Genomic DNA, 230,686 nt, shown 5'->3' with positions numbered 1-230,686 from the left:
CTGTTGATGAGCATTAATTTGTCAATCCGTCTGCAATGGTTTGGGACGTCACCCTGAGAAGATCGAGATAGGTCGGCACCGGGCCATCGGGCTGGGACAGCGAATCCACATAAAGGACGCCCCCATATTTGATACCCGTTTCTTCTGCCGCCTGTTTGGCAGGCTTATCCGAGACCGTGCTCTCCGAGAAAATCACCGGAATGCCTTCTGCCCGGATCGTATCAATCACCTGCTTGACCTGCTTGGGCGTGCCCTGTTGATCCGCATTGATCGGCCACAGGTACAATTCCTTAAGTCCGAAATCCCTAGCAAGATAGCTGAAGGCTCCCTCGCTTGTCACCAACCATTTCTTGTCGTCCGGAATAGCGGAAAGGCTGGCGCGAATGGGCTCGGCAAGCGCGGCGATCTCGGCCTTGTAGGTCTCGGCATTGCGATTGTAGTCATCTGCATGATCCGGATCATATTTGACCAGAGCCTTGCGAATATTCTCGACATAGAGGATGCCGTCGGACGGTGACATCCAGGCATGCGGATTGGGCTTGCCCTCATAAGGCCCGTTGCCGATCGATATCGGCTGGATACCTTCAGACAACACAACGCTTGGCACATCTCTCAGATTGTTGAAGAATTTTTCGAACCAGAGCTCCAGATTGAGCCCGTTCCACAAAATCAGATCAGCCCCCTGCCCCCGGATCATGTCCCGCGGCGTTGGCTGATAATTGTGGATCTCTGCTCCCGGCTTGGTGATCGATTCCACCACCGCATGATCGCCAGCCACATTGCGGGCCATATCCGCAAAAACCGTGAAGGTGGTGACCACCTTGATCGGCTTGTCCGCAGCCGAAGCAGCAACCACGGGCAGCAACAGCCCCATCAATGCAGACAAAACACCTGTTCCAAACCGCATAAAACTCTCCCAGATAAAAAAGACGACATCAAAGGCCGTCAAACCAATCCAATTCTCTGACCGCAATCGCATCAGCGGCCCGCTAGTGAGATCAACGTAGCAAGCCCTTCTCCAATTTGCAAATGCTTTTGAGAAGCATTCGCAAAAACTTTCTGTTCATTCCTCCAAATGGCATCATCACATCATGGCATCATGGCATCATGCCGAAATCTGCTACAGATGTCCTAGTTCAACCACATTAGATTGCAGTCCGACCCTTATGAAAATAAGCTTGAGACCGGCAAAGTGGGGAACGTCATGACAAAACACGTCAGCAGACCTTTCGCCCCAACAGGGCATCGTCCCTTCTCGACCATATCTTGGCCAAGTTGGCGTCAGGCACTATTGTTTGTCATTTCCCTCTTCTTTGCCCTCGATCTCGGCCTCAGTCTCAACATCGGCATTCCACCGTTCAGCGCCAGCTTTCAGATCTTGACGAAAAGCATCGCCAACTCCATCGGCTCTTTCGACCTGCGCTCAGGGCATCTTGCCGATGACAGGGAGTTGCGCGAAAAACTGCAAAAGACGCTCAAACCCCTCGACATCATCCTCGTCTCCGCCCCTTTCAAGGGAACCTCCTTTTTCACCCCCGGACGCAACACCCACATGGCCATCTGGCTTGGCAGCGAACAAGACTGGAAGATCGAGGGCTGGGCCAAACGGCAACATCTAAAGCCACTATCAAGCGCCATTGCATCGGGCCATGCCCTGCTTCAGTCCGATCGGCACGGAACCACACTGTCGCACCTTGAAGAGATCCTGAATGCCGATGAAATCACGATCTTTCGCTCCCGCCATGAAACGGACGCCGAAATTCACTTTGACCGCGCTCTGCAAAATATGGGAAAAGCCTATGACTACAATTTGGATGGCCTCGACCACCAGAAGCTGATTTGCACTGAACTGGCCACGCTCATCTTTCCGGATCTGGCGATCAAGCCACCGGACCGTGCGGGTCGCTCGTTCATCCTGCCCGACGAGATGCTGCGGGCATTGGAGCAAAGCACAGATTGGCAAAGCTGGTTTCATCAAAGAGCATCCGCTGGCCGATAGGATAAGTCCAACTCTATGCAAAGTCTCGGTTTGAAGTTCATGGCCCCCCGGATCGCAAAGCGCCCCGGTCTGATTGCCGTTGTGGCGAGCATCGTCACGGTTATCTCCGCCTATCTGATGATCACCCAGACCCAGTTTACGGGTGATATCACGGAGAACCTGCGCAACAATTCTGAGACCTACCGGACATTCCTGGCACTGGAAGAAAACTTCCATGCCTTCTCCGGTGACGAGAATCTGCTCATTCGCACCCAAGACCTCTCCGATCCTGAGACCTATGAGAGCTTCCAGAGCTTCCTGCTCGATCTTCAGTTCGCCCCACGTGTCACATCGGCCATGTCGATCTTCAGCCTTCCCGCCTTGCCGGATACCGAAGCCCGGGGGCAGGATGAAAGCGCATCCCAATCCTTCTATCTCACCAGCTCCGAGGTTCGGTCACTCCCCATAAGGGACCGGCTCCTGAAGCTGCGGCAATCGATCCCCTTAGCCGAGCGCATGCTCAGCGAAGACCTAAAAGCCACCATTGTGGTGCTGATGCTCAGCCCGTCCGAGGAGCAGAACACCAAGGGGCTGAGCCTAGAGAATATCGAGACGATCAGAGAGCTTGCGGCACCCTACAAAGAGGCCTTCACCATCTCCTTTGTCGGCATCCCGGAAATCCAGCGCACCATCCGCTCGACACTCTATGATGACCAGACCAAAATCACCCTCGCCTCGACCCTACTTTGCATCCTCGTGGCATGGACCATTTTCCGGTCTTGGCGCGGTGCGATCATCTGCTCCCTGCCGCCTGTCATAGGCGCGGTCTGGTACTTCGGGGTTCTTGCGATTTTCCAGATCCCGGTCGATTTTCTGACCACCATCATCCCCACCATGGTGATTGTGGTCTCCTTTGCAGATGGTGTGCATCTCTACATGTCGATCCAGCGCAAACGAAGCGACGGAGAGGGCATCACCCAGTCCATCACCCACGCCATCGCGACCACCGGCCCGGCCTGCCTGCTCGCAAGCATGACGACCGCAATGGCCTTCGTGGGCATCGGCCTTGGCGGTGCACAGACGATGCTCCGGCTGGCCGTGACCGGATCCTTCGGCATCATGCTGGCGTTCCTGTCGGTCATTCTCGTACTGCCAACGCTCGCCCACTTCCTGCTCGACCGCAAGGCAACAGCAAAGATCCACGTGCCCGGCTTTCTAAAGGCTCCCGGTGCTCCCGCCGCCTGGATAGCAACCCACTTGAGGCGCCCAACGCTGCTGTTTACCTTTTTTCTGTCGATTGGCCTTGTGATCATTCACATCATCCTGCCCGCCAGCTTCCGGGTGACCGACTATCTGTCCCAAGACATGTCGATCCGCCAGGACGAAGTCTTCATCGAGCAAAATCTGGGCGGCAGTGGCCAACTCTATGCCATCATTCCCGATCCGGATGGGCAAAAGGGCCTTGGCGCAAAAGATCGCGAGGAAATAGCCGCCATTATGGCATCGCTCAACAAGGCAATGTCCAAACCGATCGACATCGATCCGGTGGTCAGATGGATGCAGCAACTGCAAACGCTACCTTCTGCGGAAGACAATCCGATGATCAGCCGATTTGTGAGCAAGGACGGGCTGAGCTATCTCATACCGGTTCCGCTGGGCACCATGCTCGCCGGCAAGCAGATCAGTGACTATGCGGACAGCCTGCTGGCCCAGCTGGAACGCGATGACCTGAAAGGCAAGGTCACGCTCGCCGGTCAGTCTTTATTGCTGGGACGCGAGGCACCCAAACTCATAAGGGATCTGAGAACCGGGCTGATGAGTGCGATCGTGATCGTCATCCTCTCGATCATGGTGATTGTCCGCTCAGTCAGGGTGGGGATTGCCTTCATCCTGCCCAATCTTATCCCCATCATGACGGTAGAGGCCTATTTCTGGGTCGTGGATCGCCCGCTCAGCATGACAGCCGTCATTGCCCTGACAATCGCCTTCGGCATCGCCGTGGACAATTCCATCCACCTGCTGAACCAGTTTCGTCAGACAGCGGCGGCCAACGCGGACCAGACATTGGGGCAATCCATGGGCGTCGCCATCGCTGCAATCACGCCCGCCGTGGTGGCAACGACCCTGCTTCTGGTTGCCGGATTGTGCATGACTCAGCTAAGCTCGCTGCCGTCCGTAGCCCTATTTGGTCGCCTCGTCATGACCGCTCTTTTTGTGGCCATGCTGGCTGATCTCTATCTGTTGCCGAGTTTTCTGCTTGCCCTTGAAAGGAAACGAAAATGAGCAATTCCATAAAGATATCTGCTCTCCCATTTCTGGCAATTGCATGCATGTCTTTTGCCGCGGTGGCTCCGACACACGCGAAGGCTGAGAGCGTTCTGGAAAAGCTGGACGGTGAATGGTTCGGCAAGGGCACCATCGTGACCAAAGGAGACAAGCCAAGCAAGGATCCCCTCGCCTGCCGTCTCAACGCCAAATACAACAAGGCGCAAAACAGCCTTGCCCTGAAAGGTCGTTGCGGTTCAGTCAATGCCACATCCAGCTTCGAGTCGACCCTGACGGAGAGCGCCAATGGCACCGTCTCGGGCCAGCCGATCCTGCAGCGCGGAGAGCTGGCCAAGGTCACCCTGTCCGGTCGCCTGTCCGCAAACAGCCTCAAGCTCTCCGGCAGCACCGAAAAGAACAAGATCTACGTCGATTTTTCGAGCGTGACTGAGACAAGTTTCAACTCGCGCTCAGGCCGCTTGCAAGGCGGAGAAGAGCTCAGCACCGTCACGGTCAAATGGAAAAGACAATAGCCAGAGATACAGCATCGAGAGGCCGCGGCTAATCGCTCACGAGAAGGGACAGGGGCTCAAAAACTCCATCCATTCGCCCGTGGCCGGATGAATGAGCCCGAGCTTTTCAGCATGCAGCAACAACCGGTCCGCGCCGGAGAGCGCATCGCCCCGGGCATAAAAGCGGTCTCCGATGATCACATGTCCCAGGCTTTGCATGTGCACTCTGAGCTGATGAGACCGACCGGTGTGCGGCGTCAAACGCACCAGCGTTGAGCGATCATCACGCTGCAAAACCTGCCAATCGGTCTGGGCCTGTTTGCCGCGCTCGAAGCAAACCATCTGCTTGGGCCGGCTTGGCCAATCGCAGATCAGCGGCAGGTCCACATGTCCGCACTCCTCCACCATGTTCCCCCACACGCGGGCAACATAATGCTTCTCGACCTTGCGCTTTTCAAACTGCCGTCCCAGATTGCGGTGGCAATCGCTCGTGCGGGCCAGCACCATGACCCCCGAGGTATCCATATCCAGCCGATGCACGATGCGCGCATCGCCCAGAGCCTGCTTGGCCCGATACTCAACACAATCCCAATGCGCCGCATCCTTGCCCGGCACGCTCAACAAGCCTGACGGCTTGTCGATGATCGCAAGATGCTCGTCCGCAAAAAGCACACTCAAGTAGGGCGCTTGCGGCGGGCTATAATCAATCATTGGCGGGGTGAGGCTGGGCGGGTGTGTCATGCGCCCCATATGCACGAGCCTGGCAAAGAGGTCAATCACATCGCTGACGCTCTCGCTTCAGCCACTTGCACACCGCTATTCTGATTCGGTCTCTAGCCGTCCCAGTAAATCCGGCCACATCAGATTAAACAAAATTAGAGCAACTTAGCACAGCAAGCCTCACGGCAATCATTCTGCATACGACGAAAGGCAGAATCCGACTTATACTTTTAGATACAAATAAACCCGAAACACCCAAAAGCCCACAACTTGGAACGATGTCCAAAATTCAAACAGTTCAACATTGCATAGACTTAGAGACTAAAGAATAAGAGAATTATACGAAACATCAATTGAATTAAACAGGCCGCTCATTTTAGATCACTCGGACGCTGGGGAACGAAAGTTTTCTGGCTCTTATTATCGAACGATCCCGTAAAAAATGCCCGATGCAAGACACGATACCTAAGGCCGTTGGAGGAAACAGCTTCAGGACTATCAGCAGACGGTAGACGGGATTTCCAGGAATGCGAACCGATGAACCGGTTCAACCTCATGGGGGGAATTATGGCCGAGAACAACGAATCCGGACGCGCCTATTGGAAGGCCAACCTCAATCTCATCGCGATCTGTCTCGTAATCTGGTTTGTGGTGTCTTTTGGCTTTGGTCTGCTTCTGCGTCCTGCTCTGTCCGGCATCAGGGTCGGCGGTAGCGACTTGGGCTTCTGGTTTGCCCAGCAAGGATCCATCTGGGTCTTTCTCGCGCTGATCTTCTTTTACGCTTGGCGCATGAACGCCATCGATAAAGAACATGGCGTTGAAGAGTAATCAGGGCTTTTTGCATTGAACCCTCAATGTGAAAACGCACCAGTTTAGTGATGTCACGCGTATCCAATTCCTAAAAAATCGAGACTGTCCGGGATACGCACGAGGACAGCGGAGCGAGATTATGGATCTTCAAACCCTTACCTATATCGTTGTGGGCGCTTCCTTTGCGCTCTACATCGGGATTGCCTTCTGGGCCCGCGCCAGTTCGACCGGCGAATTCTACGCCGCAGGTCGCGGCATTCACCCCGTTGCCAACGGCATGGCAACAGCCGCCGACTGGATGTCAGCGGCCTCCTTCATTTCCATGGCAGGCCTGATTGCCTTCAACGGCTATGGCGCATCGGTCTTCCTGATGGGCTGGACCGGCGGTTACGTGCTGCTGGCCATGCTTCTTGCTCCTTACCTGCGCAAGTTCGGCAAGTTCACGGTGCCCGAATTCATCGGTGATCGTTTCTACTCATCCACCGCACGCATCGTGGCCGTTATCTGCCTCATCATCTGCTCGATCACCTATGTTATCGGCCAGATGAAAGGCGTTGGCGTGGCCTTCTCCCGCTTCCTCGAAGTGGACGCATCGACCGGCCTGATCATCGGCACGGCGATTGTCTTCCTCTATGCGGTGCAAGGCGGCATGAAAGGCATCACCTACACCCAGATCGCCCAGTATATCGTTCTGATCCTCGCCTACACCATCCCGGCGATCTTCATCTCGATGGAACTGACCGGCAGCTTCCTGCCGCAGGTTGGTCTCTTCTCTGATCATGTTTCCGGCGTACCCCTTTTGACAAAACTCGATCAGGTGGTGACGGATCTCGGCTTTGGCGAATATACGGCCTTTACATCCAACCCGCTCAACATGTTCATGTACACCATGTCTCTGATGATCGGCACGGCCGGCCTTCCGCACGTCATCATCCGCTTCTTCACCGTGCCGAAAGTCTCTGATGCACGCTGGACCGCCGGTTGGTCTCTGGTCTTCATCGCGATCCTCTACACCACCGCTCCCGGCGTTGGCGCCATGGCGCGCCTCAATCTGATGGACACCATCCAGACCGGTCCGATCGGCGCAGAAGATGGCAACCTTCAGTATGAGAACCGTCCGGACTGGTTCAAGAACTGGGAAACCACCGGCCTTCTGAAATTCGAAGACAAGAATGGCGATGGCCGCATCCAGTATTACAATGACAAGTCCACTGGCTTCCAGACCCAAGCCGAAGAGTTTGGCTGGCAAGGCAACGAGTTGTTCGTGGACCGTGACATCATGGTTCTGGCCAACCCGGAGATCGCCAAGCTTCCTGACTGGGTGATCGCATTGGTCGCAGCCGGTGGTCTCGCCGCCGCGCTCTCCACTGCAGCCGGTCTTTTGATGGCCATTTCGTCAGCCGTGTCGCACGACTTGATGAAAGGCACCTTCACGCCGGACATTTCCGAGAAGAAAGAACTGCTCTACGCCCGCATTTCCATGGCCGTCGCCATTGTGATTGCCGCCTATCTGGGGCTCAATCCACCGGGCTTCGCAGCACAGGTGGTGGCGCTGGCCTTCGGTCTTGCAGCATCCTCTATCTTCCCGGCTCTGATGATGGGGATCTTCTCCAAGCGGGTTAACTCCAAGGGCGCAATCCTTGGCATGCTCGCCGGTATCCTCTCCACCCTGCTGTATATCTTCATGTACAAGGGCTGGTTCTTCATCCCCGGCACCAACATGCTGCCAAACACCACCGCCAACCATTTCCTTGGCATCTCTCCGGAAGCTTTCGGCACCATCGGCGCAATTATCAACTTCGCTGTTGCCTATGTCGTCTCTTCCGCGACTGAAGAGCCACCGCAGGAAATCCAGGAACTGGTCGAAAGCATCCGTGTCCCGAAAGGTGCGGGCGCCGCAGTCGATCACTAAGTCAAGTGGCACAAGGATCCCATGCGGTCCTTGTGACCTTGATCAAGGACGACACAAAAGATCCCGCCGAAGCTTTCGGTGGGGTCTTTTTTGCATCCAAGACGCGACCATTTGAGGCATGACGGGGAGGACACCATGAGCGGAACAGAGAAGGCCGGCTTTGCCGGTGCGCACGACTTCATCGACTTTGCATCCCATCGCCACCCCTTTGACCTGTTGGAGATGGACGAGCTGGGCACGCTCGCCAGTGTCACAGCGGTGATCGAGGCAAAGCCGGGCGACGCCATCGTCGAGGTCGGCCAAAGGCTCGCCGGCCTCTATCTCATCCGGTCAGGGGCGGTGGATCTCATCACGCCCGACAATGACCTCCTGCTCAATCTCAACGTAGGCAACTGCTTTGGTGAGCGCGCCATGCTCGGCAATGGCGAAGCGCCCAACAAGGCTGTGGCGAGCGAAGAGTGCACGCTCTACCTCATTCCCAAGGCCGAATTCAAACGTCTGACCGAGCTCTACCCCGCCTTTCATGCCTATTTTGACAGCTCGCTTGTCAAAAAGAGCACCAAACCCCAGATCGGCGACACCACCGCGAGCCTCATCTCGATCACCATCGGCGAGTTGATGACCCCCTCTCCCCTCACGGTCGGTCCCAATGCACCGGTGACTGAAGCCGCTAAGATCATGGGGGAAAACAAGATCTCCTGCGTGCTGATCACCGACGAGGGCCGCCTCACGGGCATCCTGACCTCGGGCGATCTCACAGAGCGCGTCGTCGCTGCCGCTCTTCCGCTCGATACACCCGTCAGCGCCGTGATGACCCCCGATCCTTACACGCTGGGGCCTGACGCTCTCGGCTTTGACGCCATGATGGCGATGATGGAACGCGCCCACTCCCATCTACCCGTTGTCGACAAGGGAGAGCTCGTCGGCATCCTGACCAACACCAATCTGGTCCGCAGGCAGGCGGTGTCCGCACCCTTCCTCATCCGCGATCTGCAGCGCCAGACCGACTTTGAAAGCCTCGCCGAGATTGTCGCCAAGGTGCCGCAAATGCTGGCCCAACTGGTGGGAAGCGGCGTTGATGCTCACAACACCGGCCGTATCGTCACCAACGTCACCGACAGTCTGACCCGTCGCCTTGTCCAGATGGCCGAGGAAAAACTGGGACCGGCCCCGATCCCTTATCTGTGGCTCGCGTGCGGATCGCAAGGCAGGCAGGAACAGACAGGGGTGTCCGATCAGGACAATTGCCTCATCCTCGATGACAGCTATTCAGAGGCCGAACATGGCCCATGGTTTCGCGCCTTTGCGCACTATGTCTCCGATGGCCTTGATGCCTGCAGTTTCTATTATTGCCCCGGCGACATGATGGCCACCAACCCGCGTTGGTGCCAGCCGGTCTCTGTCTGGCGCGGCTATTTCAACAAATGGATCGACAAACCCGACCCGATGGCCCAGATGCTCGCCAGCGTCATGTTCGACCTCAGACCCATTGCAGGCGACGCCTCGCTGTTTCATGGGCTGTATCAGGAAACACTGGACAGAGCGAAAAAGAACAGCATCTTCCGCGCCCACATGATCGCCAATTCGCTCAACCACACACCGCCACTGAGCTTCTTTCGCGGCTTTGCCCTCATCAAGAAAGGCGAGCACAAGGACACGCTAGACCTCAAGCTCAACGGCATTGTGCCCATCGTCGATCTCGCCCGCGCCTATGCACTGGAGGGCGCCATTGCCGCAGCCAACACCCGCGAGCGCCTGCTCGAGGCCAAGGAACTTGGCGTGATATCCAACGCCGGTGCGCAGGATCTCATCGATGCCTATGATCTGATCTTCGAAACACGCCTCGACCATCAGGCCCGGCAAATCCGGGAGGGGCAAAAGCCGGACAATTACATGTCACCGGCAGCCTTGAGCGAACTGGAGCGCAATCACCTGAAGGACGCCTTCATCGTCATCAAGACCCTTCAGTCGGCCCTTGGCAGCAGTTCGGGCGCGCGCACCTGATCTGTCTGGCGCACCGGCGTTCGGCGCGATGCTGTCACACTCGACGAAATGCTGCCTTATCAATGAGATGCATTCCGTGCCACAACATCCATCAGCACCGCCCTTGCGCGAGACGACTGTCCGTCATAGCAGTCAAAACACCACAAAGAGAAGATCGGACGCTGCACCATGCTCTTCATTCTGCTTGGAACCTTCGTTGCCGGCATCGGGGCCGCAGGTTTCGCCATTGCGCTCTACAAATTCGTCCTGCACAAGCCGCGCCCCAAATGGGTCGTACCGGTCTCGGCCGGAACTGCCATGATCCTGCTGCAAATCGTGCTCGATTACGGCTGGTTCAGTCGCGCCACGGCGGACTTTGGCGACGACATCGTCGTCCTGCGCACCGCCGAAGGCACCAGCCCCTTGCAGCCATTGTCCTACATCATCCCCCGCACCGATCGCTTTCTGGCGCTGGACAAGCGGACCATCAAGACCCATGACGACTTGCCCGGCATCAAGCTGGCCAGCCTTTTTCAGGCATCCAAGGATGGCCCGACCCTCACCGTCCTCAATCTGATCGATTGCAACACGGCCCGCCGCAGCGACTGGGCGAACGGCGACCCGATCACCCCTGACGCAGTCTCAAACAAAGCCACCTGGCACCCCCTCGAACCGGACAGCCAATTGCTAAAAGCAGCCTGTGAGCGATGACGGATTTGCGGACCAAGGAGACATTGGCTGCAACACCGAAATTTCGACAACAACGAAGGAACTATTGGCAAAATTGGCGGATAGCTGCCATTTGGGGCAAGTGCGAGATCGCCGATGCGACAAGATAAAATAGACATTCAGCGGATCTGCCGCGTCATCAGGGCCGCCTTGACCCGTTGGACGGGTGAACGCTTTCAAATGCCGAGATCCGACACGCAGAAAATTGAGACACCCTTCCCAGCCGCACTGTGGGCGTCAGCCGGGAACGTGCCATACTCTCTTTGATTGGTAGGAAATGGATGATGCGGTGAACATCATCCATTTCCTATCCCCTTAACCTGCGCTATCAAGCGCCTCACTCATTGCCTTGAGCGTCACATAGGCCGACTCTGCTCCTGGATCGATATGGCCAACGGAGCGGTTTCCGAGCTTTTTGGAGCGACCACGACGGCTCTCCATTTCTCGTGTCGCATCTGCCCCCATCCGGGCACCACGGCAAGCCGCTTTGAGCACGATTGCTGGATCGTCCGTCGTGCCAGCGGCCTTGCGGGCCTCTTGTGCTGCGGGCATCCAGGCATCAATCATTGTCTTGTCACCCGCGCTGGCTCCGCCCCGATTGAGAATGCCGTTGAGCATGCCTTCGACCCAAGAAGCCATCGCAGAGGCATCAAGGTTGAGCCGGTTCGAGACCGCTTTGCCTGCCGTGTTGAAGGCACTGGCATAGAGCGGACCGGACGAGGCCCCGACTGCGTCGAGAAAGGCCTTGGCAGACTTGGTGCAGGTCTGGGAGATGGTGTCCTGATCCGAGGCGCCCTCCAGCGCTTTCATCACGGCCGTCCAGCCGATATCCATGGTGACACCGTGATCCCCGTCACCAATCACACCATCCAGTTCGCTCAGGCGGTCCTTTTCGGTCGCAATCGCGTTGCCAGCGGCTTGCATCATGGCACGGAAGTTCTCCGGCGTAATCGACCCGTCGGCCTTCAGGCTTGCCCGATCAATGGCATCAGCCCGGCTTGCTGCCTCATAGTTCCGCGCGGTGTGCGTGGCACCGGCCACCGGCACAGGTGCGCTGCCTACCGTGAGGGCGACAGTGCGGCAGGGATGATCCAGCAGGGATTTGAGATCTTCATCAAGCTTCATCAGAGTGACGGAGGCACCTGCCATTTCCATCGAGGTACAATATTCGCCAACCCAGGAATGATATATCTTTACGCCCTTCGCCCCAAGGATCTGGGCGACCCGGCGGAAGACCAGATAGAGCTCCATCGGGCTCGTCGCCCCAAGGCCGTTGACCAGCACCGCGACTTCATCGCCTGCCTCTGGGGCCATTTCCCCAAGGATCATATCCATCAGCGTTTCGGTCACATGATCGGCGGTGTCCACCTTGCCGCGCCGCATACCCGGCTCACCATGAAGGCCCATGCCGATTTCCATCTCATCGGGACCGATGTCGAAATTGGGCTTGAGGGTCTGGGGCATGGAACAGGCCGAAAGGGCCACCCCCATGGACAGGGTGGAGGCATTGGCGTGGTTTGCTGCGGCATATACCTCTTCAAGCGAGCGTCCCTGATCGGCGGCGGCACCGGCGACCTTGAAGACAAAAAAGTCGCCGGCAATACCGCGACGCTCACCAGCTTTCTCTTTTGGCGCAGACGCCACATCATCAATCACCGCAACGGAGCGTACATCCATGCCCAACTCTGCGCATTCCTCTGCCGCCATGTCAAAATTGAGCACATCTCCTGTATAGTTGCCATAAAGAAGGACCACCCCGGCGCCGCCGTCTGCTGCCATTGCAGCCTCTTTGATATGTTCCGGTGATGGAGAGGCAAAGACATTGCCAACCGCCGCAGCATCGGCAAGCCCGCGACCGACATAACCGGCAAATGCAGGCTCATGACCCGATCCTCCACCAACCACGATTCCGACTTTGCCATCGCGCGGGCCATCGACTGCGACAACCGCTCGCCCCGTCTTCCCTTCGAGCTTCAATAAATCGGGATGTGACAGAACCATTCCTTCAATCATCTCCGGAATGATTTCTTCGGGCGCGTTCATCAGCTTTTTGGTTTGATGGTCCTGCGTCAGTGACATGTGTTCCTCCTCAAATATATTGTCTGGCATTGGCCAGCATCCGGACAGGCTGCACGCCCGTCGGAAGGCAGACGTGCAAGCCCGGTCAAACGTTTGTTCAGGTGCGGGGCAGAATGCTGCGAATGTAATCTCGATTGCGGGCTGCAATGGTCAGGCCATCGCCACCGTAATGCTCACAGAGAAAAGCGCTTTTGAAGCCGTGTTTCAATGCAAGCTTGATCGCGGCACGATAGTTGATGATGCCTGCTTCCATGGTTGCCGGATGAGACATGATCGCACCAGTCACCGGATCCTCGACGCGAATATAGTTTTTCACGTGCCAATATTTGAGGAAGGGCGCAATCTTGGCCATCATCTCCTGCCAATGCTCCATTGGCCGATGCAAGCGGATGAGATTGCCAATATCCGCGTTGATGCCGACATTGGGCAAATCCACATCCTCGACAAACCTGACCGCACCATCCGCAGTCCCGATATAGGTATCCTCATACATTTCCAGCGAGACTTCTATGTTTTGCTCTGCGGCATGCTGCCCCAGCTCCCGGATCCGGGCCACGGCCTTGTTGTAAACCGCTGGATCATCTGGATTTTTCTCACCATCTACGGTCCAGAACCAAAGCGCCTTCTTCTGCTCGTCCGTCAACGCACCAAAAAGGCCAAAGGTGACCTCTTCTGCCCCAATCTTGCTGGCCGTGTCGATCACCCGGTGACAATAGGCCAGATTCTCGTCCCCGTTTTCCGGATCAATGACACTGCGCCGAGAGGTCGAGATCGCTGGGATTGAAAGATCGAGAGATCGAGTAACTGCAAGAAACTCGTCAAGTCGAGAGGCTTCCAGATCGGCAATCCTCAGCCAGGAATCTGTCGGGTCCAGCTCTGAGAAACCCGCCTCAGCAACCTCGGAAAGCGTCTCTTCCCAATGGCTGGCTGGCATATCCTGCACCAACCGACCATCTGTGAGCGTGTTGGGGAAGGGGATCATGGCAGCCGCTATGGGCCAGTTATCTCGTGTCCATCTGTATTTTGCCACTGGTTTAGCCTCCGATTTTCCCGCCCAGTTCATCATCAATGTGAACCCGTATAATTTCGTCGAAGGTCTTTTCAGCCGTAAAACCGAGGCTTAGCGCGCGTTTGACACTGAAATCTCGAGCCCACCCATCAACAATTCCCCGAATGTCAGCATCAGGCACACGCCTAATAAGGCTCACGGGTTTCGGGCCTGCAACGCGTTCAAGAGCCGCAATCTCATCCGCGACGGTCGCAGAAATACCTGGCATCATAAGGTTACGACGTGGCCCAACCTTGCTCAGATCCAAGGTTGCAGCATGGGTGAAATAGCCTACGGCTGAGCGTGGGCTCGCAAACCAGTGTCTTACATGATCTTCAACTGGCAAGATGGCTTCTTCGCCCGCCAACGGCTCGCGTAGGATGTTAGAAAAAAAGCCAGAAGCGGCTGCATTTGGCTTACCGGGACGGATGCAAATCGTTGGTAACCTAATACCAATGCCGTCAAGAATATTGCGGCGTGAGTAGTCAGAAATAAGCAGTTCGACAATTGCTTTTTGCGTTCCATAGCTCGTAAGTGGCGTTGTAAAGAATTCGTCTCCAATTTTCTCAGGGAACGGCGCTCCAAATACAGCAATAGAGGAAGCAAAAATAAAACGGGGTTTGTATGGCTGTTTCTGTCCTTCTGCCCGAATGGCTTCCAGGAGCATATAACTGCCTTTCATATTGACATTGTAGCCTTTGTCAAAGTCAGCCTCAGCCTCCCCAGAAACAATGGCAGCCAAATGAATGACTATATCCGGGCGTTCACTGATTAACTCCTCAGCCACACCCGCTTGAGCAAGATCTATAGCTTTACAGGATGCAATATCTGCAAGATTTTTCGGCGCATCGGGTTTGACAACATCAACAAGGAACAGCTTTTCGATTGCTCCCCCCAAAATTTCTGGCTCCTCACCAATCCGGTCTATCAACTTCCGACCGACCATCCCCGCCGCACCAATAACAAGTACTTTCATAACCTCACACTCCCTCAAAGGCACGGGTCACTGCACTTTTCTTCAGTTCCGAACCAACCTTAGAGCCAGCCTTAAAGCCAGCCCTGCAGTTTGTCGAAACACCAGTTCCCAGTATCAGATTCCAATCACGCTTGTTCTTTGCGACCAAACACAATCGGATCCCTTACATCGACGCCTTTGCTTTGAAATAGAGTTGATCGGATCACATCGTCAGCAAACCTAAATGCCCAAACGAATCCTCGCCCATCAACCAAACCTAAATGTCTTTCAAAAAGACTGTTGACATTGAGTCAGCATAGAAATTATGCCACTCATTGGTATACTGCGCAACATTTAAATGTATACCAAATACGGTATTTACAAAATGACCCAGAGAAATAGGTATTTTGCTTGGCCCTAAGATAACGTAGAATAGCTAGGCAGGTGAGGACCAAGGAATGAATAGAAAGCAAACAATCGAGCTATCACAGCTGAACGATGATCTAGCTGTAAGACGCGTTTCCTTATCGGAAATCGCGGCTGATCGCCTACGCGAATTGGTGTTAGTGGGCACATTGGAGCCGGGCCAGACGCTTCCAGAGAGGGAGCTGTGTGAAAAACTGCAAATTTCACGCACCCCCCTGCGAGAGGCGATTCGTGAGTTGGCTGCCGAGAAGCTAATAGAGATACAAGCCAACCGGCGACTGCGGGTGGCTGATCCATCAACTCAGTACATCAATGATCTTTTCGAAGTGCAGGCTGCATTGGAAGCCCTGGGTGGAAAGCTGTTCATTGAGCGTGCGACAGACAAACAGATTGAACAGTTGCTTGCCGTACATACAAAGCTCAAAAAGCTAGCAACAGGCGCCGATTCCATGAAGTTCTTTAAACTCGATATGGAGTTCCACAGGACCATTATCGAATTCGCAGCTAACTCAGCGCTTTCTGACTCTCATCGACAGTACAATGCCGCACTCTTTCGCGCACGTTACCTGTCCTCCGAACAAGCTCGTTGGCGTGATATTACGATGGCAGAGCATGAAGAGATTGTCGAAGCGATTATTGCGAGAGACGCACCAAGATTATCTAATGCCCTCACAGAACACCTAATGACAGGAAAGTCCAATCACGAAAGGCTTCGCAGAGAATCCGAAGACCACAAGACTGGCAATGAGAATAGTGCAGTCAATAACTAAGCCTGATTATTGTTCATTGCTGATAGTGCAAACGTGAGCTGAGTTGCATAAGTAGAAACCACTTTCTTAGCTACAGCAAGGCTCATAAAAAACCGGCAAGTCAGCGCCTTGCCGGTTTTTTATTATCTTTTTATTCCTTTGACAATCATAGGAATAGGGTAACAATTTGTGGCCAACATAGCAGAACCGCCACAGCCAACAGCTGAATTCCGATAAATGGCAGAAAAGCTCGAAAAATCGCGGAAAGCTCGATATTTTTTGGCGCAACCGATTTGAGGAAGAAGGCAGCCGGTCCGAACGGGGGCGATAGAAAGCTGACTTGCATATTCATGCAGAAGAGCACACCAAACCAGATTGAGACCTGTGCCGGATCGACATGACCAAAAAAGCCAATCTCATCGACAGGCAGCTTGAGCACGACCGGCAGGAAGACCGGCATAACGAGCAGCACAATGCCGGTCCAGTCCATGAACATGCCCATGATCAGGAAAACAAACATCATGATGAGAATAATGCCCATTGTCGGCAAATGCGCTGCGGCGATTAGATTGGCAACATAGGTTGGGCCGCCCGACAACGTGTAGGCCGAAGCCAGAGCGGACGCACCAATGGTAACCCAGATGATGGTGCCGGTTGATTTCAGCGTTCTCAAGAGAGAGTCCCAAACAATCTCGAAAGTCATCTCGCGCCTGATCAGGCCGATCACAAACACCGTGATGGCTCCCATGCCCGCAGCCTCGGTGATACCGGTGATGCCACCATAAATCGACCCAAGCACCACGCCGATCACAACGAGCGGAGCTATCAGCCCCTTCCCCATTTGCCAGCCAAGTGCCGTGCGTTCACGTCCGATAATCGCGAATATCAACACAAGCGCAGCAATGGCAACGCCAACAATCCATGGGATGTCTGTAACCATACCCAGAAGAATGGGTTCCGCATCCGTTGCCAGATCATTTTGACCGGAAACAGTAAAGAAGATGATCCTCAACAACAGCACGCCGCATACCCAGAGCGTCAGACGCGAAACAAACCCTAGGAACATCAGGCCCTTGTCAACCCCCGCCGGATCGTCCGGATCGCTTTCGGGCAGAGGTGCCAGCTTTGGATTGATCTGGGTGCGCAGCACGATATAGATGATAAAGAAGGATGCCAGCATGAAGCCGGGCAAGAAGGATGCCGCAAACAGTGACTTGATCGAAGTTTCGGTAACCAGCCCATACATAATCAGCACAATCGAAGGCGGTATCATAGTACCCAGTGTACCTGACGCACAGATGGTCCCGACGGCAAGATCCTGATTGTACCCCAACCGCAGCATCTGCGGCAGGGCAATGAGACCCAACAGCACAACTTCACCACCTATGATACCGGACATCGCGGCCATAACAACCGCCATGACAGAGGTCACGATGGCAATTCCGCCCCGAGTACGACTCATCCAGAGGCTTAGCGAGGAATACATGTCACGGGCGATGCCGGATCGCTCCAACATCGATGCCATGAAGATGAATAGAGGCACCGATATCAGCACATAACTGGTTAGCTGGCGATAGAGCGCCTGCCCCAGAACCGCAAGAGGGCCTCGGCCAAAATGCGAAAAGATCAAGTCGGGACCAAATTTCATAACCAATGTGGCAACGGCAAGAGAAGCCGAAGCGAAACCCAGCGGCATTCCCAGGGCCAGCAACATGAACATGCCCAGAAGCAGAATAATGCTCAGAGTACTGAGGTCGTCCACTTTCATCCAGGCGAACAGATCAACTAATTCCATTTCGATCATCTTTCAGAGTGGCGCGTATATTCTTGATTTCTTCCTCATCGATCTCGTCCATTGGAGAGATCGGCTCTGATGAATGGTTCCAGTCAAGAATGAGGTTCGAGAGGGACTGGATCGCCACGAGGAGAAACACGATTAGGATCGCAGGCTTTACCGTTGCCGGGATCGGCGGATCCCAAGCGGTGCCAAGTGTTTCCAAGCTGAGGAATTTCTTTTCTGCCTCATTATATCCACCCCAGATCAAGCAGAAGCTGAATCCGCAGATCAGCACGACATTGAGCACATCGGCTGTCTTTTGAAGCCAGCGCGGCATGATGGCGTACAACACATAAATACGGATATGACAGCGCTGCTGCATGGCATAGAGGCCAGCCAGAAGAAAAACGAATGCAGCAATCCACCAGCTTAGTTCATTTGCCCAAAGTGTCGGTGCATTGAAGGCATAGCGAACGACCACTTCATAAACCATAACCAGCACGATGCCGACAATGCCAATCATGCCCAGCCGAGAAGCAACAAGCGACAGGATGTCGAAGAAACCCTTCGGAGCGATTTCAATTTTGCCGATCCGGTCTGACAAAAAGATGGAAATAAGCATAACAGCGGCAAACAGCGACCAAAGCATAGACAAGACGAGCGGCCGCCCCTGCGGACGCAGCATCTCATACATTCCAATCGGCTCCTGCGCAGTGAACTGCTGTATGATAAGAATAACAAACGCAGCGACCGCCAGCGCTGTCGCCACTATAGCGGACTTGCGTGTGATTTCACGCATGCGTCCAAGCCATACGCTCTGAGTATGCATGTCAATAATCTCCTCAAAATGAGTGAGGGAAGGCTCGGCATGAAACTGGGGCCACACGCCGAGCCGGAAATCGACTAATGAGGAGCCCCGATTACTCAGTCAACAGGCCAAGTGCCCCGAGATATTTTCTATGACTCTCGATAAGGGCTGCAGCTTCAGGTGTTTTTTTGGCCCAGCGATCCCAAGCCTGTTGTGCCGTGGCTCTGAATTTGGCCCGATCTTCCGGCGACCAGTCCTGCAGAACAACGCCCTTGTCGAGCAACGTCTTCGCGGCTTCAGCATTTGCCTTTTCATTTGACAGGGTGGTTTGGAAAGCGAGCTTCTGCATGGCGGTATCAATGATGCGTTTGTGGCTTTCAGGCATGCCATCCCAGACATCCTTATTGCAGGAAAGATGATCTGCAGTCATGGAATGAAAACCTGGATAGGTCGCATAGTTGGCAATATCATAGAAACCGAACCCGACATTGTTTGCCAGTCCGGACGCATCGGCACCATCAATGATGCCGGTTTCCATCGCGGTGAAAACTTCAGTAAAATCCATCACTATTGGCGTGGCGCCCATAGCGGTGAAGATTTCAGTTTCAAGTCCGGGAGGAGAGCGGAATTTCCAGCCCTTCATTTCTTCGGGGTTGGCAATAGAGCGAGTAGACGTGAGCGATTCTTGACCATAAAGCCACCAACCAACAAATTCCATTCCCTGCTCATTATACAGCTTCTGTGCTAACTCCTTACCGCCCCCAAAATAGAGCCAGCTATACATCTGCCAAGGCGTCTCGTATCCACCCATAACATCAGCCAAGAATTGGAACCCGGGATTTTTGCCGACTTGGAATATACCTCCCGTCATATCACAGTCTAGAATACCATTAACTGCCGCATCAAATGTATCGGCCGTACCCACGACCGACGATGAATAAAACATTTCAACGGAAATTTTGCCGTTCGACATAATGTTGATATCATCAGCAAATTGTTGGGCGAGTTTGCCAGATGGATGACCCGCGGCATAGTGGGTCTGAATACGCAAGTGAGTGGCATCTCCTGCGTAAACTCCACTCGCCATTACAGTTGAAATGATTGTCGAAGCAAGCAGTTTTACAAGTTTCATTTTATTCCTCCGAGCAGCAACAAGCTGCATATTGCCTTGGTGCGCCGGTACCTCCACAGACGCAATTTACTCTGTAATGCTATTCTCTTCACTGCCGACTCGCAAGCTGTTTTTGGTATACCGTATTTAATATTTTGGTATTTTAACAGGCAGTCTACTGTAGGCATTCTGGGCTGACCAAACGTCAGTGAGTCTTGAATATCATTGAGGAGAGAGGTGGTTCAGGAAAGCTGAACAAGCAATGTAAGTACATTTTCGGTGGGTTATTTACCTTATTGCTTTTCAGAAAACCAACGATGGCATGCCGTCTCAAACGCAATCAGACATCCGCTTTCAAATCGAAGACAACCTAGGTTCTGTTGATAAACTTTTTGATCCAAAGCCTTGCTGATACGATGTGAATGAAGTCCAGATAGCTATTTGCCGTTTTGTCATATCGGGTTGCCAGTCGTCTGGCATTCTTGAGATTGTTGAAGCATCGCTCGATCTGGTTGCGTAATGCATAGACGAAAGGGTCGAGAAAGGGCTGTTTCTTGCGATTTGATCTTCTAGGAATAATGGCAATACCTCCCTTGCCCTCAACACCCTCTCTGATTGCATTCGCGTCATAACCCCTGTCTGCAATGAAGACCTTTGGATCTGGCAAATCCTCATCTTGCAACAGGTCATAACCGGTATAGTCGGAGCGCTGCCCCGGTGATATCTCGGCCTTGATGGGTAAGCCATGCACATTCGTGATCAGATGAATTTTCGTCGTGAAACCACCTTTTGAACGGCCAAAACCTTCTTTTGGCGTCCCCCTTTTGAGCCCGCGGCCTCCTCTCTCGGGACATTGCTAACGCAATGCCCTGCCGGGCAGTGGATGATGGGTGCGGATGACGGTGCTGTCGATCATTTGAACCTGATTTGGTGCGGCGCCACTCTCGTTCAGCGCCTCAAGAACCATTTCCCAGAGGCCCGCCAACGTCCAGCGTCGGAATTGGCGATAGACCGACGACCATTTACCGAACTCCGCCGGCAAGTCACGCCACTGTGCTCCAGTACAAGCAATCCAGAAGACCCCGTCAATAACCAAGCGATGATCTCCCGCCGAGCGACCGCCACGACCACGGATCGAGTGGATGAAAGGTTCGAAAAATGCCCATTCCGCATCGCTCATTGTCAATCGCGCCAAGATAGCCTCCTTGAAAGCTATCTTGAATCATATCTCAGCTGACTTGGGAATACAGTTTGTCAACAGATCCTAGCTGTTGAGTTTACCTGTGCAACGAGATCGCGACAAAAGGTTAGCAACTCAATGTCTCACCCGGTGAAGGATTTTCGATGCGGGCCGCGGCTCGATTTCTCGTCTGGATGAGATTTCGGCCCGCGTTGAAAATCCTCCCAAGGAAGAAGCACGCGGGGATTGGGCGCGATCTATGGAGAAAGTATTTTGAAGGTCGGTGCGATGGTGCAGCAAGACAGATAGTCGGGCGGTTGTCTCATTCTCACCCAGGCGCCTGAGGCTGGCCAAATCATCGAGCTTGATGTTGTTTTCTGTCGTGATAAGCCGCTTGAGATCAGATTTTCGAACTTGCCCGCACAGCAACCTGTCCGGCGCTGCGATTGCAGCCGGTTCTCTCTCGTATTGGTGTTCAGAATTCTTGTCATGCGGCTTGTTCCCTTGGTGGAGCCCGGGATAGGGGCTTCTGACCTCGCCGGAAGATCTCGATGATCCGCATGGGGCCACCGCAACAAGGACATGGTTCTCGCAGGGTTAGCGGGCTGACCTCTGCAGCCGGTTCCTCTTTGTTATCTTCCTGCGGTTGCTCAACTCCCAGAATTGTGCGGATCCTCGCAATGTTGGCCTTGCGGTTGGCGCTGGCCAAGAACCCGTAATGCCGGATCCGATGGAAGCCTGCAGGCAGAACATGGAGCAGAAAGCGACGGATGAACTCGGGCGTCGCCAACTGCATGATCTTTTGTTGATCTCCCGATTTGATACGGCAATCCTTCCAGCGGAAAGTCACGGTACTGGCATTCGCACTGATCAGCCGGGTATTGGAGATTGCTACCCGATGGGTGTATCGGCTGAGATAGGCCAACACAGCTTCCGGGCCGCCAAAGGGAGGCTTGGCATAGACCACCCATTCGGTTCTGCGGAGTGGTGCCAACCAGGCGGCAAACGCCTCCGGTTCCGACAGTCCTGCCAAATCCCCGAAGAAGGCGAGCTTGTCAGACTGATGCAAAGCCATCATTCCTTCCAGAAACAACCGTCGGAACAGCCGGGACAGCACCCGCACATGAAGGAAGAAGTCGGGCTTGGATCCCACCCACCTTGTGCCATCTGGTGACAGGCCACCACCCGGAACGATCATATGGATGTGAGGATGATGCGTCAGTGCCGAACCCCAAGTATGCAGCACAGAGGTCATGCCAACCTTGGCACCCATACGCTTGGGATCCGCAGCGATGGTTATCACCGCTTGTGCAGATGCCCTGAACAACAGCCCGTAGAGTGCTCGCTTGTTCCAGTAGGCAATCTAGGCAATCTCTGCTGGCAGGGTGAAGACGAGGTGGAAATATTCGACAGGCAACAGGTTTTCAGCTCTTGCTGTCATCCAGTCACGAGCAGCGGGACCCTGACACTTCGGGCAGTGGCGGTTCTTGCAAGAATTATAGGCAATATGATGATGGCCACACTTGGCACAGGCTGCCACATGCCCACCAAGCGCCTCGGTTCGGCAGGCTTCTATCGCCCCTCTCAGTCATTGCTGTGCAATAACTTGCCGGGCAATGGACATCACCTTGAGTTGGTCAAGGCTTATATGTCCCTTGTTGGCTTGTCGCCAGGCTGGGCCGTATCGTCGAAAGATATCGGCTATCTCCAGCTTTGCACGCGGCACCACAAGGGCCGCTTATTCCAGGCTTCGCTTCACGGTTTGATCCTGCAAGCTGGCCAGCATCTCAAAGGGACTGACGGTGTCTCGGATTGTCTTGGTGGCGACATGGGTATACTGCGCTGTCGTGGACAGCTTGGCATGGCCGAGCAAGACCTGTATCACCCGCACATCCGTGTTGGCTTCGAGCAGATGAGTGGCAAAGCTATGCCGCAATGTATGCAGGGTCGCGGTCTTCCGGATCCCGGCCATATTCTTCGCCGCCCCGAAGGCACGGCTCAATTGTCGTGGTGAAATAGGATTCACTGTGGGCTTACCCGGAAACAGCCAACCTCCCGGGCGAGCTTCGTGCCAATAGGTTCGCAATAGATGCAGCAAGCCCGGAGACAGCATGACCTTGCGGTCCTTGCCTCCTTTGCCCTGTTCGACGTGGATCAGCATCCTGTCACTGTCGATGTCACAAACCTTGAGATTGCAAACCTCATAAGCACGCAGCCCGGCCCCATAGGCGATGCTGAGCGCAGCACGATACTTCAGGCCCGGTCCTGGTGCGGCCATCAGCAGATCTGAAACCTCCTCAATGCTCAGAACCACAGGCAGCTTGCGCGGCTCTCTGCGGAACTGCATATACCGCTTAATCTCCTCGCGGTCACAGGTCATGGTGAAAAAGAAACGGAGCGCCACAATACGGGCATTGAAGGTTGTCGGTGTTATACCGGCATCAGTCATGTGAAGTTAATAGGCCCGTAATTCTTCCGGAGTGGCGACTTCCGGGGAATGGCCAAGAAAAGCTGCAAAATCCTTGATTGCCCTGATATGGGCCTTTTGTGCTTTGTCGCCCATTCCGCGTATGCGCATATCTTCGATCATTCGTTGGCGTAAGGGTGTGGTTCTCTCCTCCGTCATGGAAACCTCCTGTCTGATGATTGAGAACTCCTCAATCGTCAGACAGACGGCGATGATCGCAAAACAGACTTATCTCAGAGGGTTAACGGAGCCTCCCCAGTGCACCCTTGCCGCGCGAGCGGCTTCGTCCTTGGGCTCGAAGCGGACATTCCCCCACCCTCCCCTCCTCGCTGCCCCGAATCGCCAATTGCGCTGTGTGGGGCTAATCGCGATACTCGGCCCATCATGTCATGACCGGTTTCTGGGAGGAGCACCGAATTGGCCAAATCAATCCTTGTCGTTGACGACGAAGCGTCCATCGCTTTTGCCCTTGAGCATCTCATGAAAGCCGAAGGCTATGACGTAACCGTAGCCAACGATGGCGAGAAGGCTCTGGACGCAGCCGCCGCTCATCATCCTGACCTGATCCTGCTGGACGTGTGCCTGCCGGGCCGCGATGGCTATGATGTTTGCCAGACGTTGCGCAGCGAACCCAAAATGCATGACGTCAAGATCGTCATGATGAGCGCCCGCAGTCGGGACATTGAAATCGAGAAAGGCCTTGCGGTTGGTGCAGATGCCTATCTCAGCAAACCCTTTTCGATGTTCTCAATCGTTCAGACCGTCGAGACTATTCTCGCGGACAACACCCAGCATCCCGCTTGCGCCTGACCTCTGATCGCCGGTGTTTGCAGACCGACCGCTTCTCTCGACCAACACCGAATACCATGCCATGACCAGACTGGAACGCCTTAGCCTGCGTGTTCGCATTTTTCTCTTCTTTGCCCTGATCGTCGTGGCGTCATCGGCCATTCTGATGGCCGCGCTCTATTTTGCGCTCCAGCGCATCGGGTCTGACGCCCTGCCGCATCTGGTGCTCTCTGGCGGTCTCGCCTGTTTTGGCATCGCCTTTGTGTCCTTCTGGGTCTGGCAGAAGTTCGACATCAACGTCGCCCAGCCCATAGACCTGATTGTCAAGGATGTGCGCTCGCTGGTTCACGCCGGAGCCCCCCAGCATCTGACCGGTGAAACAGGCAAGTATCTCGGCTTTCTCAATCCTGCCATTCGCGAAATCTCGGCCGCGCTTGTCGAGGCAAGAGAGGAAACCGACAGTCAAGTGGCGGCAGCAACCGCCAGCGCCAGCAGGCAGAAGCAGCGCCTTGAAAGCGTGCTTCAAGAGCTGGATCAGGGGGTGCTGATCTGCAACCTCGACAACAGGATCCTGCTCTACAACCGCCGCGCCCTGCAAATCCTGCATGTCTCTGGCGAAATGGGCCTCGGGCGTTCGCTGTTCTCGGTGGTCTCGGCTGCGCCCTTCCGCCATGCCCTCGACCGGCTCAGCCATCGCTTCGAGACCGCACGCCACAGACATCATCCCGACGGCCTCAGCCAGATGGTCATCTGCGCCACCGCAGACGGTCGCCACACCCTTCAGGGCCGGGTTTCCCTGTTGCTCAATCAGGATGAAACCGCTCCGAGCGGGTTCACCGTCACGTTCGAGGATGTAACGCGGCAACTGGCCGAGAATGTCGAACGCGACAGGTTGCTTCAGCGTGCGCGGATCAAAACCATCAGGCTTTTGCTTCATGCAGGACCAAATGATGGCCAGGTGGAGAACACCAGCCAAGAAGAAGAGTGTGAAAGACAAAGCTCAAACTGGCATTGTCCCGAATGCGGAGCAACGATGCGCATCATTGAAATCTGTGTGCGCGGACAATTGCCAAGATCTCGCGCACCGCCATGGAAGGATGCTGCATGATGAGCCCATCATACCCGACCTTGCAAATGCAGGGCATCGGACAAATCAATGCGGCCTGTCATAAAGAATTTGAGCTCGCGAGCATCGATAAAGAGAAAATGAAACGCCATTCAACAATAACTGGCCTGAGAAACTGGCTGGAATGCTCTCTTCGCCGTCAGATCGGAGCCACAAAGGCACAACTCATCGCAAGCCCCTAGCTGTTTGATCCCATGCTTTGATGGTGCACCTTTCTCATTTGAATGGAGGGAAGCACTATGGGCCAAGTTCTACACGGCAGCGCCACGACGACAGAGGCAGTCCGTCGAGCAATACAAAATAGTCAAGAGAGCCTGAGAGTGCTTTCCAAGCGATACGGCATCAATCAGAAAACGGTCGTCAAGTGGAAGACGCGCACCTCACAAGCGGACTTAAGAACCGGACCGAAGGAGCCACGTTCGACTGTGCTTTCGCGGCAAGAAGAAGCGACCATTGTCGCCTTCCGCAGGCATACCTTGTTGCCTCTCGACGACTGCCTTTATGCACTCCAGCCGACAATCCCGCATCTGACGCGCTCTTCACTGCACAGATGCCTGCAACGACACGGAGTTTCGCGACTACCGAGTGTCGAAGGCGACAAGCAGCCAAAGAAGCGTTTCAAGAGCTATCCGATCGGCTATTTCCATATCGATATTGCCCAGGTACAGACAGCTGAAGGCAAGCTCTATCTCTTTGTGGCTATTGACCGGACTTCCAAGTATGCCTTCGTTGAACTCTATACCAAGGCAGGAAAGATGAATGCTGCACAGTTCCTGCGCAATCTGGTCGCCACTGTGCCCTATACCATCCATACTGTTCTGACCGACAATGGCATCCAGTTCACCAATCGGTCTCGCGATCTCCATGAGTTCCAGCACATCTTTGACCGGGTCTGCACTGGAAACGGCATTGAACACCGCCTGACAAAAGTGAAGCACCCATGGACCAACGGTCAGGTCGAGAGGATGAACCGGACTATTAAGGATGCCACCGTCAAACGGTTCCATTACGACGATCACGAGCAACTCCAGAAGCATCTGGCTGTTTTCATAGATGCCTACAACTTCGCTAGACGATTGAAGACGCTAAGGGGCCTGACCCCATACGAATTTATCTGCAAAAAGTGGACAGAGGATCCGGAAAGATTCAAAATGAATCCGATCCATCAAATCCCGGGACCGAACACCTAGCTTACTATCCCCATAGAAAATCCAACCCGCGCTTTCCTCCTTGTCAGATTTATCGCCGCTGGATGACACACATCTAGCAGCAACAAACCCTAGACGAAGCTGCCGGCCACCCAAATGCTGAGAATGTCTGCTCGCTGCGCTAAGCGGCCTTTTCCGTTCGCGCAAGAAGAAGCGCGGCGGTCCCCATCAGACCAGCCGAGGCGCGGTTGATGATCCTGCGCCGTAGAGGGGTAAGGGCACGCGCTCCGACCAGAGTTCCTGCCGACACCCACAGCAGCGCGGCCACGCCTTCGACCAGCAAATAGAGGGCGCCGAGTACAAAGAGCTGCGGCATTAACGCAGCGCCATCATTCACAAATTGCGGAATGAAAGCGGTGAGTAGGAGGTAAGCCTTGGGATTACCCATCAGCGTGAAAAATTCCCGACGTATCAGCATCGAAACCTCGGGAGCTTCGATCTCGGTCGAGACATCCGCAGTCCAGAATTGCCACGCGAGGTAAAAAAGATACGCAACGCCGACCCACTTCAGCGCGACAAAGGCGAGTTCGGAAGCGCGGAGCAAGACATCGAGGCCCAGAGAGACCAACACAACAAGGACAGCCCACGCGGCCAGACGACCGAAAATACCCTTAGCGGTCCGCAACCAACCTGCTTTGGTTGCAGAAATGAAGGCCAGAAGGTTATTTGCTCCCGGTGAGGCACCTAGAAGCAGCGCCGCCGGAAGGAAGATCAGTAGCTGTTCTAGCGTCATTGCCGCCCCTTTCTGTTTCTAAGGTTAGTATAGGGCATATCGCCCGTAAGGCAACGTTTTGCCAAAGCAGCCATTCGTGCGTTGCAGCATCCGTTAGATGGGCTCTTACCGGTCACTCGTCGGCAAGTATATGTTGCAAATACGCTTACCCAATTCCTACAGTTCGAGCAAAGCGCAGCATTTTTGCATTTAGGGTGAGGAGCCTTTCGTCTGATGGTGTATTTTTTTGAACACGGGGCGGCTTTTAACTCACAAGGCGGTTGTGCAACTGTCCTGATCATGCAACTCAAGAATTGACGATATCCACTTTACTCGAACCGAAACGCGTCAGACTTTCATGATTTTTGTCCCGCTTTCCTTTGTTGTCACCTTGCCTCTGGTCATCCTGTTTGTCTTGATGATATGGACCAATGAAGAACAGCCACGAAACTGGCCTTTTCTGCTGCTGATCCTGTTGTCGGCGGTTCAATCGATGCTGATCGGTTTGCGCTTCGGCTATCATGTACAATGGGCGGACGTAGTCGCTCCGCTGATCGCAAGTGCAATGCCTGTGTTTGTCTACCGCGGCGCCCTGCATTTTACCGGCTCGGTGCAAAAGCAGAACTTGGTCGCGCTCATGCCGCATGCCCTGCCGCCTGCCATCATGCTGGTTCTGCTGCTGGTTCCTTTGCGACAGTTCATCGACGCAACGATCATTCTGATCTTCATCATCTATGCGATGCTCATCCTTTACAGGGTAAGGCGCGGCCCTGATGAACTTCGCCTTGCCTCGCTGGAGAGCGCAGGCTCGGCACATCGTGCGCTTCTATATAGCGCGTTCGTCCTGATATTCTCGGCCAGCCTTGATACTCTCATCAGTGTCAATGCCATCTTTTACGACGCACACTGGATGGCGCTGGCCGCCACAATGGGCAGCATCAGCACTCTTTTGTTTCTCTCGATTGCGGTTGCAGTCGCCAGCCGTAGCCGCGCGGCACCCGGCTCGCTTCGTGGCTCGGATGACGCGGCGCAAGAGGACGAGAATGCGGACTTCCAAGACGAGGAAGATGCTAGAACCATGGCAACCATCGAAATATTAATGACCGAAAAACATATTTATCGTGATCTGGATCTCAACCTTGATCGCCTTGCGCGAAAAGCCATCATCCCCTCACGAGAGATATCGGCAGCGATTAATCGAAGCACGGGCAAGAATGTCTCACAATATGTCAACGATTACCGCATCGCAGAAGCCTGCGAGCGTTTTCTGACCGAGACGGCGCCAGTAACTACCATCATGTTCGACGTCGGGTTTCAGACCAAATCCAACTTCAACCGAGAATTCCGCCGTGTGACGGGCATGACGCCCTTACAGTGGCGCAAGGCGCGGGGCTGGAGGGCAGCAGGCAGGCTAGCCCGTCGAGCAGGCTTGAGAATGGACTAAATCGCGATTCAGTTCGTATCATTTCATGATTGAGGTCGCACCTTTGTGGTGCGGAGCCGATGTTGGCTGTGTCAAGCACACACACCAACACCGGACCTCGATAGGATGAACATGATCACCGAACAGGAGCGCAAAATTGCCCAGACGCTGCGCGCTCTCTCAGACAATGACCCCGTCGATCCGCCGACGAACAGAACGCCATCCTCGGCGAGGCACGCATTCTTCAGCAAAAAAACGCTTTTGCTGACGGCTGGCGCATTCCTCACCATAGCATCGGTCGCTTTATTTAAGCCCGATCTGCCCGCTGCCTTTTACGAAATGCTGGGCGCGCCTATTGAGAACCCACTCACCCAAACGGCGCTGCAAACCACGCCTTCATCAATGCAGGCGAGCAAGGACAACGCCCTCCAGTCCATGCCTCCGGCGGCAATCCCGGCACAGGTGACCGGCTCGGGCTATGTGATTGCGCCCGACAAAGTGACGCTCTTCGCCCAATATGCGGGGCAGATTACAGCGGTCTCCGTCAAACCGGGCGATACGGTCACCATTGGCCAAGCGCTCATCACCCTTGACGATCTCGATCTCCGCCTTGCTGTGCAACAAGCCACAGCTTCAAGAAAGGCTGCCACACTCGCCCTTGAAGCGGCCCGCATCGCGTCTTCTGACAAGGACGCCACCTTCAAACGCGCCATTGGGCTGAACGAACGCGGGTTCGTCTCGGACACAGATCTTCAACGAGCGAGAGTTGCGGCCCTTGAGGCGGCAAACATGGTGGAGCAGGCCCGCGTTGCTGCGGACAAGAGCGCGCTTGACCTGAGGGAAGCTGAGGCAAAGCTTGCCGATCTTACCATTCGCGCGCCCATTTCAGGCACCGTGCTGCAAGTCACCGCGAGAAAGGGCGACAGAGTGCCGGATTTTTCCGACGCCATTCGCTCTGGCGGACTTGTCACGATCGCCCGGTTTGACCAGTTGGTGATCGATGCCGATGTGGCGGAGAAGGCGGTTGGCGGCCTCGTCTCCGGTCAGGTGGGAGAAGCCACTCTGGACGCTTTTGCCGACAAGCCTTTTGCGGTCGCCGTCCAGCGCATCGCACCAGAGGTCAACAGCGCCAAGGGCACCGTCAGCCTTCGGCTTGTGCCGAAAGATCCGCCGGCAGGCATCCGCCCTGGCATGGCTGCCCGCATTCGCATCACTCTGACCAAACCAGACCCCTCCCCCAACCAGCAACAAGGAACTCAACAGCCATGACTGGACACAGCAATTCAGACCCGTTTATCGCCCTTCGCAAGGTCACCAAAGGCTACCGGACGGGCAAGGAACAGCTAACCATCTTTGACAAGATGGATCTGACCATCGAACGCGGCGAGTTTGTCGCTGTGATGGGACCATCCGGCTCGGGCAAATCGACCCTTCTTAACCTGCTCGCCGGAATAGACCGCCCCGATGAAGGCCAGATCCACATCAATGGACAACGGCTCGACCATATGGGGGAAGCGGCGCGCTCCGGCTGGCGCGCGCATCAACTCGGCATCGTCTTTCAGTTTTATAATCTTCTGCCAATGCTCAATGCGGCGGAAAATGTTGAATTGCCCTTGCTTTTGAAACCGTTGTCAGCGCGAGCAAGACGGGATCGCGTGGAAAAAGTGCTCGACCTTGTCGGCCTTGGCGGTCGGGGGCGGCAAAATCCTGCCTCCATGTCCGGCGGCCAACAGCAGCGTGTCGGCATCGCCCGCGCCATCGTCAGTGATCCGGCGCTGCTGTTGTGCGATGAGCCGACCGGTGATCTTGATCGGAAATCAGCCGACGACGTGTTGGCGATGTTGGGGTTCCTCAACCGGGAGCTGGGCAAGACCATCGTTATGGTCACCCATGATGGGGAGGCCGCGGCCAAGGCTGGCCGCACGCTGCATCTCGACAAAGGCGTCTTTATCGAACAGATGGAGATGGCGTCATGAGTTTTTTCAGCCTTGCGCGCAAAAGTGCCCTGCGCAACCCCGTCCGTAGCCTGTTGCTGATCCTGTCAGTGGGCATGGCCTTTCTGATCCATGGCGTCACGGCCAGTTTCATCAACGGCACCCAAGGCACAGAGGCGGCCAGTGATACGCTTCTGGGGGTGATGAGCGCCACCGGCGGCGCATTGCCCATGGCCTATTTGCCCCGCATTGAAGCACTGGGTGGCGTGGCTGCGGTCAGCCCCGTCATGCGACTGCGTGGCAGCATCGGTGATGCCCGCAATGTCATTGCCGTCTCCGCAGGGGATCCGGCGCGGCTGATGGAAGTGAATGGCAAGGAGATGGGCCTCACGCCCGCTTTAGGCGGGGCGCTTCAATCCGGACGCGACAAAGTGCTTGTCGGGCGGGCGCTGGCAACAGCACAAAACTGGACAGTTGGTGACCGTCTGACCTTGAAGGCCTTCCATGTCAAACATGGCGGCGTAGATCCTGACTGGCATTTTGAGATTGCCGGTGTTTTTGACGGTGCCAGTCCCAGCACAGACACCTATTTCATGATTGCCCAATATGATTATATCAATCTGGGCAGGGAGCGCGGGGCAGACACGGCATCGACCTTTGCTCTCAAACCGGCAGCCAATGTCCCCCCGCAAAAGCTGGCAGCCCACATTGACGCGCTATTCGCCAATTCTGCCGCACCGACCCGGACCATGTCGGAAAAGCAGTTTCTGAGCGCCTTTCTCAGCCAATATGCCGATGTCAAACAGGTGGTCACGCTGGTGGTTGGCGCCTCGTTCATCACGCTGTTGATGATCGTCACCAACACCATGATTTTCGCCTTGCGCGAGCGTCGCTTCGAGATCGGCGTGCTGAAAGTGCTCGGCCTTCGCTCTTGGCATATTCTACTCATGGTGCTTGCCGAGGCTCTATTGGTCTTTGTTGTCGGCGGTCTCATAGGCCTTGGGCTTGCGAAAGTGACGAGCCTTGTCGCTCCTTTAGAGCTGGGGCTCGTGCTTGGACTGTCCACCGCTCTTCAATCCGCGCTCTTCATTGTCCTGCTCGGTCTGATTGCTGGCCTATTGCCAGCCTTGTCAGCCATGCGCACGCCGATCCTGTCCGCTTTTAAAACGAGGTAATCCCCATGCAGTTTTTTATCAGACAATGTGTGGCGACGAGCCGCGCCACCCTTCTCAGCCTGCCGCGACGTCTTGCGATTTCCCTCTCGATGGTCGGATCCATCATGCTGGTCGTTTGTGTCCTGTGCGGATTTCTGGCCATGGCGCAAGGCTTTGAGCGCGCGCTCAAGAGCGCGGGATCGAGCCAGATTGCAATCATTCTTGGTGGCGGCACCAATAGCGAGGCCAATTCAGACCTTTCGTCCGATACAGTGCGCAAAATCATGGCGCTATCGGGCGACATAGGCGTGCTCCGCGACAAGGCGGGCATCCCGATTCTGTCGCGAGAAATCATTGCGCCTGTGCAGTATCGCGCGGACGGGGCAACGACAGCAGGCGACATGCTGGCCCTGCGCGGCATGGACCCATCTGGCCCCTCCCTTCGCGATGGCGTCAGCCTTTCAGCAGGGCGTCTACTCACCCCCGGCAGCCGCGAAATCATGGTCGGCGATCAACTGGCCGCCACCTATCCGGTCTTCGCCGTTGGCAACAAGGTGCAGCTGGGTCCGGTGACATGGACCGTTGTCGGGCACATATCCGCGCATGGCAGCGTCTTTGAATCCGAAATCTGGGGTGATCTCGACGCCGTCCGTGCAGCGTTCGACAGGCCCGGTGCTATACAAAGCCTTCGAATGCGGCTGGAAGCTCCGCAAGATCAGGCCCTTTCCAAACTGCAGACAGCGGTGTCCGGCCTCTCCCCAAGTCCCCTGACGATTGTTACAGAAGCAGCGCTTTATGCCGATCAGGCCGCCGGGACAACCCGCCTGATCCGCCTGTTTGGCTGGCCTGTTGCGTTGCTGATGGCCATCGGTGCCTCGGCAGGAGCGCTCAACACCATGATGAGTTCGCTTGCCGACCGAACAGTTGAAATCGCCACCTTTCGTGCGCTCGGTTTCAACCGCATCTCTGACTTTCTGGCCGCATGGCTTGAAGCGATGCTACTGGCAATCCTCGGCGTTGCACTGGGGCTCGGAGCTTCTTGGATTGTCTTCAACGGTTGGCAAGCCAGCACCCTTGGGGCCAACAATGCCCAAATGGCATTTCAGTTGGTGGTCAGTGATGAGGTGATCATCAAGGCGGGACTGGTCGGCCTTTTGATCGGAGCCATTGGTGGCGCCCTGCCCGCGCTAGCCGCCGCGCGTTTGCCAATCACCGCAGCGCTCAGGGCAAGAGGATAGGTCTCATCCGATGAGAGGCAATGGGAGGTGCATCTTGATCTCAGGAGTTCAGGATACATTTGCCCGCCTTTGAATATCTATTCCAATCCATCACTGCAAACTACCGGGATCAGGCGCTCTGACGGATACCTTCGGCGGAGAGATCGTCGTTTTGTGACAGAAGCTCAATCAGGTGCTCCTGAGTCACGGGTTTGGAATAGTAATAGCCTTGAACCATTTTGACCTGTAATTCGCGCAAGAGCGTCAGTTCCTGCTCGGTCTCCACTCCTTCAACGATGCAATCCAGTTCAATGTCTCTGGCAAGGGTGAGCAGCGACTTGACGATCTTGAAATTGCGCGCCTCGCGATGAAGATCGGTCACGAAGCTCTTGTCGATCTTGATCTTGGTCAGCGGCAGATGATGCAGGCGTGATAACGAGGAATGGCCAACCCCGAAATCATCCAGAGAGACGCCGCATCCAAGATGCCGGAAGAGGCGCAAATGTTGCTCGACCTTGGACGATTCCGCACCAAGGGCGGTCTCGGTCACTTCCAGATTGATGCGCGTGGGCGCAATGTCGCTGCTGGCGATCCGCTGATATATCCACATCAGCAGCTCTTCATTCGAGACGTCCATGGCCGACAGGTTGATCGATAGCTGCAAGGCGCTAGGCCAGTCTCTTGCTGCGGCAAGGCTCTTTTCCAACATGATTTTGGTGATATCGGCAACGCAGCCTGAGGTCTCGGCAATGGGAATGAACTCGGATGGCGCAACGTTGCCCAGAGAGGCACAGTTCCAACGGGCAAGCGCCTCAACTGCAATGATCCGATCATGGACGATATCGACAATGGGCTGGAAGACTGGCGCAATCTCGTCTGGGAGCGCCCCTGATTTTAGCGCGTGCTGAACCTGAACCACACGTCGCTGTTCGCAATGCAGATGTTCGGAGAAGATGGTGCATGTGCCGCGCTCGGTTCGCTTGCCCCGATACAGGGCGAAATCCGCTTTCTCCATGACATCCTGAAAACTGTCCTTTTCTGGATCGAATTGGGCAATCCCGACTGTTGCGGAAATGGAGACTTCGCTGTCATCCACATCGAACGGGCGATGCATGACCTCGCAGATCTGCTCACCGATCAGGCGGCAATCCTCGTTGGAACCAGAGTCGCTGACAATGAGCGAGAACTCATCCCCACCCACACGAAAAAAAGCCACGCCGGGGATATGATCCGCCAGTGTCTGAAGCCGCTGCCCGACCTGCTTGAGCAACAAGTCGCCAACCATGTGGCCATACATGTCATTGATCGGCTTGAAACCGTCCAGATCGATGGCTCCTGCTGCTATGGTTTTTTCACTCTGGCAGGCCTCCATGCACTGGCGCTCAAGGGCATTATAGAAGGCCCGACGATTGGGGAGATCGGTCAGGCTGTCCCGGTTGGCTAAACGTTCGTTGACCTCAATCAACTGTTTGGAGCGGGCCTGCTCTTCGACCATGTGGCAGAAATGACAGTAGCTCTGGCGCATTACGAACATCATGCCGATGCAAACCAGCGTCACATTGACCGCGGCAGCCTGAAAGAAGGTCGTGTCTGAGAACAGGAAGAAACACACGAAGGTGCCATTCACCACAAGGGTAACAATCAGGGCGGCCAGTGGCAGAGACCCCAGACAGAAGATGCAGGATATGACCGTCACGGCCATATAGAAAGAGACGTGGACCTTGTCCAGAGCATGCCCATACTTAAATAGCATCAAGGACCAGGACGTAAAGGCGATGGAGATGATGACAGACAACTTGATCACCCCTCGCACGCGCGTAAGAGCCTGTTGCTTAGAGAGGGAAGCAGGGTCCAGACGCAACCAGTCAATGCTGCGCAAGACAGCGATAACCGTGGCGATGGCGGGGGGGTAAAGGGTCAACCAGTCCGGCGCAATGGACATATGGGTGCTGGCAAGCACCCAGCTGCTGATCAAGAGGATGCCATACATCAAAGGCAACTGACCGGACAGGACGGTCAATTGCGCGCGCAACATGGCCAGATCCTTGTCTCCGGCAAGAAACCAACTCTTGAGTTTCTGGGTGGTGATTGGCTTGGCTCTAGCCATTCAATATACTCCGATCGGCTTTCCTCATGCTGGAGCCTATCGGAGAAATTGAAACATTCAGTAAAATTAGCATTGTCATTTATTTTTGGCGCAATCCGCTGCCACAGGGTCCAAGCACCACCCGCTCGCCGGTCGCACCAGCCTGGCTTGCAGTGTCGATACGGTCCGGCAATCCTCTGGCGTTATTCCACCACCGATTGGGGTTCTTGCTTTGCGGATCATACGCCGCCCGGCTCGCCCAATCTTCCCTGACAAATATGACCGGCTCTTCATAGTGATGGGTGTAGATGATTGTATCCATGACGCTGGACAGGATTTTCAGATCCCGCTCAATGGAAATCTTCAGCTCCACCATCGGGTAGGTCTCGGTCGACCCGGCTGTGAAGCCAGCCTCATGCGTGGCGGCCGTTGAAGCTGCCGCTGGCTGAGAGGTTTCTTTGCCAACCGCCGAAATGCTTGCATTGCGATTGTAGCGCCCAAAACTGAGTGGGTGCACAGACATGACCGCATCCAGAATACGGTCAACCTCTTCAGGCAAGGTCTGAATCTCAATTGTCCAGACCGGCACCAGATGACCTGACGATGCCTCATAGTCAAACAGGTGATCCATCGTGTCTTCCTTTGCTTCCTGATTGTTTTCCATCAAGCCTCTTACTGTCCGGTATACAGGGGTGTTCGCCGCTCGATCCACGCCTCAAGCCCCTCAAGCACATCCTGCGTGGTGCACATGCGGGCAAATTGTTCTCGCTCTATCAGCAGGCCTTCATCGATTGTCGTGTTGATGCCCCGGGTCACGGCGGAAAGAATGCGCGACGCCGTGAGCGGAGAATGGCGCAGGATCTGGTTGGCAAGATCAAATGCTGCAGGCAAAAGATCCGCATGCGGCACCACTCTGTTCACCAGCCCCAGTTCCTGAGCGCGATGCGGACCAAAACTCTCGCCGGTCAACAACAGCTCAAGCGCTCGTTTGCGCCCTGCAAGGCGCGGCAGACGCTGCGTCCCGCCAAATGTCGGCGGAATGCCGATATTGATCTCCGGTTTGGCAAAGACTGCCTGATCTGATGCAACGGCAAGATGGGCCGCTTCCGTGATCTCGCACCCTCCCCCGTAGGCAATGCCGTTGACGGCGGCGATCACCGGTTTGGGGAAGGCTTCGATCCGCGCTGTCATCGCCTGACCGCGACGACAGAAGTCTCGCACCGCTTCATCGGTGCCGCGCCGGATGCTATGGCTGAACTGAGGAATGTCTCCGCCAGCCGAGAAAGCTCGCTCGCCCGCCCCCGTCAAGACAATTGCGCCGATAGACTCGTCACCTTCGATCTTGTCGAGAAGGGCAAGCAGGCGATCATTCATGGCGTAATTGATGGCATTGAGCTTTTCAGGGCGATTGAGTGTCAGGACGGCAATTCGGTCCTGCTGTTCAAATCTGACAATGTCGTTGCTTTGCATGGTGTCTCTCCTCTCTTGGTTGACAGACAGGCTAGCGGGCGACAGTTTGTAAGCAAACTCACTAGGCAGTATACATACTGGAATTGAGCGAGGTTGGGAGCATGCCTTCACCTGCAAAGCCTGCCCGGGAACGGATCATCGATGCGGCCAACCGGCTCTTCTATCGCGAGGGGATCCGCGCGGTGAGTGTTGATGCGGTGGCGGAAAAAGCCGGCGTTACCAAGAAGACGCTCTATTACCATTTCAAGAGCAAGGATGACCTCATCACGGCCTATCTTACCGCGCGGGATCAGCCAAATCTCGCGCAGTTCGAAGCATGGTTCGATGCAGCCGAAGGCAATGTGGCGGATAAGGTTGAGGCGATTTTCATCGCGCTGGCAAAGTCATCTCGCCACCCCAAATGGAGAGGTTGCGGTTTTCTGCGCACAGCAGCCGAGCTTGCCAACATGCCCGGCCATCCGGCCATGACGGTGGGTGCCGCACACAAGAAGAAATTTGAGGCTTGGCTTACGGAGAGGCTTGTCGAGGCTCACGTCCCGCAGCCGGAAGCCACAGCCCGCCAGATTGTTCTCCTGCTCGACGGAGCCTTCTCCATCATGCTGGTGCATCGCGATCCGGCCTATGTCGAAGAAGCAGGGCGCGCTGCCCGGGCGCTCCTATCGGGTGCACAATCCGGTCACTCACCAACGATCTCCTGATTGGTGCGACATCTGAACGGGTTACAAGCCGTCTTCTCTCTTTGCTTTGACGCTCTGAAAATGGTTGTCTCAACGAAGATCAAAAAGGAGAGTCGTGCAATGCCTAGCATCAATTTTCAGGACAAATCTGGCTCCGTTGTGACCGCTCTCAAGCTGGACCCTTCGGCTGAAGGAAGCCTTGATGGGCTGACCTTTACGGTCAAGGACAATATCGACATCGCAGGACACAGGACATCTTACGGAAGCCCCGCTTGGCGAGAAGCACACCTTCCTCCGATGGAGAATGCAGTGTGCGTTGACCAGCTACTCGCTGAAGGGGCGCGATGTGTCGGCAAGGTCGTTGCGGACGAGTTCACTTATAGCCTTGATGGCGAGAGCCAATTCTTTGGCACGCCGCGCAATGCGAAAGCGCCGGATCGAATTCCCGGAGGATCTTCAAGTGGCTCTGCATCTTCTGTGGGGCATGGAATAGCGAACTTCTCCATCTGTACTGACTCAGGTGGATCAATTCGGGTACCCGCCAGCCTATGCGGTTTGTGGGGTATGAGACCGTCGCTTCATAGACTATCGGAGGCCGGCGTCCTCCCCTTCATGCCATCGGTCAGCACGGTTGGCGTTCTAGCGGATAGTTTGGCTCACCTCGCTATGCCTATGAAGGTTCTCCTTCGCAGCGGACGCCTGAAACCAGCCGAAGTCGAACGTCTTCTTGTATTGACCGATGCCCTCGGTGTCGCAGATCCTGAGGTGCAGGATCAAGCCAACGCGAAGCTTGAAGAAATATCCAGACGAACTGGCATTCCGGTTCACTCGGTCAGCTTTTCCGAAATCACCGAAAATGCATACGAGCTCAGGGATTGCAATCTCAAGGCCCTACGGGATTTGCAGACGCTCGAATTCCAGAACACTGTGGGAAACTGGATTGAAACGGTAAAGCCGGAACTCGGTTTCACCTTTTCCATGGCCTATGGCAACGTTCAGTCTTTCAATAGGCAGGAAGCTCTGAAAAGCCTTGAGCATTGTGAGCGACTTTTTGCGGCGATCAACGCTTACCTTACCCCAGGATCGGTTATTTGTTTTCCGACGACCCCTGTCATCGCTCCGAAGAAGGGAACGCTCAACACGATGGATGCGGTTATGGATTTCTATGACCGGACCATGACGATAACCGCTTTTTCTGGTGTGGCGCGGCTTCCAGAAATCTCAGCCCCACTGCTAGCGGCCAACGGGTGCCCGGTAGGGCTGTCTTTCGCAGCCGCTCACTATGAGGATGAATTCCTGATCAATGCCGTGAAACAACTACTAGCGTGAAATGTTAGAAGACCTGAGCGGAACGGCCTTCTCGGAGCAAGCAGATTTCGCTATGCGTTTGTCCTCGTTTTTCGCATCGCTCTTGGAGACGTTCCGAACCAACGCGTCGCGGCGTGATTGAAAGCCGCTTGCTCGCTATAGCCGAGCCGGAAGGCGACTTCGGACAAGGAGATCCTGTCGTCAGCCAGCAGGTGGCGGGCCGTTTCCGCACGCACGTCATCCACGATCTGCCTGAAAGAGATGTCCTCCTGCATCAGCCTTCTTTGTAGGCTACGCACGGACATGCCCAGAAGAGACGCTACAGCGCTTTGAGGAAGGACCGCGCCTGCCATCTGTTCTTTGACATGGTGGCGAACATAGGCAGCCACACTGTCGAGGGCGGGGATCTGATCAAGCGCCTTTTCAGCGACTGATTCCAGCGCTGTGAAAAGGGCAACAGAAATGGGATTGCGGATATCTTTCAGGCGGGCCTGATCAAAGGTGATCGACGCGCTCGACTGGTTAAAAAGCACAGCAGAGCCAAAGACGCGATGGATTGGCTCAAGGTTATCAGGGGCGGGGAAGTCAAAACTGGTTGAAATCGGAAACAATGGGGTGCCGAAGACCTGCTCAGGAATAAGTGCAACGTTGGCCAGAGCCCAGATCGTCCCAAATCGGACTTCAGGGGTCGCCTTCTCCTCACTTGAGGCATGCTTGTGGGTCATGATCAAACGGTGAGGCGTATTGAGTATCTCAAAGGATGAGCGCTGGTACAGCAAACGATTGAAGCGGGACAGCTGATAAAAGGCAGACCGGGGCGTCTCGCTGCGCAAGATCAGCTCACCAATGGTACCAAGACGGGAAAGATCCACACCCAAGGCCAACACCGCCCCCACTTCTGGCCCACCCCAACGCTCGACAAGAAGAGGCCGCAGGTCGAGAAAAAGCTTCTCTTCTATTTGAGAAATGGTGCCGCTGTCCTGTCTGCGCACCGTGGCTTGATGGAAACGCACCGCTTCCGAAGCGGAGATCAGGTTTTCCTTTAAGGCGAGGTCGACGAGCGCATCAAACAAGGCTGCGGCTGACTGGGCTTTGAGTGAGGACATTTTGCGTTTCCATTGTGGTCTGTCTGGTTTCGACTATACGGCAGATGGCGGGAAAAATCAAAAAATTGGCGTAATTTATCAAAAACCAACGCTGCGTTTGCGCGATCTATACGGCTGTTTTTCTGTTATACGGAGGCGTGATCATGTCAGGCTCTAACGAAAATTCATCCCCTTCATTTGGCATTCGCCATCTCTTTGATGATCAAACCTATCACTTTCAGGCTCTGCGCGTTCTGAGCGATGCCGGTGCCGGCGCGGCAGACATAGCCGAAGTGCTGCAGGCGATCGCAACCATCCCGTCAGGCAACGCCGATGCTTGGTATGCCGCCTTTGCGCGCATTGCGCAGAACAATGAAGATCTGGCAGAGGCGTGTGGCGATGCCAATAGCAGTGGGTTAGCCCGGTTTCGGGCACACACCTATTGGAGAACGGCCGAGTTCTTTTTGTCTGCCACGGATAAACGCCGCGCTATTGCCTGGGAAAGACAGATAGACAGTTTCGATCTGGGGCTGGATGATCATTCCATCGCTTATCTTCGCTATGAAACCGCGTATGAAAACGGCTCTCTGAAAAGCATCTTCTTCCCTGTAGAAGGCGGAGAGAAGCGTCCCTTGATCATGATTGTTGGTGGCTTTGATGGCACCTTGGAAGAGCTGTATTTCATGATGGGCAAAGCTGCCAATGAGCGGGGATATAGCGTGCTTCTTTATGAGGGCCCCGGTCAGTCTGGCCCGGTGCGCGAGCAGCAAATGTATTTCACGCACGAGTGGGAAAAACCAACCAGTGCCATCATTGATGATTTTCTTGAAAAGCATCCAGCCTATGACCGGATCATCCTGACGGGCATCAGCCTTGGGGGCTATCTTGCGCCACGCGCTGCTGCCTTTGATGACCGGATCGACGGCGTGATCGCCTTTGACGTGATGTATGACTTTGGCGCCGTGGCCGAGAAGTTTCGCCCCATGATCAACCATCCCGTCTATTCCAAAATGCCTGGCATTTCATGGGCGCTTGAAAATGGCCAATGGGTCTTTGGTGTGCAGAGCCCGGAAGCCTTCGTCGACGCGGCACGTCCTTTCACGCTCGCCAATGTTGCCCATCAGATCAAGGGTGACGTGCTGATCCTTGCCGGTGAGATCGACCACTTCGTTCCCCTGTCGCAAGTTGATGAGTTCAAAAAGAGCCTCACGAATGCCCGCTCTGTAGAAAGTGTCATATTCAGTGAAGCCTCAGGGGGTGGTGAGCATTGTCAGGTTGGCGCAACTTCTCTCTGGCATGCTAGGGCTTTCGATTGGATCTTACGCAATTTCGAATAAGACTCTGAAGACAAGAAAGAAATGAAAATGAAGACAACGACGACTTTGGCGCTCGCAGCCATTGCCCTTACAGCCACCAATGTCCTGGCACCTTCCAATGTTGTGGCCGCGGAAAGCCTGCTCGATAAGACGAACCAGCTTTGCTTTGGTGCATTCGACGGCGATCCGCTTGAAGAGATGGGCTTCACATCCTTTCAAATGGAAAAGGAAGTCCCCTTCATGACCGATGCCTATGAGGGCGAGATCGATGGCCAAAAGGCGTTGCTTTTTTTGGGGGAACGCTTTGGCGACAAAGCGTGTGATGTGAACCTGCCTAAAGCACCGACCCAGACCTATCAATCGGTTCATGACGAGTTGTTGGATATGTTCGGTGTGAATGGCACCAACTACGATAAACCAAACAGCGACTTGGGCTATCTGGGAGAGATTTGGGCAGACACGGAAGCGATGTCCGGCCCCATCGAGAATCTCGAAATTGAAGGCATGAAGCTGGGCTCGGTCTTTGTTCAGTATACCAAAAAGCCTTTCATGCAGACGGCCGGTAGAGCCGGCTTCATCATCTCCTATTCCACGCGGTAAAGGTTCCGCTCGATTGGTGAGCGGGCAACGGCCGGAAGGACCATCACGCAGCCAAGCTTCCTTCCGGCCGTTTGTCCCTTGTTTTAGGTTAGTCAATCGATTGATATGGCCGATGAGCCGATTGTCTTGTGACAGGTGGCCAATGCTGAAGCCGGTGCGGTTTCCAACCAACCGGCTCCAATTCAGTTTTGGCATTTACAGAGACAGCTGGCTCAGCCGAGCAGCGTTTCAAAGGGCAGAAAATCGAGCATATCCCCCTCTTGAACCGTGTTTCCTTCCGGAATGTTTGCCAGACCGTTGGCCCAGCAAACACTCGTCATGATCGCAGATCCCTGCTGAGGGAAGCTTTGGATTTCCATGGTTCCGTGCTCACCGACGACCGCACGCGCACGGATATATTCACGGCGCTTGCCCGGTTTTGAACGGGAAAAGCCAGCGGGAAGACGCCAGACCGACGCGGTCGTATCCTTACGCCCCTGAATGTGACGAATGGTAGGCGCGGCAATCAAACAGAACGTGATATAGGCTGCAACAGGGTTGCCCGGCAGACCAATGACAGGGGTCTGGTTAACGCTTCCGAAGGCCACGGGCTTACCAGGTTTGATATTCAGCTTCCACATGTGAAGCTCGCCAAGCGAAGTCAGAGCAGCCTTCACGTGATCTTCTTCACCAACTGATACACCGCCTGTCGTCAGGATGAGATCGACCGAATTGGTCGCCTCGATCAGCGCGGCCTTGATGGCTTCAGGCGTATCTTCGATTGGCCCGAAATCAACGATCTCACACCCAAGCTGCGACAGAAGACCGATCAGAGCATAGCGATTGGAATTGTATTTCTTGCCCGCTTGCAATTCCTCTCCCGGCTCGAGCAATTCATCCCCGGTGGAAAGGATTGCCACTTTGACCGACCTAAAGACCGTCAGCTGCGCAACGCCGACAGAGGCAGCAAGTGCGAGATGCGCAGGCCCTATCCGCAATCCAGATGAAAGGATGACTTCGCCAGCCTGAATGTCTTCTCCTGCCCGGCGGATATTGTTCCCCGCCTTGACTGGCATCTTGAATTCCACCTTGCCGTCCTGCTCCGAACAGATCTCCTGCATCACCACGGCATCCGTTCCAGCGGGAACCGCCGCGCCCGTAAAGATCCGGGCAGCAGATTCCTTCTTCATTTCATCCCCGATATAGCCGGCCGGAATGCGCTGCAATATGGGCAATGAAAGGCTGGGCACGTCCTCATCAAGCCGGTCGCTTCGCAAGGCATAGCCATCCATAGCGCTGTCGTCTGCGGGAGGGACATTGACGGTTGAAACCACATCTTTGGCCAGGACCCTGCCGTGCGCCTCAGCAAGAGCAACCGTTTCATACGCCTGCGAACCCTCGATATGTTCCTGGATCAGGCGAATTGCGCCTTCTATTTCCAGCAGACGGGCCTTACCCATCGTCGTGTTTTCTGTAGCCATGACCGTTATTATTCTCGTTTGTAAATGCTGATTTTATCGTTAATTCAGAGCTTTAGCAGAAGATTGAAATCGACCTCGTTGATCGTGATCAATGCTCTTTCATTCAATCACTCTAGCATGAAATGCGCTGCCCGCACGGCTCCCATGTTGGCTGTTGATGCCGGTTTTCAGTCGCGCCACACATCCCCCCGATCCTCCGCCTTCCAATCGCACAATGACGGCCATGACTGCACCATTCACAGGAGAGTTGTTTTGAGAAACTCTATTGCGCGGACTGTTCTTGTTCTGCAATGGATCGCGGTCTCCGTCATCATCATCATTGCCATTATGGCTGCCGGGCTCGCCTGGCACAATATTTCGTCGTATCAGCGCATTGTGAAGCTCGCCGAGCTGGACCGGACGCTTTTCAGCACGGTGACCAAGAGCCGTGTGGAAATCGGCACCGTCGGCGTTGCGCTCATTCAGGAGCGGGAACCGCGCAAAACGGTAGACGGCTCCTTGGCCCATCTGAACCGGCTTCATAGCACAGCGGTCGCATCCCTAAAGAAATCAGGCCTGTCGAATGTTGATGAGCTATTGCAGCAGTTCAGTGAGATCCATCAGCACCTGAAGAAGCAAGAACGGGTAATCTATGCGGAACTGGAAAAGCCGTACGATCAGCGCACGGTCATCAACATCGAACCATGGCGTCAGATGATCTATGCCTATGCGGACACCATTCTTGGTGCCAGCAACATTGTCGGCACTCGATTGCGCACCGTCGACAACAATCTCAGCGATCTCGTCACGGTCAGGGAGCTTTCCTACGCCATTCGTGATCGCTATGCCCGCCAATGCTCCCGTTTCCGGCCAGCCGTACAGAATGACAAACCCCTTACGCCCATAGAGAGGAAGCGTTGGAGAGAGGATGTGGGTGCCTATCGAGAATTGTGGAACAGCCTTGACAGGATCGCCTCACATTATCCCGATGACTTCTGGTTGAAGCAGAGCGTTCTTGACGGCAGAAAAATGACCCACAAAACGCAGTTCGTCATGGATAGAGTGCTGAACGGGCTATCGGGCTCCGGCAAGCCTGCCTATGACGCCAAGGCATGGTCCGAAAACTGTCTGGAAGCCTATGGGTCCATTTTGGGTATCGGATACAGCAGTCTTGATGACGAAGTTGCCTATGCAGAAGAAAAGCGGCAAAGAGCCCTTCTGCTCGGGGCCATTTCTGCGATCGTCCTGCTGGTTAGCCTGGCGTTTGGTTTCCTCACCGTAAGGTTCGTCAGGCTTCGGCTTTCCTTGCCTTTGAGAGCTCTGGCGTTGGATGTGGCCCGAATGAACAAGGGCGATCTGCAGGTCCCGATAAAAACCGATACGAGCAGGAACGAACTGCATGCCATTGCTGACGCGCTGGAAAGACTACGAATCCGGTCGCTGGAAGAAATGCGTCTCAATCAGCGCATCAATGAGTTGCGGATTGAACTGATCGATTATGCAGGCCGGATGAACCATGCCAAGACGGCGTTCCTTGCCAGAATGAGCCATGAAATCCGGACGCCTCTCAACGGAATTCTGGGCACCGCTCAGTTGCTCAAGGAAAGTCAGGTTACAAGCGAACAGAGGCAGTGGCTCAGTGCCTTGACACAGTCCGGCATGCTGTTGCGCCGGTTGCTCGATGATCTGCTCGACTATTCTCGCATCGAAAGTGGACGGGCTGAGATTGAAGAGGTGCCCTTCTCCCTGACCGAGCAGATCGAGGCCGCTGAAGCAACCATTGTTTCTACCGCGCATGAAAAGAGCCTCGTCTACACGCGTGTCGTGTCCCCTAACGTGCCCGATATCATCATCACCGACCAAGCCAAGTTGGTACAAATCCTGCAAAACCTTCTCAGCAATGCTGTCAAATTCACAAAGGAGGGTGAAGTCTCCCTGTGTGTGGATCTGAATGAAAAGCAGAGCAAGGATTTCAGCCACTATCTGGAAATCGTCGTCAAGGACAGCGGCATCGGCATCGACAAGGAGGCACAGGCGACGCTGTTTGAACCCTTCACTCAGGCCGACAACAGTATGGCACGCCGGTTTGGCGGATCCGGCATGGGACTGGCCATCTGCAAGGGCTATCTTGACCTTCTTGGCGGCACGATCAGCGTGCAATGCCCGGAACAGGGCGGCACTGTCTTCACGGTCCATCTTCCGGTTTCCTGCGATGAACGATGCGAAGACGTCAAGCTCTTGGCGACTGAAGATGATGACCTGCCTCCTCTGACTATCCTTGTTGCGGAAGACGATTCAGTCAATGCTCTGATCGTGCAAACGATGTTGGAGAAAGCGGGCCACTCAATTGATCTGGTTTCGAATGGGCTGGATGCGCTGCAACAGGCAAGCCTGAACATCTATGACGTGATCCTGATGGATCTTTCGATGTCAGAACTTGATGGTATCGAAGCTGCCCGCAGGATCCGCTCACTGGATGACGAAATGAATGCCACGGTACCCATTGTGGCTGTTACGGCAGATTTCATGATCGCAAGACGGCTCAATGTGGGTGAAATTCTCTTTGATGGCTTTGTAGGAAAACCTTATGTGCTGAGAGAATTGGAACATGCAATTGCCGTCTCCATCGGCTTGGCTCCCCGCAGTAGCAAGCCTCCGGCAGGTGCCGATCGCCTCAGTCCTCTGACCGAGCAGGCACAGGATCTTGGCATCGAAGGTGCGCACCGGGTGTTGGAGCTATTCCTCTCGGAAATGCCCGGTCTCGCCGACAAGCTGTTTCACGCGGCTCACGCTCAGAACTACGAGGAAGCGAGCGCCCTCGCCCACCGCATCAAGGGCGCATCCGCTCATGTGGGCGCAAGATGGATCAACGGCTTGGCCAAGGCTGCGGAAAAGGCAGCGGAGAGCGGCGACGGGGCTGATCTGATCAATCTGGCAACGCAAATCCAGGACAATCTGGATGAGAATTTGCAAGATTTCCTCAGGCAGTCCAGAGAGGAACTCAAGCCCTTTGAGAAAAATACGACGCAAGACAGCGCATAACCTCAGGCCCGCTCATGCCTTTCTTTTTGGCTTTCGTCCCGACCGCCCCAAAGCGTCTAGACTTCAGGCTTGATACCAACGGCATTTAATTCTGACCTTCTTGAGCCCATTTTCTCATACCTATTGAATGGATGATGGTTGGGTTGGCGGAGAGGCTCTTCCATGCTTGGCAACCAGCATCAAGAATGGCGGCATAGTCTTCGAAGACCCGATTGGACAGGAAGGTACCGCGCAGATACTGCCAAATATTCTCAACTGGGTTCAGTTCCGGTGATTTGGAAGGCAACAGGAGGATGGTGATATTCTTGGGCACGTTGAGTCTGCTTGTCGTATGCCATCCGGCACGATCCATCAGCACCACGGCATGAGCGCCGCGCGCCACTGTCCTTGAGACTTCTTCGAGGTGCATTTGCATGGCCTGTGTATTTGCAAAAGGCATCATCAATCCCGCGCCAACGCCACGCGCTGGACATATTGCACCGAACAGATAGGCATTTTTATATCGCTGATCGGCTGGCAGACGTGGTCTGGTTCCCTTTTTTGCCCATAGTCGGGCCAGTCCATTCTTCTGACCAAGCCTAGCCTCATCTTGCCACCAAATCTCGATGGGCTTGTTCTTTGGCAAATGGCCTACATGCGCTGCCAACGTTGCGGAGAAGTTTTTTTGAAAGCATCAATGACTTCAGGCTTTTGTTCTGGATGTTGAGGTCGACCAGATATGCGCACATACCCCATGCGGCGCAAAAGATCCCGTACTCCACGTTCCTTGTAGGAGACCCCAAACCGCTCTTGGATCACACGCACCAGATCCTGGCTACGCCAGACAGAGACGCCGTCCTTCTCAGGATCAGGACCGGTTTCAACGATAGCAACAAACTCTTCGAGCTGTTCTGGGCTCAAGCGCATGGGAGCGCCGGTTGCTTTGATGTCGACAAGACCATCGGTGCCTTGCTCATTGAAGCGAAGAACCCAATCTCGCAAAGTCTGGCGGTCCATACCGCCGACTTTGGCGGCATCAGCACGGTTCATGCCGTCATAGACAGCCGCAATGGCCAGTAGGCGGCGGCTCTGTTTGGCATTGCGGCATCCTTTGGCAAGACGGCGCAAACTATCGGCGTCAAAAGCATCGCTAAGAATCAAAGCGGCAGACATGGCAAAATCTCCTTTGCCATGTTGAATCACGCCAGTGCTAAAAATGGAATCCCTAAAGAGTCAGAACTTCACGCCCTTGGTATGAGACACTTTTTCAGCGAAATAATAGCCCAATGCATATTCGGTCATGATGTAGCTGGGCTTTCTCGGGTTGGGCTCGATCTTGCTTCTCAATCGACGGATCAGGACATCGATGGTGCGATCATTTGGGTTCCATTCATGCCCGCCAATGGCCGTGATCAGGTCAGACCGGGAAAGCACGCGCCCTGCACTCTTTATCAACATGGCAAGCAATTGAAATTCCGCATGGGTGAGGCGCGTCAACTCTCCTGCCGGGTTCGTCAGACGATGCCCGTCCAAATCGATAGACCAGCCGGCGAATTGTTTCACGCCAACAATCGGTTTGGGCTCTGAACGTTTCAGGGTTCGGCGCAAGACAGAGTGAATTCTTGCCTCCAGCTCCCGAAGAGAGAAGGGTTTGGTCACGTAATCGTCAGCTCCAAGCTCCAGCCCGATAATGCGATCGGCCTCTTCTCCCTTGCTGGTCACCAATATGACCGCAACGTCGTATTTTGAATGCAATTCGCTCATCAGAGACAAGCCATCGCCGTCGGGCAGGCGAATATCCAGCAAAATCAAATCCAACGTCTGCTTTTCCATCAGAACACGCAGTTTCTCTGCACAATCAAGGCTGTAGACCTGATATCCTTCCTTTTCGAGGTACGAACACAGTGTCTCCTGAATGATTGGTTCATCATCGACGACTGCAACTTTAAGGTTAGCGGGATTATATCTGAACTGGTTTTGTGTCATCGCCGGCTTTTTTCGTTAACAATTGAGAGTATTACATTAATACTCATGCAGCTCTAGCTTTACAATGCTGTCGTATATTCTCTGGCAAGTCAACAACTACGCAGAATTACTTTCCAGAGAGTAGAATATATGAAGAATCCCTTAGCGTCGATTTGGGCATTGCTAACAAGACGAGTAGCTATCGGTGTCGCTGTACTGGTGTCAGTCGTGGCGACTTTGCTGTTTGTCGCCGGGTTTCATACCACGATGGAGGCGACAACCAGCCTAGAATTCTGCACGTCCTGCCATGAAATGAGGGAAAATGTCCTCCCGGAATACAAGGCATCGATCCACTATTCCAACCCATCAGGCGTGAGAGCGACCTGCGCAGATTGCCACTTGCCTCAGGATTTTGCCGGCAAAATGGTGCGCAAGACCGCCGCACTCAACGAATTGTATCACCATCTTCTTGGCACGATTGACACTCCTGAGAAATTTGAGGCCAAGCGGCTCGAGCTGGCAAAACGCGTCTGGGCGCGCATGGAAGCCAATAACAGCAATTCCTGCAAAGGCTGCCATTCCTTTGACACGATGGACTTTGCTCACCAGAGCGAGAAAGCAGCCAAGCAGATGCAGAAAGCGGCCGAAACTGGCCAGACCTGCATCAGTTGCCACAAGGGAATTGCGCATAAGCTGCCAGACATGAGTGCCGGTTTCCGCTCCATGTTTGAAGACTTGGAAGCCAAGTCCGCGAAAGAACAAGGCAACGCTGATGAGCTGTTTACATTGGCCATGTCGCAAATTTGGGGTGATGCCGACAAGGCTTCTTCGGGCGGCAAAAAAGATGGCACCGTGCTGCCGGGTACCAAACTCAAGGTGGTCGAGCGCAAGGATGGGCTGTTGAAGGTGGCCATCGACGGTTGGCAGCGCGAAGGTGTTGAACGCGTGCTCGTTGCCCGGCAAGGCGAACGCATCTTGCAGGCTGCTTTGACTGCGGGCCTCGCCAAGACCGCAGAAGTGCACGGCGAAGCCTTCGACGAGGACACCGAGTATAACTGGAAAAAGGTTGCCCTTGAAGGCTGGATGAAACCGACCAATCTCGTCTCTGACGAAAAGGCCATGTGGGCCTACGGCGCAGAAATGTACGAGTCGGTCTGCGGCGCCTGCCACAGCCTGCCAGCAATCGATCACTATACCGCCACACAGTGGCTCGGCATGGTCGATGGCATGAAATCCTACACCAGCCTCAGCAAGCCAGAGGTCTATTTCCTCAAGTCCTATCTGCAATATCACGTCCCAACGGACGAGAAGCACTGAGCCCGTGGGCAAAGGAGACGTCATGAAAAAAGACTTCATCGAACCCGCTTCTTGTGCCGATATCCTGTCTGAGATTTCGGGATATTTCGGCGCTCCTCTGGAGCGGGATGAAATCCAGAGCATGCGGAACGAAAATTGCGAGACCCTATTGCCTGCGCTTTATGGAATGCCAAAGTTTTCCAAGGATGTATCACAGCTGCGGTCCATCCTGATGGGCGCAGACGGTGATGAAGAGGCTGTATCACTGCTCAACCGAAGCTACTGCCATCTGTTTTTGGGCATTGGGGGCGCCACCGGCACGACGCCAATCGAATCCGCTCATATCGGTACGGGCCGGCTGTTTCAGGAACCTGAAATGGAAATGACCCGTCTGCTCGCACAGAGGGGCTTGAAAAGGGATGAAACCTTCTCCGAGCCACCGGATCACATCTGCATTGAGTTGTCCTATCTGGAACAACTGATCCGCCTTGATGCCACAATCTTCGACGTTGACGAGAAAAAAGCCATCGACGACATGCTCGTTCGCTTGAACGGCTGGATTCCGGCGTTCGCCCAAAACTGTGCCATGCACGACCCGTCGAAATTCTACGCGACCCTTGCCGGAATTCTGGTGCGCCTGCTTTCGGTTATCGAACCGGATGAAATACGCAACGCGTCCTGAATTTCATTGAGACTTTAATAGATTATCGAGAAAAGTGAGGAGAAGACTATGAGTTCATCTAGTCATTTTACACTGTCAAGACGTCGGTTTCTGACCGCCACATCATCAATCGCCGCCTATGGAGCCCTGTCCGGCCTTCCATTCGGTCTGGGCGCAGCCAAAGCAGCTGTTGCTGATGGCGAACATATTCAGGCGTCACACTGGGGTGCCTTCTGGGCAAAAGTTGAAAATGGCCGGTTTGTTTCCCTGCGTCCTTGGGAAGGTGATCCGCGCCCGTCGCCAATGCTTCCCGGTGTGCAGGACATTGTCTATTCCCCGACCCGTGTTCGCTATCCGATGGTTCGTCGCGCATGGCTGGAAAATGGTCCGGGCGCCTCTCCGGAAACCCGCGGTACGGGTGACTTCGTTCGCGTAAGCTGGGATAAGGCTCTTGAGCTTGTCGCGGGCGAAATCCAGCGCGTGCAGGATGAAATCGGTCCTTGGGGAATCTATACCGGCACCTATGGCTGGCGCTCCAACGGACGTGTCAGCAACGGCCAGACCATGCTGAAACGCCTGATGAATCTGACTGGCGGCAGTGTGGTTTCTTCCAGTAACTATTCCAAGGCCGGCATCGAAGCCATCATGCCTTATGTTCTTGGTCAGGTGGATGCATTCGGTCCCCAGTCAACGCACCAGACGATCATTGACGATACGGATCTTATTGTCTTCTGGGGATCCGACCCGCTCAAGAACAACCAAATCTCCGCTGCCATTCCGGATCACGGCGAATGGGCTTGGTTCGAAGACATGAAGAAGGCTGGCAAGAAAGCCATCTTCATCGATCCAGTCAAAACCGAAGGCTGCAAGGTCCTCGACGCGGAATGGCAACAGGTTCGTCCGCATTCTGACGTGGCGCTCGCGCTCGGCCTGGCGCACACCTTGCTGGTTGAAGATCTGCACGACACGGAATTCCTTGAAAACTACACCACGGGCTTTGATGTCTTCTCGGACTATCTGCTCGGCAAGGAAGACGGCGTTGAAAAAACCGCAGACTGGGCCGCTGAACGCTGCGAACTTTCTGCAGAGACCATTCGCGACCTCGCACGCCGCATGGTTGCTGGCCGTACGATGCTGGTCTCTGGTTGGGCAACACAGCGTCAGCAATATGGTGAGCAGTTCCCATGGGCCTTCGTAACGCTCGCTGCCATGATCGGCCAGATCGGTCTCTCCGGCGGTGGCTTCTGCCAGCGTTATCATCTCGACAACCCCGGCGCCCCCTTTGCGAAAGCACCGAAACTGGGCGGCTCTTCGCTCAAAATCGGCAAACGCAAGGAAATCAAGGAATGGCCTGAAGACAAAGGCACCAATAGCATTCCTTGCGCGCGTATTGTCGATATGCTCGAGCATCCCGGCGAAGAATATGATCACAATGGCAAAGTCCATCGTTATCCTGATGTGAAGCTTTGCTATTGGGTGGGCGGTAACCCGCTGCATCATCACCAAGATCATAACCGGATGGTTGAAGCGTTCAAGAAGTTCGAAACCTTCATCGTTCAGGACTATCAGTGGACCGCTTCGGCTCGCCATGCCGATATCGTCCTTCCGGCAACCAGCTCCTTCGAACGCAATGATATCGACGTCGTCGGCATTGTGGCCAATCGCGCCATCGTTGCCATGAAGAAAATCATCGAGCCGGTTTTCGAATCGCGGAATGACTTTGACATTTTCACGGCTCTGGCAAAACGTCTCGGCGTCGAGCCGGAATTCTCCGGCGGCAAAACCGATCTCGATCTGGTCAGGGAAATCTATGAAGAAGCCCTCTCTCAGGCCAAGAGAATAAATGTCGACATGCCTGACTTCGATACCTTCTGGGAAGGCGATGGCGTGGTCGAGTTTGAAACACCGGAAGCTGCACTGCGTCGGACCAAATACACCGATTTCCGCGACGATCCGCTCATCAACGCTCTGCCCACCCCGTCCGGATTGATTGAGATCTATTCCAAGACCATCGAGAAATTCAACTATGACGACTGCCCTGCGCATCCAACTTGGTTTGAGCCAATGGAATGGTTGGGTCAGAAAGACACCAAACATCCCTTCCACGTCAACTCGAACCATCCGCAATACCGGATGCACTCGCAGTTGAATGGCAGTGCCAAACTGCGCAAGATTTACAATGTCGCAGGCCGCGAACCAATCTGGATCAACCCGAAAGATGCTGAAGCGAAAGGCATCAAATCCGGTGATGTTGTCCGCGTCTTCAACGATCGCGGTCAGTGCCTTGCCGGTGCGGTTGTGACGGACGAAATCAGACCCGGTGTCGTTCAGTTGCAGGAAGGTGCCTGGTACGATCCCGCAGATGCCAGCGAACCGGGTTCGATCTGTAAATATGGTGACCCGAACATCCTGACGCCAGATATTCCGACGTCCAAGCTTGGTCAGGCAACGTCTGCCTGCACCTGCATGGCCGATCTCGAGAAATATGAAGGCGAAGCACCTGCTGTAACCGCGTTCGACACGCCAGCAAACGCTTAACACCCAAAAAAGAGAACGCCTCCGCAACACAGTCCCTGTGCGGAGGCGTTTTTATGCTCAATTGCCATTTTCCAGCAAACGCATCGGCGTCTTGACACCTTGGCTGAACGACAGCAGTGAGCCCAAGGTGTACATTGAGATTTATGGGTCATTCATGGGTGCAAAAATTGGCATGCTGAAATCCCAGACTCTATCCTGCCGTTCGTCTGTCAGCAAATTCCGCAGGGCAACTTTCTCATTCCTGCCACTCGAACAAAATGTTGCATTTTTAGTCACGATGTGACCGGTGGGCGGACACAGCAAAAGATAAGAAGTTTGGTTGTTACCGAAGACGGACGAAGAGATAGAACCTCCCGTCATGTGCCGAACGACTGACACGCTCAACCCGTTGGTGCTCGTAGAGCACCAACACATCAGGATTTTGCGCGTTCACAAAGTCTGCTCACCCCTTTTGTCTTTGCAATTCCAATTGCAGGCTATGATGTTCCTTGTCCAATTGAACGCTTACGCTGTTGTGGGTCGCCGGGCATGGAGCGCCGTCCAGAGTGGCGATTACTCCGTCCTCTCCGTCTACAAAAGTCTGCGAAACGGCAATGTCATAGTCCGTTTCATCGACCCGCACATGAAGATCAAAGCCCGGCCAGCCTTTCGGAATGCAGGGAGCAATAATCAGAGTGCTCCCTTCTCGCCTCAAGCCAAGAATGCCCGAGATGCCAGCCTGATACATCCAACCGGCCGATCCCGTATACCAGGTCCACCCTCCCCGTCCGACATGCGGGGCGACAGAATAAACATCTGCGGCAATCACATAAGGTTCCACCGTGTATCGCTCTGTTGCCTCTGGTGTAAGTGCATGATTGATGGGATTGACCAACGAGAAAAGTGAGTGTGCCTGCTCGCCTTCCCCCAATTGTGCAAAGGCAAGGATCGCCCACATTGCCGCATGGGTATATTGTCCGCCATTCTCGCGTAACCCCGGCGGATAGCCCTGGATATAACCGGGATCACTGGCTGATTGATCGAACGGTGGCGTGAACAGCAGCGCCAACCCCTCGTCCCTCAGAACAAGGTGTTGATCGAGAGAGAGCATGGCCATTCGCGCCCGCTCCCTGTCTGCCGCGCCAGACAAGACGGCCCATGATTGGGCGATGGAGTCGATTTTACATTCTTCACTGGCAGAAGATCCCAACCACATGCCGTCATCATAGGTTGCCCGGCGATACCATTTTCCATCCCAAGCCGTTTGTTCAAGAGACACGAGCAAGGAGGCTGCATGCGCAGTCCAGAGTTTGGCCCGGTCAGGGTCTCGTTTTTCAGCCAGCGGTGCGAAAAGATCGATGCTCCGCAAAAGCAGCCAGCCGAGCCAGACGCTGGTTCCCTTGCCTGCTTCACCAACACGGTTCATGCCATCATTCCAATCGCCCGTGCCGATCAGCGGCAAACCGTTTTCTCCCATTAACGCCAGACACAAATCCAGCGCACGGGCGCAATGCTCAAACAGGCTTCCTGTTTCGTCCGAAATGTCCGGCACGAAGAAGGCATCATGGGTCCCTGCCGCCAACAGAGGACCATCCAGAAACGGCAATTCCTCATCAAGAATGGCCTCATCCCCGGTTTGGGCTATATAAGTTGCCGTGGCAAAGGCAAGCCACACCCGGTCATCGGAAATATGCGTTCTGACCCCTTGGCCCGAATGAGGGAGCCACCAATGCTGGACGTCACCTTCCACAAACTGCCTTCCGGCAGCAAGGAGAAGATGCTTTCGCGTTTCCTCCGGTTGAGAGAAGGTCAGTGCGATATGGTCCTGCATCTGGTCTCGGAACCCATAGGCTCCACTTGCCTGATAAAATCCAGAGCGCGCCCAGATGCGACAAGCTTGCGTCTGATAGAGGAGCCAACCATTGAGCATGATGTCCATGGCACGATCGGGGGTTTTAACCTGAACCGCTCCCAAACTATCCTTCCAATAGCGTTGAACCCCGGACAGACACGCATCGATATCACAGGTGCGGTATTGGGTGATAACTTCACGGGCGCCCTCTCTGGTGCGACTTTGTCCAAGAAGGGAGACAAAATCATGGCTCTCACCCGGTTCCAACACAATGGTGGTGCGCTGTGCTGCACACGGATCAAGGCACGCACCCATGGTGCCAGAGAGTGCATTTTTACCTCTCATGGCTTCCGGATGGGCGAGGCTGCTGTTTCGTCCGATAAAGCCGGTTCGATCTGCGGTCCATTCCTGCTGAAGACCGTTAAAATCAGCAAATGCAACCCTATCGGGGAAGGCTGTATTCCACGGTTTGGTTGCAAACAGAGCGCCGGTATCTTCATCTCGCTCGCTTAGAATGAAAGGCTCGGACTTGACCCGGGATGAGCCCAGAACCCAGTCATTATAGAGGGTGACGGACAGGTGCCGCCTCCGGTTGGATCTGTTGGTCAATGTTAACTTGGAAATCCTGATCGGATCTGACAGAGGAACAAATTGCACCAGATTGGAATGGATACCACCTGCGGCATGCTCGAACGAGCTGTAGCCGAACCCGTGGCGCGTTATGTAGATGCCTTTGTCACGAATGGGCTGAGCGGTTGGACACCAAACCGCACCGCTTTCCTCATCGCGGATATAAATTGCCTCACCCGCAGGATCGGCAACCGGATCATTGGACCACGGCGTTAGCTGGTTCTCGCGGCTATTCTCTGCCCAGCAATATCCGCTCCCCGTCTCCGAGACCTGAAAGCCGAAATGTGGATTGGCAATCACATTGATCCATGGTGCAGGCGTAGTGTCGTTATCCTTCAGAGTGATGACATATTCTGTGCCATCTTTATCGAAGCCTCCAATCCCGTTGAAAAATTCCAGATCCTTTGGCTGAGGCAAGAGGTCCTGGTCTGAGACAATGACTGGAATAGGAGATGCACTGCCAACACCAGTCCTTGACGCTTGGTCCGGCTGGAAAATACGGCCCAATTGCTCAGATAGGGACCCGTGATTGGCTACAAGCGACACGCGCGCAACCGAAACCAGAAGGGATTTTGCTTCCAAACTGATCTGGTCTGAGCGCAGAAGCAAGACAGATCCTTGTTCATTTTCATTGCGGATCTGAGACGATCTCATTGCCGTTTGTATTGCGGACTGCAAATCCTGGATGTAGCTGGTTGAAAGATCGTTCAATATGATGAGATCAATATGGAGCCCTTTCATACGCCAATAGGCATAGGCACGAAGCAGCCGCCTCACGAGCGGCAAGCCATCCATGTCTGATATCCGTAACAGGACGATGGGAAGGTCTCCGGAAATTGACAATGGCCACAGCGCTGATTGGCGTCCAGCCCCACTGGCGACCACTGAAGCAGACGCACGGAATCGGGCATCTGAATAGAGAAGTGCCGAGGTCAAACTCTGGAAATCTGCCGCTTCGCTTGAAGACACGTTCAGGTGGCGCAATTGCACCTGCGCCTGTGTCCAAGCCAAAGTTTTTGCTCGATCATAGGAATTGTGGTCGTGATGCTTATCAAGCAAATTCATCAACTCGGAACGAGACGCTGCCACCAACGTCCAAAAAGTGATGTGCAATGTTTCGCCGGGAGCGATGCTGACCCGATGCCTTAGGGAAAAGATCGGATCCAGAACTGTACCCGTTGTATTGGAAAGCGAAGCCTTGTCGTTTAAAGCTTTTGCGTTGGCAAGCGAGCGATTGCGCCCAAAAAACTTCAGCCTGTCCGTTTCATATTGTGGCTCTTGCGCTATTTCCCCTTCCACAATTGCAAAGTGAGTGGCCCAAACTTCAGGCTCGTCTGGTGAACGAAGACGACGATGTGCCAAGAGTCCCCCAAATTCGGGCAGATATTCCGTTTCAACAAACATCTTGGAAAAGACCGGATGAGCGGCATCCGATACCGGGGAAGCAAGAACCAACTCGCTATAGGACGTGACTTCAATATGACGCGCTCTTAGCCCCGCATTGGAGAGCGTTATCCGTCGCACTTCACCATCATCTTCACCCGAAACCAGCACATCCATTCGGCAGGAGAGCAATCCGTTGCGGCAGGAATACTCTCCATAATCCTCAGCAAAGACCGCTTGCTGTTGTTTCAGGTCTCGTTTGGCCAAATGACCGGCAGGAGACCAAACAGAACCGGAATCGACATCTTTTAGGAAGATGAAAGACCCGAAATTTTCATAGGTGGAATCCTCACCCCAGCGCGTGATGGCAATCTCACCCCACCGGCTGTAACCGGCGCCGCGTGCTGTCAACATCACACTATAGCTGCCATTTGAGAGCAAATGGGTAATTGGTGCCCCAACCAGTGGAGACTTGAAGCGCCGGATTGTGGGCTCGTTGAATATGGCCTCTTCAGTTGAGGCTTTCACTTCTTCGGCTCCGGGATGAACCAGAGGCACATAACGCGGCCTGCGTTCTTGCAACAAAAGTTCGCTGGCCATGATGAGTGGATCACTGTGAAAACGGGATCGCATGAGCCCATCATGCATAACGTTGGCGATGGCAACAATGGTCATGCCCTGATGATGGGCCATCACGTTGCGGACGATTGCCACTTTCTGCCCGTCGGGCAATCGGGATTGCGTAAAATCCAGGGCCTCGTAAAATCCGTAAGGTCCAGAGCCTCCCATATCAGCTATCCGATCATAGTTGATCGAGGCATTGCGGGCGTCGAACATCGCGGCCAACCCCGTCGCATAGGGAGCGATCACACGGTTCTCCGAAAGCCCGCGCTTCAACCCCAAACCGGGAACCCCAAAATTGGAATACTGATAGGTAAACTCAATATCCCGGGCGTTAAACGCAGATTCAGAGATGCCCCAAGGCAGGTTCAGCTTTCTGCCATAGCCTTGCTGAAGTGCCACAATGCGACGGTTGGTGTCATTGAGAAGGCTATCAGTGGGAGCCTGCATCACCAGAGAAGGCATCAGATATTCAAACATCGATCCTGACCAGGAAACGAGAGCGGACCCGGTTTTGTCTGGCACCGATTGTCGGCCAAGCCTGAACCAGTGGCGTGTCGGAATATCCCCTTTTGCGATGGCTACAAAGCTCGCAAGATTGGCTTCGGAAGCGAGAAGATCATAGCAATTCTCATCAAGCTTGTTCTCGGCACGCGCATAACCGATGGAGAGCAGTTTCCGCTTTTGGACAAAGAGGAATGTGAAATCCATGGCCAACGCCATGTTTCGCGCTTCATCAGCCATAGCGTCCAAACGAAGGCTCAAATGATCCCGCACCTCTGGGGAAGCGGACAGGTCTCTTTCAAACTCGCGAATTCTGCGCGATAGCGCTGTGGTCCAGTAGACCAGGTCCGGCATACGGTCTTTTTCCGGAATGATGGAAACCTCATTTGCCAGCACAACCGATTTTCTCGCAATGCGACCCAATCTTGGCGCGATTACCTCTAGGTCCCGAGCCCCATTCAGTCCGGATTTGAGTTCTTCATAGAGCAGGCCAAGACGTTCGGTGCTGGCAGACTTGACCATGACGGTCTCAAATGCCTCAAGCGCCAACATGAGCGTGTCGTTCATTCCCATTCGCACTGTAGCGATGGGTAAGTCAGCTTTCCATTCAGCACATGCTCTTGACAGAGCGATCAGATGGCCAGCAAGGTTTCCGCTATCCACCGTGGAGACATAAGCTGGCTCGAGAACCTTTAAGTTGGTTGTGTCATACCAGTTGAAGAAATGTCCGCGGAATTGCTCCATGCGATGCAGGGTTTCAAAGCAAGATTCCAGCCGTTCGACAGTCTCGCTTTTTCCTGCCCACCCGAAATCATAGGCCGCACCAGCGGATAGAAGATAAAGCCCGATATTTGTCGGAGATGTCCTGTGTGCGATGACAGGCTTGGGGTCTTCCTGAAAATTGTCAGGAGGAAGCATATTGTCAGCGGGAGTGACAAACCTTTCGAAATAGCGCCAGGTGCGGCGTGCTATCGCGCGCAGACGCTCTTTCTCAGTCGGTGTTAATTCGGCGTTATTTGCCTTGTCAGATGTGCGGCTGATCTGAAAAGCAACGAGGGGAGCGATAAGCCAAAGACAGGCAAAGACTCCCGTGATCGGCAATGACTGAAGGGACAAAGCAGCCAGTCCCGCGATCATGACAAGGCCCAACGCTGTTCCGCCGATCATTAGTCGGTAAAACCCCGAAAGCTTCAGTTCACACGCAAGCTCTGCCTGAGCCGCAGTAACCCACTGCAGCATATGGCTGTGCGTCACATAGAGTCTCGTGACTGATTTTATAATGGCGCGCCCCATGATCGCGGCCTGATGAGGCAGGAAGACAAGCGACAACAAGGTCTTGATTGCCGCTGCATTGAATTCCGCTCCCAGCATTTGGAAATGGCTATTGATGCGTATCCCCATATTCCTGGGAATAACGGCAAAGAAGCAAGATACGAATTCGGGAATAGCCACGGAACAAAGAACGAAACACGTGCCCAACAGAGCCGACGAAAAGGGCAGCATCCAAACCAGCCCGAGACACGCCAACAAAGTGGGAGCAACCAGAGATCGCCTTAAATTGTCAAGAATTTTCGCGAAGCCGATCAGATCTACCGACTTAATATGGCTGGGCCATGCCAATACCCACGGGAGCAATTGCCAATCGCCTCGGACCCAGCGGTCTTGGCGTTTGCATGCCACATCGTAGCGAGAGGGAAAATCGTCGATGACTTCAATGTCTGAAACCAGACCAGAACGAACGAATATCCCTTCGAGCAGATCGTGGCTGAGAACCTTATTCTCCGAAATGCGATTTGCCAGAGCCGCCTCAAAGGCATCAACGTCATAAATTCCCTTGCCAGTATAAGAGCCCTCACCAAATAGATCCTGGTAGACATCGGAAATGGCCGAAGAGTAAGGGTCTATGCCTCCGGGTGCAGAAAAGACCCGGTGAAAAAGCGTGTTCTTCCCCTTGGCTGTCAGTGTAGGGGTTACGCGTGGCTGGAGAATGCCGTAGCCGTGAATAATGCGTTGTGTCTTTTTATCGAAAATCGGACGATTGAGGGGATGAGCCATTTTGCCGATTAGCTTGCGGGCGGCATCCCTTGGCAATCGGGTGTCGGCATCCATCGTGATTACATAGCGAACCTGGTCCGGCACCCATGGGATTGTGCCATCGAGAGCATTGAATGTGGTGTCCTTTGCCCCTCGCAGCAATTGGTTGAGCTCTTGCAGCTTTCCGCGCTTGCGCTCCCAGCCCATCCATTTGCCTTCAGACGCATTGAACTGCCGATCTCTAATGAGAAGAAGAAAACGTTTGCCCGCTACGCCTGCTCCATAGCGTTCGTTCAGTTGCAAGATCGCGGCCTCGCCATCAGCGATCATGGCAGCTTCCGCAGCGATGAACTTCTGGTCAGCATCCGTACGATCGAGCAGCAATGCAAATGTGAGATCGTCTTCCGGGCCGGACAGATAATGGATTTCGAGGTGTTCGATCTGCCTGAGAAGCTCTTCCGAATTGCTCAGCATGGTCGGGACGACCACCATGGTTCGCGAGTCTATGGAGACGCCTTGCTCAAACTCCATGCTGGGCAGGATCACCGCGCCAAAGCTCCAGGTCACGAACCGGTTTACGAATGCTGTCGAAACCTCCGTTGCGGGAATGAAGCCGGCCAAACAAAGCAGAATCCCGACCGGGATACTTGAGATATTCAAAGCCCAAATGCATGCCCATAGCATCATGAGGGCAAGACAGGAGATAATACCGACATAGCCGCCAACGCCCAACCGTTGGCTGAAGCGCAGTATCGACAGGCGCATGGGGGGCTTGAAGTCTATTTGGGTTTCAAGCAGCGGCCGCCCATCTGAAAGCAGATAGTAACCGGGATCTGAGAGGCGGCTGTCTTGCGAATCTGCATCGCCCGCGCTTGAAACCAGCGCCATGACCTGCCTCGTCACCTCGATTTCCGATACTGGCGATCTGCGTGCCAGAACCTCAATCGCGTCGCGATACATGTCTCGCGTCGCGAAGTCCATCAGAGCATAAGTTTTGCTTTTGCGCAGCTCGACATCAACCAGATTCACGCTTTCAAACGCGTCCGACCACTCAATGCCGGAAATCAGGCGCATACTGGTTATTATGTTGCGGACGGTCAGGTTGGAGGCACCAAGATTTTGCTGAGAGCGCAAGACAACTTCATCAATAGAGCAACCTTCGCTGGATAGCCGCTCTTCAAGCCAAGCCAATATGGGTATGTCATCGGCATCATGGTCACGCAGACGCTTGGCCAGCTGCGCTGCGAACCGTTCGGGCAAAGGGGCCGATGAAATCTCGGCCAGAGCTACATCAGAAGCGATTTTCTTCACCAGCACCTGATCGACGAGGGTGTCGGCCGCAATACGGCTGTTTCGTCCGGCGACGATCTGATCTGCCAGACGTCGAAGATTTTCAATCAAAACAATACGGAGCGTGATCGGCAGCGCCCAAAGTTCGCCCATTGAAAGCGGATGGATTGTTTGATAGGCGCGTATAAACCTCAGAAAAATCTCGGGATCAAAATGACTGTCTGTATGTGCAACAAAGGCCCAGGCTATGCCGAAAACCCGAGGATAGCCTGCCAGGGGTCCATCAATCAATTTGGGCAGCTGTTGATAGTAGCTTGGAGGGAGGCTGCTTTTAATGGCGCGAATCTGCTCATCTACCAGATAATAATTATCGAGAAGCCACTCCGCAGCGGGAACCAAATTCTGTTGGTTCTCCAATTCTTCAGCGTTGGAAAGATAAGCAGCATGAATCGCATTGGCATTCTCTTTGAGGCGCTTTTGCAGCGTGGGCACTCTCGGAGGGGTTGGCGAAACCACTTGTGCAACTGCGAGCGTTTTCGCATGAAGTTCCAGCCGCTCGGCACTGAACAATTCTTCTCTGATTGGAGAGGTGTCTCTCCAAAGCTTGGAGGTTTGTCTATTTAGATTGGCAAGAAATGAACGAGGTATCATTGTAACCCTTTCACACTGTGCCACTGGCATGACAAAGCAATGCAGAAACCAATGGCCGCTGGCAGTCATTTCGCTTGAGAAAATTGGGAGACAAGAAGAATGATCTGCTTCTTTCCATGCGTCCGCACGGCATGAAGCCCGGACCACTTGCCAGAGGTCATCTGTGCAAGCTATCAGCCTTTTCAAAATGCCGCACTGATCGAGGTTAATGCTGCGGAGAAAGCCCAGGCGTGGAAACGAGTAGTCCGGTTGGTCTATGTCAGCAGAGGGCCAGCCTGATCGAGGTAGGATGAGTCAAAATCAGCAAATTCGACAAGGCGATCATAATTGTCAAAGACCACCTGCCCGTCGCGAAACGTGGCCATTCCGGCTTCTCGCAACTGTCTTAAAACCCGGTTGACATGCACCGCACTCAAGCCCAGCGTGTCGGCAAGCAGTGGTTGAGTGAGCGGGCAGGTAAATCCGGCTTTGCTGCGAGCCCCAATCAGGGAAAGACGAGCGTCGAGCTCAAGTAGAAAATGGGCCATGCGCTCTGCAGAATTACGACGCCCAATGTTGACCAGATGCTCGACCACCATGGCCTCATCCCTAGACAATGCCCAGAGCATAGCCATGGCGAGCCGTGGGTGTTGAGCAAAGGTATCGAGAAGGCGAGGTATCAAGATTTCACACACTTCAACTTCTGTTATGGCTTCGATATTGTGATCAGAAGTGTGAAACAAAACACTTCTTACTCCCAAAAAATCACCCGGTATCTGGAAATCAACTATTTGCCGGGTCCCGTCAGCCTGAATTTTGTAGGAGCAGACCCAGCCACTCATCAAAATGAAGGCAGCCTGATTTGACTGACCTTGATGCACCAGATCCTGCCCAACTCGAACTTTCCTGCTCTGTTTGAGAAGTTGTCCCAAAATCTCTAGTTCTTGTTCGGAAAGTCGAATGAAAGCGCTTAGTTTTTCTGCAATTGGCGTGTTCAGGATCGTCTTCATAGCATCGCCACGCTTTTGGTCTTCAGAGAAATACCTCAAGATGCTGATCTTGATCAGTCCACCATATCCGAATGTTTGGGAAGATAGGAGAAATAAATAGGCGCCAAATTCTTGATGGGACTAAAACATGAGAGAGACACAACTTGTTGCTGGGGAGGCGGCTCTTTCGATCTGCGAGTCGCTTCTTTTGGCGCTGAATGATCAAAAGATCATGACGGAAGCCCAGGTCCTTGGGGTTTTGGAAGATGCGGCGGCTGCACATGAGAATGCGATTAAAGACGCTTCGGATCCCGAAGCACATCGCCAGATCTCGGATCTGATCAACAAGATCATCACAGGAGGGAATTCGGTAAGGAATCGATAGCCGGCAATGGTGGCGTGTCTGGGTATTGTTTGCGCGTCGTTTCAGCCCAAGAGCTTCTGGTTTCATATCCTATTCATTGAGATAGCGCCGAAGCAAATAGTCGATCTCTTTGAGGCGATAATCTGGAGAGTACTCAAGTAACCATCCCCTTCCAAGGAGGATCAAATGCAGAACCGCGTTACAACCTCAATTATCCATTTCGATCATCCATTCCAGTTTTCCGGATCCGACAAGTCCTATCCTCCCGGCGACTACAAGCTCACTCGAGAAGACGAGGCAATAGAAGGCATCTCATGGATGGCATATCGCTGCAAATCCATTTGCATCGACGTCCCTTCCATCGGCCGCGCCAAAGGCAAAACGGAACGATATACTGTCGCTCAGGACGAACTGACTGCGATGGTTCACCGGGATTCCAGCTTTTCAGAACGCTCGCTGAGCTAAACAGGCAGGCAACGAGATCAATTCATCAATGAGGGAAAATTCGGATCTGTCTAAATCTCAAACAACGAGTCAAAAGCAAAGGTGACATCAATGAAGAAAATAATCGAGGCGTTGCGTTCGAAACAAACCCCGGTGACATTGTGCCTATGGGAGGAAGAAGGAGGCGCCATCGAGAAACCGCACCAGAGAGAGACTGGTACCGTTGCCCGGCCATTGGACGGATCGGAAGAAAGTACACCTATGCGACCAAAAGCCAACATCCTTCAAAAATCCAATAAAGAGAGGGCGTTTTTCAGCGTCGAATCATCATGGGCTTAGTCTTTCCAAACCAGACCTGCAACGTGGATGAAGACGCAGGGATTGTTCGATTTTCCGGATATGACGGCCTGATGGAAATCCGCTTTTCCATGACGCTAGAAACGCTTGATCATCTTACGAAAACCTATGGCGAAGAGCGCCAACCACATAGGCAAGCCTTTGAAAATCTGAGATCTCGCATTCAGAATGCCGCAATACGCACCTATAACAGGACAAGGAAATCTTTCTACAGATTAGGAGCGGATTCCAATTTCTAGGCGCGTGTCCTGCTCTTTCGAACTGAAGCTCAACAGGGTTGGTTGCGAGGTCCCGACCAGCAAGAGACCGCGTCCAAGCTGCAAAAAGTCTTTCTAGGCTAACCTTGATCAGTACCTGTTCTGCTGAGGAGAAGTAACCTGCTCTTAGAAAAGCGGTGCTTCTGCCGCAGGAGAATGAACATGAAATCCCCTGAATGGCTAAAACCTGGACTATATGGAGCGGTGATTGGCGCAGTATGCGTTGGTGTGATAGGCTTTGCATGGGGTGGCTGGATGACAGCGTCTGGCTCCAACAAAATGGCAATGTCCATGGCTCATGACGATGTGATCGCAGCCCTTGTTCCGGTCTGTGTCGATCAGTCCAACGAAGACCTGAATCGTCAGGCAACCCTCACCAAAATCACGGACGCATCGAGCTACAAGCGACGTGACGTTGTTATGGAGAGTGGCTGGGCGACTGTTCCGGGAGCAGAAAAGCCCAACCGTGATTTGGCTCAAGCCTGCCTCATTGCGCTTAAGCTCGACAAATAGCCGACTCAGACGCAGGCTTGTCATGCATCTCTATCTGTCATGGCCGTTATTGCGAAAGTGGTCCGCTTTCTGAGAAAACATGGCTACTTGAGACGTTAAGGCCCTGCAGGGTATAAATTCAGGCAATATGTGACTGCGTCCCCTCACAAAAATCATTCGGAACGAACACGAACGAGCCACACGCAACGCATCTGGATCGATGGCAGAATGCAAAGGCGTCTGTCGCGATTTGCTTACCTGGCCATCACCCTTTGCTAGTGCCTCAACATACCCGCGCGTTATTGTACTGGCTATCTCAGTGACATCGTAGAACAAGGCCCGTTATCCACTCGGTGATTTTGCCGCATCGATGGAACTCTATTTCTCTGGCCACTGGTGGGTTTTTGACCCGCGCAACAATACCCGGCGCATCGGACGCATTCAAGGCCAAAAGTAAAGACCAATCAATATGAACTCCAAATTAATTTAGCAAAAACAAGGATGACTATTATGTCTTTCAAAGATCTGACAACCCGGGCCGCTGAGGCTGAAAAGACCAAAAAAACAGATGCCATAAAAAAAGACTCAAAGGTCACGCCAATTAATATTGGCCCTAATAAATCCACCCCAAAGCAGCAAAAGCCCAAGGGCTGAGCTCTCACCTCGAGGTGGTGTCGTGCATGACGAGCACACCATTTCAAAGGCATAAACTTCTCTAACCAATGCCATTGTTCATAGATGTTCCGTGTAACGACTATAGAAGGAAAGAGAATGCCTGATAAAAACAACGAGGCGAACAATGAAGGGCCATGGAGTCCCAAGGGGCGCTCCGACCCCGGCAACCTAAACGCACTCTTCGGACAAGGGCTCTCGCAATTCGGAGACATTTTTCCCAATGGTCCGCCCCCCTTGCGCAATGTGATAATCGCTGCAGCCGTGATCCTGGCGGCACTGTTCGCATGGTCATCATACTTCACGGTTCCAAGCGACTCGATTGCCGTCGTACAGCGATTTGGGAAATACTCTTCAGAAGTACCTTCTGGTCTCCATTTCAAGCTCCCCTTCGGCATCGACGTCGCAACGATCGTCCCGATCAAGCGGCAGTTGAAACAGGAATTCGGCTTCACCACACCGGGTGCCAACGACGCCTACCAGACCCCGACGGACGGGCGGCTCGAAACAGAAATGGTCACCGGAGATCTGAACGCTGCTCTGGTTGAGTGGGTTCTGCAATACCGGATTTCGGACCCGGTCAAGTTCTTGTTTGAGGTGCGCGAACCCCGGGCGACCCTGCGCTATGTGTCTGAATCAGTCATGCGTGAGGTGGTAGGCGATCGCACGGTCGATGAAGTCATCACCATTGGGCGACAAGAAATTGAAAGTGAAGCCTTATTGAAGATGCAGGCGCTTTCGTCAAAATATGCAATGGGCATCAGCATCGATCAGGTCCAGCTCAAGAATATCAATCCTCCCGGTCCGGTTCAGTCTTCCTTTAACGAGGTGAACCAGGCTCAACAGGAAAAAGAGCGGCTGATCAATGAGGCGCGACGCGAATATAACAAGGTTATTCCCCTTGCTGAAGGCGAGAAGGATCAGCGGATCCGAGAAGCTGATGGATATCGGCTGAAACGCGTCAATGAAGCCGAGGGAGATGCTGCCCGGTTCTCCGCGCTCTATTCCGAATACAAGAAGGCTCCCGAGGTTACCCGCCGCCGGATTTATATCGAAACCATGCAGTCTGTTCTTCCAGGCATCAAGTCCAAGATCGTAGTCGATCAGACGACAGGTAGCATTTTGCCGCTCCTCAATCTTGGTAGTCAACAAGGAAGCCAGCCATGAAAATCACATCTGCAATTTTAGGACTGGTCACCATTGCTTTGGTCTTTGCTGTCAGTGGGTCGTTATACACCGTCAGCGAAGTGGAACAGGCCATTGTTACTCAATTTGGCAAGCCCGTGGGCGACCCGATCGTCACAGCCGGATTGAAGATGAAAGTCCCCTTTATCCAGGAGGTTCATCCTATCGACCGTCGCGTTCTGGAATGGGATGGCAGCCCCTCTGATATGCCCACCAAGGACAAGCTCTATATATCGGTAGATCTCTTTGCGCGCTGGCGAATTGTCGAACCACTTCAGTACTTTCTGCGCTTGCGGGACGAGCGCAGCGCTCAGTCTCGCCTTGACGACATTCTTGGTAGTGAGACCCGCAATGCGGTTGCCAAGCATGAGTTAATCGAGATCATTCGAACAACCAAGGATCGAACCCCCTTGCGCGACACGCTCCTGACGGACGAGGAACGAGCGCAGGATATCGGCGCACTGGTGCCAATCAGCAAAGGCAGAGCCCTTGTGGAACGACAGATATTTGAGGCTGCGGCAGAGAAAGTTGGCGTCTTCGGTATTGAGCTTCTTGATATCCGCTTCAAGCGCATCAACTACAACGAAAGCGTTCGGCCAAAGATCTATGACCGCATGATATCCGAGCGACGCCAGATTGCTGAGCGCTTCCTGTCTGAGGGAAACGGCGAAGCGGCTCGCATTCGAGGTAATCGCGTTAGAGATCTGAACAAGATTCAGTCTGAGGCCTATCGAGCGGTTGAGGAGATCCGCGGTGTGGCAGATGCGACCGCCGCCAACATCTATGCGAAGGCATACAATACCGATCTCCAAACCGTTGAATTCTATGAATTCACCCGCACTCTGCAGGCCTACAAAGACATTATTTCCGGAGAAACAACCCTCGTTCTTTCAACAGACAGTGACCTTTTCAAATTCGTCAAGGGAATGAAAACGGCTACTCCATCAACAACCGATCCGTCTTTAGTTCTTCCCGATGTCAAGTGGGGGACAAGGGGGCAAGACAAATAATGATGAGCTTCGGTTCGGCGATCAACCCCACTTGAGTGGTCCGGTCTGAATGTTGGAGCGTTGCAGGCCTTTGTTCCATCTAATTGATGGTTTCGGGCGCAGGCGAGCGATAACCCATGGGGTCTTCTGGAGATGGAATGCCGTCTCCAGCGTTCAGTTCAGCCAGCGGTTCTTACCCAGCAGGTTTCTAATTGAATCTAGTGGGCGACAACCGCATTTTACGAGCAACAAAGTGCTCTTTCATCTACAGAAAATGGCAGTGATCCTTCCGAACAGACCGCGACTGTCAAAACCTACCTCAAGATCTCTCGAATGGCTGCTTTGGCTGCCAGTATCAGAGATCAAACCTCCACGGCAGAAGTCCGCTTCCCGCCCGTTTTACTAGTTGGCTTATCGATGAGGCGTGAAATACGGCGCTACTGCAAAGGTCCGAAAGGTCCTGTGTGGATGGCTCCTTTTTTGCAAGTCCTATTTGGTGTTTTCCATTGTCAGAAGCGGTCTTGTGTTCGGCCTGTTGACGCGACATACATGGCCGCTGGCCCTGATGGTTTCCACTAACCAAGTCCCATTCCGCATATCGAACAGCTAGCGTTCGGGACCTTTCTCGGGTTTCTTGGTTTCGGGCTGACAATTTCCATCACTTCGTGGGTCTTGCAATTATCCTATTTCGTTTGGTTTGTTTCAGTTCAGACTGTTCTTACCTTGTAAGGTTCGTTGCGCGTTAGGACTGCCCAAATCATTCGAGCTGTCTTGTTGGCCATGGCTATCGCAGCCAGCATGCGTGGCTTGCGCGACAACATATCTGCAAACCATGGATCGAATTTCTCCGGTTCTGCCTGGATTCTACGAATACGGGAAGTCATGCCGAGGAATAATAGACGACGAATATATTGGTCTCCCATCTTGGATATGTGACCTAACCGCTCTTTCCCACCGCTCGATTTGTTGAGCGGGGTAAGCCCCAGCCAAGCAGAAAACTGTCGGCCATTCTTGAATTGTTTGCCACTGCCAATCGTTGCAACAATCGCTGACGCAATAACAGGCCCAACTCCCGGAATTGTCTCAAGCAGCGCCACCCGGCTTTCATTCTTAGCAATTTGTTTGATCTGGCGAGTACAACGGTTGATTTTTTCATGTAGTTGCCGCAACAGCTCACAGAGTTCGAAAATCACATCGCTGGCAATTGAGGGAATGTCTGGCTGTTCTCCGTTCAGACATTCTTTTGCAAAATGTAACGCGTGATAAACACCCTGCGCGATGACAATGCCAAACTCACCCAATTGTGCCCGCAGCATATTGATCAACTGGGTTCGTTGTCGAACCAGAAGATTTCGAGTGCGATGAACCGACAATATTGCTTGCTGCTCCGGGGTCTTGATTTCAACAAATCGCATAGTTGGGCGGGTTACGGCTTCGCAGATAGCTTCCGCATCTACAGCATCAGATTTGCCGCGCTTTACATATGGCTTGACGTATGCAGGTGGGATCAGTTTGACAGGGTGACCTAAATTGCTAATTTCGCGTGCCCAGTAATGACTGGTACCGCAGGCTTCAATGCCAACTAAACATGGCTTGAGGCTTTTAAAGAATGCGAGGACTTGAGATCTACGCAAAGACCGGTTGAATGCTATCTTACCGTTGGCATCAATGCCGTGGACCTGAAATATGTTTTTCGCCAAATCAAGGCCGATTGTTGTAACTTGCATGGGGTGACTCCTCTCGAACAGCATATGACAATTGCAGTATGGCGCATTTCGGCGCCGGTGGTGCAGGAGCCATCCACACCATCCGCATTGCTGAAGTTTGATGATTGGATAGGCCGCGTTGCTGTCTACATCTTCTGAACCGTCCTCAATGATGCTGATCCAGTCTCTAGTAAGCTCTTGGCTTTGCACCAAAACCGGACGGGAACGCAAAAAGCTCTTGATCGTGAACCCATCATGTGGCTAGCGCTCACCGTGATCACGAGACACAGGCCCGAGCCGCTCGGCCATGTAGCGGCTTGGCGGTTTGCCGACCATCTTGCGGAACATGGTCACGAAACTGCTGGCGCTTTCATAGCCGAGATCCATCGCCACAGTCTGGACCGACTGGCCAGCGCTTAAACGCCGCAAGGCGAGGATAACATGCAACTGCCGGCGCCAGCGGCCAAAGCTCATGCCCACCTCTTCAGCCAGCAACCGGCTCAGGCTGCGCTCGCTGAGCGCGATGCGGGAGGCCCACTCCGCAACGGTTGCATGATCCGCGGGTGCCGCGATCAACAGGTCGGTAAGCTTCTTCAGGCGCTTGTCGCTGGGGATCGGGAGGCGGAGGTCTTCGACCGGCGCGGCAGCCAGCTCATCGAAGATAACGGACACGATCCGGCCGTCCGGACCGTCCACGTCGTAAAGCTCCGGCAGCGTGTTGGCCCGCATGAGCAAATGCCGGAGGAAGCTCGACACCGTGATCGTACAGCATTGGGTTGGCAGGTTCGGTGCCTCGGAAGGGTCTATGAAGAGGGAAATGCACTCCACCTCACCCGAGCCGAAAGCGCTATGGGGCAGCCCGCCGGGAATCCAAACCGCACATTGCGGCGGCACGATCCAGACCGCGTCGTCAACTTCGCAATTGATGACACCGCGGACCGTGAAAAGCAGCTGCGCTTTCTGATGGAGGTGCCGCGGCGATTGTTCCAGCGCCTCAAGGCTGGCGACCGCGTTGGCCGCGACGAGCGCGCGCGGGATATCATCGACATAGGCAAGCCAATCGCTACGGACGTCCAGATACATCAAGGGCCTCAGTATTTTTCGTTATGGCCGGATTAAAACATATAATGGCAGGATTGCGCAATGACGCCATTTGAAGGCTGACTTAGTGTTTTCCGGCAGAATTGACATGTGGCGCGCCCCCCAAAGCGCCGCCATCCATCCCTCAAGGAGGCAAACCATGCCTTTGGACAACACAGATTTTCCGTTCGTCTGGATGAGCTATGACGAAGAGCCCGATCACGACCACGATGAGGACTTCGCGGCGCTGGAGGCGAGCTTTTCGCGCGGCACGCCATTCGTAATCCTGTCCGATAACGCGCCGACTGAGGAACACGAGCACAGTCAGGAAGAAAAGAAGCGTACCGTGCTATGGATGAAGAAACACAAGGCCGAACTGCAGACACTGGTGCTGGCGATGATCGTGATTGAGCAAAGCGCCACCAAGCGCATGGCAATGAAGGCTTTCGGTGTGGCCTTTGCCAAATTCTGGGGCTATCCGATGAAGTTCACCTCATCTCGCGAGGAGGCCATGGAGATCGCCAAGACGCTGCTGTCGGAGCACCTTGAGGCTGCAACAGCCTGACAAGCAACAGATTGGCCCGATAGGCTAGATTTTCTTGTCGGTTACCATACGGAACCCCAGATGCGGAGGCGGCGTTCCGACGGCGCAGCCGCCTCTGGCTGGGTCCCTGACCAGAAACGGGATGACAGCCATATGTTCGCCCGCCACATAGAAGGCGGGGCAACGTTCCTTGGACACCTTGCCGCCTTCACCCGCATAGCAATCGTCGGTCCATTCCCAGACACTGCCATCCAGATCGGCCACCCCTTGCAGGTTGACCGAGAAGCTGCCTTTCTTTTTGAGAGCGCGGGGTTTTCTGTCTGAGATGAGATAGTCCGATGCCCAGCGAAGGGATGGATCGGTAAAGATGGGATCCGGCTTTTCAGGCAACACATCCCTGGCCATAAATTCCCATTCTTGGGAGGTCGGCAGGCGGAAGGGATGATTGGCGCGCTGTGAGACCCAGTCAACATATTGGCGGATGTCGAGATAGTTCAGTCCGGTCGCGGGCGTGTCTGCAGCGCTGAGACCTCGGGACGGGCGAAGCTCTTCTGCACAAAAGCCCTCGGCGTGACAGACATTCCACTCCGCAACGGAGATTTCGTATTTCTGCACAAAGATGGCATGTCCATCCGGCAGCTTAACCGGCTTTTCTGCCATTTGCGGCACATAGGCGGGATTGGGGGCGGAATTGGGCTGAGAGCCGGAGCGGTACACCAGGTATATCGCTCCAGCGAGGCACAGCATCACCATGCACAGAACGAACGCGTTTCTTCCTTCGATCCTGACGCGGGGGACTTTGGGGATGCTGATCATGGTCTTGGTCCTTGGGTGGTCTGACTTCCCGGGATTAGACTTCGGTTGAGCGGGGTGCGACAACTTGCTCCATCAAGGCGTTGTTCCACTCACCATCGACGACGAAGTGAGCGGTGGCACCGAGCAAGGCGGCCTCGATGAGATTGTGGTTCACATAGGCGTAGACGCCGGGCTGCTGGAAGGTATACATCGCCACCCCTGCACTGCCGCCACGAATGAACCAGCTTTCAAGACCGGTCTGCGGCGCGTCGGAGAAGGAGCCAGCTTCCCAGACATAGTCCCCATGTCCCCCGATCAGATGCGGACGGGTGTCGCGGTTTGCCTGATTGTGGATCATCAGAACGGTCTCGCCGACCTTGGCACGCAGGGCGTTATCACCTGTCAGCGCCCCTACCGAGCCGTTGAAAACGGAATGGGTCGGCACAAGCGTGCGCATCGCGTCGATGCTGTCGCCATAATCATCACCTGCGGACTCGTAGGTCTTGTAATCTCCATTCTCGTCCTGTGGCAGATAGAAGTCCTGTTCACCGATATAGGCGATGCGGTCGTAACGCAGCGGATTGCCATCTCTGTCCTTGAGCCCATCACGCGGCAGCACCATGACGGCACCGTTCATGCCGTGGGTGACATGGTAGGGGATCATCGCCCCGCCCGGTGCGCAGTGATAGGTGAAGCAGCCCGGTTTGGTTGCTTTCCAGCGCAGCACTGCTTCCTCGCCCGGATAGACGTGGGTCAGGCCGCCGCCGCCCAGCGCGCCGGTGGATGCGTGGAAGTCGATATTGTGCTCCATGATACTGGTTTCGGGATTGCGCAGGGTTAGTTCGACATAATCGCCCTCATGCACGATGATCAGCGGTCCGGGGACAGATCCGTTATAGGTCAGTGCCCAAATGCTCGCCCCGGTGTCTTCGTCAACCGTGATCAGGCGTTCTTCCGTCACCAGTTCGATTTCAACGATCTTGGGACCACCTTTTGCCACCTGATCATGTTTGGGTGCGAACGGCGGGTCTACAAGCTCTTGCTTGACGCGGGTGTAGTCCGACAGATCAACCGGGTTGGTCTTGGCTTTGGTCTGAGCGTCGGCCTCTGCTGCGACAAACTGGACGGACGGTGTGCGCGGCTTGACGGAGCGCAGATGCGGCATCGCGGCTTGTGTGGATGCGGTGCTGGCTCCGACGGCGATGGCAGCGGCTCCTCCCATCAGGCCCCCTCGCAGAACGGCACGGCGATTCAGGTCGATATCGGTTTGGGTTTTGGATTTAGGCATTTGTTCCTCCGGTCTCCTAATCCGTTTAGGTGTTTTAACGCATCACAACTTATAGGTTTGAGAGTTGCGCCTCGAAGCGCTTCTTTGCTTTCTTGGGAATGCGGCCTTCAAGGAAGGAATCCGGTGCTGTCTCGATGTCGCCCACCGCAATGGTCATCACCATACCCATGGCGAAATGCGGTTTGCATTCGATGGCATAAAGACCCTCTTTTGTCAGGGAGACTTCGAACTCCTTGCTCATCTTGCCTTTGAACGGTTCAGCCCCTTCCGGGATGCGGTCCTTGATGGTCTGGGCATTGTGTCCCTTGTCTGTGGGAACGAACCGAACCGTGTCACCGCTGGCGATGCGCACGAAATCAGGTTCAAAGACCATGCGTTCCTTACCGCTCTTGTTGAGCATCTTCACTTCAAAGGTTTCAGCAACAGCAGCCGTGCCCAGAAGTCCGGTCAGAATTGCTGCGGTGGTCAGAATACGTAACATTTTGGGCATCCTCTTCGTTTTTATGTCTGTTGTTGATGTTGAGGGTACCGCTGAGGGAGAATAGAACGTTGTGCTGGCACAACCTTCTTGATGATAATCCTGATGGCAATGGAAATGAGCGGTGGAAGTTCTTGTCTCGAACCGCTAGAAATTGCCTATGGGAGAAGATAAACCACACAAAACCTTGCCGCGGCTCGATGAAAGCCTGTTGACGCACATTCCGCCGTTTTCGCGTCTGAACCAGACAGAGATTCGCGAGATTCTCGATCAGGCAAGTTCGCGTCGCTATGAGGAAGGTGGTGCCGTTTTCTCTGAAGGCGCAGTAGCAGATCGCTTTTTCATGCTGCTGGATGGCTATATTCGTGTGATCCGGGTGACGGAAACCGGCGAACAGGTCATCGCGCTTCATATCCCGTCCGGGCAATTGTTCGGTATTGCCAAGGCTCTTGGTCGAGACACCTATCCAGCCACGGCAATGACCGCATCAGAGGCGATCATCCTAAGCTGGCCAATGTCGCTATGGGATCGCTTTGCTGAATCGTATGAAGGCTTTTCGAGCGAAACCTACAAGCTGGTGGGCAAACGGGTTGGCGAGATGAATATGCGGCTCGTCGAAATGGCAACGCAGCAGGTCGAACAGCGCGTAGCAAATGCCCTCATGCGTCTGATCAATCAGACCGGACGCAAGGTGGAGGACGGGATCGAGGTTGATTTCCCGATCACGCGACAGGATTTGTCGGAAATGACGGCCACGACATTGCACACTGTCTCGCGCTTGCTCAGTGGCTGGGAAAAGCAGGGGCTGGTCAAGAGCCGCCGCAAGCGCATTCTTGTCACCGACCCCCATGGCCTGATGCTGCTCAGTCAGCAGCGTTGATCGCCTCGCTCAGCTCCAAGCGGAAGCTCTCTTCCTCAAGCCCATATTCGGCACAAGCATCTTCTATGGTGTGAAACGGGTTTACCAGACATCCCACACACAGCATTTTGTGACGCAGAAAGACTGAGATCGTCTGCGGCCAGATCTTCATGACTTCATCCAATGCGAGGTCCGGATTATCAAGAGTTTTGTCAGGCATCTGGCCCCTCCTCCCGATCCCCATGCTAGCGATGTCATCGTTCCAAACGTTGTTCCAGCACAAACTTCTCCTTCACGATCCACGCTAGCTATTGCGGTATTCCCGATTGATTTGGAGGCCGTAGATGGCAGAAATACTGACAAAATCGCGGGCAAGGAATGTGTTTTACGGAGGCTCCCTTTTCTTCGTTGCCGTCTTTATCGCCCTCACAGTGCATAGCCACTTTTATGTACTCAATAATTCAACATCCAAGTTGCCACTGACTGAAGAAGTGGTCCTCGGCAAGCGGGTCTGGGAGAAAAACGCCTGCATCAATTGCCACACATTGCATGGCGAAGGTGCCTATTTCGCGCCCGAAGTCGGCAATGTCATGACCCGTTGGGGTGTTGCCGATGATCCCGAAGGGGCGTTCGAAACCTTGAAGGGCTGGATGGAAGCCCAGCCGTCCGGCATCGAGGGACGCCGCCAGATGCCCAATTTCAACCTGACTGACGAACAGATCCGCGGCCTTGCCGAGTTCCTGCGGTGGGCTGATCATACCGATACACAAGGCTGGCCGCCGAACGACGCGGGCTGAGGGAGACGACTATGAAATATCAATCTCAAAAGGTGGCCAAGGCCTATTTCTATTGCGCCATGGCCCTGTTTGCCGTGCAGGTGCTCGGTGGGCTCGTTGCGGGCTGGATCTATGTCTCGCCCAACTTCCTGTCGGAGCTTCTGCCGTTCAACATCATCCGCATGATCCATACAAACGCCCTGATTGTCTGGCTGCTGCTCGGCTTTTTCGGTGCTGCGTATTTTCTGGTGCCCGAGGAGGCCGAGCGTGAGCTTTTCTCGGTGAAGCTAGCCTATATCCAGTTGATCCTACTGATGGTTGGCACATTGGGTGCGGTCGCCGGCTATCTTGTTGGCATTCATGAGGGCCGAGAGTTTCTTGAGCAGCCACTGTGGGTCAAGTTCGGGATTCTGGTCGCCGCGGTGATCTTCCTGATCAACATTTCGCTGACCGTTCTCGCGGGCCGTAAAACAGCCATCACGAATGTGCTTTTGATGGGGCTGTGGCTTTTGTCCCTGCTCTGGATCTTTGCCTTCATCAATCCCGAAAACCTCAGCCTTGATAAAATGTACTGGTGGTTTGTGGTCCATCTGTGGGTCGAGGCGACATGGGAGCTGGTGATGGCGGCAATCCTTGGCTACCTGATGCTCAAGCTGACCGGCGTTGATCGCGAAGTGGTTGAAAAATGGCTCTATGTCATTGTTGCCACCGCCCTCTTCTCGGGCATTCTCGGCACCGGACACCATTTCTACTGGATTGGCCTGCCCGGATACTGGCAATGGATCGGATCGATCTTCTCGACGTTCGAGGTCGTGCCCTTCTTCCTGATGATGTCCTTTGCCTTCGTCATGGTCTGGAAAGGGCGCAAGAACCATCCCAACAAGGCCGCACTGCTGTGGTCGCTCGGTTCTTCAACGGTTGCCTTCTTCGGGGCTGGCGTCTGGGGCTTCCTGCACACGTTGCATGGCGTCAACTTCTATAGTCACGGCACGCAGATCACCGCGGCCCACGGACATCTGGCCTTTTTCGGGGCCTATGTGGCGCTCAATCTGGCGGTCTTTACCTATGCGATGCCGATGCTGCGCAACCGGGATCCCTATAATCAGGTGATCAATATGGCCAGCTTCTGGCTGATGACCGGCGGCATGTCTTTCATGACCTTCGTTCTGACCTTCGCCGGAACCATCCAGACCCATATGCAGCGGGTGGTCGGCGACTATTACATGGAGGTTCAGGACAGTCTGTCGATCTTCTATCTGATGCGCTTTGGTGCAGGCGTTGCTGTGGTTCTGGGCGCCCTGTTGTTCATCTATGCGAACGTTGTGGTGCGCAAGCGTGAGATCATCAAACCCGGTTCGGCCAATCCGGCGGCGGGAGACTAGGGAGATGACCATGCACTTGCAACGCCAGATCCCCTATTATCATCCGACCGGTGCGGAATGCGATCTCTTCGAGACCGCCTATGACAAAGGTTTGCCCCTTCTTTTGAAGGGGCCGACCGGCTGTGGCAAGACGCGTTTTGTCGAGCACATGGCCGCGCGGATGGGCAAGAAGCTATACACCGTTGCCTGCCATGACGATCTGTCGGCTGCCGATCTGATCGGCCGCTATCTGCTCAAGGGCGGACAGACCCAATGGGTCGATGGCCCACTCACCCGGGCGGTTCGTGAAGGCGCAATCTGCTATCTCGATGAAATTGTCGAAGCGCGCAAGGACGTCACCGTGGTGCTGCATCCGCTCACGGACACACGCCGCACACTGGTGATCGACCGGACGGCGGAAGAGCTGGTGGCACCAAGAGGTTTCATGCTCGTTGCCTCCTATAATCCAGGCTACCAGAGTGTGCTCAAACGGCTGAAGCCTTCCACCCGGCAACGGTTCCTGTCGATGTCGTTCGACTTTCCAGATCCGGAAAGTGAAATCACCATCATCGCCAGCGAAAGCGGTCTGGAAGCTGGTCGCGTTGCGCCCCTTGTTCGTTTGGCTGGCCATATCAGAGCCTTGTCTGGCATGGATCTGGAGGAAGGGGTTTCAACCCGACTGCTGATCTATACCGCCAAGCTTGTGGCGGGCGGCATGGGCATTGATGAAGCTATCAACGTCGCAATCATCGAGCCTTTGACCGATGAACCCGATGTGCAGACTGCTCTGCGCGATCTGGTCTCAACCATCTACGGATAGTGCCATGCATCTGCTCGACTTGATGGAACCGGAAGAGACCGTTGGCAACCTCTGGCACGAAATGGCCAGTAGTATGGGTGTCGAGGTCGGCTTTCCGGATGATGCGGTCTCACTGGACGGGCTGAGCGGCAGTCTCTTGTTGCTGTTCCGCGCACTGGGTGGCAGCGTCTCCGTTGAACTGGTGCCATCTCCGGCAACGGTGGTAAAGCATCGACGGACCAATTTGCGAAAACTCGGTGCAGAGCGAGATCGGGAATGGGTCGCCGGCTTTGACGGGGAGCGCCTGCGGCTACCGCCAGTCCTTGCCGCCTTTCCTGACGCTCAGCTCAATCGCGCCTGCTATTTCTGGCTGACGGCTCTGGCTGCGTTGCACCGGCGTTCGGACTGCGCCGCCTTCTCACCGGACGCCTTCGGCCCGCAGGCAGATCGCGCCCAGGTCCGCGCCAATCAGATCGCCACCGAACGCGCTCTTGAGGCCTGTCCCGGTCTGGCCCGATCATTCCGGCAGATGTGCCTGTTTCATCTTCAACAACGGCGCTCGGTACCAAGAGCTGGCATTGAAGCGCACATTGAAGAAGCGGTCGTTGCCGCGCTCAAGGGGCTGTCTGTGACAGAGCCGGCACCCTCTTCTGAGGCTGGGCGGGGCTATGCGCCCTTCATGATGCCAACGGTCTGGCTTCAGTTCGATCCCCAAGCCTCGGGCACGCCCAGCCATGAGCAAGCGGCGGACGATGCAGTCAAGGCCCCTTTGGGGGCCGTCACCTCCAGCAAGGTGGGCGAGCGCAAAGAGCAGGACCAAACCAACCGCAAAGACTCGTTTGTCATCCACCGGTTTGAATCGATCCTGTCGTGGGTCGAGTCCATGAATATCAATCGCAGTGTTGATGATGATGATCTGGACAACGCCCAGAAGGCCGCCGAGGATCAGGACCGCCTCACCTTGTCAAAGCATGACAGGCGGGTTGCCTCTCGTCTCAGGCTCCATCTCGACCTTTCACCGGCCGACGCTCTGCATGAAAAACTGGCTGGTGAGCATATCTATGATGAATGGGATCACAGGGCAAGCCGCTATCTGGACGGGCATTGCCGGGTTCTGGAAGCGCCTGCGCATCCTGACGCTGGTGACACGTTCGTTGCGGATCCGCGCCGCATCAGGGCCGTTCGACGGCAATTCGAGGCCTTGAGACCCAGACGAAAAATCCAGCCGCGCCAGATTGACGGGTCTGAACTGGATCTTGATGCCATGATCTGCATGCAGACCGACCTGATGGCAACAGGCTATGGCAGCGACCGGATCTGGCAGGATGAACGCCAGAGCGAGCGGGATCTGTCTGTGGCTTTCCTCATCGATACGTCTCGGTCGACCGAAGCTGCGATTGGCGATACCTCGGTGATCGATGTGGCCAAGGATGCCATGACGGCACTCGCCTATGGCATCGATGCGGCGGGGGATCATCTGGGAATCTGGAGCTTTTCCTCGCTCAAGCGTGACCGCGTGTTTGTCACCAAGGTCAAAGACTTCGCCGATCCGATGGCCGCGAGGATCGCCGACAATATCGCGTCCCTCAAGCCGGGGCACTTTACCCGCCTGGGCACGGCCATTCGTCATGTCGCCAGCAAGCTCGAATCCCAGCCATCAGCGCGAAAACTGCTCATTGTTCTGACCGATGGCAAGCCCAATGACCTTGATCACTATGAGGGACAACATGGCATTGAAGACAGCCATATGGCCGTGCGTGAAGCAAGACGCGCCGGGCTCACTCTGCACGGCGTCATCATCGATGAAGATGGACAGGACTGGTTTGCGCGGATCTTCGGGCGGGGCGGTTTTACGCTGCTGCCACACCCTGAGCGCCTCATTCGTGCTTTGCCAGAAATCTATCGCACTCTGACAAGAGACCAATGAAAGGGAAGTTTGAAATGCGTTACCTTGTTTTTGCGCTCACTATGCTGCCCACCCTTGCTGTGGCCGCACCTTATGATCGCCCCATCCCGCAATCTCAGTCAGCGCCAGCGGAATTCTGGTTCGGTCTTGCCAGCGTGGCTCTGATTGTCGCTCTTTTTTGCGTGTATCGCATGGTGTCCCGCCGATGAGCAAGCAGGGCTGGTCAGTCAATCAGATCACGCTGGCGCTCTATCCCTTCGGGGCAGGCGCAATGGCTGTGAATGCCTTTTTCGCGTCCCTGATTGGCAGCTGGATTGGCGGTCCTGTTTTGTCCACGACTGCCGCTCTGGTCGCCGGTGCAATCATCGGGCTGCCCGCCACGTACTTCTTTGCGCGCCACATTCGCACGCTGATGGATCAGGCAGACCGCGATATTTGCTCCTGATCACTTGTTTTCCCTTTTTCAGAATCGAGACTGATTTCCATGGCCCGATCATCCGCAGAACAAATGAGACGCTGGCAGGGACCGGCAATCCTGAGCTACGGCTTTCGCCCCTTCTTTCTCTTCGGCGCCCTATGGGCTGCTGTGGCCATGGTGCTCTGGATCATGGCTCTGGCGGGACATCTCGACCTGCCAAGCGAGCTTGATCCGGTGTCATGGCACGCCCATGCCTTCCTGTTTGGCTATACGGGGGCGATCATTGCCGGTTTCCTTCTTACCGCTGTGCCCAACTGGACCGGACGTCTTCCTGTCGTTGGATGGGCGCTGGCTGGGCTCGTGGGATTGTGGGTGGCTGGACGCGTCGCGGTTCTCTTCTCCGATGCTTTGCCTTATTGGGCCGTTATGGTTGGTGACCTGGCGTTCCCGATTGTGCTAGCACTGATGATTTTGCGCGAAATCGTGGCAGGTAAAAACTGGCGCAACCTGATCATTCTGCTGCTGCTTGCCGTTTTCACGCTCGCCAACCTGTTGTTTCATCTTGACGTGCAAAACGGGGACTATGCCGCTCAAGGCTATGGCGCACGCTTGGGTCTTGCAGCCATCATGCTGATGATCTCCGTGATTGGCGGGCGGATCGTGCCATCCTTCACGCGCAATTGGTTGGTGCGAAAAGGGCGCGAACAGCTGCCGGCCACTCCCATGCAGACATTCGACAAGCTGGTGCTGTGGGCCAGCATTCCCGGATTTATCCTTTGGGTCTTGCTGCCTGAGGCTTTGATTACAGCTCTTGTCTTGATCATCATGGGTATCGGGCATCTGGTCCGGCTTGCGCGATGGAAAGGTGTGTTCACTTTTGCCGACCCGCTGGTGGCCATTCTACATGTCGCCTATGGGTTTATGCCGCTCGGCGCTGTGGCAATGGGGTTTGCTATCTCGCGTCCCGATATCCTGCCCGTTTCAGCCGCACAGCATCTCTGGATGGCCGGTGCGCTGGGCGGCATGACCTTGGCGGTGATGACACGGGCCTCGCTTGGTCATACCGGACGTCCTCTCCAAGCGGGTAGCGGAACAATGGTGATCTATCTTGCCATCATCGGGTCAACGCTTTTGCGCTTTGTTGCCGGTTTCTGGCCAGAGGACATGCTGTACCATTTGGCGGGTGGGCTTTGGCTCGTTGCCTTTGCTGGGTATGCGCTTGTTTATGGGCCCATTTTGTTGCGACCACGGCTCTAGTGACGGACTATTTGCAGTGGCCGCGCAGGGTGCGCGCATTGTCCTCTATTTTATCGTCTTGCTCTCGTTTGTTCGAGACAAAGACAGCTGCAGCCATAAGGCAGCCTGTTTGAGAACGGCCTCTAGATGCGAATGACCATCCAGGTCAATCATGCCATGGTCCAGCGTCGGATATTCCGAATAGGTGAGATTGCTGCGCCCATTCTGATTAAAAAGATCAACCGTTGCGCGCGCTTCAGAAGGCGGTACGGAGCTGTCGTTGCTGCCATGAATGAGAAGAAAATCGGTAGTCTGGTCTGCAGCGAGCATGTCGTCCACTTCTCGCTTGTCGATACGATCGGCCCAATACCGATAGGAATAGCCTGAGACAACCTCATACCAACGGCATTTAATTCTGACCTTCTTGAGCCCATTTTCTCATACCTATTGAATGGATGATGGTTGGGTTGGCGGAGAGGCTCTTCCATGCTTGGCAACCAGCATCAAGAATGGCGGCATAGTCTTCGAAGACCCGATTGGACAGGAAGGTACCGCGCAGATACTGCCAAATATTCTCAACTGGGTTCAGTTCCGGTGATTTGGAAGGCAACAGGAGGATGGTGATATTCTTGGGCACGTTGAGTCTGCTTGTCGTATGCCATCCGGCACGATCCATCAGCACCACGGCATGAGCGCCGCGCGCCACTGTCCTTGAGACTTCTTCGAGGTGCATTTGCATGGCCTGTGTATTTGCAAAAGGCATCATCAATCCCGCGCCAACGCCACGCGCTGGACATATTGCACCGAACAGATAGGCATTTTTATATCGCTGATCGGCTGGCAGACGTGGTCTGGTTCCCTTTTTTGCCCATAGTCGGGCCAGTCCATTCTTCTGACCAAGCCTAGCCTCATCTTGCCACCAAATCTCGATGGGCTTGTTCTTTGGCAAATGGCCTACATGCGCTGCCAACGTTGCGGAGAAGTTTTTTTGAAAGCATCAATGACTTCAGGCTTTTGTTCTGGATGTTGAGGTCGACCAGATATGCGCACATACCCCATGCGGCGCAAAAGATCCCGTACTCCACGTTCCTTGTAGGAGACCCCAAACCGCTCTTGGATCACACGCACCAGATCCTGGCTACGCCAGACAGAGACGCCGTCCTTCTCAGGATCAGGACCGGTTTCAACGATAGCAACAAACTCTTCGAGCTGTTCTGGGCTCAAGCGCATGGGAGCGCCGGTTGCTTTGATGTCGACAAGACCATCGGTGCCTTGCTCATTGAAGCGAAGAACCCAATCTCGCAAAGTCTGGCGGTCCATACCGCCGACTTTGGCGGCATCAGCACGGTTCATGCCGTCATAGACAGCCGCAATGGCCAGTAGGCGGCGGCTCTGTTTGGCATTGCGGCATCCTTTGGCAAGACGGCGCAAACTATCGGCGTCAAAAGCATCGCTAAGAATCAAAGCGGCAGACATGGCAAAATCTCCTTTGCCATGTTGAATCACGCCAGTGCTAAAAATGGAATCCCTAAAGAGTCAGAACTTCACGCCCTTGGTATCAATACTATCGGGGTTCTGGCGGACATCATCGAAGAATGCATCCAGATCTACGCGTACCTCGATGGGAACAAGGGTCTTGATCATCTCGCCAAAGGTTGCGCCACCTCCGGTAGAAAGAAGAATGACGGCATCCGCCTTGAGTCTCCTTGAGAGACCGGCCATTGCAGATCCGCCTTCCGAACCTCCAAACAAAACCAGCTTTCCATTCCACCACTTCTTCTTTTTTAGGATTTCGACAACTCGAACATAATCTTCCTCGCGCTGAGTAACGGTACTGTGCGCGTGGTAAGAAAGTGGACAGTCCTCTGGATCTGGATCGGTCGCTTCACGAGCCGGGGAAACGCCGTACTTCTCGACCGTCAGTGCTGCAAAGTCAGGAAAGGCTCTCCGAACAGCCGCAACATTGTCGTTGCTTTGCACTGGCAGGCACCCTGACCCCTGAGCGATGACCAACAGACCTTGACTGCCGGACATGTCTGACCGATCGATAGTCCAGTCAATGAGGCTGCCGTCTGGTCGTGCTGTCTGGAAGTGTTTGCCTTGGGCATTTCATACAGAGGCGCCGACTAAGCTCAGCAAAGCCATCAATAGCACACAGGACAGCGAGTTTGATTTTCTGACAATCATGAGAGCAACACACCTTTAGGCCTTCATCATCTCGATATTATCTCTTAGGAACGGCTCAATCAGTGAAGCAAGGATGCTTGAAAGGGACACAAAACCTCTGTCGTTCAATGGCTATTACATCACAAATTCAGATGGTTGTCCCTTATGCCGCACATAAGATTGCGCATTTCATTGGTAGACTGAACAGATGAAAACGGCTGATTTCTTCTGCTTAATCCGAGACCGCTTCAATCCTGTCCTCGTGCCCAATTTGCCTTCTTGATACAAGCGCGTGTTGTGCTACATCTGCCGGATGATTCAGATTCCGCTTCCCGCCGTTGTTGCGATCTTCCTTGGCTTTCTCCTGTGCTTCGTTGTGATGCAGCGCGAGCGGCGGTTGCGCGCCATCACCGTGTTTCTGGCCGCCAGCACGGCGCTGATGCTCATTGTTAGCCTGCGATGGAGCTTTGATGCCCCGGTCTTTCGTTTTCTTCAGCCCGTCGTTGCATCGCTCCTGCCTCCAGCGGCATGGCTGTGTTTTTCGGGGCTCAGCGGCGGCCGTCGCCGTTCTGTCTGGCCGCATTTCCTGCCCGGCGCAGTCATCCTTGCCCTTTCGCTCTTCTGGCAATGGGTTCAAACTCCGATTGATGCGATTTTGGCCTGCCTGTTCTTCGGCTATGGTTGCGCCTTGATCTGGCGCGGGATTCAGGGCGAAGAGCGTTTTGCCGGCGCACGATTGGGCACTTCGGTGCCGCCTGATCGCGTGGCGACATTCGTGGGGGTTATGCTGCTGCTTTCTGGAGGGACAGACTTTGCGATTGCCCTTGATTTCGAGCTTGGCGAAGGAACGCATGTCGCAATGATCGTGAGTGTCGGCAATATGCTGCTGCTGCCTCTGGTCTCTTGGGCGGTGCTTTCTGTGACACGTAATCTGCCGGAAAGTGAGGCCCCCCAAGCGACAGATGCCCATAAAACGCAAGATCTGACAGGGGTCGATGACGCGCATGTCCTAGCCGAATTCCATCGGGTCTTGCAGGAACGTCATCTCTACCGCGACCCCGATCTGACATTGGAGCGGCTGGCGAGACGGGTCGGCATTCCGGGCCGCCAGATATCTCAAGCAGTCAACCGAAGGCTCGGACGCAATGTCTCGCAGGAGATCAACTGGTGGCGCATCCGCGAGGCGCAGGCGCTTCTGGAACAATCAGACCGCAGTGTGACCGAGATCATGTTCGAGTGTGGCTTTCAGACGAAATCGAATTTCAACACCACGTTCCGGCGCGTGACGGGGCTTTCGCCCAGCGACTGGCGCCGCCGGGCGAACAAGGACCTCAGCGCGGGGGCATCGCTCGATCCAGAAACTCGGTGACCATGCCTGAAACCTCGGTGTGAATCGCGTCCCGGCTCCGGTCTCCGCCATCTCGACAAACGATCCCGTCGCCCGGATCTTCGGCCTCAATCATCGCCGCAGCCCCCGGCTTGCAAAGCTGTAGGAAGCTGAAATGCATTGCGTCAGGGATTATGTGTGTTTGCGTGCTTGTGGCGGGAAGTTTTTTGCCGAGCCAGCCGGTTTCTTTTTCCGCAGGCAAATCGCCGATATTGGTCCCCGCACCAATCAACAGCGCGGGAATGGTTATGTCCGCCAGACTCTCCGTTGTAAAACCCTGCGCCATACCAAGATCAAGCGACACAAAGGCCCGGATCCGTGGGTCGCGCATATCCTGCCTGAGCCGAGGCGCGCTCAGCCCCAGATCATCGACCGTGCAACTTCTCGATTGGGCATAAGAGGTGCACGCCTTGGCCAAAAGATCCGGATCGAACCGTGCCCCGGCCAGCGCCGTAACGCTCCAGCCACCCAGTGAATGGCCGATGGCTGCGACACGCTGTGGGTCGATGGCACCTGCAAGCTTCGGATCTTCCTCCAACGCCTCGATCACCCGGCTCAGATCATGTGGACGCTCCCATAGCATTGCAGCCTGCCGCGGATCGCGGTTGAAATGCGTCGTTCCGGGGTGATCGGGCGCAGCGACCGCATAGCCTCGGCTGACCAAGTCCTCCGCCAGCCAGCTAAGGTTGCGCCATGTGCCGCCATAACCATGGGACAACACGACCAACGGGTGCGCGCCAGCCGATGGTTTCGCATGGCGGATAACCGACACACCGATGAAGGCCGGGGTTTCTCCTACTTTGCTTTTCAGGCCGGTATCGGCGGAGGGATACCAGAGTGAGACATTCAGCGGGCGAGGCCCCTCCCCGCCGATGCCAACTGTGCGAAAGCCGACACTATCGGCCTGCGCAACAGTCACAAAAGAAATCAGCGCGGCAATACTGATGAATAGTTTGAACATGTTCAGACATTTCCCTGATTGGCGCCTCCGGCCAAAACGCAATCAAACGATTTTGGCAAAGCGCCCTAGAATCGATCTGTCGTGAAGCGTCCACCCTTTTCCTTGTCGCTGGTTTAGGTCGGAACGCTCCCAGACAGGTTCAGCCTTAAGGGAACCCAATGTGCATTGAGACCTGAATCACGATTCAGAACCTTTATTGATCGGAAATGCTGAACTTCATTCGCGTGGCCGAATGGGAAAACAAGCAATTGCTAGAAATCCGGTTTCCCTAGAGTTGCAGCAGGGCATTATTCGATTGGCCGGACATCGCTAAGAAGATCTTCCTGATCCCCTCTGGCCCGCTCTTCGGCCACCTGGCGGCGGACATCATCGTCTTGCGCGACATCAATCTGGTCAGTATCGATTGGCCTTGGTCCCTTTGGCGCTTTGGGTTGGGTCGTGGGCAGGTGTTGGGCCTCTGGAACGGGTAGCAGACCGCCGTTGCCACCTTCCAGTCGCAACCGATAAATCGGTTCCGGCAGAGTGAAGCCCTGATCCTCCAAAACCGTTTTCACTGCGTTGATCGCCGCGCTTCTCGCTTTTAAAAAATCGGTCTTTGTCTGGTCGATCCAAGCTGCAAATGTGATGACGATGTTGGAATCGCCGACCTCTTCGATAAAGGCAATCGGTTTTGGGTCATCCAGCAAAAAGCCCAGATCGTTCATGGTATCCAGCCCGGCCGAGATCGCTTCAATTGGATCATCGTCGGCATCAACGCCAAGATTGAAGGTCATGCGGCGCTGAGGGTTTCGAGTGTAGTTCAGGATGATACCCTTGAAGACTTCAGAATTTGGTATCCTCAAGTGGTTCCCATCAAGGGTCATGAGAATGGTGGCGCGAGACGTCAGCCGCACCACAATACCTTCCATATCATTGATGACCACATGGTCATCGGCGCGGAAGGGCTGACGCACGCTAAGCATGATGCTTGCGACATAGTTTTCGATCGTATCCTTGACCGCAAACCCCACGGCAAGGCCGATCAAACCGGCGCTACCGGCCGCCGCGCCGAATAGGGCCATGGCATCCAGAATGCTGAGAGCCAGAAGCAGTCCGGCGAGGATCCCCAAAAACCGAATGGACTGTGAAATCAGATCGCCGATAAAGGGGTTTGGAGCGAAAAATCGCCAAACACCGCGCGCCGACGCGATCAAATGGGCGGTGAGGGAAACACCAATGAAGGCAAGGGCCGCGATCGCATAAAGGGGCCATGCCCGCATGATCGCATCGACCGTGTTCTCTGTTTTTTCAAAGAAAGGGTCTAGATTGTCCTCAACGCTTAACGTGCGATCGATCCTGTCTTCAACGGCGACAGCCCCCTGAAGGCGCGTTGCCAGTTCGATTGCTCTTTTTGCTGCGCCCTCGTTTGCAACGGCCCCACTGAGGCTGACGACACCTTCGTTAACGCGAACCCTCACACCACTGAGCGCATCTATCTCACTATAGATCGCTTGCAGGCGCGCTGTAATCGAGCGATCAGCTCCAACGTCGCGCTCCGTTTCGATGACTGCTGCAGGCTCTTTTGCGTTGTTGCCGTCGGTTTGCCCTTGAGCGGAGACCGCAAAGAAAGCGGACAAGCAAACGAAGAGTCCAATCATCCCGGCAGCGGCTTTGACCTGCCGATAGAACACCAACGCCATGAACTTTGCGGCCATCAATGCGGTCGTCTCTGGTCTATTGGAGAAGGCCTTAAGGACGCCAGGCATCAAACGCCTGCGCAGAATTCCGGGGGTAGCTTGAGATCGAGTGCTCGCCGTGCCGCCACGCAAAAATGCCTGCGTTCCCTCATCAAATAGGACTGTCTCATCCGGTTTAAACAAATCGGGGGCGGCACTCTCCGAGGATCTATACACGGTTTGGCGTGTCCTTTTTCTGCGTTCGAAAAATCTAATTTGCTCTGTTCGGGAACTTTTTGCCAGCACAGAAGTTGTTTGTGAAAGGAAAAAGTAAATCTGAAAGGGGAAAAGTCATGAATGGCATCATTTACTTGGTTGGTCTCGTCGTCGTTATCGGGTTTGTTCTTTCGTTCTTGGGTTTGATTTAACCCTCCAAGAAAAAGAGCCTCTGCACCACTTCTAGCAAACCGGGGTCATGCGCGCGGTGCCGCTTCTGATAGAGGCGGCATCTGCACGTATCTGGTCGATCTACGAGGAACTCGATGGACGTCGATATTGAACCGCTTCGCATTCTTTCTGATCAAATCGCGGGAATCATGCGAACGGTGGTATCGTTGGCGCCAAACCTCTTGGCTGCGGTCATCGTGATCGCTCTCACTTGGACGTTTGCATTCATAGTCGGGCGGCTCTCGTCGTCGTTGCTGCGCCGTTCCTCTCTCAGGCGATCCCTCGTCGAGGCGATTACCAAGGTAAGCAGGCTCACGGTATGGCTCGTTGGAGCGCTTGTTGCGGCAACTCTTGTGTTTCCGAACCTGACCCCGACGAAGTTGCTCGCGGGCCTCGGGCTTGGTTCCATCGCGGTCGGACTTGCATTCAAAGATATCTTTGAAAACTTTCTGGCCGGTTTCCTCATCCTGCTGCGCAAGCCGATGCGCATTGGCGATGATATTGCGTGCGGTGATTTGAGCGGGCAAGTCGAACATATTTCGATCCGTGACACTTTTTTAAGGCAGAGGTCCGGCGAACTGATCCTCGTACCCAATAGCTACCTCTATAAAAACCCGGTCAAAATCCTTACCGATCGTGCGAAACGGCGCATCTCGCTTGAAGTGGGCATTGCCTATGGGGAAGACGTTGAAGCAGCCCGAAAGGTGATCTCTGAGACCGTCGAGGCGCTTTCAACACGGGAAACCTCCAGACCTTTCGATATCTTCACAACGTCCTTTGGATCATCCTCAATAGACTTTGTCGTACGTTGGTGGACTGGAAGCACGCCCAAGGAAGAGCATCTGTCCAGAAGCGAGGCCGTGTCGAGTATCAAGACAGCTCTCGATAACGCTGGTATTGAAATCCCGTTCCCATATCGCACGTTGACTTTCAAGGAGCCGCTCAAATTATCTCCGGACGGCGAGGAGCGATCTTAGCAAGGTCATCCAAAACCGTGCAAACTTGAGTATGACACTCTTGATTTGATGGCAGATTGCTTGTAGTCGATAACCTGAATTTGGCATTCATAATTGGGAAATATCATGTCCATCAGGTCTATCACTCTTGTTGCAAGCGCGGCAATTGCCATCGCCTCTTCTGCCCTGCATGCAGAACCAACAACCTATCCTTTGACGATCGAGAATTGTGGGCAGGCTGTGACGTTCCAAAGGGCGCCGCAGAATGCCGTGGCTCTGGGACAGAACAGCGCTGAAATCATGTTGCTGCTCGGTCTTGAAGACCGCATGGCGGCGACCGCCTTCTGGCCCAACGCGGTATTGCCGGATCTGGCCGATGCCAACAGCAAGGTCGATCTGATCTCCGTCGAATTTCCCACACTGGAAGCCGTGTTGTCAAAACAGCCGGATTTTGTGGCTGCGATGCTGACGACCTTGCTTGGCCCGGACAGCAAGGTGGCCAAACGAGAGGATTTTTCCGCGCTCGGCATTCCTTCCTATCTCTCCCCAAGCGCCTGTTCCACGAAGCTCGATGCCGGTGATGCCTATGGCTCCCGCGATGCATTGTGGAGCATGGATCTACTCTACAAGGAGATTGAAGACCTGTCGCGTATCTTCGACGTGGCTGATCGCGGTCAGGCTCTGATCGAAGATTTCAAGGCACGCGAAGCTGCGCTGCGGACTGAATTTTCTGACCAGAAGGAGCTTACATTCCTGTTCTGGTTCTCCAGTTCTTCAGCCGCTGACGACGCCTATCTGGGCGGCGGAAACGGCCCATCAGGCTATATCGCAGACATTCTGGGCGGATCAAACGCGATACAGACCGAAGCCGACTGGCCAACACTTGGCTGGGAAGGCATCATGGCTGCCAATCCCACCGTGTTTGTTGCGGCCCAGGTGGATCGCAATCGCTGGGATCTGGACACGGCTGAAAACAAGATCAAATTCCTCAAGTCCGATCCGACAGTCAGCCAGATGGAAGCCGTCAAATCCGGACGCATCGTCGTTATGAGCGGTGCGGCGATGAACCCAAGCATCCGTACGCTCTATGGGGCGGAGCAGATTGCCGAACAACTCAAAACGCTTGATCTGCCGTGACACGACTAGAAAAGCCGCATGCCGGAGCCCTTCGTCTTTTTCTGTTTCTGGGCTTGTCGATAACAGTACTCGCTCTCGCCGTCGCTTTTGCGACAGCGATTGGCGCGTATGACATCAGCCTCAGCACAGTGTTTCTGGCCATTACCAATGAGCTTGGCTTCACGCATGCCGATATTCCTCCGGTCGAGCAAAGCGTTGTCTGGAGCCTGCGCCTGAGCCGTGCGCTCGTCGCCGCGCTCGCCGGGGCCGGTTTGGCTATTTGCGGAACGATTTTGCAGGCCTTGCTGCGCAATCCTCTGGCGGAGCCGTTTGTTCTCGGTATTTCCGCCGGTGCGTCCACCGGTGCGGTCTGTGTGATCGTGCTGGGGATTGGAGCGGGAAGCCTGTCCTTGCAATTTGGTGCGTTTGCGGGCGCCTTTGTCGCATTCGGATTGGTTGCATTGCTTTCGAACGGCGCCACCAGCGGGCCGAACCACACAATTCTTGCCGGTGTTGCTGCCTCCCAACTGTTCAATGCGCTGACGTCCTATATTGTCACAACGTCGGGAAACGCCCAGCAGGCACGGGATGTCATGTTCTGGCTTCTGGGCAGTTTCGGGGGTGTTCGCTGGCCCGATTTCCATCTTTTGCTGGTTGTAATTGCGATCAGCCTTGCGATCTGCATCTGGATGGGCCGGGCGCTGGATGCCTTCACATTTGGTGATGAGGATGCCGCCGCTCTTGGTGTCCCCGTAACGCGGATCCGCCTAATCCTGTTTGCGATAACCGCCTTGATGACAGCAACCATCGTCAGCATGGTGGGCGCAATCGGCTTTGTCGGATTGGTGGTGCCCCATGCAGCACGCTATGTGGTGGGGCCAATGCACCTGCGCCTGCTGCCCGCCTCTGCCATGGTGGGGGCCATCTTCATGGTCGTTGCCGACATTGCATCCCGGGTGATCGCAGGTCAGCAAACAGTTCCCATCGGGGTTGTGACAGCTCTGGTTGGCGTCCCATTCTTTGCCATCATTCTATATCGTGCGAGGCCCCAGACATGAGCGTGAAAGCCCAAAATCTCGTGTGGGGCGTCAAGCGCAGGCAGATTGTCCGCGATGTTTCCCTTAATGTGAGCGAAGGAGAGACCATCGGTCTTATTGGACCAAACGGATCCGGCAAGTCGTCGCTGTTGCGCTTGCTGGCAGGTCTCAAATCGCCGCACTCCGGACTGGTGGCAATCAACGACAGGGATATTGCCAAAGTGCCAAGACGGGCTTTGGCGCGCGAAATTGCCTTTGTGCATCAGAATGCGGCGACGGACACCAATGTCACAGTACGCGATGTGGTGCGATTGGGCCGGACGCCGCACCGCTCTGCTTTGTCGGGTTGGACGGATGCCGATGAGGTTGCGGTGACGACGGCTCTTGAACGGGTGGATATGACGAGCCTCAGCAGGCAGGCATGGCAGACCCTGTCAGGTGGCGAGCGCCAGCGTGTCCATATAGCCAGAGCCCTGGCTCAGGACCCGAAAGTCATGTTCCTTGATGAGCCAACCAATCACCTTGATATTCATCACCAGATCGAGATCCTGCGTCTTGTGCGAGACCTCGATTTGACCAGCGTGATTGCCCTGCATGATCTCAATCTCGCGGCCATGTTCTGCGACCGGATCATGATCCTTGAAGGAGGAGCCCTGCGCGCATGCGGTACGCCGCAAACGGTGTTGACGGAAGACCTGATACGGGATGTTTTCAGAACCGATTCCGAAGTGAAACACGACAACGGGGCGCTGCACATCCGCTTTCGGCCGAATTCGTCGCTATAGCTTCAGCCTAGCTGACGACAAGGCCCCATGTAATTGCGGGAGCTTTTGCTATTGGCTTTCGGCCCGGCTCTCCTTGCCTTCCGACCAAGGCAATAAAGTGACTACAATTTCGGTGGTAAATTCACTGCATTTGATTGCTTGATCAGGTTTTCTTGCGGTGCCAAACGATCGTAAGGTCTTCACGAAAAGCAAATCGCTCCAGATGCCGTTGTGTGATTTCTTCAAGCTGGGTGAGCTTGTCGCTATCGTCGCCAGCCAGCGTCAACGTCAGGCCTTGATCCGAGGCTTTCAGATCCAATCTCCCTATCGGCAAGTCCACCCACCCGACACCCCCTTCAGATTCAGCGGGAACTTTGCGACAGAAATGCTCGCACAATTGAACCAAGTAGCGCTCGGCCTTGAGTGTTTTAACGGTGGCTATCGATTGCATTTGGGTCTCTCTCTTGCATGAATATTCGATGCTATGGATATTTTACGATCTTGCTATTCTACAATAAATTAGATTTATTCAACTTCATTGTTCAATAAATCAAACGTAGGAAATCTGTCATGATTGATCAGATTCGCTCCATGGCCATTTTCGCCAAAGTTGCCGAAGCCGGTTCTTTCCGTGGAGCGGCGCGCTTGCTCGGCTTGTCCCCTTCCGTGGTCAGCCAGCATATTTCCAATCTCGAGACGCGCCTTGGCTTGCCCTTGATCTACAGGTCGACGAGAAACTTCTCGCTCACTCCCGACGGGGAAAAATTGCTGAGCTCAGCGCAAAAAATGGTGGCCGCTGCCGAAGAAGGGCTTGATGTCTTTTCCGATATTGCCAGCGAACCGGTCGGTGTGATCCGCATGTCCTTGCCACGCATCCTGAATAACGCGGTTATCGTGGGACTTCTGACCCGTTTCGCCGATCTCTACCCCGGCATCGCTCTGCGCATCATGTTTACGGATGAAAAAAGCAACATGGTCAGGGATGGGCTGGATTTGGTGCTGCGCGTCGGATCGCTCGAAGACAGCAGCCTTAAAGCCCGCAAACTTGGTGAAATTCCCCTTTTTTTGGTCGCAAGCCCCGACTATGTCGCGAAGCAGAAATTGCTGACCCATGCCAAAGATCTGGAGGAATGGAAATTCATTCGCCACGAATATATCAAGGATGAAGTCGAACTGTTTCACCCAAAGGAAGGCAAAGTTGTCATCTTGGGTAAAGATCAGATTTCCGTTGATAGCAGCAGCGCCATTGTTGGCTTCGCGCTGGCTGGCGCAGGCGTGACGATGGTTTTGGATTTCTCGGTAAAGCAAGCCCTCGAAGATGGACGGTTGGTCAAACTGCTGCCTGAATGGAAATTGAAGGCACCGGGAATCTATGCCGTTTACCCAGCCAATTCCTCACGCAACAGCCTGGCGCGCAAACTGGTCGACTATTTGATCCAAAATTTACCGAACCCGCAGGGTGCACGTCGAAGACATGCTTCAGTCGATTGATTGGCCTGCGTCCATGTTTGCAAGCGTGGTCAAGCCAAGTCTTCATTGTGTTTGAAGCGAGGCCTTGTCACCGAAACGGCTGTACGGTTTTCGCAGAAGGATAGGCAATAGAACAAAGACTTGAGCGTTTGAAATGGTGTCGCATTTATTCGGAACGCTCAAGCCAATGCGTTTCCGCCACAACAAATTGCCTTGGGAGAGCAAAATGCCGTGGCGGAAAGTTGATGGCTCTTGATAGCGTCAGAAACTCAGAACCAGCAGGTTTTAGTCATTCAGCGGGTCTGGAGAGACGCAGGTGTACCCGACAAAGGCTGAGGAGGAATCAGCGGTCGGAACATAGGCTCGTTCGGTGCTCTCACCGATGAGGCATTCTGATTTGCTTGCCACATAGCGGTCAAACAGATCTTCACCGGTTGTCAGAATGACAGCACCGCGATCCTGAATGAGTTCCTGCAGCGCGGAGGTGCTCATTTTCTGGGAATCCACACGAGCGTCGGCGCTTGCCTGTGCGCCAGAGGCAACAAGAGTGACAGCAAGCGCGGAAAGAGCAACAGTAAACTTGTTCATCGAATTGTTCCTTTCAAGAAACTTATAATATTGCATTAGCCCCAGCCTTAGTCTGGTTTCCGGGACTTCTTGGTTCTAGACTTCAGATTTGTTTCAAAGATACAGGAATGTTCTTTTTTCTAAAGCCTGTTCAATGAGTAATTCTTTCTCACCGAACTCATGCAACATATGTAGTACCAAATCCGCAATTCGATAAGCGGGCATTAATGAAATTCATTGTTCGTATTTTCGAACAACGAACACAATAGATGGTGATTGTCTTGATCTGCCAGTTTTAAGCAGGCGCGTCATGCATTGCGACCATGATCATTCAAAGCTGAATGTGCTTCAACAAAGAGCTGCCCTGCCCTGCTCGTCGTTTTTCAGGCCGGGTTGCTATTGACCCGGTTTGTCCCTATTGCAGCGTCGCGCAGTTACGGATGACACTTGGGGACATGAGCAGGGGATTATGGTGAGGGCGGTTACGCCAGCTTCTACAAGGCCCACAGATTTTGTGCGGAACGCCTCGGCTCTTTTATGAAAAACGCGACACAGGGAACGCCTATGTGAACCCGCTCATGAGTTCACGGCGTCGGACTTGGCCATAATGACCTTGTTCCTTCCAGAGGCCTTCGCCTGATAAAGTGCCTTGTCTGCCTGCCCTACGATGTCATTGAAAGACAGCCCACTGGCAAATTCCTTGACGCCGATGCTAATCGTAACCGTCCCATGTTCTCCGTTGGGCAAAGGGATCTGCGTCTCCGCAACTTTGCTGCGAATTCTCTCGGCCGCCTGAAGAACCTGATCCTTCTGGATATCGGAAAGAAGCACTGTGAATTCCTCACCGCCATAGCGAAAGACTTCATCTGTCTCTCTGGCTTCAGCGGCCAGAACCTTGGCAACAAGGCGCAGGGCATCATCTCCAGCCAAGTGCCCATGCGTGTCGTTGAACTTCTTGAAATGATCAACATCAATCATCAGAAGAGCAACAGAACCAGCTTGGGTGCCGGTCGCGTCGATTTGCTCGGCCATTCTGAGATCAAATTCGCGCCGATTCTTCAAGCCAGTCATACCATCAAGCCGCGCCGCTGATTGCAGCTGGGCTTCCTGGATCACAATTTGCCGTGTCATCGAGTTGAACGCGTTGGCAACTGATGCCAATTCAGGTGGTACCGTGACCAGAATCTCCTGCTCTCGGTCTCCGGAGGCCACTCGCATCGCCCCCTCTACGAGTTTGTCTGTGCTGTTCATCAGCACACGATCAATCGTGTATATGGTAACAACGGCAAATCCGATTGCCAGAAAAACGGCCAACAGGGCAACGGTCTCAAACCTTTTGATGGCGTTCAAAGTGCTTCGATGCGCCACTTCGCTTTCCAATCGGAGTTGTTCTGCAAGTTGGCCGAGTTGTCGCCCCGCCTGAGAAATCTCGCTTTCAAAGATCCGCAGCTTGGCATCTACCGAGTTTGGTGCGCTTCTGATAACACCGGGCGCCACTTTAAGGACCTTGTCCCAGTGCAACTGCACACCGCGAAGGATGTGTTCATAGCGACTGTTTTCCGTAATCGCAGACCTCATGTCCGACAGTTGCGTCTGTACGGCTTTAGCCGAGGCTTCAAAAGACAGTCTGTCGCCGCCTCCACCTTCTTGCGAAGAGTTGTTGATCTCGTCTGAGATATTCCAAAAAATGTCTTGGATCCGCTCTAACGGAAGCAGCATGCGGTTCTGGGCGTGAATAGTATTCTCAAAAGTCGTTGATATTTCGTCGTGGTAAAGCTTGTAGCCATAAAATGAGGTGCTCGCGAACGGCAACAGCACGATACACATCCCAAGCGTCAACCAGTTTCTAAGAGACAAGTTTCGAAATTTCTCTACTGCCTTTGTAAAATTTCTTCCATATTCCATATAGTTATCTCTAGAGAAGCCTCATTCCTGTTTTGCAACAATCGTAGCATTGGTTACACATCATTTTGCTATAATCTGATTAATATTCCTTCAAGTCATGGTGAGTGGCAGCAAACCAATTGCGTGAGTAGTAGTCCTGTAAATTGCAACTTTTTCGGTATAGACGGCGCTTGGTTTCTAGAATTTTTGAGCCCGTCTCAAAGCAGACTCAACGGGACCAGTCAACAAGAACAGAAAGGACTATCGGTGAACGGCCGAATAGGTGCCTGCGCGGGACCAATCTGCCACAGCGGCAAAGTGTCCTTGCCAAATGCCGATGGTCCACACATGTCACGCAGCTCTCTTGTCAAAACAGGTTTCGCAGCGCAATCTGAAGTCGCATGAAGGCCTTCCGTGCAGCAACTGGAAGGCAACACTTCATTCCACACAGAGAATCAGAATGCGTTGCACCATTAGCGATGTCGCAAAAGCATTGGGCCTATCCAAAAGCACTGTTTCGAGGGCTTTGAATGGATATCCCGACATTTCGGAAGCCACACGGGACAAGGTCAGGCAAACCTCTGAACATATGGGTTACAAGCCAATGGTTCAGGCCCAGGCGATCCGGACCGGCCTGGTGCGGTCACTTGGTGTGATATTCAATTCCGAGGGGAGTTATGGCTACCGCACTTACCTCACTGAACTGATCGATGGAATTTCAAGGCGGGCGTATGATCATCATTGGACGGTGACCGTGACGACCGCGCCGGATATGCAAGGCACTCTGGAGATGATGGAGCGTCTGTGTGAGGAAAAAGTCGTCGACGGTTTCATCCTGCCCAGAACAAAAGCGAAGGATCCGCGGGTCAAATATTTGCAGCATGCGAAAGTGCCTTTCACAATGTACGGTCGCGTGGAAGACACACAAGGCTGTAGCTGGTTCGACATTGATGGCGAGCGCGCCATGCATGAAGCCGTGAAGACACTCGCCGCGTTAGGGCACACGCGCATCGGCTTTATCAACGGCCTCAGCAGCTACATGTATGCGCGACTAAGGCTCGAAGGGTATAAAGCCGGGCTTGAGGAGGCGGGTTTGGCATTCAATGACAATATTGTTCGCAGTGAAGCTGTTTCCAAGACGGACGGATTAAGAGAGGGGCGCATTCTGCTAAAGCAAGAGCCCCCTCCAAGCGCCATTATCTGTGCATTGGACTTGGCTGCTCTGGGTCTCTATGAGGCAGCCGAAGAGCTAAATCTTCAAATTGGTCGCGACCTGTCGGTGATTTCCTATGATGGCATCAATGAAGGCGCATATGCCAGACCGGGACTGACCACCTACTCCGTCGATCATTGCACTGCAGGAGCAGATCTGGTTGATCTTCTTGTCGAGCAACTGCACGGATCTACACCAGAGACTCTTCGAAAACTTGCCAGTGCCCATCTCATAGAGCGAGGGTCTGCAGGACCCTATATTGCAGGTTAGTTATCGCACTCTGTTCCTGATGAAAACTTCTATCGGGACCGATTGGGTTTGCGCACCTGCGCCAATAGAAAAGAGGCTCCGCAAGGATTTGGGAGCCTCTTTTGATTTTCCTTGAAGCGCATTTATCCTGCGCGGACCTGAGCAATGAACTTGTCGACCTCAGTCTTCAATGTAGCGGACTGCTGCCCAAGCTCCGCGGCTGCCGACATCACCTGTCCAGAAGCCGCCCCGGCCTCTTCAGAGGCTTTCGACACGGCCAACACATTGGCGTTAACGACTTCAGTCCCCTGCGCGGCTTGATGCACGCTGCTGGAGATCTCGCCGGTGGCGGCGGTCTGTTCTTCCATCGCTGATGCAATGGCCGCAGATATTTCATTCACTTGCTGAATGGCATGGCTGACGCCTTGCATTGAGATAGAAGCCTGATTGGTTGCTGACTGAACCTCACCGATCTGCTGGGCAATTTCCTCCGTTGCCTTTGCGGTTTGACCCGCCAGATCCTTCACTTCGGCGGCAACCACGGCGAACCCTTTGCCTGCTTCCCCGGCTCGGGCAGATTCAATCGTCGCGTTGAGTGCCAAAAGGTTGGTTTGCTCTGCGATCTGGGAAATCATCTCAACGACGGCACCAATTTTGGAAGAGGTTTCCGCCAAAGTGGACATTTGCACGTTGGTTGCGCCGACCTTTTCTACCGCGTCGATTGAAGCTTTCGATGCGTTGCCCACTTGTACGGAAATCTCAGAAATCGTGCTGTTCATTTCCTCTGTTGCGGTTGCAACTGTCTGGACATTGCTGGAGGTTTGCTGGGAGGCAGCCGAAGCCTCGGTCGCTTGACGCTCGGTCTCAACGGCCACATCGGACATCAGTTTTGCACTCGTATTCAATTGCTCGGATGCAGCCGAAACGGAATTGACAATGGTGCCAATCTGAGTATCAAACTCTTCGGCCATATCCATCATCAATTTGCGTTTTTCTGCTTCAGCCCGTTGTTCCCGCTCGTGCTGCTCGGCTTCGAGCTCTTGAGCCCGTATGCCATTTTTCTTAAAGACATCAACCGCCCGAGCCATCTGCCCAAGCTCGTCCCCTCTTTCGCCACCTGGAACGACGGTGGAATAATCCTGATTGGCGAGCCGCCCCATTGCACTGGTCAAGCTAAGGACCGGTTTGGTGATGCCCCGGGCAATGAAGAAGGCAGCCGCGAGACCTGCCACAAAGGCAATGGCGCTAACGATGACCATCAAATACTCAGCTGTATTGAGACTGGCATTGACGCTTTCTTGCAGTTTTTGTTGGTCCTGATCGGCTGATGCAGCAATTGCTTCGGACGCTTCCATTATAGCCGTTGCGTCTGACCTCAGATCCCCATCCCGGATTGAATTGCGCGCAAGGATTGTCTTGTTCAGATCCTTTACGCCCTGAAGATAGTCTGGAAGGTTCTTTTGCACTTGCGACAATAAAGCGCGACGTTGAGGATTCTGAAGGCTTGCATCAAGCTCAGTCAACGCGCCATCTAGAGTGGAAAGCTCTGACAAGGTGCGATCAATCGACTCTTGCGTGTTGTCATCAAGGAATTTCATGACATACAGTCTAGCGAGCAGCAAATGCTCTTGTGCCGTGCCGGCAAAACTGGCTGCCTCGTAGTCATTTGCAGCAAACGCACCCTCGCGAATATCCGAAAGATTCTTGCGAATATTAGTTTCAGCCACACCCAATCTTTTATAAACGAGTTCGTTGCGCTGATCAGCCAACTCAACCACTCGATCAAAGCCGGCCTTATAGTTAGCGAGAGACAAACGAATTTTGTCGAGCAGAGCAACGCGTGTGGGGTTATGGATTTCTTCGTTCGCCTTATCCATCAACGTCATAATGTCGTTGTAGCGTTTGCCGAACTCAGCCTTTTCGGCGTCATCAGAGGTCGCATAAAACTCTTTCAAAGACAACTGCGAAGCTAAGACTGCTCCCTCGAGATTGTTGACCAGCAAAGCGTCTTCAGATATATCGCTGTAGCTTGAAAAGCTTAGCTTCTGATTGCTGAATGAAATGATTGAAAAGCTAGCAAGACAAACAAGCAGGACCAGAACAGCCGCAAAGCCTGCATAAATCCGTGAACCGACTTTAAATCGAGACAAGAAAGATCTCGATTTATTCGAACCTGGTTCACTAGAGGGATGATCCGTCCCAGTTCCAAGGCCGGGATTCGTAGAAAGACTAGACATCGCAGCTGATCTCCGTGTTATTGAACAATTGGAGCTCGCCCACATTTAAGCTCGGCGGGAATTCGACAAGTCACGATGATGATCGTCATTTCATCAGGTGTTTTGCGCAACTTTGATCAAATTTGTAGCTACAATCTTCTTAACGAAATTGATTAAAAATTCTTTAACATTTCATATTAAGATAGATGTGTAGACCTATTCACTAGGATAATATCCCTATTCAATAGTAATAAAAAATATAATTAATAATTTGAATTATTAATTAGAACATTGAAAACTAATGATATTTAGAATTTCAGAAATATATATTTGCAACCCAAGCATTAAGAATTATTTCGATTCTGAGCACTCGAAGACTTCAACTTATCGGTTGCATTTTTCCTTTACACTTCCCGCTCTTTTCCAACAGGGTCGCGGCCCACGGTCAAGACATCGCGGAACCAGAGAAAGCAAACATCCTCCTTCCAACTGACATCCATATTGGTTCATGAACAACAAAGACTGTTCCAGATCAGCCTTCAAGCCCTCGATATTCTTAAGGCCAATTTGCGATCGAACCAGAGCGGCGTCTTCAGGCACTCCGGGCAAGGTTCAGCTCACAGCCCGGAAACTGTCGCAATGGTACGGAGCTCACCTTCAAGCGCACAGACGGCGTGTTGGAATGCAAAGGTTTTTGGCGTCCCGGCAACTTGGAGCCCATAAGGTTGCCTGCCATCTGGCTAGAGCCCAGTGATTGGGGAAATCAAACTGAGACACCTCTTAAGATCAGATCGGCCTTAAGACGCGCTTCGCCGACAAGCGCTGCATTTCTCAGATCATTCTCCTCGGCTCTCTGTGCCGCTTCTTCCGGCATCAAGCCATGCACGAGCCAGCGCTTGATCAGCCTTTCCCGCAAAACAGGAAAAGGCACATCGAGCCAGATGGACAGCGACCAGTGTTCGCACAGCCCTCGCCATTCAGGGGCGTCCAACAGAAGGTAATTGCCCTCAAGAATAACGGTCTGGCAAGCCTCTGAAACCACCTCTGCCCCGGCGATTGCGATATCCCGTTGCCGGTCAAAGACTGGAAAGAAGATCTCCTGCTTCTTGGTCAACCTTGCCACCAGAGAGGCAAACCCGGCGACGTCGAAGGTCTCCGGGGCGCCCTTTCTCGATAAAAGGCCGCGATCAAGAAGGATCTGATTGTGCAAGTGAAAGCCGTCCATCGGCACAACCTTGGTCGGATGTCCTGCTTGCTCAAGGCGTGCAGCGAGGTCAACCGCCAGGGTGGATTTGCCACAGGCGGGCGGGCCGGCGAGAGCAACAAGTCGCCGATGTCCCTTGGGACGAGCTGCCAGAATGCCTTCCAGCAGCTCATCCATTTCTTTTTCCCGCTCGACCGTCATGCGACTTCGGCCGGGGCATCCATGGCCCCGGTCATGAAGGCCACCGCGTCGGACATCGTATAGTCCTTGGGATCGATGACACAAAGCCGCTTGCCCAACCGATGGACATGAATGCGGTCGGCAACCTCGAAGACATGCGGCATGTTGTGGCTGATCAATATGATCGGAATGCCGCGTGCCTTGACGTCAAGGATCAACTCCAGCACCCGGCGGCTCTCCTTGACCCCGAGCGCAGCGGTTGGCTCATCAAGGATGATGACCTTTGAGCCAAAGGCCGCGGCACGCGCCACCGCCACCCCCTGTCGCTGACCGCCGGACAGGGTCTCAACCGCCTGATTGATGTTCTGAATGGTCATCAGCCCCAGCTCGCTGAGCTTCTCGCGGGCAATTTCTTCCATCCGCGATCGATCAAGCTGCCGGAGCCAGGTGCCGCGAAACCCCGGTTTGCGCAGCTCCCGCCCCATGAACATGTTATCCGCAATGGACAGCGCCGGAGACATTGCGAGGGTCTGATAGACCGTTTCGATGCCAGCCTCTCTTGCCTGAATGGGGGATGTGAAATTCACCTCCTGCCCTTCCAGAGTGACCGTGCCCGAATCCGGAACCACGGCGCCGGACACCGCTTTGATGAGCGAGCTCTTGCCCGCGCCGTTGTCGCCGATGACGGCGAGAATTTCACCGGGCATCAGATCGAAATCGCAATCATCGAGCGCGGTTACGCGTCCGTAGCGTTTGCTAAGGCCACGCGCCTTGAGAATAGGGTCCGTCATCCCGCCACCTTTCTGATCCACTGGTCCACGGCAACCGCCGCAATGATGAGGGCTCCGATCAGCAGGTAGGTCCATTGGGCGTCTGCCCCCAAGAGGCGCAGCCCGAGCGTAAAGACACCAACAATGAGCGCTCCGAAGAAGGTTCCCAGAATGGAGCCTCTGCCACCGAACAACGAGATGCCGCCGATCACCACGGCGGTAATGCTTTCAATGTTGAGCAACTGGCCCGAGGTTGGGGAGACTGACCCGATCCTGCCGATCAGGGCCCAGCCGGCAAAAGCGCAAATGAGACCGCCCAAAGCATAAACGGAAATCAGGGTCTTCTTGACATTGACGCCGGATAATTCGGCAGCTTCTGGATCATCGCCAACCGCATAAACATGGCGTCCCCAAGCCGTGTGCCGCAGGACATAGGCCAGCAACGCGACCAGAAGAAGCAAGAAGATCACGCCATAGGTGAAAATGGCCCCACCGATATTGATCTTTTCACCGAGAAACTGGAGCAAGGGCGCTTCTTCTGCAATGACCTGACTGCGAATGGTTTCATTGGCGGAATAGAGAAAGTTTGCAGCGAGCACGATTTGCCACATGCCCAGAGACACGATGAAAGGCGGCAGTTTCATCACCGCGACCAACCAGCCGTTTACAGCACCGATCCCGGTGCCGAACATTAGCCCGCACAGAATAGAAATTTCGGTAGGCAGGCCATAACGAAAAGCAAACTGGCCCATCACCACCGACGAGATCACGGCAATCGCGCCGACACTGAGGTCAATCCCAGCCGTCAGGATCACCAGACTCTGAGCAGCGGCGACGATACCGACAATCTGAACCTGCTGAAGGATGAGCGTCAGGGCGAAGGGCGAGAAGAATTTGCTGCCGAGCAGCACCCCAAAAATGGCAATGGACGTTACAAGGACAATCAGCGGCACAAGGGCCGGAGTGGAATGGAGGGCATGATGGAATCGTTCCGCCGGGCCCTTATTGCTGGGTTTGAACGAAGCGACGCCCGACGTCGCGCCAGAGGCGGCGGCTTCGTAATTATGCTTTTGGGACAAGTCTTTTCTCCTCCCCGGAAGTCAGCATTAACAGCCATTCCGAGGTGGACAGAATCCACCCCGAAATGGCCCGATGTCACGAGCTGGACTTAACCCCAACAGAGTTTTGCACCCTCGTCGGAATCGATGCTTTCAACGCCGTCCACCGGTTTGTCGGTGACGAGCGAAACGCCGGTGTCAAAGAAGTTCTTGCCCTCGGTTGCCTCCGGCTTGGTGCCATCCTTGGCCCAGGCTGCAATGGCTTCGATCCCTTTTGAGGCCATCAGCAGCGGATACTGCTGGGACGTCGCTCCAATGATGTTGTCCTTGACGTTGGCAACGCCCGGGCAACCGCCGTCAACGGAAACGACCAGAACGTCATTTTCGCGACCGATCGCTTTCAGCGCCTCATAGGCACCCGCAGCAGCAGGCTCGTTGATGGTGTAGACCACATTGATCATGGGATCCTTGGCAAGAAGGTTTTCCATCGCCTTGCGACCACCTTCCTCGTTGCCAGCAGTCACATCATTTCCGACGATACGTTCATCGGTTTCATCACCCCATTTGTTGGGATCAACCAGATCGATGCCAAAACCCTTGAGGAAACCCTGATCGCGCAGCACGCCGACGGTTGGTTGGCTGACACCCAGATCAAGCATTGCGATCTTGGCATTGGCCGCATCGTCACCGAGGCTTTTGGCAGCCCACTTGCCGATCAATTCGCCCGCAAGGAAGTTGTCCGTTGCAAAGGTCATGTCAGCGGCATCAATCGGATCAAGCGGCGTATCAAGGGCGATGACAAGGATCCCCGCATCGCGGGCCTGCTGCACAGCGGGAACAATCGAGCCAGTGTCTGAAGCCGTCAGAAGAATTCCTTTTGCGCCGTTGGCTATGCAGGTTTCGATTGCAGCGACCTGTGTCTCATGGTCTCCATCAATCTTGCCCGCATAGCTGTTGAGCTCGATGCCCAATTCCTTGGCCTTGGCGCTCGCGCCTTCACGCATTTTCACGAAAAAGGGATTGGTGTCGGTTTTGGTGATCAGGCAGGCGCTGATGTCTTCCGCCTGAGCTCCGCCGCTCGCAAGTAGAGTTGCAAGCGCAAAGCTGGTGACAAGTTTCTTCATGAGTTCCTCCGGTAATGCATTTTTGCTCCTGGACATGGCTCCTCCCAGTCCAGACCTGCAGGATAATGACCTCAGGTTGCCCACCAAAAAGCCACAGGATCTCTGGCATGTCAATTAATAAATAAACTTTATTTATTAAATAAATGTCTGGTATCTTCCATATCCCTGCAGAGTTGAATATGGTCATCTCATGCAAAACGAGAAAGTCATATCCCTTAGAAGCGGCTTCAATCAGAGCGGTGTTCGCGATTATAACGAGCGGCTGATTCTGTCGATGATTCAGAGGCATGGAGCCATGCCTGGGATCGAGTTGTCACGCTATGTGGGCCTGTCGACACAAACTGTCTCAGTTATTCTGCGTAAGCTGGAACGAGATGGTTTGCTGATGCGCGGCCAACCCATCCGGGGCAAGGTTGGTAAACCCTCCATCCCGATGGCGTTGGCTCCGGAAGGGGTCCTTTCCTTCGGGCTGAAGATTGGACGCCGCAGCGCTGACCTCTTGTTGCTGGACTTCACCGGGGCTGTTTGCCAGCAAGCCAGCATTGCTTTCGACTATCCCCTGCCCGACGCGATCTTCCGCTTTCTTGATGAGTCAATAACCGCCATTCTTGGCTCCCTTGATCCGGCCATGCAGAGCCGCGTGTGCGGCATTGGCATCGCGGCTCCCTTTGAACTCTGGCGCTGGCACGATCTCGCAGGGGCTCCCGCCGACAAGTTCCGCTTATGGAAGGACATCAGCTTTGCCGCTGAGGTTGCTCGCTTTAGTGACCTGCCGGTCTTTGCCCTCAACGACGCAACCGCTGCCTGTCAGGCCGAGCACCTTTATGGGGAAGACAAGTCTTTCGAGGACTATGCCTATTTCTTCATCGGGTCTTTCATTGGCGGCGGGGTGGTGATCAACAACACGGTGTTCGAGGGTCATCAGGGCAACGCCGGGGCACTGGGGTCCATGCGCAGCACGGGGCCGTCGGGGGAAAGTCGGCAGTTGATTGATGTTGCCTCTATCCATCTTCTCGAAGCACGGCTGATTGAGGCTGGTCTCAATCCGCGGCTTCTGTGGCAGGAGCCGCAGGATTGGGAGGCTATCGCCCGCTATGTCGACCCGTGGCTCGGGCAAACCGCGCAGGAACTGGCCAAGGCGGCGCTTTCCGTCTGCTCGGTGATTGATTTTGAGGCCATCGTGATTGATGGCGCCTTCCCTTCGTCTGTGCGGAAAGAACTGGTCAGTCGTGTTCGGCGCTATCTGGTCAATCAGGACACACGCGGCCTCATTGTCCCGCGCATTGAAGCTGGAAGCGTCGGCAGTAACGCGCGGGCGATTGGTGCGGCCAGCAACCCGATCTTCCGGCAACTGCTGCTCAACTCCTACTCAAGCTCATCTTTGGCGTAAGGACAGTTTCAATCGCGCATGGTTCTCTCGTTTTTCATAAAGCTCGAATGAAGGGAGCCCCGGTCATTGCCGTTGACCCAGCAATTCGAGAAATCGCGATTGGGGGGGACTGGGAAACCAACCTGACCGGTTGGCGACCCCAATGGCGCGCGTGCTGTTTTCAAGAGGAAAATCCAGTTTGACGAGAATGCTTCGTTGCAGTTCATAGGTGGCTTGCTGCGCAGAAATAATGCCAAGTCTGTCGCTCTCTTGAAGAATGCAGCGCAGAACACCGAATGACCCCGTTTCAATAGGGCATTGTAGATGACTTGGTCGGTTGAGACTTTGGTAAAAGCGATCGAAATAGGCACGGGAGGGAGATGCAGTGCGTGGCATAACCCACGGATAAGCCGCCAGATCCCTTAATGTAATTTGCTTTAGCTTGCTAAGAGGATGCCCAATGCGGGCAACGATGATGAGTGCATCGTCAAACAGGGGAAACTGCTCGATTGAATCGGACATTAAGCTTTGCCTCAACGCGCCTATGACATAGTCGATCTCACCCCTTTGCATCTGCCGAACCATACTGGCATAGGTGCCGTCAACAACGGAAACGGTGACTTGCGGAAACTCCTGCGCAAAAGCCAAAAGCGCTCTGGGCAAGATGGACGACTGGACAAGTGGCAAAGCGCCGACTGTGAACGCCTCGTCAAAATTCCCTTTCCAAGCTTCAACATCAGACTGGGCTTGCCGAAACTCTCGCAAAGCGAGTTTGCTTAGCGCGTAGAAAGCCTCGCCTTCTGCATTTGCGCGAATTTGATTGGGTCGGGTGTCAGCCAATTTCTGTTCCAGCAAGACTTCCAGACTGCGAAAATTGCGATGCACTGTTGAGGTGGTCTTGTTGAGGCTTTCGGCTGCTGCTTTGAAACTGTTCATCTCAAGCACAGCATGCAGCGCGGTGAGCTGACTGTCCGAGATCTGTCGGTAGAGGTGGGGGTTGCTCTGTACCTGCGGGCTGCCATGTTTCAAAACAGCTTCCTCAAGCCGGAGCATGCCGCTGCGCACGCGTTTATGAAACAGCTTGCCAACATCCGTCATGATCATGCGCTGGCTGCGCACGAAAAGCTTCACTCCGAGCATGCGTTCAAGCTTCAACAAGCTCTGAGTCATGGCGGGCTGAGAAACATGAATATGCTGGCTCGCTTCGGTGATGCTGCCAAACTGACAAATGCTGTCGAATATGTGCAGACTACGCAATTTGGCCAAGGTTCTAAACGCCTTCTGGTTCTAAACTTATAAATTAATTCTAGCCTTAATCTAGAAATAGATCAATTAATACATGTGTTTATAATTTCCCAAGGCCGATCTAGATGCGGATAAATTCAAGAAAATTTCGGTAAATGAATAATTTGAAAATGAATACGGCCTCTTTGAATTGGCTTTTGCTTCGAACCGGTTTCATACTTCTCTCAATCAGTCCGGCAATTTGTCGGAGTATCAGACAGCATTGTGGAGGAATGAATGAACGAGAACAAAACGGCCCTTGTGATCAGTGCGCATTCGGCTGATTTCGTGTGGCGGTGTGGTGGCGCAATCGCACTGCATGCCGATAAGGGATATGACGTCACAGTGGTTTGCCTGTCTTATGGCGAAAGGGGAGAGAGCGCCAAGCTGTGGAAGCAGGAAGGCATGACGCTTGAGAAGGTCAAGATGGAACGGCGCATCGAGGCTGAGAATGCTGCCAAGGCGCTCGGCGTCGCCGACATCCAGTTTTTCGATCTTGGTGATTATCCTTTGGAGCTCGACCGCGATGCGAAATACAAGCTGGTCGACGTCATTCGCAAGACGCAACCCGCCTTCATGCTAAGCCACTCCCGGTTTGACCCCTACAACACCGATCACATGTATACCACACAAGTCGCTCTGGAAGCCCGCATGATCGCTCAGGCCTGGGGCCACAACCCGGGCGAACAAGTTCTGGGGGCGCCGCAGCTCTATCTGTTCGAGCCGCATCAGACCGAGCGGATGGGATGGAAGCCGGACGTGTTCCTTGATATTTCATCGGTTTGGGAGAAGAAGAAGGCCGCCATCGAATGCATGCAGGGTCAGGAGCATCTGTGGCACTATTACACCAACGTGGCGGAGAACCGGGGCAATCACTTCCGCCGCAACTCCGGCGGTCAGGCCGGCGGACGCGCCGCCACGCATGCCGAAGGTTTCGAATCTGTCTTTCCTCGCACCGTGGATGAATTGTGATGGCTGTTGTCGTACAGACTATTGATCGCACACCGCTCACCCAAGTCGATCAACTCGCCCAATTCGGCGTCGCCACCGTCCATGAGGCGCAAGGCCGCACGGGTCTTTTGAAAAGCTACATGCGCCCGATCTATCCCGGCGCGCGGGTCGCAGGCAATGCCGTGACGATTTCAATTCCGCCAGCGGATAACTGGATGATCCATGTCGTGGTGGAGCAATGCCGCGAAGGCGATATTCTCGTCATCTCTCCTACTTCGCTATGTGATGCGGGCTATTTCGGTGAGCTGTTTGCAACGGCCCTGAAGCTGCGCGGTGTGCGGGGCCTCGTCATCGAGGCGGGCGTCAGGGATTTGCGGGAATTGCAGGAAATGGACTTTCCTGTGTGGTCGCGCTTCGTCTCGGCTCAAGGCACGGTCAAGGCGACCCTTGGAGACATCAATGTGCCAATTGTCTGCGCTGGTCAACGGATCTGTCCGGGTGATGTGATTATTGCCGATGATGACGGTGTCTGTGTCGTGCCACAACAGACCGTTGGCAAAGCAATCGAGGCATCAAAAGCACGCGAAGAGAAAGAGGCCCGCAATCGGGCCCGGTTCCTTGCTGGCGAAGTTGGCCTTGATGTTTACGGCATGCGCGAAGAGTTGGCGCTAAAAGGGCTGAAATATGTCTGATGGCATTGGGTGCATGCGGATGCGGGGTGGAACGCCGGAGGGAAGCTAATTCCTTGCTGACGATCTGTCCCGGATCCTCAACAGCGCAATTCCGCAAAAAATAGCCAGTAAGCCAGACCCGTGCCCCTCTAGCTGAATGGGGACTGGATGTCTGGCAAGCCTTCGGGCATCTTGCGGGCCTGCACCAAAACCCATTCGACAAAGGCCCGAACCATCGGATTGTTGATATCCTGCTGCCGAAAGACGAGGCAATATTCGACGGTGCTTCGCGCAACGATATCGAACGGCATGACCATGCGCCCTATATCCAGTTCATCACGCAAAAGCAGCTCCTGCCCGATGACAAACCCGGTGCCTTGTCGCGCAGCCTGATAGGCAAGCGAGGTATTTTCAAACCGCACCCCGTTCTTTCTCACATCAATCGTTTCTATGCCTGCGGTATCACACCACAGTCGCCAAGAATTTTGTTGCAGTTCAGAATAGAAGATCGGAGCATTCAGCAAATCTTTCGGTTCAAAATCACCATAGGACTCAAGGGTCATGGGGCTGCAAACTGGTGCGAAATACCGCCCGAGCATCGGGATCGAGATAAAGCGGTCGTCCTCGACGGGCCCGATTGCCACCGCCACGTCGATCTCGTTATCATCGAAGCGATCGGGGCGGCCCGACGTGAAAATCCTCAGATCAATGTCGGGATGCTGGCCTTGAAACTCGGGCAGAATCGGCATCAGCCAATGGATACAGAGGCTGGGCAGCGCGTTCACCGTCAGGGCCTTTCCTTCGACCAACTGTCTGGTTTCGATGACCGCCCGCTGGATATCATCGAACGCCGCAGAGAGGCGATCCGCGAGCCGTTGACCGGCCGATGTGGCGCTCACTCCGCGGGCATGCCGGACAAACAGCGTCTGCTGCAGATCCTCTTCAAGCGCCGCCAGTTGGCGGCTGACGGCACCGGGGGTGATGTTGAGTTCACGCGCTGCGGCAGAAATCGATCCCTCCTGCAAAGCGATGGCAAGGCAGCGCAGGGCACGAAAACTGGGGATGCGGGTTGGCGTTCGCTTCATGCTTTGACTTTTTCTCAAAGGTTGCTGAAAGTTTTTTCATTGTAAAAACGGTTCAAAATTAGTCAATCTACGAATTGGATATATGAGCCAGGAACAAAGCTTCTTACGTGCTCCGGCTTCATATAGGGGAGGAATACATGACAGGTCTCGAACTACCGACGCACGAAAGTGCATCGGCCAGCACAGCTTTCTTCAGGCGAAACAGAGGCATTTCGCTCATCTTACTGGCAATCACGGGCGCTTTGGCCTTGTCGATCTGGTCTTCGGACTGGGCACACGACGAAGTACGCGACGGCTTCAAGCTTGGGTTCTTCCCGCTGCTGTCGCTGTCGATCATGGGACTGTCGATGTTCGTCATGCTGTTTGACCAACAGGCACAACAGGTCACACCAGAGATCGCGGACCTGCGCTTCATTCACGTGGTGCTGGCCCTGGCAACCATCGCCTATTTCGGCCTCCTGTTCCTGAGTGTCGATCTTCTGGGCTTTGTTCCCGCCTTCACCGTGATCGTTTCAGGCGGCGCGCTGATCCTCGGCTACAAACCGCTCTGGGCTGCGCTGTTTCTTGGCTTGGTGACGGCCAGCGCGCTGCGCGTGCTGCTGATGCTGCTCGATGTATCTGTCAAGGACGGCCCCCTGTCCTTCCTGATCGGAGGATAGACCCATGAGTTTTGATTTTGCCAACATCGGCGAAGCCATCGATTTGGTCTTTGCCCTCAACACCATGATGTGGGCCGTGGTGGGCGTGGCCGTCGGTGTCAGCGTCGGAGCCATGCCCGGGCTCAGCCCGGCCCCTGCCATCGCGCTGCTATTGCCCCTCACCTTCACCATGAGCCTGCCTTCGGCGTTGGGCCTTCTGATCGGTGTCTATAAGGGGGGCATCTACGGCGGTTCGATTTCGGCCATCAGCTTTGCCACACCGGGCACGGCAGAAGCAGGCGCAACTGTGCTCGACGGCTACAAGCTGACGGAACAGGGCAAGGGCCGCAAAGCCTTGCAAATGGCACTCTACGCCTCGGTCACCGCCGACCTTTTAACTTCGCTGCTCACCGTGTTTCTGGCCCCGTCACTGGCGCTTGTCGCGTTGAAGTTCGGACCTTCAGAGCGGCTCTGGCTGATCATTCTGGCCATCACGCTGGTGGGAGCCCTGTCAGGGGAGCATTTCGCGAAGGGCATTTTTGCCGCCGCCCTCGGCCTCTTCATCGGCACAATCGGCTCTGATCCGGTCAGCATGGTCCCGCGCAACACTTTCGGCCAATGGTGGCTTTCAGATGGCGTGCATCTCATTCCGCTGATCATCGGCCTATTTGCCATCGCCAACATGATTGAACGGATCATCGAAATCATCATGGCGCGCAGGTCCCGATCCGAAAAATCCGAACGGATCATGGCGCAGCTGTCCAAAAAGGAGGAAGGCCTGACCTTCCGCGAATATCTCAGTGCCAAAAAGGAAATTGCCATTGGCACCGGTGTTGGTGCCTTCGCCGGGATCCTGCCCGGACTTGGAGCGACAGTGGGAGCCTTTCTGTCTTATGGCGTGGCGCGCCAGCTATCGCCGGAGAAGAACCTTGGCACTGGCCGCCTTGAAGGGGTCGCCGCGGCGGAAGCGGGCAACAATGCCACTGCCGGACCGACCCTCATTCCGCTGCTTGCCTTTGGCATTCCGGGCGGCACGATTGCCGCGATGCTCGGCGGCGCGCTCGCCATTCAGGGCGTGCAGGCAGGCCCGCGGATGTTCGAGCTGTTTCCGGTTCAGGTCTACTCGCTGTTCATCATCCTGATTGTTGCCAACGTGCTTGTTCTCTTCTTTGGCTATACGATGTCCGGCCTGTTCGCCAAGCTCGGCACCCTCAAGCCGCAAATGCTGGTGCCCGTCATCATGGCAATGGCGCTGGTGGGAGCCTTTGCCTACCAGAAGAGCGGCTATGACGTGGCAATGGCCCTGTTCTTTGGGATCATGGGGTGGCTGATGAAGCTGGCCCGCATCCCCGTTGCGCCCCTGATCATCACATTCCTGCTGACACCGCTTGCAGAGCAGAATCTGCGTCGCGCTCTGCTCATCAACCGGGGCGTTTGGAATGAAGCCCTGTTCGGCTCATGGCTTGCCATCGGCCTTGCCGTTGCCGCTGCCGTCCTGCTCGTGCTTTTGAGCCGTGCCCAATTGGGCCGCCGCATGAAGGGAGGCTGACACATTGAAGAACCAGCCGGGCCTGAGTGCGCCGGCACCAAACCAGAAATTGATACTTGAGAATAAGGGAGGAGTTTTCTCATGAAAAGACGTCTATTCATTGGCCTCGCCGCTGCCACTTTGGCCATCGCAGGGACCAGCTTCACCAGTCAGGCACAGGATGCCAGTGCCTTTCCGGAAAAATCAATCCAGTTCGTCGTGCCATACAGCGCCGGTGGCGGTCAGGACCGTTGGGCCCGCATGGTCTCTTCGGGTGCCTCATCCCATTTCGGCCATTCCCTCAATGTGGAAGTTCGGGCCGGGGCCGGTGGCACGATCGGTTGGCGCTATTTGTTGGACCAGCCCGCGGACGGTTACACCATCATGATCGGATCACTCAGCCCGATGATCTCAGTACTCAGCGAACCGAACTCGCCGATCAAGATTGATGACATCAAGATCGTCAACATTCTTTCGGACTTCAACCCGCACGTCATGACGTTGCCGGGTGGTGGTTTCGAGAGTTGGGACAAGATGAAGGCCTATGCTGAGGAAAACCCGGGCAAACTGACAGTCGGCGGCACGCTGGCTCAGGCTCTTGCCGCAGCAGCTGTCTTCAAGGAAGCCGGTCTTGATGCGACCTTCATTCCCTATCCGGGCACCAGTGCCGCTGTGACCGATATGCTCGGCGGGCATATTGATGCCGCCGTGGTCACACCCGCAACCGCCGTGTCTCTTGGTGAAAAGGCCATTCCTGTTCTCAACGTGGGCAACCAGCAGAACAGCGAGAACCTGACCAAGGACCTTGGCGTTCAGGTGCCATGGGTTGGCGATCTTGGCTATCAGGGCGTTGCCCAGCCTCGCTGGATCGGCGTGCATCCGGATACGCCGGACGAACTCGTCGCCAAACTGGAAGCCGGTCTGAAAGCCACACTTGATGACAAATCGGTTGCTTCCCTGATCAAGAATATCGGCGAAGAGGTGATCTATTCCGACACCGCCAAGGCTCAGGCCACCTATGATCGCCTGATCAATGTCGTCAAGGAAAACCTGTCGCTGATGCAGTGATCAAGGTCCGAACCTTGTGCAGGCGGCAAACGGGTCGCCTGCACCCCTAATTATCAGGATGTGGGAGCAAGCAGAATGCCTATCAGTCGGACTTTGAACATGCGCAGTATCGACGCCAAGATCATGCGCGGCGGATCGTCCAAGGGCGTTTTTCTGGACATACGCGATCTGCCAGAAGCCGGGCCGGAACGGGACGAAGTCGTCCTTGGGGTTTTCGGTTCTCCGGATCGGCGTCAGATTGACGGGTTGGGCGGTGCCGACAAATTGACGAGCAAGGTGGCCGTCATGGGTCCTCCAACGCGGGAGGATTGCGACATCGACTATCTGTTCGGTCAGGTCAATACGGAATTGCCGCGCATCGACTGGTCGTCAAACTGCGGGAACATCTCATCCGGCGCTGCCCTTTATGGCGCACTGCAAGGGGTCGGAAGGGACATGGGGGACCATGTCATCATCAACGTGCATCAGGTCAATACCGGCAGGAAGCTGGTCACGAGCGTTCCGATGAGGAACGGCTCCCCTGCTGTGGAGGGCGATTTTGCCATCGGCGGCGTTCCGGGCTCAGGTGCCCGCATCGATGTCGATTTCGGTGAGTTTGCCGGCTCCGCCCTTGGTGGCGAGGTTCTGCCGACAGGCAACGCCTGTGAGACAATCGACGTTCCCGGCATCGGCAATCTAGACATCTCCATCGTTGACATGGCCAATCTGCATATCTTCGTGCGGGCCAGCGATATCGGCCTTGCTACAGATCTTTCCATCTATGACCTGCAGGCAGATGAAGCGCTGGTCGGACGGCTCGAAGCGGTGCGCAAGGCTGTTGCGGCGCATGTCGGCTTCATCACGGGCCCCAATGCCGACGAAGAGCTGAAGGTCTCGATGAACCCGTTGATCTTCGCAGTCGCCTCGCCTTGCGACTATATGTCGAACGACGGATCACTGATCAAGGCGAGCGAGTATGACCTCTTCTCGCGCTCTTTGTCGCGTTTCGAATTTTCAAAAGCCTATCCCGGTTCGGGTGCTGCAGGCACCTCGGTCGCGGCAGGCATTCCCGGCAACCTTGCCGCCGACGCCGCGGGCGACATCGGTCAGAGCAAAGGTGTTTTCGGGATCAGGGTTGGCCATCCCGGCGGTGTGCTGGAAGTCGCAGCTGAAGTGGATACCAGCGACGGGATCACGGTCTCAAAAGCTCTCATTGGCCGGACAGCCCGGCTTCTGATGGACGGTAAGGCATATTTCAAATGACACAAGTAGGACCACTGGACGGGATCCGTGTGATCGATTTTGGTCACACGGTCATGGGGCCGTGCGCCGCCCTCATCCTCGCAGATTTAGGCGCTGACGTCATACGCGTTGAACCGGCTGGCAAGGGTGATCCGACCCGCCGCCTGAAGGGATTTGGCACCGGCTATTTTCCTTTCTTCAACCGCAACAAGCGCTCTCTTTCGGTCGATTTGAAATCGCCGGAGGGCCTGAAGGTGGTCAAGGACCTGCTCTCAACGGCTGACGTGCTTATCGAGAATTTCGGGCCGGGAACCATCGACCGGCTTGGTCTGGGTTATGACGCCTTGAAGGACGATTGCCCGCGTCTGATCTATCTGTCACTGAAGGGTTTTCTGCCCGGCCTTTACGAAAAACGCACAGCTCTTGATGAAGTTGTGCAAATGATGTCCGGCCTTGCCTATATGACCGGCCCACCGGGTCAGCCGTTGCGGGCTGGCTCCTCCGTGATCGACATCATGGGCGGCATGTTCGGCGTCATCGCGGTCCTTGCCGCCTTGCGTGAACGGGACAGCACCGGCAAGGGGCAGTTGGTTCGCAGCTCGCTGTTCGAAAGCGCGGTGTTCCTGATGGGGCAGCATCTTGCCTATGCCTCCTACTCAGATAGACCGGTCCCCCCGATGCCCGCAAGGGTGTCAGCCTGGGCGATCTATGACCAGTTTCACACCTTGGACGATGAAACCGTGTTTCTTGGCGTCACCTCGGATCGCCAATGGCCCGCATTCTGTCGCGCGTTTGATCGGGACGATCTGCTTGAGAATGAGAGTCTGAAGACCAATGGTGAGCGCATTGATGCTGCCGACTGGCTGAAGCCGGATCTTGCGGCCATGATCAAGGACATGACACTGGCAGAGGTCGAGCGCCGCGCCCTTGAGGCCGAGGTTCCGTTTGCTCATGTTGCCCGCCCCGAAGATCTGTTCGACCATCCCCATCTTTCCTCTCGTCATGGTTTGTTGCCCACCATGCTGCCGGGCGGTGTGCAATCGACACTCCCTGCCCTGCCACTGGAGATGGAGCGTTTCCAGCCGGGCCTTCATGCCAATCCGCCCCTTCAGGGCGCTGATAGCGCAGCCATTCTTGCCGAGCTTGGTCTCAGCTCCGAGAGCATCGCACATCTGATCAAGGAAGGCATTGTGGTCACCCAGCAAGAAAGGGCGGAAAAATGACGGACAGTTTCTCCACCTTTTCATCATCAGGCGATCATAGGATCGTGGACATGAAGCGGGCAGAAGCAGCCCTTCCCGGTCTTGATCGAAAGCCACTTGCCATTCGGCTGATCGTTGAAAACCTCTTGCGCAATGAAGACGGGGTTTCTGTCACGGCTGAAGATATCCGGCGTGTGGCCGCAAGTGCGAGTGGCGATGTCAACGAGATTGCCTTCCGGCCATCGCGGGTGCTGATGCAGGATTACGCGGGCACGCCGGCACTCATCGATCTCGCGGCCCTTCGGGACAAGGCGGTTGCGGTGGGTCTTGCGCCAGACAGCATCAACCCGCAGGTCCCCTCGGATCTTGTCATCGACCATTCCGTCATGGTGCATAATGCTCGCTCACCGGACGCATTTGAGCAGAATCTGCAGCGCGAGCTCGCAGACAACGCGGAACGCTTCGCCTTTCTCAAATGGGCCGAAGGAGCCTTCTCAGGTCTTCACGTCGTCCCGCCGGGACAGGGGATCATCCATCAGATCAATATCGAATATCTCGCCGAAGTGGTATCCGAACGGACCAGCGGTGCCAACAAGTGGCTGATGCCTGACACCGTGATCGGGACGGACAGTCATACCACCATGGTCAACGGGCTTGGTGTGCTCGGCTGGGGTGTGGGCGGCATCGAAGCCGAAGCGGTGATGCTCGGGGAGCCGATCTCGATGCTGATCCCGCCGGTCATTGGCGTCCGGCTGACCGGAGACCTCTCCGCAGGCATTCTGGCGACGGATCTCGCGCTGCATCTCACCGAGATTTTCAGAAAGCATGGCGTTGTTGGTGCCATCCTCGAATTCTTTGGCCCCGGCGTCAAAGCCCTACCGGTCGCCGACCGAACGACCATCGCGAATATGAGCCCTGAATTCGGATCGATGGCAGCCTTGTTCCCGCCAGATCTCAAAACCATGGACTACCTGCAATTGACCGGGCGGGCACCCGACAGCGTTGCCAACATCGCCTCTTACCTCAAGTCCAACGGGTTCTGGGCTGATGACGAGCGCCCAACAGATTATGCGGACGTGATTGAAATCGACCTGTCGAAGGTCAGGCATGTCATCGCCGGACCAAAGCGCCCCGAAGAGCGCCGGGATCTTTCGAGCTTGCCTGCGACAGTCCCCGAGCCGGCACAGGCTGGCCCGACACTAAACGACGGGGATATCGTCATTGCCGCCATTACCTCCTGTACGATCACGTCCAACCCGAAGGCCATGATCGCAGCGGGCTTGATCGCCCGGAACGCCCGCAAGCACGGGCTCAAGGTGCCAGACCGGATCAAGACCTCCCTCGCTCCGGGGTCTCGGGTCGTGCGGGACTATCTACAAGAAGCGGGTCTGCTTGAAGAGTTGGCCGGGCTGGGCTTCGAGATCGTCGGCTTTGGCTGCACCACCTGCGTTGGCAACTCGGGCGATTTGCAGGAGACCATTGCCAAGGAGATTGATGCCGAGAACCTCAATGTCGCGGCGGTCTTGTCCGGCAACCGCAATTTCGAGGGCCGCATCCACGGCAAGGTTCGCCTCAACTATCTGATGGCTCCACCGATGGTCATCGCTTACGCCCTTGCGGGAACTGTCTGCAAGGATCTGGCGGTCGAGCCAATCGGCATGAATGAACAGGGTGAGCCGGTGATGCTTTCTGACATTTGGCCCGATGCATCGGAGATCGAACAGTTGGTGGCGAAAAAGGTTACGTCGAGCCAGTTCCAAGACCGCTATGACAAGGTGTTCGAAGGTGGGGCTGGCTGGCAAGCGCTGGCTGCTCCCGATGGAAGCGTCTTTCCATGGTCGCCGGGCAGCACGTATTTTCAGCGCCCGCCCTTCTTCGATCTGCCGCCGTTGTTCACCGACGGTCATGCCATGCTCAAGGAGGCAAGACCGCTGTTGATCCTTGGCGATCACATAACGACAGACCACATTTCGCCAGTTGGTGCGATTGCAAATGACAGCCCCGCAGCTGACTACCTGCGCGACCATGATGTTGTCCCTCGTGATTTTAACGCCTATGGCGCGCGTCGCGGGGATCACAACATCATGGTACGCGGGACTTTTGCCAACACCCGCCTCACCAACACCATGGTGGATCGCACCGGTGGCTGGACCCGGATCATGCCGGACGGTCAAGAGGCGAGTGTTTTTGAGGCCTCGGAGACCTATGCCAAACGCAAGGAGCCCATCGTTGTGGTGGCCGGGCGCAATTATGGGGCAGGCTCGGCCCGGGACTGGGCCGCAAAGGGCACCCGCCTTCTGGGCTGCGCTGCCGTGATCGCGAAGAGCTTTGAGCGGATCCATCGCTCCAACCTCGTACGGCTCGGTGTTCTGCCGTTGCAGTTTACCGATGAAGCCGAAGCGGATGCGCTCGGGATCACACCGGAGGACCGGATATCGCTCGACAGCGACTTTCAGACCCTCGAACCCTTGCAAGAGCTTGATCTCAAGATCACGGGGCCTGCTGGCGAACGGATCGCGAAAGTGATTGCACGTGTCGATACGCTCGACGAGCTGAGATGCCTGAAGGCTGGCGGCATTCTGCCAAGCGTTGCCAAGAAGCTTTTGTCGCAACAAGAAAAGCAAGAGGATACAGCATCATGACCGACTGGAAAGACAAGGCGGAAGCCTGGTGGGAGACCTCCATCATCGAAATGTCGCCGGGTGTCATTCGCTATCATGGCGAAGCCATCGAAGATCTGATTGGCACCCTCAGCTTCCCCGAAATGATCTGGTTCATGTTGCGGGGCGAGCATCCGCTCAAGGGGCAGGCTAACTTGCTTGGATGTGCCCTTGTCGCAGCGGTCGATCACGGCCCGCAAGCCCCCTCTATCGCAATTGCCCGAATGGCGGCGACTTGCGGCATCGGCATCAACGGAGCGATGGCGTCTGCGGTCAATGCCCTGGGAGATGTGCATGGGGGCGCGGGCGAACAGGCGGTCGAGTTCTATCAGAACGTTGCGGCTCTTTCCGATGAGATGACGCTCTGCGAAGCTGTGTCCCGTGAGATGGATGCCCTGATGGCCACAGGTCAGAAATTCGTGCCCGGCTTCGGCCATCGGTTCCACCCCATCGATCCACGGGCGCCAAGATTGCTCTCTCTGGTCGATAGCGCTGCTAAGGAGGGATTGGTCTCCGGGCGGTTCGCGGCCATTGGACGCGCCGTCGAGGAAGAGCTTGAGCGGCGCAAGGGGCGGCGCATCCCGATGAACATCGACGGAGCCACGGCGGTTGTTTATGCCGAACTCGATTTCCCGCCACCGCTCTGTCGCGGTCTGTTCATCCTCAGCCGCTCGGTCGGTGTGCTCGCGCACACGTGGGAGCAGATGCAGCGGGGGGAACGCAACAAGGGTCCGCTCCCCCGGGATGCAACCTGGCACTATACGCCCAAGGCGAAGGACTAACTCTCCTTGCGCGCGAGAAATCTGTCGAGGGAGCTAACCTGCTCCTTCGCGCCAGCGTAATCATCGGCGAGTGCCTGATAGAGGTCCGCCATGCCCTGCCAAAGCTTGTATTCGGGCCGATCCTTGCCAAGAAATTCTGCTATTTCGCGCATTTCATCCACCCAGCGATAGGCCTTGGGATACATTCTCGGGAGCGCGCCTTCGGCCTGCTTTTGGGCGGCGGGTCGGCTGCGGACCATCTCGGCATGGAGTTCCGCCCCGATGCCATTGCGCTCTGCGGCGCTCATCATCGCCGCCATCAGGCCCGTCTCGCCCTTGTTCATGGCGCCGTAGCACAGTTTCAACGCCGATGCGGCACCGATATCGCCTTTGATGGCATGAATATCGAGCCCGAAATCGTTGAGGCAGAGTGCCTCTTGCGCCAACTCACCAGATATATAGAGCCGTGGCCGGGATTTGCCCGGTTTTGGCGCGCCACCAATGATGCCGCCATCAACGGCACGCATGCCCGCCTTGCTCACCCTCGTGCAGGCCTCCACTGTCGTCGATGGACTGATGGCGTTGAGTTCAAGGAAAAGGGGAGACGCACCAACCGGCAAGGCATCCGCGAGGCGTCCGGCCACCTCAAGGGCAATTCCGGGCGGAACGATGGAGAGGATGATGTCAGCAGCGGCAATCTTCGACCAGCTAACGTCTTTCATGCCAAAGGACTTGGCCCGATCCTTGGTTGTCTGGCTGCGCCCCTCGGTGCAGGTCAACACTTTCGCACCATGGTCGGTGAGCACGCCCCCGACGCCGCCGCCCATCTCCCCGGCCAATGGTATTGCAATGGTCTTTGTCATGTCTTTCTTCCCTCTTTCTATCGTTATGAAATCTGATATTGATCCACCCTCGCAAAACGGCCAGACTGATGGTCTTGAGCGCCATCTTCATGCGGGCACCTGCCGCCCGGTACCAACTATGTGCAGCGTCTATTGACGAGGGCATCAACTCCGGTATTTAATTGATTCTAAACATCTATCCCGTCTTACTATCTCATCAGGTTTCACCATGAATAACAAGAAGACTGACCCAATCTATGCCATTACCCAGCCGGCTGTTCCGACTTTGCCCATCACCGGCTCGGAGACGGTTTTTCCAATCAGACGGGTCTATTGTGTCGGGCGCAACTATGCTGCTCATGCCATCGAGATGGGGCACGATCCCGACCGTGAGCTGCCCTTCTTCTTCCAGAAAAATCCGGACAACATCCTCTACGGAAAGGACTTCCCCTACCCGCCTCTGAGCAAGGATGTGCATTTTGAGGTGGAATTGTTCGTGACGCTGAAGGCTGGCGGGTGTGATATTCCCGTCGACGCCGCGAACAGCCTCATTTTCGGCTATGGTGTCGGTGTCGACTTCACACGCAGAGACCTTCAGGCTCAGGCCAAGAAACAGGGCCGCCCTTGGGCCGCCGCCAAGGCGTTTGAAGCATCTGCCCCCGCCTCAGCGATCGTTCCTGCCGACATGATTCCTACCCTTGCGAAAAAACGCATCTGGCTTGAGAAAAATGGCGCGGTTCAACAGGATAGCGATCTTGATCATCTGATCTGGGCTGTGCCGGAAGTGATCAGCGAGCTATCCAAGCAATTTGAGCTGGCCGCCGGTGATGTCATCTTTACCGGCACACCCGCCGGTGTCGGCTCCGTGGATGTGGGAGACAGCATTCATTGCGCGGTCGAAGATATCGCAGATCTGTCCTTTAAGGTCGTTTGAGGACAAGACGGATCTGAGCACCAACGCCCGGTCAAATGGCCGTAAAACCTATACAAATCCCGTTCAGGCAACCGGAAGAGATGGCCTGATACCAAACCCGAGCTTTTGAAAGCCGCCGTTGAGCCAAGCTGCAGCATAGGCAGTTAAAACCCGGCCGCTTTGCGGATGGTGTGGATGGTGTGGATGGCTCCTGCACCATCGGTGTTGAAATACGCCATACTGCGGTTGTCATAGACTGTTTGAGAGGAGCCAACCCATGCAAGTTACAACAATCGGCCTTGATTTAGCGAAAAACATATTTCAGGTCCACGGCATCGACGCCAACGGTAAGATAGCATTCAACCGGGCTTTGCGTAGATCCCAGGTCCTCGCGTTCTTTGAAAGCCACAAGCCATGTTTAGTTGGCATTGAAGCCTGCGGTACCAGTCATTACTGGGCACGCGAAATTAGCAATTTAGGTCACCCTGTCAAACTGATCCCACCTGCATACGTCAAGCCATATGTAAAGCGCGGCAAATCTGATGCTGTAGATGCGGAAGCGATCTGCGAAGCCGTAACCCGCCCAACGATGAGATTTGTTGAAATCAAGACCCCGGAGCAGCAAGCAATATTGTCGGTTCATCGCATTCGAAATCTTCTGGTTCGACAACGAACCCAGCTGATCAATATGCTGCGGGCACAATTGGCTGAATTTGGTATTGTCATCGCATAGGGTGTTTATCACGCGCTACATTTTGCAAAAGAAGGTCTGAACGGAGAACAGCCAGCCATTCCCTCAATTGCCAGCGATGTGATTTTCGAACTCTGTGAGCTGTTGCGGCAATTACATGGAAAAATCAACCGCTGTACTCGTCAGATCAGGCAGATTGCCAAGAATGAAAACCGGGTTGCACTGCTTGAGACAATTCCGGGAGTTGGGCCTGTGATTGCCTCAGCGATTGTTGCAACGATTGGCAGTGGCAAACAATTCAAGAATGGCCGACAGTTTTCTGCTTGGCTGGGACTTGCCCCGCTCAACAAATCGAGCGGTGGGAAAGAGCGGCTAGGTCACATATCCAAGATGGGAGACCAATATATTCGCCGTCTATTATTCTTCGGCATGACTTCTCGTATTCGCAGAATCCAAGCAGAACCGGAGAAATTCGATCCATGGTTTGCAGAGGTCTTGTCGCGCAAGCCACGTATGCTGGCTGCGATAGCCATGGCCAATAAGACAGCTCGAATGATTTGGGTGGTACTAACACGCAACGAACCTTACAAGGTAAGAACAGTCTGAACTGAACCGAACCAAACGAAATAGAATAATTGCAAGACCCATGAAGTGATGGAAATTGTCAGCCCGAAACCAAGAAACCCGACAAAGGTCCCGAACGCTAGCTGTTCGATATGCGGAATGGGACTTGGTTAGTGGAAACCATCAGGGCCAGCGGCCATGTATGTCGCGTAAACAGGCCGAACACAAGACCGCTTCTGACAATGGAAAACACCAAATAGGACTTGCAAAAAAGGAGCCATCCACACAGGACCTTTGAGACATTCGCCAAATTCCGGAGGCAAATTGCCAGTTAGAGACCCAATTAACACAACCTGCGGATAGCGGACATTCCAGGGATCTGGAGACCCGTAAAAACCCTTCGTAATTTGTGATGCCGTTTGATTCCCTGATGTCATGGAGGTGTGCCGATGAAACCCAGCAGTCTTTTCAGCCTTTCCGAACATCTTGAGCGTCTGAGCAAACATGGTGATCCTCTCGAGGCTCTCGATGCCACGATCGACTTCGAGTATTTCCGCGGCTGGCTTGTTGAAGGTCTCGGTTATGGCGATGGTTCCAAAGGCGGTCGGCCGCCGTTTGACCCGGTATCGATGTTCAAGGTCCTGATCCTGCAAGCGCAACACAATTTGTCCGGTGCCAAAATGGAATTCATGATTAGAGACCGGTTTTCTTGGATGCGGTTTCTTAATTTTGAACTGGGTGGCACCACCCCGAACGAGAACACCATCCGACACTTCCGCAATCGGATGAAGGAAATGGGTACCCTGAAGCGCGTCATGAAAGCCTTTGATTAGCAATTGCACAAGAAGGGCTACATTCCCCCTGCTTGCCTGCCTGGCAACCGATGTCAGGCCAGATTCTCGACGCCACTTTAGTTCCCGTTCCCAAGCAGCGCAACACGGATGGTGAGAAGGAAGCGATAAAGGAAGGCAAAACTGCCAAAGAGATTTGGCCAGATCAGCCGAACAAGGTCGCACAGAAGGATACCAGTGTTCTCTGGACGCTGAAGGTTGGCGGGAAAGTGCGCTATCGGCCTGACGGAATGCCATTGCCTCAGATTGCCCTTCCAGTATTTGGCTACAAGAGCCATATCAGCATTGATCGCAAGTTTGGCTTCCTAGGGGCAGCATGGTAACGTCGGCTGCGGATGCTGACGGGCGTCAATTGAAGCATGTTTTGCGTAAGGGCAACACGGCCTCGGATGGTGGATTCCATCGCGAAGTGCAACAGGTTTAAGCAAAGCAGATTTTGGCGTCTTTACCAAGGTCTTGCAGCTCCTCGTCGTCCATCGCGTCAATATCGAAGTCCCTTGGCAACCATCGCCTCAATCGACCATTCGCATTCTCTACTCCCCCCTTTTGCCAAGAGGCATAGGCATCGCAAAACCATGTCGTCATGTTGAACATGGAGCGCAGTAGGCTGTGCTGGGCGAAGGTTGTGTCATTGTCGAATGTGACTGACTTGCGCAAGGCCGGATCCAGGCGACGGAAGATAGACATCATCACCGAGACTGTTTCGGCCGCGCTCTTGCCGGTCATGCGAGCAGCCAGGGTAACCCGGGATTTTCTCTCGTGGATCACAAGCACAGGGCGGGTTCGCTTGCAGATGATCAGATCCGCTTCCCAATGCCCTGCTTCTTGGCGGTTTTCTGCCGCTTCTGGCCGATCATGAATGGATGCCCGATCCTTGATCCTGTCGCGTGAACGGCGGGCACGCATAGGCCTGCGGATGCGATGTCCACGGGTCAGAAGCTTCCACAATTCTTCACTTTTCTGGCCAGCTCGATAGATGAAGCTATAGATCGTTTCAAAGCATATAGGGCGCAAACCTTCTCGTTACCTGCCTTCAGCCAGCCTGCAATCTGCTCCGGCATCCAGCCTTCCGACAGTCGGTCCCGAACAAACTGGCCGAGCTTCTCAACATCTTCAAGAATGGCAAGACGCTGCCGACGAAGCAAATAGCTCCCATCGGCATGGCTGGGTGAATAGCGACCTGACGGCAGCCGATTACGGCTCAACTCGCGACTGATCGTGGATTTGGAACGACCAACAAGCTCGCCGATTGAACCGATCGAGTGACCGGAATGTCTCAAGGTGGAAATCTGTTCTCTTTCATCGATAGAAAGATGGGAATAGCATGGCATCGCAACACTCCTGACGGTCTCAACAACCACCTCGATACCATATCGAGGCGGGAGTGTTGCACTTCACGACGGAATTCGGGAAGACGTTATTGATGCAGGGATTTGCCGCCGGGACAGTAATATACGTCCCCGTCAGGATCGTAGATGAAGTCGGAGCGTGAGAAGGTACCATCGCGTCTCCCAGATTTGTACCTTCTCGGCGGCGCTTCGCTTGCCTGCCAGGCAATGGAACACCGGAATGTGTGGCTCGATCCCATATTCATAGACAAGCCATCCCAGCATCTCCGCACTGCCATAGCCGGTGTCCCCGACAAGTCGCGCAGGATAGAGGCCGGTCTGATCCATGGCTCGCTCGATCATGTCGCGGGCCGCTTTATTCTCGGCCTGACGAATGGGAGCTGTCGGTTCCACATCTACGATGATCCCGTTGTCGAGATCGACCAGATAGTTGGTTGAATAGATGAAGTGCGCCTTACCGCGATCAGCTGCAGTCTATTACCGGCAAGCGATTGCTTGCAATCGCTGAGAGGCATCGCGCAGCCGGATCCACGGGCGAGATGTATTTCGGAGGGACCGGTGTGGCAGAGCCAAGGGCCTCATCATCCAGCGTCTGTAGATATTCCTCTGTCGCCCGGCTTGCGTGGTCGTCTGGTGACCAGTCCTTAGGTTCAATGCCATCCTCACGGTTTGCATCTGCCTTGATCAGCGAAGCATCAATCCCGAAGGCTTCCCCGCCAACAAGCCCCTCGGCGATCGTGCGGCTGAGAACATCCTCGAACAGCTTCCTGAACAGATCGCTCTGGCGGAACCGACCATGCCTGTTCTTGGAAAAGGTTGAATGGTCCGGGACAGGATCTGTCAGATCCAGGCGGCAAAACCACCGATAGGCAAGATTGAGATGCACTTCATCGCAGAGTCGGCGCTCAGACCGGATCCCCATGATGTAGCCAACCAGCAGCATCCTGATCATCAGTTCTGGATCGATCGAGGGACGACCTATGGAACTATAGAAAGGCGCTAGATGACGTCGGATGTTTGCAAGATCAATGAAGCGATCAATGGACCGCAACAGATGATCCCGCGGTATGTGGTCTTCGAGATTGAACGCGTAAAACAGCGAAGCCTGCACCCCGCTCTGGTTGCCCATCATGCCCCGATCCTCCATCCTCAAAGGAATTGAACCAGGACTTCAACACCAAAGCAACGCCTACTTTTTCAACGGCATCGGCCGAGATTTGTGGTTGTCTCTTTAGCATGTGCGAAAGGACCTACTATTTCCAATGTCCACTAATGGGATGTACCGGCTGCTTCCCCCAACTCAGCAGGTTATAGTTTGACTGTTTCACCTGTGGAATGGAGAAGTGGCATGACGAAGAAGGCAACTGAGAATTTGATGTCGATTGGCATCGATATCGTCAAAGACACATTTAATCTGATTGGCTTCGACTGCGATGGCGAACTGGTCCCGCGGAAAAGAAAATCAAGCGGCATGCCTTGGAGCAGACTTTCGAAAGGCTTCCAAGATGTGTTGTCGGCATGGAAGCGTGTCTGAGCGCCCATTTTGTCAGTCGCTCCTTGCGCAAGCTGGGCTTTGAACCTCGGATCATCCCTGCAGTCTATGTCCGGCCTTTCGCCAAGGGCCAGAAGAACGACTACAATGATGCCGAGGCTATCGCGGAGTCTGTATTGCGGCCAAACCTGCCGACGGTTCCAGAGAAAAGCCATGACCAGCTCGACCTGCAAGCTCTGCATCGTGTCCGCTCTCGCCTGGTGTCACGTCGGACAGCCACCATCAATCAGATCCGCGCATTCCTGATTGAGCAAGGCATTACAGTCCGCAAAGGACTGCGGGCCTTGAAGAATTCATTTGAAATCATTCTGGAGCAGCGAAAAGACGAGATATCGACCAGCATGCGTAACATTCTGTATGGCCTATACGGTGACTGGCTCTGGCTTGATGGTCGGATTGATGCCATCTCGGATGAGATCGAAGAAATCAGCCGGACGGAAGAAAACTGCATCAACGTGATGACGATCCCTGGCATTGGTCCGGTAATCTCGACTGCGATGGTTGCTGCTGTCAGAACTGGAGAAGCCTTTGATTAAGGGCGCTATTTTGCCGCCTGGGTCGGTTTGGTTCCCCGTCAACACAGCACAGGAGGCCGAACAATACTTGGACGCATATCGAAACGGGGCAGCCGATATTTGCGGATGCTCTTTGTGCAAGCGGCGAGGGTTATTCTGATGCGATCCAATCGATGGCCAGACTTCAGTTTTGGTGAATGGCTGATAAGGGCATCAGAACGCATGAACCAGAACAAGCTGGCGATAGCTTTGGCCAACAAACTGGCCCGGATGGCTTGGAGTATCCTCAGACACAAAACGGCGTTTGATGCGCCCAAGAATGCGGCCGTGGTTAGCATCTGAAGCAACCACGATCTCGAAGGAGTTCGCGATTGATTGAATGCATGGAACGGAACAATTACGCCCCCAGAATCTGAGAGCCCATTCGGTCAGTTTGGACCTTTCTAGTAATAAGATCACGGTGCGAGCGTAATCCCAACATGGCCACGGCCCGCGCGCCGATAAACAGGCCGTGTGTGGACACCCCGGAAAATGCAAGAAGTTTTTGGTCAATATGAACAAGGATCAGGTGCTGTCGTGTGTTCGGCCTCCAGATGTGGCATCAACACGCCACGGGCCCGTATGGAGATACGCGGGTCGGGTCCAATTCGGATACGCGCGCTCTGCGGCGCACGGCCTGTGTCTGGTTCTCCCAACCCTGTCTCGTTGATCGTTTGTCCTTACTTACCTACGCCCTTCCTACATGCCTCGCTATGGCAATAAAGATGGATTATACCATCGCGGGATCCTTATATTTCTCGTTCTTAGACATCAAGGCCCATGCAACCCGGGCCATTTTGTTGGCTAATGCGACGGTTACCAGCATTCTTGGCTTGCGCGCCAACATTTGCCCGAGCCAGCCACCTTGATCGGAACCACGCCGTATAGCCCACCTAACAACTGACGCCGCTCCAATGATGAGAAGCCGCCTCAAGTCGCGTTGCCCCATTTTCGAGGTATGACCGATGCGTTCCTTTCCTCCCGATGAATATTGTTTTGGCGTCAAACCCGTCCAAGCGGCGAAATCTCTACCTTTGCGAAAGCTTGCCGGGTCAGGTGCAAGGGCGGTTAGAGCTACGGCGGTGATCGGACCAATTCCAGGAACGCTCATCAGTTTCCTTGCGCGCTCATCTTGCCTTGCCGCCTCACGAATATCCTTTTCCAATTGGCTAATCTGACCTGCTAAAGACGCAATGTGATCAAGAAGTATCTGAGCATTGGCAATTACGGCATCAGGTAACTCTGTTTCCGGGTCATTTACGGCTTCTTGCAGGCGATTGAGATAAACCGTTCCGCAAGGGGCTATAATTCCATATTCGGCTAAATGCCCACGTAAGGCATTAATTGTCTGCGTCTTCTGCCGTATGAGCAAATCTCTGGTGCGGAGAGCCATTCCAGAAGCCTGTTTTTCAACACTCTTTACCGCAACAAAGCGCATTGTGGGACGAGAGGCCGCCTCTGCGATCGCTTCGGCATCATTGGCGTCATTTTTCTGCCGCTTGACATATGGTTTGACGTAAGCAGGTGGGATCAGCTTGATGGTATGCCCGAGCGCCTCAATTCTGCGCCCCCAATAATGCGAACTGGCACAGGCTTCCATTGCAACTATGCAGTTGGGGATCTCTGTGAGAAAAGAAATCAGCTTGGCACGTGTTACCTTCTTGTTGAAGATGCGGTTGCCAGCTTTCGTTGCGCCATGAACCTGAAATGTGTTCTTTGCCAAATCTATCCCGATTATGAAAACCTGCTTCATGAAAATCTCCTACTCAGCTTGGTGAGTACCTCTCCAGTTTGGCACACTTATGCCGTCGGAGGGGTGTCCACCCCATCGAATACATATGAGCGACTTCCTGCAACATGCAAAGAAATCTCTTGCGAATAGCAGCCGGTACATATATATGGGGCTCTATCCGGCCAATCTCCCCCCCACCCATCCCTTCCCGCTGACCCGAATGGCCAATTGCGCTGTGCGGGGCTAATCGCGATACTCGGGCCATCATGTCATGACCGGTTTCTGGGAGGAGCACCGAATTGGCCAAATCAATCCTTGTCGTTGATGACGAAGCGTCCATCGCTTTTGCCCTTGAGCATCTCATGAAAGCCGAAGGCTATGACGTAACCGTAGCCAACGATGGCGAGAAGGCTCTGGACGCAGCCGCCGCTCATCATCCTGACCTGATCCTGCTGGACGTGTGCCTGCCGGGCCGCGATGGCTATGATGTTTGCCAGACGTTGCGCAGCGAACCCAAAATGCATGACGTCAAGATCGTCATGATGAGCGCCCGCAGTCGGGACATTGAAATCGAGAAAGGCCTTGCGGTTGGTGCAGATGCCTATCTCAGCAAACCCTTTTCGATGTTCTCAATCGTTCAGACCGTCGAGACTATTCTCGCGGACAACACCCAGCATCCCGCTTGCGCCTGACCTCTGATCGCCGGTGTTTGCAGACCGACCGCTTCTCTCGACCAACACCGAATACCATGCCATGACCAGACTGGAACGCCTTAGCCTGCGTGTTCGCATTTTTCTCTTCTTTGCCCTGATCGTCGTGGCGTCATCGGCCATCCTGATGGCCGCGCTCTATTTTGCGCTCCAGCGCATCGGGTCTGATGCCCTGCCGCATCTGGTGCTCTCTGGCGGCCTAGCCTGTTTTGGCATCGCCTTTGTGTCCTTCTGGGTCTGGCAAAAGTTCGACATCAACGTCGCCCAGCCCATAGACCTGATTGTCAAGGATGTGCGCTCGCTGGTGCACGCCGGAGCCCCCCAGCATCTGACCGGTGAAACAGGCAAATATCTCGGCTTCCTCAATCCTGCCATTCGCGAAATCTCGGCCGCGCTTGTCGAGGCAAGAGAGGAAACCGACAGTCAAGTGGCGGCAGCAACCGCCAGCGCCAGCAGGCAGAAGCAGCGCCTTGAAAGCGTGCTTCAAGAGCTGGATCAGGGGGTGCTGATCTGCAACCTCGACAACAGGATCCTGCTCTACAACCGCCGCGCCCTGCAAATCCTGCATGTCTCTGGCGAAATGGGCCTCGGGCGTTCGCTGTTCTCGGTGGTCTCGGCTGCGCCCTTCCGCCATGCCCTCGACCGGCTCAGCCATCGCTTCGAGACCGCACGCCACAGACATCATCCCGACGGCCTCAGCCAGATGGTCATCTGCGCCACCGCAGACGGTCGCCATACCCTTCAGGGCCGGGTTTCCCTGTTGCTCAATCAGGATGAAACCGCGCCGAGCGGGTTCACCGTCACGTTCGAGGATGTAACGCGGCAACTGGCCGAGAATGTCGAACGCGACAGGCTGCTTCAGCGTGCGCTTCTCGATCTGCGCCACCCGGCGGCCAACCTGCGCGCCACAGCGGAGTTGCTCGCCAGCAACTATGACCTGTCGCCCGACGTGCGCCGCTCTCTTGAGCAGATGGTGGCAAAGGAAACGGTGGCCCTGTCTGACAGCATCGAAACGCTGGATCTCAAGGCACAGGGTATGCTGGCCAGCGCCTGGCCGATGAGTGATGTCTACTCTGCGTCCCTCTTCAACTCCATCCTGCGCCGTAACAGCTCCGAAACCCTGAAGCTTTCCTGCGAGTTCATCGGCGAGCCGGTCTGGATCCATTGCGACTCGGTCACCATCGTCGAGCTGATCGAGCATATCCTGCGCAAGATCGCGGCTTGGCATGAGTCCCGCGCTTTCCAGCTTGAAGCAACGCCAAAAGACAACAAGACCTATATTGATGTCTTTTGGCACGGGAGGGACATTCTCAGCGTCTCGACCATCAACAGTTGGCTGGACGATCCGCTGGATCCGGATCTCGGCGACGTCACCGGCAGGGACGTGCTCAACCGGCACAAGACCGATTTCTGGTGTACCCGAAGCGCGAATGGTCCAATCCGCCTGCGCCTGCCGCTGGCTCCCCCACGCGACCGCCACGATGAAGGCGAGGCAAACACTGATCAGATGATCCCCGAGCGCTTGGAATTTTATGATTTCGATCTGATGGAACGCACGGATCTGGCCGATCTGGAAGACACGCCCCTCAGCGAGCTGGATTTCGTGGTCTTTGACACTGAAACGACCGGTCTTGATCCGTCCGGCGGCGACGAGATGATCTCGATTGCAGGCGTGCGCATTGTCAATGGCCGGATCATCAGGGGAGAGCGGTTCGACCAGCTCATACACCCCGGACGCACGATTCCGCCAGCCTCCACCAAAATCCACCACATCGCCGATGCCATGGTGGCCGATGCCCCCCCGGTCGAAGTGGTGTTGCCGCGCTTTCACAGCTTCGTCGGCGATGCCGTGCTGGTGGCACACAATGCCGCCTTTGACATGAAGTTTCTGAGCATGAAGCAGGAAGAGGCCGGCGTGCAGTTTGACAATCCGGTGCTTGATACCGTGCTGCTCGCCGCTCACGTTCAGGGCCAGACATCAAGCCTCACCCTTGATGCGCTCGCCGAACAGTTCGGCATCGAAATCGCCCCAGATGTGCGTCATACGGCGCTCGGTGATTCCCTTGCCACTGCAGACCTGTTGCTCAAGCTCATCGATCTTCTAGAGGCCACCGGCGTCAGAACCCTCTATCAGGCGATCGAAATCGAACAGAAGGCCGTCGCCATCCGCCGCCAGCAATCGCGATACTGAGGCGAGAAGCCCAAGGCTGAGACGCACGAAAGCCTGCGCAAATCAATCTCAAAGGCTCGGTCTATAGGTGCTTGGGCTTGACTTTGGCGGGTAGAACGATATGTCTTCCTCATTGATGTCGACACGGCGCGCCTCAAGGCCGCTACACGCATCATCACCCGTTTCTTGCGCGCGCGCCCCGAATCTGAGAGTTTGCACGCCTGCATTCCAACAGCCAAACGAGCAGTATGCCAATATGACCGTCAGCATTGATCTGGGGACCATGAAACTGGGCCAACCGGCCGAGATGGATCTGGAAGAATTGCTGGCAACGCGCCTGCTGGTTCAGGGCAACTCCGGCTCGGGCAAGTCCCACCTGCTGCGCCGCCTGCTTGAGCAGAGCGCCCCGTGGGTGCAACAGATCATCATCGACCCCGAAGGGGATTTCGTGACGCTTGCGGACAAGTTTGGTCACGCCGTGGTTGATGCCGTCGGCACCGAGGCCGATCTGGCCATGATTGCCGCTCGCGTTCGTCAGCATCGCGTCTCCGCTGTGCTCAACCTTGAGGGGTTGGATGCGGACCGCCAGATGCGCGCGGCAGCCGCCTTTCTCAATAGTCTGTTCGATATCGAGCGCGAATATTGGTATCCGGCCCTCGTCATCGTCGATGAAGCACAGCTCTTTGCGCCTGCTGCCGGTGGTGAGGTCAGCGAAGAAGCCCGCCGCCTGTCCCTTGGTGCCATGACCAACCTGATGTGCCGTGGCCGTAAGCGCGGCCTTGCCGGTATCATCGCCACCCAGCGCTTGGCCAAGCTCGCCAAAAACGTGGCCGCCGAAGCCTCGAACTTCCTCATGGGTCGAACCTTCCTCGACATCGACATGGCCCGCGCGGCCGACCTTCTCGGCCTTGAACGCAGACAAGCCGAAACCTTTCGAAATCTTGATCGCGGCCAGTTCGTCGCCCTCGGCCCAGCGCTTTATCGCCGCTCGGAGACGGTGAAGATCGGTCCGGTTGAAACATCGGCGCGCTCATCAAGCCCCAAGCTAATGCCCCTGCCGGAAATGAACCGGGAAAATCTCGACGAGCTTCTCTTCAAACCCGGCACCGATGACGAACCGCGTCCGGCAATCATGCCGCCACCCAAGACCACAGCAGATGTGCTCAAACAGCTTTCGAACATCCGCCTTGATGAACAGTTTGGCGGCGAGACGGAACCGACACTGGATCTAGATCCCGGGCTGAGCGCTCAGGAGCGCGAGGAAATCCTGCACACGATTCTGGCCGATCTTCTCGATGACCCGGACGCCGCCTATCAACCGGTTTCCGTGCTCTATCAGGACTTTCAGGTCCGTTGCCGCATTGAAAAGAAAATGAAGATCACCCCGGGTCTGCAAGAATTCAGGCAGCTTCTGGCCGTCGCCCGTGCCGGTGTCGACGAGAAGGAAGATGCGCTTGACGAACAACAATGGAATCAGGCTGGGCTGATCGCCGATCAGTTGCCCGAAGATATGCGTGGGGTCTATCTGCTGCTGGCAAAAGCAGCCCTTGGCAAGAAGGCCTGCCCGACGAACATCGAGCTCGCCACTGCTTATGGCACGCGCTCCCCGTCCCGCGCCCGTTTCCTTCTCACCTACATGGAAGAGCGCGGGTTTCTGGTCTGCGCCAATGACCTTCGCGGCAACCGCATTGTGACACTCAAGGATCTTGGTGTGCAGACCGAGCCGGGAAGTCCCGACTAAGCGCAAGCGCTTTGGTAACAGTTTAGGCAGTTGCTCAATCTTTTGTTAACCAACCCGGACATTGCCACTGAACAAACTCTCCTCAGCACATTTGTAACATGACCTCCCAGCATATGGATGGCACAACGGGCGCAACCTTGGGGGACATGAAATGGAAATCGAACTGAAGATTCTGTGCGGCGTCAGCATTGGCGAGTATCTAGAAAGATACGCACAGCTTCGCCAGTCCATCAGGCGCACATCACCAAGTTTCGAAGCATCAAAACTGACCGGAAAGGCGCTCAATCTGGAAGGCTTCGCGCTGAATCTGGGGGCCGTGGTCGTCGTTGCACTGCATGAGGGCCGCATCATCGCCATGGCGAGCGGAGAGCCACTTATCCATGAGCAAATGGCTCTTGCCACCCCCCTGAAGCAGATAGGACAGAGGATAGAAAGCTATTTCTATTTGGCGGAATTGCTCCTTGAGCCCGCCTACCTCAATAAGAATGTCGAGAAAAAGCTGATTGAGACCATCGAAGCCCATGCGTGTGAAATCGGCTTCCAGCGCGTTGCCTTCTTTTCTCCAGACAAATCCGACACCGTCAAACCTCAGAGCATTCTGGATCAAACAGATAATGTACGCGCATTCTGGATGGGGCAGCACTATTATCCGCTCAAAGAAACGCTCATTAGCCTGCCGGCCAAGCGCTACGGTTTTAATGGCCCAGCGGAGAGATCAGTCAACAAAGTCCATACTCCCATGCAGATGTGGGTGAAGGAGCTCGAAGACGCAGATGCCTATTGCGCTCCAAGAGAATACAAGGCCCTGTCAGCTTGATCGTCCCAGATTCAGCGACACAAAAAAGCCGGCCCAAGAGGCCGGCTTTTTGTTTCAAAGGCAGGAAAGTCGGATTACTTGGCACCGACTATAGTCGTCTTGAGCGCCTGATCCCCGTTGACGCGGATCACGTCCGGGATAACGACATCCGTCTTGGTGCTCGCGATCCAGCCGCCGCCCCAAAGCTGGGATTCCTTCTCGACACCGTTGTAAAAGACACAGGCCTGACCGGGCGCGACACCCTGTTCGCCGTCCATCAGCTCCACTTCAAAGCCACCATCCGGCATGGCAAACAGCAGCGCTTCCTTGGGTGGACGCGTTGAGCGTACCTTGGCATAGATTTCAAGCCCGCTCTTGGGAAATTCCGCAAAGGTCTGAGGCCCGAGCCAATTGACCTCCCTGAGCTTCAGCCGCCGGGTGACGAGCGCATCGCGCGGCCCGACAATCACCTGCTGGCGCACCGGATCGAGTTTGACCACATAGAGCGGATCGCCTGACGAGATGCCAAGTCCCCGTCTCTGGCCCACCGTATAATGGATGATCCCCTTGTGCTCGCCCAAAATCCGACCATCGATATGGACGATGTCGCCGGGTTCGGCAGCACCGGGATGCAGGCGCTCAATCACATCGGTATATTTGCCCGTTGGAACGAAACAGATATCCTGACTGTCCTGCTTGTCAGCGACGCTAAGGCCAAGCTCACGCGCCAGAGCACGGGCTTCCGGCTTGGGCATACCGCCCAGCGGGAAGCGCAGAAAGTCGATCTGCTCCTGCGTGGTAGCAAACAGGAAATAGGTCTGATCGCGATCCTCGTCGTAGGGACGGAACAATACCCGCTGATTCCCGACCATCTTGGACGAGATATAATGGCCGGTCGCCATGCAGTCGGCACCAAATTCCTTGGCCGTTTCGAGCAAATCCTCGAACTTGACCGTCTGGTTACACGTCACGCACGGCACCGGCGTCTCACCGGATAGGTAGCTCTCGGCAAAGCGGTCGATCACCGCTTCCTTGAAGCGGCTTTCGTAGTCGAGCACATAATGAGGAATATCGAGATGCTCGGCCACACGGCGCGCATCCTGGATATCCTGACCGGCGCAACAGGCACCAGCCCGGTGCATTGCCTTGCCATGATCATAGAGTTGCAGGGTCACGCCGATGACGTCGTACCCCTGATGTTTGAGCAAAGCCGCCGTTACCGACGAATCCACACCGCCGGACATGGCTACAACAACACGGGTGTCTTCTGGGCGACCAGGCAAATCGAGACTGTTTAGCATCTGTCGATTCCAATCTTCGAACGTTCTTCGGCAACGAGCTCTGGTCCTGCTTATGATGTTGCCGGTTTTTGAATGAGCCTTATATAGCGATTTTGCTCCAGTTTGAAAGCCCAAATCAGAAAATTGCCGGTCCCAACCCGGCATAATTTTCCCCTCATGCGGCAATTCTTGACCCGACAGGCAGATACGGTCGCAGCTCGCAATTCAGCAATATATTGAAACAAAAGAGTTTTATTGATCACACAACACTGGCACGTTTCTTGAATTAACACGCATGACAGTGTGTTGTGAGGTGGGAATGGTAGTTCAGTATACAGGAATGACCGATGTGATGGCCAGTGCGCGCTCGTCTGTGGCGAACAGCAAGGGGCAGACGCGCAGCGATCGTTCGGGCACGAGCTTTGATCAGCATCTGAAGGAACAGACCAAAGCGGCTTCGTCCAGAGACAACCGGACGGAACAGGATGCACGTGCGGCCGACACCGGCGCGCGCACGTCCTCGCGCACGTCCAATGAGGTTGACCAGACCACCAAAGCTGCGGCAACAGATCAATCCCGTTCGGCTCAATCTGCGAAAGCATCATCCGACAAGGCAGAGGACGTGACACAGTCCGCCTCGACCCATTCGGAGATCACCCTGCAGATCGAGCAGCAGGCCGATGAGGCGACGCCCGATACCAAGACCGAAGACGCCGAAGCGGCAGCCACGCAGCAAGCAGCAACCGATATCATTGCCGAGTTGCCCGCAACGAACATGCCCGATGAAAGCAGCGAAGGGGAACTGGCCGGCAAAACCACGAATGGTCCGCCCGCGACCTCTCCTGACATGACTGATGTTGCCGGCGATATGGCTGAGAGCCCGGCGAACACCACGCCCGGACAGCCCGGGACAGGCGCGGCACCCGACGGCCCTGCCAATGGTCAGGCAGGCAGCGAGACCGCACCTCTGACCCCGACCGCCCCTGCGACACCTGACATACCGACCGCCGATGGCGAAAGCTCTGCCGCGAAGCAGGCACAAGAGGCCGCCACGGGTTCGAATGCACCGGCTGTGACCAACACCCAGACCAATCCACAGACACATGAGGACGCGACGACAAAGGCGGCTGCGACACCGCCCGTCACGCCTCTTGATCCGACAGGAGCGACTGGCTCGACTGGAAAGGCGTCAGACGCCGATCATGTTGACGAGGCCAACACCGGCTCCCGCCCTGCTCCAGTCACCTCACAGCCTGACCAGACTGACAAGGCTGCCACCGCAACCGCTTCCGACACAGCCGCCGCGAACAAAGGGGCGACCGAGACTGTCCATGTAGATGATGGCGCCGTGGTCGGTCAGCAAACCGCGGCCTCAGCACCATCTGACGGCCAGTCAGGCGATGGCAACACGCAGGTCTCCGACAAGACGGTAACGAAAGAGACGGACAGCGCGAACCAGACGGATGCACCAAAGAAGCGCGACCCGGTCGCCCTGACGCTCCCCGAACAGCAGCAATCCGCGCCTCAAGCGACTGGGCAGCAAGGTGACGTGATCGCAACAAAGGCGGCTGCCGAGCAAAGTGCACCGCAAGATGCAAAAACCCTAACCACTGAGGCACAGGTCTCGAACACCCGCGCAGAACAGGTCGCAACCAAGGACAAGAAGCCGAACGCTCAAGTGACCACACCTGCGACAGGCACCGAAACGCCCCCTGAAGCCAAGACCGTGAATGCGGACACCAGCACTGACGCGGATGCACAAGGACAGCAAACGGGCAAAGAGGAGGTCAAAGCCGCTCGCCCGGACCAGCCCGCACCGAAACAGGCAGGCAAATCAACTGATGGGCCAACCCAGCAGCCTCAAACGGCCAGCACGGACGCGGATCCAAAGCCCAGCGCCCGCCCGTCGGATAGTCAGCCATCCGCCAATGACGGAGTGAATGACGCCGACAGGTCCCGCTCCGCACGATCTCCAGAGGGATCAACAGAAGCCCCCAAGGAAGCTGGAAAGCAGGCACCCAAGGGCGAAGCCTTCTCGCAACTGATGGCCAAGCTTGATGGCGCAAACGGCCTGAAGGATCAAGGGATGCAAACAGACCCGACCTTGCGGTTTGATACGGCAGCAGCCACCCAGGGTGATGCCAGCACCGTACGCCTGACCGGCATGGAACATTTGGGTCGCCCCGGACAGATGCCACAACAGGCTGCCATGGCGAATGCTCAGGCCCTTGCCGCGCAGATCTCCAAGTTCGCCAACAAGGGCGAAACCCGCTTCGAGATCCGTCTTGACCCTGCGGACCTTGGCAAGGTCGATGTGCGCCTGACCATCGGCTCTGACGGTCAGGCCCGTGCGCATCTGTTTGTCGAGAAGTCAGAAACCATGGACTTCCTGATGCGGGATCAGCGCTTCCTTGAGCGCAGCCTGCAACAGAGCGGCATCAATCTGGACAAACAGGGCGTCGAATACTCCCTGATGAACCAGCAGGGACGACAGCAGCAAATGGCTGGCGAGCAGAACCAGCAGCAACAGTTTGAACAGGATGGCTTTGCCGGCAAACGGCAGACAGAGGACGAGTCATTGCCCCCACCCTCCATTGTGGAGCCAAATTACTCCGGCACCTACATGGCGTCGAATGGCGTCAATCTGGTGATTTGATTGCCGCCTAGGAGACATCAATCATGACAAGCATTGGCTCGATCATTCCCCAAACCAGCGGAAGCGCGTCCAAGGATGCGGACACGCTGGTCCAGAATTACGAGACCTTCTTGACGATCCTGACAACGCAATTGCAGCATCAGGATCCGATGGACCCCATGGATTCCAACCAGTTCACGGAACAGCTGGTCCAATTCTCTGGTGTCGAGCAACAGATCCGATCCAACGAGCAGTTGGAGAACCTCGCCAACATGATGACGTCGTCCAACGCTCTGGGCGTCCTCAACTTCGTTGGCACGACGGTAACGATCGATGGCTCGAGGGCCGTTCTGGGTGAATACGGCTCAGCCAGCTTCGCATTCGATGCCGAGAGCGAGGGCACCGCGGACATCACCATCACCAACGAGAATGGTCAGACCATATACAGCCAGACAGAGGTGCCCATCAGTCAGGGCAATCAGGCCTTCCGGTGGGATGGTACCGACAACGCCGGCAACCGGATGTCGAGGGGCACCTACAGCATCAAAATCGATGCCACCGATACCAACGAGGACCCCATCGCCATCGAAACAGACACCACAGGCGTTGTGGAGAATGTCGATATTTCATCGAACGAGCCCATGCTTTTGGTCGGAGGCCAACTTATTCCCACGTCCCAGATCAAGTCTGTCGCTGCAGCCGTCCAGACGGAAACCGAATAAGGGAAATTTCGACAATCTTGAAGAAAACTCGCAACTTGCGAGACCTGGCCGCCGCGTGCGGCCTTTTCTTTAAGGCTTTGGCAACGCTTTGCGAAGGCCTCCCCATTTTTTTTGGTCACTGCTAATCTCCCATTCTGCAAGGCTTTTTCCAGAATGAGAAAAACTATTACTAAAGTGTATCCAGTCGCTTAGGACTCTTTTAAAGGCATTGTCCTATGCTCAACTTCGATGAGGTCAGGTTGAGTGTGAGAGTACAATGACCGATCAAATACGTGCGAGAGTAAAGTATGTCATCGGCCCCGATGGGAGTCCTTTGACAGTTGCGGATCTACCACCCGAAAATACAAGACGGTGGGTGATCAGACGCAAGGCCGAAGTTGTTGCTGCCGTTCGCGGTGGCTTGCTGAGCCTTGAAGAAGCGTGCCAGAAATACACTTTGACAGTTGAGGAATTCCTTAGCTGGCAGAGCTCCATCGATCAACATGGTCTGGCCGGTCTTCGAGCAACGCGGGTGCAACAGTATCGGTAACAGATGGTCGTATCGGACAAGTCCGATACGTTTAGCGATACAAAGGCCGAGGATCATCCTCGGCCTTTTTTATTGTCCAGACCATCAACACACGCCAGGATCACTCCCGATACCGCTCAGGATCGGCGCATACAGACCCGCGCGATTTATCAAAAAAAGAAAATTAAGCCTGTTTTGAAAAAGTGTCTTAAGCGCATTTACCGGCCGAATGCCCGATTTGAACACAAAAATGCCCCTTTCCAAGCTTTTTTCGCGTCTTTTTTGTGTCTTTTCAATTTTTCTGTCCCGTGCAAACTGCATGATTAATCAGTCGTTAACCAAATCCTTAACACCTTGTTAACCATCCCCTAGGAAAATATTGCCTAGTGATTTGCTTCTGTCCCGGAAAGCCTCAAGGTACCTGTTGTGAACGGCATTCTCGACTTTTTAAAAACGCTTGGTCCAGCGAGACTCGCAGCCATGGGTGTGGTGACCGCAGCCCTGATAGGCTTCTTTGCCTTCATCATGCTGCGTGTAACGGAACCAACCCTTGCGCCACTCTATACCGACCTGTCGTTCGAGGATTCCATCCAGATCACCAAACTTCTGGAAGCACAGAATGTTACCCACGTGATCCGTGACGAAGGCGCGGTCATTCTTGCCCCCAAGCCCGACATTCTGCGCCTGCGCATGCAGCTGGCCGAGAGTGGCCTGCCGAACGGCGGCAATGTTGGCTATGAGATCTTTGACAAGAGCGAAACTCTGGGCACGACGAGCTTCGTTCAGAATGTCAACCATCTGCGCGCCCTGGAGGGTGAGCTGTCGCGTTCGATCCGCACCATCCGCAATGTTCGCAAGGCCCGGGTCCATCTGGTCCTGCCCAAGCGCCAGCTTTTCAAGCGCGATCAGAAACCGCCCTCGGCATCCATCGCGGTAAAGCTTCAGGGCAGCCTTAACCCGACACAGATTCAGGCGATCCAGCATCTGGTCGCTTCGGCCGTTGAAGGGCTCGATCCGCAGAATGTGACCATCATCGATGGCCGCGGACGACTTTTGGCCACCGGCCGAGGAAGCGGCGACAGCTTCCTGTCCACAAGCATGGATGAGCGCCGCATCGAAATGGAAAACCGCCTGCGCGATCAGGTGCAGGAAATTGTCACCTCCATTGTTGGTCAGGGTCGCACCCGCATTGAAGTCAACGCCGAGATGGACTTCAACAAGATCACCGAAACCTCTGACTCCTTCGATCCGGATGGTCAGGTGGTTCGCTCGACCCAAACACGCTCGGAAGCTGCCAACAGTCAGGAAACCGAAAACACGGACGGTGTCACGGTTGGGAACGAGTTGCCCAACGCCGAAGAAAACCAGAATGACGCGGCAGGCCGCAAGGAAAATTCCAATACCACCGAGGAACTCATCAACTATGAGATCTCTCGGGTCACCAAAACCGAAGTGGTTCAGGGTGGGCGGGTTAAACGCCTGTCGGTCGCCGTTCTCGTCGATGGCGACTATGAGAAGGATGCCAACGGCGACCTTGTCTATCAGCCTCGCTCACCCGAAGAACTCGACCAGATCGCAACGCTTGTCCGCTCCGCAGTCGGCTATGACCAGACCCGCGGCGACAAGATCGAAGTGATCAACCTTCAGTTCGCCGAAGGACCGGAACCGATCTTTGATGATGAAGGCTCCGAGCTGTTCGCCTTCACCAAGGATGACTATGTGCGCTTTGCCGAACTGGGCATCCTTCTGATCATGACCCTTCTGGTGCTGCTGATGGTCGTTCGTCCGTTGATGAAACGCATGTTCGAAAAACCTGAGCAGATCAAGGATGGCGAGCACGTCGTGGTCGGTGTGGATGGTGTGCCGATGATCGTCGGTGAAAATGGTGAACTCGTTCCTGCCTCTGAGAGCGGCGAGGATTTGGATCACCCGACAATGCGCGCCATCGAGCACGCCCAGCTTCAGGGCGCACTGCAGGCCGACACTCTTATCAAGGTCGGCGAGATGGTCAAAGAGAACCCCGAAGAGGCAGCCAAGATCATTCGTCTTTGGCTCCAGGATGCGGCGTGAGGTAGAGTATGGCAGGCAAGGCATTCACAGATCTGGGGGCAAACACTTCCGTTTCTGTCAACAACGAAGAGCGTGAACTCAACGGAGCCGAAAAAGCTGCGATCATGCTGCTTGCGCTCGGGGATGATCACGGCGGACCGATCTGGAGCCGGCTTGATGATATCGAGATCAAGCAGGTCTCGATCGCCATGTCCAAGCTTGGCGGCATCACGCCCAATATGCTCGACAACCTGATCGTTGATTTTGTCGCGCGCCTGTCATCGAAAGGCGCCGTCACTGGCAACTTTGATTCCACCGAGCGCTTGCTGCTGTCTTTCCTGCCCGAAGACAGGGTGAACGTCATCATGGAAGAGATCCGCGGACCGGCCGGTCGCAACATGTGGGAGAAACTCTCCAACGTTCAGGAGAATGTCCTCGCCAACTATCTCAAGAACGAATATCCGCAGACCGTCGCCGTGGTTCTGTCCAAGATCAAATCCGACCACGCTGCGCGCGTTCTGTCGATCATGCCGGAGGATTTTGGCCTCGAAGTCATCAACCGCATGTTGTCGATGGAAGCGGTTCAAAAGGAAGTGCTCGAAAAGGTCGAACAGACCCTGCGTGTCGAATTCATGTCGAACCTGTCCACCACCCAGCGCCGCGATGCGCATGAGGTGATGGCCGACATCTTCAACAATTTCGACCGCCAGACCGAAGCACGCCTGCTGGCTGCTCTCGAAGAAGAAAACAGGGAATCCGCCGAGAAGATCAAGCAGTTGATGTTCACCTTCGAGGATCTCGCCAAGCTCGATGCCTCCGGTGTTCAGGCCCTGTTGCAGAATATCGAGAAGGACACCCTCGGCCTCGCCCTCAAAGGCGCGAACGAAAATGTCCGCACGCTGTTCTTCGACAACATGTCGGCCCGCGCTGGCGCGATGCTGCAGGAAGACATGGAAAGCATGGGCCCGGTACGCCTGCGCGACGTCGACGAGGCGCAGGGCGAGATGGTCAACATGGCCAAGGACCTGGCCGCTCGCGGCGAGATCATTATCGCCAAGGGCAATGGCGAAGACGAACTGGTTTACTAGAACACCGAGCCGCTTAAAAGGCTTCTTCACCGTCCGGGCAACAAGCCCCGACACATTGGATTGGATACCATGGCAAACGCCGCTCGTTATCTTTTCGATCTGGACTTTTCGGCGCCACCGGAGCCGGAAGTTCAGGAAGTGATCGAAGAGACGCCACCAGAGCCGATGATTACGGTTGCCGAGCACGAGCGCCTTCTTGCAGAGGCCGTCGAACGCGCACGGCTGGCCGGCGAACAAGCCGCGCGCGCGGACCGCGAGCAGCTCGCCAGTGAAGAGAGCCTTACCATCCAGAAGACAATTCTGGAAGAAGTCGGCATGATCTATACCGAGGTTGGCGTGCTGCTTCAGCGTCTCGAACGCGATGCCTCCAATCTGGCCTTCGCATTTGCCTCTCGCTTTGCTGAGCATCTGGTTGCCCAGGAGCCCAAATCGGAAGTGCAGGCCTTGCTGCACCAGATTCTCGCTCCCTTGCGCAAGACCCCACATATCTCGATCCGCCTCAATGACGAAATTGCTGAGGAGATCCGGGTCGCAGTGGATCTGCAGATGGCAGAACTCGGTTTTGAAGGCACCCTTACCGTTCTTCCCGACCCGGCCATCATGCCCGGAGACTGTGAAGTGGAATGGGCCGATGGCGGCATCGGACGCAACATGCGCTCAGCAATCCGTCAGGTCGAGCAGATCGTGGCAGAACATTTCGCCCATGTTCCGCCCGATGAAGATGAAGATGAAGACACTTCTGACGGGGAAGCCAATCAGCACACAAACGAAGACAAAGACCCCGAAGCTCAGGAAAACGAAGCACAGGACAACAAAGCACAGGACAACAAAGCACAGGACAACGAAGCAAAGGACGAGACAAATCCAGACGCCGCTTTCGAACCAAACGAAAGCCCAACTGACAACACCGACGCTGAGACCAAACAGCAGGAAGGAGCATTCGAAGATCGCGCCATGGAAAGCGATGATATGCAACAGGAAGCGCAGGAGTCCCCCCTTGCCTCAAATCAGGACTCCAACACCCCCGATGCAGACAATGCCGATCTGGACGATCTTCCGGAACAATCCAAAAGCATCCCGGCCACCGAGATACCGGACGCTGACTTCTCTAGCGACTTTTCCCCTGAAGTCGACCCTGAAATCGGCGGCGGACCGGTCTCTGACACGGCCCCTGAAACCGAGGAAGACATGCTATGAGTGATGAAACACAAGATGACAGCCTCGCCCTCCAGGAGCAGGATGGGAAGGCATCAAACGCTTTTGCAGCAGATGCAAACACCCACAAGAACGCCGCCGATCTGGAAGCGGTGTTCGATGTACCCGTGCGCGTATCCGCCATTCTGGGCCGCGCCAAAATGCCCGTTAGTGAATTGCTGAATCTCGATGTCGGAAACGTCCTCGAGCTTGACCGCAAGGTCGGTGAAGCAGTCGACATCTACGTCAACTCGCGCCTCGTGGCGCGCGGTGAAGTGGTGCTCGTTGAAGAAAAACTCGGCGTCACCATGACCGAGATCATCAAAACAGAGAAGTAGGATTGGGAGAGTAGAATGCGCCTTTTGATCACCGGAACCCTGAACGGCCAGCTTTCCCAGGCAACCAAAATCGCCCTGGACCGCGGTGCGCAGGTATCCCACGCGGAAACCATCGACATGGCCCTCACCCATTTGCGGGCGGGCCGTGGCGCCGATCTGATGATGGTCGACGTCAAGCTGGACATCGCAAAACTCATCAATGCCCTTGAAACAGAGCATATCACCTTGCCGGTGATCGCCTGCGGCGTTGAAAACGATGCCCGCGCAGCCGTCAACGCCATTCGGGCTGGTGCCAAGGAATATATTCCGCTGCCGCCAGACCCCGAAATCATCGCCGCAGTACTGGAAGCGGTCGTGCGTGATCAGGGCACTCTGATCCACCGCGATCCGGCCATGTCCAACGTGGTTCAGCTTGCCAATCAGATCGCGCCAAGCGATGCATCGGTCCTGATCACAGGCGAGAGCGGCACCGGCAAGGAAGTCCTTGCCCGCCATGTGCATGCCAAATCCCGCCGCACATCTCACCCCTTCGTTTCGGTTAACTGCGCCGCTATTCCCGACAACCTACTTGAATCCGAACTGTTCGGTCATGAAAAGGGTGCCTTTACCGGTGCTGTCGCCCGCCGCATCGGCAAATTCGAGGAAGCCAACGGCGGCACGCTTCTGCTCGACGAGATTTCGGAAATGGACATCCGCTTGCAGGCCAAACTGTTGCGCGCCATTCAGGAACGGGTCATCGACCGGGTTGGCGGTGCCAAGCCCGTGCCCATCGACATCCGCATCATTGCGACATCCAACCGCAATCTGGCCGATGAAGTGCGCGCCGGCACCTTCCGCGAGGATCTGCTGTACCGTCTCAACGTGATCAACCTGCAAATCCCGCCCTTGCGCGAACGCCCGCAGGACATCGATCTGCTGGCGGCTCATTTTGCCGACAAATATGCACAGGCCAACGGCCTGCCGCAGCGCAAGCTGAGCACATCCTGCTCGCGTCACCTTCATGCCAACAATTGGGACGGCAACGTGCGCGAGCTGGAAAACACCATTCATCGCGCCGTGCTGCTGGCCACCGGCGTCGAAATCGGGGCAGAGGCGTTGCGCCTGCCCGATGGCAGCCGAATGGATCAGACCATTATCGGCATGGCCTCCGGCCCTGCTGCACAGGCAGTGATGGCCGCAGAAGGCGTGACGCGCACATTGGTGGGCCGCACGGTATCTGACGTGGAACAGGAACTGATTCTCGAAACCCTCGACCATTGTCTGGGCAACCGGACCCATGCCGCCAACATTCTGGGCATCTCGATCCGGACCCTGCGCAACAAGCTCAAGCAATATTCCGAAGACGGGGTTGAGATCCCACTGCCCGGGGATAGTCGGATCGCCAGTTGATCCGCTGTCCCCCAATCCAACGATGAACACGCCAAACCCCAAGCCAACGTGCGATAACAGGAAACCGGCATGAGTGACGCAGACGCAGCAGTGACAGCAGATGCAGCTGATGTAGCCCCCACAGGCACCCCTCCGGCCGGAGCTGGCGGACCGTCTCCCCTTGCGCGGATCGGTGAATTTGTCACTTTTCTCAGAAATGGTGACCTTGGCCTTGCTTTTGGCGTCATGACCATTCTGGTGGTCATGATCCTGCCGTTGCCGTCCGCGTTCATGGATCTGTTTCTGGCGGTGTCGATCATCTTCTCGATTCTCATCCTGATGACCGCCCTGTTCATCAAGGCACCACTGGAATTCTCATCCTTTCCGACCGTGCTTCTGGTCTCGACCATGTTGCGGCTGGCGCTCAACCTTGCCTCCACGCGCCTCATTCTGGGCTATGGTCACGAGGGCACAGGCGCTGCGGGCAATGTCATTGAAGCCTTTGGCAATTTCGTCACGCGCGGTAATTTCGTCATCGGTGTGATCGTCTTCGCCATTCTGGTTACCGTCAACTTCGTCGTTATCACCAAGGGTTCTGGCCGTATCGCAGAGGTCGCTGCCCGCTTCACCCTTGACGCCATGCCCGGCAAGCAGATGGCCATCGACGCCGACCTGTCCGCAGGCCTGATCAACGAACAGGACGCCAAGCACCGCCGCAAGGAATTGTCGGATGAAAGCACCTTCTTCGGGGCCATGGACGGTGCCTCGAAATTCGTTCGCGGCGATGCCATCGCTGGCCTGATCATCACCTTCATCAACGTCATCGGCGGCATCGTCATCGGGGTCGTGCAAAAGGAAATGGCCTTTGGCGACGCAGCACAGTCTTACACTCTGCTAACGATCGGTGATGGCCTTGTCTCCCAGATCCCTGCCCTCATTGTCTCCACGGCAGCGGGTATCCTCGTCTCCAAGGCAGGCGTATCCGGCTCAGCAGACCGTGCGCTCGTGAGACAGCTTTCTGGCTACCCGAAAGCGCTTGGCATGTCCGCGGCCGTCATGGTGGTCATGGCCTTCCTGCCCGGCATGCCCTTCATTCCCTTCATGGCTCTTGGTGGTGCGGCAGGCTACTTCGCCTATCGATCATCTCAAACGCACAAGCGGGAAGCGCTTGCAAAGGTCATTGAGGAAAAGCAGGTAGAACTCGCCAAGGCAGAGCCACCCGCAGAAGAGCCCATCAGTCAGGTTCTCAAGATGGACGAGCTTCGCCTGGAGCTGGGCTACGGCCTCATCAGCATGGCCAATGGCGCGGATTCGCAGGCCCTTACGGATCAGATCAAGGCCCTGCGCCGCCAGCTCGCCGCCGAAATGGGCTTCGTCATGCCAGCCGTGCGCATCATGGACAATGTCCAGCTGCAATCCAACGACTATGTCCTGAAGGTCAAGGAAGTCGAGGTGGGGCGTGGTGTGGTCTATCCCAAACAGTTCATGACCATGGACCCGACCGGCGCCCCAATCTCCCTGCCCGGTATCGAGACCACCGAGCCGACCTTTGGTCTGCCCGCCACATGGATCGACGGCTCCCTGCGCGAGGAAGCCAGTATTCTCGGCCTTACCGTTGTCGACCCGGCAACTGTGATCTCTACCCACCTGACCGAGATCATCAAGGCCAACATGGACGAGCTGCTCTCCTACGCGGTAGTGCAGGGATTGCTCGACGAACTGCCGTCGGATCAGAAAAAGCTGGTCGACGATATCGTCCCGAGCCAGATCACGGTTTCGGGCATCCAGCGTGTCCTGCAGTCGCTGCTCTCCGAGCGTATCTCGATCCGCGATCTTTCGGCCATTCTCGAAGGCATCGCCGATGCTTCGGGCTTCACCCGCTCTGTGCAGTCCATGACCGAACACGTCCGCTCGCGCCTTGCGCTGCAGATCTGCGCCAGCCACCTTGCCCCGGGCGGCTATCTGCCCATCCTATCCCTGTCGCCGGCCTGGGAAAACGAGTTCACCCAGGCCCTGATAGGCGACGGCGAAGACAAGCAGTTGGCCATGGCACCAAGCAAGCTGCAGGAATTTGTCGGACGGGTGCGCGACGGCTACGAGGATGCAGCTCAGGTTGGCGAAATCCCGGTTCTGCTCACCTCGCCGGGCAACCGCCCCTATGTGCGCTCCATCGTCGAACGCTTCCGGGCTCACACCACTGTCCTCAGCCAGAGCGAAATCCACACACGGATCCGTCTGAAAACCGTCGGGAGCATCTAGCGCCTGTCTCCATCCGGCAAAGAATGAGACAAGCCAATTCAATGGGGAACCAAACGCATTCCAAATCGTTTAATGAAACAAAGGATGAGGACAGCGACCAAAAGCTTCACGAAAGTCGGCCTCCCGTGAAAGTGGCCTTTCGGGACCGACAGCTTGCGAACACATGAGAGAGGCCAATAAACCTTCGGGGCAGCTGATCATCCGATCACTGCCCCGTTTTTTTATCGTCTATTTCCGGATCATCGCAGACGCCAGCACCGAACAGAGCGTCGCGGCCCCATAGAACCAGATCCCCGGTTGCGCTGTCGCCTCGGCAAGCCCACTGGTCTTGGCGGAAAAGATGACCAACGCCACGAGCAACACATCCATCATAGACCATTTGCTCGCCAGACTGAGCAGAACCACCGAACGCGATTTGCGTCCCCGGTAGGCAGCGACATGCAACAGAAGGATCTTCAGCGCTGGCAGAATGATGGAAAAGAGCGCCACGATGATCGCCAGCAGCCTTTCCTCAAGCCACAAGCCTTCTATGATGCTGACGAGCGACGGCGTCTCGGTGAAAAACAGCAGCCGGTCGAGCGAAACCAACGGCAGGGTCAGACCCAATCCGAATGAAAAGGCGGAGATGGCGACAAGGATCGGCAACAGAATGGACGTCACGACAGGCTCCCCCGACTGAATCAGCGGCTGGTATGAATCGGCGAGCCTGACGCTACAGACATTATCAGATTGCTGCAATCTCGCTGGCCAGCTCACCAACCTCGTCCCAATCGGTGAATTCGATCGTGGAGGTGGGATCAGTCGGCCCTTTGGTGATCGACATGATCAGTCTGATCATAAATCGGTCAAACCGTGAATAGCGGGGATAATCGAGCCGACCGGCCACAGCGCGCACGAGCACAGGCGACAGGGTCGGATAGCGTGCCACCCACTTCTGCAAATAGATGCTGCGCTCGATACTGCGCTTTTCAGGCTTTCGCGCGGTCAGATTGACGGAAATGAGCACCAGCTTCTTTTGGCTCAAAGCGGCTTCATGGTAGGAGAGGAATCGCTCTGCGGGTTTGAGATGCCGCCCATAGCGAATGGCCGCAACGACCACCACCACATCTGCACGATCAAGTGTTATATCTGAGGGAGTACCTGCGTTTAGGTCAGAAACCGTGACGCACGGCCCGGTTTGTTCGATCTGCTCGCCTATAAAGGCGGCAACCTTGGCTGCCTGACCATCCTGGCTGGCGAAATATATGGCAATCAGCGACATGTCGAACCAAAGCTTACGGTTTCATGATTGCCCTTTGCTTAGCCGATCATAGGGTGTGGAACCACCCCAGATGACAAATAAACCGCCCACTGGCAAAAGCACAGTCGGCACGGCGCATTCCCGCCGGTGAAGTAAGAAAGCCACAACCTAGCTCTCACGACCGACACTGGTGTCGGCCGACAGGGGAATGTTTGACTTGAATGGCGTCTAACGAGTTCGATGGCGACCAATCATGGTAAAATCGTCAAGTTCGTCCTGCTCGGCCTGCTCGATGGCAGCCTGCTCACGCTGATGATCCCGCTCTTCGAGCTTTTCAACCTTTTTCATCTCGCCAATCGCTTCACGCAATTGATCCTGCGCACGGTCGAGCTGTTCGTTCAGATCAGAAATCGAAACGAGCAGATTCTCCTTACGCTGATGCGCAGCCTTCGCGAAGGTCGGATAGGCAAAATGCCCGACATCGTTGATGCCGGCTTTTTCCTCTTCGACAGCAATCTGGGTATCGAGATCCCGGATCATGCCTTCGAATTCTGTGATCATCAATTCAATCTGTCCAACCTGACGGCGCTTTTCATCAACCTGAAAGCGCTTAAGGCGGAGGAGACTATCACGCGACTTCATTACTCAATACTCCTTAAAGCCCCGAATTGCCCTGTTCTGACTGCATTCCAAGGATGGATGCCAGCAACTGATACCCTTCAGTCAAACCGGTTGCCTCTTCCTTTCGTTGAGAAAGGAAGGCTTCCAGCGGTTCATGAAGAGCGATTGCCAAATCCACATTTGGGTCGCTTCCCTGTTTATAAGCGCCCAGTCGGATCAACTCTTCCATATCCGAATAGGTCGCCATATGTTGCCGAGCCTGCAAAACTGCTGGCCAGTAGGCCGGATCGGCAGCTTTGGGAAGTGTACGCGAAACAGATTTCAAAATGTTTATCGCGGGATACCTCCCCCTCTCGGCAATGGCCCTTTCCATAACGATGTGACCGTCCAATATACCCCGGACGGCATCCGCTACAGGCTCATTGTGATTATCACCTTCCACTAAAACAGTAAAAAGTCCCGTAACAGCACCCTCATTTTTTTCACCAGGCCCCGCTCTTTCGAGAAGTTTCGGCAATTCTGCGAAAACGGTTGGCGTATATCCCTTAGAAGTGGGGGGTTCTCCGGCCGCGAGACCGATTTCCCGCTGCGCCTGCGCAAAGCGTGTCACCGAGTCCATCATGCACAGGACCTGCTTGCCGTCCTCCCTGAAATATTCTGCCAGCGCCATTGTCAGATAGGCTGCCTGTCGCCGCATAAGGGCCATTTCGTCGGAGGTGGCCACGACAACGACAGAGCGCCTGAGGCCTTCCTCGCCCAGATCATCCTGCACGAACTCCTGGACCTCGCGTCCCCGCTCTCCGATCAGGCCGATCACGTTCACCTCTGAACTGGCGTTGCGGGCCAGCATCGACATCAAAACCGACTTGCCGACACCAGAGCCTGCGAAGATGCCCATTCTCTGGCCCTCACAAAGTGTTGCAAAGGCATTCAGCGAGCGGACCCCCAAATCCATCGGCCCGCCCACGCGCATGCGCATATGCGCCTGAGGCGGCTTTCGCTTGAGCGGAACGGACCGATAGCCCCGCGGCAAGGGGCCCTTGCCGTCGATTGGCTCGCCAAAGGCATTGACCATGCGCCCCAGCCAACCGCGCGTGGGCCGGATCACCGCCGGGCCATGCAGCACGGCTCTACACCCAAGTCTGATGCCGTCGAGCTCGGAAAAGGGCAGGCACAAGGCGCGATCATCAGAAAACCCGACCACCTCGCATTGGGCCGGTTCGCGTCCCTGAGCATGAATGGACAGCATCGATCCAACGCTCATTTCGAACAGCGGGCCCGTGACCTCAACTAGGTGGCCTTGAATCGACGTAACGCGGCCATAGGCATGGCGCGCGGTGACATCTTCGACTTTTCCGATGAGGTTCTGGACCATTGCCGAGCCTTTAATGATTCTTTTCCATGGTAATGATTCGTTTACCTGATTGGTTAATTATTATCACGAGGCATTTAGAGAGGTAATTATTTCCCAGTTGGAACTTCCGCGACGTTGTGGAGTCTCGAGAATCGCTTACATAAGTTTCTTAAAGTGAAACTTTAACTAGGACACTAGGAAAATTTTTCCTAGGATTCAATGAGATAACACTTTTTCCTGTGAAGTAGCAATGTGAGGCTTGGCAGCGGAATCAGTTTTTGTTAACCATTATGTCATAGCCTTATTAACTGGGATTAATTTGGTCCTAAGCAACCGTCAGAACGGCGGGTTGCTTCGTGCCCAGAAAGGCAAACCAAGGGGATTGGCATGCGCGTTTTGCTAATTGAAGACGACGGCGCCACAGCACAGAGCATCGAGTTGATGCTGAAGTCTGAAAGCTTCAACGTCTACACGACTGATCTTGGCGAAGAAGGCGTCGATCTCGGCAAGTTGTACGATTATGACATCATACTTCTGGATTTGAACCTTCCGGACATGAGCGGCTACGAAGTGCTTCGTACCCTGCGCGTGTCAAAGGTGAAAACTCCGATTCTTATTCTGTCCGGCCTTGCTGGCATCGAAGACAAGGTTCGGGGCTTGGGCTTCGGCGCAGACGATTATATGACCAAACCGTTCCACAAGGACGAACTGGTCGCACGCATTCATGCGATCGTCCGCCGCTCGAAAGGTCATGCCCAGTCGGTCATCACGACTGGCGAGCTGACAGTCAATCTGGACACCAAAACTGTTGAGGTTCAGGGCCAGCGCGTCCACCTGACAGGCAAGGAATACCAGATGCTCGAACTGTTGAGTTTGCGCAAGGGCACCACGCTCACCAAGGAAATGTTCCTCAATCACCTGTATGGTGGCATGGATGAGCCAGAGCTGAAGATCATCGACGTCTTCATCTGCAAGCTGCGCAAGAAACTGGCGACAGCAACCGGTGGCCGCAACTATATCGAAACCGTTTGGGGCCGCGGCTATGTGCTGCGCGAGCCGGACGAAGAAAGTTTGCGGGAAAGCGCCTGATATCAATGCCCTGACAGTGGCTCGCATCGACCATTTGCGAGCGCTGCAGGCCTGTGCCTACCCGTACCAATACCCTTTCATTTTTGATTTGCCGCCCTCAATCCGGGCGGCTTTTCTTATTTCAGCTTCATTGGGAATCCGGCCGTTTCGCACCGTGTCTGGTTAGCGCCCAACGAAAAACCGCCCGGCTATTGCCGGACGGTTTTACTTGTTCATCGATTGATGAATTTAGCGGCGCCCACCGGGGATGGACGAAAACCGGGAATGACCAAGCGGCTTGACGCTGCTGGACCCGACGCCCGTATCAAGAGAACTGCGCGTCGGTGACGCTCCCCCTACGACAGCCCGAGGCGTCTGTGGAGCACTGGCAGTTTGGGTCGCGCCACGCGCATTGACATAGAGGCCGCGCTTTCCTTGCACATTCTGGAACGAAGTTGTCAGCCCGACAACGGTTTCGGCAGCACCCAACAGCAGATAACCATCGCCCGCCAACTGCTTGGACAAGCGGTTCATGATGTCCGATTTGGTCGCCTGATCAAAATAGATCAACACGTTGCGACAGAAGATGACATCGAACTGCCCCATGGATGCGAAGCTCTCGAGCAGGTTGAACGGACGGTAGGTGACCATCGACCGGATCTCCGGCGCAATCTGCCACATTTCCCCAACCTGCTTGAAGTATTTGATGAGCATCTGAACAGGCAGGCCGCGCTGGACTTCAAACTGGCTATAGAAGCCAGACCGGGCTTTCTCGAGCACTTCTTGCGAAATGTCGGTACCGATAATTTCGAAGGACAAACCACGGAGCTTGCTGGCGTTCTCCTTGAGGCTCATGGCCAGCGAATAAGGCTCCTGCCCGGTGGAAGCCGCCGCGCACCAGATCCGAACGCGACCGGTTTTACGTGTTGCAACAAGGTGGGGCAGGATGGTGTCGGCAAAATGCTCGAACGGCGTCTTGTCGCGAAAGAAGAACGACTCGTTGGTGGTCATCGCTTCCACGACAGCCGTCTGCAAGGTGCGGTCACCAAGGCCACGCAACTTGCCGATCAAATCGGCAATGCTCGAAAGGTTCGCCTTGCGAGCGATCGGCATGAGCCTGCTTTCGACCAGATATTGCTTGTCATTGGAGAGAACCAAGCCGGATTTTTCCTTAAGAAAGCCCTGCAGGAAAGCGTAGTCTTGTGGCGTCATGATCGCTCACCCCTAAATACTCTCAAAACTTTGGAACCGATCTGGTTCAGCGGAAGAACTGCAGCACAAACCCCAGCTTGAGCGGCAGCGCCCGGCATACCCCAAACGACACTGGTTGCTTCATCCTGAGCGATGACACTGCCACCAGCATCGACAATGAACTTAGCACCGGCAGCCCCATCGTGGCCCATCCCGGTCAGTACGACAGCCAGAATGGCTGAGCCATAGACCTCGGAAGCCGTCTCGAACAACGGATCCACGGCAGGCTTACAGAAATTGACTGGCGGCGTATCTGTCAGCTTGATGAACGTCTGCCCCGCCTTTTTGGTCAGCAACATATGCTTGCCCCCTGGCGCGACATAGATGTGACCATTTTGCACGGCCTCACCGTCCTGCGCTTCTGCGGCTGGCATCCCCGAGGAACGGGCCAAATGCTCCGCCAGAATGGCAGTGAAGGTTGCCGGCATATGCTGAGTGATCAGAATGGGAGCCGAACGCATCTGCGGGCCGATCTCGTGCAGCAGTTTCTCAAGGGCCTGCGGCCCTCCCGTCGAACTGCCAATCAGAAGGGCTCTGGGCCGTGCAGACCCTAATTTGCGCAGCTGAATGCCTGATGCGGTTGCGCTTGCAGCCTTCTCAGGAGTGGCCTGCACGACCTTGGTGCCACTCTTAGCAAGACTTTGGCGGCTGTGTTGCGTGCGTGCGGTTGGCTGTGCAGCGCCGCGAGCATTAAGTGGTCCAGCTCTGGAGGCACGGAAGCCCGAAGCCCCGCCATCCGGCACACCGCCGATCGCCTTGATTTTTTCGAGGAGCTCGACGCGGAACTCCTTGGACGTCGTGATCTGGCTGTTGGATTCGGGCTTGGGAACATAGTCCGTCGCACCAAGGGACATCGCACGCAAGCTGATCTCCGCATTGCGGCGCGTCAGTGTCGACGCCATGATGATCTTGCTGGTGGGATTGTTCCTAAGCAGCTGCGGCAATGCCGTCAGGCCGTCCATGTCCGGCATTTCAATATCAAGAACAACGATATCTGGCTTCGATTTCGCAACGTCCTCGACGGCCAGACGTCCATTCCTGTGCGAGCCTACCAGAGTAAGGTCTGGATCATCATTGACCCATCTGCCAATCAGACCGCGGATCACGACGGAATCGTCGACCACCATGACCTTGATCTGGCGAGATGTGGCACTAGATGCCGGAGCATTGGCAGTCATCAGACCCATAGTTCCAACTCGCTGTTAGATTGATATTATTGTTGCATTGACCAGAGATTAGATCAGGCCGACTTCCTGCAGCTTGGCCTCTACGATCTCGCGATCGAACGGTTTCATGATGTATTCATTCGCACCGGCACGAATGGCCTTGGCGATATGAGAAACATCGTTTTCCGTCGTGCAGAAAATCACCTTCGGATCAGCGCCGCCATCGAGTTTGCGAAGCTCCACCAAAAAGTCCAGGCCATCCATTACTGGCATGTTCCAATCGAGCAGGACAGCATCGGGCATATTGTCCGCACAGCTCTCCAAGGCTTCCTTGCCATCTTCGGCTTCAGCTATTTCGAAGTCGAGATCCTCAAGGATTCGGCGGGCGACCTTGCGAATAACGCTGGAATCGTCAACAACCAAACAAGTCTTCATTTTTCTACTCCAAAGGCACCGTCAATTCGGATGATCAGGCAGCAACACCAGTTGTCACCATATCACCCAGAACCCGGTCCACATCGAGAATGACCATCAGGTCGTTCTTGAGACGATGAACACCGGCCGCTACATCTGCCCAGCGCGGATCAAGGTTGCTTGGCACTGCTTCACGGCTCGTCTCAGTCAGGTCCAGAACCTCACCAACACTGTCGATAATCAGGCCATAGGATTCTTCACGGAATTCTATTCCGATTGCCATCAGGCTGTTCGCATTTTCCAGCGGCTTGATGCCAAGGCGTTTGCGCATGTCAATCGCGGTGACGATGCGACCACGAAGGTTCAACACACCGGCAATTTCTGACTGGGACAAAGGCACCTGCGTGACGGACTCGGGGACAAAGACATCATGAACCCGGTTGATCGGAAGCCCAAACAACTGCTCGGAAATATAGATGGTCACATACTGGATGGTTTCACTTGCGTTGTCGTCTTCCAGTTCGTCTGTGAATTTGTGCTCACTCATGCGGCAACTCCCACTTCAATGTGCTGCTCTTTCAGGGATGCGATCAGTCCCGGACGGTCGAATTTGGCAACATAGTCGTTGAAACCGGCCTTGCGTCCGCGTTCAATGGCTGCCGGCGTGCAGAGCGACGACAGTGCGATGATCGGAATATCGCGTGTTGCCGGAGCCCGGCGGACGGCCTCACAAAGCTCGAAACCGTTCATTTCCGGCATCTCGATATCGGAGACGACGATTTCATAGCTCGGATCACGTTCCAGCGCGGCAAGAGCCTCGGCACCACTTGAGCAGACGGTCACTTCATACCCGGCAGCCTTGAGAACCGGTCCAAGCATGTTGCGGAAGAAGCTGGAGTCATCAACAAACAGCAGTTTCTTGACCAGCGGCTCGTCGATTGACATTTCTTTGCGATGGAACCAGTCCTCGAATGCCTGCGGCAAGAAGTGCCCCACATCAATGATCTCGGTTGCCTTGCCTTTGATCACAGCCGTGCCCAGAACGCCCGGAACTTCGGAAGAGACCTCGATGTTGAGTTGTTCGTCGACGATATCGACGATTTCATCAACAACCAGCCCCATGGAGCGGCCTGAGTCGGAGAAGACGAGCATCGGCTGCGACCCTTCGGTGCGGCGCTGGACGAAGTCATTGACCTGTACCAGCGGCATCAGGCTGCCGCGATATTGAACCATGTCGCGTCCGTTGGAGAATTCGATCTTGCTGATTTCGAACTCTTCGAGACGGGTAACGAGCGATAGCGGAACCGCTTTCGGCTCGGAAGAACCGGCGCGGAAGATAAGAAGAGAAACCGTATTCTGTTCTTCTGGCAGAGCTTCCTTCTCGGCAGCCTCTTTATCAGCATCCACATCGGTACCGACATGGCTACCAAAGGCCTGTGCGACGCCATTGGGATCAAGGATCATGATCACCGAACCGTCACCAAGAATGGTATTGCCAGAGAACAGGGTCAGGTGCCGCAGCATGGATGCCATCGGTTTGACCACGATTTCTTCTGTATGGAAGACAGCATCGACCACAACGCCGAAGGTCTGCGGGCCGACTTGCATGACCACGATGAAGCCATTGTCGTCCAGTTCCATCTCTTCGTCTGTTTTCTCTTCAATCCCGAGCAGGTTGCTCAGGTGAATGAGCGGTAGCAGCTTGTTGCGCAAGCGCAGAACCGGCGTATCCTTGATCCGTTCGATCTTGTGCTCGGAATTGTTCTGAACGCGCACCAGCTCGACAACAGAAAGCTGCGGGATCGCAAAGCGGTCGCCGGAAGCTTCCACCAGCAAGGTCGAAACAATCGCAAGGGTCAGCGGGATCTTGATCGAGAAAGTCGAGCCTTTGCCCTGAATGGATTTCAGGTCGACCGAACCACCGATCACTTCAATATTGTTGCGAACCACGTCCATGCCGACACCACGGCCCGACACGTTGGTCACTTTCTCAGCAGTCGAGAAGCCAGCAGCAAAGATATATTTGTTGATCTGCTGCTCTGTCATCTTGTCGAGCTCGGCTTCGGTAGCAAGCTCGCTCTTGAGAATTTTTTCCTTCACCTTCTCGGTGTTGATGCCGCGTCCATCATCAGCGATATCGATGATGATATGGCCACCCTCATGATAGGCAGAAAGGGTAATGGTGCCTTTGGCTGGCTTCCCCATTGCCACACGTTCGTCTGGCATTTCCAGGCCATGGTCGGCAGAGTTGCGAACCATGTGAGTGAGCGGATCTTTGATCAGCTCCAGAACCTGACGGTCAAGCTCTGTATCCTGACCGATCATCACCAGATCGATGGTTTTTTCGAGATCATTAGCGAGATCGCGAACGACACGAGGCAGCTTCTGCCAAGCGTTGCCGATCGGCTGCATGCGGGTCTTCATGACCCCTTCCTGCAGTTCAACGGTTACGTTGGACAGGCGTTGCAGCGGAACCTTGAATTCGGAATCTTCATGGCGGCGCACGATTTCGAGCAACTGGTTACGGGTCAGCACCAGTTCCGAAACCATGGTCATCAGATGCTCAAGGGTCTCGACATTGACGCGGATTGACGCGCCATGCGAACCACCAGACTTGGTTTCCTTCTCAGCCTTTTCATCCTTTTCAGGAGCTTTGCGGCGCGCTGCCTTGGCAGCAGCCGCATCATCTTTAGGCTTAGCAGGCACGATACCGGCGCGCTTCTTGGCAGCGGCATCAGCAACAGCAGCCTCGGCAGCTTCCTTGGCAGCCTCGGATACATCAAAATCATCAGGGCCGTCTGTTTCGCGGAAAGCGCGCTCCAGATCATCCAGCGAAACTTCGCCTTCCTTCAGCTCGCGCTCAAGGACCTGATAGACTTCGTGAGAAGCTTCTTCCGATTTGGGCTCTTTTGCCGGCTCATCTACCGCGACAGGCTCTTTCGCCGGAGCAGCTTTTGCATCGACGGCGTCCACCCCACCCATATTGGCATATTTACCTATGCCAGAGAGACGATCCAGCTGATCAATCAGATCATCGTCCGAACCTTCCGGCTCGGCCTGATTTTCTGCAAGTTCAGAGACAATCTCTTTAATGCGGTCCAGAGAGAGCAAAATGACAGAAACGGACTCGCCGGTTACGGCGGCCCCATCCCTGAATTTACCCATCAGGGTCTCAGCGGCATGGGCCAGACTTTCAAGTCTTGGCAAGCCCAAAAAGCCACAGGTCCCTTTAATCGTATGTACTAGCCGGAAAATATTATCGAGAATTTGAGCATTATTTGGCTCTTGCTCAAATTTCACAAGCTCGACGTCAACAACGTCCAGGCTCTCGTTGGTTTCCTCGATAAATTCGCGTAGCAGATCATCCATGGCTTAAAACCCTGATTCGTGGCGGAATCCTGTCTTCATCAGACATCTATTCCGCCCCAGTCTCGGGCCAAACCGTTAAATAATGCTGAAGCGATTTTATAAATTATAAGCGTACAACATCTGCAACGCCTGTATTTTCACACTCTATTAACGAAACCGCAAAAAACGCTAGGAAATCAGCCAGTTTTTACTGCCGAATACTAGGCACGATCGGCCAATTCCTGTGGGATTTCTTCATCCATATCAGAAGTTTGTGCAACACCGATCATCTCATCAGCGCTTGGAACGCTCACAGGCTGTGCCTTGATCGTAATCGTATCGTCCACCCAGTCAAAAACCAAGTCCATTTTGGACTCTCGTGCCAGCAGCCCCGTGTAATAGGGCTGGATCGCATGGGCATCAATGCCATGCTCATCCGCAGGCTTGCCACGCAGCAAACGATCAAAGCTTGCCGGGATGCGGGCGCTTTTGCCCTCACAAACCAGTGTGAAAGTCGGATAACGCGAATCTCCCTCGATCAGAACCTTGATCGAACCACCACGCGGTATGGTCGCCCCCCCCAGGAGAATGAGGTTGAGGACCAGTTTGACAAGATTCTTGGGCATCAGCACGCGGGTGCCTTGCCATTCGAGTTCCGGTTTCTCGCCCGCCATGAAATTGCGCGCGACACTTTCGGCGTCACCGGTATCGATTTCCGCACCGGCCGAACCGGCTGCGCCAAAGGCGAGGCGAGCAAACTGGAGCTTCGCCGAGGCCGTCTTCGCGCTCTTGGTGATCAGCTCCATGGCGAAATCACGCATTTCCTCGCCATTGTCTTCTTCGAGCACTTCGAGCCCGTTGGTGATCGCCCCGACAGGACTGATGATATCGTGGCAGACACGGCTGCAAAGCAGGGCGGCAAGATCCATGGAAGAGAGCGTATCGGTACCAGTCATAGCATCCTCGAAACTTCGGCACAGGGTCAGTCTGTCAAGGCCGCAGCATGTCGCACGGATCGAATACCGATCAACCAGAACGCCCGCAACGGCCATATCAAGCACATTGTAACAGCATTCCCATGACAATGCTCGCCTTCACCAATCAGGCGAATCAAACAAGTTCGTAGCCTTGAGGATTACTCGTATCCCCCCCGTGTGCCAAGGCCGGATTGGCCCAGCGCTCCCATTTCGCGCGGTGAAACGGCGCGGAGAAGTCCCTGAAACACCCCTGCAGGTCCACTCCAGATCGAAACTTTCTTTTGGTTTCAGAAAGTTATCGAGCGAGTGTGCCTTCAAGTTCCGTCCAGTTTATGTCGGATCGCTTAATGTGGAGATCAATCGCCTCGACCCACGCGGCGCGTGCAGTGAAGGAATAGAACAGGAAAAGCCTGCCTCGATAGATAGCCCAAACCAGGGGGTTGCTGTTCGACACATAGCCGCGCGCCATGGCGAGCGCACCATGACCGCCATATTGCGGCGCATAGACTTCGGGGTCAGCTTGAAACACGGCTCGGTTGGCCTGGCTTGAAAACAGCCAGGTCACGCCCTTCCATGTATAGCCAAGCGAGCGCTTGCCGCGGATCGCGGCATGGTCGGTAAAGTAGGCGACGGGGTCGTATCCGTAAAGCGCATTGCCCGTGTTGCCATCAACAACAACACGGCGTGACTGCAAGGACGCGTGCGCCGGTCGCTCGAATAAGCAAATGATGATAATCATCATTGTTGTGATTAGGGCGGCCAACGCGAAGAAACAGTTCGATGTCCTATTCATATCCAGCGAGTGAACTCCGCAAGTCTTATGATTGTTTCTCTCACCACCCTGAGACTGTTTGATCAAAACAAACACCCCGTAATTTTGTTTTAACAGCGCCTCACGTCTACGAGGAAAGCGTTAATAATTCGGCGATATCCATCAGTTAGGGTAAATGGACTCTTTCACTTTCGTGTCATCATCGGAACTTATTGCCTCCAAAAGGGCAAATTCCCGTGGCACAAGCATTCAAGCGCAGCTTAACATCAATGCTGCACTTGCCAAGGAAGGAAAATTAGCAATGACAAATATGCCAAGCCGGGGCATGATAGGCATTCGCACAAGATACATGGCGCTGATGCTACTTGTTTTGAGCGCCTGTTCCTTTTCTCTGAACGCTCAAGCACAGCAGAACGCTCAAGCACAGCAGAATTCGGACAATCACTATACCGCCAATGAGCTGGTTCAGGCCGGACACTATTTCTTTGGCACGGTGGCCGGCGGCATCGCGTCGGTGATTGAAAAGGCGGTTGCAAGCCACGGCCTTCCCAACGGATACATCCTTGGCGAGGAAGGCAGTGCAGCTCTCATCGCAGGCGCCCGTTATGGCGAAGGCCAGCTGCATACCAAGAATATGGGCGTTCACAAGGTTTACTGGCAAGGGCCATCCATTGGCTGGGATTTTGGCGGAGATGGCAACCGCACCATGATGCTGGTCTACAAGCTGCCCAGTGTTGATTATCTTTATCGCCGCTGGGGCGGTGTGAATGGCTCGGCATACTTCATCGGCGGATTTGGCGTAACCCTTCTGTCGTCGGACAAGCAATATTACATCGTGCCGATCCGATCCGGGGTTGGCGCACGTCTGGGCATCAATGTCGGCTACGTGAAATTCACGCATCAACCGACCTGGAACCCGTTCTGACGCATCATGAGGCGCTCGGGACCGGCTCAAACAATGACGCTACAAATCGGGTGCGCAGCGGATTTCCTATTCCGTTGCGCCCGAGGGCCTGATAACTGTGTGGCCTGATAACTGGGTGACAAGTCGGATGAGCCGGCACGGATCGCACATCTGTCCGGCTTGATTTGAACCTGTTTCTGATCGATTATTCGAGTTCGGCACACGGATCGGGACCGAATTGGACGATAAGGCAAGCATGCGAGGATAGGGCAACGTGATCGCAATCGCTATGTACATACTGCTTGGAGCGTTTGTGACCTTGTTGCTGACGCTTTTTGTACTGCCCCTGATCTGGCGTCGTGCTGTCAAACTCACAGAAATACGCATCAAGGCAGAAATGCCGATCAGCTACAGCGAACTGCAGGCCGAAAAGGACATGCAGCGCGCCGAGCAGGCTATTCAATTTCGCGGCCTTGAGGTCATCGCAGAAGAGCGGCTTGAGGACGTGGCCAACAAGGCGATGAAAATTGACCGCCTTCACAAGACCCTGAAAGAAAAAGACGAAGCGATCGAGGCGCGACAGGCCGAAATCACCGCCCTTCAGGGGACGTTGTATCTTCGCGAAAATGACGGAGAAGACACGCGCCTGACGCTCAAGACCACAGCCGAGGAGTTGGAAGAGGCGCGCAAAACCATCGCAGCCCATGAGCGGACAATCGTCAACCTTGAAGAGAACGCCGAGGAACTGGACACCCAGATCGGCGAACACAAGATCGAGACGGTCGCCCAGCTCACCCGGATCGAGAATCTGAAACAAGAAATCGCAGCCTTGACCAACGAGCGCAACGCGGCACAAACCGCCAAGGCAGAGGTCAACGGACAGCTCGCTCAGAAAACAGCCGAGCTGGAGCGCACCAAGGAGCAGCGCAACAGCATTCAGGAACGCATCGACAGCCTGCAATCGGACATTGCCGACAAGGATACCCGCATCGAGCACCTCGGCCGACAACTCGAACGGGCGCACGAAGGCAAACCGGATCTGGATCTATCGCAACGTCTGGCCGAGGCGGAATCGCGCCGCGTTGAAGCCGAAGCCAAGGTCGCCAGCCTGTCGCTTCAGCTTGGCTATCAGCAACAGGCACCCGAAGAGGCAGACATCTCCTCCATGATCAGCAAACTCCAGTCCGAAAAGCAGACTGTTGAAGAAAAGCTCGCCGATGCAATCAAGGAAAAGGATCGGCTCAGTAGCGAAATCAGGTCAATGAAAAAGGACGCCGAGGAAAAGGCCAAGAACGCCGAACTGTCCCCCGGCGAACGCGAGCTCAGAGACCAGATCAGGATCATTGCCACGCGTATCACCGATGTCGCCGCTGACATGGAGGGCGAGGGCTCCCCTATTCTTGCACTCCTTGAGAAGGACAAGACCGAAACCAAGGCCGCCCCCGAGGCCAAGGAAGCCAAAGAAGCACCGTCCGACGAAGCGAAAGCACCGGAAGCAGAAGCAACATCTGAATCAGAAGAACAAACGGATGCATCAGCAGCCGAAACCGACGAGCCGACTGGCGAGCCAAACAAGACAAACGGCAGCGAAAATGAAAACGGCAACGGCCAGACAACCGCCAAAGGAAACGACAAACCCGACCATGACGAGACCGACGACGAGGACTCGGATCATGGTGGCGGTCTGATCGCGGCAGCCAAAAAGAAAGCCAGCGACCCGTGGACCGCTGTTTTCTCGCTGGCAGACCGCATCCGCGAGATGCGCGACCGGCCCGGAGACAAGTCAGCCTGACACCCGGCGCGAAACCTGATCAACAGCTTGATCCCGATCCCACCGAAACCCTTGCACCAGACCGCCCCCGGCAGAGCGGCAGGCTTGCCAAGGATACCCTCATTGTATAAAGCGTGGGGTTCCTGGACGCTTTCGTTCCGATCCCGTCTGCATCGCACACGCGCTCCCTTGAAAACACATCGATCATGGCACCACCACTTCTTCATCTTCAGGACATTCATCTCGCAATTGGCGGACAGGCTTTGCTATCGGGCGCTGAGTTGGCCGTTCACGAAGGCGATTCCATCGCCCTTGTCGGTCGCAACGGCTCGGGCAAGTCCACCCTTCTGAAGATTGCAGCCGCCCGTGTCGAACCGGATCGCGGCGAGCGTTTCTTCCAGCCCGGAACAACCTTGCGTTATCTGCCGCAGGAACCAGACCTGTCCGCCTACAAGACCGTCCTCGATTATGTCGAAGACGGACTGGCGCCGGGGGATGAGCATTATCGTGCCCAGTACCTGCTCGATGAACTTGGCCTCACAGGCAGCGAAAACCCGGCCAACATCTCAGGCGGCGAGAGTCGCAGGGCCGCTCTTGCGCGTGCCCTTGCACCACAGCCCGACATCCTTCTGCTCGACGAGCCGACCAACCACCTCGACCTGCCCGCCATCGAATGGCTCGAGAACGAACTCAGGCAGATCCGATCGGCAAAGGTCATCATCAGCCATGACAGACGCTTTCTGGAGAACCTGACGCGGAACGTGGTCTGGATTGATCGCGGCACTGCCAGACGCTCCAGCCGAGGCTTTGCCCACTTCGAAGCGTGGCGCGACGACGTCTTTGAGCAGGAAAAGGTCGAAGAGCAGAAGCTCAAGCAGAAGATCCTCGCCGAGGAGGACTGGATCCGTTACGGCGTCACCGCCCGCCGCAAGCGCAATGTGCGGCGCCTTGGCGAACTTGGTGAATTGCGCTCAAAGAAGCGCGACATGGCTCAGAACCGCCCTCAGGGCGACGTGAAGCTGAATGCCTCCGAGGGAGAGAGTTCTGGCAAATCGGTCATCAAGGCCAAGGAGATCAGCAAGAGCTTTTCCGACCAGCCGATCATCAAAAGCTTTTCAACCGAGATCCTGCGCGGCGATCGCGTCGGCATCGTCGGCCCCAACGGGTCTGGCAAGTCGACCCTGATCAATCTGCTCACCGGATTGCTGGAGCCCGACGCAGGGACGGTCAAGCTGGGCACCAATCTGCAGATGGTGACGCTTGATCAGAAGCGCGAGAGCCTCAATCCCGACTGGACCTTGAAGGAGGCCCTGACACCCCATGGCGGCGACATGGTACAGGTGGGCGATAGCTCACGCCATGTCGTGGGCTACATGAAAGATTTTCTGTTCCGTCCGGAACAGGCTCGAAGCCCCATAACCGTGCTCTCTGGCGGTGAACGGGGCCGATTGATGCTGGCCCGCGCCCTCGCCCAGCCCTCCAACTTTCTTGTGCTCGACGAGCCGACCAACGATCTGGACCTCGAAACGCTCGATCTGTTGCAGGAAATGATCACCGACTATTCCGGTACCGTGCTGCTGGTCAGCCATGACCGCGACTTTCTTGATCGCATCTGTAATGCCACCTTCTATGCCGAGGGAGATGGCCACTGGACCGAATATGCCGGGGGCTATAGCGACCTGATCGCTCAGCGCGGCTCGGGCGTTCAAGCCCGCAAGAGCCCCAAGAAGGACAAGGACAGGGCGGCAAAATCCGCATTGGAAGGGGACACCGAAACGAGCGCGCCCAAGCAGCGCAAGGCCCTCACCTTCAAGGACAAGCACCTGCTCGAAACCCTCCCCGCAAAGATGGAAGAGATCGAGTCCAAGATCGCACGATTGCGCGCTCGCCTTGAAGATCCAGATCTTTTCAGCAAGGACCCCGAGACCTTCAACAAGGCCGCCAAGGCACTTGAGGCACAGGAAGACCTGCTCGCCAAAGCCGAAGAAAAATGGCTGGAGCTGGAAATTCTGCAAGAAGAGCTGGGCGAACAATAAACTGATCGAGGCTGCGCTCATCATCCTGTCGGCCATTTTCATGCTGCATCGCGCTGCTTTGCCATCTTTGCAAACTCTAGGGCAACCGCGCCGCAACGAGCCTTGAAGAACGCAGCAACCGACCAACAGCATTTGCACTGGAAATCCGACGCCATCTCGCCTATTGTCCGGCCAAACTTCCATGCCTCATGCCGTTGATCGCGACCGGTCCGAAAGCCGGATCGCTGAGCCAGACATGAGCACCGGCAGACACGAGAAAGACTTCCATGCCATCGAGCCACGAAATTCGCCGCACCTTTGCCATCATCTCGCATCCGGATGCGGGTAAGACGACGCTCACCGAAAAGCTTCTCTATTTTGGCGGCGCCATCCGCATGGCCGGTCAGGTCAAGGCGCGCGGTGAGAAACGCCGCGCCAAATCCGACTGGATGAAGATCGAGCAGGAACGCGGCATCTCGGTGACCTCCTCGGTCATGACCTTCGAGCATAGAGATCTCATCTTCAACCTGCTCGACACCCCGGGCCATGAGGACTTCTCGGAAGACACCTACCGCACACTGACGGCAGTCGACAGCGCCATCATGGTCATCGACGCCTCCAAGGGCATCGAGGCTCAGACCCTCAAACTGTTCGAAGTCTGCCGCCTGCGCGACATTCCCATCATCACGCTGGTCAACAAATGCGACCGTGAGGCCAAGGATCCGTTCGAACTAATGGACGAGATTCAGGAAACCCTGGCGCTCGATGTCTGCCCGATGGTTCTGCCCATTGGCTCGGGTTCCCGTTTCCATGGTTGCTTCAATGTCACCAATGGCGACTATTACACCGCCAAGAACAAGGGCGAAGCGTTTGACACCATTGTCGAGACCTCCGGCATTAACGATGCAAAGCTCGATGATCTGGTCGACAGCCAATTGCTCGAAGAATCCCGCGAAATGATCGAGTTGTCCGAAGTCGGCTATTCCGATTTTGATCTCGAAAGCTACCGCGAAGGCCATCTGTCGCCGGTCATCTTCGGCTCGGCGCTGAAAGACTTCGGCCCCACGGCTCTGCTCGATCTCATCGCCGACATCGCCCCGATGCCGCGCCCCTCGCCCACCACCGAACGCACAGTGACCCCAGATGAGAAGAAAGTCTCCGGATTTGTCTTCAAGGTGCAGGCCAACATGGATTCCCACCATCGCGACCGCGTCGCCTTCCTGCGCATCTGCTCAGGAGACTTCAAGCGCGGCATGAAACTGAGGCAAGTCCGCACCGGCAAGGACGTGATGGTGCACAGCCCGATCATGTTCTTTGCGCAGGATCGCGAAATCGCGCAGGAAGCAGGGCCGGGAGACGTCATCGGCATCCCCAACCATGGCACCATCCGCGTGGGCGACACCTTCACCGAAGGCGAGAATATGCAGTTCACCGGCCTCCCGGCCTTTGCGCCCGAAATCCTGCGCCGCGTCCGCCTGCCCGACAGCTCCAAGGTCAAGCAGCTCCGCCGTGCACTGGAAGACCTCGCCGAGGAAGGCCTGACGCAGGTCTTCAAACCCAACATCGGCTCAAACTGGATCATCGGTCTCGTCGGCGTGCTGCAGCTTGATGTGCTCAAATCCCGGGCCAAGGCCGAGTATGGCGTCGACATCGATTTTGAACCGCTCAGCTACAACATGGCCGTCTGGGTCAAGGCAGAGAGTGACGCCAAGCTCAAGACGTTCCTGTCGGCCAACCCCAACAACGTCGTCCACGACCGCGAAGACCGCCCGGTGTTTCTGGCCAAGAGCCAGTGGGAACTCAACTACACCAAAGAGCGCAACCCGGACATCACCTTCATGAAAACCCGCGAGCTCGTGACCGCCGAAGCCTCCTAACGCGCCCCGCACCAAACAGACTTTCGCCAGTCAGTCGCAATATACCGAATGATTGATACCAACGGCATTTAATTCTGACCTTCTTGAGCCCATTTTCTCATACCTATTGAATGGATGATGGTTGGGTTGGCGGAGAGGCTCTTCCATGCTTGGCAACCAGCATCAAGAATGGCGGCATAGTCTTCGAAGACCCGATTGGACAGGAAGGTACCGCGCAGATACTGCCAAATATTCTCAACTGGGTTCAGTTCCGGTGATTTGGAAGGCAACAGGAGGATGGTGATATTCTTGGGCACGTTGAGTCTGCTTGTCGTATGCCATCCGGCACGATCCATCAGCACCACGGCATGAGCGCCGCGCGCCACTGTCCTTGAGACTTCTTCGAGGTGCATTTGCATGGCCTGTGTATTTGCAAAAGGCATCATCAATCCCGCGCCAACGCCACGCGCTGGACATATTGCACCGAACAGATAGGCATTTTTATATCGCTGATCGGCTGGCAGACGTGGTCTGGTTCCCTTTTTTGCCCATAGTCGGGCCAGTCCATTCTTCTGACCAAGCCTAGCCTCATCTTGCCACCAAATCTCGATGGGCTTGTTCTTTGGCAAATGGCCTACATGCGCTGCCAACGTTGCGGAGAAGTTTTTTTGAAAGCATCAATGACTTCAGGCTTTTGTTCTGGATGTTGAGGTCGACCAGATATGCGCACATACCCCATGCGGCGCAAAAGATCCCGTACTCCACGTTCCTTGTAGGAGACCCCAAACCGCTCTTGGATCACACGCACCAGATCCTGGCTACGCCAGACAGAGACGCCGTCCTTCTCAGGATCAGGACCGGTTTCAACGATAGCAACAAACTCTTCGAGCTGTTCTGGGCTCAAGCGCATGGGAGCGCCGGTTGCTTTGATGTCGACAAGACCATCGGTGCCTTGCTCATTGAAGCGAAGAACCCAATCTCGCAAAGTCTGGCGGTCCATACCGCCGACTTTGGCGGCATCAGCACGGTTCATGCCGTCATAGACAGCCGCAATGGCCAGTAGGCGGCGGCTCTGTTTGGCATTGCGGCATCCTTTGGCAAGACGGCGCAAACTATCGGCGTCAAAAGCATCGCTAAGAATCAAAGCGGCAGACATGGCAAAATCTCCTTTGCCATGTTGAATCACGCCAGTGCTAAAAATGGAATCCCTAAAGAGTCAGAACTTCACGCCCTTGGTATGACTAGTTTGGGCGGATAGTTGCCATTTCATGCAGGTGCGAGATCTTTGCATCCATCGGCAAAAGCGGCCATTCGAGGGTTCTCGAAGCTTGTCCCGATAATTGTAACCCGTTCGGGCGGAAACGGCCATTTCCTGCAAAGAAAAAATTTTCAACATCTTTAGACAAAGCGTTCATTCGAGAGAACTCTCGACGCAGGAAGGTTTCCCCGGCGGGTTCGACTAAGTCGTGCCCCGCAAAACTCCCTCAAATGGCTTGAACGTTCTGAGACGTATTTTTTCGCATGAAGAGGAAGCGCTCAAATTGCTTTCATCATCAAGTACTATTACCGACTAAACATTTGAACTCAGTTTTTGAATATTTGGCCTCTAGGAACCGCATTCTTCAAGCTAAGAAGATTGGTTTGAAGAGGTTTTGGAAGCACATCAATATCAATTATCAGAAAGTGCCTGATCCAGACAAAGCCTGCCCGCATGGCCTCAATGTGAGGGCTGAAGGAATTAGGCCGAGTCGCGCTGAACGAGTTCAAAGCCGATATCAACGACCGGTGTATCCAGATCTGCCTTCAACAGACCGGAGTGGCTCGAAATGAGGCGTTCGGTCACGATGGCTGCCATCTTATCAAAATTCAGCTTTATCGAGGTCAAGCCCGGATTGCAGGTTTCGGCGAAGTCGAGATCGCCGAAGCCGACGATTGCCATGTCTTCGGGCACCTTGATTGCCAGTCGCTGGCATTCGAACAGAAGGCCCAACGCGATAATGTCACTCGAACAGACAATCCCATCAACATCTTTGAATGAGGAAACTATCTTGTTAAGGGCTCGAACCCCAACCTTGGTCGAGGCGGGTTGAAGGTCGGAAACATGCGTGAAGGCAATTCCGGCTGCGATGGCTGCCTCGGAGGACCCCAGACACCTCATGCGCGCGCGCGAATCCTCTTGTAGTCGGGCGCCAACAAAGACGATGTTCTTGCAACCACGATCAATCAGCTGCTGGCATTGTTTCTGACCGACTTCCTTATGATTGAAGCCGACGGAGGTATCGATCGGCTCTCCGTCAATATCCCAGGTCTCCACCACCGGAACTTCGCTATTGGCAAGCATGGTTCTGACGGTATCTGTGTGTTGCACGCCGGTCAGCACGATCCCTGCCGGTTTCCAGGACAGGGCGGCTTTCACGAGCCTCTCTTCGCGATCAAGGCTATATTCGGAATGCCCGATCAGCGTTTGGATGCCATGTTCGGAGAGTAGTCTCTCCACCCTGTTGACCCACTGGGAGAAAAAGGCAGTACGCAGAGAGGGTACGATGATGCTGACAACATTGGACCGCGCAGCAGCAAGCCCTCCGGCAATCAGGTTCGGAACATATCCGAGAGTGTCGATTGCATTTTGAATTTTTTCCTGCGCCTTTTCCGAGACGGCTTCGGGCTTGCGCAGATACAGTGAAACGGTAGAGGGCGACACTCGCGACAGTTCCGCAACCTGTTTCATGGTGACGGACTGCATTTTTCTTCTAATTCGGGACTTCTTGACGATCTGCATCTAGTTTTAGCGAGTCTCTTTGTGAAGCGGTTGCTGGATCAGAGGGTCCCTTTTTAGGCACAAACCCGCTGCATTGGAAATGTAATTTCAGACGGGCGAATTCGAGAGTTGGAATTCTGTGTATCGACTTGCAACTTTAGATCCGGTTTCACTCCTTCTCAAGATGTACGATTGCCAATTCTTACGCGCTAACCTGCAAAATACCAACATCAGAGCCCCGGTTGGCGAGCAAAAACGTAGCGCTACGAAATTTGGCGGTTTGGCAAGGGCAGCACAAAGTGGCTGTCTGCAAAAAATATCGTAGTGTGTTTGTGAGCGCAACAATGATGTTACCAAAGAACGTGATGAACGAATGTGGTATAAAGGAACCGATTTAACAATGGCTTAAATAAGGGTTTGCGCGGCTTTGCGGTGCCTTATCGGAGTGTGAAAGGACTTTGGAGTGATCAGGAGTGAAACTATTCAACGCTCATTCGGTTGTGCGAAGAAAGGGGAAAAATGAGTCGAAAGAGTGCATTTTTGCAAAAAATCGTAGCGCTACGATTGACGTAAAGCGTCCGTTTGACTTATACACGGGTATGTCACCAACATGGTGTACCAGCTCAATTCATAGCGAAAATCGGGAGGTTTTTTATGAAAATTGCACAAATTGCGGCGGTTGCCGCTTTGGCGATCATGGCATCGAGTGTTTCCGCTTATGCTGACAACCTAGAAATTATCGTGCCGTTCAGTGCTGGCGGTGGTACCGACACTGTGGCACGCATGTTTGAGCCGGATTTTTCGAAGGCTATCGGCAAAACATCCATCATTCGAAATGTTGCAGGCGCAAGTGCCACCCTTGGGGCAGCACAGGTGCTTGACTCCAAGCCTGATGGCGCGACGGTCGGGTATATGCCGATTGGGCCGATTTCGATTCAGCCTTTCCTGCGTAAGCTGACCTACGGAACCGACAGCTTCAGCTTTATCTGCCAGACCACTTCGACGCCGATCTTCCTGCTCTCCTCTGGTACGAATGGCATCAACACAGTTGAAGATGCGGTCAATAAAGGGACGTCCGGTCGTGTCGTTTACGGGTCTTCCGGTCCGGGCACGATCATTCATATCGCCATGGCTGCCTTCAGTGATGCTGCTGGTCTGAATGCAGTGCATCTTCCGTTTGCCGGGACTGGGCCTGCAATGAACGCTCTGGTGGGCGGCGAGATCGATCTGTTTGCTGATACCGCAACGGTCATGGAAGCAAACAATCTCAAGGCGCTGGCGATTTTTGCGCCAGAACGGTCTCCGGCCTATCCTGATGTGCCGACTCTCGGAGAGCTTGGCTTTGAAGGCATGGACTTCTCTGTTTGGCAGGGTCTTGTTGGTCAAAAGGATCTCGATCCGGCAATCGTGAAAACCTACACTAAGGCCTGCAGGGCATCACTTGAAGGTGATCGCTTCCAGAAGTTTTCAAAACAGAGCAACACTGGTATCAAGTATCGGAATCCTGAAGAGTTTGAAGCATTCGCCAAGAGCAATGCAAAAGTGAATCAGAAGATTCTTGAGGATGCTGGACTGGTTGCAAAATGATGGCAAAGGTTTCTAGCCGTTCTTTTCTGAACGCGGAGATTATGGTGGCGGTTTCATCCGCCATCATCGTTGGGGGGTTGACCCTCTACGCCTTGACAAGCACCGGCGGCGGCATGAATGCCGCATCCTCCGACTCCCCTATGCGTCTCCCCTTTATCCTTCTGGCTGTTTGGGGTGTGCTGTCGATCGCAATCATTATAAGGGCGGTTAGGAAGTCCGTCGCAAAACGGGTGGATCTCGGTCGGGTGCGTGAAGTCTGCCTTATTTGTCTTCTGATGATCGTGATGACCGTCGGATTTCAGTATGTTGGCTATCTGATCGTGATCGTTGTCGGTCTTCCATTGCTGCTTTGGAGGTTGGGAGAGAGCAGCCTTGTTCGCGGAACGCTTGCCTTTTTGATCCTTGGTCCGGGCATGTGGTTCCTATTTCATCATTTTCTCGGAATTCGGTTGCCCGCAATCCTGCCAGGAGGGCTGTTCTGATGACGCTTTTTACATCTGTGTTGTCTGACGTTTTTCAGTTTCAAACGATACTGGCCCTGCTTCTGGGTACGGGCCTTGGTATCGTGATCGGTGCCTTGCCGGGGCTCGGATCCGTGGTCGGGTTGAGTATCTGTCTGCCCTTTACATTCGGCATGGAAACCGTCCCCAGCGTAACGCTGCTTCTTGGTGTCTACTGTGGTTCGGTCTTTGGCGGATCGATCAGCGCCATTCTCGTCAATTCGCCCGGAACGCCTCAGGCGGCAGCGACGACCCTTGATGGCTATCCCATGATGCAACGCGGGGAGGCCGACATCGCCCTTGGCTGGGCTACGGTCGCCTCGGTGATTGGTGGTATCATTTCCTGCATCGTCCTGATTGTTGCTGCGCCTCAGCTTGCCAAATTTGCAACGCGGTTCGGCTCGGTTGAAGTCTTTGCCTTGATCGTTCTTGCTCTGACCTGCATCGCCGCAGTGTCGCAGAACAACATGATCAAAGGCCTCATGATGGGGGCGGTTGGTCTCTTCATCGCCATGGTCGGTACCGATCCGGTGACAGGCGCAGCGCGGTTCACCTTCGGCACGCAATATCTGACCGCAGGTTTTGATCTGATCTGTGTGGTGATCGGTTTGTTCGCTCTCGCTGAAGCCCTGCATCGCGTTGCCTTTGTCAACAACGAGTCCTCTCTGGTTGCTGGGACGCGCATCAAGCTGCCGTCTCTGTCTCAATGGAAAGGGCGCGTTAGCGGTTTGTTGAGAAGCTCGGGGATTGGCTGCTTGATTGGTGCCTTGCCAGGCACAGGTGCCGCGACTGCTGCCTTCATCAGCTATGCGATGGCGCGTCAGACTTCGCCACAGAAGGAAAATCTGGGGCACGGTGAGCCGGACGGGATCATCGCTGCGGAAGCCTCCAACAATGCCGTAACCGGCAGTGCGATGATCCCATCCCTTGCTCTTGGTATTCCCGGTGACGTGGTCACGGCTATCCTGCTCAGCGCGCTTGTCATTCACGGTATCACGCCCGGTGTAAGGCTGATGGCGGAAAATCAGGAAACGGTTCAGGCCATTTTCGTGGTTCTCATCCTGATCAACCTTGCCATGCTCGTGCTGGCTATTCCTCTGGTTCGCTGTTTCGGCTGGCTGCTCTCCATTCCACCGTTCCTGGTGACCGCCGGTATCGTGGTGTTTGGTCTGATCGGCGCAGTGACCGTTCGCGGCAATCCGCTGGACGCAGTCACGGCTGCCATTTTCGGGATCCTTGGTTATATCCTCAGGGTAACGGGGTTCCCGCTGGCTCCACTCGTGATTGGTCTCGTACTGGGGCCGCAGTTCGAGCAGAACCTGAGACGTGGCCTGCTGCTGCATGATGGACACTTCCTTGAATTCTTCTATGCCAGCCCGATTGCAATCGTGATCTTCATCTGCGTTGCCTTGGCGATATGCTCCCCAGTGATCGGAGTGGTGAAAAAGAAGCGCAACCGGTCGCAAGGTACGTCTGCCTAAGAACGACGCCAGCGCGCCATTTCGCTATCATCCTTACTCAAGCTGTGTGAACTGCAAACCTACTTGCCCAAAAATCGAAGCCAAATCATAGCGCTAAGATTCTAAAAATTCCGGCAGTGTTCCTGATCCCTGAACGGTGAAGGGATATGCCGGGGCCAAGCAGACAGCTGCGCCACAGGATTGCAAGCCTTGGTCTGATCAAGCCATCTGTACAGCCGTCAGACATTCGAAGGAGTTAAGAGCATGAGCTCTGAGACAAACAAAAAGCAACTTTCCGAGCTGCGATCCCAGCGCTGGTTTGAAGGCCCCGCGATCCGCCAGTGGGCGCACCGTCAAAGAACCCAGCAGATGGGAATGCGCCGGGAAGAATTCCTTGGCAAACCGGTGATCGGTATCATCAACACCTGGAGCGACATGAGCCCTTGCCATGCCCACCTGCGCGACCGTGCCGAAGCAGTGAAGCGGGGGGTCTGGCAAGCCGGTGGCTACCCGGTCGAATTACCTGCTCTGTCTGTTGGTGAAGTGCTCGTCAAGCCTACGACGATGCTCTACCGGAACTTCCTCGCCATGGAAACCGAGGAGCTTTTGCGATCCCATCCCATTGACGGTTGCGTTCTGCTCGGCGGTTGTGACAAGTCCGGGCCGGGGCTGTTGATGGGTGCCATTTCCATGAATGTGCCAACGATTTTCTGCCCGGCCGGTACTATGTCGAATGATCAGTGGCGTGGCATTCCTTGTGGTGCAGGCACCCACACCAAGAAATTCTGGAATGATTTGCAGACCGGCAAGATCACATCGGACGATTGGGTTGATCTCGAACAGCACATGACGCGCTCGGTCGGCACCTGCAACACCATGGGAACCGCATCGACGATGACCTCGATCATCGATGCCATGGGATTGAGCAAGACCGGAGCGTCCTCCACGCCAGCCGCAGACGCAGCCCATCCGCGCATGGCCTCCTGGTGCGGCTCTCGCATCGTCGAGATGGTGTGGGAAGATCTCAAGCCCAGCGATATCATCACGCCCGAAAGCCTGGCCAACGGTATCGTCACCTATATGGCGCTTGGCGGATCCACCAACGCCGCGGTCCACCTGATCGCCATGGCCGCCCGGGCCAATGTGCCGCTGACCCTTGATGATTTGTCAAAACATGCGGTCGGCATTCCCGTTCTTGCCAACCTGTTCCCGACCGGTGACCGCTTCATGGAGGATCTCTGGTTCGCCGGTGGTCTGCCCGCTCTGATGAACCAGCTTGGGGATCGGATTCACAAGGGCTGCATCACTGTCGAGGGCCGCACGATTGGCGAGTCTATCAAGGACGCCCCGATCTGGGACGACTATGTGATCCGCAGCATGGACAATCCCGTTGTGCCGATCGAGAGAGGTGTCACGCTGAAGGTCCTGCACGGCAACATCGCGCCGGACGGAGCGGTGATCAAGACCTCCGCTGCGGACCCCAACAAGGCTTTACATCGCGGACCGGCACTGGTCTTTGACGATCATGGCGAGATGAACCGCTGCATCAATGATCCCGATCTCAATGTGACTGCGGACACGGTCCTGATCCTTAGAAACGCTGGGCCGGTTGGCGGTCCTGGCATGCCTGAATGGGGCAACCTGCCCATTCCGAAAAAGCTGGTCGATCAGGGCGTGACGGACATCGTCAGGATCTGCGATGGCCGCATGAGCGGGACGCATTACGGCACCTGCGTGCTCCATGTGGCCCCCGAAGCCGCAGTGGGCGGCCCGCTGGCACTCGTTGAGAATGGCGACATCATCAAGCTCGACATCAACGCCGGACGCATTGATGTGGAAGTCGACGACGAGGAACTCGCTCGCCGACGTACAGCTTGGAAAAAGCCGGAAAGCCCTTACTCCCGTTCATTCGCCGCGCTCTATCAGCAGCATGTCAGTCAAGCGGACAAAGGCTGTGATTTCGGCTTTCTGGAAGGAACCGATCCGGTTCCCGAACCAGTGATCTACTAAAGACTTCTAAGGAGAGAAACATGAACAACTTTCAGCAAGCGATTCAGCATCAGAGAGCCGTTCCAATCGGCACCTGGTTGATGACGGGCGCCGCAAGCCCGATTGAGGCAATGGGCTACTGTGGCTTCGATTTTCTGGTCGTCGATGCAGAGCATTCTCCCCTGACGATTGCCGATTTTGCCGAGATCCTGCGCGCGCTGGAGCCAACTCCCTCAATGCCGCTGGTCCGGCTGGCATGGAATGATCAGGTGATGATCAAACAGGCTCTGGACGTCGGAGCCGGATCGATCATGGTTCCCTTTGTGGAATCCGTCGAGGAAGCCAAGGCTGCTGTTTCGGCAGCACGCTATGCGCCGGTCGGACACCGCGGTGTTGCCGGGGTTCATCGTGCATCCCGATATGGCAGCAAGCCGAACTATTTTGCCAATGCAAACGATGAGACCTGCCTGATCGTTCAGCTCGAGACGCCCAATGCCCTGTCCGAGCTGGAACAGATCGCGACGGTTGAGGGCGTGGACGGGATCTTTATCGGCCCGGGCGATCTCGCCGCATCCATGGGCCACATCGGTCAAATCGGTCATCCGGACGTGCAGGCGGCGCTTGCCGATGCGGCTGCAAGGGCCAAGGCTTTGAACGTTCCCGTCGGTGTTGTCGGTCCGACCCCTGAGATGGTGCGCGGCTTCATCGAGATGGGCTTCAGCTACGCCGCGGTTGCCTCCGATCTTGCCTTCATGACTTCGGGTGCGCGAGCGGCTGCGGCTGCCATTCGTGGAGGTGCGGCCACAAGTGCTCCAGCCGCATCGAGCTCCGGGTATTAACACCCTTTGCCAAGCGCCCGCGTGCAGCGCGGCACCTCCCAGCCGCGCTGCACGATCATCAATAAAAACTACGGCGACAAGGGTCAGTAGCCAGACGAAATCCACCAACGACATTCGCCCAGTCTGCCTGTTGCCATTACTCGAATTGAACAGAGGTTGCTATGAAAACCGTAAATTTCGAATATGGATCGGGCTTCATGCCTGCCCAGCTGCCTGACAGTGCAGACATCTTCATTCCCGGCGAAACCGTCAAGGATCCTGAACATCTCGCCGACCCTGTTGCGGCGACCCGTGAAGCCATCCTCACTCCCATCGGCATGCCTCCCATCGCCGAAGCCGTGAAAAAGGGCTCGAAAGTCGCCATCGTTTTCCCCGACCGGGTAAAGGGCGGCTTCCATGAGACAGCGCATCGGCGCGTCTCGATCCCCATTATTCTCGAAGAATGCCTGAAGGCAGGTGTCAACAAGAGCGACATCATGCTGATCTGCAGCAACGGCCTACATCGCAAAAACACCGAGCAGGAACTGCGCAGCATCCTTGGCCCAGATGTTTTCAACGCCTATTACTGGGAAGGCCAGGTGGTCAACCACGACAGTGAGGACTGGGACAATCTGGTCGATCTGGGGCGCAATGAGTATGGCGACAAGGTCGTGATGAACAAGACGGTGTTCGACGCCGACCTTGCGGTCATGATCGGTCACACTCTCGGCAACCCCTACGGCGGCTATTCTGGCGGCTACAAACATACCGCAACCGGCATCACCAACTGGGAATGCATTGCCTCCCATCACATCCCGCGCGTCATGCACCGGGACGACTTCACACCGGTTTCCAGCCAGAGCCTGATGCGCCACAAGTTCGACCAGATCGGCAAGTGGATGGAAAAATGCATGGGCAAGAAGTTCTTCACCTGTGATGCCGTGCTCAACACCTTCGGCCAGCAGCTGGCCGTCTATGCCGGTGGGTGCGAAGACATCCAGCCGCTTTGCTTTGCGGTCGCCGACAAACGCACCTATGTGAACTGGGCAACCAAGAAATACGACATCATGCTGTTCGGCATGCCGCAGAACTTCCACTACGGCAATGGTCACGGCACAAACCCGATCCTGATGATGCAGGCGATCGCCGCCCAGATCATCCGTCACAAGCGGATCATGAGCGACAACTGCGTGCTGATCTGCTCATCCCTTTGCAACGGCTACTTCCATGACGAGGAATTCCCGTCCTATCGCAAGCTGTTCGATCTGTTCCAGACCGACTATTGCAACACTCTGGTCGATCTCAACAAGCACATCGAATATATCGCGCGCGATGAGGAGATGATCAAGAAATACCGCTTCAATTACGGCTACCACCCGTTCCACGGCTTCTCGATGACCTCCTGCGGTCATATCGCTGAAATGAACACCAAGGCTGTCTATGTGGTCGGTGCGCAGGAGCCGGGTCTGGCACGTGCCATGGGCATGAAAACCCGCGCCACCTTCGAAGAGGCCCTGACGGATGCGGTCCGCTATACCGGTGAGAATCCGAGCATTCTGGCACTGCCAGAAGCTTTCACCCGTGCCGCGATGCATCTTGGTAGAAAGAAATAGAGGGTGATTATGAAAAAAGAGATCCTGATCAACCTCAAGCGTTTCGAAGTTCACCGGGACAAGGGCGGCGTCTGCGACGTCGCCAATCCGGGCGAATGGATTATCCAGACCGTGGCAGGCATTCTTGCCAAGGGTTTCGGTCAATCCGACGACTATAATCTCACGATCTTCGTGCCCGATGTATTGTTGCCCTTCGCCCTTGAAAAGGCTTGGGCGGTACCTGCGAAATCGAAGCCATATTTCGCCATCGGCTCCCAGAGCTGCCACTATGCAGACGTTGCCAAGGGCAGAAATTTTGGCGCTTTCACCTCTCACAACATCGCCTCCACCCAGGCGGCAATCGGTGCTAAGGCAAGCATCATCGGCCATTGCGAGGACCGCAATGGTCTGCGCTTTGCCATGGAGCAGTTCGCCGGAGAAAAAGGCATGAAGGATGCGGGCTTTGATGCCCGCGCCAACGAAACCGTAAGTGCCATCATCGGCAAGAAGATGGTCTGCGCACGCGCCGCTGGCATGTGTGCCGTTCTCTGCATCGGCGAGACCGCCGTGCAACAGGGTGAGGGCCCGCTCGAAGCGCAGAAGCCGCGTATCGAGGCCGTCCTGCGCACCCAGTTACAGAAAGGTCTGTCAGAGGTTGCTGGTACGCTTGATCCCGAGAGTGTGATCATTGCCTACGAGCCGGTCTGGGCCATTGGACCGGGCAAGACACCCCCCGATGAAGCCTATGTTGCCTATGTCTCGGCCTTCATCAAGGAGGCCACGAAAGAGATTTTGGGCTTCCCGGCAAAGGTTGTCTATGGCGGCGGACTGAAGAGCGACAACGCAGCCATGCTTGCGGGTATCAATACCCTCGACGGCGGCCTGATCGCCCTCACAAACTTTACGCCGCCCATCGGCTTTGATGTCGATGAGTTGGAGCGGATTTTGAAGCTCTACACGGCATAACAGGAATACGTCCCCGCGTATCGCAACTGAAGTGTGGTTGCCAGCAACAGCTCCGGAGATGCAACTCCGGGGCACGTCGAATTTGCACAAGGGCAGAGCGCTTGCCATCTGTCCTTGCCAACTGGATGCCTAAATGACCAGCTCGATCCTATCCAATTTGTCTTTGCGTCGTCCGTGGTACAGCATGGTCAATGGCAAGAGTCTGCGAGCGGACGCGATTGCGGGCTTCACCAACGCTGCGATTGTTCTGCCGCAAGGTGTGGCCTTTGCGGTGATTGCGGGCCTGCCACCGGAATACGGACTCTACACGGCCATGATCACACCGGTCATCGCGGCGCTTTGGGGATCATCGATGATTATGGTCTCTGGCCCGACGACGGCGATATCGGCTGTTTTGTTCGCTGCGGTGTCCCAGTTGGCCCCGGCCGGAACTCCTGCCTATGTCGATTTCGCGCTTGTGTTGACTGTGATGGTCGGCATCTTCCAGCTGATTGGTGGCCTTTGCCGCCTAGGTGCACTGATTTCCTTCATTTCGCAATCTGTCATGGTCGGCTTTACTGCCGCAACCGCCGTTCTGATCGGGGCATCCCAGCTTGGTGGCGCTTTTGGTCTCTCGGTTCCAAAAGGTGGAGGCGTGGTCGGACAGCTTGGCGGATTTGTGGAACAGGTCGCTGATTTTTCACCCGTGGCCCTCACAATCTCCCTCAGCACCTTCGCTACGCTTCTGATCTGCAACAGGATCAGTAAGAGATTACCCATCTACCTCATTGCCCTTGCGGTCGGCATTGGTGTAGGGGAGTTGGTCGATGCCCGGGCGAATGGCATTGCGATGTTCTCGGCGTTGCCTTCCATCACGCCGACCTTCTCCATGCCCGGCTTTTCCATTCAGAATATCGCTCTGCTGACGTCCAGCGCCGTATCCATCGCCTTTATCGGATTGCTCGGGACCATCAGTATCGGTCGTTCCTTTGCGATGCGGCGCGGTGAACGGTATGATGCCAATCAGGACATCGTCGGTCAGGGCCTGTCCAACATCGTTGGCGGCTTTGTCCAGTGTTATGCAGGGGCAGGGTCCTTCACGCGGTCAGCGCTCAATGCCGAATCCGGTGCCAGAACTCCAATTTCAGCCGTTTTCGCAGCCGTCTTCCTGATGGGCCTGCTGTTTCTTGTTGCCCCGATGGCGACCCGCATTCCCGTTCCGGCAATGGCGGGCATAATTCTCTACGTTGCCTACCGCTTGGTTAGTCTGGACGAAATCCGGCATATTGTCAGCTCAAGTCGCAGCGAGACGATGATCCTCGCCGTGACATTCGTCACTGGCGTGACGACCAATCTTCAAGCCTGCATCGCTGCCGGTGTGATCGCATCCCTCATGGCGTTCATCCTTCGCAGTGCCAAGCCCAATGTCGCCGCACTGGCACCGGCAACCTTCCATGGTCGCCGACAGCTGCGCGATACGGCTGCCTATCCACTTCGTCAATGCCCGCAAATCCTGATCCTGCGCGTGGAAGGCTCTCTTTTCTTCGGATCGGTCGAAACCATCGAACGCGAGTTCCGTTATCTGGAACGGCAACATTCAAGCCCGACTGTTAAGGTTCTGGTGCTGCATGGGGTCGGGCATATCGATATGTCGATGGCGGACCTGCTGGTCGAAGAAATCAAGAAGACCCGTGCAAGAGGGGGCGATTATCACATCATCACCAATTATGATCGCCTGATCGCCACCTTGCGGCGGATGCACGTGCTGGACATTCTGGGGGAAGACAAGCTCCATGCTTCCAAATCGGATGCTCTGGAAATTATGGCGGCTGAAGCGGATCCTTCGCGGTGTTCCACTTGCAAGGTGCGATGCTTCCTCGAATGTGCCAGCAAGCCGGCACCCGTCGGCGTGCTGCCGATGTGTGAGCCGCCGAAAATCGACGAGCTTAAAAGTGGACCCCTTCAACCCGAAAAGGTCGGTTTGCATTTCAGCCGCCTGTTTGGCGACTGAAATACGAACACTCGATCTCTAACCAAAGGTGAGCAGCATGCATATACATCTTGATGTCAGCGGGGGCATAGCAGGCGATATGTTTACGGCCGCGCTTCTGGATGCGCAGCCTGACTACGCCGAGCCCCTGTTGAAGATGCTTCGGTCCCTCGACATCGTGCCCAAGCCGGATATTCTTTTGACCCGCACCTCGGACGGGGTGCTGTGTGGTCACCACTTCGACGTCGTTCTGCCGGAAAAGCAGTACCGCACGGAGAGGAAGGCAGCGGATGCTGACAATGTGACAGATACGGCCAAGGGGCATCACCACAACCATCATCACCACCATGATGATGGTCCTAGTCTTGGCCATCACGACGCAGACGGGCATCATGATCACGCTCATGCCCATCATCACGACCACCACCATCGTGACTGGCGTACCATCAGAGTCTGGCTCAAGGCGCTGCCGATCGATCAGGAAACACGTTTCCATGCATTGGGGATCTTCGCCCTCCTGGCGCAGGCCGAGGCGACGGTGCATGGCGTGGACGTCGAGGATGTCCAGTTTCATGAAGTCGGGGCTTGGGACACAATCGTTGACACTCTTGCGGCCAGTTGGCTGATTGCCCGGTTGCATCCGGTACGCTGGAGTGCATCGAAGCTGCCGTGGGGTGGGGGCATGATCAAGACCGATCACGGTCTGCTCCCGTCACCAGCACCGGCGACGATGCAACTGCTCAAGGGCTTCGAATTCCGCGATGACGGCATCCCCGGAGAGCGCATCACACCGACGGGAGCGGCGATCCTTGCATGGCTCAAGCCTGATCAGGCGAGCGCCGTTGGTGTTCTCTCTGCCGTCGGACACGGGTTTGGAACCCGAAAACTCCCCGGAATGAGCAACATCCTTCGGGCCTCGTTGCTTGAAACCGCTTCAAAGGCCCATGGTGACGAGATCATGGTGCTGGAATGCGACATTGACGACCAGAGCCCCGAAGCTTTGGCTGTCGGACTGGAAACCTTGCGCGCCGATGAGGGCGTGATTGATGTCACCCAATCCTGCGGCTTCGGCAAAAAGGGCCGCATGACCATCTCCCTGCGCCTTCTGGCCAAGCTCGGCCATGAACGGTCCGTGGCAGACAGGATCTTTGCCGAGACAACGACCCTTGGCATTCGCTGCCATCAGGTCGAGCGGTTCACCTTGACCCGCGGTCTGGTGAAGTCCGGTGTGGACAATGTTCAGGCCAAGTGGGTCGAGCGCCCGGGAATTGGCAAGACCCTTAAGGTGGAGATGGATGATCTGGCAGCCAACGGCAGCGATCACCACCACCGGGAAGCCGTGCGCCGATTGGTGGAGCAGGATGTAGAAAGGGCATTGAACGATGAGTGAAGCAAAAGTTGAAAAACTGATTTCCATTCTGCGTGACATGGAAGAATGCTCCGTTGCGGTCAGTGGAGGCGTCGACAGCATGACGCTGTCCTTCCTTGCCCATCGGGAGCTTGGCTCTCGAGCCACCATGGTGCATGCCATCTCGCCAGCCGTACCCAAAGAAGCAACGGAGCGGGTGAGCTTCTATGCGCAGAAAGAGGGCTGGAACCTCCGTGTTGTAAATGCCGGAGAAATGTCCAACGAGGACTATCTGGCCAATCCGGTGAACCGTTGCTATTTCTGCAAGAGCAGCCTTTACGGCACGATCAACAATCTGGATGCAGGCAATGTCATTTCCGGCACCAACATGGATGACCTCAGCGACTTCCGCCCTGGTCTGCTCGCGGCCAAGGAGAGCAGGGTGCGCCATCCCTTTGTGGAGGCGGGCATCAGCAAGGCGGAGCTGCGCCAGATCGCTGCCGACTTCAAGCTGGCCGATCTGGCCCAACTGCCATCCTCTCCGTGTCTTGCCAGCCGTGTTCAGACGGGCATTCGCATAAATGCGCGTGATCTGGGGCTGATCGAGCGTATCGAAACCTTTGTACGCAGTCAGGTCGTTGCGACCAACATCCGGTGTCGTCTGGTCGACGAGGGCTTTCGCATCGAGATCGACCAGCCGATCTTTGATGCGATCAGCGAACAGGAAAAGTCCGATCTTATCGGCTCGATCAGTCATGCCGTTGCCGACATCGGCGACCATGAACAGATTTTGATTGCCGCCTATCGTCAGGGTAGCGCCTTTAACCGGATTGCGACATGGAAGTGAACCTCGACCTTGAGCGACGCAAGCGGATCGGCCTCGAGGAGGCGATCTATTGCGAAGGAAAAACGGCATCTCAGGTAGATGAGATCTGCAAGAGTGCGATGGAGCGCGGCTGTCGACTGCTGCTGACCCGCCTTTGCGAGAGCAAGCTCTCGGACCTGTCCGAGCCCGTGCAATCGGCGTTGGCCTACGAAGTTAAGTCCCGGACGGCTATCCTCGGGGCGCTGGAAACCCTTGCTCCGGCTCGTGTTGCCGTCGTCTCTGGCGGTACATCGGATGTCGGCGTTTGCCGCGAGGTGGTCCGCACTCTCAATTATCATGGATTTGGCTGTGATGAATATTATGACCTCGGGGTCGCCGGTCTCTGGCGCCTGATGGACCGCTTGGACGATCTGCGTCAATATTCGGTCCTGATTGCCGCTGCCGGTATGGAAGCTGCCTTGCCAACAGTGCTCAGCGGGCTTGTCGCTGCCCCTGTGATCGCCTTGCCAACCTCGATCGGCTATGGCGTGTCCGAAGGCGGCCATGTGGCCTTGCAGTCCTGCCTTGCCAGCTGTTCCGGCAGTCTTCTGACCGTCAACATCGACAATGGCTTCGGCGCTGCCTGTGCCGCCATCAAAATAATCTCCATAAAGGCCTAGGTCTGGTGTTTGATCCCATGCTTTGATGGTGCACCTTTCTCATTTGAATGGAGGGAAGCACTATGGGCCAAGTTCTACACGGCAGCGCCACGACGACAGAGGCAGTCCGTCGAGCAATACAAAATAGTCAAGAGAGCCTGAGAGTGCTTTCCAAGCGATACGGCATCAATCAGAAAACGGTCGTCAAGTGGAAGACGCGCACCTCACAAGCGGACTTAAGAACCGGACCGAAGGAGCCACGTTCGACTGTGCTTTCGCGGCAAGAAGAAGCGACCATTGTCGCCTTCCGCAGGCATACCTTGTTGCCTCTCGACGACTGCCTTTATGCACTCCAGCCGACAATCCCGCATCTGACGCGCTCTTCACTGCACAGATGCCTGCAACGACACGGAGTTTCGCGACTACCGAGTGTCGAAGGCGACAAGCAGCCAAAGAAGCGTTTCAAGAGCTATCCGATCGGCTATTTCCATATCGATATTGCCCAGGTACAGACAGCTGAAGGCAAGCTCTATCTCTTTGTGGCTATTGACCGGACTTCCAAGTATGCCTTCGTTGAACTCTATACCAAGGCAGGAAAGATGAATGCTGCACAGTTCCTGCGCAATCTGGTCGCCACTGTGCCCTATACCATCCATACTGTTCTGACCGACAATGGCATCCAGTTCACCAATCGGTCTCGCGATCTCCATGAGTTCCAGCACATCTTTGACCGGGTCTGCACTGGAAACGGCATTGAACACCGCCTGACAAAAGTGAAGCACCCATGGACCAACGGTCAGGTCGAGAGGATGAACCGGACTATTAAGGATGCCACCGTCAAACGGTTCCATTACGACGATCACGAGCAACTCCAGAAGCATCTGGCTGTTTTCATAGATGCCTACAACTTCGCTAGACGATTGAAGACGCTAAGGGGCCTGACCCCATACGAATTTATCTGCAAAAAGTGGACAGAGGATCCGGAAAGATTCAAAATGAATCCGATCCATCAAATCCCGGGACCGAACATCTAGGCTCCAGACACAATCGTACTATCGGCAGCATTGCCACCAGTCAATTTGACTGCAAAGGGGCGGCCAATGGCATCGGTCAGAACGTGGATTTTTGTGATTTGGCCACCCCGCGACGGCCCGTTAAAGCATGTCGCAATTAATGAGATTCAGGATTCCCATTTTTTGCCAATTGTGATTCCCTTTGAGAAAAGGGGATCATCATGGGCAAATCACTTCCTATTGCATTGCGCGAACGTGTTGCTTCATTTGTTGATGCCGGTCATTCGCATCGGGCGACCGCCACCCATTTCTACGTGTCACCACGGTTTGTCAATAACCTGATGCTTCTCAAGAAAGAGACGGGTTCTGTGCAGCCTCGCAAGCAAGGCCGACCAGACAAAGGCAAGTTGGGTGGGCATCATGAATGGATCACAAGGCGCATGTCGGAGAATGGCGAACTGACGCTTGATGAGCTTTGTCTGGAATTGGCTGAACGCGGGGTCCATGTGCATCGCTCCGACGTTGGGCTCCTGCTTCACAGGCTCGGCCTGAGCCATAAAAAAGTCTGGTAGCCTCTGAACAGCTAATGGGATGTTGCGACGCGAGATCAATCGCTCCTCGAGAGGCAGCTTAGGTGAAGGATTTTCGATACGGGTCGCGGCGCGATTTTTCGTCTGGATGAGATTTCGGCCCGCGTTGGAAATCCTCCCAAGGAAGAAGCTCGCGGGGATTGTGCGAGATCTATGGGGAAAGCGTGCTGAAGGTTGGTGCGATAGTACAGCAAGGCAGATGATCGGGAGGGAGGCTCATCGTCACCTGGGCGTTTGAGGCTACCCCCACCCATCCAGACTGGTGTCGATTGCTGCCCTAGGGAGGCGATCAAGATAGGGTTTTTGAATTTGGCTGCAAGGTATCCTATCCGGCATAACTGACGCTGCCGGCTCTCTTTGGACCAGATGTGCAAGGTATCTCTCATGCGGCCTGTTCCCTTGGTGGTGCCCGGGATAGAGTCTTTTGGCGGATTTCGTTGAAAAAGTCGCAGATTTTGGGGAGTGATTTGGTGCAGGTTCTGAGCTGTTGTTGCGATGTGGAATTCGTCTCTGGCTCCGTTTGTGGTTCTGTTGCAAAAAAATATGTCGCGCAAAATGGTAGAATAGTTTTCTAAACGATGCCTGCTAGGTTCGATCACGGACAGCAAAACAAGCTAATTTTGTGCTGCTTCTCGATTCCCAGGATCATTTCGCCCAACGTGTTGAAATGAAATTCTATGCGAATAATTTTTGCAACAAAGCCCTCCAAAGAGAGCGCGATGACCTTTATTGAGGAGGTGGAAGACCGTTCAAAATCGGCGTTGGACGCTGTTAGCGAAGAGCTGCCAGACACTTTTCCGAATGAACTCCTGACGTCTGTTTCGGATGGGCTCCTAAACAGGCTTTCTCGATCTAGATCCTGATAAAGCCAAGCGATGCAGGCATGTATCTTCGACCCGTAAATGCGCTGGCCCCCGCCGGGCCGAACCGGGCGAACAGCATTGCTGCCTGCGTCTAAAGGCTTCGCAATCTGCTTTCGCTTTTGTGCAGCGATCAAATCCCTCAAATCCGAAATCTCAAACGTAGATTCCCGCTACCTCCTGCGAAACTTTTCTTGACGTAAGCGCGGCTCAACGGTCTGGATCTCACTTTGCTAGAAGCTTTCTGTACGTGGAGCATGCTTCGATTAATCTCGCGAGTAAACGGACTGAATATTTTGAAACAGAATGTTGCAAATGCATAAAAGTCTGATACGGTGCCTGTGACCACACCTTAGGACCGCTTCATCGAGACAAGACTGCTTCAACTTGAAGCAAGCTTGATTTCGTCATTCCGAACCCTGCCATTCGGACAGATGCGGAGCGTGCTCGTCCAAACTCCACCTGCCAGAATGCCATAACGAAGCAAGGAGGGTTTATCCCATGTCTTCGTTCGACGCCGGGCTTGAGGCTGCCCCTGAACGCCTCACGAGCTCTCCAGAAGTGAACGACAGCGATCCCCGAGACAATCCGGATTTTCTGGCAAGCCTGAAACTCGTTTCCAACTATATGGATGGTGTGCGGACAAAGCTGGCCCTGTCGGTCCTGCTCGCCACTTTATCCGTTCTGCTTGATCTTGTTCCCGTGTGGATTGTCTACCGCATCACGTCACTATTCATTGCAGGCGACGCCTTTTCATTTTCCACCATCGCTCTTTATGCCGGCGCCGCATTTCTGGCGATTGTCATGGGATATGCGGCCTTGGGCTTGGCTCTTGGTCAATCTCACATTGTTGCCTTTGACACCATCTTCAATCTCCGGATGGCTCTGGCTCGCCATATGGCCCAGTTGCCAATGGGCTATTTCGACAACCGGAAAAGCGGCGATGCAAAGAAGCTCGTCGTTGATGAGCCTGAAAAGCTCGAACTCATATTGGCGCATGGGCTGCCGGAAGGCATCAGCGCCATCGGTACATGGCTGGCAGTGTCTGTCTGGCTCTTTATCGTTGATTGGCGCATGGCCCTTGCCAGCATCGTAGCAGCACCGGTATCTCTGTTCTTGATGGTTCTGGGCATGAGGCGCGGCGCGAACTGGTCCGGAGCCTATCAGGCCGCAGGGGCCCGAATGAACGGCTCGATTGTTGAATATCTGGCGGGTATGCCTGTCATCAAGATTTTCAACCGGACGGGAGAAAGCTTCGCCGAAACCCGCGACGCCGTTTACGAGTATGCCGAGATTGAAACAAAATGGGCGCGCGCTTTCATTCCCTATGCCGGGACATTTTTCAGCCTTGTTCTTTCAAACCTCGTTTTCATCGTGCCAACCGGCCTTTTCCTTTTGGCGGCACATGAAATCTCGCTTTCAGCTTTTGCCTTTTTCGTCATCCTGGGGGCCAATTACAGCACCCCGCTTCTGAAATTGTTCAATCTGTTCCACGAACTGGCCCACATCAGTATGGGGTCGGAACGGGTGCTGGATCTGCTGGCTGCCGAGAAACAGGCAGACAGCAAAGAGCATGTTGAACTAGCCGGTCACGACATTCACTTCGACAATGTCTATTTCGGTTATGATGATCATGACGTTCTGCATGGCGTCAGCTTTACCGCTCGCCAAGGGGAGGTGACGGCCCTCGTTGGCCCTTCAGGTTCGGGCAAAAGCACCATTGCAAGCCTTATCCCGCGGTTTTCCGATATCCGCACCGGGCGCATCAGCATTGGCGAAACAGATATACGCGCCATGGGCATAGAGCAGTTGATGGAAACCGTCGCCTTCGTGTTCCAGAATACATTTCTGTTCTCCGATACGATCGCTGCCAACATCCGCTTTGGCAAGCCAGATGCAACAGACGCCGAGGTTGAGGCCGCAGCCCGCGCAGCCCGTGCGCATGACTTCATCGCAGCGCTGCCAGACGGGTATAAAACCCATCTTGGTGAGCAAGCTGGCACCCTTTCAGGAGGTGAACGCCAGCGCATCGCCATTGCCCGGGCCATTTTGAAGGACGCGCCGGTCGTCGTCCTTGACGAGGCAACAGCCTTTGCTGATCCAGACAACGAGGCTGCCATTCAGGAAGCAATTGAAGCCCTCACCGTGGGTCGCACTCTCATTATCATTGCTCACCGTCTGCATACCATCGCGGATGCCGATCAGATTGTCGTGATCGACAAGGGCAGAGTGGCCGAGAGCGGTTGTCATGATGCGCTCGTCGCCAAGGGCACCCTTTATGCGACGCTTTGGCGTGACTATACGGCAGCCCAAACGATCAGTTTGCGAAGCGATCATAGTGAAGTCGGCAAGAGCCAGAACGGCCTTCAAGCGCCGGAGGATATGTAACATGACAGAGAGTGCACAAGCAGACACCTCGGCAGAGAGCCTTAATCACCAAGAACAGGAAACGCGCTCTGACCTTGCCAGCATTAAGCGCCTATGGGCTTTGGCTGGTCCGCTGCGCGGAAAAGTGATGGCCGGTATTATTTATCGCTTTGCCCAATCCTTCTGCCTTGGTTTGGCCTTTGGCGTCGTCATCCTCGTGATCGGCCGCCTGGCACAAGGCGAAACCATGACATATGGCTGGGCATGGCAGGTAACCGGCCTTATGGTGCTGTCCCTTTTTGGACAGCTCCTGTTTGGCTACCTGTCCGCGATCAACTCATGGCTCTCCAGCTTCAAACTGGCCAGCCATTTGCGGCTTGGTATTCTTGACCATTTGCGGACCCTTCCACTCGGCTTCCACTTGTCGCGGAACAAGGGAGATACCGTTACCGTTTTAACGACGGACATGCAGATGCTGGAAAGCTTCATGAGCGACGCGCTGCCCCGTATTGCGCAGGCGTTTGGCCTTCCAGTGGCAGTGCTCATCTTCTTGTTTGTTCAGGATTGGGCTGTTGGGCTTGCTGCAGCTTGCTCTATTCTGGCGGGCGTTCCTGTCTATCTGATTACAAGCCGCTGGCTGGCACGACTTGGCATTCGCCGTCAAGACATGCAGGCAGAAGCAGCAGCCCGCATGATCGAATATGTGCAGGGCATTGCCGTTATCCGCGCATTCAACCGCATTGCCAAGGGGCAAGAGAGTTTCCGTGCGGGACTTAAGGCATTCCGCGATATATCTGTTGAGATGATTGTCAATCTGACCGTGCCGATCGTCACCTTCGGTGCGATCATCATGGTCGGGGTCCCCCTTCTCATTCTGGTTTGCGGGTGGCGATATGGAAGTGGTACAATTGAGGTGGCAACAGCCATAGCGGCATTGGTTTTGGCCTTTTCGCTCTATACCCCGATTCTCGGTCTCGTCGCTGTGATGGAACTAACGCGTATGGCGGATGCGTCGCTCACGCGCATGGACCGCGTTTTGACCGCCTCTTCCCTTCCCCGCCCGACAAGTCCGCAACAGCCCACAGGCTTTGAGGTAAGTTTCGACAACGTAAGGTTCGGCTACGACTCCGAACGCGACGTTCTCAAGGGGCTCACTTTCACTGTGCCGGAGCGTTCGATGACCGCAATTGTCGGCCTTTCCGGAGCAGGTAAAAGCACCATCCTCAACCTGTTGCCCCGCTTCTGGGACATCACCGAAGGGGCCATTTCTATCGGCAACGCGGATATCCGCTCGCTTGATCCTGATCGTCTCAATCAGCTGATCACGGTTGTGTTTCAGGATGTCTATCTCTTTTCGGGCACCATCTTCGACAATATCGCCTTTGGCCGCAAAGGAGCGACATTGGATGAGGTGAGGGACGCGGCCAATGCCGCGCAAGCAAGCGATTTTATCGAAGCTTTGCCAAATGGCTACATGACCAAGGTTGGAGAAGGGGGAGCGTCCCTTTCTGGTGGAGAGCGGCAGAGAGTCTCCATTGCACGCGCCATTCTCAAGGATGCTCCGATTATCTTGCTGGATGAAGCAACGGCAGCAATCGATCCGTCGAACGAGCGGGCATTACAAGCAGCCCTTGGCAGTCTTGTCGCGAACAAGACCCTGATTGTTGTGGCTCACAGGCTCTCAACCATTCGTGCGGCTAGTCAGATTCTGGTGTTGGATGACGGCACGGTTGTCGAAAAGGGCCAACATGACGATCTTGTCCAAGCCGGTGGGCTCTATAGCAGGTTGTGGAGCCACTGGACAAGTGCTGCAAATTGGAGGATTGGTAGAAAGGCTAGACCTGGCCCCGACATCACATCCTGAGCCAATGAACAGAGAGACCACACCGTGACGGAAAAAGACCCGAGCAACCAAACGGCAAGTGTCGGACGACCCGCTCGCATCACTCGCGACGACATTGCCGCAACCGCGCTGGAAATCGGTCTGGACAAGGTCACCCTTTCGGCAATCGGTTCGGCACTGGGAGTGGACCACTCCTCTCTCTATCGTCACATCAAGAACCGCGACGACATTCTGATCGCCGCGGCCGATCTGGCAGTCTCACAAGCGGATTGGTATATCAAGACCAACAATTGGCGCGCTTTTATAGTCCATGTCGCTGAAGTCTCATGGGCTCTCTACCGGCGCTATCCGGGGCTTGCGACGATCATCCGGAGAATGGACAGCATGCCGCCATCCATTCTTCGGGTCTTTGCCCAAAGCTGTCGAGAACTGGAACAGTTCGGTTTTTCCTTGGCCGATGCTGCATTGCTCGTTGACAGCGTGCTGGATATGACCAGTGACTCCTCTCTGGGCTGGGAGCATATGGCAGAGCCAATCAAGGATGGAATGACGGTGGCTCAGTCTCTGCAAGCCTCCTTAGATGAGTTGGCCAAAGAGACTCCAGATCTCGCCCATCATGTTGAGTTCATCGGTGAAATCATCAATAGCGACCCGCAAAACTGGTGGAAACGAAAGCTGGAGCTACTGCTCGATGGCGCTGAAAAGATGCTTTAAGGGCCTCTGTTGCCAGGCGCCACGCAGAGAGGAAACGACAATTTCAGCGATGCATAGCGTAGGAGAAGGAAGGGCGAATGGTGTTGAAAAAGTCGCTATTGAAGTAATCGCTTGGTCCTGATTCAGTCCTTTTAAGAAAAGGAGGGATTTGCGAATGCCTCTCAGCGATGCAAACGTCGCCTGCCGGCCAGTGGATGGGGCCAAGGCAAGTTGCGCAGGCAGCACTCTTTTATGAGTTTTCGATTGAAGATCACGTTCCTGCTGATCACTTGCTCAGGAAGGTCGATCACTTTCTCGACCTGAGTGAAATCAGATTTTTCCTCGCTCCCTATTACAGCAGCCAGGGCCGCCCTTGGATTGATCCAGAGCTGATGATCCGGATGTTGTTGGTCGGCTACATTATGGGCATTCGCTCCGAGCGGCGTCTTTGCGACGAGGTTCATCTCAACTTGGCTTATCGTTGGTTTTGTCGGTTGGATCTGACGGATCCTGTTCCCGACCATTCGACATTTTCCAAGTACAGACATGGCCTCTTCCGGGATAGTGATCTTTTCCGCCGCCTCTTCGAACTGGTGTTGACCCGCTGCATTGCAGAGGGGCTTGTCGGTGGAGAGGCTTTGGGTGTTGATGCGTCTATCGTGCAAGCTGATGCAAAGCGGCTGAACAAAGTTGAGGCATCAGATTGGACGCCAGAACGGATCACGCGGGCAACAGAAGAATACTTCGAGACCCTTGATGATGCCGCTTTCGGCGCGGCAACGCCCGTGAAGCCAAAGGTGCTATCGCCCGTTGATCCAGCTGCACGCTTTACCGGGGCAAAGAAGGCCTATTCGATCTTCGCCTATTCTACCAACTATCTGGTGGACCTGGATAATGCCGTGATTGTTGACGTTGAAACAACAGCGCCGATCCGGCAGGCGGAAGTCAATGCCGCACTGGATATGGTTGATCGTGTTGAAGAGAAGTTTGGTATATATCCAGAACGCTTTGTCGGTGATGGCGCTTATGGCAATGCCGAAACGCTGGGGTGGCTCGTTCATGAAAAAGGTATCGAACCACATGTTCCGGTTCTTGACAGAACGCTGCGGCTCGACCAGACATTCTCGAGGACCGACTTCAAATTCGACTACGAGAATGACCGATACATTTGCCCTGATGGCAAAGATTTTCTGCCCAGTCGCCGACAGTTCCAGACAATCCGGCCCAAGGCGAAGGACGATGAAAACATCCGATATCGTGCTGCTAAAGCGGATTGTCAAAACTGCGCGTTGAAGTTCCAGATGCTGCCCAAACACTGCCACCCGACACATCACCAGATCGATCCATGAAGGAGCGCGAGACTTCGCTCGAGATTTAGAAGATACGGATGCCTTTATCGCCTCAAGACGCGCAAGGCGCAAAGTGGAGATACTGTTCGCTCACATGAAGAAGATCATGGGGCTGAATAGACTGCGTCTTCGAGGCCCAAATGGCGCAAAAGATGAGTTCACACTGGCAGCCACAGCACAGAACCTGCGCAAGATGGCAAAGTTGCTCCCAACACCGGCATGAGGGAGAGTTCAGCCTCCTAAAATCGCCCTCCGTTTTGCGCTGCAACACATTGTTTTCAACAGAATTGGCGGAAAGCCGTCATTTCCCGAAGTTGCGAACGCTGAGTTTCAGCCCGCCAAAGTTGCTATCCAACAGTTTTTGGGCGTATCCTTACACTGGCTACTGGCTACTGGCTACTGGCTACTGGCTACTGGCTTTGCCTGATTTTCGGCAGATAGCCGCGCGGTATAGCGATCGCGGGAACTCCGGTAAGGCTGTCTTTCATGTTCAGCGCAGCAAACTCCCCGCCCTGACGAGGGTGAGGGGCTCCCAGCTAGGTCTCGCTAGACATCCGAATCTTACCTTTTTTTATGAAGAAGCCGCGCCATCATAGTCTCGTTAATTGCTGCGACGGGAATAACCCTCTGCTCAGGACTTCAGGCGATGTGCGAAGGCGTCGTTTGTAAGGGTCTGGATCCGGTAGATACCGGTGTTTGCAGCGATATAAAGATCCCGTCCATCCTCGCCACCAAAGCACAAGTTGCCCGTCAGTTCAGGCACGTTGATCCTGCCAATCTCTTGCCCAGAGGGATTAAAGACGATCACACCTATCTCGCTTGAAGACCAAACGTTGCCATGCACGTCCACCTTGATACCATCGGGAAAACCTTCTTCGATATGGACAAAAAGCCGCCCATTCTTGCAACGGATCCCATCCTTGACGTCATAGACACAGATGTGGCTGTTGCCGACACCCGGCTGTTTGCGCACCGATGATGAATCCGCGACATAGAAGAGCGATCCATCGGGCGAAAAGGCAAGACCGTTGGGTTCCTCAATGTCGATGACGACGGGGAGAAGGTTCCCAGTTTTCTGATCGAACCGAAAGACATAATGATCACCATATTCTCGTTCTCCCGGATGGCCTTCCCGTTCCTCGATGATGCCATAGGCAGGATCGGTGAACCAGATCGAGCCGTCCGGCGCGATGACCACATCGTTGGGAGAATTGAGACGCACACTGCGCCAGCTGTCGACGATGTTGGAAACGATGCCGTCCCGGTCCCGCTCCATGCGCCTTCGCCCGTGAGAGCATTGCACGACGCTGCCATCAAGATCGAGCGTGCGGCCATTGGTGAATTCAACCCCGGTGGCATAGTCGGCAATGCTATCGGTTGCCGGGTCATATTCGCGGATCCGGTCACCGGGAATATCACTCCAGCGCAAGCGGCTACGGGCCGGGATCCAGAGAGGTCCCTCGGACCAGATGGATCCTGTGGCAACCTGGTCGAGGGCCGCGCTGGGCTCGATGAGACCATCAAGCCCGACCACCCGGTCTTTGAAGGTCGCGATCACGGCGTTTGCTCTTCGAGCTTTCCTTTTGCGGCTTTACCGCCTTCTGCCTCTGGTTCACCCTGTGGCTTTACGGCCTTTGCCCGCGAAGTCAGAATGGGAGCACCGCCGGCAAGGAACAGCACCCCAAGCACAAGGAACCCCTTGAGAACATTCTGTCCGGCAAAACTCCAGCCGATCAGATTGAGGAGGCCATCGAGCAGGATGAAGAACAGCGCCCCGCCCCAGACCCCGGCAGGCACAGCCCGGCCGCCGGTGATGAGCGTGCCACCGATCACGACGACGGCGATGGAATCAAGCAGATAATCGTTTCCGAGTTCCACGTTTGGAGCCGAGAAAGAGGCGCGGAGTGCTCCGGCAAGTCCTGCAAGCATACCGCAGCTGAGATAAACCACCAAAAGAATGTTGGTCGTGCTGATTCCGGCGAATGCTGCCGCACGCCTTGCCTGCCCGAAAGCTAGCATGCGTGTGCCCCATGCGGTGGATCGCAGAACGAAGGAGATGAACAGGGTGAAGATTAGCACCAAGACGGCAAAGGCGGGAATTCCCATGGGTGCCCACCCAAGAAAGGCCTTGAGGGCAGGGTCAGCTGACCCCTGAAAGCCATTTGCCAGAGTCAAAGAGATGGCTGACGCAATGAGGCTAGTAGCAAGCGTCGCCACGATGGGCGGAATACGGATCACCAGAATGGCAAGAACGCTGATCGACGCCATAACGAGGCCCGCGGCCATGGCGGCCAGAAGGCCAAGAACGAAGGATCCCGTCGCATCGCTGACAGCGATCGCTAGCAGCCCGCCAAGGGAAAAGACCTTGGCAACCGAAACGTCGATGTTGCCTGGCCCCGAACTCATCACCAGCATCTGGCCGAGAGCCACAAGTACCAGATAGGGGGCAATGGTGAAGGCGAGTGTCAGGGTCTGGAACCCGCTGCCGCTTGAAACCAACAGGGTAAGAACCAGCACGATAAAGGCGGCGACAAAGGACCATGTCCAAGGCGGTATGGTCATTTCAGAGAGTTTCTTCATTTGACTTTACGCTCCAGAATGAGACGCCCTGCGAGGACCGCTATGACGATAAAGGCTTGCACCGCTGGTTGTAGGTTGGATGACAGTTTCAAAAGCGTGAGCAGAACGGTTAGGAGTCCAAGGGTGATCGCGCCAAAGAGCGTCCCCCAGGCAACCGCCCGGCCGCCGGTGAACATGCCTCCGCCCAGAATCACGGCCGCAATCGTGGTCAGCGTGTAGCCAGGCACAGCGTTCACATCACCGGCCCCAATTTCTGCAGTCAGTGTCACTCCGGCCATGACCCCCAGAACACCAACCGTGGTGTAGGCCAGCATGCGGGTGCCAAGAAGGGTTGCGTTTGACCGTGCTAGCGCCACAGGATTGCTGCCAAGCGCCCGGAACCTGACCCCGAGGCTGGTCTTCTGCATCACAACCCAAGTCAGGGCGGTTGCGACAACCATCGTGATCAGGGGTGTCGGGATGCCAAGCGGGGGAGACCACATTGCGTAGGCAAAAAGCCAATCCGGTGCCATGCCGCCGGGGACGGGTAGAATAAACAGCCCCACTCCGAGCCAGATGAACGAGGCACCAAGGGTTGCTATCAGAGACGGGACGGAGCGCAGCTCGACCAGTGCTCCAAGCAAAGTATAGGCAAGGACGCTGCCTCCAAGCGCCAGCACGCCCAGAAGCGGGGTGTCGCGCAGGAAGGTCGCCGAGATGGCCGTGACCATGCCGACGAAAAAGCCAATCGAAAGATCAATGTCACCGATGCTCATCATAACCATCTGAGACATGGAGGCAATGGCAAGCGCCACGATGGGTGAAAGGATAAGCGTCAACCCTCCTTGCGACCAGATGCGAGGCTGGATTATGCCGCAGACAATCAGGATTGCGAACATTGCTGAAAGGGTGAGCAGGCCGGGCAGCACCCGGCGCAGATAGCCCTTGGGCAGGACCATCCGTTGAGATGTGACAGGTGTTGCGGTCATGCGCGTGCCTCCTCAGCTTCTGCGAATGACATCGCGATAATATGCTCGTCCGTGATGTCGGTGCCCTGCAACTCGCCCGCCACTCGCCCGGCGCGCAAGACGTAGGCCCGATCACAATGCTGCATCTCGGAATTTTCGCTTGAGAACCAGATGATCGTACGGCCCCTCTCGGCTTCGCTGCGGATCAGTTGGTAGAGCTCAGACTTGGTATGGATATCGACGCCCCGGAAGGGATCATCGAGCAGGATTGTGTCAGCTTCGGAGGCAAAGGCTCGGGCGACGATGACCTTCTGCTGATTGCCGCCGGACAGGCCGGTAATCTGGGCTTTTGCACCACCGCGGATCTTCAACATGTCGACCCATTTGGTTACGAGCGCCTTTTCCTTGTCGACCTGCCGAACACCATTTTTGGCCAGCCCCGACTGAGCGGAGATGATCAGGTTGGCGGCCACATCCCAGAGCGGGAAGATGCCAAACCGTTGCCGGTCACCCGGCACATAGGCAATGCCCTTTGCGCTCACGGTCACATCATCGTTGCGTCGCCGCCAAAGTCGGCTCAGAACGTCCTGTTGTCCCTGCCCGACGATTCCAGCAAGGCCGATCACATCGCCTTTCTTGGCGTAGAGCTCGGCTGGCCGTCCATTGACATCCTGCATCGGAACGCGAACCGAGAAGGGCCTGTCATCATCAAGGCTCTGAGTGCGCGATGCTTCCTGAACTTTGGTGACCTCGCCACCCATTGCCATGAACAGATCGCGCTCGGTAACGTCGCGTGCGGTATGGACCGACACGATGGCGCCATCCTTCATGACAGCGACCCGGTCAGAAACCGACAGAATTTCGCTGAGACGATGCGACACCAGAATGATGCCCATGCCCTCTGAGCGTAGCTTGCGCACATAGTCATAGAGATAGTCCACTGCGGAACCGCTGAGAGATTCTGTCGGCTCGTCAAGGATGAGCAAGCTGAGATCATCCGTAATGGTTGCCCGCGAAATCTCGACCATCTGTCGGTCCGCCAAGGGCAGATCATCGACAAAGTCGGTCGCTGCAATGGTGTGATCGGGGAAAATTTCGTCAAGGCGCTCCATCACGAGGTCAGCTGCTGGCTTGTGCCAACGCCATTTCGGCATCCATTGCACGCTTGAAAGCAAGATATTTTCCTTGACCATCAACTCGAGCGCCAGAGAGCCTTCCTGAAACGACATGCGAACGCCGCGGAAACCGTTCTTTTTGCGTTTTGCCTGACCGTTGATTTCGACCACGCCAGACGTGGGGTTTTCAATCCCGCAAAGAGCGCGCATCAAAGTACTTTTACCGGCTCCGTTGTGTCCGACGATGCCAAGGACTTCTCCAGGGGGCATCATAAGGTTGACACCCGACAGGGCGACGGTGGGGCCATAGGTCTTGATCAAATTCTCGACCCGGACCAAGAGTTTTTTGGCATTTGTGTTGTTCGCCATCTTCACCATCTTCATCACAATCAATGAGTGAGTGCGACTGGCACACGCATCGGCGCCAGTCGCATCTACAGTGCTGCGGGGCTTTTTAGTTTCTGACTGGAACCGGTGGCAGCGGTGCGTCTTTGACCGTGCCTTCAATGTTGGCTTTCAACTGGGCATCAACCAGTTCCTTGGTCCACTGCCAGGCGGCGATCTCGTCATCATCGACCACCTTGATCCATTCGTCGCGCGCTTCGTCACTCACGACAACGGGTGGGAAGATGGTGGTGCGAGGCACTTTCTGGCCATGATAGATGTTGATGGCTGTGAAGAGGGCTGCAACGCCCTGGCCCGGATCGGACATGACAGCGACTGATCCAGATGCTCCGTTGCCTTCACCCCAGAACTTGAGCGCGCGGCCACTTGGTGCAAAGGCTACGACCGGGGCTTCGCGCCCTGCGGTCTGAAAGGCCTGAATAGTCCCGAGACCTTCGCCACAGCCGACAACACCGTCTACTTCGGGAAGGCTGGCGATGGTCCCAAGGAGCGCTTCCTGTGCCTTGGCGCTGTCGCAGAAGGTGAAGAGTTCCGCGACGACATTCACGTCAGGATTGTCCTTGAACATCTGGGACTGGACTTTATACATCTCGATTTCGGGAGGCGAGCCCTGAACTCCGCGGGCGAGCACGACGTTGCCCTTGCCGCCGATGCCATCGATGATGGCCTGAGTGGACAGGCGGGCCCAGTCACTGAAACTGTTGGTGACCACATAGGCACATTCAAGGTCGGTCGAGCTGTCAAACACCGCAACGACGGTGCCCTGATTGCAGGCCTGCTGTAGCGTCGGGTTGAGAGCGGTCGGGGAAGCCGGGTTCACCAGCAGGATATCTGGCTGGTCGAGAAGCAATGCCTTCAGCTGAGCGATCTGCTCGGTTGCCGAGTTCTCTCCGGGTGCGTTGGAAATCTGGAATGATTTGATCAATCCGTCTTTCTCTGCCTGTGTCGCCGCTTCCTCAAACGCGGTTATCATCGAACGGCGCCAGGCATTGCCAAGAAAGGCGTTGCTGAGGGCGACGGTCGGCGCAGGCTTCTGGTCAGCAGCAAAGGACAGGGTTGGCGAAAGCGCGCCTGCCGCGAGAAGTGCAACAAGCGCTGCACCCTTGGTTAGAGATTTAAACATTGCAAACATCCTCCAATTTTTCGCAAAGTTTCTTACCTGAGATTTCACTCTAAAAGCGAGAAAATCCTCATTCTAAAGGCAATCTAGTCCTTTCCCACGGGACCAGGCAGGCCCAAAGTCCTTTATCTGGCGCGGAACATCACAGCTTCTATTGCGGTAGTCCGCAAGATCTTGACGCGAGGCGCAGGTTCTATTCGGTTCGTGTCTCTCCGCAAGTCCTGTCTCTACTTATTCGTTGTCACAAAAGCGATTGCGAAGGGTTTCAGATCAATCTTGTGTCCTTTTTCCGCCTCGGATCGTTGCAACCAGTCGGCATCACTCACGGCCTCGTCGAAGCTGTTAGCGTCAAGAATCCGGAACTGGCCCGCATGCTCAAACTCCACACTCCGAGACCGGCTGGAAAGGTTGGCGATCATCAAGTGGTCCTCATTGCGGCAATCCGCTCCATAGCCAACAAGTCCTTCGCCCAGACCTGAAAGAAGCAGACGGTCTTGATCCTTGAGACCAGCTGCAAAGCGGATGACATGAAAGATCGGATAGACCGCGCCGAGGCCATCGTCATAACCGGACTGCGTATACGGCTGCCGCTGATAGGCCATACCGAATGGGCCGACCGGGGCAGAAAGGCACAGGGCCTTTACGCCGGACTGCGCCGTGGCGGCGAGGGCGCCGACGGCCCATGCAGCCCCAAACAGCCCGCGATGGCGGGGATCTTCCCGGGCCATGGTCTCGCGGATCTGGGCCGGGTTCTCAGCAATTGACTCGCCATAAGGGTTCGAGCGCATGGCGATTGAGACGAGCCCCAGCCGATAGGCACTGCCATCTCCGATGCGTTCTGCGCTGCGGAAAATCTGGGGCAGGGCTTCGAGTGTCTCGATGACGGATATGTCGTCACTGGCATGGACAATGGCCGTGCTGCCATGGGTGACGTAATCACAGATCTTAGGATCTGGCCGACAGCGGTTCATTTCCGTGAAGTTGGTTAGCATGCCTCCGCCGATGGCAGCTTTGGGGAAAGCTGCCCGAACCATTGGCAGGATGTCGTTGGGGGTCGGGCCAGAGGGCCATGGGCCGCTCGGCTGATGGCTGGAAAGATAGGCGCGCGGTATGGCAATGACGTGAGACGGATCGATGCCCTTTGCCTCCAGTTTTGCCGCAACGGCCTGCAATGCAGTTTCATCCAGCTCGTCCGCGTCAAGAATATTCTCGATATCGATGGCCGCACCAAGGTCTGTTGCGAGCGCCGATACATAAGCGAGATAGGCATCACTGGAATGGGATGCGTAGCGAACCAGGATATGAGAGGCCCCGCATTTGCGCACCGCCTCAAGAGCGCAAGGCTCGGCTTCCCATCCTTCCTCCAGTGCAATCCCGATTGCCGGTGTAGCGCGAGCGGTTCTCTCGATTGATACCGCCCCGGAGGCCGCATTCGCGGAGGTCCGTTTCGGCTTCCCTTTCATCTTGATCCGTATGGTTTGCGTGATCGCGTGGTCAAGCGCATATGTGAAGGGGTGCTTGAGCGGGACGCAATAGGTCTTGAAAGAAGCGTCGGACCAGTTGCGCTGGTCTTCCATCTCGAAAACCTCGCCTTCAAAAGCAATGTCGACTTCAACTGACCCCACATCATAGGCGAGCCCAGCGATATCCATCAGGGGCTGACTGGGCGAGATGTCCTGCGGGAAGCTCAGCTGTTCCTCAGAGCCATCTGGATGGGTGAGGCGCACCGGCGCGCCAGCGAGGTCACTGATCGGATGCAGGATCGTCAGGCCCGCCCGGTTGGTAGTGAAGTCGCCACTGACCGGGGTCAGCGTCAACTGCGCGATCATCTCGCCATCTGCGGACGCCTCGAAATACATTTCGCTAAAGAGCCGACCATCGTCAATTGACTGCATCAATTGGCCGGAGACCTTGTCGTCCGACTCGACGAGATTGACGTCGACAATCTCCGGAGAATAGGTGCCCCAGCTGGTATCCCGGATTGGCCAGGCAATGGCTCGGACGATCTCCACGCCATGCCACTCGATCTGCCGGATTGCGGCGTCCGAATAGAGAAAGGACAGAGGCCCTTTCTCTATGCGGCGCAAGAGCTTGGGAGGCTCAGAAGTTCCATAGGTCCGGCACAGATCATGAGCATCCAAATCATTGCGCCGCAATGAGGTATGTTGAGCATCGGTTTTGGTATTTGCTTGACACATGACTTGATCCAACAGCACATCATTGCGCAAAGATGGGCCCACCATCTGGAATCCTTCATCAGCAAGGTTAAGCCCCCGGGGGGCTTATCGATATGTGCAGATACCGCTTCGCTCTTCAGTGAAGCGCGGCACTCGTTGCGGATATCCGCAAAAGATGGTGCGGATCATTTCGGTAAAGCTTGTTGAAATCTCTTGGCGAACGACATGCCGTGGCATAGCGTAGAACCCGGAGGCCCCAAGAGCATGAGCAGACGTGAGATAAGAGAGTTAGACCATTATCTGGCGATCTCTCGAGCCATAGCCGGAGAGCTGGACTTTCAAAAAGCACTCAACCGAATTGCCGGCGCGGTCAAATCAAAGCTCCTCGACTATAATCATCTCGATGTTGCGGTCATCGTATCAGACGACAAATCCAAGCATTTCGCCGTGGAAACGGGCGTAGAGACGATATGGAACCGCAATGGCAAGGAACGCCCCAATGCTCTCGCACCTGTGCGTCAGTTGCTCGCGGGAGAGAGTGCGCTTCTTGTGACCGGGGACGCCTGGGAAGATCCTCGCTTTCATTTTGACGGTGCTGATGATGCTCCGATCTTCGACGCCAATCTGCGCAGTCGAATCCATGTACCCATGGTGGTACATGGCGGCGTGATTGGGGTCATCAGTTTCTCCTCGCACGAACGCAATGCCTATAATGATGAAGACGCCCGGATCGCGCAGAATATTGCCGATCTGATTGCGCCTTACTTTTACGCGCTCAACATGTCGGACCGGGCCAAAAGTTCGGAGCGTGCGGAGGGGGCCGCGCTCGGCCGGGAGAAAAATCTCAGGATCGGCGCCCAGAATCTCACCGAAGCAATGGAAGCGGAACGGCAACGTCTCGGCATGGAACTGCATGATCAAACCCTTGCAGATCTGTCGGCCATCTACCGGCAGATTTCCCGCATCGCTGACGACGGCGTCTGCACAAAGAGCGAATTGGTCGACTTGTCCAACTCCATTTCCCGCTGCACCAACGAGCTGCGCAAGATTATCGAAAATGCAAAGCCGGGGGTTCTTGACCTTTTCGGCGTGACTCAAGCCATTGAAGCGCAACTTACCCGATCCACTCAAGGGGCAAAACGTTTCATCGCGACATCCGTGCTCAATCAAACCGGAAAACTGCTCGACCAGGCCGAATATGGTTTGCAGCTTGCCACCTTCCGCATCGTTCAGGAAGCAGTGACCAACGCGGTCAAGCATTCGGGTTGCAGCGCAATCGAGATTGCCATCACCCAGTCGGACGAGGAAGTCAACATTACAGTTTCAAACGATGGCATATCTCCCCCGGATGGCTGGCGACGTTCCAGCCGTGGGGTTGATAATATGCGTGTTCGAGCATCCCTGATCGGGGCAACTCTGGACTTTGAACGCAATCCAACCAGCGTCGGCAGCCGGACGATCCTAAGGATACCGAGAGCAACGATCAGCATTGCAGAAACCAGCGTCCCCCAACCATCCGAGCCCAGACCTGAGGAGACCGTATGAATATTTTGATTGCGGAAGATGATCCGCTGCATCGGTCTTTCCTGTTGGAGACCGTTCGCCGCTATCTACCCGATTGCGATCATGTCTATGAAGCGGATGGCGGACAGGCTGCCGTCGACATCGCCCGGACCCATGATGTTGATGGAGTGGTGATGGACGTGCAGATGCCAGAGGTGAGCGGCATTACTGCGGCCTCTCGGATCTGGGAAAAACACGCCGACATGCGAATTCTTTTCTGGTCCAATTATTCAGACGAGGCCTATGTTCGGGGGATTTCGCGCATCGTACCAAGACAAGCAGTCTATGGCTACGTGCTTAAAACGGCGTCAGCCCAGAGACTTGGCCATGCCATCATCGGCATTTTTGTTGAAGATCAGTGCATCGTTGACCGCGAGGTGCGCGGTGTACAGGAGCGGGCACTCGACGTGCATCAGGGCTTGTCCAACACCGAGTTTGAAGTACTGCTCGATATTGCGGTGGGTCTGACAGACAAATCCATTTCGCAACGGCGGGGCATTTCCACCCGCTCTGTTCAGGGCCGCCTCAAGCAGCTGTACCAGAAGCTTGGTGTCGAACAAGCCAACCCCAATGAGGACACGCCGCTCTTCAACTCGCGCACTCGGGCAGTGGCCATAGCCTTTTATCGGGGACTTCTGAATGACGAAGAACTTTCACTCGCCGAGACGAGCTTGGAAAAATGGCGGGAATAGCCCGAACATTTGCCTAAACCCACCCAGCCTAATTTCATAACACTACCGATACGTTGTGACGTCGTAAATGTAGATTATTGCGTTAATTACGCCAAAGCCTCCAGCAACATGAACTGTCCGCCAATTAAAAATGGTGCGCTTCAATCGAATGTCAGGAATGGGGAAGCTGGCTTCTTCGAAGTCGCCCCTGTTGAAGGTCTCCAAAGGTCCGCTTCTGATCCCTCATCTCTCCCCCCCTACCCTCCTCGCCACAAAAATTCCCCGAAATGACCCAATTTCACAGACCATTGCCGCCGCAATCGCTGTTCAGACTGGAGTGAGGATAAAGAGCGACTGACCCGACTGAGGAGACATTGATGACCCTAGCCTATGAAGATCTGAAAAAGGCCGACCTTCCCATAGGTCCGTTCCCATCTCCTTATGGCAGCGAGCCGGAAGGCAATCTGTTCGAAAGTCTGGTGAACAGCCAGTTGCATGGCGAGGTCTACACCTCAGGTGTGGTTCGCCTGCCCAAAGGCGCCATGCTGGAGTTGCGGCTTCTCGACATATCGCTGGGTGACTGCCGCTCTGTCACGCTTTCAAAACGCACCATTCTCAAGGCAAAACGCCTGCCCATGCGGTTCGGCATCCCCTATGACAGGGAGGAGATCAGGCGCGCCCACACCTATTCCATCTCGGGCACCATCCATGCGGACGGGCGCTTGCTCTATGCCAACCGCACGGCCCATCTGGTCTTCACGGACTCCAATTTCTCCTTCGTCCGCCTCTGCCTGACCCCGGTTGACTAAGGTGCATCGATTGATTGGGGCGAAAGGGGCAGCAAAACGCCCGGCCGCGTTTCAAAACGACCGGGCGCTGATGATGCTCTGACGAACGGGCAATGCACGCGCTCTAGAATTTGAGGGCGCTGTTGACCTGATCGATTTTCTTGTTGTCCATCACGGCAAGCTCATTCTTCAGATACGAGCCCTTGAACATGGCGACGCGGATCGTGTAGCCATTGCCGTTCGGTGACACATCGGCCTTGTAGAACAGAGAACAGGTATCAAGCGTCGTCTTGAGCCAGTCGGAATTGGATTGTGCTCTATTGCGCACGATCTCGAGCCGCTCCTCGAAAGACACGACATTATCGATATCGGCCATTTCCATGGCACAGCTGGCGTTGTCACTGATCACCTTATTCGGCGCAGCCGTCAGTTCGGGATAGGAATCAGCAAGCTTGTTCTCGATGACGGATTGATCCACATCGACCGCCAGCTTGGTTTCCAGATCCATCATGTAGATCGGCTGACTTTCGACACCCATACCCCGCGCCAGCTTGAGACGGCGGGAAACACCGTTGTCATCACTCGTGCAGGTGATGAACTCGCCTTCACCAGTGCAAAGATTGAAGCCATTCTTGTCCAGCACATCCTTGGCCGACGGATAGCTCTGACCGAGCTGAATGCCAAAGAAGCCGGGATTGCCATTGGCAAATTTAAGAGACGTATTGGCGGCCGACATTGGCTCACCCTCGGGGCTGTCATCCACCATCGTATCGATGCCCTGATCGACAGAGACTTCCTGCACATCCACGTCCGGATCGCCGAACATCTCGTTCTCATTGGCAGCATTGTAGGACGTGGTCTGCCCCTGACCGCTGGTGACCCCGAAATGCTGATTTTCAAACGCGGCAGAGAACAGAATACCGGTCTGTTCCGGCGTCAGATAGCCATTGGGCGCATAGCCTGCATCAGACTGAAAGCGTGAGATGGCAGTCTTTGAGCGACGCCCCAGCACCCCATCAGCAACCCCGGCATTGTACCCCAGATAATTGAGGCGGTTCTGCACCTCGCGGTTGTTCTGCCGCTGAGCAGCACTGAGCGAATGACGGTGCCGTTTTGTGGTCCGACGATGCTTTTTCTTGTTCGCATTGCCAGCAATGAACCCAACGGCCCCGCCGATCAACGCCCCTGCGACGAATTCACCACCGTCCGCACGCACCTGACTGCTGATGCTCGTCATGATGAACCCAACAACAATTGCCGATATAAAGAAATTTCTTTTCATATGCCTTCTCCTGCCCGTGTCCCAACCTCATCGAGAATACCAAGTTGACCCATCAAGGCACAACAATACAAGTATTGTAGCAAATGATACCGCATTTTGCTCAATTTTATTCTTTTGTCCTTAACCAGAAAAATACCCGTCGCCATCGCAACGGGTATTGATACAGATTTGCCAAGTTTTTGGCAGAGACAAAAAAGGACGGCAACAGGTCAGAAGTACATCTCCGAACCATGTGAACGGGTTTCGGCCAGAAGATACACGCCAAAACAAAGACTTGAGCAAAAGGCTCTAGCCCTCGACGCGGCGAAGTCCTTTCAGGTCGCGCACGGCTCCCTTGTCCGCCGAAGTTGCCATCAGTCCGTAAGCTTCCAGCGAGCGCGACACGATACGGTCGCGTTTTTCTTCCGGCTTCCAGGCAGCATCGCCCTTGGCCACCATCACGGCCCGGCGGGACTCAAGATCCGCATCACTGACGGCAACATTGATGGAACGGTTCGGGATGTCGATTTCGACCGTATCGCCTTCTTCGATCAGACCAATCGCGCCGCCTGATGCGGCTTCTGGCGACACATGCCCGATGGACAGGCCGGACGTGCCGCCCGAGAACCGACCATCGGTGATGAGAGCGCATTCCTTGCCAAGACCCATGGCCTTGAGATAGGAGGTCGGATAGAGCATTTCCTGCATACCCGGACCGCCACGTGGCCCTTCATAGCGGATGACGACCACATCCCCTGCAACCACCTTCTTGGTGGTGATCGCCTTGACCGCAGCATCCTGACTTTCAAAGATCCGGGCCGGACCTGAGAATTTGAGGATACTCTCGTCAACGCCAGCGGTCTTCACGATGCAGCCATCTAGTGCAATGTTGCCGGACAGGACAGCAAGCCCGCCATCCTGACTGTAGGCGTTTTCCTTGTTGCGGATACAGCCGGTCTCCCGGTTCCTGTCGAGCTCGGCAAAGCGCTTGGCCTGAGAGAAGGCTTCCGTGGTGCGTACGCCGCCGGGCGCGGCCTTGTAGAGATCCTCAACCTGTTTGGAAGGCGAGCGCATGATGTCATAGGTATCGATAGCCTCACCAAGGGTCGGAAGATGAACCGTGCTGCAATCGCGATGAATGAGACCAGCCCGGTCAAGCTCGCCCAGAATGCCGAAGATGCCACCAGCCTGATGGCAGTTTTCGATGTGATACTTTTGCGTCATCGGTGCCAGTTTGCAAACCGACGGCACATTGCGCGACAGACGGTCGATATCGGACATGGTGAAATTGACTTCGCCCTCAAGCGCAATCGCCAACAGATGCAGAACCGTGTTGGTCGACCCGCCCATGGCGATGTCGAGGGTCATGGCATTCTCAAACGCCTCGAAGGTGGCAATGTTGCGCGGCAGAACGCTTTCGTCTTCCTCGACATAGTAACGCTTGCATAGCTCGACGGACGTTCTGGCCGCTTCAAGGAACAGTTCCTTGCGGTCAGCATGGGTGGCAACGATGGTGCCGTTACCCGGCAGAGCAATCCCCAGAGCTTCGGCAAGGCAGTTCATGGAGTTGGCCGTGAACATGCCCGAACAGGACCCACAGGTCGGACAGGCCGCTTCTTCCACCTTGGCAACCATCTCGTCACTGACGTTCGGATCGGTGCCCATAACAATGGCATCAACCAGATCAAGCCCGTGATCAATCCCTTCGCTGCGGCCTGCTTCCATCGGCCCGCCGGAGACGAAAACCGCAGGAATGTTGAGGCGCATAGCGGCCATCATCATGCCCGGTGTGATCTTGTCGCAGTTGGAAATGCACACGAGCGCATCGGCACAATGGGCATTGGCCATATATTCAACGGAATCTGCGATGATCTCGCGAGATGGCAGCGAATAGAGCATCCCGTCGTGGCCCATGGCAATGCCGTCATCAACCGCTATGGTGTTGAATTCCTTGGCGATACCACCCGCAGCCTCGATTTCGCGGGCAACCATCTGGCCCAGATCCTTCAGGTGCACATGGCCGGGTACAAACTGGGTAAAGGAGTTCACCACCGCGATAATCGGCTTGCCAAAGTCCTTGTTGCCAACACCGGTCGCGCGCCATAGAGCGCGGGCGCCCGCCATGTTGCGGCCATGGGTCGAAGTCTTGGAACGATAATCTGGCATGGTAAATCCTTTGAGGGAAAGTCTGGTCGGTCGGTCAAACCAATATTTCGTCCGGCGCTCTTCATCCGATGAGGCGGACATGAGCACAGGGTCCGACCCTGTTTAAACCATCAGGCGAAGTCCTGACAATACCATTTCTTTCAAAATTTGCATGATATACGCACAAAACGAAAAGGCGCGAACACAAAAAGCTGAACCAAATGGCTGAGCAGACAAAAAGGACAGCGACCGGAAAGCCGCTGCCCTTTTTGTCTTCAACCACACAGCTTGAGCAAAGAGGCTTGAAGAGCCTAGAGCTCAAAATCCTCACCATAGCCGAACTTTTCGGTGACATAGTCGATGTCCTTGTCACCGCGACCGGACAGATTGACCAGAATGGCTTCACCCGGCAGTTCCTTGGCCATCTTCATGGCATAGGCCACCGCGTGTGAGCTTTCGAGCGCGGGGATGATGCCCTCATATTTACTGAGCGCAAAGAAGGCATCGAGCGTTTCCTGATCGCTGGCCGAGCCGTAGGCTACCTTGCCGATGGACGAAAGGTAAGAATGCTCGGGACCAACGCCGGGATAGTCAAGGCCGGATGCAATCGAATGCACCGGTGCCGGGTTGCCGTCTTCATCGGAGAGCAACATGCACTTGAAGCCGTGGATCATGCCCGGCTTGCCGTAGGTGATGGTCGCAGCATGCTTGCCAAGCTCGGTCCCCGAGCCATGCGGCTCGACACCATGAAGCTTTACCGCATCGTTATCAAGGAAGCCCGAGAAGATGCCCATGGCGTTTGATCCACCGCCAACGCAGGCAACCACGTGATCCGGATCGTTGCCGGTCATTGCCGCAAACTGGTCGCGCGCCTCAAAGCCGACCACCGACTGGAAGTCGCGCACCATTTTGGGGAAGGGGTGCGGTCCAACCACGGAACCAATGGCATAGATCGCGGAATCGGCCTGTCCCAGATAGGACTGGAACGCGCTGTCCACGGCTTCCTTGAGGGTCTTGGCGCCAAAGCTGACCGGAACCACCTCAGCCCCGAGAAGCTTCATGCGGATCACGTTGGGATGCTCCTTCGCGATATCCACTTCGCCCATGTGAATCTCGCACTCCATCCCGAAGTAGGAGGCAGCGGTTGCCAGTGCAACGCCGTGCTGGCCAGCGCCAGTCTCGGCGATCAGCTTCTTCTTGCCCATGAACTTGGCGAGCAGCGCCTCGCCCATGCAGTGGTTGAGCTTGTGTGCCCCGGTGTGATTGAGATCTTCGCGCTTGAGATAGATCTGGGCACCGCCCAGTTTTTCCGAAATATTCTTGGCATGTTGCACCGGGGTCGGGCGTCCCTGAAAATGCTCTCGAATATACCGCAATTCATTGATATATGAGGCGTCGACCGCAAGGCGCTCGTAGGCTTGGGCGATTTCCTTGAAGTGCGGCTCAAGCTCGGGCGGCAGAAATGCCCCGCCAAATTCGCCAAAATATCCATCCTTGCTCGGGAATTGTTTTAAATAGCCCATTGAGAACCTCCGGTGACCTGTCTTACTCTTGTTGTGATTTTCGAGTGTAGTTTTCGAGACTGAAAAGTTGGTCATGTCTGGACATGACCAGCCAAAAATAGCCAACTTTGGGGCCGCTGAACAGAGTTCGTCGTCAAGAGCGAACCGCATTATTGTCACCAAGGGAAAAGACATTGATCTCAATTGCGTTTCGAGTTGAGTTTTCCCTTGCAACAGTTGGCTTGTTCCGCCATATGCACACCTTTGAACAGGGTGCGAATGCATCCGATTGGACCGGCTTGATAGGCCGGATTGACTAGAGGGAATACGCGTGAGCTTCATCGAAGAAGAGGCACCCGGAGCCATCTACGGAATTGAGCGCTGGGGCGAAGGCCGTTTTACGGTTCTCGACAATGGCAACATCGGGCTGATCACCAACCACGAAAAGGGTGAAGCGACGACCGATCTGACGTCCATACTGCACTCGCTGGAGGAACGGGGCATTGCCTCGCCGATCCTGTTGCGCGTCGCCAACAGTCTCAAGAACCAGATCGAACGGATCAACAACAGTTTCCGCACGGCCATCAATGAGCTGGAGTACAAGAACGACTATCGTGGCGTCTTTCCAGTCAAGGTCAACCAGCAGGCCCACGTGATCGAGAAAATCGTCGAATATGGCTCACCCCATCATTTCGGTCTCGAAGTCGGCTCCAAACCGGAGCTCATCATTGCCCTTGGCCAGCGCCTTTCGCGCGAAGCCCTGTTGATCTGCAACGGCATCAAGGACAGCGAGTTCATCAATCTCGCCCTGTTGTCCAACAATCTCGGCTTCAACACGATCATTGTTCTGGAGAGTACCTCGGAGCTCGATCTGGTGCTTGAGCAATCCAAAAAGCTCAATATCAGGCCACAGCTGGGCATCCGCATCAAGCTCAACAACCGCATCACGGGCAACTGGGCCTCCTCGTCCGGGGACCGTTCAGCCTTTGGCTTGTCTGCACCCGATGTGCTGCATGTGATCGACCGCCTCAGGGACGAAGGATTCCTTGATTGTCTGCAATTGCAGCATTTCCATCTGGGCAGTCAGGTGCCGGACATTCTTGATGTCCGCCGTTCGACCGCAGAGGCCTGCCGCTTCTTTGTCGAACTGCGCAAGGAAGGGGCGCCGCTCAGTTATATCGATCTGGGCGGTGGTCTGGGCATCGACTATACCGGCGAGCACAAGTCGACCGAAAACTCCATCAACTACACCATCGACGAATATTGCTGGAACATCGTCGAAGCGGTGAAGAACACCATGGACGATGCCGGCGAGACACATCCGACCATTGTCACCGAAAGTGGCCGCGCGACTGTTGCCTACAGCTCCATGCTGTTGTTCAACATTCTCGATGTGACCCATTTCGATGAAGCGGACGATGTCGAAGTGACCGACGATGATAGCCGTTCCCTGCGCGACATGCGCGACGTGGAAAACTATCTTACGGCTTCGCGCCTGCAGGAATGTCTCAACGATGTCACCTTCTACCGCGATGAAGTCCGGCGCAATTTCGGACGGGGTGAAGTCGGGCTGCGCGATCTGGCAAAAGCGGAGAAACTCTATCTCAACCTGATCAATCGCATGCGCAAGGCGGCTGAGACCGATGAGTGGATATCCGAAGACGTGCTGACCGCTCTTGATTCCACTGCCGACATCTACCACGCCAACTTTTCGCTGTTCCAGTCTCTGCCCGACGTCTGGGCCATTGACCAGTTGCACCCGATCATCCCGATCCAGCGCCTGAATGAAACCCCGACCCGCCGCGCTATCCTGTCGGACATCACCTGCGACAGCGACGGCAAGGTTGACAGGTTCGTGCTGACCGACGGGATCTCCCAATCGCTACCGGTGCATGAACTGTCAAAGGACGAGCAATATTATCTGGCCGTCTTCTTTGTCGGTGCCTATCAGGAAACGCTGGGTGACTTGCACAACCTGTTCGGCGACACCAATGTGGCAACCATTGAGATCGCAGACAGTGGCGACTTCAACCTTATTCATGAGGTCGAGGGGGATACCATTGCCGAGGTTCTACGTTATGTTGAATATGACCCGCTGGCTTTGTCCAACAACTTCAAGGCCATGGTTGAGGAGGCCGTTTCACGCAAAGCGCTGACCCTCAAGGAGCGCAAGACCATGATGAACGCTTTCAAGGAAAGCCTGAACGGCTACACCTATTTCGAACACTGACATCAGGGGCAATGAATGCCAAGACTGCAAACACCCGATGAACGACACCTCGCCTGGCACGAATGGGGCAAGGAAGACGGCGCGCCCGTCCTCTATTGCCCCGGCGCCGGGATGGCCGGTCTGTTGCCATTTGGCGAGGATGTTTGCTCTGCGCAAGGCCTCAGGATGATCTCGGTGGATCGTCCCGGGCTTGGCGGGTCCGACCCGGACGAAGGCAAGAGCTTTACTTCGTGGCAAAGTGACATTGCGCACCTGCTCGATCATCTTGGTGTATCCAGCGTCAAGACCATCGGCTTTTCGCAAGGCGCCCCGTTTGCCTTGGCGCTGGGCGCGGCTGGCATCGCGTCGTCCGTCACGATCGTCTCCGGGCAGGATGAATTGTCTCACCCGAAGGTCATAAGCCAGTTGCCCGCCCCCGTGGCATCCATGGTGGATCTGGCGACGAACAAGCCCGATGCACTTCAGGATGAAATCGAAAAATCTGCGACCCCGGACTGGCTGATGCAAATGATCGAGACCATGAGCAGCGATCAGGATCGCGCCTTCTACATGGCTCCCGATTTTGCCCCCCGCTATCGTCAATCCCTTGAGGATGGCTTTTGTCAGGGCCCTGTCGGCTATGCGCAAGACACGGTCCTTGCAATGGCACCATGGACCTTCGATGTCGAAGAGATGCCCTGCCCGGTTCAGCTCTGGTATGGCCTGCGCGACATCAGCCCGGTTCACGCACCCGATTTCGGGGAAACGCTGGCGGAGCGCCTGCCGTCCGCAACGCTTAGCAGAATTCCCTCCGAGGGAAGTGCAATTCTCTGGACGCGGTCAGAAGAGATTCTGTCTGCTCTCTAGAAATCAAAAACAAGAACAATCCGCTCTCGACTGTTGTTGTTGAGCGTCCTGCGACACAGGCTGCAAAGGCCCTTTCAGGAGAAGGAACACTGAGATGAACAAGATTCTGGTTATCGGCGCTGGTGGCGTCGGCTCTGTCGTGGTCCACAAGATGGCCCAGCTCTCCGAGCTGTTCGGCGACATCACGCTGGCCTCACGCCGCAAGTTCAAATGCGACGAAATCGCAGCCTCCGTTAAGGAACGCACCGGCGTCACCATCAAGACTGCCGAAGTCGATGCCGACGATGTCGAAGCAACCGCGGCCCTCATCGATACTCTTGGCGTTTCGCTGGTGGTCAACGTGGCCCTGCCCTATCAGGACCTCAACATCATGGATGCGTGCCTCAAATCCGGCGTCAACTATCTCGACACGGCCAACTATGAGCCGCGCGACGTTGCAAAATTCGAATATAGCTGGCAGTGGGCCTACCAGCAGCGCTTCGAGGAAGCAGGCCTGATGGCCCTGCTCGGCTCGGGCTTTGATCCCGGCGTGACCAATGTCTACACCGCCCATGCCAAGAAGCATCTGCTTGACCGCATCGAAACCCTCGACATTCTCGACTGCAATGGCGGCGACCATGGCCAGCATTTTGCCACCAACTTCAACCCGGAAATCAACATCCGCGAAGTAACGGCCCCGGTGCATCACTGGGAAAATGGCGAATGGGTGACGACCCCGGCCATGTCCAACAAACAGCCCTATGACTTCCCCGCCGTTGGCGAGAAGAACATGTACCAGATGTACCACGAGGAGCTGGAAAGCATCGTCAAGCATCTGCCCGAGATCAAGCGCGCCCGCTTCTGGATGACCTTTGGCGATGCCTATATCAAACATTTGGAAGTGCTGCAGAATGTCGGCATGACCCGCATTGATCCGGTCATCTATGAGGGCAAGGAAATCATCCCGCTGCAGTTTTTGAAGGCTGTCCTGCCCAACCCCGGCGATCTGGGAAAAACCACCAAAGGCAAGACCTGCATCGGCAACATCATGACCGGTGAGAAAGACGGCAAGGACAAAACCGTCTATGTCTACAACATTTGCGATCATGAAGAATGCTTCGCCGAGGTTGGCTCGCAGGCGGTGTCCTACACCACCGGTGTGCCTGCCATGATCGGTGCAGCCTTGATGCTCAAGGGCGACTGGTCCGGCAAAGGCGTCTTCAACATGGAACAGATGGATCCTGATCCCTTCATGGACATGCTCAACAAGCACGGCCTGCCATGGCAAGCCGTCGATCTCGACAAGCCGCTCGACTTCTAAAAGCGTTTGTTCTGCAAACGCGACATGATGGCACCACACAAAGACCATCGTGAACCAAACACGAAAGCCCCCTTCTCGGGGGCTTCCCAATCTGATTTGCCCCTTTGCGACCCGACCCGGGAGTTGTTCAATGACCGATGCGCCCATCATGGAAACACAGGCAGGGGATGCCGGTGCCTTCAAGGACTTCGACCTTGCCCGCGTTCCCTCCCCCTGCTTTGTCATCGACAAGGCCGCGATCCGGCGCAACCTGTCCATCCTGTCGCAAGTCGGCAAGGACGCAGACGTCAAGGTGCTGTTGGCCCTCAAGGCCTTTTCCTGCTGGTCGCTCGGCGATCTGATCGCTGAGTATCTCGACGGCACCTGCGCCTCGGGCCTGTGGGAGGCAAAGCTGGCGCGCGAGAAATTCGGCGGAGAGCTTGCGACCTATTCCGCTGGCTTCAAGGCCGATGAACTGCCAGAGATCCTTGAGCTGTCCGACCATCTGATCTTCAACAGCCCGGCCCAGCTTGCCCGCTTCGCCCCGCTCATTGAGGCCGCACGCAAATGGGGCTACGCGCCCGATTTCGGCTTGCGCATCAACCCCGAGCATTCCGAAGGCTCGATCCCCAAATATGATCCTTGCGCCGCCGGCTCTCGCCTCGGCACCCCGATCAGTCAACTGACCGATGCGGATATCGACGCCATCTCTGGTCTGCATATGCATACCCTGTGTGAACAGGATTTCCTGCCGCTCAAACGCACCTTCGAGGCAATTGAGGACAAGATTGCGCCTTGGCTGAAAAAACTGAAGTGGCTCAACTTCGGCGGTGGGCACCACATCACCCGCCCCGACTATCAACGCGACGAGCTTGTCGCTTTCCTCAAGACAATCAAGCAGAAATACGACATCGAGATCTACCTCGAGCCGGGTGAGGCGGTCGCGCTTGATGCCGGAATTCTTGTCGGCGAAGTGCTCGATGTGGCCCGCAATGGCGAGGTGGATTTGGCCATCATGGACATCTCGGCCACCTGCCACATGCCCGATGTGATCGAAGCCCCCTACCGTCCGGCCCTGCTTGGCGAACCCGATGACGGAGCCGATCAGAGCAAGGTCTTGCGTCTGGGTGGTCCATCCTGCCTTGCAGGCGACGTCATTGGCGATTATCGCTTTAAAGACACGCCCGAGATCGGCCAGCGCATTGCATTTCTCGATCAAGCCCACTATTCCATGGTCAAGACCAACACCTTCAATGGTGTGAGACTGCCCTCGATTGCCCTTTGGGATTCCGAAAGCGATGAACTAGAGATCATCCGCCGCTTCCCCTACGAAGAGTTTCGCGACAGACTATCCTAGTCTTGCATTCACGCTGCGCCATTCGCACCCATCCAAGCTGAGGCCGATGCCTCGATCCGTCAGAAAGAGACACCCAATGGCCGATTATTCCTATCCCGCCTTTCTTGCCTCCGAGCTGACCGAAACCGAGAGCAATGCGGATACCGCGCTTTTCGAAGTCATCCCCTGCCCGCTTGAAAAAACCGTCTCCTATGGATCTGGCACGGCAGCCGGCCCGTCTGCTCTGCTGGAAGCCAGTCAAGAGCTCGAACGCTATGATGGTCGCGGCTTTCCCCTCGAGCACGGGATCATCACATCCGATCCCATCGATTGCGACCAGACCATCGAAGAAGTGATGCTGGCCCTGCGCCGCAGAACCGCAGAGAGCGTCAAAGCGGGCCGCATCCCGGTCACGCTGGGGGGCGAACACAGCCTGTCCTATGCCGCGATCATGGGCGTGGTCGATGCCTTGCAAAAGCCCATCGGCATTCTGCAGATCGATGCTCATGCGGACCTGCGCAATGCCTATCGGGGCAATCGCCACTCTCACGCATCGGTCATGCATCTATGTGCGGTGGAAGAAAAGCTGCCCCTCATGCAGCTGGGGATTCGCGCTCTATGCATCGAAGAACACGAGGCTCGCGTCAAATCCGAACACATCCACTATATTGACGCGGAAAAGCTCGTCACCAACAATATCACTGAATTCGATTTGCCTGAAGGCTTCCCTGAAGACGTCTATGTAACCTTCGATGTCGATGGCCTCGACCCCTCGATCATGCCCGCCACAGGAACGCCCGTGCCCGGCGGCCTTGCATACTATCAGGCGCTCAGCCTGATCGAAGATGTACTCACCGGACCACGCTGTGTTGGCTTTGACGTGGTCGAACTGGCTCCGATGGCCGATCAATGGGCATGGGATTTCACTGCGGCAAGCCTCACCTATCGCCTCATGGGGCTGGTCGCGGCCAGCCGGGAATAGACAGGACCTCCTCCATGAACACGCAGGACTACCGGATCGTCAGACAAACCCCGCCCCTTGAAGATTTTCTGCGCTTGAGGCGCATCACCGGGCTGACCGTCTACTCCCAGGAAGCGGCCCGCAAGGGCCTCGAAGGGACGATTGTCGCCGCATTGGTGCTCAAGGGAGAGACCGTTGTGGGAATGGGACGACTGGTGGGCGATGGTGGTTGCGTCTTTATCATCGCCGATGTCGCGGTGGATCCGGCCCATCAAGGCAAGGGCCTTGGCAAACGGATCATGGCCGAATTGATGGACTATGTGAACACCGAGCTGGGCTCCAAGGCCTATGTCTCCCTTGTCGCCGATCTGCCCGCAGACAAGCTCTACGCCAGTTTCGGGTTCGAACCGGTTGCCCCCGCGTCCATCGGCATGGCCTATCGCGTGCCGTAAGTGAGCATTGCACCAAGCCTCAACGGCTGACTGTCGATTGTCCAAGAATAGTCGGAAGAAATCTGTTTGAGCTCAACAGCATCGGCAGCTGGAACTGGTGCGCGAGACGCACAGAAAGCCTTATATGTCGGATGAACAACTGAAGCGCCCCACCCAGACACCTAACCAAGGCTAAACTTCGCGCAACCGGACTGAACACATGTCGCGAGAAGATATTTTTGTAAGCGATATGAAAATCGAGAAAAGCGACTTGGACGCTTTTCTTGCAGAAGTCGCTTTGCCAGCGGGCACCGTTTCGGCATCCTTGGCAGCCATTTCGAGGCGCAAGGCCTTGAGGCGTGCGAACTTCTCTCTGACTTTCACCATCCTTTCCTGCTGCTCATCCAAGATATCGTTTTCAGGCTTCTTCTTCGTCTTGAAACGTTGTTCCACCTGAAGTCTTGCATTGAGAGCCACGAAAGGTCCTTTTTCCAGCAAAAGGAATTAAAGCCGCCCTCGCCGGGGAGACTTTACTGCTGAATCAGTCGGCCAACTGCAGATTGACAGCTGCGACTTTACCATTACGGCCAGCTTCAAGTTCGTAAGAAACTTTCTGACCTTCGTCCAGTCCGCTCAGACCAGCGCGTTCAACAGCAGAAATATGGACGAAAGCGTCTTTGCCGCCATCATCAGGAGCGATAAAGCCGTAGCCTTTGGTGGAATTGAAGAATTTTACGGTGCCAACAGTCATGGCAGTACCTCATTTTTAACTTAAATACACGCGCTTCATCAATTGAGCGAGTGGGATTCAGTGTACATTTGTACACCAACAGAACGTTCGCGTAATCAGGGGGGAATGAAGCAAACCGGCAATGCCGGTAGATCAATGGCCTATGATGGCAGAAACGTACACCATTCTTGATGCCTGCAAATTGCAGCGAAATCAAGAAAAAACAAAAAAGAATATAGGGCCTGCATAAAATAGATGCACTCTTTTCGGCAACAACCTCTGATCACATATCAGATCACAGGCATTCCGATGACCTTGAACTCGATCCCGCAGTCTCCGAGTATCTGCTCCGACCGGGTTGTGTCAAAACGGCCCTGAATCCCCTCGTTATGACGCCAGACGACACGGGCAACCTGATGCGCCGCCAGAAACTTCGTGCATTCCTTGCAAGGTGGATGCGTGACATAAACAATGCATCCTTTGGCAGGTTCCTTCATGGCCGCCAGGGCATTCATTTCCGCGTGAACAACGCGATCATATTTCTCCTCGCGACTGTCCCACCAGTCTGGTCGATCTTCCATCGAGCGGGGAAAACCATTGTAGCCCACGGCAGCGAAACTCTTGTCGGGCCGCACGATCACACAGCCCACCTTGGTTGAGGGATCACGACTGCGCATGGCAACCGCTTCGGCGCACTGAAGCACCCATTCGTCAAATCCGGGCCGCGGGGCCATACCATCTCTCCCTTGAAACAAACATCGCATCGAGCTGTTCAATGTCTGTAAGCCAAAACAGGCAATCAAGCAAAGAAATACGCCTCAAACAACCTCACTTGAGACGCGTCATCGAGCGACCGCCATGCCTGCACCGAACGTCAGGCAAACATCCCATGTGCCGTAAAGGCAGAGTGGCGCCCCTCACGTGCCCTCAGAGTGTGGAAGCCAAAGAAAAAAATAAGTAAAAATAAAAATAACAAGGCAACAAGGGAAGGATCACAAAGTCTGGCACCATTTAGGTGTTTGATCCCATGCTTTGATGGTGCACCTTTCTCATTTGAATGGAGGGAAGCACTATGGGCCAAGTTCTACACGGCAGCGCCACGACGACAGAGGCAGTCCGTCGAGCAATACAAAATAGTCAAGAGAGCCTGAGAGTGCTTTCCAAGCGATACGGCATCAATCAGAAAACGGTCGTCAAGTGGAAGACGCGCACCTCACAAGCGGACTTAAGAACCGGACCGAAGGAGCCACGTTCGACTGTGCTTTCGCGGCAAGAAGAAGCGACCATTGTCGCCTTCCGCAGGCATACCTTGTTGCCTCTCGACGACTGCCTTTATGCACTCCAGCCGACAATCCCGCATCTGACGCGCTCTTCACTGCACAGATGCCTACAACGACACGGAGTTTCGCGACTACCGAGTGTCGAAGGCGACAAGCAGCCAAAGAAGCGTTTCAAGAGCTATCCGATCGGCTATTTCCATATCGATATTGCCCAGGTACAGACAGCTGAAGGCAAGCTCTATCTCTTTGTGGCTATTGACCGGACTTCCAAGTATGCCTTCGTTGAACTCTATACCAAGGCAGGAAAGATCGTACATTTGTTTGAGAAAGTTCAGCCCAACCATCAGACGAGTTGGTTTGGCCGGACATCCCACCTGCCGATAATGCTTGCCGAAGTCCGCGTCAAATTCATCTCATGGCACCAGCCCTGACTGCCGCACCAAGGAACGGTTCATATCGATGATGGCACCCAGGCGCTCTTTGAACAGTTCACCGCCCCGTTTGTTGCGCTTTGAAGAAATCATGAATATATGCCAGAAAATGCGTGCTTCAGATCAACTTCCTGGCAGTTTATCATATCCAATTACTCTTGGAAATCTATATCCTTCAATCAGTTAACGGGTTTTCAGCGCGAACTCGATAGATGAAGCTGTAAATCGTCTCAGAGCTTATAGGACGCAAACCCTTCTCGTTACCTGCCTTCAGCCAGTACTCCGAGAGCCGGTACCGAACAAACTGGCCGAGCGTCTCCACGTTGTTCAAGAATGACAAGGCGCTGCCGAAGAAACATATAGCTCCCATCGGCATGGTTCGTTAAATAGCAACCTGAGGGCAACCGGTTAAAGCTCAACTCCCGACTGATCGCGGATTTGGAACGTCCAAGAAAGTGACCGAATCTTTTCAAAATGAAAATCTGTTCTCGTTCGTCGCTCGAAAGATGCGAATAAGCATAACATGGCAACACTCCTGATGGATCCTACAACCGCCTCGACACAATATCGAGGCGGGAGTGTTGCACTTCACGGCGGAATTCAAGAATCACCTTCATGATATCGGTCACCTTCCTACAAAACTCATGAAAGTCCACAGAGAACCGCCATTTCCGCGGTATTTTTTTCGTCGCCCCGCGAGCGGCATTTGTCGCTCTGGGTCCCTTTGCTGACTGGTGCATGGTGGCAAACAGAATTGTCATTACCCGACAGCCCAAAAGCCCGATCTGTTTTCATTGCCTAGCGCAATGACCGCAGCCATTTTGCGAAGATCATTGCGGCCGATGTCTTGGGCTCCATTACTGTCATCGTGTAATGGCCTAAAAGCACCGAAGGACTCTCGGGCAAGGCACACAGCCTGCCCGCCTCAAGATCGTCCGCAATGATAAATTCGGGTGACAAAGCCATTCCCATTCCAGCGATTGCCGCTCTGAGTGCAGCGTCATCAAGATCGAAATATCCGCCATATTGGATCGAGGCCTCTGAGAAGCCGGCCTCTGCCAGCCATGTCTTCCAATCCCAATTGCTGCTCGTACTCTGCAATGCGGGAATGGCTGAAAGCTTGGTCAATTTCGAGCTCGAAGACGCAAGGTCGGGAGACATGTAGGGTCTGGATCTGTCTTCAAACAGAATTTCGGCATCGCCGACCGACGTCCCCTTTACAACGTAATTGATCGAAAAATCGACATGTTGCGGATGCAATGACGCCATCGGACTTTTGGTTTCGATCCTGACTGCAATGTCTGGCCTCAACTGCCTGAAGGCCTTGAGCTGCGGAATAAGCCAGCGCATGGCAAGCGTCGTGGGGGTCGACACGGTGAGGCTCTGGCCTTCCCCCATGGCGGTTTCAATGGCTTGATTGAGAGACCGAAGGCTCGGCACGGCTTGCTGCAGAAACGCTTCTCCGATTTCGGTCAGGCAAATCGAGTTGTTCCGCCTGAAGAAGAGCGACACACCCATTGCCTCTTCAAGCGCCTGGACATGGCGACTGACCGCGCCCGGCGTCACCCCAAGGCTTTCCGCCGCACGCTTGAAGCTATGGTGCTCTGCGACAATGGCAAAGACGCGCACTGCATTTAGTGAAATAGCCTGAGATTTCTGCATTACAAATTATCATTCAAATGGAAAAATACTCGTTTTTTTATAGCAGAAAATAGATCTTTACTATGCAAAAATGTAAGTGAGGACTCCGTGCTTCCAACTCAGACCTATCTTCCTGCCATCCTTTGGATGCTGCTCAGCACGTTTATCTGGACAGTGATTTTTTCCGCTGGAAAGTTTGCCGATGGCTCCATCGGCGTCTTTCAGCTCACCTTCTTACGCTATGTAGGCGGGCTAACGGCCTTGCTGGCGCTGCTGCCTTCTAAAGGAGGGTTTCGCGCGCATATCAGCAGGCAACCCAAAGCGAATATGGCACGGGCACTGTGTGCCTGCGGTGCTGCGATCTCAATCACCTGGGCTTCGGCCAACATGCCACTCATCGACGCCACCGCGATCAGCATGTCCTACGGGATCTTCGGCGTATTGCTTGGAGCCATTGTGCTCAAGGAGACAATTCGCCCAAGCCATTGGACCGCGGTTTCCGTCTCTCTGGCGGGAGTGGCAATCGTCATGGTCAGCAAAGGCGCGTTTCAAGGGCACATAGCGATCGCACCAACTTTCATCGCTGTTTTGAGTGCCATTTTTCTGGCCATTGAGGGTTTACTGATCAGCATCTTGGGGCGCTCCGAAAAAGCTTTCACGGTGATGCTGTATGTCTCATTCTTCGGATGCGGCCTGATGCTCCCGGCAGCTCTTCTGGAATGGACGCAACCAACGCCAGCCACTTTTGTCCTATGTCTAGCGCTTGGCCCGCTCGGCATTCTCGGACAATATTGCACCATACGGGGTTATCGCTCCGCCCCGCTGTCCGTCGTGGCTCCGGTTGACTATTCTTGGCTCTTCTTCTCAGCCCTCTTGGGGCTGGTCGTCTTTAATGAAGTGCCAACGCATGGCACCTGGCTGGGCTGCTTGATCGTCGCACTTGGTGGTGTGCTACTCATCCGATCAGGAAAAGCTGCCTAGATTCCTGCCGTGGTGCCGGCTTACAAAGGCTCGTCTTTAGTCTTCATCGAGGTTGCATAGTCCAGGTTCTGAGGCCGCATATCGTCATAAAGCCACACCATGCGATCGAGAAACCTGAGCTTTGTCAGCCAGACCTCCGGTGACATCTCCATCAGTTTTTCAGACCATTCGGCAATTTTCACGGCGGTATGTGCTCTATGCGTCAAAAAAGGTTGCAAAGGTCAGCGCTAGAAACAAAAAAGCCCACAATTGAGTGTGGGCTTTCCTCGATACGCGGCAGATGTTGCCCCTAGGGGAAAGACTTGCCGGGACAAATATGAACGAATGCTAGAGCGCTAGATCTGGTAACCGTAACGCCCCAATATGTCCGCAGCCATTCCTCGGTCCACGAATCCTCTTTCAACTTCGTCAATCACACCCTGCACAGCACTCTCTGCGCTCTTCATGGTGTCATACTTCGCATCATCCGGCGTCAGCATGATGTAGGAATTGTCGGTGTGACTGTAGACCAGCTTTACATCCTGACCATACTCAGCACGGAGTTTACGTTCCGCATCGACGCTCTTCATCAAGGCTTCCAGCCGCACTCTGTTATCCTCTGCAATGGCATCTTCGGAATTACTCTTTCCGATGGGATTTCCGTTGGACCAACGACCGCGGTTGTAAGAAAAATCCTCATTCATGTAGGCAGACGTAGCCCCATCTGGCCGTGGCCCCAGTGCTTCTGATGCAATCTCGACCATGCGGTACGGTTCGCCCGCCTTGAACATGGGATCTCCTGAGGAAGCCTTTGTTTGTGACTGGGCGTCACCGCCATTTTCAGCAGGGTCTTTCATTTCTGCCATTGCCGCAATCATCGACTGGCTATCGGATGGCGAGGCCGTACGGAGGAGTGAGATACCCTCACGCGCATCGACGCTGTGCCCTGAAACGATAATCTTCAATCCATTGACCGTGACGGATTGCACTGGCGGCTCCGCGGTCTCCTCTTCCTGAAGCGCCAGAAGAGACGCTCGCGTTTGAGCTGTCACTGGCGAAGCTGTATGAACGCCTTCCTTCGGTCTGACAGGGGCCGCCTCTTTTGCCGTAGGCTCGACAATTGATCGCGTCGTTTCTTCTGATCGCGCCGAGACCCCGCTCGCAAAATTGATAGGGATCGTCGTTGGGACCGTGCCAAGAATGGGAAGTTGCATAATGCCACCCTTTCACAAGACTTCTATTCAGAAGAATATTTTGCAAAAAACGTGCCAAAACTCAACGCCAATTAGAAATTGCAAACTATTGGTGCGTCTGGCCATATCTGAATGATCTGTTTTGGACGGCAAACTTGATTGCCAACAATTAATACGCTATGCGTACCAATATGACAGGATACGCAAGAGATGATGTTGCAGCTTTGCTGAAGGCCGTTTTGGCGTTCGGACGCCGACTGCGCTCGGAGCGCACATCGACGCGCGTCACCTCGTCTGCTGCGAGCATGCTCAACACACTATCCGTGCGCGGACCAATGCCCACCCGACAGCTCGCAATTGAAGAGCGCTTACAGCCCCAATCACTGACAAGGATTGTCAAGCGATTGGAAGAGGATGGCCTAATCCGGCGCGACCGCGGTAAGGAAGATCAACGCGAACTGATCATTGCGTTGACCAAAGCAGGCACAAGGGAGCTCGACGCCGACCTCCTGGAGCGACAAAGATGGTTGGAGCAGGTTGTCGCGGATACCTTGAGCGAAGGGGACCGAGCCTTGCTGGGAGACGTGGCACGCCTTCTGCTCAAGCTCGCCTTTCATGATACAGAGGCCAAAGCACAGGAAACAGATATGCCAAGCTGGGTTCAACATGCGATTTTCTGGCACATATATCCGCTCGGATTTGTCGGAGCGCCCAAAGGGATCGACATGATCAACGACATTGATCATCATCTCGATCACATCATAGACTGGCTCGATTATGCAGTTGAACTCGGTGTTTCCGCGCTTCTGCTCGGTCCGATCTTCGCCTCATCCACGCACGGATATGACACGATCGATCACTACCGCATTGACCCGCGCCTTGGCGATGAGGCCGATTTGGACCGACTGGTTGCTGCTGCCAATCAACGTGGTCTGAAGATCGTTCTCGACGGGGTCTTCAACCATGTTGGACGCGGGTTCCCCAAATTCATCGAAGCCGAGGACAAAGGGCCCGAGTCAGAGGCCGCGCGATGGTTCCTTCCTATTGACGGCGATGGCCCAAATGGTACGGCGGCATGGAAAACCTTTGAAGGTCATGAGGGCCTGATCGCACTCAATCATGAGAATGCGGACGTGGCGGACTATGTTCTTGATGTCATGACCCACTGGTTGGACCGCGGTGTATCAGGCTGGCGCCTCGATGCAGCCTATGCGACCCCGACATCCTTTTGGCAAAAGATCCTGCCCGCGGTGCGTCAATCCCATCCCGAGGCCTATGTTTTCGGGGAAGTCATTCACGGAGACTATGTCGAGTTTGTTCAGGAGACCGGCGTTGACGCCGTCACGCAATATGAGCTTTGGAAGGCGATATGGAGTGCGCTCAATGAAAACAACTTCTTCGAGCTCGCCTGGGCCCTTGATCGGAACAACCGGTTCCTTGAACATTTTGCGCCTTTTACATTCGTTGGCAATCACGACGTCACCCGGATTGCGAGCCAGCTAGAAGACGCAAGGCATTTGCCCCATGCCTTGGCCTTGCTCCTTTTGACCGGAGGCACTCCTTGTATCTATTCCGGCGATGAGCAGGGATTCAAAGGCATCAAGGAAGAAAGGGAGGGCGGCGATGACGCGGTCCGCCCGGCATTTCCGGACAATCCAGACGGGTTGCTCGACGATGGATTGCCGCTTTATCGTCTGCATCAGGATCTGATCGGCTTACGGCGCAGAAATCCATGGCTGGTTCGCGCCAGAAGCGAAGCGCTGCATCTGGAAAACCAGCAGATGGTTCTCAAAATAAGCGCTAAGGGCAATCGCCTGATCCTTGCCTTCAACCTTGGAGACGATGACGCCGATCTCCCCGCCGGTGATGCCAGCAGCCTCCTGTTGGGGGATGGGACACTCAATAAGGATAGCAAACAGAGCACAGTTCACCTCAAGGCTCACGGCTGGTGCGTCCTGTCGTCTTGATGGCGCTCAAAATGAACAGCATAAACCGAGCAGATGCTGCTCTATTGGATTTACTCACCCATGCAGCAACTCACGATAGGACAGGTGGACTTCGGGATATTCAACAAGGCCGAGTTGATCTGCAGCACTCTGAACATCCTCTCGTAGGGGGGAAAGCGCGCTTTGATCATCTGTCATGATCGCAATCTCAACAAAGGAACCCAGCCCTTCGATGTGGTCCAATGTTACGTGGAATTTATCGACGAAATAGATGTCTCTGCGCTTTTTGATGTGCCATTTTTCCTCAAAGCCAAGCGACTTCAGCATCGCAAGCGCCTTGTCGAAATCGGGTAAATCCATCGCGATGCATTCGTCCTTGGCTGGCCCCTTCGATATCCAGAGAACCCGGTCCGATGGCTGCATATGCCTCAGGGTGTGAAACTGGTTGTTGGACTCCAGTCGAGCGTCCGCAAGATCCAGAAATACATCGGTCTCGGTGTTTCCGATCGTAAAGGGAATTGCCGCCATGTCTTTGAGGCGTTCAAGCACGGATGGGAGATCATCAACCTGAAACTTCCTTTCCACCTCAAAGCGCCCCTTGAAATGGTCGCCGGGGTCAGCCAGCATTCCTTTTGTTTCGAGACTTGCCGCATTCTGTTGCATGGCACAACTCCATTGACCGTATTCGCAATCGCATTACACACCATTTCGGATAATCGCCGATGGCCGGTTTGTCCATTTTAAAATTCTCTATAGGGCTGTTTTATGTGTTTCTCAGGCTCTTCATTGAGACCTCAATCCGGGAGATTGAGCCTGCAGAGGCCAGTGTGCACGATTTTCCTGTGATTAATGCCTAGGGGATTCAAATTATCAATCTGCGCTCTGAGGCGTGATAGATGCGACCTGATGCAAACGCCTGTCAATATCACAAACACCGATAAACATTGTATTTTCTTGACCGCGCGCGATTGTGCCACACCTGCTTTTGGAGCACTCAACCAAAGTCGGATGTAAAATTCTGCATACCTTTTCATAAATATTGCTTTGTGGGCTCATGTTTCAAAGTCTTACATTTTCCTCCAACACGAGGACGGACAAAAAGCCTTTTGTCCCGTCGAATTCCAAGGGAGGAATATTATGCTCGTCAAGGGTCTTGTCCTTGAACACATTGGTGCGCTCTCCATTCGTGAAATCGAAATCCCAGGCGAAATCGAGCCCGGCCCGAACGACGTTCGGATCAACATCAAATGCGTCGGCATTTGTGGTAGCGACGTTCATTACTACGAGCATGGTCGCATCGGTGACTTCGTCGTCAACGAACCGATGATTCTGGGTCATGAAGCAGCGGGTGTTGTCGATGCTGTGGGCAGCAACGTGACGCATCTCAAACCGGGTGATCGCGTCTGCATGGAGCCGGGCATCCCCGATTTTTCCTCCACCGAAACCCTCAAGGGCATGTACAATCTGGACCCTGCAGTGCGGTTCTGGGCCACTCCTCCCGTTCACGGTTGCCTAATCCCACAGGTTATCCATCCAGCTGCCCTGACCTTCAAACTGCCTGACGAAGTCAGCTATTCCGAAGGGGCTATGGTCGAACCACTTGCCGTTGGCGTCTATGCTGCCGACGTGGCGCGGATCCGTCCCGGTGATGTGGCTGTCGTGACTGGCGCCGGCACAATCGGCCTGCTGGTTGCCTTCTCTGCCATCGCTGCGGGTTGTTCCGAAGTCATTCTCTCTGACGTCTCGGCGGAAAAACTGGCACTCGCCAGCAGCGTGCCGGAAATCACCACCGTTGACGCTCGCTCTGAGAGCCTTGCAGATGTGGTTTCCGCGCGTACAGCCGGACGTGGTGCTGACATATTCTTTGAAGCATCAGGTTCCACCAAGCCGCATGAAACCATGATCGATCTTGTATGCCCCGGCGGGCGCATCGTTCTGGTCGGCATGCCAGCGGAAAAGATTGCACTAGATGTGGTCGCCCTTCAGGTCAAGGAAATCTCCCTTACCGGTACGTTCCGATATGCCAATGTTTGGGACCGTGCGCTGAAATTGTTGGCAAGTGGCAAGATCAATGTCAAACCGATGATTTCGGATACATTTGTCTTCGACGACAGTATCAAGGCGTTTGAACGGGCAGCCGAGCATCGCGCGCAAGACGTGAAGCTCCAGATCTCTCTCTAGTCGATTTGCGAGGTGTGAGCGTCAGCCTGTCCACTTTCGCCGACTGGTTGACGTCACCCCGCGAGTTGGAAACAGAGAAGGAGGCTCAGGTTGCGAAGAAAACCGTTGCGAGAAGTGATACCGGTCCCACTGGACCGGGGTGTGAGGAGCTACAAGCACGGTTACCCAAGCGAGGTGACCATCTGGCACAATCATCCCGAATACGAGTTGCATGCCATCCGGCGCACCAGCGGGCTCTGTTATGTCGGCACTTACAGTGGTCCATTCGAACCAGGCAATCTGGTCATGGCGGGACCCAATCTGCCTCACATGTGGGTTACCGATCGCAGTGGTTATGAAGAAGGAACCGAATTCGGTCATTTCATCCCGGACAGGGACGTGGTTGTACAGTTCAGCGAGGCCTTTGCAAGGGGCTGTGCTGATCTTCTGAGCGATGCGGCCGATCTGACGGAGCTGATGGAGTTGAGCACGGCGGGCATTCTGTTCTCCGATGCTACTTCGGCCCGGGTTGTCCCTCTGATGGACAAGCTGTCCAGCGCAAAGGGATCGTATCGGCTGGGGCTCTTCTTTGAGATCATCGGCCATCTGGCGGCTGACAAGGATCGAAAGATCTTGTCTGTCGAATGGCGAGCAACCCATTGCCAGCATCCAAAGCGGCTGGACAATATTCTGCGAAAGATCGCGGAAAACATAACTCGACCGGACTTCACCTGTTCGGAAATGGCGCGAAGGGAGAAGATGGAGTTGTCCAATTTTTCGCGTTTTTTCGAACGTCACATGAATTGCAGCTGTACGGAGTACATCAATCGTTTGCGGGTTTACAGGGCCTGTCAGTTACTGATCGAAACAGATGTGCGGATCACCGCAATCGCCTACGAAGTCGGTTATGGCACCCTATCCACCTTCAATCGGAACTTTCAACGCTTCATAGAGCTGTCACCAACGGCCTTTCGCGCCCAGTGGCGCGACGGTGACTTTTCGGCGATAGAAACGAAGTCAGCTTGACGGGGGGAATTTAAAAATGTTTGCAGGTATCGATTGCGGCACACAGGGCACCAAGGCGGTTATCATGAACCCCGATGGTGATATCCTCGGTGTCGGCTACGCGCCACACAAGATCATCGAGGACCCGAGCGGAAAACGCGAACAGGATCCGCAATGGTGGGTGGACGCGACCATCATCGCCATGCGCGGCGCGCTTGAGGCCGCCGGAGTATCAGGCGAGGCCATTCTGGGCCTATCGGTTTCAGGTCAGCAGCATGGGTTGGTGCCGCTCGGCAGCGATGGCCGTGTTCTGCGTCCTGCCAAGTTGTGGAACGACATCGAAACAGCACCGGAAAACGCTGACATGATCGCTCGCTTCGGCGGAGCAGCGGCCTATGAAAAGGCCATCGGTCTGGTGCCCTTGACCGGTTACACCCTGTCCAAGGTCCTTTGGCTTCAGAAAAACGAACCTGAAACCTTCGAGCAGCTCGGCTCCATGCTGTTGCCGCACGATTATCTCAATTACTGGCTAACCGGACGTCAGGTCGCGGAATATGGCGATGCATCTGGCACCGCCTATTTTGATATCCGTGAGCGCAAATGGTCCGAAGAGGTTCTGGCGCTGATCGACGGCGGCACTGGCCATTTGGCAAAATGCCTGCCAGAACTCATCGAACCGGACGCAATCGTGGACACGCTGACGAGCGAAGCGGCCTCTGCACTTGGCCTTAGTACTTCATGCGTGGTAGCCGCCGGTGGCGGAGACAACATGATGGGGGCAATTGGCACGGGCAACCTGAGCGAGGGGATTGTAACCCTGTCGATCGGAACCTCGGCGGCCGCCTATTCCCATTCCGATACGCCGGTCACCGATCCCAAGGGTCGCGTTGCTGCATTCTGTTCCTCAGACGGGGCATGGTTGCCATTGGTTTGCATGATGAATGCGGCCGAAGTCTCTTCCATGGCGGCAAGCCTCATCGGGCAGGACGTCAGGGCCATCAATACCGCACTTGCTTCTTGTCCTCCCGGAGCAAACGGCCTGACGGTCCTGCCCTTCCTGAGTGGAGAGCGCACTCCGGATCTTCCCAATGCAACGGGGTCGGTGCTTGGCATAAACAAGATCAACTTCAACCCGGACAATTTCCTGCGCGCCTTCACCGAAGGGGTCACCTTCGGCATGTTGGCCGGTCTGAAGCTCATTCTGTCGGGGCGGTCCTGTCAGGCAATCCACCTGATCGGCGGCGGCGCAAAATCCTCGGAATGGCGCCAGATGATCGCCGATGCCACCGGCGCTCAGGTATTGGTACCCAAATCAGAAGAAGGCGGAGCACTTGGTGCTGCGCTGCAGGCCCAGTGGGCCTGGCTGAAGCAGGCAGGAACACCCGCACCGCTTGCAGACCTGGCCGCCAAGGCCGTGGCACTGGATCCGGCCAAGACAGCCGATCCGATCGCTGAGCGCAAAGGTGCCTATGACGTGGCCTTCGGGCGCTACAGACAGGCTGTGCTCGACACCTATCAAACAGACGTCTTGTGAGGATCGGACCGATGACATCACCACTTCTAAAGATGACCAACATCACCAAACGGTTTGGTGGCGTTCACGCCCTCACGGACGGGAACCTCACCGTTCAGAGAGGTGAAGTGCACGCCCTTTGCGGTGGCAACGGCGCGGGCAAGTCGACCATTCTTGGAATTCTGATGGGTTTTCACAAGCCGGATACGGGCACCATCGAAATCGAAGGCAAAACAGTCCAATTCGACACGCCAATTCAGGCCCTATCCTCTGGCATCGCCATCGTGCAGCAGGAATTGAGCGGTGTGGCTCATCTCACCGTTGCTGAAAACATCTTTCTTGGCTCCGAGCCACGCAAACGAGGCTTCGTCGATTTCGACACACTCAACCGCGACGCAGCAGCCCTGCTCAAGCGCCTCGACTTCGATATCGATCCGCGCGCCATGCTCGGTGATCTGCCCGTTGCCACACAGCAGCTGGTTGAAATCGCCAAGGCCCTGTCGCACGGGGATGCGGACATCCTGATCTTCGACGAGCCGACATCGGCTCTGGGGGACAAGGATACGCAGCGCCTGTTCGAAGTGATCCGCGACCTGACCGCCGCAGGCAAGGGCATCGTCTATGTGACCCACCGCCTGCAGGAAGTCTTCGCCATTGCCACCAGCTATACGGTCTTCAAGGACGGGTCGACCGTGGCAGAAGGCAGCGTCGCTGACATCAACCGTGAGATGCTGATCGAAAGCATGATCGGCGGATCAGTCGATGGCGAGTATCACAAGGAAAATGTGCCGAGCAAGGACACGCTGCTTGAAGTGAAGAACCTCAGCCGCGGCAAGCATTTCAAGGATATTTCCTTTGCATTGAAGTCGGGCGAGATCCTCGGCGTTTATGGCCTTGTCGGCTCGGGTCGTACCGAGATCTTCGACACGATCTATGGGCTGGAGACGGCATCACAGGGCGAAGTCTACAAGAGCGGGCAGGCGTTGGAGCCCGGCAAGGTGGATGCAGCCATTCGCGCAGGGGTAACCTATGTCACAGAAGACCGGGCACGCAGTGGTCTGGTCCTCAAGGCATCGGTCGGCGCCAACCTGTCCCTGTCCAAGCTGCGCTTCATCAATACCCTTGGATTTGTTCGCCCTTCCGAGGAGAAGGAAAGCATCGATACGTCGATCCGCTCGATGAATATCAAGACCCCCTCCCCCGACCAGATAGTCTCCAACCTGTCCGGCGGCAACCAGCAGAAGGTGGTTCTGGGTCGCTGCCTGGCAGTGGATCCCGACGTGCTTTTGCTCGACGAGCCGACCCGCGGGGTCGATGTCGGTGCGAAGAAAGAAATCTACAGGCTGATCTCGACATTTGCAGAGCGGGGCGGAGCCGCGATCTTCGTGTCGTCCGACCTGGAGGAAATGCTGGGCATGTGCGACCGCATCCTCATTTTGCGCAACGGCGAGATCGTTGAAGAACTCGATCAGGCAAACGCAACCCAGAAGGCGCTTTTGATGGCTGCTGTCTAGCCACGCCGACGTCAACCAACCATTCATTGGCACGCCAGAAGAGATTGAACAATGTCCACGACAACCCCATCAAGTCCTTCCAAACCCAGCATCAACTTCAGCCGTTACGGCATCCTGTTCGCCTTCCTCGGTCTGTGTGTCCTGATCAGTGCAATCTGCCAGATCAGGGTCATGCAGGGGGTTTGGCCCGTCAACGTCTTCCTGACCGTCAACAACCTGATGCTGATCATGCACCAGATCTCGGTGAACGGGATTCTCGCCGTCGGCATGACATTCGTCGTCATTTCGGCCGGTATTGACCTCTCGGTCGGTTCGGTCCTTGCCTTCGCAGGCATCGTGGCGGCCTCGTTTGCGACGCGCTCGACCGGCATCACCGCCTGGAGCGGCATCTATTTCGTCGCAATCCCGTTGCTGGCCTCCATGGCAACCGGCGCGCTATGTGGCCTCTTGAATGGTCTGATCGTCAGCCGCTTTCGCATTCAGGCCTTCATCGCCACGCTGGGCATGCTGCTGGCTGCCCGCGGCATGACCATGGCGGTGACCGGAGGCAACCCGATTTCGGCGCTCAGCCCCTCTTTTCGCTGGTTTGGTACCGGGCGGCTCTTCGACGTCATCCCCGTGCCTGTCGTGATCCTGCTGCTGGTTTTTGCCGTGGCATGGGTGATTTTGAACAAAACGATTTTCGGCCGCTATGTCTATGCGGTTGGCGGCAATGAAAAGAGTGCCAGAACCTCCGGTATCAACACCACCGCCATCCTGACATGGGTGTATGTCGTCTCCGGCTTCCTTGCCGGGTTGGCAGGCATCATCCTCACGGCCAAGACCGGCTCGGCGCAAACCGCCGCCGGTACATCCTACGAACTCGACGCCATCGCGGCAGTCGTGATCGGCGGCGCCAGCCTTATGGGCGGTGTCGGACGCCTTACAGGCACGTTCTTCGGCGCCATGATTATCGGCGTCATGAACAACGGCTTGGATATTCTGGGCGTCGAAAGCTACTACCAATTGATTATCAAAGGCGCGTTGATCGTGCTCGCGGTAACCATCGACAGCCGCAGGCAGGGATAAGAGGACCTGTGGCAAACAACCCAAACAACACTGAGAGGAGACTCGTTATGAGTATGAAAGCGATTTTGGCTGGTTTGGGCCTTATGACAACTGTGACCATGTCAACCGGTATGGCACAGGCTGACGATAAAACCCGGATTGCCGTGCTGATGTATGGCAACAAGGCAGAATTCGTTCAGCTGATGGAACGCTACGCCAAGGAGCATCCAGCTGTGGTCTCGGGCGACGTGATCCTGACCATGTATGACGGACGCTATGACGCATCGGTCCAGAACGATCAGGGCCAGATGGCCGTTAACACCATGCAGGACGCCATCGTCATCAACCCCATGGACTTCGAAGCCAACATCGACGTTGTCACCATGGCCAACGATGCCGGCGTTCCGGTCGTTGTCACCAACGCCCGCCTCAACACCACCGAAATGACCTCTGAAGTCGTATCCGATGACGTCATGGGCGGTTATCTCGAAGGCAAGAACGTGATGGAAAAACTGGGTTGCAAAGGCAACGTGGTTATCATCGAAGGGCCGAAAGGTGGCTCAGGCGAAATCCAGCGCGGTCAGGGCAACGAAAAAGCCATTGCCGAGTGCCCGGAAGGGGCGGTCACTGTTCTCGAACGCAAGACCGCCAACTGGTCCCGTGCCGAAGCTCTTGATCTGATGCAGAACTGGCTGTCCAAACATCCCGGCGAAATCGACGGTGTGATCGGTCAGAACGACGAAATGGCTCTTGGTGCCATTGAAGCCATCAAGGCTGCTGGCCTTGACGTGAAGGACTTCGCCATCGCCGGTATCGACGGTGTGACCGATGCTCTTCGTGCTGTTAAAGCTGGCGAAATGACATCGATCCTGCAGGACGCTCGTGGCCAGATGCAAGGCAGCATCGACGTTGCTCTGCGTGCGGTCAAAGGTGAAGGCTACAAGCCGGAATCCGAAATCTGGAAACAGTATGAAGCGGACCTGTCCTGGGATGATGGCCAGAAAAACCGTTACGACATTCCATGGACCATCGTGACCAAGGACAATGTCGACAACCTGCTGAAAGACCGCAAATAAGGTCTTTGGACAGCGACGGGACTGAACAGCCCCGTCGCCCAGCTCTGACATATATGAGGGTTCTGATGGGCGTCATCAGAACCCTTTTTTGTGAGCCGAGCAAATGAAGCAACGGCCCACCTGAGAAGTGTCTGGGATCCGTTCGTGCCGGTCAAGGCGGACAAACGACCGGGCGCGTGTTGCTCCTGAGAATCGAGTTGCGCTCCTTGATCTCGCCGGATGCGGATCAAGGCCGCATCCTTGAAGTGTTGATAGCAAGCCACCGACACTGGACATCCATAAAAAGAGCAGCTAATAAACGTTACGTTATAACATTACATCAATCATGGACAACAATCTGATGCATTGGGCGTGATTGCATTCAAGGAGTTTTGACGTGTTTTTACAGTTCCATAGACCGTTCGGATCAAATCCTTCAGCTGGTTTTCATGAGACTGCGACAACGTGCGCCGATTAAATCCACAGATGTCCAAAACGCGCTCTTGTTTGAGCGGCAATATTCATCCAACCTAGAACAGCTGATGGTGTCTTCGAGAGTATGAACGTCCTCGGAGAAAAGGGAACACAGTGAGGTGATTGATTTCATCAATTCTGTGACTGCCCCCGCAACTGTAATTGGCGAGCGCACCCGAAAGGCCACTGAATCGAACGATTTGGGAAGGCCGGGAAGGCGTTGTGACCCATGAGTCAGGATACCTGCCATCATTCCATTCACCCATATCCGGTGCGGGGCGCGCCGAGAGGAGTTTGCAATGACGATTCTGCAGTCATCAATACCCAGCTTTCCAAATTCGCACCACCGATTTGAAGTCGGGCTCTAGAGCCGCACACCGTTTGGGAAATTCCTATCGGTCGTAGCTTTGCGTCACGGTCCGAGAGCAAGGGCGCGCGCCCTGAGCAATCTTTGCAGCTTCCCAAAGTCCGGCAGCTTTAAGCCTCCGTGCGCACGCTGTTCAGCGAGCGCTCCATTTCCCTTGTTATCAGGAATAGCTTTTTGTCGACGCCACACATAGACAAGCTGATCGCCAATCATCGACGCGAGGCTTTTCTCGCGTTCCTGCTTTTCTGTCTGGCTCTGGTGCTGGGCATTGTCTCGATTGGGATCGGGCCGGTTTATATCGATCCGCTGACCGTGCTGAATGTCGTTATCCAGCATGTGACCGGCGCAGACCCGGGGCCGGACTTTTCATGGGCTTTTGATGCCATTGTCTGGACCTCCCGTGCACCCCGCATCGTGATGGCCTTGGCCGTTGGCGCAACGTTGGCGGTATGTGGGACAGCCATTCAGTCGATGGTCCGCAACCCCTTGGCGGACCCATTCGTTCTGGGGATCAGTTCGGGCGCGTCCACGGGCGCAGCTTTTGCCATCACGGTCTGGGGAACCGCGGCCAGCAGTGCGCTCACGCTATCGGGCTTTGCGTTCGTTGGAGCCCTGTTTGCGATGGTGCTCGTCCTTGTCATTGGCGGGCGCTCGGGCGGCAATGACCCCTTGCGCCTGATCATGGTCGGCATAGCGATCGGCTATGCGTTGAATGCAGCCACCGGGTTTCTGATCTTTGCCTCGGATTCCCCTGAGGCAAGTCGGTCTGTCATGTTCTGGATGATGGGATCCCTTGCCAACACGCATTGGGAAATGGCTCTGGCCGCGATCCTCGTGGCCATCACAACCATCTTTCTTCTCGAAATTGCC

Annotated in this window: 189 protein-coding genes, 10 pseudogenes and 1 riboswitch (2 of these 200 only partly in view); of the genes and pseudogenes, 118 read left to right on the top strand and 81 right to left on the bottom strand. The window is 55.1% G+C overall.

Translation table 11 applies throughout. From position 1 onward, the window contains the following. Both CPH65_RS07230 and CPH65_RS07225 read right to left on the bottom strand, forming a co-directional pair. On the bottom strand, positions 1 to 14 hold the beginning of the coding sequence (locus CPH65_RS07230; RefSeq protein WP_096172869.1) for a manganese/iron ABC transporter ATP-binding protein. 901 nt of this gene lie to the left of the window's left edge; the window shows 14 of its 915 coding nt (coding positions 1-14); it begins with the start codon at positions 12 to 14; its stop codon lies beyond the left edge, outside the window. Then, positions 14 to 874, bottom strand: coding sequence for a metal ABC transporter substrate-binding protein (locus tag CPH65_RS07225; protein ID WP_244574623.1), 861 nt, complete (start codon positions 872 to 874; stop codon positions 14 to 16). The genes CPH65_RS07230 and CPH65_RS07225 overlap by 1 nt, the downstream gene beginning before the upstream one ends. Positions 875 to 1,204: 330 nt before the next feature. Between CPH65_RS07225 and CPH65_RS07220 the strand changes: the two genes are divergently transcribed. The 3 genes from CPH65_RS07220 to CPH65_RS07210 are packed head-to-tail and all read left to right on the top strand — an operon-like array spanning position 1,205 to position 4,776. Beyond that, positions 1,205 to 1,999 carry a YiiX/YebB-like N1pC/P60 family cysteine hydrolase gene (locus CPH65_RS07220; protein WP_096172868.1) on the top strand — a complete coding sequence of 265 codons (795 nt, stop codon included), beginning with the start codon at positions 1,205 to 1,207 and terminating at the stop codon, positions 1,997 to 1,999. A gap of 39 nt (positions 2,000 to 2,038) precedes the next feature. Next, positions 2,039 to 4,261 (top strand): RND family transporter, encoded by a 2,223-nt coding sequence (locus tag CPH65_RS07215; protein ID WP_172891475.1) that lies wholly within the window; start codon positions 2,039 to 2,041, stop codon positions 4,259 to 4,261. Continuing rightward, positions 4,258 to 4,776 carry a hypothetical protein gene (locus CPH65_RS07210; RefSeq protein ID WP_096172866.1) on the top strand — a complete coding sequence of 173 codons (519 nt, stop codon included), beginning with the start codon at positions 4,258 to 4,260 and terminating at the stop codon, positions 4,774 to 4,776. The genes CPH65_RS07215 and CPH65_RS07210 overlap by 4 nt, the downstream gene beginning before the upstream one ends. A gap of 36 nt (positions 4,777 to 4,812) precedes the next feature. On the opposite strand, the gene CPH65_RS07205 is transcribed toward CPH65_RS07210, so the two are convergent. Then, entirely contained in the window at positions 4,813 to 5,535 is a 723-nt protein-coding gene (locus CPH65_RS07205) for an RluA family pseudouridine synthase (RefSeq protein ID WP_371359438.1), read from the bottom strand. Positions 5,536 to 6,042: 507 nt separating this feature from the next. On the opposite strand from CPH65_RS07205, the gene CPH65_RS07200 reads away from it, so the two are divergent. The 4 genes from CPH65_RS07200 (at position 6,043) to CPH65_RS07185 (ending at position 10,891) form a co-directional block, all read left to right on the top strand. Further along, positions 6,043 to 6,303 (top strand): DUF4212 domain-containing protein, encoded by a 261-nt coding sequence (locus CPH65_RS07200; protein ID WP_096176283.1) that lies wholly within the window; start codon positions 6,043 to 6,045, stop codon positions 6,301 to 6,303. A 121-nt stretch (positions 6,304 to 6,424) separates the two neighbouring features. Next, the gene (locus tag CPH65_RS07195; protein ID WP_096172865.1) at positions 6,425 to 8,197 is read left to right on the top strand and encodes a sodium:solute symporter family protein; all 1,773 of its coding nucleotides are present in this window, start codon (positions 6,425 to 6,427) and stop codon (positions 8,195 to 8,197) included. Positions 8,198 to 8,332: 135 nt separating this feature from the next. Then, the gene (locus CPH65_RS07190; RefSeq protein WP_096172864.1) at positions 8,333 to 10,201 is read left to right on the top strand and encodes a DUF294 nucleotidyltransferase-like domain-containing protein; all 1,869 of its coding nucleotides are present in this window, start codon (positions 8,333 to 8,335) and stop codon (positions 10,199 to 10,201) included. Between the two features lie 168 nt (positions 10,202 to 10,369). Further along, complete coding sequence (locus CPH65_RS07185; protein WP_096172863.1) at positions 10,370 to 10,891, top strand: hypothetical protein; 522 nt, start codon at positions 10,370 to 10,372, stop codon at positions 10,889 to 10,891. A 333-nt stretch (positions 10,892 to 11,224) separates the two neighbouring features. On the opposite strand, the gene dhaL is transcribed toward CPH65_RS07185, so the two are convergent. From dhaL to denD, 3 genes are all read right to left on the bottom strand, one after another. Next, positions 11,225 to 12,988 (bottom strand): dihydroxyacetone kinase subunit DhaL, encoded by a 1,764-nt coding sequence (gene dhaL / locus CPH65_RS07180; protein ID WP_096172862.1) that lies wholly within the window; start codon positions 12,986 to 12,988, stop codon positions 11,225 to 11,227. A 97-nt stretch (positions 12,989 to 13,085) separates the two neighbouring features. Further along, positions 13,086 to 14,051 carry a sugar phosphate isomerase/epimerase family protein gene (locus CPH65_RS07175; protein WP_371359451.1) on the bottom strand — a complete coding sequence of 322 codons (966 nt, stop codon included), beginning with the start codon at positions 14,049 to 14,051 and terminating at the stop codon, positions 13,086 to 13,088. After that, positions 14,023 to 15,012: a D-erythronate dehydrogenase gene (gene denD / locus CPH65_RS07170; RefSeq protein WP_096172860.1), complete on the bottom strand. Its 990-nt coding sequence runs from the start codon at positions 15,010 to 15,012 to the stop codon at positions 14,023 to 14,025. Before denD ends, CPH65_RS07175 begins: the two co-directional genes overlap by 29 nt. A 437-nt stretch (positions 15,013 to 15,449) precedes the next feature. Here denD and CPH65_RS07165 point away from each other — a divergent pair, with 437 nt between their 5' ends. Next, on the top strand, positions 15,450 to 16,187 hold the full coding sequence (locus CPH65_RS07165; protein ID WP_096172859.1) for a GntR family transcriptional regulator: 738 nt from the start codon (positions 15,450 to 15,452) through the stop codon (positions 16,185 to 16,187). Between the two features lie 145 nt (positions 16,188 to 16,332). Here CPH65_RS07165 and CPH65_RS07160 read toward each other — a convergent pair whose 3' ends face one another. The 6 genes and pseudogenes from CPH65_RS07160 to CPH65_RS07135 all read right to left on the bottom strand — a co-directional run bounded on the left by CPH65_RS07160 (position 16,333) and on the right by CPH65_RS07135 (position 23,668). Beyond that, positions 16,333 to 17,961, bottom strand: a complete 1,629-nt coding sequence (locus tag CPH65_RS07160; RefSeq protein WP_244574560.1) for a TRAP transporter large permease subunit — start codon at positions 17,959 to 17,961, stop codon at positions 16,333 to 16,335. After that, positions 17,948 to 18,772 (bottom strand): TRAP transporter small permease subunit, encoded by an 825-nt coding sequence (locus CPH65_RS07155; protein WP_096172858.1) that lies wholly within the window; start codon positions 18,770 to 18,772, stop codon positions 17,948 to 17,950. Before CPH65_RS07155 ends, CPH65_RS07160 begins: the two co-directional genes overlap by 14 nt. A gap of 91 nt (positions 18,773 to 18,863) precedes the next feature. Beyond that, entirely contained in the window at positions 18,864 to 19,883 is a 1,020-nt protein-coding gene (locus CPH65_RS07150; protein WP_096172857.1) for a TRAP transporter substrate-binding protein, read from the bottom strand. 349 nt (positions 19,884 to 20,232) lie between these two features. Next, positions 20,233 to 21,042 (bottom strand): annotated as a pseudogene (locus tag CPH65_RS07145) (IS5 family transposase). A 487-nt stretch (positions 21,043 to 21,529) separates the two neighbouring features. After that, a pseudogene (locus CPH65_RS07140) lies at positions 21,530 to 22,768 on the bottom strand (IS91 family transposase). 12 nt (positions 22,769 to 22,780) lie between these two features. Then, positions 22,781 to 23,668: pseudogene (locus CPH65_RS07135) on the bottom strand (tyrosine-type recombinase/integrase). 258 nt (positions 23,669 to 23,926) lie between these two features. On the opposite strand from CPH65_RS07135, the gene CPH65_RS07130 reads away from it, so the two are divergent. The 4 genes from CPH65_RS07130 (at position 23,927) to CPH65_RS07115 (ending at position 26,614) form a co-directional block, all read left to right on the top strand. After that, positions 23,927 to 24,319 carry a response regulator transcription factor gene (locus tag CPH65_RS07130; RefSeq protein ID WP_096172764.1) on the top strand — a complete coding sequence of 131 codons (393 nt, stop codon included), beginning with the start codon at positions 23,927 to 23,929 and terminating at the stop codon, positions 24,317 to 24,319. Between the two features lie 61 nt (positions 24,320 to 24,380). Beyond that, the gene (locus CPH65_RS07125) at positions 24,381 to 25,406 is read left to right on the top strand and encodes a PAS domain-containing protein (RefSeq protein ID WP_096172856.1); all 1,026 of its coding nucleotides are present in this window, start codon (positions 24,381 to 24,383) and stop codon (positions 25,404 to 25,406) included. After that, the gene (locus CPH65_RS07120) at positions 25,403 to 25,606 is read left to right on the top strand and encodes a hypothetical protein (protein WP_096172855.1); all 204 of its coding nucleotides are present in this window, start codon (positions 25,403 to 25,405) and stop codon (positions 25,604 to 25,606) included. The genes CPH65_RS07125 and CPH65_RS07120 overlap by 4 nt, the downstream gene beginning before the upstream one ends. Before the next feature lie 57 nt (positions 25,607 to 25,663). Continuing rightward, entirely contained in the window at positions 25,664 to 26,614 is a 951-nt protein-coding gene (locus CPH65_RS07115; protein ID WP_096171912.1) for an IS481 family transposase, read from the top strand. A gap of 139 nt (positions 26,615 to 26,753) precedes the next feature. On the opposite strand, the gene CPH65_RS07110 is transcribed toward CPH65_RS07115, so the two are convergent. Next, positions 26,754 to 27,365 (bottom strand): LysE family translocator, encoded by a 612-nt coding sequence (locus CPH65_RS07110; protein WP_096172854.1) that lies wholly within the window; start codon positions 27,363 to 27,365, stop codon positions 26,754 to 26,756. Positions 27,366 to 27,702: 337 nt separating this feature from the next. Between CPH65_RS07110 and CPH65_RS07105 the strand changes: the two genes are divergently transcribed. The 5 genes from CPH65_RS07105 to CPH65_RS07085 all read left to right on the top strand — a co-directional run bounded on the left by CPH65_RS07105 (position 27,703) and on the right by CPH65_RS07085 (position 33,093). Then, positions 27,703 to 28,788: an AraC family transcriptional regulator gene (locus tag CPH65_RS07105; RefSeq protein WP_096172853.1), complete on the top strand. Its 1,086-nt coding sequence runs from the start codon at positions 27,703 to 27,705 to the stop codon at positions 28,786 to 28,788. A 105-nt stretch (positions 28,789 to 28,893) separates the two neighbouring features. Further along, entirely contained in the window at positions 28,894 to 30,036 is a 1,143-nt protein-coding gene (locus CPH65_RS07100) for an efflux RND transporter periplasmic adaptor subunit (protein WP_096172852.1), read from the top strand. Beyond that, complete coding sequence (locus tag CPH65_RS07095) at positions 30,033 to 30,743, top strand: ABC transporter ATP-binding protein (protein WP_096172851.1); 711 nt, start codon at positions 30,033 to 30,035, stop codon at positions 30,741 to 30,743. Before CPH65_RS07100 ends, CPH65_RS07095 begins: the two co-directional genes overlap by 4 nt. After that, entirely contained in the window at positions 30,740 to 31,876 is a 1,137-nt protein-coding gene (locus CPH65_RS07090) for an ABC transporter permease (protein ID WP_096172850.1), read from the top strand. The genes CPH65_RS07095 and CPH65_RS07090 overlap by 4 nt, the downstream gene beginning before the upstream one ends. Before the next feature lie 5 nt (positions 31,877 to 31,881). Further along, positions 31,882 to 33,093: an FtsX-like permease family protein gene (locus CPH65_RS07085; protein WP_096172849.1), complete on the top strand. Its 1,212-nt coding sequence runs from the start codon at positions 31,882 to 31,884 to the stop codon at positions 33,091 to 33,093. Between the two features lie 109 nt (positions 33,094 to 33,202). On the opposite strand, the gene CPH65_RS07080 is transcribed toward CPH65_RS07085, so the two are convergent. The 3 genes from CPH65_RS07080 to CPH65_RS07070 form a co-directional block, all read right to left on the bottom strand. Next, positions 33,203 to 35,179, bottom strand: coding sequence for a bifunctional diguanylate cyclase/phosphodiesterase (locus CPH65_RS07080; RefSeq protein ID WP_096172848.1), 1,977 nt, complete (start codon positions 35,177 to 35,179; stop codon positions 33,203 to 33,205). A gap of 79 nt (positions 35,180 to 35,258) precedes the next feature. Then, positions 35,259 to 35,822 carry a hypothetical protein gene (locus CPH65_RS24255; protein WP_197703976.1) on the bottom strand — a complete coding sequence of 188 codons (564 nt, stop codon included), beginning with the start codon at positions 35,820 to 35,822 and terminating at the stop codon, positions 35,259 to 35,261. An 8-nt stretch (positions 35,823 to 35,830) separates the two neighbouring features. Beyond that, complete coding sequence (locus CPH65_RS07070; RefSeq protein WP_096172847.1) at positions 35,831 to 36,628, bottom strand: crotonase/enoyl-CoA hydratase family protein; 798 nt, start codon at positions 36,626 to 36,628, stop codon at positions 35,831 to 35,833. 101 nt (positions 36,629 to 36,729) lie between these two features. Between CPH65_RS07070 and CPH65_RS07065 the strand changes: the two genes are divergently transcribed. Together CPH65_RS07065 and CPH65_RS07060 are read left to right on the top strand one after the other, a co-directional pair. Continuing rightward, the gene (locus CPH65_RS07065; RefSeq protein ID WP_096176281.1) at positions 36,730 to 37,326 is read left to right on the top strand and encodes a TetR/AcrR family transcriptional regulator; all 597 of its coding nucleotides are present in this window, start codon (positions 36,730 to 36,732) and stop codon (positions 37,324 to 37,326) included. Between the two features lie 99 nt (positions 37,327 to 37,425). Continuing rightward, entirely contained in the window at positions 37,426 to 38,634 is a 1,209-nt protein-coding gene (locus CPH65_RS07060; protein WP_096172846.1) for an amidase family protein, read from the top strand. Positions 38,635 to 38,684: 50 nt separating this feature from the next. Here the strand turns inward: CPH65_RS07060 and CPH65_RS07055 are convergent, their stop codons facing one another. Then, positions 38,685 to 39,719 carry an AraC family transcriptional regulator gene (locus CPH65_RS07055; RefSeq protein WP_096172845.1) on the bottom strand — a complete coding sequence of 345 codons (1,035 nt, stop codon included), beginning with the start codon at positions 39,717 to 39,719 and terminating at the stop codon, positions 38,685 to 38,687. 143 nt (positions 39,720 to 39,862) lie between these two features. Between CPH65_RS07055 and CPH65_RS07050 the strand changes: the two genes are divergently transcribed. Both CPH65_RS07050 and CPH65_RS07045 read left to right on the top strand, forming a co-directional pair. Then, on the top strand, positions 39,863 to 41,035 hold the full coding sequence (locus tag CPH65_RS07050; protein WP_096172844.1) for a S9 family peptidase: 1,173 nt from the start codon (positions 39,863 to 39,865) through the stop codon (positions 41,033 to 41,035). Between the two features lie 27 nt (positions 41,036 to 41,062). Then, entirely contained in the window at positions 41,063 to 41,614 is a 552-nt protein-coding gene (locus tag CPH65_RS07045) for a hypothetical protein (protein ID WP_096172843.1), read from the top strand. 212 nt (positions 41,615 to 41,826) lie between these two features. Here CPH65_RS07045 and glp read toward each other — a convergent pair whose 3' ends face one another. Next, positions 41,827 to 43,074 carry a gephyrin-like molybdotransferase Glp gene (gene glp / locus CPH65_RS07040; RefSeq protein ID WP_197703975.1) on the bottom strand — a complete coding sequence of 416 codons (1,248 nt, stop codon included), beginning with the start codon at positions 43,072 to 43,074 and terminating at the stop codon, positions 41,827 to 41,829. A gap of 252 nt (positions 43,075 to 43,326) precedes the next feature. Here glp and CPH65_RS07035 point away from each other — a divergent pair, with 252 nt between their 5' ends. Beyond that, positions 43,327 to 46,095 (top strand): ATP-binding protein, encoded by a 2,769-nt coding sequence (locus tag CPH65_RS07035; RefSeq protein WP_172891474.1) that lies wholly within the window; start codon positions 43,327 to 43,329, stop codon positions 46,093 to 46,095. Between the two features lie 85 nt (positions 46,096 to 46,180). Here CPH65_RS07035 and CPH65_RS07030 read toward each other — a convergent pair. Both CPH65_RS07030 and CPH65_RS07025 read right to left on the bottom strand, forming a co-directional pair. Beyond that, positions 46,181 to 47,247, bottom strand: a protein-coding gene (locus tag CPH65_RS07030; protein ID WP_096171592.1) for an IS630 family transposase whose coding sequence is annotated in 2 segments (ribosomal slippage) — positions 46,181 to 46,743 and positions 46,743 to 47,247 — 1,068 coding nt in all. Because the reading frame shifts where the segments join, the coding sequence is not laid out codon by codon here. A gap of 60 nt (positions 47,248 to 47,307) precedes the next feature. Next, positions 47,308 to 48,060, bottom strand: a complete 753-nt coding sequence (locus CPH65_RS07025) for a response regulator transcription factor (RefSeq protein ID WP_096172840.1) — start codon at positions 48,058 to 48,060, stop codon at positions 47,308 to 47,310. 159 nt (positions 48,061 to 48,219) lie between these two features. On the opposite strand from CPH65_RS07025, the gene CPH65_RS07020 reads away from it, so the two are divergent. The 3 genes from CPH65_RS07020 to torA are packed head-to-tail and all read left to right on the top strand — an operon-like array spanning position 48,220 to position 52,534. Continuing rightward, a complete protein-coding gene (locus CPH65_RS07020) occupies positions 48,220 to 49,356 on the top strand; it encodes a NapC/NirT family cytochrome c (protein ID WP_244574559.1) in 1,137 nt (378 codons plus the stop codon). 22 nt (positions 49,357 to 49,378) lie between these two features. Further along, positions 49,379 to 50,017, top strand: coding sequence for a molecular chaperone TorD family protein (locus CPH65_RS07015; RefSeq protein WP_096172838.1), 639 nt, complete (start codon positions 49,379 to 49,381; stop codon positions 50,015 to 50,017). Between the two features lie 48 nt (positions 50,018 to 50,065). Continuing rightward, positions 50,066 to 52,534 (top strand): trimethylamine-N-oxide reductase TorA, encoded by a 2,469-nt coding sequence (gene torA / locus CPH65_RS07010; RefSeq protein WP_096172837.1) that lies wholly within the window; start codon positions 50,066 to 50,068, stop codon positions 52,532 to 52,534. 442 nt (positions 52,535 to 52,976) lie between these two features. On the opposite strand, the gene CPH65_RS07005 is transcribed toward torA, so the two are convergent. Beyond that, positions 52,977 to 60,980, bottom strand: a complete 8,004-nt coding sequence (locus CPH65_RS07005; protein WP_244574558.1) for a GH36-type glycosyl hydrolase domain-containing protein — start codon at positions 60,978 to 60,980, stop codon at positions 52,977 to 52,979. A gap of 752 nt (positions 60,981 to 61,732) precedes the next feature. Further along, positions 61,733 to 62,467 (bottom strand): Crp/Fnr family transcriptional regulator, encoded by a 735-nt coding sequence (locus tag CPH65_RS07000; RefSeq protein ID WP_096176280.1) that lies wholly within the window; start codon positions 62,465 to 62,467, stop codon positions 61,733 to 61,735. 127 nt (positions 62,468 to 62,594) lie between these two features. Between CPH65_RS07000 and CPH65_RS06995 the strand changes: the two genes are divergently transcribed. The 8 genes from CPH65_RS06995 (at position 62,595) to hflC (ending at position 67,227) form a co-directional block, all read left to right on the top strand. After that, positions 62,595 to 62,831 carry a hypothetical protein gene (locus CPH65_RS06995; RefSeq protein ID WP_096172835.1) on the top strand — a complete coding sequence of 79 codons (237 nt, stop codon included), beginning with the start codon at positions 62,595 to 62,597 and terminating at the stop codon, positions 62,829 to 62,831. Between the two features lie 165 nt (positions 62,832 to 62,996). Then, complete coding sequence (locus CPH65_RS06990) at positions 62,997 to 63,275, top strand: hypothetical protein (protein WP_096172834.1); 279 nt, start codon at positions 62,997 to 62,999, stop codon at positions 63,273 to 63,275. A 90-nt stretch (positions 63,276 to 63,365) separates the two neighbouring features. Continuing rightward, positions 63,366 to 63,593: a hypothetical protein gene (locus tag CPH65_RS06985; protein ID WP_096172833.1), complete on the top strand. Its 228-nt coding sequence runs from the start codon at positions 63,366 to 63,368 to the stop codon at positions 63,591 to 63,593. Continuing rightward, positions 63,584 to 63,850: a DUF1488 family protein gene (locus tag CPH65_RS24975; RefSeq protein ID WP_096172832.1), complete on the top strand. Its 267-nt coding sequence runs from the start codon at positions 63,584 to 63,586 to the stop codon at positions 63,848 to 63,850. Before CPH65_RS06985 ends, CPH65_RS24975 begins: the two co-directional genes overlap by 10 nt. Before the next feature lie 180 nt (positions 63,851 to 64,030). Then, complete coding sequence (locus tag CPH65_RS06975; protein ID WP_096172831.1) at positions 64,031 to 64,381, top strand: hypothetical protein; 351 nt, start codon at positions 64,031 to 64,033, stop codon at positions 64,379 to 64,381. Positions 64,382 to 64,870: 489 nt separating this feature from the next. Beyond that, on the top strand, positions 64,871 to 65,014 hold the full coding sequence (locus CPH65_RS23785) for a hypothetical protein (RefSeq protein ID WP_172891473.1): 144 nt from the start codon (positions 64,871 to 64,873) through the stop codon (positions 65,012 to 65,014). A 117-nt stretch (positions 65,015 to 65,131) separates the two neighbouring features. Further along, positions 65,132 to 66,199, top strand: coding sequence for an FtsH protease activity modulator HflK (hflK, locus tag CPH65_RS06965; RefSeq protein ID WP_096172830.1), 1,068 nt, complete (start codon positions 65,132 to 65,134; stop codon positions 66,197 to 66,199). Further along, positions 66,196 to 67,227, top strand: a complete 1,032-nt coding sequence (gene hflC / locus CPH65_RS06960; RefSeq protein ID WP_096172829.1) for a protease modulator HflC — start codon at positions 66,196 to 66,198, stop codon at positions 67,225 to 67,227. Before hflK ends, hflC begins: the two co-directional genes overlap by 4 nt. Positions 67,228 to 67,913: 686 nt before the next feature. On the opposite strand, the gene CPH65_RS06955 is transcribed toward hflC, so the two are convergent. Beyond that, the gene (locus CPH65_RS06955; RefSeq protein ID WP_096176279.1) at positions 67,914 to 68,933 is read right to left on the bottom strand and encodes an IS110 family transposase; all 1,020 of its coding nucleotides are present in this window, start codon (positions 68,931 to 68,933) and stop codon (positions 67,914 to 67,916) included. A gap of 240 nt (positions 68,934 to 69,173) precedes the next feature. Then, the gene (locus CPH65_RS06950; protein WP_096172828.1) at positions 69,174 to 69,995 is read right to left on the bottom strand and encodes a helix-turn-helix domain-containing protein; all 822 of its coding nucleotides are present in this window, start codon (positions 69,993 to 69,995) and stop codon (positions 69,174 to 69,176) included. A 157-nt stretch (positions 69,996 to 70,152) separates the two neighbouring features. Here CPH65_RS06950 and CPH65_RS06945 point away from each other — a divergent pair, with 157 nt between their 5' ends. Next, positions 70,153 to 70,557 carry a hypothetical protein gene (locus tag CPH65_RS06945; RefSeq protein WP_096172827.1) on the top strand — a complete coding sequence of 135 codons (405 nt, stop codon included), beginning with the start codon at positions 70,153 to 70,155 and terminating at the stop codon, positions 70,555 to 70,557. Between the two features lie 24 nt (positions 70,558 to 70,581). Here CPH65_RS06945 and CPH65_RS06940 read toward each other — a convergent pair whose 3' ends face one another. Genes CPH65_RS06940 through CPH65_RS06930 form a run of 3 tightly spaced genes read right to left on the bottom strand, consistent with a single transcriptional unit; the run spans position 70,582 to position 73,100 of the window. Then, complete coding sequence (locus CPH65_RS06940; RefSeq protein ID WP_197703974.1) at positions 70,582 to 71,352, bottom strand: SUMF1/EgtB/PvdO family nonheme iron enzyme; 771 nt, start codon at positions 71,350 to 71,352, stop codon at positions 70,582 to 70,584. Between the two features lie 34 nt (positions 71,353 to 71,386). Beyond that, positions 71,387 to 72,619, bottom strand: a complete 1,233-nt coding sequence (nirK, locus tag CPH65_RS06935; protein ID WP_371359437.1) for a copper-containing nitrite reductase — start codon at positions 72,617 to 72,619, stop codon at positions 71,387 to 71,389. Between the two features lie 49 nt (positions 72,620 to 72,668). Beyond that, entirely contained in the window at positions 72,669 to 73,100 is a 432-nt protein-coding gene (locus CPH65_RS06930; RefSeq protein WP_096176276.1) for a pseudoazurin, read from the bottom strand. Between the two features lie 184 nt (positions 73,101 to 73,284). Here CPH65_RS06930 and CPH65_RS06925 point away from each other — a divergent pair, with 184 nt between their 5' ends. After that, on the top strand, positions 73,285 to 73,977 hold the full coding sequence (locus tag CPH65_RS06925) for a Crp/Fnr family transcriptional regulator (RefSeq protein WP_172891472.1): 693 nt from the start codon (positions 73,285 to 73,287) through the stop codon (positions 73,975 to 73,977). Here CPH65_RS06925 and CPH65_RS06920 read toward each other — a convergent pair. Next, positions 73,961 to 74,176 carry a DUF1858 domain-containing protein gene (locus tag CPH65_RS06920; RefSeq protein ID WP_096172825.1) on the bottom strand — a complete coding sequence of 72 codons (216 nt, stop codon included), beginning with the start codon at positions 74,174 to 74,176 and terminating at the stop codon, positions 73,961 to 73,963. The two genes, CPH65_RS06925 and CPH65_RS06920, sit on opposite strands and share 17 nt — an antisense overlap. Before the next feature lie 124 nt (positions 74,177 to 74,300). Here CPH65_RS06920 and CPH65_RS06915 point away from each other — a divergent pair, with 124 nt between their 5' ends. Genes CPH65_RS06915 through CPH65_RS06885 form a run of 7 tightly spaced genes read left to right on the top strand, consistent with a single transcriptional unit; the run spans position 74,301 to position 80,473 of the window. Then, positions 74,301 to 74,753 carry a cytochrome c gene (locus CPH65_RS06915; protein WP_096172824.1) on the top strand — a complete coding sequence of 151 codons (453 nt, stop codon included), beginning with the start codon at positions 74,301 to 74,303 and terminating at the stop codon, positions 74,751 to 74,753. 11 nt (positions 74,754 to 74,764) lie between these two features. After that, entirely contained in the window at positions 74,765 to 76,114 is a 1,350-nt protein-coding gene (locus tag CPH65_RS06910; RefSeq protein ID WP_096172823.1) for a cbb3-type cytochrome c oxidase subunit I, read from the top strand. A 4-nt stretch (positions 76,115 to 76,118) separates the two neighbouring features. Next, positions 76,119 to 76,913 (top strand): CbbQ/NirQ/NorQ/GpvN family protein, encoded by a 795-nt coding sequence (locus tag CPH65_RS06905; RefSeq protein ID WP_096172822.1) that lies wholly within the window; start codon positions 76,119 to 76,121, stop codon positions 76,911 to 76,913. 4 nt (positions 76,914 to 76,917) lie between these two features. Further along, positions 76,918 to 78,819: a nitric oxide reductase activation protein NorD gene (locus CPH65_RS06900; RefSeq protein ID WP_096172820.1), complete on the top strand. Its 1,902-nt coding sequence runs from the start codon at positions 76,918 to 76,920 to the stop codon at positions 78,817 to 78,819. A gap of 14 nt (positions 78,820 to 78,833) precedes the next feature. After that, positions 78,834 to 79,007: a protein NnrT gene (locus CPH65_RS06895; RefSeq protein WP_096176275.1), complete on the top strand. Its 174-nt coding sequence runs from the start codon at positions 78,834 to 78,836 to the stop codon at positions 79,005 to 79,007. Beyond that, entirely contained in the window at positions 79,004 to 79,243 is a 240-nt protein-coding gene (locus CPH65_RS06890; protein WP_096172819.1) for an NnrT protein, read from the top strand. Before CPH65_RS06895 ends, CPH65_RS06890 begins: the two co-directional genes overlap by 4 nt. Positions 79,244 to 79,282: 39 nt before the next feature. After that, complete coding sequence (locus CPH65_RS06885) at positions 79,283 to 80,473, top strand: NnrS family protein (protein ID WP_096172817.1); 1,191 nt, start codon at positions 79,283 to 79,285, stop codon at positions 80,471 to 80,473. Between the two features lie 45 nt (positions 80,474 to 80,518). Here the strand turns inward: CPH65_RS06885 and CPH65_RS06880 are convergent, their stop codons facing one another. The 3 genes from CPH65_RS06880 to CPH65_RS06870 all read right to left on the bottom strand — a co-directional run bounded on the left by CPH65_RS06880 (position 80,519) and on the right by CPH65_RS06870 (position 82,432). Beyond that, complete coding sequence (locus CPH65_RS06880) at positions 80,519 to 80,782, bottom strand: prolyl oligopeptidase family serine peptidase (RefSeq protein WP_096172816.1); 264 nt, start codon at positions 80,780 to 80,782, stop codon at positions 80,519 to 80,521. A 79-nt stretch (positions 80,783 to 80,861) separates the two neighbouring features. After that, positions 80,862 to 81,928, bottom strand: a protein-coding gene (locus CPH65_RS06875; protein ID WP_096171592.1) for an IS630 family transposase whose coding sequence is annotated in 2 segments (ribosomal slippage) — positions 80,862 to 81,424 and positions 81,424 to 81,928 — 1,068 coding nt in all. Because the reading frame shifts where the segments join, the coding sequence is not laid out codon by codon here. A gap of 60 nt (positions 81,929 to 81,988) precedes the next feature. Beyond that, positions 81,989 to 82,432: a hypothetical protein gene (locus CPH65_RS06870; RefSeq protein WP_157747551.1), complete on the bottom strand. Its 444-nt coding sequence runs from the start codon at positions 82,430 to 82,432 to the stop codon at positions 81,989 to 81,991. A 499-nt stretch (positions 82,433 to 82,931) separates the two neighbouring features. On the opposite strand from CPH65_RS06870, the gene CPH65_RS06865 reads away from it, so the two are divergent. Continuing rightward, a complete protein-coding gene (locus CPH65_RS06865; protein WP_096172812.1) occupies positions 82,932 to 83,987 on the top strand; it encodes an AraC family transcriptional regulator in 1,056 nt (351 codons plus the stop codon). On the opposite strand, the gene CPH65_RS06860 is transcribed toward CPH65_RS06865, so the two are convergent. Together CPH65_RS06860 and CPH65_RS06855 are read right to left on the bottom strand one after the other, a co-directional pair. After that, positions 83,950 to 84,966 (bottom strand): alpha/beta fold hydrolase, encoded by a 1,017-nt coding sequence (locus CPH65_RS06860; RefSeq protein ID WP_096172810.1) that lies wholly within the window; start codon positions 84,964 to 84,966, stop codon positions 83,950 to 83,952. The two genes, CPH65_RS06865 and CPH65_RS06860, sit on opposite strands and share 38 nt — an antisense overlap. Before the next feature lie 287 nt (positions 84,967 to 85,253). Then, on the bottom strand, positions 85,254 to 86,660 hold the full coding sequence (locus tag CPH65_RS06855) for a mechanosensitive ion channel domain-containing protein (protein WP_096172809.1): 1,407 nt from the start codon (positions 86,658 to 86,660) through the stop codon (positions 85,254 to 85,256). Positions 86,661 to 87,217: 557 nt separating this feature from the next. Here CPH65_RS06855 and CPH65_RS06850 point away from each other — a divergent pair. From CPH65_RS06850 to CPH65_RS06835, 4 genes are all read left to right on the top strand, one after another. Then, on the top strand, positions 87,218 to 88,045 hold the full coding sequence (locus CPH65_RS06850) for a mechanosensitive ion channel family protein (RefSeq protein ID WP_197703972.1): 828 nt from the start codon (positions 87,218 to 87,220) through the stop codon (positions 88,043 to 88,045). A gap of 102 nt (positions 88,046 to 88,147) precedes the next feature. Further along, positions 88,148 to 89,161 (top strand): ABC transporter substrate-binding protein, encoded by a 1,014-nt coding sequence (locus CPH65_RS06845; protein ID WP_371359450.1) that lies wholly within the window; start codon positions 88,148 to 88,150, stop codon positions 89,159 to 89,161. Further along, the gene (locus CPH65_RS06840) at positions 89,158 to 90,198 is read left to right on the top strand and encodes an iron ABC transporter permease (protein WP_096172806.1); all 1,041 of its coding nucleotides are present in this window, start codon (positions 89,158 to 89,160) and stop codon (positions 90,196 to 90,198) included. The genes CPH65_RS06845 and CPH65_RS06840 overlap by 4 nt, the downstream gene beginning before the upstream one ends. Beyond that, positions 90,195 to 90,962 carry an ABC transporter ATP-binding protein gene (locus tag CPH65_RS06835; protein WP_096172804.1) on the top strand — a complete coding sequence of 256 codons (768 nt, stop codon included), beginning with the start codon at positions 90,195 to 90,197 and terminating at the stop codon, positions 90,960 to 90,962. The genes CPH65_RS06840 and CPH65_RS06835 overlap by 4 nt, the downstream gene beginning before the upstream one ends. 142 nt (positions 90,963 to 91,104) lie before the next feature. Here the strand turns inward: CPH65_RS06835 and CPH65_RS06830 are convergent, their stop codons facing one another. Next, positions 91,105 to 91,392 carry a DUF2218 domain-containing protein gene (locus CPH65_RS06830; protein ID WP_096172803.1) on the bottom strand — a complete coding sequence of 96 codons (288 nt, stop codon included), beginning with the start codon at positions 91,390 to 91,392 and terminating at the stop codon, positions 91,105 to 91,107. Positions 91,393 to 91,511: 119 nt separating this feature from the next. Here CPH65_RS06830 and CPH65_RS06825 point away from each other — a divergent pair, with 119 nt between their 5' ends. Then, entirely contained in the window at positions 91,512 to 92,432 is a 921-nt protein-coding gene (locus CPH65_RS06825; RefSeq protein ID WP_096172802.1) for a LysR family transcriptional regulator, read from the top strand. A gap of 264 nt (positions 92,433 to 92,696) precedes the next feature. Here the strand turns inward: CPH65_RS06825 and CPH65_RS06820 are convergent, their stop codons facing one another. Both CPH65_RS06820 and CPH65_RS06815 read right to left on the bottom strand, forming a co-directional pair. Then, positions 92,697 to 92,999 (bottom strand): hypothetical protein, encoded by a 303-nt coding sequence (locus CPH65_RS06820; protein WP_096172800.1) that lies wholly within the window; start codon positions 92,997 to 92,999, stop codon positions 92,697 to 92,699. A gap of 555 nt (positions 93,000 to 93,554) precedes the next feature. Next, positions 93,555 to 94,883: a GGDEF domain-containing protein gene (locus tag CPH65_RS06815; protein WP_096172799.1), complete on the bottom strand. Its 1,329-nt coding sequence runs from the start codon at positions 94,881 to 94,883 to the stop codon at positions 93,555 to 93,557. A gap of 439 nt (positions 94,884 to 95,322) precedes the next feature. On the opposite strand from CPH65_RS06815, the gene CPH65_RS06810 reads away from it, so the two are divergent. Then, positions 95,323 to 96,345 (top strand): LacI family DNA-binding transcriptional regulator, encoded by a 1,023-nt coding sequence (locus CPH65_RS06810; RefSeq protein WP_197703971.1) that lies wholly within the window; start codon positions 95,323 to 95,325, stop codon positions 96,343 to 96,345. A 122-nt stretch (positions 96,346 to 96,467) separates the two neighbouring features. Here the strand turns inward: CPH65_RS06810 and CPH65_RS06805 are convergent, their stop codons facing one another. From CPH65_RS06805 to CPH65_RS06785, 5 genes are all read right to left on the bottom strand, one after another. Then, a complete protein-coding gene (locus CPH65_RS06805; protein ID WP_172891471.1) occupies positions 96,468 to 98,561 on the bottom strand; it encodes a methyl-accepting chemotaxis protein in 2,094 nt (697 codons plus the stop codon). A 742-nt stretch (positions 98,562 to 99,303) separates the two neighbouring features. Then, a complete protein-coding gene (locus CPH65_RS06800; protein WP_096176272.1) occupies positions 99,304 to 99,921 on the bottom strand; it encodes a hypothetical protein in 618 nt (205 codons plus the stop codon). 20 nt (positions 99,922 to 99,941) lie between these two features. Continuing rightward, positions 99,942 to 100,715 carry an ATP-binding cassette domain-containing protein gene (locus CPH65_RS06795; protein ID WP_096172795.1) on the bottom strand — a complete coding sequence of 258 codons (774 nt, stop codon included), beginning with the start codon at positions 100,713 to 100,715 and terminating at the stop codon, positions 99,942 to 99,944. Next, positions 100,712 to 101,773 (bottom strand): ABC transporter permease, encoded by a 1,062-nt coding sequence (locus tag CPH65_RS06790; protein ID WP_096172794.1) that lies wholly within the window; start codon positions 101,771 to 101,773, stop codon positions 100,712 to 100,714. The genes CPH65_RS06795 and CPH65_RS06790 overlap by 4 nt, the downstream gene beginning before the upstream one ends. A gap of 89 nt (positions 101,774 to 101,862) precedes the next feature. Beyond that, on the bottom strand, positions 101,863 to 102,876 hold the full coding sequence (locus tag CPH65_RS06785) for a sugar ABC transporter substrate-binding protein (protein ID WP_096172793.1): 1,014 nt from the start codon (positions 102,874 to 102,876) through the stop codon (positions 101,863 to 101,865). A gap of 190 nt (positions 102,877 to 103,066) precedes the next feature. Between CPH65_RS06785 and CPH65_RS06780 the strand changes: the two genes are divergently transcribed. Then, entirely contained in the window at positions 103,067 to 104,266 is a 1,200-nt protein-coding gene (locus CPH65_RS06780; protein ID WP_096172792.1) for an ROK family transcriptional regulator, read from the top strand. 63 nt (positions 104,267 to 104,329) lie between these two features. Here the strand turns inward: CPH65_RS06780 and CPH65_RS06775 are convergent, their stop codons facing one another. Beyond that, on the bottom strand, positions 104,330 to 105,343 hold the full coding sequence (locus CPH65_RS06775) for a LysR family transcriptional regulator (protein WP_244574557.1): 1,014 nt from the start codon (positions 105,341 to 105,343) through the stop codon (positions 104,330 to 104,332). A gap of 45 nt (positions 105,344 to 105,388) precedes the next feature. Further along, positions 105,389 to 105,502: pseudogene (locus CPH65_RS24970) on the bottom strand (LysR family transcriptional regulator); the annotation flags it as partial. A gap of 264 nt (positions 105,503 to 105,766) precedes the next feature. On the opposite strand from CPH65_RS24970, the gene CPH65_RS06770 reads away from it, so the two are divergent. Together CPH65_RS06770 and CPH65_RS06765 are read left to right on the top strand one after the other, a co-directional pair. Next, positions 105,767 to 106,501, top strand: a complete 735-nt coding sequence (locus tag CPH65_RS06770) for a PIG-L deacetylase family protein (RefSeq protein WP_096172789.1) — start codon at positions 105,767 to 105,769, stop codon at positions 106,499 to 106,501. Further along, positions 106,501 to 107,172, top strand: a complete 672-nt coding sequence (locus tag CPH65_RS06765) for a 4-carboxy-4-hydroxy-2-oxoadipate aldolase/oxaloacetate decarboxylase (RefSeq protein WP_096172788.1) — start codon at positions 106,501 to 106,503, stop codon at positions 107,170 to 107,172. The genes CPH65_RS06770 and CPH65_RS06765 overlap by 1 nt, the downstream gene beginning before the upstream one ends. 128 nt (positions 107,173 to 107,300) lie before the next feature. Here the strand turns inward: CPH65_RS06765 and CPH65_RS06760 are convergent, their stop codons facing one another. Further along, on the bottom strand, positions 107,301 to 108,236 hold the full coding sequence (locus CPH65_RS06760; protein WP_096172786.1) for a LysR substrate-binding domain-containing protein: 936 nt from the start codon (positions 108,234 to 108,236) through the stop codon (positions 107,301 to 107,303). A gap of 137 nt (positions 108,237 to 108,373) precedes the next feature. Between CPH65_RS06760 and CPH65_RS06755 the strand changes: the two genes are divergently transcribed. The 7 genes from CPH65_RS06755 (at position 108,374) to CPH65_RS06725 (ending at position 117,335) form a co-directional block, all read left to right on the top strand. Beyond that, a complete protein-coding gene (locus CPH65_RS06755; RefSeq protein ID WP_096172784.1) occupies positions 108,374 to 108,895 on the top strand; it encodes a hypothetical protein in 522 nt (173 codons plus the stop codon). A 4-nt stretch (positions 108,896 to 108,899) separates the two neighbouring features. Continuing rightward, on the top strand, positions 108,900 to 110,423 hold the full coding sequence (locus CPH65_RS06750; protein ID WP_096172783.1) for a tripartite tricarboxylate transporter permease: 1,524 nt from the start codon (positions 108,900 to 108,902) through the stop codon (positions 110,421 to 110,423). 81 nt (positions 110,424 to 110,504) lie between these two features. Beyond that, positions 110,505 to 111,470: a tripartite tricarboxylate transporter substrate binding protein gene (locus CPH65_RS06745; protein ID WP_096172782.1), complete on the top strand. Its 966-nt coding sequence runs from the start codon at positions 110,505 to 110,507 to the stop codon at positions 111,468 to 111,470. A 99-nt stretch (positions 111,471 to 111,569) separates the two neighbouring features. Continuing rightward, a complete protein-coding gene (locus tag CPH65_RS06740; RefSeq protein ID WP_157747550.1) occupies positions 111,570 to 112,712 on the top strand; it encodes a PrpF domain-containing protein in 1,143 nt (380 codons plus the stop codon). Next, positions 112,709 to 113,914, top strand: a complete 1,206-nt coding sequence (locus CPH65_RS06735) for a CaiB/BaiF CoA-transferase family protein (protein ID WP_096172779.1) — start codon at positions 112,709 to 112,711, stop codon at positions 113,912 to 113,914. Before CPH65_RS06740 ends, CPH65_RS06735 begins: the two co-directional genes overlap by 4 nt. Further along, positions 113,911 to 116,535: an aconitate hydratase AcnA gene (gene acnA, locus CPH65_RS06730; protein ID WP_096172777.1), complete on the top strand. Its 2,625-nt coding sequence runs from the start codon at positions 113,911 to 113,913 to the stop codon at positions 116,533 to 116,535. Before CPH65_RS06735 ends, acnA begins: the two co-directional genes overlap by 4 nt. Continuing rightward, entirely contained in the window at positions 116,532 to 117,335 is an 804-nt protein-coding gene (locus CPH65_RS06725) for a citryl-CoA lyase (protein ID WP_096172776.1), read from the top strand. Before acnA ends, CPH65_RS06725 begins: the two co-directional genes overlap by 4 nt. Here the strand turns inward: CPH65_RS06725 and CPH65_RS06720 are convergent. Then, the gene (locus CPH65_RS06720; RefSeq protein ID WP_096172774.1) at positions 117,332 to 118,177 is read right to left on the bottom strand and encodes an NAD(P)-dependent oxidoreductase; all 846 of its coding nucleotides are present in this window, start codon (positions 118,175 to 118,177) and stop codon (positions 117,332 to 117,334) included. The genes CPH65_RS06725 and CPH65_RS06720 overlap by 4 nt on opposite strands. Positions 118,178 to 118,385: 208 nt before the next feature. On the opposite strand from CPH65_RS06720, the gene CPH65_RS06715 reads away from it, so the two are divergent. The 4 genes and pseudogenes from CPH65_RS06715 (at position 118,386) to CPH65_RS24245 (ending at position 121,498) form a co-directional block, all read left to right on the top strand. Beyond that, positions 118,386 to 119,090, top strand: coding sequence for a fumarylacetoacetate hydrolase family protein (locus tag CPH65_RS06715; RefSeq protein ID WP_096172773.1), 705 nt, complete (start codon positions 118,386 to 118,388; stop codon positions 119,088 to 119,090). Between the two features lie 256 nt (positions 119,091 to 119,346). Continuing rightward, positions 119,347 to 120,366: pseudogene (locus CPH65_RS06710) on the top strand (IS110 family transposase). Between the two features lie 407 nt (positions 120,367 to 120,773). Further along, entirely contained in the window at positions 120,774 to 121,157 is a 384-nt protein-coding gene (locus tag CPH65_RS24250) for a transposase (protein ID WP_197703969.1), read from the top strand. Positions 121,158 to 121,207: 50 nt separating this feature from the next. Continuing rightward, positions 121,208 to 121,498 (top strand): hypothetical protein, encoded by a 291-nt coding sequence (locus tag CPH65_RS24245; RefSeq protein ID WP_197703968.1) that lies wholly within the window; start codon positions 121,208 to 121,210, stop codon positions 121,496 to 121,498. A 97-nt stretch (positions 121,499 to 121,595) separates the two neighbouring features. On the opposite strand, the gene CPH65_RS06700 is transcribed toward CPH65_RS24245, so the two are convergent. The 3 genes and pseudogenes from CPH65_RS06700 to CPH65_RS24480 form a co-directional block, all read right to left on the bottom strand. After that, positions 121,596 to 122,123, bottom strand: a complete 528-nt coding sequence (locus tag CPH65_RS06700; RefSeq protein WP_244574554.1) for an IS30 family transposase — start codon at positions 122,121 to 122,123, stop codon at positions 121,596 to 121,598. Next, positions 122,108 to 122,506, bottom strand: coding sequence for a helix-turn-helix domain-containing protein (locus CPH65_RS06695; RefSeq protein ID WP_096172769.1), 399 nt, complete (start codon positions 122,504 to 122,506; stop codon positions 122,108 to 122,110). The genes CPH65_RS06700 and CPH65_RS06695 overlap by 16 nt, the downstream gene beginning before the upstream one ends. Before the next feature lie 95 nt (positions 122,507 to 122,601). Then, positions 122,602 to 123,656, bottom strand: a pseudogene (locus CPH65_RS24480) (transposase); the annotation flags it as partial. Positions 123,657 to 123,872: 216 nt separating this feature from the next. On the opposite strand from CPH65_RS24480, the pseudogene CPH65_RS06680 reads away from it, so the two are divergent. After that, positions 123,873 to 124,933, top strand: a pseudogene (locus CPH65_RS06680) (IS110 family transposase). Between the two features lie 427 nt (positions 124,934 to 125,360). On the opposite strand, the gene CPH65_RS06675 reads toward CPH65_RS06680, so the two are convergent. Then, on the bottom strand, positions 125,361 to 126,383 hold the full coding sequence (locus CPH65_RS06675; RefSeq protein WP_096172765.1) for an IS110 family transposase: 1,023 nt from the start codon (positions 126,381 to 126,383) through the stop codon (positions 125,361 to 125,363). 278 nt (positions 126,384 to 126,661) lie between these two features. Here CPH65_RS06675 and CPH65_RS06670 point away from each other — a divergent pair, with 278 nt between their 5' ends. The 4 genes from CPH65_RS06670 (at position 126,662) to CPH65_RS06655 (ending at position 131,800) form a co-directional block, all read left to right on the top strand. Continuing rightward, complete coding sequence (locus CPH65_RS06670) at positions 126,662 to 127,054, top strand: response regulator transcription factor (RefSeq protein WP_096172764.1); 393 nt, start codon at positions 126,662 to 126,664, stop codon at positions 127,052 to 127,054. Positions 127,055 to 127,115: 61 nt separating this feature from the next. Beyond that, positions 127,116 to 129,263 (top strand): exonuclease domain-containing protein, encoded by a 2,148-nt coding sequence (locus CPH65_RS06665; protein WP_096172763.1) that lies wholly within the window; start codon positions 127,116 to 127,118, stop codon positions 129,261 to 129,263. 235 nt (positions 129,264 to 129,498) lie between these two features. Further along, complete coding sequence (locus CPH65_RS06660) at positions 129,499 to 130,983, top strand: ATP-binding protein (RefSeq protein ID WP_096172762.1); 1,485 nt, start codon at positions 129,499 to 129,501, stop codon at positions 130,981 to 130,983. Between the two features lie 151 nt (positions 130,984 to 131,134). Further along, positions 131,135 to 131,800: a hypothetical protein gene (locus tag CPH65_RS06655; protein ID WP_096172761.1), complete on the top strand. Its 666-nt coding sequence runs from the start codon at positions 131,135 to 131,137 to the stop codon at positions 131,798 to 131,800. A gap of 74 nt (positions 131,801 to 131,874) precedes the next feature. Here CPH65_RS06655 and mnmA read toward each other — a convergent pair whose 3' ends face one another. Then, complete coding sequence (mnmA, locus tag CPH65_RS06650) at positions 131,875 to 133,080, bottom strand: tRNA 2-thiouridine(34) synthase MnmA (RefSeq protein WP_096172759.1); 1,206 nt, start codon at positions 133,078 to 133,080, stop codon at positions 131,875 to 131,877. A gap of 298 nt (positions 133,081 to 133,378) precedes the next feature. Between mnmA and CPH65_RS06645 the strand changes: the two genes are divergently transcribed. From CPH65_RS06645 to flhA, 9 genes are all read left to right on the top strand, one after another. Beyond that, a complete protein-coding gene (locus CPH65_RS06645; protein WP_157747547.1) occupies positions 133,379 to 135,715 on the top strand; it encodes a flagellar hook-length control protein FliK in 2,337 nt (778 codons plus the stop codon). A gap of 23 nt (positions 135,716 to 135,738) precedes the next feature. Beyond that, complete coding sequence (locus CPH65_RS06640) at positions 135,739 to 136,416, top strand: flagellar hook assembly protein FlgD (protein ID WP_096172757.1); 678 nt, start codon at positions 135,739 to 135,741, stop codon at positions 136,414 to 136,416. Between the two features lie 256 nt (positions 136,417 to 136,672). After that, positions 136,673 to 136,945, top strand: a complete 273-nt coding sequence (locus CPH65_RS06635; RefSeq protein ID WP_096172755.1) for a DUF1153 domain-containing protein — start codon at positions 136,673 to 136,675, stop codon at positions 136,943 to 136,945. Between the two features lie 405 nt (positions 136,946 to 137,350). Then, complete coding sequence (gene fliF, locus CPH65_RS06625; protein ID WP_096172753.1) at positions 137,351 to 138,994, top strand: flagellar basal-body MS-ring/collar protein FliF; 1,644 nt, start codon at positions 137,351 to 137,353, stop codon at positions 138,992 to 138,994. 8 nt (positions 138,995 to 139,002) lie between these two features. Then, positions 139,003 to 140,061 (top strand): flagellar motor switch protein FliG, encoded by a 1,059-nt coding sequence (gene fliG / locus CPH65_RS06620; RefSeq protein WP_096172751.1) that lies wholly within the window; start codon positions 139,003 to 139,005, stop codon positions 140,059 to 140,061. 69 nt (positions 140,062 to 140,130) lie between these two features. Beyond that, complete coding sequence (locus CPH65_RS06615; RefSeq protein WP_096172750.1) at positions 140,131 to 141,258, top strand: FliH/SctL family protein; 1,128 nt, start codon at positions 140,131 to 140,133, stop codon at positions 141,256 to 141,258. Beyond that, positions 141,255 to 141,593, top strand: a complete 339-nt coding sequence (fliN, locus tag CPH65_RS06610; protein ID WP_096172748.1) for a flagellar motor switch protein FliN — start codon at positions 141,255 to 141,257, stop codon at positions 141,591 to 141,593. The genes CPH65_RS06615 and fliN overlap by 4 nt, the downstream gene beginning before the upstream one ends. A gap of 15 nt (positions 141,594 to 141,608) precedes the next feature. Next, the gene (locus tag CPH65_RS06605) at positions 141,609 to 142,982 is read left to right on the top strand and encodes a sigma-54 dependent transcriptional regulator (RefSeq protein ID WP_096172747.1); all 1,374 of its coding nucleotides are present in this window, start codon (positions 141,609 to 141,611) and stop codon (positions 142,980 to 142,982) included. Positions 142,983 to 143,051: 69 nt separating this feature from the next. After that, entirely contained in the window at positions 143,052 to 145,220 is a 2,169-nt protein-coding gene (gene flhA / locus CPH65_RS06600) for a flagellar biosynthesis protein FlhA (RefSeq protein ID WP_096172746.1), read from the top strand. A gap of 228 nt (positions 145,221 to 145,448) precedes the next feature. On the opposite strand, the gene CPH65_RS06595 is transcribed toward flhA, so the two are convergent. The 4 genes from CPH65_RS06595 to fliI form a co-directional block, all read right to left on the bottom strand. After that, positions 145,449 to 145,880 (bottom strand): paraquat-inducible protein A, encoded by a 432-nt coding sequence (locus tag CPH65_RS06595; protein ID WP_244574552.1) that lies wholly within the window; start codon positions 145,878 to 145,880, stop codon positions 145,449 to 145,451. Positions 145,881 to 145,944: 64 nt separating this feature from the next. Beyond that, positions 145,945 to 146,481: a menaquinone-dependent protoporphyrinogen IX dehydrogenase gene (hemG, locus tag CPH65_RS06590; RefSeq protein ID WP_096172745.1), complete on the bottom strand. Its 537-nt coding sequence runs from the start codon at positions 146,479 to 146,481 to the stop codon at positions 145,945 to 145,947. Between the two features lie 207 nt (positions 146,482 to 146,688). Continuing rightward, a complete protein-coding gene (fliJ, locus tag CPH65_RS06585; protein WP_096172743.1) occupies positions 146,689 to 147,102 on the bottom strand; it encodes a flagellar export protein FliJ in 414 nt (137 codons plus the stop codon). A 13-nt stretch (positions 147,103 to 147,115) separates the two neighbouring features. Then, on the bottom strand, positions 147,116 to 148,456 hold the full coding sequence (gene fliI, locus CPH65_RS06580) for a flagellar protein export ATPase FliI (protein ID WP_096172742.1): 1,341 nt from the start codon (positions 148,454 to 148,456) through the stop codon (positions 147,116 to 147,118). 366 nt (positions 148,457 to 148,822) lie between these two features. Here fliI and ctrA point away from each other — a divergent pair, with 366 nt between their 5' ends. Next, the gene (ctrA, locus tag CPH65_RS06575) at positions 148,823 to 149,524 is read left to right on the top strand and encodes a response regulator transcription factor CtrA (protein ID WP_096172741.1); all 702 of its coding nucleotides are present in this window, start codon (positions 148,823 to 148,825) and stop codon (positions 149,522 to 149,524) included. Positions 149,525 to 149,752: 228 nt separating this feature from the next. Here the strand turns inward: ctrA and CPH65_RS06570 are convergent, their stop codons facing one another. From CPH65_RS06570 to CPH65_RS06540, 7 genes are all read right to left on the bottom strand, one after another. Next, complete coding sequence (locus CPH65_RS06570; protein ID WP_096172739.1) at positions 149,753 to 150,715, bottom strand: protein-glutamate O-methyltransferase CheR; 963 nt, start codon at positions 150,713 to 150,715, stop codon at positions 149,753 to 149,755. Next, complete coding sequence (locus CPH65_RS06565; protein WP_096172738.1) at positions 150,712 to 151,941, bottom strand: chemotaxis response regulator protein-glutamate methylesterase; 1,230 nt, start codon at positions 151,939 to 151,941, stop codon at positions 150,712 to 150,714. Before CPH65_RS06565 ends, CPH65_RS06570 begins: the two co-directional genes overlap by 4 nt. Before the next feature lie 48 nt (positions 151,942 to 151,989). Continuing rightward, on the bottom strand, positions 151,990 to 152,355 hold the full coding sequence (locus CPH65_RS06560; RefSeq protein WP_096172737.1) for a PleD family two-component system response regulator: 366 nt from the start codon (positions 152,353 to 152,355) through the stop codon (positions 151,990 to 151,992). 34 nt (positions 152,356 to 152,389) lie between these two features. Next, positions 152,390 to 152,881 carry a chemotaxis protein CheW gene (locus tag CPH65_RS06555; RefSeq protein ID WP_096172735.1) on the bottom strand — a complete coding sequence of 164 codons (492 nt, stop codon included), beginning with the start codon at positions 152,879 to 152,881 and terminating at the stop codon, positions 152,390 to 152,392. After that, entirely contained in the window at positions 152,878 to 155,703 is a 2,826-nt protein-coding gene (locus CPH65_RS06550) for a chemotaxis protein CheW (RefSeq protein WP_096172734.1), read from the bottom strand. The genes CPH65_RS06555 and CPH65_RS06550 overlap by 4 nt, the downstream gene beginning before the upstream one ends. Positions 155,704 to 155,903: 200 nt before the next feature. Beyond that, positions 155,904 to 156,638 carry a histidine phosphotransferase ChpT gene (chpT, locus tag CPH65_RS06545; protein ID WP_096176270.1) on the bottom strand — a complete coding sequence of 245 codons (735 nt, stop codon included), beginning with the start codon at positions 156,636 to 156,638 and terminating at the stop codon, positions 155,904 to 155,906. A 316-nt stretch (positions 156,639 to 156,954) separates the two neighbouring features. Next, positions 156,955 to 157,401: a YHS domain-containing (seleno)protein gene (locus CPH65_RS06540; protein ID WP_096172732.1), complete on the bottom strand. Its 447-nt coding sequence runs from the start codon at positions 157,399 to 157,401 to the stop codon at positions 156,955 to 156,957. 331 nt (positions 157,402 to 157,732) lie between these two features. On the opposite strand from CPH65_RS06540, the gene CPH65_RS06535 reads away from it, so the two are divergent. From CPH65_RS06535 to CPH65_RS06520, 4 genes are all read left to right on the top strand, one after another. Continuing rightward, on the top strand, positions 157,733 to 158,356 hold the full coding sequence (locus tag CPH65_RS06535) for a DUF1134 domain-containing protein (protein ID WP_371359436.1): 624 nt from the start codon (positions 157,733 to 157,735) through the stop codon (positions 158,354 to 158,356). Positions 158,357 to 158,609: 253 nt separating this feature from the next. Beyond that, positions 158,610 to 160,127 (top strand): hypothetical protein, encoded by a 1,518-nt coding sequence (locus CPH65_RS06530; protein WP_157747546.1) that lies wholly within the window; start codon positions 158,610 to 158,612, stop codon positions 160,125 to 160,127. A gap of 185 nt (positions 160,128 to 160,312) precedes the next feature. Further along, complete coding sequence (locus tag CPH65_RS06525; RefSeq protein ID WP_096172729.1) at positions 160,313 to 162,142, top strand: ABC-F family ATP-binding cassette domain-containing protein; 1,830 nt, start codon at positions 160,313 to 160,315, stop codon at positions 162,140 to 162,142. A gap of 266 nt (positions 162,143 to 162,408) precedes the next feature. Next, positions 162,409 to 163,998 (top strand): peptide chain release factor 3, encoded by a 1,590-nt coding sequence (locus CPH65_RS06520; RefSeq protein WP_096172728.1) that lies wholly within the window; start codon positions 162,409 to 162,411, stop codon positions 163,996 to 163,998. A 68-nt stretch (positions 163,999 to 164,066) separates the two neighbouring features. Here CPH65_RS06520 and CPH65_RS06515 read toward each other — a convergent pair. From CPH65_RS06515 to CPH65_RS06510, 3 genes are all read right to left on the bottom strand, one after another. Further along, positions 164,067 to 165,133, bottom strand: a protein-coding gene (locus tag CPH65_RS06515; protein ID WP_096171592.1) for an IS630 family transposase whose coding sequence is annotated in 2 segments (ribosomal slippage) — positions 164,067 to 164,629 and positions 164,629 to 165,133 — 1,068 coding nt in all. Because the reading frame shifts where the segments join, the coding sequence is not laid out codon by codon here. A gap of 85 nt (positions 165,134 to 165,218) precedes the next feature. Further along, on the bottom strand, positions 165,219 to 165,392 hold the full coding sequence (locus CPH65_RS23780; protein ID WP_157747545.1) for a hypothetical protein: 174 nt from the start codon (positions 165,390 to 165,392) through the stop codon (positions 165,219 to 165,221). Positions 165,393 to 165,715: 323 nt separating this feature from the next. Then, positions 165,716 to 166,720 carry a LacI family DNA-binding transcriptional regulator gene (locus CPH65_RS06510; protein ID WP_244574551.1) on the bottom strand — a complete coding sequence of 335 codons (1,005 nt, stop codon included), beginning with the start codon at positions 166,718 to 166,720 and terminating at the stop codon, positions 165,716 to 165,718. A gap of 597 nt (positions 166,721 to 167,317) precedes the next feature. On the opposite strand from CPH65_RS06510, the gene CPH65_RS06505 reads away from it, so the two are divergent. The 12 genes from CPH65_RS06505 to CPH65_RS06450 all read left to right on the top strand — a co-directional run bounded on the left by CPH65_RS06505 (position 167,318) and on the right by CPH65_RS06450 (position 181,462). Continuing rightward, positions 167,318 to 168,322, top strand: a complete 1,005-nt coding sequence (locus CPH65_RS06505; RefSeq protein ID WP_157747544.1) for a tripartite tricarboxylate transporter substrate binding protein — start codon at positions 167,318 to 167,320, stop codon at positions 168,320 to 168,322. A 44-nt stretch (positions 168,323 to 168,366) separates the two neighbouring features. Next, positions 168,367 to 168,804: a tripartite tricarboxylate transporter TctB family protein gene (locus CPH65_RS06500; RefSeq protein WP_157747543.1), complete on the top strand. Its 438-nt coding sequence runs from the start codon at positions 168,367 to 168,369 to the stop codon at positions 168,802 to 168,804. Then, positions 168,804 to 170,303, top strand: a complete 1,500-nt coding sequence (locus CPH65_RS06495) for a tripartite tricarboxylate transporter permease (RefSeq protein ID WP_096172723.1) — start codon at positions 168,804 to 168,806, stop codon at positions 170,301 to 170,303. The genes CPH65_RS06500 and CPH65_RS06495 overlap by 1 nt, the downstream gene beginning before the upstream one ends. A 243-nt stretch (positions 170,304 to 170,546) precedes the next feature. Next, the gene (locus CPH65_RS06490) at positions 170,547 to 172,292 is read left to right on the top strand and encodes an IlvD/Edd family dehydratase (RefSeq protein ID WP_096172721.1); all 1,746 of its coding nucleotides are present in this window, start codon (positions 170,547 to 170,549) and stop codon (positions 172,290 to 172,292) included. A gap of 20 nt (positions 172,293 to 172,312) precedes the next feature. Then, positions 172,313 to 173,110: an HpcH/HpaI aldolase/citrate lyase family protein gene (locus CPH65_RS06485; RefSeq protein ID WP_096172720.1), complete on the top strand. Its 798-nt coding sequence runs from the start codon at positions 172,313 to 172,315 to the stop codon at positions 173,108 to 173,110. Positions 173,111 to 173,271: 161 nt separating this feature from the next. After that, positions 173,272 to 174,702 carry a lactate racemase domain-containing protein gene (locus CPH65_RS06480; protein ID WP_096172718.1) on the top strand — a complete coding sequence of 477 codons (1,431 nt, stop codon included), beginning with the start codon at positions 173,272 to 173,274 and terminating at the stop codon, positions 174,700 to 174,702. 9 nt (positions 174,703 to 174,711) lie between these two features. Then, complete coding sequence (locus tag CPH65_RS06475; RefSeq protein ID WP_096172717.1) at positions 174,712 to 175,647, top strand: triose-phosphate isomerase family protein; 936 nt, start codon at positions 174,712 to 174,714, stop codon at positions 175,645 to 175,647. A gap of 133 nt (positions 175,648 to 175,780) precedes the next feature. Further along, complete coding sequence (locus CPH65_RS06470; protein WP_096172716.1) at positions 175,781 to 177,637, top strand: SulP family inorganic anion transporter; 1,857 nt, start codon at positions 175,781 to 175,783, stop codon at positions 177,635 to 177,637. Positions 177,638 to 177,674: 37 nt separating this feature from the next. After that, the gene (locus tag CPH65_RS06465) at positions 177,675 to 179,006 is read left to right on the top strand and encodes a LarC family nickel insertion protein (RefSeq protein WP_096172715.1); all 1,332 of its coding nucleotides are present in this window, start codon (positions 177,675 to 177,677) and stop codon (positions 179,004 to 179,006) included. Then, positions 178,999 to 179,811 (top strand): adenine nucleotide alpha hydrolase, encoded by an 813-nt coding sequence (locus CPH65_RS06460; protein WP_096172713.1) that lies wholly within the window; start codon positions 178,999 to 179,001, stop codon positions 179,809 to 179,811. Before CPH65_RS06465 ends, CPH65_RS06460 begins: the two co-directional genes overlap by 8 nt. Further along, entirely contained in the window at positions 179,802 to 180,449 is a 648-nt protein-coding gene (gene larB, locus CPH65_RS06455) for a nickel pincer cofactor biosynthesis protein LarB (protein WP_096172712.1), read from the top strand. The genes CPH65_RS06460 and larB overlap by 10 nt, the downstream gene beginning before the upstream one ends. Before the next feature lie 62 nt (positions 180,450 to 180,511). Next, positions 180,512 to 181,462, top strand: a complete 951-nt coding sequence (locus CPH65_RS06450) for an IS481 family transposase (protein WP_096172710.1) — start codon at positions 180,512 to 180,514, stop codon at positions 181,460 to 181,462. 14 nt (positions 181,463 to 181,476) lie between these two features. Here the strand turns inward: CPH65_RS06450 and CPH65_RS24475 are convergent. Further along, positions 181,477 to 181,581 (bottom strand): annotated as a pseudogene (locus tag CPH65_RS24475) (IS5/IS1182 family transposase); the annotation flags it as partial. 81 nt (positions 181,582 to 181,662) lie between these two features. Between CPH65_RS24475 and CPH65_RS06445 the strand changes: the two are divergent. The 5 genes and pseudogenes from CPH65_RS06445 (at position 181,663) to CPH65_RS06420 (ending at position 189,366) form a co-directional block, all read left to right on the top strand. Beyond that, complete coding sequence (locus CPH65_RS06445; RefSeq protein WP_096172709.1) at positions 181,663 to 182,013, top strand: transposase; 351 nt, start codon at positions 181,663 to 181,665, stop codon at positions 182,011 to 182,013. A gap of 1,379 nt (positions 182,014 to 183,392) precedes the next feature. Beyond that, on the top strand, positions 183,393 to 185,279 hold the full coding sequence (locus tag CPH65_RS06435) for an ABC transporter ATP-binding protein (protein WP_096172706.1): 1,887 nt from the start codon (positions 183,393 to 183,395) through the stop codon (positions 185,277 to 185,279). A 1-nt stretch (position 185,280) separates the two neighbouring features. After that, a complete protein-coding gene (locus CPH65_RS06430) occupies positions 185,281 to 187,122 on the top strand; it encodes an ABC transporter ATP-binding protein (protein WP_096172704.1) in 1,842 nt (613 codons plus the stop codon). Positions 187,123 to 187,146: 24 nt separating this feature from the next. After that, a complete protein-coding gene (locus CPH65_RS06425; protein WP_096172703.1) occupies positions 187,147 to 187,815 on the top strand; it encodes a TetR/AcrR family transcriptional regulator in 669 nt (222 codons plus the stop codon). A gap of 194 nt (positions 187,816 to 188,009) precedes the next feature. After that, positions 188,010 to 189,366 (top strand): annotated as a pseudogene (locus CPH65_RS06420) (transposase). A 408-nt stretch (positions 189,367 to 189,774) separates the two neighbouring features. On the opposite strand, the gene CPH65_RS06415 reads toward CPH65_RS06420, so the two are convergent. The 6 genes from CPH65_RS06415 to CPH65_RS06390 all read right to left on the bottom strand — a co-directional run bounded on the left by CPH65_RS06415 (position 189,775) and on the right by CPH65_RS06390 (position 197,466). Then, a complete protein-coding gene (locus CPH65_RS06415) occupies positions 189,775 to 190,701 on the bottom strand; it encodes an SMP-30/gluconolactonase/LRE family protein (RefSeq protein WP_197703967.1) in 927 nt (308 codons plus the stop codon). Beyond that, positions 190,698 to 191,723 carry an ABC transporter permease gene (locus CPH65_RS06410; RefSeq protein ID WP_096172701.1) on the bottom strand — a complete coding sequence of 342 codons (1,026 nt, stop codon included), beginning with the start codon at positions 191,721 to 191,723 and terminating at the stop codon, positions 190,698 to 190,700. Before CPH65_RS06410 ends, CPH65_RS06415 begins: the two co-directional genes overlap by 4 nt. Beyond that, positions 191,720 to 192,691, bottom strand: a complete 972-nt coding sequence (locus CPH65_RS06405) for an ABC transporter permease (protein WP_197703966.1) — start codon at positions 192,689 to 192,691, stop codon at positions 191,720 to 191,722. Before CPH65_RS06405 ends, CPH65_RS06410 begins: the two co-directional genes overlap by 4 nt. Continuing rightward, positions 192,688 to 194,154 carry an ATP-binding cassette domain-containing protein gene (locus tag CPH65_RS06400; RefSeq protein WP_172891470.1) on the bottom strand — a complete coding sequence of 489 codons (1,467 nt, stop codon included), beginning with the start codon at positions 194,152 to 194,154 and terminating at the stop codon, positions 192,688 to 192,690. The genes CPH65_RS06405 and CPH65_RS06400 overlap by 4 nt, the downstream gene beginning before the upstream one ends. Positions 194,155 to 194,239: 85 nt before the next feature. Then, positions 194,240 to 195,313 carry a substrate-binding domain-containing protein gene (locus CPH65_RS06395; protein ID WP_157747542.1) on the bottom strand — a complete coding sequence of 358 codons (1,074 nt, stop codon included), beginning with the start codon at positions 195,311 to 195,313 and terminating at the stop codon, positions 194,240 to 194,242. A 224-nt stretch (positions 195,314 to 195,537) separates the two neighbouring features. Beyond that, the gene (locus tag CPH65_RS06390) at positions 195,538 to 197,466 is read right to left on the bottom strand and encodes a hypothetical protein (RefSeq protein ID WP_157747541.1); all 1,929 of its coding nucleotides are present in this window, start codon (positions 197,464 to 197,466) and stop codon (positions 195,538 to 195,540) included. 285 nt (positions 197,467 to 197,751) lie between these two features. Here CPH65_RS06390 and CPH65_RS06385 point away from each other — a divergent pair, with 285 nt between their 5' ends. From CPH65_RS06385 to CPH65_RS06370, 3 genes are all read left to right on the top strand, one after another. Then, complete coding sequence (locus CPH65_RS06385; RefSeq protein ID WP_172891469.1) at positions 197,752 to 199,032, top strand: GAF domain-containing sensor histidine kinase; 1,281 nt, start codon at positions 197,752 to 197,754, stop codon at positions 199,030 to 199,032. Continuing rightward, positions 199,029 to 199,742: a response regulator transcription factor gene (locus tag CPH65_RS06380; protein WP_096172695.1), complete on the top strand. Its 714-nt coding sequence runs from the start codon at positions 199,029 to 199,031 to the stop codon at positions 199,740 to 199,742. The genes CPH65_RS06385 and CPH65_RS06380 overlap by 4 nt, the downstream gene beginning before the upstream one ends. Positions 199,743 to 200,098: 356 nt before the next feature. Then, entirely contained in the window at positions 200,099 to 200,530 is a 432-nt protein-coding gene (locus CPH65_RS06370; protein WP_096172692.1) for a YbaY family lipoprotein, read from the top strand. A gap of 103 nt (positions 200,531 to 200,633) precedes the next feature. Here CPH65_RS06370 and CPH65_RS06365 read toward each other — a convergent pair whose 3' ends face one another. The 3 genes from CPH65_RS06365 to trpB all read right to left on the bottom strand — a co-directional run bounded on the left by CPH65_RS06365 (position 200,634) and on the right by trpB (position 205,438). Beyond that, positions 200,634 to 201,791: a peptidoglycan-binding protein gene (locus CPH65_RS06365; RefSeq protein WP_096172691.1), complete on the bottom strand. Its 1,158-nt coding sequence runs from the start codon at positions 201,789 to 201,791 to the stop codon at positions 200,634 to 200,636. A 288-nt stretch (positions 201,792 to 202,079) separates the two neighbouring features. After that, complete coding sequence (gene ilvD / locus CPH65_RS06360; protein WP_096176266.1) at positions 202,080 to 203,936, bottom strand: dihydroxy-acid dehydratase; 1,857 nt, start codon at positions 203,934 to 203,936, stop codon at positions 202,080 to 202,082. A 290-nt stretch (positions 203,937 to 204,226) separates the two neighbouring features. Further along, entirely contained in the window at positions 204,227 to 205,438 is a 1,212-nt protein-coding gene (trpB, locus tag CPH65_RS06355; RefSeq protein WP_096172690.1) for a tryptophan synthase subunit beta, read from the bottom strand. Positions 205,439 to 205,748: 310 nt separating this feature from the next. Here trpB and speA point away from each other — a divergent pair, with 310 nt between their 5' ends. The 6 genes from speA to CPH65_RS06325 all read left to right on the top strand — a co-directional run bounded on the left by speA (position 205,749) and on the right by CPH65_RS06325 (position 212,521). Further along, entirely contained in the window at positions 205,749 to 207,647 is a 1,899-nt protein-coding gene (speA, locus tag CPH65_RS06350) for a biosynthetic arginine decarboxylase (protein ID WP_197703965.1), read from the top strand. Positions 207,648 to 207,662: 15 nt separating this feature from the next. Continuing rightward, complete coding sequence (locus CPH65_RS06345; RefSeq protein ID WP_096172688.1) at positions 207,663 to 208,493, top strand: alpha/beta fold hydrolase; 831 nt, start codon at positions 207,663 to 207,665, stop codon at positions 208,491 to 208,493. 94 nt (positions 208,494 to 208,587) lie between these two features. Further along, positions 208,588 to 209,793, top strand: coding sequence for a saccharopine dehydrogenase family protein (locus CPH65_RS06340; RefSeq protein ID WP_096172687.1), 1,206 nt, complete (start codon positions 208,588 to 208,590; stop codon positions 209,791 to 209,793). Positions 209,794 to 209,923: 130 nt separating this feature from the next. Further along, positions 209,924 to 211,129: a carboxynorspermidine decarboxylase gene (gene nspC, locus CPH65_RS06335; RefSeq protein ID WP_197703964.1), complete on the top strand. Its 1,206-nt coding sequence runs from the start codon at positions 209,924 to 209,926 to the stop codon at positions 211,127 to 211,129. 76 nt (positions 211,130 to 211,205) lie between these two features. Continuing rightward, complete coding sequence (gene speB, locus CPH65_RS06330; RefSeq protein ID WP_096172685.1) at positions 211,206 to 212,090, top strand: agmatinase; 885 nt, start codon at positions 211,206 to 211,208, stop codon at positions 212,088 to 212,090. A gap of 14 nt (positions 212,091 to 212,104) precedes the next feature. Beyond that, positions 212,105 to 212,521 (top strand): GNAT family N-acetyltransferase, encoded by a 417-nt coding sequence (locus CPH65_RS06325; protein WP_096172684.1) that lies wholly within the window; start codon positions 212,105 to 212,107, stop codon positions 212,519 to 212,521. Positions 212,522 to 212,692: 171 nt separating this feature from the next. Here CPH65_RS06325 and CPH65_RS06320 read toward each other — a convergent pair whose 3' ends face one another. The 3 genes from CPH65_RS06320 to CPH65_RS06310 form a co-directional block, all read right to left on the bottom strand. Beyond that, positions 212,693 to 212,977: a hypothetical protein gene (locus CPH65_RS06320; protein WP_096172682.1), complete on the bottom strand. Its 285-nt coding sequence runs from the start codon at positions 212,975 to 212,977 to the stop codon at positions 212,693 to 212,695. Between the two features lie 64 nt (positions 212,978 to 213,041). After that, the gene (locus CPH65_RS06315) at positions 213,042 to 213,251 is read right to left on the bottom strand and encodes a cold-shock protein (protein ID WP_096172681.1); all 210 of its coding nucleotides are present in this window, start codon (positions 213,249 to 213,251) and stop codon (positions 213,042 to 213,044) included. Between the two features lie 269 nt (positions 213,252 to 213,520). Next, the gene (locus CPH65_RS06310; RefSeq protein WP_096172679.1) at positions 213,521 to 213,964 is read right to left on the bottom strand and encodes a deaminase; all 444 of its coding nucleotides are present in this window, start codon (positions 213,962 to 213,964) and stop codon (positions 213,521 to 213,523) included. A 338-nt stretch (positions 213,965 to 214,302) separates the two neighbouring features. On the opposite strand from CPH65_RS06310, the pseudogene CPH65_RS06305 reads away from it, so the two are divergent. After that, positions 214,303 to 214,821, top strand: a pseudogene (locus CPH65_RS06305) (IS481 family transposase); the annotation flags it as partial. A gap of 918 nt (positions 214,822 to 215,739) precedes the next feature. Here CPH65_RS06305 and CPH65_RS06285 read toward each other — a convergent pair. Further along, complete coding sequence (locus CPH65_RS06285; RefSeq protein ID WP_096172675.1) at positions 215,740 to 216,603, bottom strand: LysR substrate-binding domain-containing protein; 864 nt, start codon at positions 216,601 to 216,603, stop codon at positions 215,740 to 215,742. An 87-nt stretch (positions 216,604 to 216,690) separates the two neighbouring features. Between CPH65_RS06285 and CPH65_RS06280 the strand changes: the two genes are divergently transcribed. Continuing rightward, entirely contained in the window at positions 216,691 to 217,563 is an 873-nt protein-coding gene (locus CPH65_RS06280) for a DMT family transporter (RefSeq protein WP_096172674.1), read from the top strand. 20 nt (positions 217,564 to 217,583) lie between these two features. Here CPH65_RS06280 and CPH65_RS23775 read toward each other — a convergent pair whose 3' ends face one another. Both CPH65_RS23775 and CPH65_RS06275 read right to left on the bottom strand, forming a co-directional pair. Next, positions 217,584 to 217,745 carry a hypothetical protein gene (locus CPH65_RS23775; RefSeq protein WP_157747539.1) on the bottom strand — a complete coding sequence of 54 codons (162 nt, stop codon included), beginning with the start codon at positions 217,743 to 217,745 and terminating at the stop codon, positions 217,584 to 217,586. A gap of 153 nt (positions 217,746 to 217,898) precedes the next feature. Further along, on the bottom strand, positions 217,899 to 218,594 hold the full coding sequence (locus tag CPH65_RS06275) for a hypothetical protein (protein ID WP_157747538.1): 696 nt from the start codon (positions 218,592 to 218,594) through the stop codon (positions 217,899 to 217,901). 332 nt (positions 218,595 to 218,926) lie between these two features. Between CPH65_RS06275 and CPH65_RS06270 the strand changes: the two genes are divergently transcribed. Next, on the top strand, positions 218,927 to 220,702 hold the full coding sequence (locus tag CPH65_RS06270; RefSeq protein WP_172891468.1) for an alpha-amylase family glycosyl hydrolase: 1,776 nt from the start codon (positions 218,927 to 218,929) through the stop codon (positions 220,700 to 220,702). A 54-nt stretch (positions 220,703 to 220,756) separates the two neighbouring features. Here the strand turns inward: CPH65_RS06270 and cyaB are convergent, their stop codons facing one another. After that, complete coding sequence (gene cyaB, locus CPH65_RS06265; protein ID WP_096172670.1) at positions 220,757 to 221,344, bottom strand: class IV adenylate cyclase; 588 nt, start codon at positions 221,342 to 221,344, stop codon at positions 220,757 to 220,759. A 474-nt stretch (positions 221,345 to 221,818) separates the two neighbouring features. On the opposite strand from cyaB, the gene CPH65_RS06260 reads away from it, so the two are divergent. The 7 genes from CPH65_RS06260 to CPH65_RS06230 form a co-directional block, all read left to right on the top strand. Further along, on the top strand, positions 221,819 to 222,862 hold the full coding sequence (locus CPH65_RS06260; RefSeq protein ID WP_096172668.1) for an NAD(P)-dependent alcohol dehydrogenase: 1,044 nt from the start codon (positions 221,819 to 221,821) through the stop codon (positions 222,860 to 222,862). Between the two features lie 90 nt (positions 222,863 to 222,952). Continuing rightward, entirely contained in the window at positions 222,953 to 223,867 is a 915-nt protein-coding gene (locus CPH65_RS06255) for an AraC family transcriptional regulator (RefSeq protein WP_096172667.1), read from the top strand. Between the two features lie 16 nt (positions 223,868 to 223,883). After that, complete coding sequence (xylB, locus tag CPH65_RS06250; RefSeq protein ID WP_096172666.1) at positions 223,884 to 225,380, top strand: xylulokinase; 1,497 nt, start codon at positions 223,884 to 223,886, stop codon at positions 225,378 to 225,380. Between the two features lie 11 nt (positions 225,381 to 225,391). Next, on the top strand, positions 225,392 to 226,873 hold the full coding sequence (locus CPH65_RS06245) for a sugar ABC transporter ATP-binding protein (RefSeq protein WP_096172664.1): 1,482 nt from the start codon (positions 225,392 to 225,394) through the stop codon (positions 226,871 to 226,873). A 51-nt stretch (positions 226,874 to 226,924) separates the two neighbouring features. Continuing rightward, on the top strand, positions 226,925 to 227,941 hold the full coding sequence (locus CPH65_RS06240; RefSeq protein ID WP_096172663.1) for an ABC transporter permease: 1,017 nt from the start codon (positions 226,925 to 226,927) through the stop codon (positions 227,939 to 227,941). 53 nt (positions 227,942 to 227,994) lie between these two features. Beyond that, positions 227,995 to 228,996 carry a substrate-binding domain-containing protein gene (locus tag CPH65_RS06235; RefSeq protein WP_096172661.1) on the top strand — a complete coding sequence of 334 codons (1,002 nt, stop codon included), beginning with the start codon at positions 227,995 to 227,997 and terminating at the stop codon, positions 228,994 to 228,996. Between the two features lie 505 nt (positions 228,997 to 229,501). Next, positions 229,502 to 229,715: riboswitch (cobalamin riboswitch) on the top strand. Between the two features lie 275 nt (positions 229,716 to 229,990). Next, on the top strand, positions 229,991 to 230,686 hold the 5' portion of the coding sequence (locus tag CPH65_RS06230) for an iron ABC transporter permease (RefSeq protein ID WP_157747537.1). 378 nt of this gene lie beyond the right edge of the window; only the first 696 of its 1,074 coding nucleotides appear in the window; the start codon lies at positions 229,991 to 229,993; its stop codon lies beyond the right edge, outside the window.

It is taken from the genome of Cohaesibacter sp. ES.047, assembly GCF_900215505.1.
Classification (GTDB): Bacteria; Pseudomonadota; Alphaproteobacteria; order Rhizobiales; family Cohaesibacteraceae; genus Cohaesibacter.
Note: the sequence above shows the minus strand (reverse complement) of the source record. Positions and strands in the feature narration are given on the sequence as shown.

Bases quoted from the DNA above. Each gene is read 5' to 3' on its own strand.
- CPH65_RS07225 (WP_244574623.1), bottom strand. From the start codon at position 874: ATGGGGCTGTTGCTGCCCGTGGTTGCTGCTTCGGCTGCGGACAAGCCG.
- CPH65_RS07220 (WP_096172868.1), top strand. From the start codon at position 1,205: ATGACAAAACACGTCAGCAGACCTTTCGCCCCAACAGGGCATCGTCCC.
- CPH65_RS07215 (WP_172891475.1), top strand. From the start codon at position 2,039: ATGGCCCCCCGGATCGCAAAGCGCCCCGGTCTGATTGCCGTTGTGGCG.
- CPH65_RS07210 (WP_096172866.1), top strand. From the start codon at position 4,258: ATGAGCAATTCCATAAAGATATCTGCTCTCCCATTTCTGGCAATTGCA.
- CPH65_RS07200 (WP_096176283.1), top strand. From the start codon at position 6,043: ATGGCCGAGAACAACGAATCCGGACGCGCCTATTGGAAGGCCAACCTC.
- CPH65_RS07195 (WP_096172865.1), top strand. From the start codon at position 6,425: ATGGATCTTCAAACCCTTACCTATATCGTTGTGGGCGCTTCCTTTGCG.
- CPH65_RS07190 (WP_096172864.1), top strand. From the start codon at position 8,333: ATGAGCGGAACAGAGAAGGCCGGCTTTGCCGGTGCGCACGACTTCATC.
- CPH65_RS07185 (WP_096172863.1), top strand. From the start codon at position 10,370: ATGCTCTTCATTCTGCTTGGAACCTTCGTTGCCGGCATCGGGGCCGCA.
- dhaL (WP_096172862.1), bottom strand. From the start codon at position 12,988: ATGTCACTGACGCAGGACCATCAAACCAAAAAGCTGATGAACGCGCCC.
- CPH65_RS07175 (WP_371359451.1), bottom strand. From the start codon at position 14,051: ATGAACTGGGCGGGAAAATCGGAGGCTAAACCAGTGGCAAAATACAGA.
- denD (WP_096172860.1), bottom strand. From the start codon at position 15,012: ATGAAAGTACTTGTTATTGGTGCGGCGGGGATGGTCGGTCGGAAGTTG.
- CPH65_RS07165 (WP_096172859.1), top strand. From the start codon at position 15,450: ATGAATAGAAAGCAAACAATCGAGCTATCACAGCTGAACGATGATCTA.
- CPH65_RS07160 (WP_244574560.1), bottom strand. From the start codon at position 17,961: ATGGAATTAGTTGATCTGTTCGCCTGGATGAAAGTGGACGACCTCAGT.
- CPH65_RS07155 (WP_096172858.1), bottom strand. From the start codon at position 18,772: ATGCATACTCAGAGCGTATGGCTTGGACGCATGCGTGAAATCACACGC.
- CPH65_RS07150 (WP_096172857.1), bottom strand. From the start codon at position 19,883: ATGAAACTTGTAAAACTGCTTGCTTCGACAATCATTTCAACTGTAATG.
- CPH65_RS07125 (WP_096172856.1), top strand. From the start codon at position 24,381: ATGACCAGACTGGAACGCCTTAGCCTGCGTGTTCGCATTTTTCTCTTC.
- CPH65_RS07120 (WP_096172855.1), top strand. From the start codon at position 25,403: ATGATGAGCCCATCATACCCGACCTTGCAAATGCAGGGCATCGGACAA.
- CPH65_RS07115 (WP_096171912.1), top strand. From the start codon at position 25,664: ATGGGCCAAGTTCTACACGGCAGCGCCACGACGACAGAGGCAGTCCGT.
- CPH65_RS07110 (WP_096172854.1), bottom strand. From the start codon at position 27,365: ATGACGCTAGAACAGCTACTGATCTTCCTTCCGGCGGCGCTGCTTCTA.
- CPH65_RS07105 (WP_096172853.1), top strand. From the start codon at position 27,703: ATGATTTTTGTCCCGCTTTCCTTTGTTGTCACCTTGCCTCTGGTCATC.
- CPH65_RS07100 (WP_096172852.1), top strand. From the start codon at position 28,894: ATGAACATGATCACCGAACAGGAGCGCAAAATTGCCCAGACGCTGCGC.
- CPH65_RS07095 (WP_096172851.1), top strand. From the start codon at position 30,033: ATGACTGGACACAGCAATTCAGACCCGTTTATCGCCCTTCGCAAGGTC.
- CPH65_RS07090 (WP_096172850.1), top strand. From the start codon at position 30,740: ATGAGTTTTTTCAGCCTTGCGCGCAAAAGTGCCCTGCGCAACCCCGTC.
- CPH65_RS07085 (WP_096172849.1), top strand. From the start codon at position 31,882: ATGCAGTTTTTTATCAGACAATGTGTGGCGACGAGCCGCGCCACCCTT.
- CPH65_RS07080 (WP_096172848.1), bottom strand. From the start codon at position 35,179: ATGGCTAGAGCCAAGCCAATCACCACCCAGAAACTCAAGAGTTGGTTT.
- CPH65_RS24255 (WP_197703976.1), bottom strand. From the start codon at position 35,822: ATGGAAAACAATCAGGAAGCAAAGGAAGACACGATGGATCACCTGTTT.
- CPH65_RS07070 (WP_096172847.1), bottom strand. From the start codon at position 36,628: ATGCAAAGCAACGACATTGTCAGATTTGAACAGCAGGACCGAATTGCC.
- CPH65_RS07065 (WP_096176281.1), top strand. From the start codon at position 36,730: ATGCCTTCACCTGCAAAGCCTGCCCGGGAACGGATCATCGATGCGGCC.
- CPH65_RS07060 (WP_096172846.1), top strand. From the start codon at position 37,426: ATGCCTAGCATCAATTTTCAGGACAAATCTGGCTCCGTTGTGACCGCT.
- CPH65_RS07055 (WP_096172845.1), bottom strand. From the start codon at position 39,719: ATGTCCTCACTCAAAGCCCAGTCAGCCGCAGCCTTGTTTGATGCGCTC.
- CPH65_RS07050 (WP_096172844.1), top strand. From the start codon at position 39,863: ATGTCAGGCTCTAACGAAAATTCATCCCCTTCATTTGGCATTCGCCAT.
- CPH65_RS07045 (WP_096172843.1), top strand. From the start codon at position 41,063: ATGAAGACAACGACGACTTTGGCGCTCGCAGCCATTGCCCTTACAGCC.
- glp (WP_197703975.1), bottom strand. From the start codon at position 43,074: ATGGCTACAGAAAACACGACGATGGGTAAGGCCCGTCTGCTGGAAATA.
- CPH65_RS07025 (WP_096172840.1), bottom strand. From the start codon at position 48,060: ATGACACAAAACCAGTTCAGATATAATCCCGCTAACCTTAAAGTTGCA.
- CPH65_RS07015 (WP_096172838.1), top strand. From the start codon at position 49,379: ATGAAAAAAGACTTCATCGAACCCGCTTCTTGTGCCGATATCCTGTCT.
- torA (WP_096172837.1), top strand. From the start codon at position 50,066: ATGAGTTCATCTAGTCATTTTACACTGTCAAGACGTCGGTTTCTGACC.
- CPH65_RS07005 (WP_244574558.1), bottom strand. From the start codon at position 60,980: ATGGGCGAACTTTGGGCGCTGCCGATCACGCTCCGTATTGTTTTGATT.
- CPH65_RS07000 (WP_096176280.1), bottom strand. From the start codon at position 62,467: ATGAAGACGATCCTGAACACGCCAATTGCAGAAAAACTAAGCGCTTTC.
- CPH65_RS06995 (WP_096172835.1), top strand. From the start codon at position 62,595: ATGAGAGAGACACAACTTGTTGCTGGGGAGGCGGCTCTTTCGATCTGC.
- CPH65_RS06990 (WP_096172834.1), top strand. From the start codon at position 62,997: ATGCAGAACCGCGTTACAACCTCAATTATCCATTTCGATCATCCATTC.
- CPH65_RS06985 (WP_096172833.1), top strand. From the start codon at position 63,366: ATGAAGAAAATAATCGAGGCGTTGCGTTCGAAACAAACCCCGGTGACA.
- CPH65_RS24975 (WP_096172832.1), top strand. From the start codon at position 63,584: ATGGGCTTAGTCTTTCCAAACCAGACCTGCAACGTGGATGAAGACGCA.
- CPH65_RS06975 (WP_096172831.1), top strand. From the start codon at position 64,031: ATGAAATCCCCTGAATGGCTAAAACCTGGACTATATGGAGCGGTGATT.
- CPH65_RS23785 (WP_172891473.1), top strand. From the start codon at position 64,871: ATGTCTTTCAAAGATCTGACAACCCGGGCCGCTGAGGCTGAAAAGACC.
- hflK (WP_096172830.1), top strand. From the start codon at position 65,132: ATGCCTGATAAAAACAACGAGGCGAACAATGAAGGGCCATGGAGTCCC.
- hflC (WP_096172829.1), top strand. From the start codon at position 66,196: ATGAAAATCACATCTGCAATTTTAGGACTGGTCACCATTGCTTTGGTC.
- CPH65_RS06955 (WP_096176279.1), bottom strand. From the start codon at position 68,933: ATGCAAGTTACAACAATCGGCCTTGATTTGGCGAAAAACATATTTCAG.
- CPH65_RS06950 (WP_096172828.1), bottom strand. From the start codon at position 69,995: ATGTATCTGGACGTCCGTAGCGATTGGCTTGCCTATGTCGATGATATC.
- CPH65_RS06945 (WP_096172827.1), top strand. From the start codon at position 70,153: ATGCCTTTGGACAACACAGATTTTCCGTTCGTCTGGATGAGCTATGAC.
- CPH65_RS06940 (WP_197703974.1), bottom strand. From the start codon at position 71,352: ATGATCAGCATCCCCAAAGTCCCCCGCGTCAGGATCGAAGGAAGAAAC.
- nirK (WP_371359437.1), bottom strand. From the start codon at position 72,619: ATGCCTAAATCCAAAACCCAAACCGATATCGACCTGAATCGCCGTGCC.
- CPH65_RS06930 (WP_096176276.1), bottom strand. From the start codon at position 73,100: ATGTTACGTATTCTGACCACCGCAGCAATTCTGACCGGACTTCTGGGC.
- CPH65_RS06920 (WP_096172825.1), bottom strand. From the start codon at position 74,176: ATGCCTGACAAAACTCTTGATAATCCGGACCTCGCATTGGATGAAGTC.
- CPH65_RS06915 (WP_096172824.1), top strand. From the start codon at position 74,301: ATGGCAGAAATACTGACAAAATCGCGGGCAAGGAATGTGTTTTACGGA.
- CPH65_RS06910 (WP_096172823.1), top strand. From the start codon at position 74,765: ATGAAATATCAATCTCAAAAGGTGGCCAAGGCCTATTTCTATTGCGCC.
- CPH65_RS06905 (WP_096172822.1), top strand. From the start codon at position 76,119: ATGACCATGCACTTGCAACGCCAGATCCCCTATTATCATCCGACCGGT.
- CPH65_RS06900 (WP_096172820.1), top strand. From the start codon at position 76,918: ATGCATCTGCTCGACTTGATGGAACCGGAAGAGACCGTTGGCAACCTC.
- CPH65_RS06895 (WP_096176275.1), top strand. From the start codon at position 78,834: ATGCGTTACCTTGTTTTTGCGCTCACTATGCTGCCCACCCTTGCTGTG.
- CPH65_RS06890 (WP_096172819.1), top strand. From the start codon at position 79,004: ATGAGCAAGCAGGGCTGGTCAGTCAATCAGATCACGCTGGCGCTCTAT.
- CPH65_RS06885 (WP_096172817.1), top strand. From the start codon at position 79,283: ATGGCCCGATCATCCGCAGAACAAATGAGACGCTGGCAGGGACCGGCA.
- CPH65_RS06880 (WP_096172816.1), bottom strand. From the start codon at position 80,782: ATGCTCGCTGCAGACCAGACTACCGATTTTCTTCTCATTCATGGCAGC.
- CPH65_RS06865 (WP_096172812.1), top strand. From the start codon at position 82,932: ATGATTCAGATTCCGCTTCCCGCCGTTGTTGCGATCTTCCTTGGCTTT.
- CPH65_RS06860 (WP_096172810.1), bottom strand. From the start codon at position 84,966: ATGTTCAAACTATTCATCAGTATTGCCGCGCTGATTTCTTTTGTGACT.
- CPH65_RS06855 (WP_096172809.1), bottom strand. From the start codon at position 86,660: ATGGCCGCAAAGTTCATGGCGTTGGTGTTCTATCGGCAGGTCAAAGCC.
- CPH65_RS06850 (WP_197703972.1), top strand. From the start codon at position 87,218: ATGCGAACGGTGGTATCGTTGGCGCCAAACCTCTTGGCTGCGGTCATC.
- CPH65_RS06835 (WP_096172804.1), top strand. From the start codon at position 90,195: ATGAGCGTGAAAGCCCAAAATCTCGTGTGGGGCGTCAAGCGCAGGCAG.
- CPH65_RS06830 (WP_096172803.1), bottom strand. From the start codon at position 91,392: ATGCAATCGATAGCCACCGTTAAAACACTCAAGGCCGAGCGCTACTTG.
- CPH65_RS06825 (WP_096172802.1), top strand. From the start codon at position 91,512: ATGATTGATCAGATTCGCTCCATGGCCATTTTCGCCAAAGTTGCCGAA.
- CPH65_RS06820 (WP_096172800.1), bottom strand. From the start codon at position 92,999: ATGAACAAGTTTACTGTTGCTCTTTCCGCGCTTGCTGTCACTCTTGTT.
- CPH65_RS06815 (WP_096172799.1), bottom strand. From the start codon at position 94,883: ATGGAATATGGAAGAAATTTTACAAAGGCAGTAGAGAAATTTCGAAAC.
- CPH65_RS06810 (WP_197703971.1), top strand. From the start codon at position 95,323: ATGCGTTGCACCATTAGCGATGTCGCAAAAGCATTGGGCCTATCCAAA.
- CPH65_RS06805 (WP_172891471.1), bottom strand. From the start codon at position 98,561: ATGTCTAGTCTTTCTACGAATCCCGGCCTTGGAACTGGGACGGATCAT.
- CPH65_RS06800 (WP_096176272.1), bottom strand. From the start codon at position 99,921: ATGGATGAGCTGCTGGAAGGCATTCTGGCAGCTCGTCCCAAGGGACAT.
- CPH65_RS06795 (WP_096172795.1), bottom strand. From the start codon at position 100,715: ATGACGGACCCTATTCTCAAGGCGCGTGGCCTTAGCAAACGCTACGGA.
- CPH65_RS06785 (WP_096172793.1), bottom strand. From the start codon at position 102,876: ATGAAGAAACTTGTCACCAGCTTTGCGCTTGCAACTCTACTTGCGAGC.
- CPH65_RS06780 (WP_096172792.1), top strand. From the start codon at position 103,067: ATGCAAAACGAGAAAGTCATATCCCTTAGAAGCGGCTTCAATCAGAGC.
- CPH65_RS06775 (WP_244574557.1), bottom strand. From the start codon at position 105,343: ATGACGGATGTTGGCAAGCTGTTTCATAAACGCGTGCGCAGCGGCATG.
- CPH65_RS06770 (WP_096172789.1), top strand. From the start codon at position 105,767: ATGAACGAGAACAAAACGGCCCTTGTGATCAGTGCGCATTCGGCTGAT.
- CPH65_RS06765 (WP_096172788.1), top strand. From the start codon at position 106,501: ATGGCTGTTGTCGTACAGACTATTGATCGCACACCGCTCACCCAAGTC.
- CPH65_RS06760 (WP_096172786.1), bottom strand. From the start codon at position 108,236: ATGAAGCGAACGCCAACCCGCATCCCCAGTTTTCGTGCCCTGCGCTGC.
- CPH65_RS06755 (WP_096172784.1), top strand. From the start codon at position 108,374: ATGACAGGTCTCGAACTACCGACGCACGAAAGTGCATCGGCCAGCACA.
- CPH65_RS06750 (WP_096172783.1), top strand. From the start codon at position 108,900: ATGAGTTTTGATTTTGCCAACATCGGCGAAGCCATCGATTTGGTCTTT.
- CPH65_RS06745 (WP_096172782.1), top strand. From the start codon at position 110,505: ATGAAAAGACGTCTATTCATTGGCCTCGCCGCTGCCACTTTGGCCATC.
- CPH65_RS06740 (WP_157747550.1), top strand. From the start codon at position 111,570: ATGCGCAGTATCGACGCCAAGATCATGCGCGGCGGATCGTCCAAGGGC.
- CPH65_RS06735 (WP_096172779.1), top strand. From the start codon at position 112,709: ATGACACAAGTAGGACCACTGGACGGGATCCGTGTGATCGATTTTGGT.
- acnA (WP_096172777.1), top strand. From the start codon at position 113,911: ATGACGGACAGTTTCTCCACCTTTTCATCATCAGGCGATCATAGGATC.
- CPH65_RS06725 (WP_096172776.1), top strand. From the start codon at position 116,532: ATGACCGACTGGAAAGACAAGGCGGAAGCCTGGTGGGAGACCTCCATC.
- CPH65_RS06720 (WP_096172774.1), bottom strand. From the start codon at position 118,177: ATGACAAAGACCATTGCAATACCATTGGCCGGGGAGATGGGCGGCGGC.
- CPH65_RS06715 (WP_096172773.1), top strand. From the start codon at position 118,386: ATGAATAACAAGAAGACTGACCCAATCTATGCCATTACCCAGCCGGCT.
- CPH65_RS24250 (WP_197703969.1), top strand. From the start codon at position 120,774: ATGAAACCCAGCAGTCTTTTCAGCCTTTCCGAACATCTTGAGCGTCTG.
- CPH65_RS24245 (WP_197703968.1), top strand. From the start codon at position 121,208: ATGTCAGGCCAGATTCTCGACGCCACTTTAGTTCCCGTTCCCAAGCAG.
- CPH65_RS06695 (WP_096172769.1), bottom strand. From the start codon at position 122,506: ATGCCATGCTATTCCCATCTTTCTATCGATGAAAGAGAACAGATTTCC.
- CPH65_RS06675 (WP_096172765.1), bottom strand. From the start codon at position 126,383: ATGAAGCAGGTTTTCATAATCGGGATAGATTTGGCAAAGAACACATTT.
- CPH65_RS06665 (WP_096172763.1), top strand. From the start codon at position 127,116: ATGACCAGACTGGAACGCCTTAGCCTGCGTGTTCGCATTTTTCTCTTC.
- CPH65_RS06660 (WP_096172762.1), top strand. From the start codon at position 129,499: ATGACCGTCAGCATTGATCTGGGGACCATGAAACTGGGCCAACCGGCC.
- CPH65_RS06655 (WP_096172761.1), top strand. From the start codon at position 131,135: ATGGAAATCGAACTGAAGATTCTGTGCGGCGTCAGCATTGGCGAGTAT.
- mnmA (WP_096172759.1), bottom strand. From the start codon at position 133,080: ATGCTAAACAGTCTCGATTTGCCTGGTCGCCCAGAAGACACCCGTGTT.
- CPH65_RS06645 (WP_157747547.1), top strand. From the start codon at position 133,379: ATGGTAGTTCAGTATACAGGAATGACCGATGTGATGGCCAGTGCGCGC.
- CPH65_RS06640 (WP_096172757.1), top strand. From the start codon at position 135,739: ATGACAAGCATTGGCTCGATCATTCCCCAAACCAGCGGAAGCGCGTCC.
- CPH65_RS06635 (WP_096172755.1), top strand. From the start codon at position 136,673: ATGACCGATCAAATACGTGCGAGAGTAAAGTATGTCATCGGCCCCGAT.
- fliG (WP_096172751.1), top strand. From the start codon at position 139,003: ATGGCAGGCAAGGCATTCACAGATCTGGGGGCAAACACTTCCGTTTCT.
- CPH65_RS06615 (WP_096172750.1), top strand. From the start codon at position 140,131: ATGGCAAACGCCGCTCGTTATCTTTTCGATCTGGACTTTTCGGCGCCA.
- fliN (WP_096172748.1), top strand. From the start codon at position 141,255: ATGAGTGATGAAACACAAGATGACAGCCTCGCCCTCCAGGAGCAGGAT.
- CPH65_RS06605 (WP_096172747.1), top strand. From the start codon at position 141,609: ATGCGCCTTTTGATCACCGGAACCCTGAACGGCCAGCTTTCCCAGGCA.
- flhA (WP_096172746.1), top strand. From the start codon at position 143,052: ATGAGTGACGCAGACGCAGCAGTGACAGCAGATGCAGCTGATGTAGCC.
- hemG (WP_096172745.1), bottom strand. From the start codon at position 146,481: ATGTCGCTGATTGCCATATATTTCGCCAGCCAGGATGGTCAGGCAGCC.
- fliJ (WP_096172743.1), bottom strand. From the start codon at position 147,102: ATGAAGTCGCGTGATAGTCTCCTCCGCCTTAAGCGCTTTCAGGTTGAT.
- fliI (WP_096172742.1), bottom strand. From the start codon at position 148,456: ATGGTCCAGAACCTCATCGGAAAAGTCGAAGATGTCACCGCGCGCCAT.
- ctrA (WP_096172741.1), top strand. From the start codon at position 148,823: ATGCGCGTTTTGCTAATTGAAGACGACGGCGCCACAGCACAGAGCATC.
- CPH65_RS06570 (WP_096172739.1), bottom strand. From the start codon at position 150,715: ATGACGCCACAAGACTACGCTTTCCTGCAGGGCTTTCTTAAGGAAAAA.
- CPH65_RS06565 (WP_096172738.1), bottom strand. From the start codon at position 151,941: ATGGGTCTGATGACTGCCAATGCTCCGGCATCTAGTGCCACATCTCGC.
- CPH65_RS06560 (WP_096172737.1), bottom strand. From the start codon at position 152,355: ATGAAGACTTGTTTGGTTGTTGACGATTCCAGCGTTATTCGCAAGGTC.
- CPH65_RS06555 (WP_096172735.1), bottom strand. From the start codon at position 152,881: ATGAGTGAGCACAAATTCACAGACGAACTGGAAGACGACAACGCAAGT.
- CPH65_RS06550 (WP_096172734.1), bottom strand. From the start codon at position 155,703: ATGGATGATCTGCTACGCGAATTTATCGAGGAAACCAACGAGAGCCTG.
- chpT (WP_096176270.1), bottom strand. From the start codon at position 156,638: ATGACTGGTACCGATACGCTCTCTTCCATGGATCTTGCCGCCCTGCTT.
- CPH65_RS06540 (WP_096172732.1), bottom strand. From the start codon at position 157,401: ATGATGATTATCATCATTTGCTTATTCGAGCGACCGGCGCACGCGTCC.
- CPH65_RS06535 (WP_371359436.1), top strand. From the start codon at position 157,733: ATGACAAATATGCCAAGCCGGGGCATGATAGGCATTCGCACAAGATAC.
- CPH65_RS06525 (WP_096172729.1), top strand. From the start codon at position 160,313: ATGGCACCACCACTTCTTCATCTTCAGGACATTCATCTCGCAATTGGC.
- CPH65_RS06520 (WP_096172728.1), top strand. From the start codon at position 162,409: ATGCCATCGAGCCACGAAATTCGCCGCACCTTTGCCATCATCTCGCAT.
- CPH65_RS23780 (WP_157747545.1), bottom strand. From the start codon at position 165,392: ATGAACGCTTTGTCTAAAGATGTTGAAAATTTTTTCTTTGCAGGAAAT.
- CPH65_RS06510 (WP_244574551.1), bottom strand. From the start codon at position 166,720: ATGCAGTCCGTCACCATGAAACAGGTTGCGGAACTGTCGCGAGTGTCG.
- CPH65_RS06495 (WP_096172723.1), top strand. From the start codon at position 168,804: ATGACGCTTTTTACATCTGTGTTGTCTGACGTTTTTCAGTTTCAAACG.
- CPH65_RS06490 (WP_096172721.1), top strand. From the start codon at position 170,547: ATGAGCTCTGAGACAAACAAAAAGCAACTTTCCGAGCTGCGATCCCAG.
- CPH65_RS06485 (WP_096172720.1), top strand. From the start codon at position 172,313: ATGAACAACTTTCAGCAAGCGATTCAGCATCAGAGAGCCGTTCCAATC.
- CPH65_RS06480 (WP_096172718.1), top strand. From the start codon at position 173,272: ATGAAAACCGTAAATTTCGAATATGGATCGGGCTTCATGCCTGCCCAG.
- CPH65_RS06475 (WP_096172717.1), top strand. From the start codon at position 174,712: ATGAAAAAAGAGATCCTGATCAACCTCAAGCGTTTCGAAGTTCACCGG.
- CPH65_RS06470 (WP_096172716.1), top strand. From the start codon at position 175,781: ATGACCAGCTCGATCCTATCCAATTTGTCTTTGCGTCGTCCGTGGTAC.
- CPH65_RS06465 (WP_096172715.1), top strand. From the start codon at position 177,675: ATGCATATACATCTTGATGTCAGCGGGGGCATAGCAGGCGATATGTTT.
- CPH65_RS06460 (WP_096172713.1), top strand. From the start codon at position 178,999: ATGAGTGAAGCAAAAGTTGAAAAACTGATTTCCATTCTGCGTGACATG.
- larB (WP_096172712.1), top strand. From the start codon at position 179,802: ATGGAAGTGAACCTCGACCTTGAGCGACGCAAGCGGATCGGCCTCGAG.
- CPH65_RS06450 (WP_096172710.1), top strand. From the start codon at position 180,512: ATGGGCCAAGTTCTACACGGCAGCGCCACGACGACAGAGGCAGTCCGT.
- CPH65_RS06445 (WP_096172709.1), top strand. From the start codon at position 181,663: ATGGGCAAATCACTTCCTATTGCATTGCGCGAACGTGTTGCTTCATTT.
- CPH65_RS06435 (WP_096172706.1), top strand. From the start codon at position 183,393: ATGTCTTCGTTCGACGCCGGGCTTGAGGCTGCCCCTGAACGCCTCACG.
- CPH65_RS06430 (WP_096172704.1), top strand. From the start codon at position 185,281: ATGACAGAGAGTGCACAAGCAGACACCTCGGCAGAGAGCCTTAATCAC.
- CPH65_RS06410 (WP_096172701.1), bottom strand. From the start codon at position 191,723: ATGAAGAAACTCTCTGAAATGACCATACCGCCTTGGACATGGTCCTTT.
- CPH65_RS06405 (WP_197703966.1), bottom strand. From the start codon at position 192,691: ATGACCGCAACACCTGTCACATCTCAACGGATGGTCCTGCCCAAGGGC.
- CPH65_RS06400 (WP_172891470.1), bottom strand. From the start codon at position 194,154: ATGGCGAACAACACAAATGCCAAAAAACTCTTGGTCCGGGTCGAGAAT.
- CPH65_RS06395 (WP_157747542.1), bottom strand. From the start codon at position 195,313: ATGTTTAAATCTCTAACCAAGGGTGCAGCGCTTGTTGCACTTCTCGCG.
- CPH65_RS06385 (WP_172891469.1), top strand. From the start codon at position 197,752: ATGAGCAGACGTGAGATAAGAGAGTTAGACCATTATCTGGCGATCTCT.
- CPH65_RS06380 (WP_096172695.1), top strand. From the start codon at position 199,029: ATGAATATTTTGATTGCGGAAGATGATCCGCTGCATCGGTCTTTCCTG.
- CPH65_RS06370 (WP_096172692.1), top strand. From the start codon at position 200,099: ATGACCCTAGCCTATGAAGATCTGAAAAAGGCCGACCTTCCCATAGGT.
- CPH65_RS06365 (WP_096172691.1), bottom strand. From the start codon at position 201,791: ATGAAAAGAAATTTCTTTATATCGGCAATTGTTGTTGGGTTCATCATG.
- ilvD (WP_096176266.1), bottom strand. From the start codon at position 203,936: ATGCCAGATTATCGTTCCAAGACTTCGACCCATGGCCGCAACATGGCG.
- trpB (WP_096172690.1), bottom strand. From the start codon at position 205,438: ATGGGCTATTTAAAACAATTCCCGAGCAAGGATGGATATTTTGGCGAA.
- CPH65_RS06345 (WP_096172688.1), top strand. From the start codon at position 207,663: ATGCCAAGACTGCAAACACCCGATGAACGACACCTCGCCTGGCACGAA.
- CPH65_RS06340 (WP_096172687.1), top strand. From the start codon at position 208,588: ATGAACAAGATTCTGGTTATCGGCGCTGGTGGCGTCGGCTCTGTCGTG.
- nspC (WP_197703964.1), top strand. From the start codon at position 209,924: ATGACCGATGCGCCCATCATGGAAACACAGGCAGGGGATGCCGGTGCC.
- speB (WP_096172685.1), top strand. From the start codon at position 211,206: ATGGCCGATTATTCCTATCCCGCCTTTCTTGCCTCCGAGCTGACCGAA.
- CPH65_RS06325 (WP_096172684.1), top strand. From the start codon at position 212,105: ATGAACACGCAGGACTACCGGATCGTCAGACAAACCCCGCCCCTTGAA.
- CPH65_RS06315 (WP_096172681.1), bottom strand. From the start codon at position 213,251: ATGACTGTTGGCACCGTAAAATTCTTCAATTCCACCAAAGGCTACGGC.
- CPH65_RS06310 (WP_096172679.1), bottom strand. From the start codon at position 213,964: ATGGCCCCGCGGCCCGGATTTGACGAATGGGTGCTTCAGTGCGCCGAA.
- CPH65_RS06285 (WP_096172675.1), bottom strand. From the start codon at position 216,603: ATGCAGAAATCTCAGGCTATTTCACTAAATGCAGTGCGCGTCTTTGCC.
- CPH65_RS06270 (WP_172891468.1), top strand. From the start codon at position 218,927: ATGACAGGATACGCAAGAGATGATGTTGCAGCTTTGCTGAAGGCCGTT.
- cyaB (WP_096172670.1), bottom strand. From the start codon at position 221,344: ATGCAACAGAATGCGGCAAGTCTCGAAACAAAAGGAATGCTGGCTGAC.
- CPH65_RS06260 (WP_096172668.1), top strand. From the start codon at position 221,819: ATGCTCGTCAAGGGTCTTGTCCTTGAACACATTGGTGCGCTCTCCATT.
- xylB (WP_096172666.1), top strand. From the start codon at position 223,884: ATGTTTGCAGGTATCGATTGCGGCACACAGGGCACCAAGGCGGTTATC.
- CPH65_RS06245 (WP_096172664.1), top strand. From the start codon at position 225,392: ATGACATCACCACTTCTAAAGATGACCAACATCACCAAACGGTTTGGT.
- CPH65_RS06240 (WP_096172663.1), top strand. From the start codon at position 226,925: ATGTCCACGACAACCCCATCAAGTCCTTCCAAACCCAGCATCAACTTC.
- CPH65_RS06235 (WP_096172661.1), top strand. From the start codon at position 227,995: ATGAAAGCGATTTTGGCTGGTTTGGGCCTTATGACAACTGTGACCATG.